Genomic DNA, 166,828 nt, shown 5'->3' on the forward strand with positions numbered 1-166,828 from the left:
CGACCGCATCGGCCTCGAGCCACGCCCTATCCCTGTGGGAGCTGGCTTGCCGGCGATGAGGCCAGTACAGGCAATACAAGACAGTTGCCTCCCCCAAATTCCCCCGCCATACCCATTCCCTGCAAGTGGCCTTTGCCTATAATGGTGCCAGCCTGAACCCGGCAATGAGTGCCGTGTCCAAGGTCTCACCACGCACCAAGGGAACCCCGCGCAATGGCGTATTACCGTACACCCCACGATGTCACGGCCCTGCCCGCCTGGCAGGCGCTCCAGCAACACCGCGACGCCATGCAAGGCTTCAGCATGCGCGAAGCCTTCGCCGCCGATGCCAAGCGCTTCGACCAGTTCTCCCTGAGCTCCTGCGGCCTGTTCCTCGACTACTCGAAAAACCTGATCACCGAACAAAGCCGCGACCTGCTGGTGAACCTGGCCAACGAAGTGGGCCTGCAGGACGCCATCAAGTCGATGTTCAGTGGCGAAATCATCAACGCCTCCGAAGGCCGCCCGGTGCTGCACACCGCCCTGCGCCGGCCGGTGGGCGACAAGCTCAGCGTCAACGGCGTGAACGTGATGCCGGAAGTGCACAAGGTGCTCAACCAGATCACCGAACTGGTCGGCCGCATCCACGACGGCCTGTGGCGCGGCTACAGCGAAAAACCGATCACCGACGTGGTCAACATTGGCATCGGTGGCTCGTTCCTCGGCCCCGAGCTGGTCTCCGAGGCGCTGCTGCCCTACGCCCAGCGCGGCGTGCGCTGCCACTACCTGGCGAACATCGACGGCAGTGAGTTCCACGAGCTGTCGGCCAACCTGCGCGCCGAAACCACCCTGTTCATCGTCTCGTCGAAGTCGTTCAACACCCTCGAGACCCTGAAGAACGCCATGGCCGCGCGTACCTGGTACCTGGCCCAGGGCGGCTCGGAAGCCGAGCTGTACCGCCACTTCATCGCCGTTTCCAGCAACAAGGCCGCCGCCGTGGCCTTCGGCATCCGCGAAGAAAACATCTTCCCGATGTGGGACTGGGTGGGCGGGCGCTACTCGCTATGGTCGGCCATCGGCCTGCCGATCGCCCTGGCCATCGGTACCGCCAACTTCAAGGAACTGCTGTCCGGTGCCTACACCATGGACCAGCACTTCCAGACCGCGCCGTTCGAAAAGAACATGCCGGTACTGCTGGCCCTGCTGGGCGTTTGGTACGGCAACTTCTGGGGCGCACAGAGCCACGCGATCCTGCCGTACGACCACTACCTGCGCAACATCACCAAGCACCTGCAGCAGCTGGACATGGAGTCCAACGGCAAGAGCGTGCTGCAGGACGGCACCCCGGTGAAAACCGACACCGGCCCGGTGATCTGGGGCGGCGTCGGCTGCAACGGCCAGCATGCCTACCACCAGTTGCTGCACCAGGGCACCCAGCTGATTCCGGCCGATTTCATCGTGCCGGTGGTGAGCTTCAACCCGGTGGCCGACCATCACCAGTGGCTGTACGCCAACTGCCTGTCGCAGAGCCAGGCGCTGATGCTGGGCAAGACCCGCGAGGAAGCCGAAGCCGAGCTGCGTGGCAAAGGCCTGAACGAAGCGGACATCGAAAAGCTGGCCCCGCACAAGGTCATCCCCGGCAACCGCCCGAGCAATACCCTGGTGGTGGAGCGCATCAGCCCACGCCGCCTGGGCGCGCTGGTGGCGATGTACGAGCACAAGGTCTTCGTACAGAGCGTGATCTGGGGCATCAACGCCTTCGACCAGTGGGGCGTGGAGCTGGGCAAGGAGCTGGGCAAGGGCGTTTACCAACGCCTTGTCGGCAGCCTGGAAGACAGCGCTGAAGATGGCTCTACCCAAGGCCTGATCAACTACTTCCGCGGCCGTCACCGCGGTTGATCTGAAACCTTCGCCAGCTTCTTCGCGGGCTCGCCCGCTCCCACAGGTACCGCACAGGCCTCAAGAACTGTTCAATACCTGTGGGAGCGGGCGAGCCCGCGAAGAGGCCGGCACAGGTTGAACACCTCTCCCAGCTACACTGTCCTATCGAATAGCCGTTGCAGTCCATCGCCCCTTACAAGAGCAGGACCACCCGCCATGTTCGATATCCGCAACTACCCCCAGGCCCTGGCCGTCAGCCAGTCCGCCGCCCTCACCCCCGACGAGTACCGCCGCCTCTACCGCCAGTCGGTTGATGACCCCGACACCTTCTGGGCCGAACAGGCCAAGCGCCTGGATTGGATAAAACCCTGGTCGAGCGTGCAGCAATGCGACCTGAAGACCGGCAGCGCCCGCTGGTTCGACGGCGCCCAGCTCAACGTCAGCTACAACTGCATCGACCGCCACCTGGCCCGACGCGGCGAACAGACCGCCCTGCTGTGGGAAGGCGACGATCCCAAGGATTCCAAGGCCATCACCTACCGCGAACTGCACCGCCAGGTCTGCCGCCTGGCCAATGCGCTGAAAGCACGCGGGGTGAAGAAAGGCGACCGGGTGTGCATCTACATGCCGATGATCCCCGAGGCCGCCTTCGCCATGCTTGCCTGCACCCGCATCGGTGCCATCCACTCGGTGGTGTTCGGCGGCTTCTCGCCCGATGCCCTGCGCGACCGTATCCTCGATGCCGACTGCCGTACGGTGATCACCGCCGATGAAGGCGTGCGCGGCGGCAAACGCATCCCGCTGAAACAGAACGTCGACAAGGCCCTGGCCAGCTGCCCCGCGGTCAGCAGCGTATTCGTGGTGCGCCGCACCGGCGGCGATGTCGCCTGGGCCGAAGGCCGTGACCTCTGGTACCACGAGGCAACGGAAAAGGCCGGCGACGACTGCGCTCCCGAGCCGATGGGCGCCGAAGATCCGCTGTTCATCCTCTACACCTCCGGCAGCACCGGCAAACCCAAAGGCGTGCTGCACACTACCGGCGGCTACCTGCTGCAGGCCACCCTCACCTTCAAGGTGGTGTTCGACTACCGTGACGGCGAGGTGTTCTGGTGCACCGCCGATGTCGGCTGGGTCACCGGCCACAGCTACATCGTCTATGGCCCGCTGGCCAATGGCGCGATCTCGCTGATGTTCGAAGGCGTGCCCAACTACCCGGACACCTCGCGCTTCTGGCAAGTGGTGGACAAGCACCAGGTGAACATCTTCTACACCGCCCCGACTGCCCTGCGCGCGCTGATGCGCGAAGGCTCCGCGCCGCTGCAAAACACTTCACGCCAGAGCCTGCGCCTGCTGGGCAGCGTCGGCGAGCCGATCAACCCCGAAGCCTGGGAGTGGTATTTCGAGGAAGTCGGGCAAAAGCGCTGCCCCATCGTCGATACCTGGTGGCAGACCGAAACCGGCGGCATCATGCTCACCCCGTTGCCCGGCTCGCAGTCGCTCAAGCCCGGCTGTGCCACCCAGCCCATGTTCGGCGTACAACCAGTGCTGCTGGACGAAAAGGGCAAGCTCATCGAAGGCCCCGGTGCCGGCCTGCTGGTGATCAAGGCCAGCTGGCCCGGGCAGATCCGTAGCGTCTATGGCGACCATCAGCGCATGGTCGACACCTACTTCAAGCCGATGCCCGGCTATTACTTCACCGGCGACGGTGCCCGCCGCGATGCCGATGGTGACTACTGGATCACCGGGCGTATCGATGACGTGATCAACGTTTCCGGCCACCGTATCGGTACCGCCGAAGTGGAAAGCGCGCTGGTGCTGCATGACAGCGTCGCCGAAGCGGCGGTGGTCGGTTACCCCCACGACCTCAAGGGCCAGGGCGTTTATGCCTTCGTCACGCCCATGAATGGCGTAACGCCGGACGACGCGCTCAAGGCCGAGTTGCTGGCCCTGGTCAGCAAGGAAATCGGCAGTTTCGCCAAGCCCGAGCTGATCCAGTGGGCCCCGGCGCTGCCCAAGACGCGCTCAGGCAAGATCATGCGGCGTATACTGCGCAAGATCGCCTGCAACGAACTCGACAACCTGGGCGATACCTCGACCCTGGCCGACCCAAGTGTGGTGCAGGGCCTGATCGACAAACGCCTCAACCAGTAACCGGCGGCCGCTGTTCATGGCCGCCCTGAACCACAGGTCGCCATGGAAGCCCTTCGCCGCCGCATCGAAACCCAGGTCATGAGCCTTACCGGGCTGGCCCTCGGCCAGCTCGACCTGGAATCGCCCAAGGGCGACCCCGGCCTGTTCGGCCCGCACAGCATCAGCTGGCGGGTACATGGCGACTTCCCGAGCATGCTGGTCGGTGGCATCAGCGCCCTCATGCTGCAATTGCTGCACCCGCTGGCCCTGGCCGGGGTGTGGGACCATTCCAACTTCCGTGAAGACCTGCTCGGCCGCCTGCGCCGCACCAGCCAATTCATCTCCGGCACCACCTTCGGCGCCACCCGCGATGCCGAGTGGCTGATCGACAAGGTGCGCACCATCCACCTGCAGGTGACCGGCACCGCGCCGGATGGCCGCCCATATGCGGCCAGCGACCCGGACCTGCTGACCTGGGTGCATGTGGCGGAAGTCAGCAGCTTCCTCGCCGCCCACCTGCGTTACCGCAACCCGCACCTTGCGCGCGCCGAGCAGGATGCCTACTACGCAGAGATCGCGCTGATTGCCGAGCGCCTTGGCGCCCGCGACGTGCCGCGCTCGTGCCAGCAAGTCGAGGACTACCTGCAGCGCATGCGGCCGCAGTTGCACTGCGACGCCCGCAGTCATGAGGTGGTCAGCATCCTGCTCGATGCCCCCGCCCCCAGCCGCCTGGCACAGCCGGTGGGCAAGCTGATGCTGCACGCCGGCATCGACCTGCTGCCGGCCTGGGCCCAGGCCATGCTCGACCTGCAGCACGGCCCGTTGCAGCGGCGCATGATCCGCCTGGGCCTGCAACGCACCGCGCCGATATTGCGCTGGGCGATGCGCGACGGCTCGGCGCATCGGGCCAAACGGCGCATGGGTATCGAATGAGGTCAGATGGTCGCCTCAGCGGAACTGATTTAACGTGCCATACTCCAAGCTCTCCTGCTTAGACAGACGAAGCGACACATGTACAAAGGATTGACTCGCGCCGCTGGCGCACTGCTGGCCCTCGTAGCCCTCTACAGCCTTCTCGGCTTTTTCGTTCTCCCCGGTGTCGCGCTGCGCATCGCCAACCAGCAGTTGGCCCAGTACGCGACCGTGCCTGCCCACCTCGAACGGATCGAGCTCAACCCCTTCAGCCTCGAGCTGACACTGTGGGGCCTGCAGATCGGCGAGCCGGGCAAGGAGCAGGTCGGCTTCGAGCGGCTGTACGCCAACCTCTCGCTCGACAGCCTGTGGAGCGGTGCCCTGCACCTGGACGCAGTGGAACTGGTCAAGCCACGCAACGAAGTGCTGTTCGCCAAGGACGGTACCCTCAACCTGACCCGCCTGTTCAAGCTGCCAGCCAGCGAAGCCAAGCCCGACGAGCCGCCCAGCGACCCGTTCCCGCTACGCATCGGCAGCATCAAGCTCAGCGACGGCTACCTGCACTTCGAGGACCTGCGCCCGAGCGAGCCGATCGAGTTCCTCTACGACAACATGAACCTGGAGCTGAAAAACCTCAGCACCCTGCCCAACGACAATGCCGACATGACCCTGGTGGCCATCGGCCCCAACGGCGGGCGTATCGACTGGAAAGGTACCCTGAGCCTGGCGCCGATCGCCTCTGAAGGCACACTGAAGATCACCGAAGGCAAGATGAAGGCATTCTGGCCCTATGTGCGCGATGCCGTGCCACTGGTGCTGGAAGAGGGCGTGGTCAGCCTCGACACCCACTACAAGCTCAACCTTGCCAAACAGACCGAACTGTTGCTGGACAACGCGTCGGTGCGCATCGCCCCGTTTGCCATCAAGGCCCCGGATGGCCGCCCGCTGGCACGCCTGGCCAGCCTGGAAGTAAGCGAAACCTCGGTCGACCTGGTCAAGCAGCTGGTAACCGTGGGCAAGATCCGCAGCGAAAAACTGGAAACCTGGGCTGCGCTGGAAAAGGACGGCCAGCTTGACTGGCAGAAGCTGTTCGCCAGCCAGCCGGCCGAGGCCACGCCGAAGGAAAAGGCCGAGCCGGCAGCCGCCGAACCCACGCCCGAACAGCAAGCCGCCAAGGAGCCGAGCAAACCCTGGCAGGTACTGCTCAAGGATGTGCAACTGCGTAACTACCTGGTGCACCTGGCAGACCGTACCCAGAAGGAGCCGGTGGCCCTCGACGTCGGCCCGCTCAACGCCGACCTGCAAGGTTTCGACAGCCTCAACAAGTCGCCCTTCACCCTCAAGCTCGATACCGGCGTGGGCAAGCAAGGCAAACTGCAGGCGGCCGGCCAGGTCAACCTGGCGCCCATCTGGGCCAAGCTGGACGTGAGCACCCGCGACATCGACCTGCGAGTGGCCCAGGCCTATATCAGCCCGTTCATCCTGCTGGAGCTACGCAGCGGCATGCTCGCCAGCGACCTCAAGGTCGACCTGAAGAACACCGCACCGCTGGCCTTCAGCGTTACCGGCAAGGCACAGGTCAGCCAGCTGCACACCCTCGACACCATCAAAAGCCGTGACTTCGTCAAATGGCAGCAGGTGAACGTCGACGGCCTGTCCTACGTGCACGGCGATGCGCTGTCGATCGACAAGGTGACTCTGCTGCAACCCTATGCGCGCTTCATCATCAACGAGGACCGCACCACCAACATCAACGACCTGCTGATCCCGCAGCCGGCCGGCGCCCCGGCGACCAGCCAGGCCAAGCCGGCCTCCGCCGGCAACGACAAGCCGCTGGGCATCCACATCGGCCAGATCGACATCAACGACGGCTCGGCCAACTTCGCCGACCTGTCCCTCACCCCCAACTTCGCCACGGCCATCCAGCAGCTGAACGGCCGGATCGGCACCATCGACAATCGCAAGCCGGTGCCGGCCAAGGTCGACGTCAAGGGCAAGGTCGACCGCTACGCGCCGGTCACCATCAAAGGCGCCCTCAACCCGTTCAACCCGCTGGCCAGCCTGGATATCGCCACCAGCTTCAAGCGGGTCGAGCTGACCACACTCACACCCTACTCCGGCAAGTTCGCCGGCTTCCGTATCCGCAAGGGCCGGCTCAACCTCGACCTGCATTACCTGATCACCAATGGCCAGCTGAAGGCCGAGAACAAGGTGGTGGTTGAGCAGTTGCAGTTGGGCGAGAAGGTCGACAGCCCGGACGCAGTGGACCTCCCTATCCGCCTGGCGGTGGCACTCCTGAAGGATACCGAAGGCAAGATCTCGATCGAGCTGCCAGTATCCGGAGACCTCAACAACCCGCAGTTCAGCGTGATGCCGATCGTCTGGCAAACCCTGCGCAACCTGGTGTTGCGTGCGGCGCAAGCGCCGTTCAAGTTCATTGGCGGGCTGGTTGCCGGCGGTGGCTCGGAAGATCTGGGCAATGTGTCCTTCGCCCCGGGCTCCAGCGAGCTTAGTGGCGACGCCCAGGCATCGTTGGACAAATTGGCGTCGGCCCTGAAGGAACGCCCGGAGCTGCGCCTGGAAATCGAAGGCACCAGCGCCCAGGCCAGCGACGGCCCGCTGATCGCCCAGCAGCGCTTGGAGCGTGAGTACCAGGCCACCTGGTACAAGATCCTGCAGCGCCGCGGTGACAAGGTGCCGGCCAATGCCTCGATGCTGGTGGTCGACGACAGCGAAAAACCGGCGATGCTCGAAGGCATCTACCGTAACCGCCTGAAGCAACAGCCGCCTGCGGAATGGGAGCAACTGGGCCGCGACGAGCGCACCGCCAAGCTGCGCGAGGCGGTGATCAAGTCCTGGGCCGAAAGTACTGCGCTGCTGCGCACACTTGGCCAGGAGCGGGCCAGCAGCATCAAGGATTACCTGGTGGACAAAGGCCAGCTGGAAGATGACCGGGTGTACTTCATCGATACCAGTCTGGGCCAGGCCGAGAGCGATGGTCGGGTGGTGACGCCGATGCATCTGGATGCCGAGTAACTTCTACTAGCAGGTCTGGCCTCTTCGCGGGTAAACCCGCTCCCACAAGGTATGCGCCGGCCTTGAGCTGTGCGCGATCCCTGTGGGAGCGGGCAAGCCCGCGAAGAGGCCGGTACAGGCCTCACACCAACCGCTGCCCCGACACCGCCGGGTGGTACAACGGCTGCACCTTGTTCCCTGCCGGGTCCAGCAGGTGGAAGCTGCGCGCCCCGTCACCATGGTTGAACGGCCGGTCCAGCAGGGTCACGCCATGTGCCTTGAAATACTGGTACCAGGCCTCAAGCTCTTCAACGCTATCGACGATGAATCCGTAGTGGTCCAGGGTCTGCAAACCATTGGCCGCCCCTGCCCCGCGCCCCAGCGACAGGTTGTCGTTACCACAGGTCAGATACACCAGGTCTTCGTTGGCACGGTTAAGCACCTCCATACCCAGCACATCGACGTAGAAGCGTTCGCACTCCTCCAGGTTGGGCACCAACAAGGCGATATGGCGCAGGCCGTTCAGGCGACCAGGGCGTGCAGGCAATTCGGACATTGGCGAAGCTCCATTTTTGTATACAATTCACAGTAGAATTTAAAACAAAAGGAGAGCCTTGTGTATAGCCTGTTCATCAAGACCCGAGTGAAGCCCGGTTGCGCCGAGGATTTTCTCACTGCGATCAAGGTCAATGCCGCAGCCTCAGTCGCCACTGAACCTGGTTGCCTGGCATTCGATGTGTCGCAAGACCGGGTCGACCCGGAGGTGATCTACCTGTACGAGATCTACCGCGACGATGCAGCCTATGAAGCGCATACCCAGACCGCGCACTTTCGCGATAGCCGGCCATTGGTCGAGCCGCTGATCGTCGAGCAGGAATGCTTCGAGAGTGATGTGATTGCGCGTAATCCGGTGTACTAGCCACCAATGAAAAGCCCCGGCAAATAGCCGGGGCTCGGAGCGAAGGTGGCCAAATCCGTTTGGCCGACGGGACATTCCTTATTCGGCTTTCAGGCCGTCAGACATGACGCTTTTCACGCCTTTGATGTTCTTGGTGATGCGTACTGCTTCTTCTTTCTGGGATTGAGTGATCGCCACGTCAGACGACAGCGAGACGACGCCTTGGCTGGTCTCGACTTTGATGTCGCTGCCTGGAATACCTTTTTCAGTCAGCAGGTCCGCTTTCACCTTGGTAGTGATCCAGGTGTCGGAACCTTCCTGCTTGGCGTTATCCACGGTGTTGGCAGCCAACATGACTGGAGCCTGGGTTGGCTCCGCAGCGAATGCGCCGTTAGCCATGGTCAGGGTCAGGGCGGTAGCAGTAGCGGCAGCAATGGCGAACTTCTTCATGTGAGTCACTCCTGTTTTTCGAAAGGTCTGCGCCGTATGTCCTGGCGTCAGATATGAAGGTAGTTGCACGCGCTGTGCCAGATTTTCCGCTTCGCTTGTTTCCTTTAAAATCAATAAGTTAGCGAAAAACCAGCATTCCCGTCGTCGTGCATTTTGCAATCTGCACGGTAAACCTGCATGCAAGATGCAAGTCCGCAAAAGGTTCCCTTTCGCCCATGAAAAAAGGGCCCCGAAGGGCCCTTTTCCTCTTGCGTGGCAGTCGCTTAGACGCCCGAGGCCTTGGCCGCGGCAACGTCCTTGATCGACAGCTTGATACGACCGCGGTTGTCCACGTCCAGTACCAGTACTTCGACTTCCTGGCCTTCTTTCAGGATGTCGGTGACTTTCTCGACGCGAGCATCGCTCAGCATGGAGATGTGCACCAGGCCGTCCTTGCCAGGCAGGATGTTGACGAAGGCACCGAAGTCGACGATGCGCTCGACCTTGCCGACGTAGATCTTGCCGATCTCGGCCTCGGCGGTGATGCCCAGGATGCGCTGCTTGGCAGCCTCTGCCGCTTCCTTGGTTTCGCCGAAGATCTTGATCGAGCCGTCGTCTTCGATGTCGATCGAAGCCTTGGTCTCTTCGCAGATGGCGCGAATGGTGGCACCACCTTTACCGATGACGTCACGGATCTTGTCGGTGTCGATCTTCATCGCGATCATGGTCGGGGCGTTGGCCGACAGCTCGCTACGCGACTGGGCGATGATCTGGTTCATCTGGCCGAGGATGTTCAGGCGCGCTTCCAGGGCCTGGCCCAGGGCGATTTCCATGATCTCTTCGGTGATGCCGTTGATCTTGATGTCCATCTGCAGCGCAGTAACACCCTTGGCGGTACCGGCTACCTTGAAGTCCATGTCGCCCAGGTGGTCTTCGTCACCCAGGATGTCGGTCAGGACGGCGAACTTGTCACCTTCCTTGACCAGGCCCATGGCGATACCGGCAACCGGTGCCTTCATCGGTACACCGGCGTCCATCAGGGCCAGGGAAGCACCACAGACCGAAGCCATGGAGCTGGAACCGTTGGATTCGGTGATTTCCGATACCACGCGGATGGTGTACGGGAAGTCGCTGTCGCTCGGCAACATGGCCTGCACGCCACGACGGGCCAAGCGGCCGTGGCCGATTTCACGACGACCGGCGCCGCCCATGCGGCCGCACTCACCCACCGAGAACGGCGGGAAGTTGTAGTGCAGCATGAACGGGTCTTTCTTCTCGCCTTCCAGGGTGTCCAGCAGCTGGGCGTCACGGGCAGTACCCAGGGTCGCGACGACCAGGGCCTGGGTTTCGCCACGGGTGAACAGCGCCGAACCGTGGGTCTTCGGCAATACGCCGACTTCGATGTTCAGCGGGCGCACGGTGCGGGTGTCACGGCCGTCGATACGCGGTTTGCCGTTGACGATGTTCTCGCGGACGGTGCGGTATTCCAGCTCGCCGAAGATGTCCTTGATGGCGCTGGCGGACGGGCCGGTCTCTTCGTTGCTCAGACGGGCAACAGCCTCGTCGCGCAGCTGGCCCAGGCGGTTGTAACGGTCAGCCTTCTGGGTGATGGTGTAGGCCTGCGAAACGGCTTCGCCGAACTCGCCACGCACCAGGTTCATCAGCTCGACGTTGGCTGGGGCTGGCTGCCAGTCCCAGGTCGGCTTGCCGGCTTCGGCGGCCAGTTCCTTGACGGCCTGGATCACGGCCTGGAATTCGTCGTGGGCGAACAGTACGGCGCCCAGCATCTGGTCTTCGGTCAGCTCTTTGGCTTCCGATTCAACCATCAGTACAGCGTCGGAGGTACCGGCAACGACCATGTCCAGGCTCGAGGCAGCCAGTTGCTCGTAGGTCGGGTTCAGCAGGTAGCCGGTGCTTTCGTGGAAGGCAACGCGAGCGGCGCCGATCGGGCCTTCGAACGGAATGCCGGAAATGGCCAGGGCAGCCGAGGTACCGATCATCGCAGCGATGTCCGGGTCGGTCTTCTTGCTGGTGGAAACCACGGTGCAGACTACCTGCACTTCGTTCATGAAGCCTTCCGGGAACAGCGGACGGATCGGACGGTCGATCAGGCGCGAGGTCAGGGTCTCTTTCTCGGAAGGACGGCCTTCACGCTTGAAGAAGCCACCCGGGATCTTGCCGGCGGCGTAGGTCTTTTCCTGGTAGTGGACCGACAGCGGGAAGAAACCCTTGCCTGGATCAGCCTGTTTGGCGCCTACCACAGTCACCAGCACGGTGACGTCGTTGTCGACGGTCACCAGCACGGCGCCGGTTGCCTGACGGGCAATACGACCCGTTTCGAGAGTAACGGTCGATTGACCGAACTGGAAAGTCTTGATTACCGGGTTCACGGTTTCCTACCTTTTTCAGTGGCTCTTGGGGGAACTGGTTTCTTGCGAATTCTTGGGCAGAACGGGGAATCGGCCCCATTGACCGTCCAGATACAACACGAGGCTGGGAGCCTGGCACCAAGCGGAAAATCCGCTCAGCATTGCCAGGCTGCCAACCTCGGAGATACGCGTGGCGTGTCCAACGGCAGCACTGCAAAACAGCCCTGCCGAAGCCTGCGACACGCCATGCACACCACTGGCCAGGCCGCTATTAGCGACGCAGACCCAGGCGACCGATCAGGGCGCTGTAACGAGTGGTGTCTTTGCCCTTCAGGTAGTCCAGCAGCTTACGACGCTGGTTGACCATACGAATCAGACCACGACGGGAGTGGTGGTCTTTGTCGTTGGCCTTGAAGTGGCCTTGCAGCTTGTTGATGTTGGCGGTCAGCAGAGCAACCTGCACTTCCGGGCTACCGGTATCGCCGGCGGCTTGCTGGTATTCGGCAACGATCTGAGCTTTTTCTTCAACGCTGAGGGCCATTTGGCTTCTCCTGATAACGGATCCCGCATGCGGGGTCCAATAGGCCAGGGACAAATCCCTGTATTAATAAAAAAGGTGTGACCGTGCCTACTGACAGCCACCCTTGGTGCCGTGGGGCCTGGCAACTGCCTGACCCCGCGGTTTCGGTCATTCCGACCGAATCAGCCGACGCGGCGCAATGCGCCCGTCTTCGCTCACTTCACCGATACCGATGAAGCGTGCATTGTGATCCTGTACCCGGACCATGCCAAATTGTGGCGCGTCCGGCGCGCGTACCGCCTGCCCATGCAGCCAGTAGAACGCACTGTGTTCGGACAGGCACACCAGCGGCCAGTCCTGCAGGCCGCTGTCCGAGGGCATGAGGAAGCGGTCGAGCGCTTCGTTGCCGCCTTCGGCGTGGGCCTGTTCGAGTTCCTCGAGGGTGACCGTCTGTGCCAGCGCGAAAGGCCCGGCCTGGGTCCTGCGCAGCTCGGCGACATAGGCGCCGCAGCCAAGGGCCTCGCCGATATCCTCCACCAGGGTGCGGATATAGGTGCCTTTGCTGCATCCTACGCTCAGCCGTGCACGGGTGCCTTCGCACTCGAGCAACTCCAAGCGGCCAATAGTAACAGAACGCGCCTCGCGCTCCACTACCTCTCCTGCACGTGCCAGCTTGTACAGCGGCTGGCCGTCACGCTTGAGCGCCGAGTACATCGGCGGTATCTGGCTGATCTGGCCACGAAAACGCGGCAGCAGGGCCTCGATGTCGGCGCGACCAACGGTCACCTCGCGGGTCTGCAGCACCTCACCTTCGGCATCACCGGTGTTGGTAGTCTGCCCCATTTGCATGACCGTTTCGTAGCCCTTGTCGGAATCGAGCAGGTACTGCGAAAACTTGGTCGCTTCGCCGAAGCACAGCGGCAGCACGCCGGTTGCCAGCGGGTCGAGGCTGCCGGTATGGCCGGCCTTTTCCGCATTGAGCAGCCAGCGCACCTTTTGCAGGGCGGCGTTGGAGGTGAAGCCCAGCGGCTTGTCGAGCAGGATGATGCCGCTGACGTTGCGGCGGATACGTTTGACCTGGGCCACCGCTTACTCCTCGGCGTCCAGCTTGTCGGCATCCTTGTGCAGACGGTCTTCGGCGACCGCGCGCTCGATCAGTGCCGACAGGTGGACACCGCGGCTGACGCTTTCGTCGAAGTGGAAATGCAGTTGCGGCACGCTGCGCAGTTGCATCGAGCGGCCCAGGTGCAGGCGCAGGAAGCTGGCGGCGCTGTTCAGGGCCTTGAGCGACTGCTGCACTGCGTCTGGCGTTTCTTCGCCCATGACGGTGATGAAGACCTTGGCATGGCCTAGGTCGCGGCTGACATCCACAGCGGTGATGGTGACCAGACCGACGCGGGGGTCCTTGACTTCACGGCGGATCAGCTCGGCCAGCTCGCGCTGCATCTGATCACCGATACGTTGGGTACGGCTGTATTCTTTGGCCATTCTTGCTACCTGTAACTTAAAGCGGCAAACGCCCGGTCAGGCTGATGCCTGACCGGGCGCTACCTACTGAGGCACTGCCCACCGCCCTGCGGCGGGGGCTGGCGCCCTGCTCACCCTTAAAGGGTACGAGCAACCTGGACTTTCTCGAAGACTTCGATCTTGTCGCCGACCTTGACGTCGTTGTAGCTCTTCACGCCAATACCGCACTCCATGCCGTTACGCACTTCGGAGGCGTCGTCCTTGAAGCGACGCAGCGACTCCAGTTCGCCTTCGAAGATAACAACGTCTTCGCGCAGTACGCGGATCGGACGGTTGCGGTACACGGTACCCTCGATGACCATACAGCCAGCGATGGCGCCGAACTTCGGCGAACGGAACACGTCACGTACTTCGGCGACACCCAGGATGTTCTCGCGAACATCGCTGCCGAGCATGCCGGTCAGAGCCTTCTTGACGTCTTCGATGATGTCGTAGATCACGTTGTAGTAACGCATATCCAGACCTTCCTGCTCGACGATCTTGCGCGCGCCGGCATCGGCACGCACGTTGAAGCCGAACAGTACTGCATTCGAAGCCAGCGCCAGGTTGGCGTCGCTTTCGGTGATACCACCGACGCCGCCACCGATCACGCGCACCTGAACTTCGTCGTTGCCCAGGCCCGACAGCGAACCCTGCAGTGCTTCCAGGGAACCACGCACGTCGGTCTTGAGGACGATGTTGAGGGTCTTCTTCTCTTCCTGACCCATGGTCTCGAAGATGTTTTCCAGCTTGCCGGCGTGAGCACGGGCCAGCTTGACCTCGCGGTACTTGCCTTGACGGAACAGGGCAACCTCACGGGCCTTCTTCTCGTCGGCAACCACGGACAGCTCGTCACCGGCTTCCGGGGTACCGTCCAGGCCGAGGATTTCGACCGGGATCGACGGGCCGGCTTCCTTCACAGGCTTGCCGTTCTCGTCGAGCATGGCGCGCACGCGGCCATAGTTGGAACCGCACAGGACCATGTCGCCCTGACGCAGGGTACCGTCCTGAACCAGGATGGTCGCCACCGGGCCACGGCCCTTGTCCAGGCGAGATTCGACAACCACGCCACGACCTGGAGCGGTCGGGGTAGCGGTCAGCTCGAGGATCTCGGCCTGTAGCAGGACAGCTTCGAGCAGTTCGTCGACGCCGGTACCCATCTTCGCCGAAACCTTGACGAACGGAGTGTCACCACCCCAGTCCTCGGAGGTCACGCCTTCGACGGCCAGTTCGTTGCGGATGCGATCGATGTCGGCACCCGGCTTGTCGATCTTGTTCACCGCAACTACCAGCGGAACGCCAGCTGCCTTGGCATGCTGAACGGCTTCGCGGGTTTGCGGCATCACGCCGTCGTCCGCTGCCACCACCAGGATGACGATGTCGGTAGCCTTGGCACCACGGGCACGCATTGCGGTGAACGCAGCGTGGCCTGGGGTATCGAGGAAGGTGACCATGCCGCGGTCGGTTTCCACGTGGTAGGCACCGATGTGCTGGGTAATACCACCGGCTTCGCCAGCGGCAACCTTGGCACGACGGATGTAGTCGAGCAGCGAGGTCTTGCCGTGGTCAACGTGACCCATGACGGTAACGACCGGCGCACGCGATTCGACTTCACCTTCGAACTTCAGCGATTCGGCCAGGGAGTCTTCCAGGGCGGTATCGCTGACCAGGGTCACTTTGTGGCCCAGTTCTTCGGCGACCAGCTGAGCGGTTTCCTGGTCGAGCACCTGGTTGATGGTGACCGGGGTACCCAGCTTGAACATGAACTTGACCACTTCAGCGGCCTTGACCGACATCTGTTGGGCCAGTTCCGAGACGGTGATGGTCTCGCCGATGGTCACGTCACGGATGACTGGACCGGTCGGGTTCTGGAAGCCGTGCTGGTTGCGCTTCTTCAGCTTGCTCTTGCCACCGCGGCCACGGCGTACGCCATCGCTCTCTTCATCGGTGGTGCGCGGTGCGGCACGAGGAGTCGGAGCCTTTTCCTTCTCCTTGACCTTGACCTTGATCGACACGCGCGGGGCCTCGCCACGACGCTCGCCACCACGACGGTCTTCGTCACGGGTGCGGCCTTCGTTGCGACGGGCTTCGTCCTTCTTGCGCTCGGCAGCACGGGCTGCGGCGTCTTCGGACGCCGGGGCATCGGCAACTACCGGGGCCGGGGCAGCGGCAGGCGCCGCCTCTGGCTTGGCGGCAGGCGCAGGGGCTGCAGCAGCGGTATCGGCGGCCTGACGGCGAGCCTGCTCTTCGTTGCGCTGGCGAACTTCGGCCTCGACCTTCTCGCGAGCGGCATTTTCAGCCGCGCGGCGCTCTTCCAGTTCACGCTTCTGCTCAGCCTGGATTTCTTCCGGGCTGCGCTGCACGAATACTTTCTTCTTGCGTACTTCTACGCTGATGCTCTTGCTACCGGCGACACGCAGGGTGCTGGTGGTTTTGCGCTGCAAGGTAATCTTGCGCGGTTCTTCCGCCTTGCTCTTGTGGCTGCTCTTCAAATGAGTCAGCAAGGTCTGCTTCTCATTGTCGGTCACTACCTGACCGGCGTCGGTGTGCGGCAGACCTGCCTCACGCATCTGCTGCAGCAGGCGCTCTACCGGTGCCTCGACCTCTTGGGCCAGTTCTTTCACCGTGACTTGCGTCATGCACTTCTCTCCTCAGGCCGCGCCTAATTACTCGAACCAGTGGGCTCGGGCGGCCATGATCAACTTGCCGGCACGCTCTTCGTCGATGCCGTCGATGTCGAGCAGATCGTCGATCGACTGCTCGGCCAGGTCTTCGCGGTTAACCACGCCGCGCACCGCCAGTTCCGCCGCCAGGTCCTTGTCCATGCCCTCGAGGGAGAGCAGGTCGTCAGCCGGATGGGCGTCTGCCAGTTTTTCTTCGGTAGCGATGGCCTTGGTCAACAAACGGTCCTTGGCTCGAGCGCGGAGCTCGTTGACGATATCTTCGTCAAAGCCATCGATGTTGAGCATTTCTTCCAACGGTACGTAGGCAATTTCTTCGAGGCTGGTGAAGCCTTCGTCGACCAGCACTTGGGCCAGCTCCTCGTCGACTTCCAGTTCATCGATGAAATTGCGCAGGATGTCACCGGTTTCGGCCTGCTGCTTGGCCTGGATGTCCTTCTCGGTCATCACGTTCAGGGTCCAGCCGGTCAGCTGACTGGCCAGGCGAACGTTCTGACCGCCACGACCAATGGCCTGGGCCAGGTTGTCCTCGGCAACGGCGATGTCCATGGCATGGGCATCTTCATCAACGATGATCGCCGCGACTTCAGCCGGCGACATGGCGTTGATGACAAACTGCGCCGGGTTATCGTCCCACAGGACGATATCCACACGCTCACCACCCAGCTCCCCGGATACGGCCTGGACGCGCGAACCACGCATGCCGATGCAGGCGCCTTGCGGGTCGATGCGCTTGTCCTTGGAGCGGACGGCGATCTTGGCTCGCGAACCCGGATCACGGGAGGCAGCCATGACTTCGATGAGGCCTTCGGCAATTTCCGGCACTTCGATGCGGAAAAGCTCGATCAGCATCTGTGGCGCAGTGCGCGACAGGATCAGCTGAGGGCCACGGTTCTCGGTGCGAATTTCCTTGAGCAGCGCACGCAGGCGCACGCCAACACGGAAGGTCTCACGCGGAATGATGTCTTCGCGGGCCAGCAGGGCCTCGGCGTTGTTGCCCAGGTCAACGATGACGTTGTCGCGGGTAACCTTTTTGACGGTGCCGGAGATGATCTCGCCAACGCGCTCGCGGTAGGCATCGACCACCTGGGCACGCTCGGCCTCACGGACCTTCTGCACGATGACCTGCTTGGCGGTCTGGGCGGCAATACGACCGAACTCGATGGACTCGATCTTCTCTTCGATCACGTCACCGACCTTGGCTTCAGGGTGGGTTTCGTGAATCTTGCTCAACCAGGTCTCGATCGCCGGATCATCAAGATCGGCTTCGTCGACCACGGTCCAGCGACGGAAGGTCTCGTAGCTACCGGTGTGGCGGTTGATTTCCACACGCAGGTCGACTTCGTCTTCAAAACGTTTTTTGGTTGCAGTGGCCAGTGCCACTTCCAGCGCTTCGAAAATGACGCCGGGCGGTACACCTTTTTCGTTGGATACCGATTCAACAACCAGCAGTACTTCTTTGCTCATCGTACGCCTCGCCTTGCGCAAGCCATTGGGCCCGGATAGTCCGCCGGGCCCGGCACGTCTCAGTCAAAACTGGGAATAATATTGGCCTTGTCGATCGAGTCGATCGGCAACAGGAACTCTTGATTGTCCACCTGGACCACCACATCCTGCTCCTCCACACCGCGGAGAAGGCCCTGGAAGTTACGACGACCCTCGAAGGGTGAGCGCAGCTTGATCTTCACTTGTTCGCCGGCATGCGAGGCAAACTGTTCCAGAGTGAACAGTGGGCGATCCATGCCTGGAGAAGACACCTCGAGGGTGTATTCACTGCTGATCGGATCTTCCACATCGAGAATTGCGCTGGCCTGACGGCTGACCGCTTCGCAGTCGTCCACCAGGATGCCGCCTTCCTTGTCGATGTAGATGCGCAGTACCGAATGCTTACCCTGGGAAACGTATTCGATCCCCCAGCATTGATAGCCCAGACCCTCGACAACCGGGGCCAACAAGGCCTGCAACTGTTCTAGCTTGCTCGACACCTGAACCCCCTCGTGCATGCTGTGCAAATAAAAAATGGGCGAAGCGCCCATCCCTGAAAGCGCCGTTGGACAACGACGCCGAAAACTGTTCGGTTAGCAAAAAGCCCCTGAAAAGGGGCTCCGCTGAAGCTGGTTGCGGGGGCTGGATTTGAACCAACGACCTTCGGGTTATGAGCCCGACGAGCTACCAAGCTGCTCCACCCCGCGACAAAGCTGGGGCAAAAGTATAAGACCGAACCCTCCTGAGGGTCAAATCCGAACCTTCACCTGCAAGAAAGCCCGCTAAAGCGGGCTCTCAAGCTTTAATTGGTACCGAGAAGGGGACTCGAACCCCTACACCCTATGGGCACAACCACCTCAAGGTTGCGTGTCTACCAATTCCACCACCTCGGCAATACTACTACTTGAAACCCATTACTTCTGCTCTTGTGCCGGAGGAGGTACATCACCCGTATTAGGAGTGGTTTCGCTCTTCTGCTGCTGGAGCACCGGTACATCATCATTAACTGCCGGTTTCTGCGGCTCTTTCACTTCTAGCACTGCTGGATCTGGAAGACCTGCTTGGCTAAGCTGGTGAGCTTGTTGCTTCGCGAAGTATCCTAACCCAAGTGCTGTCAAAAAGAAAGTGGCAGCGAGTATAGCAGTTAATTTACTCAGGAACGTTGCAGAGCCCTGGCTCCCGAACACGGTATTTGAAGCACCCGCGCCGAAAGATGCACCTGCTTCCGCACCTTTACCCTGTTGCAACAGAACCAGCACTACAAGCGACAGCGCTGCCAACAGATGAAAAACAACGATGACTGTTTCCAGCATTTGTTCAGTTTCCTGCGGCGCGACAAATTGCACCGAATTCGTCTGCGTTCAGGGAAGCCCCACCAATGAGCCCCCCATCGATATCCGGCATGCCGAACAGTTCGGCCGCATTGGCCGCCTTCACGCTGCCGCCGTAGAGCAACTGCACCTTCGCAGCTACTTCAGCATCTTCTGCCGCCAGCTGGCCGCGGATGGCTGCATGCACATCCTGGGCCTGCTGTGGCGTAGCCGTAAGGCCAGTGCCAATGGCCCATACAGGCTCATAGGCAATTACTGCATTGGCAAAAGCCTTAACACCGAATGCCTCGATGATACTGCTTAGTTGACGCCCGACAACTTCGAGCGTTTTGCCGGCCTCGCGCTCTTCAAGGGTTTCCCCGATGCAAAGCACTGGCTTCAAACCTTTGGCCTGGGCCGCTGCAAACTTGAGATTGAGCACTTCGTCGGTTTCACCAATGATCTGGCGACGCTCCGAATGACCAATCAACACCAACTTGCAGCCTGCTTCAACCAGCTGTTCCGGAGCAACTTCTCCGGTCAGCGCACCCTGTTCGGGTTGTACTGCAGAATTCTGTGCGCCGACAGTAATTTCCTTGCCTGCCAGGCCATCGATCACTTGATTGATGAACAAGGCCGGTGGAAACACCGCGACTTCCACTCCGCTCGGCAAGGCCAGATTTCTCAAGCCTTCGGTCAGCTCAGCGACGCTAGCGCGGGTACCGTGCATCTTCCAGTTACCAGCTACCATAGGGCGACGCATGCTTTACCTCGTCGGTCAAAGTGGGCGCAGATAGTACCCAACCCTATCTGCGCTGGCAAGCGCCTTCAGACACAAACTTCGCCGACCAGTTTGGCCAACGCTTCTGCGTGCGCACGCACCTGGCTTTCGTCCTCGCCCTCGACCATCACCCGCACCAACGGCTCGGTACCGGATTTGCGCAGCAGCACGCGGCCGCGGCCGGCCAAGGCCTCGGTCACCTTGGCACTGGCTTCCTTGACGGCCGGGTGCTCCAGCGGGTCGACCTTGCTGGCGCCATAGCGCACGTTGATCAGCACCTGCGGGCACTTGCGCAGGGCCTGACGAGCCTGGGCCAGGGTTTCGCCACGGCGCTTGAGCGCCATCAGCACCTGCAGCGCAGCGATGATCGCGTCACCAGTGGTGGTGTGATTGCAGCACACGACGTGACCGGAGTTTTCACCACCGATCAGCCACTCACGCTCCAGCAGCTCGGCCATGACGTAACGGTCACCGACCTTGGCCCGCACGAATGGGATATCCAGGTCCTTCAGCGCAAGCTCCAGGCCCAGGTTGCTCATCAGCGTGCCCACTACCCCGCCCTGCAGCCTGCCTCGGTCCTGCAGGTCGCGGGCGATGATGAACAGCAGTTCGTCACCATCGACGATGGCGCCGGTGTGGTCGACCATCAGCACGCGGTCGCCATCACCGTCGAAGGCGATGCCCAGGTCGGCATGACCGACCAGTACGGCAGCCTGCAGCGATTCGATGTGAGTCGAGCCACAGCCTTCGTTGATGTTCAGGCCGTCGGGCTGGGCATGCAGCACGGTCACGTCGGCACCCAGCTCGCGGAACACGCTTGGCGCGACCTTGTAGGTGGCGCCATGGGCGCAATCGACCACCAGCTTGAGGCCGTCGAAACTGGTGCTGCTCGGCACGCTGCTCTTGCAGAACTCGATGTAGCGGCCGGCGGCATCGTTGATGCGCGAAACCTTGCCCAGCTTGCCCGAGTCGACAACGGTCATTGGCTGGTCGAGCAATTCCTCGATCATCAGCTCGACTTCATCCGGCAGCTTGGTCCCCTGGCCCGAGAAAAACTTGATGCCGTTGTCATCGTGCGGGTTGTGCGAGGCGCTGATGACGATGCCGGCTTCGGCGTGGAAGGTACGCGTCAGGTAGGCGATGGCCGGCGTAGGCATCGGCCCGAGCAGCATCACGTCGGCACCTGCCGCAGACAGGCCGGCTTCGAGTGCGGACTCGAACATGTAGCCGGAAATACGCGTGTCCTTGCCAACCAGCACCCGGCAGTGGCCTTGCTTGCGGAAGGCCATGCCGGCCGCCCAGCCAAGCTTCAGCATGAAGTCAGGCGTGATCGGGTATTCGCCGACACGGCCACGAATGCCGTCGGTACCAAAGTATTTTCTGCTCATAGGGGCTCCAATGTTCTTATTCGGCGTTTTGCACCGCAGCGATCATGCGCACCACATCAACGGTTTCGGCCACATCATGGACACGAAGAATGCTCGCCCCCTTGGTCATGGCCAACGCCGCCAGCGCGAGGCTGCCGTACAACCGCTCGCCGACCGGACGTTCCAGCGTCAGGCCGATCATGCTCTTGCGTGAAACACCCACCAGCAGCGGGCGCCCAAGGCGATAGAGCGCTTCCATATGCTTGAACAGGCTCAGGTTGTGCGCCAGTGTCTTGGCAAAACCGAAGCCCGGATCAAGGATGATTCTGTTTCCGTCGATGCCCGCCGCAGCGCAGGCGGCCATTCGCTGCTCAAGGTAACGCGTAACGTCGGCGGTCACATCTTCGTAATGTGGGTCGTCCTGCATGTTACCCGGCTCGCCGCGCATGTGCATGAGGCATACCGGCAGGCCGGTATCCGCGGCAGCATCCAGGGCGCCATCGCGTTCCAGGGCTCGCACGTCGTTGATCAGCCCGGCACCGAGGCGCGCCGCTTCACGCATGACCGCCGGGGTGGAGGTATCGACCGAGATGACCACATCGAGGCGGCTGTTGATCGCCTCGACCATGGGGGCTACCCGCTCCAGCTCCTCGGTCACCGATACCGCGCGCGCGCCCGGCCGCGTGGACTCGCCGCCGATGTCGATCAGCGTCGCGCCTGCGGCAACCATCGCTTCGGCATGACGCAACGCCTCATCGCGCTGGTTGAAGCGCCCGCCATCGGAGAAGGAATCGGGGGTGATATTGAGAATACCCATGACATGGGTACGCGACAAATCAAGAACCCGGTTGCCGCAAGGCAACCGGGTCGGGTACTGCGCTGAGCTCATAGATGCCCTTAGTGTTGAGCCGCTGGACCGCCGATCGGCGATTCCGGGCGATCACCCTGGGCAGCAGGCTTGCCCGAAGCCGAGTCATCATCCCAGTCGCGCGGTTCGCGGGGGGTACGGCCGGCCATGATATCGTCAATCTGCTCGGCGTCGATGGTCTCGTACTTCATCAGCGCTTCGGCCATGGCATCGAGCTTGTCACGGTTGTCGGTGAGCAACTGCTTGGCCGTGGCGTAGCACTGGTCGATGATGCTGCGCACTTCCGAGTCGATCAGCTTGGCGGTTTCGCCGGAAACGCTGGCGTGCTGGCTGGCAGCACTGCGGCCCAGGAACACCTCGCCTTCTTCCTCGGCGTACATCAGCGGGCCGAGTTTTTCGGAAAGCCCCCACTTGGTCACCATGTTTCGGGCGATCTGGCTGGCACGCATGATGTCGTTGGACGCGCCGGTAGTGACACCGTCGAAGCCCAGGGTCATTTCTTCGGCAATACGGCCGCCGTACAGCGAGCAGATCTGGCTGATCAGTGCGCGCTTGGACAGGCTGTAGCGGTCTTCTTCCGGCAGGAACATGGTCACGCCCAGGGCACGACCGCGCGGAATGATCGAAACCTTGTAGACCGGATCGTGCTCAGGCACCAGGCGACCGACAATGGCGTGGCCAGCCTCGTGGTAGGCGGTGTTCTGCTTTTCTTTCTCGGACATGACCATGGTCTTGCGCTCGGCGCCCATCATGATCTTGTCCTTGGCCAGCTCGAACTCTTTCATTTCGACCAGGCGCTTGTTGGCGCGCGCGGCAAACAGCGAGGCCTCGTTGACCAGGTTGGCCAGGTCTGCACCGGAGAAGCCAGGGGTACCACGGGCAATGACCGCCGGGTTGACGTTCTCGCCGACCGGCACCTTGCGCATGTGAACCTTGAGGATCTGCTCGCGACCACGAATGTCCGGCAGGCCAACCACCACCTGGCGGTCGAAGCGGCCGGGGCGCAGCAGAGCCGGGTCGAGCACGTCCGGACGGTTGGTAGCGGCGATGACGATGATGCCATCGTTCATCTCGAAACCGTCCATCTCCACCAGCAACTGGTTGAGGGTTTGCTCACGTTCGTCGTGACCGCCACCCATGCCGGCGCCACGGTGGCGACCAACGGCGTCGATCTCGTCGATGAAGATGATGCACGGGGCGTGCTTCTTGGCCTGCTCGAACATGTCGCGCACACGGCTGGCACCGACACCGACGAACATTTCCACGAAGTCCGAACCGGAAATGGTGAAGAACGGCACCTTCGCCTCGCCGGCGATGGCCTTGGCAAGCAAGGTCTTACCGGTACCGGGCGGGCCGACCATCAGCACGCCACGCGGGATACGGCCGCCCAGGCGCTGGAACTTGCCCGGGTCGCGCAGGAACTCGACCAGCTCGCCGACCTCTTCCTTGGCTTCGTCGCAACCTGCAACGTCGGCCAGGGTGGTCTTGACCTGGTCTTCGGACAGCAGGCGCGCCTTGCTCTTACCGAAGCTCATCGGCCCGCCCTTGCCGCCCGCGCCGCCCTGCATCTGGCGCATGAAGAACATGAACACGGCGATGATCACCAGGATCGGGAAGCTCGCCACCAGCAGCTGGGTCCAGATGCTCTGCTGCTCAGGCTGCTTGCCTTCGACGATGACGTGGTTGTCGACCAGGTCGCCGATCAGGCCGTTGTCGGTAATGGCCGGGCGAACGGTCTTGAAATTGTCGCCGTCGGCGCGCTTGCCGGTAATGATGTAGCCGTCGACGGTCACACGCTCGACCTTGCCATCCTTGACCTGCTGGATGAAGTCGGAATAGTTGAGGGTCTGCGGCTCGTTAGGGCTGGAGAAGTTGTTCATCACTGTCACCAGGACAGCTGCGATGATCAACCACAGGATCAGATTCTTTGCCATGTCGTTCAATTCGCTACCCTCTGAGGTCGGCGCACGACGCAGCCGTTCCTCGCATGATATTCATCGCCCTAACTTACTACATTACCTACGCAGCCGCAGGCACCGTCTGTAACCCTTTGTGAAAGCTAGACTACACGAAGTTCGGACGATCCTGACGCAGCGGCCGATTGGAAATAACTATCGGCCACCACGCTTCACGCCTTTCATGCCCCCTTGAAACCCCTGCCCAGCAGGTACTGCTCGCGGGAACGGTCACGCGACGACGACGGCTTGCGCATCTGTACCTTGTCGAACTTGCTGCGCACGTCCTTGAGGTACACGTCAAAACCTTCGCCCTGGAAAATCTTGATCAGGAAATCGCCGCCGGGCTTTAGCACGCGGGTTGCCAGATCGAGGGCCAGCTCGCAGAGGAACATGGCACGCGGCATGTCCACCGCAGGCGTACCACTCATATTGGGGGCCATGTCGGAAATCACAAGGTCCACGTGCGAATCGCCGACGGCCTCGAGAATGCGCTGCAGCACTTCATCGTGGGTGAAATCGCCCTGGATGAAGGTCACATCGGGGATCGAGTCCATCTCCAGGATGTCGGACGCGATCAGGCGGCCCTGGCCACCAATCAGACGACTGGTCACCTGCGACCAGCCACCAGGAGCCGCGCCGAGGTCGATCACGCTCATGCCAGGGCGGATCAGCCGGTCCTTTTCCTGGATCTCCAGCAATTTGTAGCTCGCACGCGAGCGGTAGCCATCCTTTTGTGCCTGTTTCACAAAAGGATCGTTGAAATGCTCTCGCAGCCAGTTTGCGCTGCTTTTGGAACGTTGTACCACGGGGCACCTCGATGATATGCGTCGTGATTGACTGGGCGGAGCCGGTGGCCCTCGGGTAAAATGCCGGTCAATTTTACAGAATCAGACGGAAAGGGTCAGATTATGCCGCTCAATAACGAGCAGAAGAAGCAATACAAGTCCATTGGTCATGACCTGAAGCCGGTCCTGATCGTTGCTGGCAACGGTTTGAATGAAGGCGTCATCGCCGAACTGGAGCGCGCCCTGATCGACCATGAGCTGATCAAGGTCGAAATTCGCTCGGAAGACCGCGAAGAGCGGGCCGAGACCATTGCCGAACTGTGCAAGGCCGGCCGTGCCGAGCTGGTGCAGACCATTGGCAAGAAAGCCCTGATCTACCGCAAGAACCCACAGCCGAACAAGCAGCTGTCCAACATTCACCGTTACAAGTAACGGCAAAGGGGCTGCGGCGCAGCCCATCGCCGGCAAGCCAGCTCCCACAGGTACGGCGCATGGCCTGAATTCGATGCGGTCGGTGTGGGAGCCGGCTTGCCGGCGATGGGCCGCAAAGCGACCCCAGCGATCTCGAGCCGTTTAGCGGCGCACCTTGACCGGAACCGGCTGGGCCACCAGCACGATGCCGGAAAAGCCCAGCACCAGGAAACAGAGCAGCTGCCAGCGCTCGCCAACGGAAATACCGTAGCGCAAGGTGTAATACCCCACGCAGGCACCGAAGCCGAGCAACAGCATCTGGCCACGGAACTGCTGCCACCAGGCCGACAGGCCGTCCACCCTTGCCAGCACCGCCAGCTGGGTCAACAAGCCAAGCAGCGCCACACCGATCAACCAGCGGTCGATCTGCCCGGCGATATCCTGCACCAGCAGCGGCGCCAGGCCACTGACCTTGAGCGCGGGCACCAGCCCCACGTGAAACACCCACAAGCCACCGACCCAGAAAACCTGGGCCAGCTGCCAGAGGATCCCCTCGAGGGATGGCGCCCGCAGGCGCCGGTCAGATGTGCTTGACTTCGACAATCTCGTACTCGACCGTCCCGCTAGGCGTCTTGACGACGACAGTATCACCTTCTTCCTTGCCGATGATGGCACGGGCAATCGGCGCACCGCTCGAGAGCTTGCCCTGCTTCACGTCAGCTTCATCCTCGCCGACGATCTGGTAGGACACCTCTTCATCGGTTTCGGTGTTGGCCAATACCACTGTGGTACCGAAAATCACCTTGCCGGTGTGAGGGATGGTGGTCACATCGATCACCACCGAGTTCTGCAGGCGGCCTTCGATATCGCGGATACGCGCCTCGACCATGCCTTGCTCCTCACGGGCGGCATGGTATTCGGCGTTTTCCTTGAGATCGCCCAGTTCGCGCGCTTCGCCGATGGCCTGGCTCAGGCGCGGGCGCTCGGTCTTGCTCAGGAACAGGTGCTCCTCTTCCAGGGCGCGAGCGCCCTGGACGGTCATAGGGTACTTGGTAATGCTCATGCTTTCAGTCCTGCATGCAGATCCTGCAGGCGACGAACGGTCTTTTCCGGACCGAATTTCAGCGCCTCGCAGATGGCTTCACCGGCCGCAATGGTAGTGGTGCAGTAAATCTTGTGCTGCAGCGCATTGCGACGAATCGAGTAGGAATCGGCGATCGACTGGCGGCCTTCGGTGGTGTTGATGATCAGCGACACTTCGTCGTTCTTGATCATGTCGACCACGTGCGGGCGACCTTCGGTCACCTTGTTCACACGGCGCACTTTCAGGCCAGCCGCTTCGATAACCTTGGCAGTGCCGGCAGTTGCAACCACTTCGAAGCCCAGGGCGATCAGATCGCGGGCAACGCCAGCCACTTGCGGCTTGTCGTCGTCACGCACGCTGATGAAGGCGGTACCGCCAGTCGGCAGCACTTCGCTGGCACCCATCTGGGCCTTGGCGAAGGCTTCACCGAAGCTGTCACCGACACCCATGACTTCACCGGTCGATTTCATCTCAGGGCCGAGGATCGGGTCAACCCCCGGGAACTTGGCGAACGGGAAGACGGCTTCCTTGACGCTGTAGAAGTTCGGGATGATTTCCTGGGTGAAGCCCAGCTCTTTGAGGGTTTTGCCAGCCATGACGCGGGCCGCGATCATCGCCAGGGAGGTGCCGATGCACTTGGAGACGAACGGCACGGTACGCGAAGCACGCGGGTTGACCTCGATCACGTAGATCTTGTCGCCCTGCAGGGCCAGCTGCACGTTCATCAGGCCGACCACGCCCAGCTCCAGGGCCATTTTCTTGACCTGTACGCGGACTTCGTCCTGCACTTCCTTGCTCAGCGAGTAAGGTGGCAGCGAGCACGCCGAGTCACCGGAGTGAACGCCGGCCTGTTCGATGTGCTGCATGATCGCGCCGATCACCACGTCGGTGCCGTCGCACACCGCATCCACATCCATCTCGATGGCGCAGTTGAGGAAGTGGTCGAGCAGTACCGGGCTGTCGTTGGACACCTGTACGGCTTCACGCAGGTAGCGCTTGAGCTCGTCCAGTTCGTAGACGATTTCCATGGCACGGCCGCCCAGCACGTACGACGGGCGCACTACCAGCGGGTAGCCGATGCCGCCAGCGGCGCTGATGGCTTCTTCTTCGCTGCGCACGGTGGCGTTTGGCGGCTGCAGCAGGTTCAGGCGCTGAACCATCTGCTGGAAGCGCTCGCGGTCTTCGGCGCGGTCGATGGCGTCAGGGCTGGTACCGATGATCGGTACGCCGGCTTCTTCCAGGGCGCGGGCCAGTTTCAACGGGGTCTGGCCGCCGTAGTGGACGATCACGCCTTTCGGCTTCTCGACGCGGCACACTTCCAGCACGTCTTCCAGGGTCAGCGGCTCGAAGTACAGGCGGTCGGAGGTGTCGTAGTCGGTGGAGACGGTTTCCGGGTTGCAGTTGACCATGATGGTCTCGTAACCGTCTTCACGCAGCGCCAGTGCGGCGTGTACGCAGCAGTAGTCGAACTCGATACCCTGGCCGATACGGTTAGGGCCGCCACCCAGGATCATGATCTTGTCGCGGGTCGACGGGTTGGCCTCGCACTCTTCCTCGTAGGTGGAGTACAGGTAGGCGGTGTCGGTGGCGAACTCGGCAGCGCAGGTGTCGACGCGCTTGTAGACCGGGAACACTTCCAGCTTGTGGCGGTGACGGCGCAGGTTCTTGTCGGTGATACCCAGCAGCTTGGCCAGGCGCTGGTCGGAGAAGCCCTTGCGCTTGAGGCGCAGCATGTAGTCCTTGTCGATCGACGACAGGGCCAGGGTCTTGACCTTCTCCTCTTCCTTGATCAGGTCTTCCATCTGCACCAGGAACCACATGTCGATGCCGGTCAGGTCGAAGATCTGCTCGCAGGTCATGCCGGCACGCATGGCGTCAGCCACGTACCAGATACGCTCGGCGCCCGGTACGGTCAGCTCGCGCTTGAGGATGCTGCTGGCTTCAGGGTTGGCCAGGTCGACTTTCGGGTCGAGGCCGCAGGCGCCGACTTCCAGGCCGCGCAGGGCTTTCTGCAGGGACTCCTGGAAGGTACGGCCGATGGCCATGACTTCACCCACGGACTTCATCTGGGTGGTCAGGCGGGCGTCGGCTTTCGGGAATTTCTCGAAGGCGAAACGCGGCAGCTTGGTGACGACGTAGTCGATCGACGGCTCGAAGGACGCTGGGGTGCGGCCGCCGGTGATGTCGTTCTGCAGTTCGTCGAGGGTGTAGCCGACAGCCAGCTTGGCAGCGATCTTGGCGATCGGGAAGCCGGTGGCCTTGGAGGCCAGCGCCGAGGAACGCGAAACGCGCGGGTTCATCTCGATCACGACCATGCGGCCAGTGTTCGGGCAGATACCGAACTGCACGTTGGAACCGCCGGTTTCCACACCGATTTCACGCAGCACCGCCAGCGAGGCGTTGCGCATGATCTGGTATTCCTTGTCGGTCAGGGTCTGTGCCGGGGCAACGGTGATCGAGTCACCGGTGTGCACGCCCATCGGGTCGAAGTTCTCGATCGAGCAGACGATGATGCAGTTGTCCTTCTTGTCGCGGACCACCTCCATCTCGTATTCCTTCCAGCCGATCAGCGATTCGTCGATCAGCAGTTCCCTGGTCGGCGACAGGTCCAGGCCACGGGCGCAGATTTCTTCGAACTCTTCACGGTTGTAGGCGATACCACCACCGGTGCCGCCCATGGTGAACGACGGACGGATGATGCACGGGAAGCCCAGGCGCTCGAGGACGGCGTTGGCTTCTTCCATGCTGTGGGCGATACCGGAGCGCGGGCACTCCAGGCCGATGTCCTTCATCGCCTTGTCGAAGCGCGAGCGGTCTTCGGCCTTGTCGATGGTGTCGGCGTTGGCACCGATCATTTCCACGCCGAACTTTTCCAGAACGCCGTGGCGCTCCAGGTCCAGGGCGCAGTTCAGTGCAGTCTGGCCACCCATGGTCGGCAGCAGTGCGTCCGGGCGCTCTTTCTCGATGATCTTGGCCACCGACTGCCACTTGATCGGCTCGATGTAGGTGGCGTCGGCCATGGCCGGGTCGGTCATGATGGTGGCCGGGTTGGAGTTCACCAGGATGACGCGGAAACCTTCCTCGCGCAGGGCCTTACAAGCCTGGGCGCCGGAGTAGTCGAATTCGCAGGCCTGGCCGATCACGATCGGGCCAGCGCCGAGAATCAGGATGCTTTTGATGTCTGTACGTTTTGGCATGGTTGTCACTCAAATCCGGGGTCAGTCGGCAAGCCGCTTTGAACAATCTGGGTCAGGCGCTTCCGGGCGCGGCGCAAGCCGGCCCGGGGCCTTGAAGCAGGATGCTCAGCGGCGCTTGGCCATGGCATCGATGAAACGATCGAACAGTGGCGCGACGTCGGTCGGGCCTGGGCTCGCTTCAGGGTGGCCCTGGAAGCTGAACGCGCTCTTGTCGGTACGCTCGATACCCTGCAGGGTGCCGTCGAACAGCGACTTGTGGATGGCGCGGACGTTGCCCGGCAGGGTGGCCTCGTCAACGGCAAAGCCGTGGTTCTGGCTGGTGATCATGACCACGCCGGTGTCCAGGTCCTGGACCGGGTGGTTGGCACCGTGGTGGCCGTGGCCCATTTTCACGGTCTTGGCGCCAGAAGCCAGTGCCAGCAGCTGGTGGCCCAGGCAGATGCCGAATACCGGGATCTCGGTCTCGAGGATGTCCTTGATCGCCTGGATGGCGTAGTCGCACGGCTCGGGGTCGCCAGGGCCGTTGGACAGGAACACGCCGTCCGGGTTGAGTGCCAGCACTTCGCTGGCCGGGGTCTGGGCCGGCACCACGGTCACGCGGCAGCCACGGGCAACCAGCATGCGCAGGATGTTCAACTTGACGCCGTAGTCGAAGGCGACCACGTGGTATGGCAGGTCAGCGGCTTCGATAGTCGGGTGGCTGTCGGTCTTCAGTTCCCACACGCTGGAGCGCCACTCGTAGCGTTCCTTGGTGGAAACGACCTTGGCCAGGTCCATGCCCTTCAGGCCCGGGAAGGCGCGGGCAGCGGCGATGGCGGCTTCTTCGCTGATGTTGTCACCGGCGAGGATACAACCGTTCTGAGCGCCCTTTTCACGCAGGATTCGGGTCAGGCGACGGGTGTCGATGCCAGCGATGGCGACGACGTTGTTGGCCTTGAGGTACTCAGGCAGCGACTGGCTGTTACGCCAGTTGCTGGCCAGCAGCGGCAGGTCACGAATGACCAGGCCAGCGGACCAGACGCGGTTCGACTCGGCGTCTTCCGGGGTAGTACCGGTGTTGCCGATGTGCGGGTAGGTCAGGGTAACGATTTGCTGCGCGTAGGAAGGGTCTGTAAGGATTTCCTGGTAGCCGGTCATAGCGGTGTTGAATACCACCTCACCGACGGTCTGACCGTCGGCACCGATAGCTTCACCGCGGAAAATACTGCCGTCGGCAAGGGCGAGTATGGCTGGCTTTGTCAAGAAGACCTCCCGTAAATCAAGCATGAAAGGGCGATCGCAGGTTGCAAAAAAGCGGAGTGACGTATGGACACGTCACCCCGCTTTCATGTGCTGAATTCAATTCGCTGCGCGCTTTTAGTGGACACACTAAAGCTGTAGCTTACAGAAAAGTGCGTTTTCGGTCTACCGCGGATGTGCCTCTAAAACACATCAATGCGACAGGCTGACATCTGTGCCGGCTTCTTCGCGGGCTTGCCCGCTCCCACAAGGCTCCACAAACCTCCAGGCTTGCGCTATCCCTGTGGGAGCGGGCAAGCCCGCGAAGAAGCCAACACCACTCCAACTGCTTAACGCAGCTCGAGCACATCCTGCATGTCGTACAGGCCAGGCTCACGCCCGTCCAGCCACAGCGCCGCACGCACGGCGCCCTTGGCGAAGGTCATGCGGCTGGAAGCCTTGTGGGTAATCTCGACGCGCTCACCTTCAGCAGCGAACAGCACGGTATGGTCACCCACCACATCACCGGCACGCACGGTGGCGAAGCCGATGGTCTGACGCTCACGCGCACCGGTCTGCCCTTCACGGCCATACACGGCCACTTCCTGCAGGTTGCGACCCAGCGCCTGGGCAACCACTTCACCCATGCGCAGCGCGGTGCCCGACGGCGCATCGACCTTGTGCCGGTGATGCGCTTCGAGGATTTCGATATCCACATCGTCACCCAGCACGCGCGCCGCGGTATCCAGCAGCTTCAGGCACAGGTTGACGCCGACGCTGAAGTTGGCGGCGAAGACGATCGGGATTTCCTTGCCGGCTTCGGCCAACTGCTGCTTCTCTTCTGGAGTGAAGCCAGTGGTGCCGATGACCATCGCCTTGCCCGCCTTGCGGCAGAACGCCAGGTTCTTCAGGGTTACCGAAGGGTGGGTGAAGTCGATCAGCACGTCGAACTCATCGACCACCTTGCTCAGGTCGTCGGAAATCGGCACACCAATACGGCCCAGGGCCGCCAGCTCACCAGCATCAGCCCCTACCAGCGAGCTGTCCGGGCGGTCGATCGCCGCCGTCAGGCCCGCCTGGGGAGCCTGCTGCTGCACGGCTTCGACGAGGGTCTTGCCCATCCGCCCTGCCGCGCCCATCACTGCAATACGTCGCATAGCCATTTCCTTGTCAGAGATCGCCGAAGAAGCGCTTCACGCCATCGAACCAGCCACTGGCCTTGGGCGAGTGGGAGCTATCGCCTTCCAGCGAATCACGCAGCTCTTCGAGCAACTCGCGCTGGCGGCGGCTGAGGTTGACCGGGGTTTCCACCGCCACGCGGCACAGCAGGTCACCCGCACCACCACCACGTACCGGGGCAACACCCTTGCCGCGCAGGCGGAACTGCTTGCCGGTCTGGGTACCTTCCGGGATCTTCAGCTTCACCCGACCATCGAGGGTCGGCACTTCCAGCTCGCCACCCAGGGCGGCATCGGTGTAGCTGATCGGTACTTCGCAGTACAGGTGCTTGCCATCACGCTGGAAGATCTCGTGCTCACGTACGTTGATCACCACATACAGGTCGCCAGTCGGGCCACCATGGGTACCAGCCTCGCCCTCGCCCGACAGGCGGATGCGGTCGCCGGTATCGACACCTGCCGGCACCTTGACCGACAGCGTCTTGTATTCCTCGACACGACCTTCGCCATGGCACGAGGTGCAGGGGTCGGTAATGATCTTGCCCTGGCCATGGCAGCGCGGGCAGGTCTGCTGTACCGAGAAGAAGCCCTGCTGCATGCGCACCTGGCCGATACCACCACAAGTCGGGCAGGTGGACGGGGTCGAGCCCTTCTTGGCACCGGAGCCGTCGCAAGGCTGGCAGTTGACCAAGGTGGGCACGCGGATGCTGACCGTGGTGCCACGCACCGCCTCTTCCAGGTTCAGTTCCAGGGTGTAGCGCAAGTCGCTGCCGCGCTGGGCGCCGCCACGCGAGCCGCCGCGGCCGCCACCGAAGAAGTCGCTGAACACATCGCCGAAGATGTCGGAGAAGTTGGCACCGCCGAAACCGGCGCCACCGCCCCCCATGCTCGGGTCTACACCCGCATGGCCGTACTGGTCGAAGGCCGCACGCTTGCTGGCGTCAGACAGCACTTCGTAGGCCTCGTTGGCTTCCTTGAACTTGTCTTCCGACTCTTTGTCGCCCGGGTTACGGTCCGGGTGGTACTTCATCGCCAGGCGGCGGTAAGCCTTCTTGAGGTCAGCTTCGCTGGCGCCGCGCTCGACACCCAGTACCTCATAATAATCACGCTTGGACATAGGTCATTTGCACCTTGTTGGGCGTCTGGCATCTGCGCCGCGCCATCAGCACCTGCCTTTTGCCCACCAGGGCCACTGACAGATGCTGTAAAAATTCTCGAATTCCAGATACGCCAACGCGGGAGCAAGCCCCCGCGCGGCGACATCCTACCAGCTCACCACCAAACGGCGGTGAACCGGCCGACAACATGCAGGGATTACTGCTTGTTGTTGTCTTTCACTTCTTCGAACTCAGCGTCAACCACGTCATCGTGCTTGGCTTCCGGTTCGGCCTGCTGCGCGCCGCCCTGAGGCTGCTCTGCCGACTGCTCGGCGTACATCTTCTGGGCAACCGGTGCCGATACCTTGGACAGCTCTTCGACCTTGGCGTCGATGGCAGCCTTGTCGTCGCCTTTGACAGCGGCTTCCAGGGCAACAACGGCAGCCTCGATGGCGGTTTTCTCTTCGGCGGTAACCTTGTCACCAGCGTCAGCGACCATCTTGCGGGTCGAGTGAACCAGCGCATCACCCTGGTTACGGGCAGCGGCCAGCTCTTCGAACTTGCGGTCTTCCTCGGCATTGGCCTCGGCGTCACGCACCATGCGCTCGATCTCTTCGTCCGACAGGCCGGAGTTGGCCTTGATCACGATCGACTGCGACTTGCCGGTGGCCTTGTCCTTGGCGCTGACGTGCAGGATGCCGTTGGCGTCGATGTCGAAGGTTACTTCGATCTGCGGCACGCCACGCGGAGCCGGCGGAATGTCAGCCAGGTCGAACTTGCCCAGCGACTTGTTCTGGGCAGCCTGCTTGCGCTCACCCTGCAGTACGTGAATGGTCACGGCACCCTGGTTGTCATCGGCAGTCGAGAACACCTGCGACTTCTTGGTCGGGATGGTGGTGTTCTTCTCGATCAGCGAAGTCATCACGCCACCCATGGTTTCGATACCCAGGGTCAGCGGGCTGACGTCCAGCAGCAGTACGTCTTTCACGTCACCGGCCAGCACGGCGCCCTGGATGGCAGCACCCATGGCCACGGCTTCGTCCGGGTTGACGTCCTTGCGTGCTTCCTTGCCGAAGAAGTCGGCAACGGCTTTCTGCACCAGCGGCATGCGGGTCTGACCGCCGACCAGGATCACGTCGTCGATCTTGCTGGCATCGATGCCAGCGTCTTTCAGAGCGATGCGGCAAGGCTCGATGGTACGGGCAACCAGGTCTTCGACCAGAGATTCCAGCTTGGCACGGGAAATCTTCACGTTCAGGTGCTTCGGACCGGTAGCGTCTGCAGTGATGTACGGCAGGTTCACGTCGGTCGACTGAGCGGAGGACAGTTCGATCTTGGCCTTTTCAGCGGCTTCTTTCAGACGCTGCAGCGCGAGCGGATCGTTCTTCAGGTCCATGCCGGACTCTTTCTTGAACTCGTCGACGAGGTAGTCGATCAGGCGCATGTCGAAGTCTTCGCCACCCAGGAAGGTGTCGCCGTTGGTAGCCAGTACTTCGAACTGGTGCTCACCATCGACTTCGGCGATTTCGATGACCGAAACGTCGAAGGTACCGCCACCCAGGTCATAAACGATGACGGTGTGGTCGCCCTTGGCCTTGTCCATGCCGTAAGCCAGCGCAGCGGCAGTCGGCTCGTTGATGATGCGTTTTACGTCCAGGCCAGCGATGCGACCGGCATCCTTGGTGGCCTGACGCTGGCTGTCGTTGAAGTACGCCGGAACGGTGATGACCGCTTCGGTAACTGGCTCGCCGAGGTAGTCTTCGGCGGTTTTCTTCATTTTCTTCAGGACTTCGGCGCTGATCTGCGGCGGAGCCATGTCCTTGCCGCTGGCTTGTACCCAGGCGTCGCCGTTGCTGGCCTTGACGATCTTGTAAGGCACCAGCTTGATGTCTTTCTGCACCACGTCTTCTTCGAAGCGACGGCCAATCAGGCGCTTCACTGCGAACAGAGTGTTGTGCGGATTGGTGACCGCCTGACGCTTGGCCGACTGACCAACCAGGATTTCGCCATCATTGGCGTAGGCCACGATCGAAGGGGTGGTACGCGCACCTTCGGCGTTTTCGATGACCTTGACGTTACCGTTTTCCAGAACAGAGACGCACGAGTTGGTGGTCCCCAGGTCGATACCGATGATTTTACCCATGTTAACTCTCCCGAAACTTGAATTTGGTAGCAGCGACTACTTTGGCCAACTGCAGTAATACTTGAAGGCTTGACACCTAGATGGGGATGCCCGGAAGGATTTCAAGCCTTTTCATCAATCGAGGGCTGCGCCGCGCTCGGCGCCTTGCTGACCACCACCATGGCAGGGCGCAGCAGGCGGCCGTTGAGCAGATAGCCCTTCTGGAAGACGTTCAGCACGCTGTTCGGCTCGACTTCGGCGTTTTCCTGCATGGCCATGGCCTGATGATGCTCTGGATTGAACGGCTGGCCGTGCGGGTCGACTGCTTCGAGGTTGTAACGCTTGAGGGTGTCCTGGAACATCTTCAGGGTCAGCTCGACGCCTTCGCGGATCTGCTTGACGTGCTCATCGTCGGCACTGGAGTGCGCCAGGGCCAGTTCCAGGCTGTCGATCACAGGCAGCAGGTCGCCCGAGAACTTCTCGAGGGCAAACTTATGGGCTTTCTCGACGTCCTGTTCGGCACGACGGCGAGCGTTCTGCACGTCGGCAACGGCGCGCAGCGCCTGGTCCTTGGCGGCGGCCAGCTGCTCCTCGAGTTCCAGGACGCGGGCGTCGGCAGCATTACCTGCACCGGTCTCTTCGACGTTAAGGTCTTTCTCGTTCAGCTGTTCGTCAGCCATGGGGTCTCTCCTGCGCAATTTTGTGGACTGCGAGCCAGGCTCGCCTTGGATGTCGGCTATATGGGGCCGGAAAAACCAGCTTCAAGGGGCAAGGTGGTTTTCCCGGCTGCAACAGAATCTGCCAAGGGGCATTGGCAGGCCTGAAAAAAGTACTGTATAAATAACCAGACCTGACTTTCGGGAGCCGCCCCATGCTGGTGCACCTGTCCATTCACAACTACGCCATCGTCGAGCACCTCGACCTCGAAATCGCCCGCGGCATGTCCGTCATCACCGGCGAGACCGGTGCCGGCAAGTCGATCATGCTCGACGCCCTCGGCCTGGCACTGGGCGACCGGGCCGACAGCGGCGTGGTGCGCCCCGGCACGGACAAGGCAGACATCCTCGCCACCTTCGATCTGGTGGACATCCCCGAGGCGCATGCCTGGCTGGCCGAGCGCGACCTGGACAACGACGGCCTGTGCATCCTGCGCCGGGTGATCACTGCCGAAGGCCGCAGCCGCGGCTACATCAACGGCACGCCCTGCCCGCTCGGCGACCTCAAGGCGCTGGGCGAGTTGCTGATCGATATCCACAGCCAGCACGAGCACCAGTCACTACTCAAGACCGACACCCACCGCCGCCTGCTCGACGAGTACGCCGGCGCCGTCGACCTGGCCCGCCAGGTACAGCTGGCGGCCAAGCGCTGGAACCAGACCCGCCTGGAACTGGAGCGCCTGTCCAACTCCGGCGACGAGCAGCGCGCCCGCCATCAGCTGCTGAGCTATCAGCTGGAGGAACTGGACAACCTCGGCCTGGGCGAACACGAGCTGGAGCAGTTGGAGCAGGAACACAAGAACCTGACCAGCGCCGAAGCCCTGTTCGGCATCTGCCGCCAGGTCATCGACCAGTGCAGCGAGAGCGATTCGGGCAATGTGCTCAGCGCCCTCACCTCCAGCCTCAACCGCCTGGGTGCCGCCACCAATTCGCCAAAGGCACTGGGCGAAGCAGCCAACCTGATCGCCAGTGCGCAGATCCAGGTCGAGGAAGCCGTGGGCGAGCTCAACCGCTTTCTCGACAACTTCGACGCCGACCCCATGCGCCTGCAGGCACTGGAAGAACGCCTCGACACTATCTATACGCTGGCGCGCAAACACCGTGTGCACCCCACCGAACTGCCCCACCTGCAACAGCAGCTGATGGAAGAGCTGGAGGGCCTGAACGCCAGTGACGAGTCGATCGAGCGGTTGGGTGAAGAGCTGGCCGCCTTCGCCCAGCACTATAAAGAGAAGGCTCGCGAGCTCAGCGCACTGCGCCAACAGGCTGCCCAGCAGCTGGCAGTGGCCGTCGAGCAGGAGATCCAACGCCTGGGCATGCCCGGCGGGCGCTTCTGCATCGCACTTACCCCCAATGAGGGAGCAGACCTTTCGCCTCATGGCCTGGAGCAGATCGAACTACTGGTCAGCGCCAACCCTGGCCAACCGCTCAAGGGCCTGGCCAAGGTGGCTTCAGGTGGCGAACTGTCCCGCATCAGCCTGGCGATCCAGGTAATTACCGCGCAGACCTCACGCATTCCAACCCTGGTGTTCGACGAAGTCGACGTCGGTATCGGCGGCCCTACTGCCGAAATCGTCGGCCAACTGCTGCGCCGCCTGGGCGAACGCGGCCAGGTGCTGACCGTTACCCACCTGCCGCAGGTGGCGGCACAAGGGCATCACCACCTGTTCGTGCACAAGGTGCGCAACAGCGACACCACCCACACCGCCGTGGCCAACCTGGGCAAACGCGAGCGAGTGGAGGAAGTGGCACGGATGCTGGGCGGCATAGACCTGACCAAGGAATCCCTGGCGCATGCGCGCAAGATGGTGGTAAGCGGCAAGGCCTGAGCCCTCATTTTTCAGGACAATTCGCGGGCACGCCCGCTCCCACAGGTACGCCACAGATTTCAGGTCCTGTGATCATCCTGTGGGAGCGGGCGTGCCCGCGAAGAGGCCAGTACCGACAACACATCTTCCAACCCCAGAAAGCACAAAGGCGACCCGAAGGTCGCCTTTGCCATTCATAACGATAAAAAATCGTTACTTCTTTTTACGCACATACAGGACCAGATTGTGGTCCACCAGCTCGTAGCCATGCTCGGCCACGATTTCGCGCTGGCGCTTCTCGATCTCGGCATCCATGAACTCGATGACTTCACTGGTGTCCACGTTGACCATATGGTCGTGGTGACCGCCATCGGCCAGCTCGAACACCGCATGACCGCCGTCGAAGTTGTGGCGAACCACCAGACCCGCCGCTTCGAACTGGGTCAGTACGCGGTAGACGGTGGCCAGGCCCACGTCCTCGCCAGCCTCCATCAGCGCCTTGTAGACATCCTCGGCGCTCATGTGACGCTGCTCGGTGGAGTCGAGCATCTGAAGGATCTTGACTCGAGGCAGGGTCACCTTGAGACCGGCTTTGCGCAATTCGCTATTTTCAACCATGGTCAGCTTTCTCGCCGATGCTGCTTCGCAGCTTCTCTTAATACGGGTATGATCGGGGTTTACGTTGTCCAGCCAAGATAGTGGAAGTCGCCCACCGATGCAAAACACCAAGCTCTTGCTAACCAGCCTCACCCTAGTGGGACTGCTCGCACTCGCCGGTTGCTCGTTTCCCGGGGTTTACAAAATCGACATCCAGCAGGGCAATGTCGTTACGCAAGACATGATAGACCAATTGCGCCCCGGAATGACCCGCCGGCAAGTAAGGTTTATCATGGGTAACCCGCTGATCCAGGACACCTTCAACACCAACCGTTGGGATTACCTGTACAGCCTGCAGCCAGGCGGCGGCAAACGCCAGCAAGAACGCATGAGCGTGTTCTTCAACGAAAGCGACCAGTTGGTCAGCCTTTCTGGCGACTTCATGCCAGGCGTCAGCCGCGACCAGGAAATCCTCGGCGGCAGCAGCGACACCACGGTCAGCCCCGCCAACCAGCCAGAGCAGCCAGCCGTGCAGCCTGAAGAAAAACCAGCCAAGCCAGGCTCGGTGGAAGAATCCATCCAGCGCGAGATCGACACCATCGAGACCACCCCGGTCCCGACTCCGGCTCCGCTGGAAACCTCGCCTCAATAAGCGGCGAGCAGATACAAAAAAGCCCGGACCTGGTCCGGGCTTTTTGTTGCCACCTTTTCAGTCAGGCATTCAGCTGCTTGGCACGCTGGCAGAACGCATCCACCAGCGTATTGGCCGCCTGGTTGAACAGCGGGCCCAGGGTCGCGCGCACCAGCGGGCCGGCATAATCGAACGACAGGTCCAGGCTGATCTTGCAGGCCTTGTCCCCCAATGGCTTGAACACCCACAGGCCATGCAGCTGAGTGAACGGCCCCTCTTCCAGGTTCATCTCGATGGACTGCCCCGGCACCAGTACATTGCGCGTGACGAAGTGCTGGCTGATGCCGCCCTTGGCAACATCGAGCTTGGCGCGCATGTGCGTGTCGCTGGCTTCGATCACCGTCGAGGCCGAGCACCAAGGCAGGAACTGCGGATAGCTGGCCACATCGTTGACCAGATCGTAAAGCGCCTGGGCAGGGTATGGCAGCAGGGCGGAGCGTTGAATATGGGTAGTCATCCAGGCATCACTTCCAAGGCTGGGTGGCGGCGCTTCGCAGCGTGCCGAAAACAGGTTCTGTCGCAAGGACAGGGGCTGTATTGTCCGGTATTCATTGCAGTGGCTCAAGCACACCGAAATCCCATAGCCGACAACGCGGCGACTGCCTATAATGCCGCCCCTATGGCTAAACAAAAGAAACATCCGACCGGGACCATCGCGCAGAACAAGAAGGCGCGACACGATTACTTCATCGAACACAAGTTCGAGGCCGGGCTGGTCCTGTCCGGCTGGGAAGTAAAAAGCCTGCGAGCCGGCAAGGCGCACCTGACTGACAGCTATGTGCTGCTGAAGGACGGTGAGGCCTGGCTGTTCGGCAGCCACATCACCCCGCTGACCACGGCCAGCACCCACGTCATCGCCGACCCCATCCGCACTCGCAAGCTGCTGCTGAACAAGCGCGAGCTCGAGCGCCTGGAAGCGGCCGTGGCGCAAAAGGGCTACACCTGCGTGGCCCTGGCGCTGTACTGGAGCAAGCACCTGATCAAGTGCGAAATCGCACTCGGCAAGGGCAAGAAGGAATTCGACAAGCGCGACACCATGCGCGAGCGCGATTCCAACCGCGAGCTGCAGCGGGCTGTGCGGAACAAGGGCAAGGAAGAGTAATACCTCTTCTTCAGCCTGCTTCGGCCTCTTCGCGGGCTCGCCCGCTCCCACAGGTATCGCGCCGCCTTCAGGTCCGGCGCATCTCCTGTGGGAGCGGGCAAGCCCGCGAAGATTCCAACACCGATCTCAACGCCCGCTACGCCGCTCCGCCCGCGCCACTCGCTGCGCTTCTTCGTGCGCCTCTTCCAGCACCTCCTGCACATACAGAATGTGCCGGCTGGACACTTCCCGCGCATCCTCCGCCCTGCCCTCGACTATCGCCAGGTACAGCTCCCGGTGCTGGCTGATCAGCATGTCCCGGGTCTCGGTCCGTTGCTGGTACATGCCGCCGATGTTGGTCACCACGTTGCGCTTGAGCAGGTCGAACAAGCCCCGAATGGTGTGCAGCAGCACGGCATTATGGCTGGCCTCGGCAATCGCCAGGTGGAAGCGCGCATCGGCCGCGCCCTCCTCCGCCCGGGTCACTTCGTCGGCCCTGGCATAGCAGTCCTGCAGCGCATCGAACGCCGCCTTCAGCCGCGCCCGGTCCGGCTGGGTCGCGCGCTGGGCCGCGTAGTAGGCGCAGGAAGCCTCCAGGGTATGGCGGAATTCGAGCAGGTCACGCTGCGCCTCGGCACTGTGCTCGAGCAGCTGCAGCAACGGGTCGCTGAAAGTGGACCCCAGGGACTCGGCGACAAAATTGCCCCCACCCTGGCGGCTGACCAGCAGCCCCTTGGCCACCAGCTTCTGGATCGCCTCACGCAGTGACGGGCGGGACACGCCGAACTGCTCGGCAAGGACGCGCTCGGCCGGCAGCCGCTGCCCCGAGGTCAGCGTGCCCTCCAGAATCATCCCTTCCAACCGATCGACAATGTCGTCGGACAGGCGCCGCTGGCGGACCTGATCAAAAACCATCACATGCTCTCCACAAACCCCCGGCAGATTTCAGGGGCGCCTATTCTCGCCGATCCAGATCGCGCAAACACCCACCAGGCGACGATTTTCCCTGCCCACCAGGCGCCCGCTCATCGGCACGCGACCAAAGTTTTGCACGGGACAAATTGACACACCCACGAAGACGCTTTTAACCTAGCGCCCAGCCATTGTAAATTGGTCTTACCAATTATCCAATGCCAGTGCCTGACCAACAACAATTAGGGGCCACCCCATATGCAAACCTGGCAACAAATCTATAGTCCGCTTGGTAGTCTTGGCCTGTCCGCACTGGCGGCGGTCATTCCCATCGTCTTCTTCTTCCTTGCCCTCGCCGTGTTCCGCCTCAAAGGCCACGTGGCCGGCAGCATCACCCTCGCATTGTCGATCCTGGTGGCGATCTTCGCCTTCCAGATGCCTGTCGACATGGCATTCGCCGCCGCAGGTTATGGCTTCCTCTACGGCCTCTGGCCGATTGCCTGGATCATCGTTGCCGCGGTGTTCCTGTACAAACTCACGGTCAAGAGCGGCCAGTTCGAAGTGATCCGCAGCTCGGTGCTGTCGATTACCGACGACCAGCGCCTGCAAGTGCTGCTGATCGGCTTCTGCTTCGGTGCCTTCCTGGAAGGTGCGGCAGGCTTTGGCGCACCGGTGGCAATCACTGCCGCGCTGCTGGTGGGCCTGGGCTTCAACCCGCTGTACGCCGCCGGCCTGTGCCTGATCGCCAACACCGCGCCAGTGGCCTTCGGCGCCCTGGGCATCCCGATCATCGTGGCCGGCCAGGTCACCGGCATCGACGCCTTCCACATCGGCGCCATGACCGGTCGCCAGCTGCCACTGCTGTCGCTGTTCGTGCCGTTCTGGCTGGTATTCATGATGGACGGCCTGCGTGGCGTGAAGGAAACCTGGCCTGCCGCCCTGGTCGCCGGCCTGAGCTTCGCCGTCACCCAGTACTTCACCTCGAACTTCATCGGCCCGGAGCTGCCGGACATCACCTCGGCCCTGGCCAGCCTGATCGCCCTGACCCTGTTCCTGAAGGTCTGGCAGCCCAAGCGTTCGTTCGCCGAAGCCAAAGGCAGCGTCGGCGCCGCCGTGGTTCAGCCAAGCGGCAGCCAGCCAAGCCCCTACAGCTTTGGCGAGATCTTCAAAGCCTGGTCGCCGTTCCTGATCCTCACCGTGCTGGTCACCATCTGGACCCTGAAACCGTTCAAGGCGGCCTTCGCCCCGGGCGGCGCGATGTACAACTTCGTGTTCAACTTCGCCATCCCGCACCTCGACCAACTGGTGATCAAGACCGCACCGATCGTCGCTGCGCCAACCGCCATGCCAGCGGTGTTCAAGCTCGACCCGATCTCTGCCACCGGCACCGCGATCTTCCTCTCGGCGCTGATCTCCATGGCCGTGCTGAAGATCAATTTCAAAACTGGTCTGACCACTTTCAAGGAAACCTTCTGGGAGCTGCGCTGGCCAATCCTGTCGATCGGCATGGTGCTGGCCTTCGCCTTCGTCACCAACTACTCGGGCATGTCCTCGACCATGGCTCTGGTGCTGGCCGGTACCGGTGCCGCGTTCCCGTTCTTCTCGCCGTTCCTCGGCTGGCTGGGCGTGTTCCTGACCGGTTCCGACACCTCGTCCAACGCCCTGTTCAGCTCGCTGCAGGCCACCACCGCGCACCAGATCGGGGTCAACGACACTCTGCTGGTAGCGGCCAACACCAGCGGCGGCGTGACCGGCAAGATGATCTCGCCGCAGTCGATCGCCGTGGCTTGCGCCGCCACCGGCCTGGTTGGCAAGGAATCCGACCTGTTCCGCTTCACCGTCAAGCACAGCCTGTTCTTCGCCACCATCGTCGGCCTGATCACTCTGATCCAGGCCTACTGGCTGACCGGCATGCTGGTTCATCACTAAAGTGAAAGGGGCCGGGTGCCATCGCGCGCCCGGCAATCCCCACACGCAACGCTGCGAGAATCCATGATCATTTCCGCCTCTACCGACTATCGCGCCGCGGCCCAACGCAAGCTGCCTCCCTTCCTGTTCCACTATGCCGACGGCGGCGCCTACGCCGAGCACACCCTGCGCCACAACGTCTCGGACCTGGCCAGCATTGCCCTGCGTCAGCGCGTGCTGAAGAACATGTCCGAGCTCAGCCTTCAGACCAAACTGTTCGACGAAACCCTGAGCATGCCGGTGGCCCTGGCCCCGGTCGGCCTCACCGGCATGTACGCCCGCCGTGGTGAAGTGCAGGCGGCGCGCGCGGCGGCTGCCCACGGTATTCCGTTCACCATGTCCACCGTGTCGGTGTGCCCGATCGAAGAAGTGGCCCCGGCCATCGACCGGCCGATGTGGTTCCAGCTGTACGTGCTCAAGGACCGCGGCTTCATGCGCAACGCCCTGGAGCGGGCCAAGGCCGCCGGGGTAAAGACCCTGGTGTTCACCGTCGACATGCCGACACCCGGCGCCCGCTACCGCGATGCCCACTCTGGCATGAGCGGCAAGAACGGCCCGCTGCGCCGCGTGCTGCAAGCCATGACTCACCCCGAGTGGGCATGGGATGTCGGCGTGATGGGGCGCCCGCACGACCTGGGCAACATTTCCACCTACCGTGGCAACCCCACCGGCCTTGCCGACTACATTGGCTGGCTGGCCAACAACTTCGACCCATCGATCTCCTGGAAAGACCTGGAGTGGATCCGCGAGTTCTGGGACGGCCCGATGATCATCAAGGGCATCCTCGATGCCGATGACGCCCGCGATGCGGTCAGGTTCGGTGCCGACGGCATCGTCGTGTCCAACCACGGCGGCCGCCAGCTCGACGGCGTGCTGTCCAGCGCCCGTGCCCTGCCGGCAATTGCCGATGCGGTCAAAGGTGACCTGAAGATCCTCGCCGACTCCGGCATCCGTAGCGGCCTCGACGTGGTGCGCATGATCGCCCTGGGCGCCGATACCGTACTGATCGGCCGCGCCTTCCTCTACGCCCTTGCCGTGCACGGCCAGGCCGGGGTGAAGAACCTGCTGGAGCTGTTCGAGAAGGAAATGCGCGTAGCGATGGTGCTGACCGGCGCCAAGTCGATCAGCGAAATCACCCGCGACTCGCTGGTACGCGAACTGGGCGCCTGAACGCCCGCAAGAACGACCGCCTGATTGACCCGGGGCATGTGGCGCACAGACGCCACGGCCCCGCGAGGAGACTGCATGAGCCTGCCCGCCGCGTTCCTGCGTGATGCCGAGCGCCTGATCCCCGCCGAACGCCGCTTCGACGACCCCACCTCCACCCTGGCCTTCGGCACCGACGCCAGCTTCTACCGGCTGATCCCCAAGCTGGTGGTGCGCGTCGAGTCCGAAGACGAAGTGGTAGGCCTGATCAAACTGGCCCAACGCGAGCGGGTGCCGGTCACCTTCCGCGCCGCCGGCACCAGCCTGTCCGGCCAGGCCATCAGCGACTCGGTGCTGATCGTGCTGGGCGATAACTGGAACGGCCGTGAAATCCGCGGCCAAGGCGAGCAGATCCGCCTGCAGCCCGGCGTCATCGGCGCCCAGGCCAATGCCTGGCTGGCCCCCTTCGGGCGCAAGATCGGCCCCGACCCAGCCTCGATCAACGCCTGCAAGATCGGCGGCATCGTCGCCAACAACGCCAGCGGCATGTGCTGCGGCACCGCGCAGAATACCTACCACACCCTGGCCGGCCTGCGCCTGGTGCTGGCCGACGGCACGCGCCTGGACAGCGAAGACCCGGCCAGCGTCGCCGCGTTCGAGGCCAGCCACGCCGACCTGCTGGAAGCACTGGCCCTCCTGGGCCGCGAGACCCGCGCCAACACTGCACTCGCCGAGCGCATCCGGCACAAGTACCGGCTGAAGAACACCACCGGCCTGTCGCTGAACGCGCTGGTGGACTACGACCAACCGCTGGATATCCTGCAGCACCTGCTGGTCGGTTCCGAAGGCACCCTGGGCTTCATCAGTGCCGTCACCTATGACACCGTGCCCGACCACCCGCACAAGGCCAGCGCCCTGCTGGTGTTCCCCAGCGTGGAAAGCTGCTGCCGCGCGGTGACCGTACTCAAGCGCCAGCCGGTCTCGGCCGTGGAGCTGCTCGACCGCCGCAGCCTGCGCTCGGTGCAGAACATGCCCGGCATGCCGCTGTGGGTAAAAGGCCTGTCGGACAATGCCTGCGCCCTGCTGATCGAGTCCCGCGCCGCCAGCCAGAGCCTGCTGCATGAACAGCTGCAACAGGTGATGGCTTCGATCGCCGACTTCCCGCTGGAACAGCAGGTGGACTTCAGCGAAGACCCGGCCGTGTACAACCAGCTATGGAAAATCCGCAAGGACACCTTCCCCGCCGTCGGCGCCGTGCGCCAGACCGGCACCACAGTCATCATCGAAGACGTCACCTTCCCCATCGAGCAACTGGCCGAAGGCGTCAACCGCCTGATCCAGCTGTTCGACAAGCACCGCTACGACGAAGCGATCATTTTCGGCCATGCCCTGGAAGGCAACCTGCACTTCGTCTTCACCCAGGGCTTCAACAGTGCCGAGGAAGTCGCCCGATACCAGGCCTTCATGGACGATGTGGCGCAACTGGTGGCGGTAGAGTTCGGCGGCTCGCTCAAGGCCGAGCACGGCACCGGGCGCAACATGGCACCGTTCGTGGAGCTGGAATGGGGCCATGACGCCTACCAACTGATGTGGAAGCTGAAGCGCCTGCTCGACCCCAATGGCATTCTCAACCCCGACGTGGTGCTGAGCGAGGATCCGGACATTCACCTGAAGAACCTCAAGCCGCTGCCCGCTGCCGACGAGATCGTCGACAAGTGCATCGAGTGCGGCTTCTGCGAACCGGTTTGCCCGTCCAAAGGCCTGACCCTCAGCCCGCGCCAGCGCATCGTCATGTGGCGTGACATCCAGGCCAAACAGCGCGCCGGCATCGACACCCGCGAACTGCGCCAGACCTACCAGTACCAGGGCATCGACACCTGCGCCGCCACTGGCCTGTGCGCCCAGCGCTGCCCGGTCGGCATCAACACCGGCGAACTGGTGAAGAAATTGCGCAGCCAGGCCGCCGAGCACGAAAAAACCGCCGATTGGCTGGCCGAACACTTCCACACCGCGCTGGGCGGCGCGCGCCTGACCCTGACCGCCGCCAACACCGCACGCAAGCTGCTCGGCGCCCCACGCCTGGGCCGCCTGAGCGCCTCGCTGAACAAAGCCAGCAAAGGCCGCCTGCCACAGTGGACCCCGGCGATGCCACAACCCCTGCGCCCACTGGACATCGGCCCGGCCAGCAACGATGCCCGCCCTCGCGTGGTGTACCTGGCCGCCTGCGTCTCGCGGGTGATGGGCCCGGCCTATGCCGACCGCGAGCAGAGCTCGCTGCTGGACAAGACCCGCGCCCTGCTGGAAAAGGCTGGTTACCAGGTGGTGTTCCCCGACAACGCCGACAGCCTGTGCTGCGGCCAGCCGTTCGCCTCCAAGGGCTATCCCGAGCAGGCCGAACACAAACGCCAGGAACTGATTGCAGCCCTGCTGCACGCAAGCCGCGGCGGCCTCGACCCGATCTACTGCGACACCAGCCCCTGCACCCTGCGCCTGGTGCAAGACCTGAGCGACACCCGGCTGGACCTGTACGACCCGGTGCGCTTCATCCGCACCCACCTGCTCGAGCGCTTGGAGTTCACCCCCCAGGACGAACCAGTGGCTGTGCATGTGACCTGCAGCACCCAACACCTGGGCGAAAGCCAGGCGCTGATCGATTTGGCGCGGCGTTGCAGCAAACAGGTGGTGATCCCGGAGGGCATACACTGCTGCGGCTTTGCCGGTGACAAAGGCTTCACCACCCCCGAGCTCAACGCCCACTCGCTGCGCAGCCTGAAGGATGCGGTGCAGTATTGCAGCGAAGGCATTTCCACCAGCCGCACCTGCGAGATCGGCCTGTCCAGCCATAGCGGCATCGACTACCACGGGCTGGTCTACCTGGTAGACCGCGTCACCCGGCCGCGTAGCATCTGACCGTTTAACGCAAAATCTAATAGCTGCCGCAATCCCCCGTGGGAGCGGGCAAGCCCGCGAACACCGGCGCAGCCGGTGTCATACACCGCACTGCCTGCTTCGCGGGCACGCCCGCTCCCACAGGTATCGCGCCGGCTTTGGGTCCACGCTTTACCTGTACACCGGCATTGGCCCGAACGTTCAACGCAAAATCTGATAGCTGCCGCACTCCCTGTAGGAGCGGGCAAGCCCGCGAACACCGGCGCAGCCGGTGCCATACACCGCATAGCCTGCTTCGCGGGCACGCCCGCTCCCACAGGTACCGCGCCGGCTTTGAGTCCACGCTTTACCTGTACACCGGCATTGGCCTGACCGTTCAACGCAAAATCTGATAGCTGCCTCAATCCCTGTGGGAGCGGGCAAGCCCGCGAACACCGGCGCAGCCGGTGTCATACACCGCATAGCCTGCTTCGCGGGCACGCCCGCTCCTACAGGTACTGCACCGGCTTTAGGCCCACGCTGTACCTGTACACCGGCATTGACCTGACCGTTTAACGCAAAACCTGATAGCTGCCGCAATCCCTGTGGGAGCGGGCATGCCCGCGAACACCGGCGCAGCCGGTGCCATCCCGCCAGCATCCCGATTGAACCCCCGCCATTCCCCCACAGTCCACCCTTACAGGCCCACCTTCCAGAGGCCCAGAAGGAGACTCCCATGAAAGGTACCGCGCTTTCGGCCCTGTTCGCGGCCGCCACCCTGCTGGCTTCGCCGGTGTTCGCCGCCGAAGACCTGTGCACCGCCAACCTGCAAAAGATCGACGACAGCATGGCCACCGCCGGCGCCACCTCCGAAGGCCTGGACAAGGCCATTACCGAGCACGTCGACAAAGCCAAGGCTGCCCAAGCCTCGGGCGACACCAAGGAATGCATCGCCATTACCAGCAAGGTCCTGGAGCGCCTGGAAAAAACCGAGAAAGGCAGCGGCACCAGCGGCGGCGGTAGCGGCGCGTGAGCCCAAAAGCGGGCGACCGGACCGGCTGTCGACGTCGCCCGCGCAATGGCGTATACTCCGCCTCACGTACCGTAAGGTGCGTTAGCCAAGAGCTAGTGTGGGGCCGATTAGGATTCGACGCCGGTAGCGAAACTCTAGGTGCATGCCGAGTTGGTAACAGAACTCGTAAATCCACTGTTGCAACTTTTATAGTTGCCAATGACACTTACTACGGCGAGGAAGGCTCTTACGCTCTCGCAGCGTAAGAAAAACCTACGCTTCTGGTAGCTTCGGCTCCAGCAATCACTAGGGGATGCCTGTAAACCCGAACTGATTGTCATACAGAACAGGATCGTCGCGTAGCACGTTGTGGGCGAAGTGACTAAAACTTACACAACTCATCCAAAGCACCCTGCCCGTCGGGCGGCTGCGGATTAAATCAGTAGACACGGCTAAGCATGTAGTACCGACAGCGGAGTACTGGCGGACGGGGGTTCAAATCCCCCCGGCTCCACCAATTTGTCTTCCCAGGAAGACCCAGAAAAGCCGTAAAGCCTAGAGAAATCAACGCTTTACGGCTTTTTTCTTGCCCGCGTTTTCCCAGCTGATCCCAGGGCATCCCACGGTTGACGGGGGCATATATGGGGGCATAAAACGCTCATCAGCTCGCTCGGAGAGGATGTGCCCCCAATGCCCCTGAAAGACACCAACTGCCGCAACGCCAAGCCCCAGGACAAGCCGTACCGCCTGTATGACGAACAAGGTTTGTACCTGGAAGTGCAGCCCAACGGAGGCCGTTACTGGCGCTTGAAGTATCGCTTTCTGGGCAAGGAAAAACGCTTGGCTCTTGGCGTTTACCCAGAGGTCGGCCTGCAGGAGGCGCGGCGAAAACGTGATGATGCTCGTGTCCAGCTCGCCAGCGGCCAAGACCCCTCACTGCAAAGACGCATGGCCAAGGTGGTCAGCCAGCTCGATCACCAGCACACGTTTGAGTCAGTTGCCACGCAGTGGCTGAGTATTCGCGAGTCCTCCTGGGACCCGGAGTACACCCGCACGGTGCGGCAGCGCCTTGAGCTCAATGCCTACCCCTGGCTGGGGAAACTCCCGATCAGCAGCATCAGCACGCCTATGCTGGTAGAAAACCTCCAGCGCATCATCAAGCGCGGCGCGCGCGAGACAGCACGTCGTGTTGCTCAGATCTACAAGCAAATTTTCGAGTTCGCCGAAGCTGCCGGCATCACCCCACCCAACCAGATTGGGAATCTCTCACGTACGCTCCCAGCCAAGCGGGTGAAACACTTTGCTGCCGTGACCGACCCTGAAAAGCTCGGCGCTCTGCTTAAAGCACTGGATAGCTATAGCGGAACGATGCCTGTTTGTTGTGCCTTAAAACTGGCTCCGTTGCTGTTCTGCCGACCCGGAGACCTGCGTCACATGGAGTGGTCGGAGGTCAATCTGGATACGGGCGAATGGTTGATTCCTGGTCACAAGATGAAAGGGCTTACTGCCACCAAACAGGATCGGCCGGATCATTTGGTTCCTCTCAGCCAACAAGCAGTCGCGGTTCTGCGCGAGCTGAAACCACTCACCGGCAGACATCGGTACGCCTTCCCCTCGGCACGAGGAGGCGACCGGCCGATGTCCAACAATGCCGTACTCAGCGCATTACGCCGCATGGACATCAGCGGCGACGAAATGACTGGGCACGGCTTTCGTGCGACAGCGAGAACCATAGGTGCGGAGGTGCTAGGATTTCGCCCCGATCTCCTGGAGCATCAGCTTGCTCACACGGTAAAAAATCCGCTGGGACGTGCGTACGATCGAACCACCTTCTTGCCGGAGCGCCGCGAAATGATGCAGACATGGGCCGATTATTTGGACTCGATAAAAAACTGAATGCGCGCTCGCGCCATCAGCCGGCCCCCTTGAAACCAGCACAAGCACCATCGCTTCGCATGAGTACGGGCTGAATTGCTAAACTGCGCGGATTTGGCGTCTGCAATGCGCCACGCATAGTTCAAAAGGAATTCCTGCCGATGTCAGCCTTATCAGCCTTGCTCACTACCTACCGCAGCGCTTCTGTCACCGAACGCGAAAAAGGTACTTACTTCGAAGAGCTGGTTTGCACTTATCTGCGCAACGAAGCCACCTACCGCGACCTGTACGAAAAGGTATGGACATATGCGCAATGGGCCAAGGAGCAAGGACTCAGCGGCAAAGATGCTGGCATTGATTTAGTGGCTCGCACCCAGGGCACCGGCCAATACCACGCTATCCAGTGCAAGCTGTATGCCGAGGACTACAAAGTCCAGAAGAAAGACATCGACAGTTTCTTTACCGCTTCGGGCAAAACGCCGTTCTCGCACCGCGTCATCGTTACCACCACTAACAACTGGAGCGAGCACGCCGAGGATGCGCTTCAAGGCCAGCAGCCCCCAGTCAGTAAGATCGACTTACAAGCCTTGGAAGACAGCCAAATTGACTGGGCCAAGTATCAACCCAATCAGGCAGTCGCCCTCAAGGCCAAGAAGCAGCTTCGCGATCACCAACAGACCGCACTAAACGCCGTAGCCGCCGGCCTCAAGGATGCCGAGCGCGGCAAGCTGATCATGGCTTGCGGCACCGGCAAGACCTTCACCAGCCTGAAGATTGCCGAGCAGCAGACCGGTAAGGGTAAGCGCGTACTGTTCTTGGTGCCCAGCCTGTCGCTGCTATCGCAGACCCTTACCGAATGGACGCAGGAAAGTACCACCCCGCTCCACAGCTTTGCCGTCTGCTCCGACAGTGACGTAGGCAAGAAGCGCAAAGCAGAGGATGACGCGGTTCAGGTGTTCACCCACGAGCTGCGCTACCCGGCTACCACCCAGGCGGATCGCCTCGCAGCGGAAATGCTCAAGCGCCACGATGCCGAGCACATGAGCGTGGTGTTCTCCACCTATCACTCCATCGACGTGATCAGCCGCGCCCAGCATGAGCATGACATGGCCACGTTCGATCTGGTGATCTGCGACGAAGCGCGCCGCACTACCGGCGCAACCTTTGATGATGACGACGAAAGCACCTTCGTGCGCATCCATGATGCCGACTACATCCGCGCCAGCAAACGCCTGTACATGACCGCCACGCCGCGCATCTATGGCGACAACGCCAAGCTCAAGGCTGAGTCCGGCGAAGTCACACTGTGCTCGATGGATGACGAGGCGCTGTACGGCAAAGAGCTGTTCGTCATCAACTTCTCCGAGGCCGTTCAGCGCGGCCTGCTCACTGATTACAAAGTGCTGGTACTCACCGTCGAGGAGAGCACCATCAGCCGCCGCCTTCAGGACATGCTGAAGGACGAGAACAACCAGCTCAAGGTAGATGACGCCGCCAAGATAGTCGGTTGCTGGAAGGCGCTGGCCAAGCAGGGACTGGCGGAAAACCTGGTGGGTGATGATCAACCCATGAAGCGCGCTGTAGCTTTCTGCCAGGTCATCTCGCCCAACTACAAGGGCACCAAGCACAAGGTCAGCTCGATCAACATCGCCAGCATGTTCCAGTCGGTGGTAGAAGCTTATCAGGAGTCAGAAAACATCGATGAGGCCTCACGCATCATCTGCGAAGCCGCACACGTCGATGGCGGCATGAACGCCAGTGCCAAGGAAGCCAAGCTCAACTGGCTCAAGGAAGAACCGCCAGCCAACACCTGCCGCATCCTCAGCAATGTGCGCTGCCTGTCTGAAGGTGTCGACGTGCCAGCGCTGGACGCCGTGCTTTTCCTCACCCCGCGTAATTCCCAGGTCGACGTGGTGCAATCCGTTGGCAGGGTAATGCGCAACGCACCGGGCAAGAAGCGTGGCTATGTGGTGCTGCCGGTGGTTATTCCTGCCGGTATGGAGCCCCATGAAGCGCTCAACGACAACCAGACCTATAAGGTGGTCTGGCAGGTGCTTCAGGCACTGCGCTCGCACGACGACAGCTTCGACGCCATGGTCAATAAGCTCGACCTGATTGGCTCTGACCCGCGCAAGATGGAAGTCATCGCCATCACCGACAAGGCCGAGAAAAAGGCCAGGAAAGCTAGTGGCACCAGCAACGGCCAGGCAGGCAAAGGCCAGTACGGCATTGGTGAGAAACGCGCTAAGTACGATGTCGAAGGCCAGATGACCCAGCAGGCCGAGCTGGCCTATGAGGTGGGGGAAATCGAGAAGGCCATCTACGCCAAGATCGTTGACAAGTGCGGCAACCGCCACCACTGGGAAGACTGGGCCAACGACATCGCCAAGATCGCCCGCACCCATATCGACCGCATTCAGGGCATCCTGGAGAACCCTGCCAACATCCAGGAAAAGACCGCATTCAATGCCTTCGCCACCGAGCTGCGCGACGACCTCAACGACAGCATCAGCGATGGCGAGATTGTCGAAATGCTCGCCCAGCACCTGGTAACCAAGCCAGTGTTCGACGCGCTGTTCGATGAATACAGCTTCGCCAGCCACAACCCCATGTCCAAGGCCATGCAAGGCGTACTGGACGCGCTTCATGAACATCACCTGGCCAAGGAAGCCGATACCCTGGATAAGTTCTACGCCAGCGTGCGGCAACGCGCTGCCGGCATCAACAATGCCCAAGGCAAGCAGAAGATCATCGTCGAGCTGTACGACAAGTTTTTCCGCAATGCCTTCCCCAAGATGACTGAGCGCCTAGGGATCGTTTACACCCCGGTTGAGGTCGTGGACTTTATTCTGCACAGCGTCAATCACCTGCTGCAGCAGGAGTTCAGCCAGACCTTGGGCAGCAAGGGCGTCCACATCATTGACCCGTTCACCGGCACCGGTACCTTTATCACCCGCCTGATCCAGTCAGGCCTGATCAAGCCGGACGAGCTGCCGCACAAATACAGACACGAGATTCACGCCAACGAGCTGGTACTGCTGGCCTACTACATCGCGGCCATCAATATCGAAGCGGCATACCACGGCGAAGTGATTGACGAATACACCCCGTTTGAAGGTATCTGCCTGACCGACACCTTCCAGATGTACGAAAAGGACGATTTGGTAAGCGCGCTGCTGGAGGACAACAGCGCCCGGCGTCAGCGCCAGAAGGATTTGGATATACGGGTGATTGTGGGTAATCCGCCGTATTCGGTTGGTCAAGGAGATGCCAATGCCAACAATGCCAATGTGCCCTATCCATCATTGGACGCACGCATTCGTGATACATACGGAGCGCGTTCTGAAGCAACCAACAAGAACTCGCTGTATGACAGCTACATTCGCGCCATCCGATGGGCCAGCGATCGTATCGGTGATGCCGGGATCATCGGCTTTGTTACCAACGCCGGCTTTGTAGATGCCAGCACTACTGACGGACTGCGGAAGTGCCTAAATGATGAGTTTTCCAGCCTGTATGTGTTCCATCTGCGCGGGAACGCCCGCACATCAGGTGAAACACGCCGGAAGGAAAAGGACAACGTGTTTGGCATGGGTAGTCGAGCGCCTATTGCCATCTCCCTATTGGTCAAGAATCCTAACGCAGAGGCTTGTGGCCAGATTAATTTCAACGACATAGGCGACTACCTCAGCCGTGAGGAAAAGCTGGAGAAGATCGCCGGCTTTAGCAGCGTGGCCGGCATCGAGCAGTGGCAGCCGATCACCCCGGATGAGCACGGGGACTGGGTTAAGCAGCGTGACGACAGCTTTAACCAGTTCATTGTGTTGGGCGAAAAGGACGACAAAAGCGCACTTACACTGTTCGACAACTACTCCAATGGCGTGAAAACTCAGCGTGATGCTTGGGCCTTCAATTCCTGCAAAGCCAAATTAGCGACCAATATGGAAGGCATGATTGGTTTCTACAACGCTGAAGTAAAGCGCTTCAATGCGGCGCATCCGGGGCTGGATACCAAGGGCCGTCAGGCTCAGGTGGATGGATTTATTGACACCGATCCGACACGCATCAGTTGGACTCGCGCACTGAAGCAGGATCTTGGCAAAGATCGCAACTATGCCTTCGAGGTCGACTGCTTGGTGCCTGCACTTTATCGCCCTTTCACCAAGCAATGGTTGTACTTCAACCGTCGATTCAACGAGATGGTTTACCAGATGCCGCGCATTTTTCCCGATGCCGTGGCTGAGAATTTGGTGATCGGCGTTTCTGCCACAGGTGAAAAGGTTGCATTTAGCGCCTTGATTTCTCGCCATGTACCAAGCCTTCACTTCGTGGATATTGAGGGTTCGCAGTGCTTCCCCCTGTACCTCTACGACGAAACCGCACAGGCCTCGAAAAAAGATCTCTTTTCCGAGCCCACTGAAGCCGGGCTGCGCCGGCGCGATGCCATCACCGATGCCGGCCTTGCACACTTCAATACCACCTACCCCGGCGAGCAGATCAGCAAAGAAGACCTGTTCTACTACGTCTACGGCATCCTGCACTCCCCAGACTACCGCGAGCGCTTTGCTGACAACCTGAGCAAAGAGCTGCCGCGCATCCCGGCTGTCAAGAAGGCCGCCGACTTCTGGGCTTTCAGCAAAGCAGGCCGCGCCCTGGCTGACCTTCACCTGAACTACGAAACTGTCGAGCCGTACCCGTTGACCATCGAGGCCAAGGGCACGCTGACCGATGCCGACTACCGAGTGGAGAAGATGAAGTTCGCCAAGAAGGGCGACAAAACCACAGTCATCTATAACCCCCGTATCACCCTCAAGGGCATCCCCGAGGTGGCTTGGGATTACGTGGTCAACGGCAAAGCTGCGCTGGATTGGGTAATGGAACGCCAAGCCGTGCGCACCGACAAAGCCAGCGGCATCGTCAACGACGCCAACGACTGGGCAACCGAAACCATGGGCAACCCCAAATACCCTCTGGAGCTGTTCCAGCGCGTGGTCACCGTGAGCTTGGAAACCCAGAAAATCGTCAAGGGATTGCCCAAACTCGATATCGGTACAGATGACTAGTTGAGTCCGATAAAACGCTGAGCACTCAGTCAACTATTGCCTTGGTTGGGCCACCCTTTCCCAACCAAGGCAGAGCACCTGCTGATTGCCAGCCCGGCACTCTCATGTTAAATAGTGTTCGTCCCAAGCGATCCATATCGATCCGCAACGGTCCGCCACGTCGCCCTGGTAACGATGTTAAAAACTTCGCCTCGTTCGCATCCGCTGAACGGCCCGCATCAGCTGCCCTTGGTTGATTTGCGTATCTGGCCAGGACACTCTCAGTCCGTTCTGCCACTAGAAGCCTTAGGGCCCTAGAACTTCTGTAGCCCACAACGACCTCCGACGCTACCGAACATCAATCTCGGAAACGCGCATATACCTATGCGTGTGGCAAATGCCCCTGCTCGCTATATAGCCAGCCGATATCCGTCTTTTACCCTTTTTAGCAGTAGTGCCGGAGGACGCTGCCCCACGCTTCAGAACCTAGGACTCAAACCTATGGCAATGCACGTTAGCAACTCTGACGATGTCAGCGACGATGACAAAATTCTTCGTTTGCGCGATGTCGAGGCAATCGTCGGCCTAAAACGTTCAACGATCTATCGGAAAATTTCGGAAGGCCTTTTCCCGCGACAGCGCCTTTTGTGCGGCTCCAGCGTCGGTTGGCGTAATAGCGAAGTCCAGGCTTGGATTCGGCAAAGGGAGGCGCTGTAATGCAGCGCCGAACACCTCAACAACCGGGCTGGATGATAGAACTCACAGCAGCGGTCGATATCCCAGCGGAAAAAATCCAGTGGATTTGGCCAGGCTGGCTGCCAAAGGCAAAGTTATCCATTCTTGCCGGCGCAGGTGGATGCGGCAAAACCACGCTGGCAATCTCGCTGGCCGCCACGCTCAGCAGAGGTGGTGACTGGCCAGACGGCAGCAAATGTGAGGCAGCAGGCAACATCGTAATCTGGAGCGGCGAGGATGGTATCGCTGACACGATCATTCCCCGCCTTACGGCTGCAGATGCAGACCTAACCCGCGTGCACATAATCGAAGGGCTAAGTGATCAGCGCGGGAACAGGCGACAGTTTGATCCTGCAGCCAACTTTGCCCTTTTGAATGAGGCAGCAGCACGTATTGACGGCGTTTCATTGCTGATTTTCGATCCACTGATCAATCTTATTCGTGGGGATATGCACCGAGCAAACGAGGTTCGGCAAGGGCTACAAATGGTAGTGGATTTTGCAGAGCGGCATTGTTGCGCTGTCCTCGGCATATCTCACCTGAGCAAAGGTACGGCCCAGTCCTCCGCCGCTAATCGTGTAATCGGCAGCCAGGCATTCTCCGCGCTCGCTCGCACTGTACTGGTGGCAGAGAAGGATCAAAATTCAGAAGCCAGGGTGCTTGTCCGAGCCAAGTCCAACGTTTCGATTGATAACGGAGGAATCGAGTATTTCGTTGAGCCCATCGTTATAGACGAGCAGTTGGAGACAACCTGCATCCGATGGGGAGAGGCCATCGATGGTAGCGCTGAAGCCATTCTCGCTGCTATCGAGCAAACGGGTGACGCCAGACCCGCATCAGCTACTCAAGAAGCGCGCAGCTTTCTTGAGGAGACGTTGCAAGCTGGGCCTGTTGCAATCAATGCGTTGATGGCTTTAGCTGAAGAACGTTGCATTTCTTCGGCGTCACTTCGCAGAGCCCAGAAACAGCTAGGTATACGTTCACACAAAACAGGTATGCAGGGCGGATGGGCATGGGAGCTTCCCACCGCTCCCTGAAGGCGCTCAACGCACGTCGAAGGTGCTCAATACTCGTGTTGAGCATCTTCGTTTTTATTGAACGCCTTCGACTCGCGAGAGAGTCTGTATGACTGATTCCGCAGATAAAACCCGGCACGCCAGGCGCACAGGTCGACCACGAACTACTTCCCAATGAAATAGAGATTGCCGTTCTTGTTGTAAATAGCGGCAGGTCGGAAGTCCGTAGGCCAATTCCGTCCAGGGTAGTATGCATATATCCATTCGGGCAGGTGACGAGCAATACCCGCCAGCGCATCCATGCCGTCCTTATCAGCTCTGCTAGCGTCAGCAAATAGTTCGCCTGAGGGATCGGTCAGGAAAATCGGGCCGTAGGCTTTCTCGGCCGAAATGAATGCTGGCGCAGCGCTCGCCGGAGCGTCGAACGGTGCAGGGTTCCCAGCAGCCAAATCTGCAAGCCTGTCGTATTTCTTGCCTGATCCGTCAGCGTACTTAGCCGGCTCATGACGCAACTTTGAGATTTTCCCACCGAAGTATTTTTCTCTCGCATCAAGCCAGGCCAACCTGACCAACGCAGATGCCTCCTTTGGGTTAGACGCGAGTTCCTCAGGCACCCACGCAGCAACCTGGTAATGATAGACAGGGCCAGCGCTGCCACCACCCAGCAAGAACAACCCGACGCCAAGAGAGGCTGCTCCTGCGCTGCTAAAACCAGTTGGAGGTGACACGTATCCCAAACCTGCCGTCGCCAGACCTCCAGAGCCTCCCGAAGACCCCAGCGCGCTCAAGTTATTTACCTCGTTCCCGACCATTTCCCTTGGAATATCGCGCTGACCATCGATGCGCATGGCTTCCAGAACCAGCATGGCATCGGACCATTTCTCGCGAGGAACATTTTTAGGTTCTGGCAACGTGACCCTCGGGGTACTGGAGCACCCAACTAGCGCAACCAACAGCAAGGTACCAACGCATCCCTTCACAGAAAAATGCACCGACATGAAAACTCCCTATTTTTATTCAGTGGTAGTACGGCACACGTAGTGCGCCGGAGACATCCGTCACTTGCCTGCCAGGTCATAGCGCCCAAAATTATCTGGACAACTTCAGCGGAAAATACCACCACCACTTAAACGACCGCAGATGATTTCTGCGAACCGACGTAGCGGTAAAGCGTTGTTCGAGAAACGCCATACCGTCGGGCAACATCGGTTACCTGTATCTCAGGATCTCTGAGAAGAGCTCGTATCTCACGTACCTGACGATCATCCAGCGCAGGCTTGCGTCCACCGTTTCTCCCACGGGCACGAGCCGCAGCCAGCCCTGCACGAGTTCGCTCTCGAATGAGGTTGCGCTCGAACTCCGCCAGGGCAGCGAACACGTGAAAGATCAGCTTACCGGCAGCGCTGGTGGTTTCGATTCGTTCGGTCATGGATTCGAAGGCCACCCCTTCCCGCTCCAAGCTACTGACAATCCCAACCAAGTCAGGCAGAGAACGACCGAGGCGGTCCAGTCGCCAGACAACCAGAGTGTCACCACTACGCAGAGCTTTTAGGCAATGCCCAAGCTCCGGCCTGTCCGCCGACTTGCCGCTTATGGTCTCCTCGTAGACTGTTGAGCACCCAGCCAGAGCAAGTGCATCTCGCTGCAGGTCGAGGTTCTGATCATCAGTCGACACTCGGGCATACCCAATCCGCTTTCCCATACGTTTTTCTCACACTGATTTCGGTACAGGAAAAGTGACAGGAAAGCGGTAAATCCCAAGTCCAAAAGATCTGTCGTTTTCAGAAGACGGCTGCACTGAACGTCAGAAGCCGACTGCACTATAGCAGCGGAGGGGTTGGATCCATCAGGCAACGACGGGCTGCTGCCGGCCATCAGCGGACGCAGGGAGGACTTTCCGCAACCGGCCGTTCGATGCGGCACCGATGGCCTTCGCGCAGGGGTAGTGAATCCGCCAGGATTGACTTGCGCTGCCCTACCTCTCACTAGTGAGGGGCGGCAGCGCATCAAGCGGTGAGCGCACTCCGGCACCGCCAACTTTCAGCACATGCGTGTAAATCATCGTCGTAGAGACGTCGGAATGGCCGAGCAGATCCTGCACGGTTCGAATGTCGTAACCGCTGCGGAGCAAGGCCGTCGCGAACGAGTGGCGGAGGGTGTGCGGTGTGGCGGGCTTCGTGATGCCTGCTTGTTCTACGGCACGTTTGAAGGCGCGCTGAAAGGTCTGGTCATACATGTGATGGCGACGCACGACACCGCTCCGTGGATCGGTCGAATGCGTGTGCTGCGCAAAAACCCAGAACCACGGCCAGGAATGCCCGGCGCGCGGATACTTCCGCTCAAGGGCGTCGGGAAGCGCAACGCCGCTGCGGCCCTCGGCCTGGTCCTTCAGCCACCATGCCCGTGCACGCGACAGCTGCTCGCGCAGGCTGGGTGCCAAGCTCTCGGGTAACATCAAGGCCCGATCCTTGGAGCCCTTGCCCTCCCGCACGATGATCGTGCCGTGATCGAAATCCAGATCCTTGACCCGCAGTTGCAAACCCTCACTGATCCGCATGCCCGTTCCATACAGAAGCTGGGCGAACAAACGATGCTCGCCTTCCAGAAAACCGAGGATGCGAACCACTTCATCCGGGGTCAGCACCACCGGCAAGCGCCGCGACGGCCGAGGTCTTCCGATCTCCTGAAGCCAGGGCAGATCCGTGCACAGCACCTTGCCGTAGAAGAACAGCAAGGCCGCCAATGCCTGACGATGCGTGGAGACCGAAACCTTGCGCTCGTTCGCCAGCCAGGACAGAAATGCCTCGACTTCGCTGCTGCCCAAGGTTGCCGGGTGACGCACACCGTGGAAACGGATGAAGGCACGAACCCAGTGGACATAAGCCTGTTCGGTTCGTAAACTGTAATGCAAGTAGCGTATGCGCTCACGCAACTGGTCCAGAACCTTGACCGAACGCAGCGGTGGTAACGGCGCAGTGGCGGTTTTCATGGCTTGTTATGACTGTTTTTTTGTACAGTCTATGCCTCGGGCATCCAAGCAGCAAGCGCGTTACGCCGTGGGTCGATGTTTGATGTTATGGAGCAGCAACGATGTTACGCAGCAGGGCAGTCGCCCTAAAACAAAGTTAGACATCATGAGGGTAGCGGTGACCATCGAAATTTCGAACCAACTATCAGAGGTGCTAAGCGTCATTGAGCGCCATCTGGAATCAACGTTGCTGGCCGTGCATTTGTACGGCTCCGCAGTGGATGGCGGCCTGAAGCCATACAGCGATATTGATTTGTTGGTTACTGTGGCCGTAAAGCTTGATGAAACGACGCGGCGAGCATTGCTCAATGACCTTATGGAGGCTTCGGCTTTCCCTGGCGAGAGCGAGACGCTCCGCGCTATAGAAGTCACCCTTGTCGTGCATGACGACATCATCCCGTGGCGTTATCCGGCTAAGCGCGAGCTGCAATTTGGAGAATGGCAGCGCAATGACATTCTTGCGGGTATCTTCGAGCCAGCCATGATCGACATTGATCTAGCTATCCTGCTTACAAAAGCAAGAGAACATAGCGTTGCCTTGGTAGGTCCGGCAGCGGAGGAATTCTTTGACCCGGTTCCTGAACAGGATCTATTCGAGGCGCTGAGGGAAACCTTGAAGCTATGGAACTCGCAGCCCGACTGGGCCGGCGATGAGCGAAATGTAGTGCTTACGTTGTCCCGCATTTGGTACAGCGCAATAACCGGCAAAATCGCGCCGAAGGATGTCGCTGCCGACTGGGCAATAAAACGCCTACCTGCCCAGTATCAGCCCGTCTTACTTGAAGCTAAGCAAGCTTATCTGGGACAAAAAGAAGATCACTTGGCCTCACGCGCAGATCACTTGGAAGAATTTATTCGCTTTGTGAAAGGCGAGATCATCAAGTCAGTTGGTAAATGATGTCTAACAATTCGTTCAAGCCGACCGCGCTACGCGCGGCGGCTTAACTCCGGCGTTAGATGCACTAAGCACATAATTGCTCACAGCCAAACTATCAGGTCAAGTCTGCTTTTATTATTTTTAAGCGTGCATAATAAGCCCTACACAAATTGGGAGATATATCATGAAAGGCTGGCTTTTTCTTGTTATCGCAATAGTTGGCGAAGTAATCGCAACATCCGCATTAAAATCTAGCGAGGGCTTTACTAAGCTTGCCCCTTCCGCCGTTGTCATAATCGGTTATGGCATCGCATTTTATTTTCTTTCTCTGGTTCTGAAATCCATCCCTGTCGGTGTTGCTTATGCAGTCTGGTCGGGACTCGGCGTCGTCATAATTACAGCCATTGCCTGGTTGCTTCATGGGCAAAAGCTTGATGCGTGGGGCTTTGTAGGTATGGGGCTCATAATTGCTGCCTTTTTGCTCGCCCGATCCCCATCGTGGAAGTCGCTGCGGAGGCCGACGCCATGGTGACGGTGTTCGGCATTCTGAATCTCACCGAGGACTCCTTCTTCGATGAGAGCCGGCGGCTAGACCCCGCCGGCGCTGTCACCGCGGCGATCGAAATGCTGCGAGTCGGATCAGACGTCGTGGATGTCGGACCGGCCGCCAGCCATCCGGACGCGAGGCCTGTATCGCCGGCCGATGAGATCAGACGTATTGCGCCGCTCTTAGACGCCCTGTCCGATCAGATGCACCGTGTTTCAATCGACAGCTTCCAACCGGAAACCCAGCGCTATGCGCTCAAGCGCGGCGTGGGCTACCTGAACGATATCCAAGGATTTCCTGACCCTGCGCTCTATCCCGATATTGCTGAGGCGGACTGCAGGCTGGTGGTTATGCACTCAGCGCAGCGGGATGGCATCGCCACCCGCACCGGTCACCTTCGACCCGAAGACGCGCTCGACGAGATTGTGCGGTTCTTCGAGGCGCGGGTTTCCGCCTTGCGACGGAGCGGGGTCGCTGCCGACCGGCTCATCCTCGATCCGGGGATGGGATTTTTCTTGAGCCCCGCACCGGAAACATCGCTGCACGTGCTGTCGAACCTTCAAAAGCTGAAGTCGGCGTTGGGGCTTCCGCTATTGGTCTCGGTGTCGCGGAAATCCTTCTTGGGCGCCACCGTTGGCCTTCCTGTAAAGGATCTGGGTCCAGCGAGCCTTGCGGCGGAACTTCACGCGATCGGCAATGGCGCTGACTACGTCCGCACCCACGCGCCTGGAGATCTGCGAAGCGCAATCACCTTCTCGGAAACCCTCGCGAAATTTCGCAGTCGCGACGCCAGAGACCGAGGGTTAGATCATGCCTAGCATTCACCTTCCGGCCGCCCGCTAGCGGACCCTGGTCAGGTTCCGCGAAGGTGGGCGCAGACATGCTGGGCTCGTCAGGATCAAACTGCACTATGAGGCGGCGGTTCATACCGCGCCAGGGGAGCGAATGGACAGCGAGGAGCCTCCGAACGTTCGGGTCGCCTGCTCGGGTGATATCGACGAGGTTGTGCGGCTGATGCACGACGCTGCGGCGTGGATGTCCGCCAAGGGAACGCCCGCCTGGGACGTCGCGCGGATCGACCGGACATTCGCGGAGACCTTCGTCCTGAGATCCGAGCTCCTAGTCGCGAGTTGCAGCGACGGCATCGTCGGCTGTTGCACCTTGTCGGCCGAGGATCCCGAGTTCTGGCCCGACGCCCTCAAGGGGGAGGCCGCATATCTGCACAAGCTCGCGGTGCGACGGACACATGCGGGCCGGGGTGTCAGCTCCGCGCTGATCGAGGCTTGCCGCCATGCCGCGCGAACGCAGGGGTGCGCCAAGCTGCGGCTCGACTGCCACCCGAACCTGCGTGGCCTATACGAGCGGCTCGGATTCACCCACGTCGACACTTTCAATCCCGGCTGGGATCCAACCTTCATCGCAGAACGCCTAGAACTCGAAATCTAACGTCCGTTCGGGCATCGAGGTCCATGTCGGGGTGGGACGGGCCCGTGGCTTCAAGATCACTTGCAGTCCGACCGCGATGTCTTGGTTGCGCGAGAGGTTGTCGATATCCTCCACTTCCATCATCAACCCTGGATAATGCCGCCGCCGTCATCGCCGCCGACGCCCGTGCCGGGCTTTTCGGGCCTGTCAGGCTTGCTCGGCCTTCAGCCTGCCTGGGCGAGATCTCCGGCGGACGGATTAACGGCGGAGCTTCGCCGCCTTTCGTGCGTGTGAAGGCCGAAGATAGTTCTCTCAAAAACATCCGTTTATGAGAGATACCAAATGTCATTTTCAGAAGACGACTGCACCAGTTGATTGGGCGTAATGGCTGTTGTGCAGCCAGCTCCTGACAGTTCAATATCAGAAGTGATCTGCACCAATCTCGGCTATGCTCAATACTCGTGTGGGCTCTGTTGCAAAAATCGTGAAGCTTGAGCATGCTTGGCGGAGATTGGACGGACGGAACGATGACGGATTTCAAGTGGCGCCATTTCCAGGGTGATGTGATCCTGTGGGCGGTGCGCTGGTATTGTCGCTATCCGATCAGCTATCGCGACCTTGAGGAAATGCTGGCGGAACGCGGCATTTCGGTCGACCATACGACGATCTATCGCTGGGTCCAGTGCTACGCCCCGGAGATGGAGAAGCGGCTGCGCTGGTTCTGGCGGCGTGGCTTTGATCCGAGCTGGCGCCTGGATGAAACCTACGTCAAGGTGCGGGGCAAGTGGACCTACCTGTACCGGGCAGTCGACAAGCGGGGCGACACGATCGATTTCTACCTGTCGCCGACCCGCAGCGCCAAGGCAGCGAAGCGGTTCCTGGGCAAGGCCCTGCGAGGCCTGAAGCACTGGGAAAAGCCTGCCACGCTCAATACCGACAAAGCGCCGAGCTATGGTGCAGCGATCACCGAATTGAAGCGCGAAGGAAAGCTGGACCGGGAGACGGCCCACCGGCAGGTGAAGTATCTCAATAACGTGATCGAGGCCGATCACGGAAAGCTCAAGATACTGATCAAGCCGGTGCGCGGTTTCAAATCGATCCCCACGGCCTATGCCACGATCAAGGGATTCGAAGTCATGCGAGCCCTGCGCAAAGGACAGGCTCGCCCCTGGTGCCTGCAGCCCGGCATCAGGGGCGAGGTGCGCCTTGTGGAGAGAGCTTTTGGCATTGGGCCCTCGGCGCTGACGGAGGCCATGGGCATGCTCAACCACCATTTCGCAGCAGCCGCCTGATCGGCGCAGAGCGACAGCCTACCTCTGACTGCCGCCAATCTTTGCAACAGAGCCTCCGTCGCCATGCTCACCTCGCTTTGGTGCACACGAGTATTGAGCATAGTCGAGATTGGTGCAGATCACTTCTGATATTGAACTGTCAGGAGCTGGCTGCACAACAGCCATTACGCCCAATCAACTGGTGCAGTCGTCTTCTGAAAATGACAAGATCATTTGGAATAGGTGTGCCATAAACGACCGTTTACGGGACGGACGGGCTCGTCAATTTCAGGCGCTGAAAGCGACCGAAACCGAACCCCAGGATATTTTTCCTCGCTCAACATTTCCGTTAGCAGCTCAGCACCTGAGCTGAATGGAGGAATGACCATGAAGCATAGTTTCCACTCACATTTTGATCGGGACTTGACCAGGGCCGGTTCGGCGATCCTCAAGGAGGCAGTCCGACGCCGGCTCCTCAGTCAACACGAGGCAATGATCCACGACCATCAATGGGCACAGTTTAGTATTTACGCCAAGGAGTCTCATGAGGTGGATATCCTGGAGTTCGTCAATAAAAAACTGGTGCGGCAATACGGCGAAGAACTCTGCACGCAGGTGTACCACGGGAATCTTTCGGTGCAGACCGCGGAGGGTCTTCTTGAGACCGTGAGTTCAGTTATGGCCCTCGCGACCAGTGGTGAGTGGAAAGTCGTGATACCTGATATTGGCTTTCCTGGCCATGCACGGATTACGGCCCCACACAGCCTTGATCAAGCGAAGTTCGAAGCCGCAGTGGAAGATGTTCAGGCCCGCCTATCAGAGCATCTGGCGGTGGTGTTGATGTTAGTGCGGCACCTCGGCATCTCATTACATGAAGCTGTTTTCTTCGACGCCCAAGCGGCTCTAGAGGCAGCCAAGGAAGATGGATGTATTTCCCTGGAAAGCGGCAAAGAAGGGCCGTATATACAGAGGATAATTAACATCTGGATGCCAAAGCAGATCGCCGTTTTGGAGACGGCATCCGCCGTCCAAGATGTTCATCGCTATCCACAATCAAAGCAGACATGGCGGCTCTGGAAGCAGAACAGCTTTCCTGCTGCCAAGGAGATTTTACTTTTACATGGGCTGAGCTTCTGCGATTGCCGAGCAGCGTTTGCATGTGAGCTTTACAAGCAGTGGTCCGGTCATGAAGCCCCGATTCTTGCAGGGAGCGCTCCTAATATCGAGGATCTAGAGGCGCGGGATCACGTCGCCTACGAGCTCGGGAAATTGCGAATCTGGGAAACTGATGCGTACGTCGGTGCACGAGTTAACCTGCGAAAGGAAGCCGCCGCTACCAGTCGCTAAGTCATCACACAGCAATTTGGGATTAGATCAGACGCCCTTAACCTTGGCAGACCTCGAACCAAAGGAGTCAGGGTATGGATCGTTTTGAGCTGCTTGTATACGCCGTGCTTGCCATCATCAGTGCGCTGACTATCGCAGGTGTAATTGGCTATATAGTCGCAGCGCACCTGGACAAGAAGCACGGCGACGATTGAGCCTTCAGCGGAACGACCAGATACCTGCAAAAAATTGTCCGCTGCCCCTTGGCAGCGGGCGCTTACACAATCCATCGGCAAGGCACCCTACCGCTGCGATAAGCACTATTTCCCCAAGCCTATGAGGTCATGGGATGACTTTGGAAGGGCTGGCAGTTTCCCCGCCATAGCGAAAGTGACCAGAGCGCCGAAGCGTTCAGTTCAGCGACATGCACACCCGCCATGTGCCGAGCTAGCTTGCACAGCACGCTAAAACTCGTGCGCCGACTCGCAGGCAACATCTCATCTTGGGTTTTCCGAAAGCTGCCGGAGAGTGTCTAGCGACCTCATCTATCCGGAGCACCGCCATGGAATTTCGTCACCTCGGTAACGGGCAGTACTTCCCACCTATTGCACCAAACGGTCGGGTTTACGCTGTGCCTCTTGGGCAGGAAACCCAGGTAGAAATTTTCTGCCTGACCCCAGTAGGCATCATGGGCGCGGGCATCCAACTGCACTGGTCAGAAATAGTTGGTTGTTACCACGACGACGAATCCTGGGAGATCATCCCGCGCAACTACTCGGGACGAGGAATGCGCTTCCGCAGAGGCCTATCCTGCACCATGGTGATCGCAGGCAACGAGACCCTCACGACACACATCCAGGGCTACCCCATTCCCATGTGCGTAATGAACCGCATTGCATTCGAACAGCAGCGAGGCAGTGAGGGGTAGCGCGTAACCGTTACCACCCGCTACGCGACACGGGTACCAGCTCGGCCGACACCTACCAAAGATTATTTTATGAAAGTGAAGCCTTTCACTACTAATACAGACCACAGCTGGTCAACTGACTTGGTCGTAAGCGTCACTGCTAATAGCAAATACGGCCTCCGCCCCCCGCCTGCACGGGCCTGCTGGCTGACGGCGAGTAGATTTAGCGCCCTACACTGCTTATAGCCCGTACCCGTAGCCTTCCCTGACGAAGCGCAACAGCATGTCTCGCCGGAGGTCACTGCTGATACGCGAAAGCCCCGCCAGACCATGCTGCACGGGGTTTTCAGGCATTGAAATCGGATCAGATCCGTTCGGCACTGCTTATAGTGCACTCAGCCCATACTCCTCCGAGCAGAGATCGCCATGATTGAGCGCTTGATATCTAGACAGCTTTTTCTCATAGGCGACCAACGTTCGACGCAGCTGACGATTCTCACTGGCTATGCTGCGTATCTCAGCAAGACGCTCCTCAATCTGTAAAACGAGGCGACGGTAAGGGGATTTAACAAACTCAAACGAGGAAGCCGGATATTTGTGCTTGCCGTTGCCTTTAGGAATAGTCAGGGGCGCGAACTTGTTTTTTTGCCCTTGCAGTGGCACCAGTTTGCACCAGTAAATCGAATACGCATTCGGGCTCGTTTGCTTGATTGATACTGCAGCCACGACAGATTTAACCCCAGTCTTTTTGTATATATTCATGGACGCATCCATATAGCTTGCGGCCAGGCATCTCGCGTCCGCAAGCAACTGCTCGTACTGCTGATCCAGCAGGGTGACTATCGTCTGTGCTTCTTTACTCATGGCCAAGGCTCTATTCGCTGTAAGAGCCAAAATGGTGACCGATCGATGAGCACGCGGAATTCGATTTCAGACCGTTGTACCGTCGGAAATCTACCGAAAGTGGGTAATCTGACTCAGGCTTTCATCCGACCTAGCACCAGATGAGCGACGGATGACGACATGTCAGTCGCAGAGAAACATAACGCGCAAAGGATGCACAATAGATGACGACGGCAGCCTTGACCCTGAGCGGGACAAGATCAACATGTTAGAAGCACATGATAACGTGCGGGGGTGTATCCCTGCCTAGCCGCAACTGGCAGATCTATATCAGTTACGAGAGGCAGAAATTGACCAGGAACTGAATGGATGCGTTTGCAGTAAGTATAGAAATGCACCCGAGAAGAAACCTTGTTGCACTGATTATCCATGGGGATGAGCACCTCCCTGCCGCTCAATTGGCCTACAGTTCGGTATCTGACATCTATTAAGCTGGAGGACCAGTGCCGAATTTCAGCGTCGCCTGGCCGGAAGGCTAGAACAACCGCGTCAGCTCTTTGATCAAATGCTCGAGACTAAGCAGGATCAAGCCCGTTGATCCTGCTCAGCATTGAGTGACGGCTCTCCATCAAGCTGTCGCAGTTAACTTGGCAACTCCCCTCCCGATTCGTCATCCTGTTTTGCTTGCGATCGACGCTCCAAACTGGCCTTGCCTAAGGACAGAACAGGCTTACGGTTTGCTTCGCAGAAATTCGAACGGCAGTCTCCGAGGATCTGCTCGACGGTCAAGCCGGCGTCTGTCCAGGCCAAAACAGGCTTACCTCTGCTTCTCACCAGATTGTCCAAGTAGGTTTCAACCTTGGTGATCCGCTCCTTGTCGATGGTGATATAGCCGATCGGCACCGTAATGGCGCTCTCGACATCCGGCTGAACGTGATACTGCACGACGGCGAGTTGGCCGGGAACCAAGAAAATCTCCACCTGGGTCTGCAGGTCGTTGCCCTCGTACGCTATGGCATTCGGCAACCTGGTGTGGAAGCTCTGCTTCAGAGTTCCGAGGTCTTCCTTGCCCTCAAACGGCATGATCGCAGCGATGATCCCGCGCCCCTTTCGGTCCTCAGTCAGGCGCTTGGCGACTTCATTGCAGAACTCGTTCAGCAGGTACCCGTTTGCCCCCCAGAACGGTGCAGAACTGGAAAGCCAGAAGGCCCGATGAACTTCCCCTGGTTTCCAATCGGTGGAGAGGTCATCAAGCATGCGATCAAGGGTTATTTTATTGCTTAGGCTGAAAATCGGCCCGATTAAGGAACGCGTCGTGGGACTACCATATCCCGTCTTGCGGTTAGCGTGATCGATAAGCCAGCGGTTGATATCCAGACCGCGATCATCAATGTATTTGTCTAGGACATGGTCGTCGAACAGTGTGCAGTAGCGTATGAGGCTCATGCCTCTGGAAGGCATTTTCACGCTGTTGAGGTAGTCAGAAATCTTCGCCTCGACCTCCATCGATAGCGGCCGCTGGCGTGCTCCACTGACCCTCTCGGCAACCTTCTTCAGGACCTCGACGTCACCTTCCTTGGTGGGGCGCAGCCAGATCTCCAGGTCGATGGGAATCTGTACGAATCGGCCGGTACTGCAGCCGCCCACCTTGTACAGGCGGGTGTTCTTAATCTCATGCTCCTGGCGCCGGGAATGGTCCAAGAACGCACGGTACTGGCGGCCAAAGGCTTCGGTGATAGCCTCCGGTGCCGGGCTCTGGCTTTCGGCCGGAATGGGGAGTTGGCGCAGTCCGAAGCGACTGCGATTGTACGAATTGGACGGCATGATCGAAACCGTCAATGCCTCGAAAACGACAGTTTCCGTGCGTTCTTCGTACTTAGTGAGCCTGGGAGGAATCTCAGGATCACCATTGGTTCGGTCCATGAGAATGCCGGAGGGCGCCAGCAGGCCCTCATTAGTATAAGCGGCCAGCTTGTTCCTGAGCAGTGTCTCGATCAGTACCTCGCACTCCCGCTTGCTCAGGCCGAAGTACTCCTGGATCTCGCCGGGGAGTACCTCCTGAAGCGCGATGAGAAGCCGACAAGTGAACTCCTCAATTGCTGGCAGTGGGACTTCCTGCGTCCAAGCGCAGTTAATGTGATAGCTGTAGGCTGGGATTAGCAGCGAAATCGTGTTGCACAGGCGCACACCGCTTGTGTCAACAATTTCCATATCATCAAGCATGTTTGGCGGCCTCAATCACAGTGGTTCCGTCCACAAATTCGTAGCTTTCGTTGCCTGCGGCGCTCTTCTCGCTGATGAACGCCAAGACGTCGGCGAGGGATGAATTCGCGTTCGAACGCTCCCACATGTGCTTGGAGCCGATGACTACAAGGCGTTCTTGGGCACGGGACAACGCGACGTTGATCCGCGAGGCTTCGACCAGGAAGCCTTGCTTCCCTTCCGGGTTGTTCCTCACCAGAGACAGGATGATGATCGTGTTCTCCTGCCCCTGGTAAGCGTCCACCGTCTCGATCTTGATGAGATCGCGTATGGGGGCGGCCCACTCGGCCCTGGACAGTTCGTTCTCCAGCAGCTGCTTCTGCGCCCGGTACATGACGATGATGCCGATCGGAAATGGGTGCTTCTCCGTCTTCTTCGCACGGAGGCTTTCCAGCGACTCCGACCGGGCCAACTGTCTAAGGATGTCCCTGCATACCTCATACTCATGCCGGTTGGTCACCATCCCTTTACCATCGTTGTCCTCATCAACAGCCCGTGCCCCACTGCCGCTGTCGATCCATGTGACCGGCTTGTTCAGGGGGTAAGGAAGATCCTCGCACCATTCCGGGGCCTTCTTACGGTGGCTCTGGAGCTGATCCTTGTAGAAGCAATGGGAGATGATGTCGCCAATCGGCTCGATCATCCGGTACTGCGTGTCCAGGGTGAGGCCATCGTTGACGATGAATGCCCGTTCAAAGTCGGTTTTTCTCACCTCGGTTTCGGTGATACCGAGCAGTCTGGAAACGTGCCGGACATGTGCTTGCTCGTAGAACGGGGGCAACTGGCAGTGGTCCCCTACCAGCAAGACGCGTTTTGCACACTGCAGGGCAATCATGAGTTCAGAAGCCTGTGCTCGCCCGGCTTCGTCGACGATGACCCAGTCGAATTCCTGCTCTTCCAGGCTCAGCCACTTGGCGCCCATGCCCACCAAGGTACCGGCGACCAACTGACTCGACTTAACGAAGAACCGATCGAAGCTTGACGACGCTGACGCGAGAACGTCAATCCAGTCCTTGCTGATACCTATGAGCTGGTTCAGGCGCTGAATGGCAATCTGGTTGGTCACCCCATGGCGCATCGCGATGTGGTTCGTGAGTTCCGACCAGTACAAGGGATCCGTGATTTCCGGCAAGTCGAAATCATAGCCCCGAGTCTCGATGTTGAGCTGAATGTGCTCTTTAGACGACGTCAGGGCTTGCTTCAGCTCATCGAGGTGAGCCTGCCGCTCAGGGCTTAACTCTCGACTATTGCTCAGTTCGTTGATGCTACCCAGCAATACGGCAATGTTCGACAGCAGCGGGCTGATGCTGCGGTGGAGTTTGGCGACCTCATCGACGAACCCTTGGTCCAGCATCAGACGGCAAGCCAGCGCGTTGATACGATTTTCGTACTCACGCTGGAACTTGTAGCGCATCTTGCTCTGGATGGAGCTGGAGTGGCATTGCAGCAGCTTCTCGTCAATCTGGTGCTCGCGACCCAAACGCACTAGGCTAAGCGGGGTATCTAGCTCTTGGCACAACTCCTTGGCCTTGATGGCCACGGTATCCACTGACGTGTGAGATTGCCCCACCAGCAGGATGTTGTTGGCGAGCTTGTTCTCGAACAGATAGTGGATAAGCTTGCTGACAAATGCCGTCTTGCCGGTGCCGGGTGGCCCCTGCAGGACGGAGAGAGGCGACTGACTGACCACCCGCTGGAATGCCTGGATCTGCTTTGGATTGAGCACTTCGTCCGAGCCGTTCTGACGATCGTACCGGGCGCGGATTGCCGCTTCGTCTGGCACCTCGTGCGCGACACTGGCGCACACATCTCCTTCTTCATTGAAGTACCCTGGCAGGCTGTGAATCCTGGAGTTGCCGGACAACACGCGGTCCATGGCTTTCTGCCGGCGGAACCGAGATGCGTGACTCCGCCTGGATTCAAGGAACAGGTCAGATCCCTCGCTGATCCGCTTCTTGAAGGAGGAAAGGGACTCACCCCGCGGCTTGACCGCCAAGGTTTCATCGGTGGTCTCTTCGGGGATCACCCAGCCGAATGCCTGAACCTCGTCACCGAGGTAAACGCCAATTTCCTCAATATCATCTGCAGGAAATTCCAGTTCGTTGCCGGTCTTGAGCACACAGGGAATCAGCCAGCCACCCGACTTGCTCTCGACGATATCAGCGCTACGCAACTCCAATTTTTGACGCTGCTCTCCTTCTGATTCCAGAAGGGTCCGCCATATCCGGTGCGGGCTGATCGTCTGCTCGATGCTCTCATCAAGGAGGGTTTCGCTTGCCTCGACGCCCTCTTTGGGCTCAAACATCTCAACGAGAAGGTCGAGAACCACATCCTGGTTCATCAAGAATTCGACGAACGAATTGGGCTTATCACCCGCCATGACGCCGCGTTCGACAGTGATGGGGGTCGTGAAGCTGCATTGCGACCGCTGACCGTCACTGGCGTAGTCGCCCAGCCCTGAATCCTTGACCCAAGCTGTCGTGATTACCCTGTCCTCGGGATCGAGCTTGAGCCGTAACGTCTTCTCGTGAGCTGTGATGGTGAAGAACAGCAGCCTTGGATTGTCATTCGCCTGCTGGACATACAGATGATATTCAGCCCCCTCCTTCTGCAGCAGGGTCGGTTTTTCTGGGAGCTGCGCGAACGGATGGATCAGACGCAACGCGGGCGGTGCTGCCTTCGCTGGCGTAACCTGGCTATCCAGGTCGCTCTTCAGGGCCGATCGAAGCAGTGCCAGATCAACTGGAACTCGATCGGGTTGAGCTGCTGCGGCTTGTAGCTCCACCGCCAGCTCCGGAGAAATATCTTCGGCAAATAGCTCCTCCACCATGCGGTAGACGGCAAACCTGTCACGCCCGAAGCCGTCGGTCGCTGTTGGGTTGGCCGGGCCATACTCCACGTTGTAGGGGTCGCTGGTGTCGCCGTAGTCCAAAGCGTCGATCAGCAGCATGTCGATGGTTTGGCCACCCTCCCCGTCTCCGCTGCGAACCAGAATGTTGTCGGGGTGAAGGTCGCCATGCGCGAAGTTGCTGGTATGGACGTGGATGGCGAGATCGCAAAGTGCGAGAGCACTTTCCAGCTTTTGCCCTGGGGTAGCGAGTGTCTTCGCGTACTCTCGCCAGGTGATGCCATCTTCATAGCGGGTAACGATGAAGAGCCCGGCGCCCTCGCCGAACAGGCCGTATTGAACAACAGCCGAAATGGGAAGCTTGGCTTCGACGGCCTTCTCAATTCGCCGCCGCATGCGTAGCAAGCGCCGGTTGGAAGCGGGATTCTGGAGGTCAATGCGGGCATGTTGCCAAAGCTTCAGCAAACACTGCTCACCATTGACCAGGCAGCGATAGGTAATCTTCTCTCCAAAGAAGGAGACCTGCTCGTCTGGTACAGGGGGGAAGACTCGCTGAAGAGTGAATGGGTTGAGCTCCCTATTGATGAAGCCGCCCCCGCTCAGCGCCTGGATAACCTCTGCAGTGTCATCGTAGGAGCGATCACTGCCGATGGAGATCGCATTGAATTCCGCAAGCATGTCGGCGGCATTCGCGAATCGGTTCTGGTACTCCAGATCCATCGCCTTTTCAAAGAAAGCATCGAGCTTTCCGTCGAATGGATCGTTCTCGACCGGTTTCCAGATCGAAACGCCTTCCTCCTCAGCCAGTTTCTGGTCAGGGAAGCAGATCTTGTGGGCCACAAGAGCCAGCAGATAAACGTCCTTGGCGAACGGGTTCACCGGCTCACCTTCTCCGCCATAAACGTCTTCCGGAATTAGGGTTGAGGAGCTTCTCAGAAGGGTACTCAGCTCCTTCACAGTACCCTTTTCGGGAATGAAGGCGGCGTGGTAGCCGCTGGTGAGGATGTAGGCGCTATCTTCGGAATACCACAGGTTCTGCGGCTGGATATCCCGATGGGCGCTGCCCAAACTGTGCAGTTCCGCAAATGGAGCCAGCAGCGCCCGGACGATATCCAGCTTCCGATCTGGACTCCATCTGTGCGAGTTGAGGGTGATGAACTCGCTCAGCCGGCGCGTATTCTGTTTGACTTCATACATCGCCACACAGTCGACGGCGATGTTGTCGTCATCGGGGGCATCCAGAGGACGCAGCATGTACTGCTGCAGCAGGCTGTTGGTCGCCGAGGCATTGTTGTAAAGGTGGTTTTCCCGGCTTATCACCTTCTTCCAGATACTGTCTTCGCGATTTAGGATGCCCAACACATCCAGATCCCACCGCCGGATCATTGCGCGCCGGACGCGAGATTCCTCATGCGTGGCGGGATACTCCGCGAATAGCTTGAGCTCGTGCTGGTGATCAGGGGTTTCGGCAGCCTCGTATCCCTTGACCTTGAATTTGGCCAGTTCCACGCGACGACCGCGGAAGAAGCCATCGAAGAATTTCAGATTGTCAGCATGATTCGGTCGCTGCCGTCCAATGCCATCGAACTTGAGACTGACTTTCTGCACTATAGCGTCGTAAACAGAGCTGTCACTGATCTTCAGGAAATCATCCAGCTTGTGGACATAGAGCTGTTCGCTGGACGGCAGATGATCAGGGGTGGCTTCTCCACAAAGCACCACATGGGCCTCAACGAACGGCGGGTAACCGAGGTCGTGCGACAGGTGTGTTTGGAGAATGTTCTTGAGGCGGAGGGCCTGGTCTCGCTTGGTATGGTACGGGCTCTTCGAGCGGTACTTTCCGTCGATGTGCCAGTTACCGTCATAGGATGTCAGCTTGCCGCGCCAGTTCTTCAGCTCGACAACCAGGACGCGATCGTGGGTGACGATGATGAGATCGAATTCCATCGACCCCTGCTGGTCCATAATCAGGACGGAGGCATAAGCGTGCCATGAATCCCGAAGCTCCGACTCCATGCGGCTGAGCGCCTTTGTTTCGCTGCTGTGCAGTCCGCTGCCTTTGACGATTACCTTCATGCTTCTCCCTTTCCTTTATAGGGCAGGCCGGAGTGCTGAATCAGCGGGCTCTGGCCTGTCGTATCATGTGCACGGTGGCATTTCGCCAGGCTAAAGGTCATTGAAGGATATGGCAAACGGATATCAGGCGTCTGTTTCTGAGTTGGGAATGTTTCTGACAGGCTAACAACGTCCTGAGACGGCCCGGTTTTCGTGAACGCTAGATGACCTCTGTTGGCCGATTGCTGCCTTCCACAGCATGATCACCGGTCAGCAATCAACAAACCAGTTGTAAAAATGGTATCCCGCGCTAACCGACACAGCACATGTGCCCAGCGTCAATAGAGGCCACTGTCCTTCGACACCAAGCCACCACTGCACCTTGAACAGAAGAGCTCCCACTAACACGCAGGCCAGAACACCAAGAGCCAGGCCAACCAAAGCGAACAGCCGAGCCCCTAACCCCGGGTTTCCGCCGTGCCAGTTCTCACTCAGACAAAAGGGGCAATGATTAGACGAAGGCGAATACCCCCAAAAACCACGGTTATATGACGCTCTCGGAACCATCGCTTTGCCACAATTGTGGCAGGTAACCATCGAGTGTCTCATACCGCACCTCAGCTCAAACCGTCCTAGATGAGCCCACGGTGCGCTACCGCGGAAAAAACCCAACTGCGTGACCTGACATCTACCCAGCACCCGCTCTGAGCTGGGCTCAAATCCTCTTGGCCAGATAACCGAGATCATGCTGTACACGACCGACTCTATTGAATGCTCCCGGTGGTTGACTGGCCTCGCCTGGTCGCAAAATGACAATTCAGGACGCCAGTTCAACTCCTTAAATAGCCGTTGATCGGAAATACTTACATGGGGGCACTTATGGGGGCACTTAATAATAGATCCATCAATAAAGCCTTACAAAACAATAGTTTACATATATATTTTCAATCCCCCCGGCTCCACCAAATTCCAAAGAAGAAGGCGCCCTCGGGCGTCTTTTTTTGTGCCTGGGTTTTGGGGTGCGCGAGCCCCAAAATCAGATTTCACCCCTTCCGTGTAGGGCGTTTCCCAAAGATACTCCCAACGCCTGTTTTCCGTTGCGGTCGTTTTTTCAGCGTTCTAGGCTCGGTGGGTCGTTGCTCATCAACGACCAGCTTTGACAGGCTGATGACGACCATACACACGGTTTTGCCTATGGCGGCTGTGTGTGGGGCACCTCGTGTGCGCCGGTTTGGTCTTCACCGGTCTGTCAACCCATACACGGCTGCCACCACTTGTTTGACAGCAAGCGCTGGTCGCTCCACTGAGGACCAAAATATGCTGAAGATTGTCCCCGACCCACCCCACCATCTCCATTCCCTGGAAGACACCATCATGCTGGCCTCGGACTACGCGCTCTGTGCAGAAGCCGTAGCGCAGCAGGCAATGCTGATGCAGCCGCGATCACCAGCGTCATTGTTGATCATGGCGTCGATGCACGAGCTTGAAGCCCTGCGCAAATTACTCGAATCAGCGCTGGCGCAAATACACAAACCAGCGGGCCCGCAAGCCGTGCACTGAATCACTACCAGGGAGATCGATCAATGGCCAACGAAGACACCCAATGCACAGTCGGTAAAACCATCTTCTACCAAGGTGAAAACCAGACCCATCCACTGTTCCGCATCGAACCCGGCATACCCTGCCAGAACGCCCGTGAACAAGCCTCGGAACTGATGGGCTACGCGCGGGACCTGACCATCGACGGCCTGATGGAAGACAAACCGAAGCTGATCTGGGCCGCGCACTACCTCCGGCGGTGGTGATCGGACCTTCGCACGCATGGAGGCAGCCCGCAAAGCCTCGATGCAGGCCTTCCAGCTCGCAGAGAAACAGAAAGCAGAAGCCGCTGTAGCTGAAAGCAAAGCCAAGCCAGCCAATGACGCCAAGGGCTAATCGATATAGCGCGTCCTCCAGCCTGGCCATATGGCAGGCGTTGTCGATCCATACCGTCAGCACCAACGCATGAACATATGCCGCTAGGGTCGGTACGCAGTGATCGGGGACAGGGGGACGCTCTGCGTGGCTTTGGCCATCTGGGCAAAAATTGTTCAACGCTCAAAACCTTCAGCTAATCGGGGCGCGAATACTGCTGGGGTATCGCGCCCATTATTGGGGCAACTTACCCCGAAGTCGGGGAGTGGAACATCGCGTTCAACTACCCGGATAAGCCAGTTCGATCTGCTGATCAAACTCCCCGCCAACCCCACAATACTCCCGCGGAATGCGCTCGATATCTTCGGCTACCTGCGCAATCACCTGGTGCAGTTCCAGGTGCTCGAGCCAGCGGCCAGGAATAGCGGCAGCACCATGTTGCGCACCCAGCAAGTGCCCGGCGACCAACCCGGTACTGCTACTGTCGCCGCTGTGATTCACCGCCATGGCTACCCCTTCCTCGAGCGACCGAGCTGTCAGCGCACACCACAACCCAACCGCCAGTACCTGGTCTGCGACCCAAGCAGCGCCAAAATCGTCAATGCGTTGCGGGGTGGGTGTATAGCCCTCGTAATAGAAGAACAGCACGCGCTCGATCAGGCTGCGCGTTTCCTCCATGCCAGGCACCTGCCCGTACCTGGCCAGGCTCTGAGTCACAGCGTGCTCCACGCTATCTTGTCGATCGACAATGCGCTGGAGAATGTCGGCGAACAGCCCTGCCGCCAGGTAACCGGTCGGATGCCCGTGCGTCAGTCGCCCGGACTGCGCTGCGTAGTCAAATGCATGGGCAAAGAATGCACAGGGTGCAACCCGTACCAGGGCACCGCAGCCCTTGCTGTTGTTTTCGGCAACCGCACCCAGCCGCCCGCTGCTTTTGAGCGCATTCAGGCAAGTTGCATCGGGGGCGCGGCGCGACCAGAGCTCCACGTGCTTGATCAGCCAGCCATCCGTTGTCACCGGTATCGTCGAGGGGTAATCCTGTGTCATCAGCCAGCGCAGCAACGCGTGATGAATAATGCTGGGAACATGACAGGGCTGCCGTGAACTCCCTAGCACATAAGCCCGCAGCAAACCTTCAGCGGTGAACAGCATCATCTGTGTATCGTCGCTGATCGCACCGGTGATGCCGTAGGCCGGGGCAAGATCAATGATGCCCTGCGCCCCGAACCTGGCCTTGATCACAGGCCACTCGAGAAACTCCACGGGGGCGCCAAGCGCGTCTCCCACTGCGCCACCCAGCAGGCAGCCTTTGATCCGTTCAAGTCTGTTCATGTCTTCCCTTGTCACTCTTCTGCAGAGACCAGGTTCTGCAAAAGCACCAGCTTGCTTTGCAGCTGCGCGATGTGCGCTTTGTCGGCACGCTGTGCCGCACGTAGCTCCCGGTTTTCCATCTCCCATATCCGCGCCCAACGCGCGTCCTGGCGACAGGCGAAAACCAGGTGCCAGATTTCTCGCAACCGCAGGTACTGCATCAGGAGCACCACCAGGATCACCCCGATCAACACCAACGCTCCTGTTGAAACCGCTTCAGACATGGTCATGTCCACTTCCTTTCGTGACTTCAATTTATTTCGAAGACAGGAACACGATATGTAGTGTTTAGTGACAGGTCTAGAATGTAGACTTATACAGGTAAAGTTATCGCGCACATGGAGAGGGTATGAAACGCAAGCAATCCATCGAGCAGGTACGCTGGGACCTGGCACTTCGCTATCGCTTGATCGAGACCGTTGCCTGGTGGGAAGGCCGGCTGACCACGGGCCACCTGATGCAGAGCTTTGGCATCAGCCGCCAGCAGGCGTCGAAGGACATCAATACCTACATCACCGAACATGCGCCCAAAAACTTGACATATGACAAGCAGCTCAAGGGCTACGTACCAAGCAAGCAGTTCAAGCCGCTGTTCATCGACGACAGCGCCAGCGCCTACCTGCACCTGCTTTATCAGAACAATGAGCGGGCCCCGCACATTGACGGGCTGGCACTGGCCTATGCGCATACCCGGGTGCTGGAAGTGCCGGACCGGCCTATTCGCCCGGAAGTGCTGCGCCCCTTGCTCAAGGCCTGCCGTGAAGGTTTGCGCCTGGAAACCGAATACGTGTCCTTCAACACCCCCAACGTGGAAGTGCGCCTCATCGCCCCACACACGCTGGTCTACACCGGCATGCGCTGGCACGTGAGGGCTTACTGCGAAAAGAACGGCCAGTATCGCGACTTCGTCCTCAGCCGCCTGCGTGGGCAGCCAGACTTGCTCGACCAATCGCCGAACACCCGCGAGCAGGATGAAGACTGGAATGTCGAGGTGCCGGTCATCTTCGAACCTGACGGGCGATTGAACGCGGCGCAGAAGGCAATCATCGAAACCGACTTCGGCATGACGCAGGGGCAACTGGTGGTGCCCAGCCGCAGGGCGCTGGTTAAGTACGTGTTGCAGCGTTACCAGATCGACCACCGCAACCTGGCAGTACTTCCCGAGGCGCAGCAATTGGTGGTGAGCAACCTCAAGGAATTGAAGCCATGGCTGTTGAATGACTGATTGTCGAATGCCGCGACGAGGGGCTCGATGCCCCCAATCGCTGTGTCGTGGTGCCCCGCCGCACGCTTCATGATTGCCCCTCGGCCAGCAACACCTCCGGCATGGCCGGCAGCGGCCGGCTCAGCAACACGCCGACCAGCATTGCGAACAGCAGCGCCGCCACACCAGCGACCTGCAACACGGCTTCGAAGCCCCCGATGAACGCCTGGCGGGCCAAGGGTGCCACCGTTTCCCGCAACCCGGGCTCAAGCAACGCCAACGCCGCCTGCAAATCACCCGCGGCAACCCGCGTAACCATTGCGGCAACCTGGCCCGATTGCCCAGGCGCCACGGCAGCCATGGCCTCATACAGCAACTGCCCACTACGTGCAGCCAGCACACCACCCAGCCCACCGATGGCCAGCACGATCGCCCCGAACCGCGTGGTTGTACTCAGCCCCGAAGCCATGCCGGTACGCTCACGCGGCACGCAAGCCATGATGTTCTTCTGCGTATCGCCATTCAGCAGCCCGGCACCAGCACCCAGCACCAGGCTGGCCAGGGCGAATACACCGTAACCGCCCTGCTGCGTGGCCCAGGCACACAACAGGTTACCCGCCCCGACCAATACCAGGCCGAGTGCGAACACCTGCGCCGGGCTCAAGTGTGCAGCCAGGCGCATGCCCAGGCGTGGCGTCAGCAGCATGGCCACGGCAAACGGCAGCATGCCCGCCCCTGCGGCCAGGGCCGACAGCTGCAAGCCATTCTGCAAGTACAGCGGCAGCAGGGTCATCATCACCTGGGCGCAGGCAGCGTAGGCGAACATGCCCAGCAAGGCACCAACGAAACGCCCGCTGCGCATCAGCCGCAGGTCGATCATCGGCCGATCCTGGCTGCGTTCGACCATGACGAACAGGCCGAACAGGAAGGCGCTGATCACCAGCCGTCCCAGGGTTTGCGCACTGCCCCAGCCCACTTGGTTGGCATCGATCATTGCCCAGATCAGGTAACCCAGGCTGCCGGCGAAAGTCAGGCTGCCCCATGGGTCGAGCCGGGCCGCAGCGCTGTCACGGGACTCTTCGACACTGCGCAGCACCATCACTGCGAGCACTGCCACCAACGGCAGGTTGATGTAGAAGATCCAGCGCCAGCCAAGGGTGCTGGCGATCAACCCGCCCAGCAGCGGCGCAAAGGTGATGGTGGCGCCCATGCAGGCGCCCCAGAAGGCCCAGGCGCGCATGCGTTCCTGGGGTTGGTGGAAGCGGTTGCCGATCGCGGCCAGTGCCGAGGTCAGCAGCAATGCCGCGCCAACGCCCTTGGCTGCCCTGGCCAGGTCCAGGAACAGCAGGTTGGGCGCCGCGCCACAGGCCAGCGAGGCGATGCCGAACAGGGCCAGGCCGAGCAGCAGCATGCGGCGGCGGCCAAAGCGGTCGGCCAGGCTGCCAGCGGGCAGCAGGCAGGCGGCAAAGGCCAGCAGGTAGGCGCTGACCACCCATTCGATATCGGCGAACGAGCCGGACAGGTCGCGGGCGATGCTGGGCAGGCTGACCGCGACGATGTTGGTGTCGAGGATGATCAGGGCGCAGACCAGGGAGGCGGTGAGCAGGGTGAAACGCGCAGAGGGCATGGCGAGGCTCCGGATGCAGGGCTGGTTGGTCAAATCGCCGGGGCTGCCTTGCAGCCCATCGCAGGCAAGCCAGCTCCTACAGGGACCGCACCGCCTTCAAGGATTGCGTAATACCTGTAGGAGCTGGCTTGCCTGCGATGGACCGCAAAGCGGTCCCCTGCAATTCCCAGGCAGCCTTTGCCTCCAAGCCACCAGCCTTGTAGTGTTGGCCTCACCATAACGCCGCCAGCCCCCAGGCTTGTTAGCCCCGGCGGCCCGCGTCATTACCCTGCAGGTAACACCCATGGAAATCCGCCATTTCCGCTACTTCCTCTGCGTCGCCCGCCACGGTCATTTCACCCGTGCCGCCGAACAGCTGGGCATCGCCCCGCCCACCCTCAGCCGGCAGATCCAGGACATGGAGCGCGAACTGGGCGTGCGCCTGTTCGAACGCAACCAGCGCGAGGTCAACCTCACCGCAGCGGGCCAGGCGCTGTTGGTCGAGGCCGAACATGCAGTGCGCCAGTTCGATGCTGCGCAACTGGGTGCGCAACGGGCCGCCCGAGGCGAAAGCGGGCGCATAGAACTGGGCTATGTGGCCTCGGCCGCGTACTCGGGCATGCTCCAGCAGCAAGTCAGCCGCTACAGCGAATCCTGCCCCGGCGTGCGCCTGAACATTCGCGAACTGCCCATGGCCGAACTGCCCGGCATGGTCCGCGACGGCCTGCTCGACCTTGCCTATGTGCGCTCACCGATGGAGCTGCCCGAGGAACTCGAAGCCATCGCCTTGCACCAGGAAGGTTTCGTGCTCGCCCTGCCTGCCAGCTCACGGATAAATGAAGTGCCGCAGATCCCGGCCTCGCGCCTGGCCAATGAAACCTTCATCCTGCCCGAACAGATCTCCGGCACGCTGGAGGTGGCCGCACAAGGTGGTTTCGTCCCGAGGCTCGGCCCCCAGCCAGGCAGCCTGGTGGCGGTGATCACCCTGGTGTCACTCGGCCAAGGCATCGCAGTGGTGCCGGAATCGGTGGTGCAGCGCATCAGCCTGCCGCAGGTGAACTACCGGCGTATTGTCGACTGCCAGACCAGCTCGTGGCTTAGCCTGATCCACCGGCGCTTCGAGAAAGCGCCGGCGGCAATCAGATACATCAAGATGATGAAAGGCTGAAAAAACAAAGGGCACCCATCCACTGGTGCCCTTTGCCCTACCGCCAGGTGAACTCAATCACCCCATCGAACGCACCCCCACAGGTTGCGCATTGCCCCGCGTGGTTACGATCCCCAGGAAGGAAATCACGATCGCCAGGCCCAATGTCGAGCTCACTTCCGCCCGGTGTTCAGGCGTGAACATCATGACCGCCAGTGCTCCGCCAATGAACAGGATCACCGCCCAGGTCAGGTACGGGAACAGCCACATGCGGAACTTCAGCTCGGTGTTTTCCCGCTCCAGGCGGCGGCGCATGCGCAGCTGCGAAATGGCGATGACCATGTACACCAGCAAGGCAATGGCGCCGGAGCTGGCCAGCAGGAACTCGAACACGCCCTTCGGCGCGAAGTAGTTGAGGATGGCAATGGCCGCGCCGATCAGCGTGCTGCCGAATACCGCAGCGCGTGGCACACCGACCTTGGAGGTCTTGTTGAGCATGGCCGGGGCGTCACCGCGCTTGGCCAGCGAGTACATCATCCGCGAGGCAATGTAGATCGAAGAGTTCATGCAGCTGGTCACTGCCACCAGCACCACCAGGTCGACCATGAAGGCCGCGTTGGGGATGTTCATGATCTCCAGCGCACGCTGGTAGGAACCCACCACCGCCAGCTGCGGGTCGTTCCACGGCACCACCGAAATGATCACGAAGATCGACAGGATGTAGAAGGTGCTGATGCGCCAAATCACCGAGCGAGTGGCCTTGGCGATGTTGCGCGACGGGTCGCTGGATTCGGACGCGGCGATGGTCACCGCTTCGGTGCCGATGAAGCTGAACATCACGGTGATGAACGCACCAACCACGGCCGACCAGCCCTTCGGCGCGAAGCCGCCGTGCTCGGCCATCAAGCCGCTCAGGCCGCTGACCTCGCGGTTGGGTAGCCAGCCCATCAGTGCGGCGAAACCCAGGCCGATGAAACCGAGAATGGCCGTGACCTTGAGGATGGCGAACCAGAACTCGAACTCACCGTACTTGGCCACGCTGAACAGGTTGGTACCAGCCAGCAGCAGCACCGAAGCCAGGGCGAATATCCAGCTGTCCACCTGCGGGAACCAGGCGTTCAGCACATGCCCGGCGGCCAGTGCTTCGATCGGGATTACCAGTACCCAGAACCACCAGTACAGCCAGCCGATGGTGTAGCCGGCCCAGCGGCCGATGGCCTGCTCGGCGTAGGTGGAAAACGATCCGGTGTCCGGGTGTGCCACGGCCATTTCGCCGAGCATGCGCATGACCAGTACCACCAGGGTCCCGGCCACGAAATAGGAAATTATGGTAGCTGGCCCGGCTGCCGCGATGGCGTGGCCAGAGCCGACGAAAAGTCCGGCGCCGATGATGCCGGCGATAGACAGCATCGTTACATGACGTGGCTTGAAACCTTGTGCAAGGTTGCCATCAGATCCCACGGTGTTCATTGATGTTGTTCTCTTTTTGCTGACACAAGGATGGACGGGCAGGTGTAGGCGAAAATATCTCCTTTGAAATCAATAAGTCGACACGTTACTCGCGCTCTGTTGTTGATATTTGGCACGCGTCACAGAGCAACGTGTCAGTGTAGGTCGGGCTTCATTTAAGCCCCGCAGGGCTGTGGGAAATTACACGAGAACGCCCCGGAACTGTTCGATCACGACAGGGCATTTCCATGAACGCCAGATGTCGCGAATGGCATGCCCGATCGCGTCACCAGGCCGTCTGGAGCTTTTGTTTTTCATTTGGGTGTGTTTATGGCTGTACTGGCCCTTTCGCGGGCTCGCCCGCTCCCACAAGTACTCCACGCCCCTCAAACCTGTGGTGTACCTGTGGGAGCGGGCAAGCCCGGGAAAGGGCCGGTGCAGGCATCACCACTTTCTGCCAGCCACAAAAAAGCCCCGGTCTCCCGGGGCCTCTGTTGCCAGGCGTCTGCCTACGCCTGCCCGGTACGCTCGAAGCGTCGGGCCAGCAACAGGTAAGCGAGGATCCCCAGCACGCCATGGGCGGCCACGAACCAGAGTGCGTTGTGGAACGAGCCGGTGCTGGCCACCACATAACCGATCACCAACGGGGTGACGATACCGGCGATGTTGCCGATGCCGTTGAACACGCCACCGCACAGGCCAACCATCTTCTTCGGCGCCACATCCGACAACACCGCCCAGCCCACCGCCGCCAGGCCCTTGCCGAAGAAGGCCAGGGTCATCAGGGCGATCACTGCGGCATTGCCGTCCACATAGTTGGCCAGCACCAGGCTGGTGGACAGCCCCATGCCGATGATGAACGGGGTCTTGCGCGCCCTGGACGGGTGCACGCCACGGCGGATCAGCCAGTCGGACACGAAGCCACCGAGAATGCCACCGGTAAAACCGCAGATTGCCGGCAACGCGGCCACCCAGCCGGCCTCCATGATGGTCATGCCACGGCCCTTGATCAGGTAGATCGGGAACCAGGTGATGAAGAAGTAGGTGAGCGCGGTGATGCAGTACTGGCCCAGGTACACCGCCCACAGGTTACGGCTGGTGAACAGTTGCGCAAGCTCGGCCCGGGTCGGTTTGCTCTTGGCGGTCTTGCGTTCTTTTTCCAGGTCGACCAGGGCGCCGCCTTCACGCATGTACTCCAGCTCTTCGGGGCTCAGCCCTGGCGCACTGTGCGGCTCGTGGTACAAGCGGAACCACGCCACGCTCAACGCCAGCCCCAGCACGCCCATCCAGATGAACACCTGCTCCCAGCTCAGCGCATGGGTCATCCACGCCATCAATGGTGCGAACACCACCACGGCCATGTACTGCGCCGAGTTGAACAGTGCCGAGGCGGTGCCGCGCTCGCGGGTGGGGAACCAGCAACTGACGATGCGCGAGTTGGCCGGGAAGGCCGGCGACTCAACCAGGCCCAGCATGAACCGCATTGAGAACAGCGCCACGGCGGCGGACACACCAGCCAGGCCCATCCAGCCCACGGTCCCTTGCAGCAGGGTGAACAGCGACCAGAGGATCAGGCTGATGCCGTAGACCCGGCGAGCGCCGAAGCGGTCGAGCAACCAGCCGCCAGGCACCTGGCCCAGGGCGTAGGCCCAGGCGAAAGCAGAGAAGATCATGCCCAGCATGACCGGGTCCAGGCCGAGGTCCTTGAGCACCTCGGTGCCGGTAATCGACAGGGTGGCGCGGTCGGCGTAGTTGATGACGGTGATGACGAAGATCAGTGCCAGGACCAGGAAGCGATGGCGACCGATCCCGGCCACGGCCTGCGGTGCGGCGACGGCGGATTTGCTGTTCATGTGGACCCTCTTGCTTCTCGGTGGAAGCGATTGTTCTTGTGCGGAGAAGGTGTGGCCCTCGGGGCCTTGTGTTGCCTGTGCCGGCCTCTTCGCGGGCTTGCCCGCTCCCACAGGAGCTGCACAAACCTCAGGACCTGTGGTGTCCCTGTGGGAGCGGGCAAGCCCGCGAAAGGGCCTTAGGGGTGGATCACCCGATTCGGCGGCATCTCACCCCGGAAGCAAGCCTCCAGGTTGAGCAAGACCAAGCGCCCCATTTCCAGCCGGGTCTGCAGCGTGGCGCTACCCCGGTGCGGTTGCAGGCTGACTTGGTTCAGGTCACGCAGTGCCGGCGGCACATGCGGCTCGTCGACGAACACATCCAGCCCGGCACCGGCAATGCGCTGCTCGCGCAACGCCTCGACCAGCGCGTCCTCATCCACCAACTTGCCGCGCGCTACATTGACCAGGTACCCCTTTGGCCCCAGTGCATCGAGCACCTCGGCCGTCACCAGCACCTGGCCGCCATCGGCGGCAGCGGAGACCACCAGCACATCCACCGAACGCGCCAGCTCGACCAAGTCGGCCTCATAGCGGTAGCCGGTTTCTGGTTGCTCGCGCCGCCCGTTGTAGGCAATGCGCATGTCGAATGCAGCGGCACGCCGAGCGATAGCCTTGCCCACCTCGCCAAGCCCGACGATGCCCAGTTCGATACCGCTGACCTTGCGCGCCAATGGCAGGTCGACCTTGCCCCACAAGCCATCACGCACCAGCCGCTCGCCCTCGCCCAGGCGGCGCAAGGTGCCGATGATCAAGCCCATGGCCAGGTCGGCCACATCGGCGGTGAGCACGCCCGGCGTAGTGGTGACATGGATGCCGCGGCTGGCCGCATGGCGCAGGTCCACGGCATCGGTGCCGATGCCGCTGATGGCGATGATCTCCAGCGCGGGCAGTTGCTCCATCAGCTCATTGGACAGCCCCTTGGCACCGCCTGTAACCACACCACGAATGCGCGGGCCGGCTGCGTCGAGCAACTGTTGCGGGTTGGAATGCTGATAAAGGCGATGTACCCGATAGGCGCTGACCAGCCGGGCGTCGATGGCCTCTGGTACTGGCTGGGTCAACAGCACTTCGATGGGGTTTTCGTTCATGGTGGGCATCCGGCAGTTCGAAGACATGACTCGATGCTAGGCCGGCATTTGATACAGGTCTAATATAGATACTGGATCGAATAATTCAGGAATTGAATCATGGAGCTGCATCAGCTGCGCTGTTTCGTGGCCGTGGCCGAAGAGCTGCATTTCGGCCGCGCCGCCACCCGCCTGCACATGACCCAACCGCCCTTGAGCCGGCAGATCCAGTTGCTGGAACATGCCCTCGGCGTGTTGCTGCTCGAGCGTAACAACCGCCAGGCGCGGCTGACCCTGGCGGGCCAGAGCTTTCTCGAAGACGCCCGTCGCATCCTGCAGATCGCCGAGTCGGCCAGCCAATCGGCGCGGCGCATCGCTCATGGCGAAGCGGGCCGGTTGACCCTGGGTTTCACCGCAGTGGGTGCCTACAGCATGATCCCGCGCTTGCTGGTGCATGCCGGGCAGGCGCTGCCGGACATCGAACTGGTGCTCAGCGAACGCGTCTCCAGCACCCAGGTGCATGACCTGGAGGCAGGGCTGATCGATGTTGGCCTGGTGCGCCAGGTGCTGCCCAGCGCGCGTGTGGAGTACCTGCCGATCCACCGCGAACCCTTCATCGCCGCCCTGCCCGCCTGGCATGCGCTGGCGGCACGCGAGCGGCTCAGGCCGAGCGATTTCGATGAACAACCGTTCGTGATGTACAGCGCCAACGAAGGGCGCTATTTCCATGACCGCATCGCCAACCTGTTTGCCCGGCATGAGGTGCAGCCGCGGTACCTGCACCAACTGGGGCAGACCCACTCGATACTGGGGCTGGTCAATGTGGGGCTGGGCTGCGCGGTGGTGCCGGCCTCGGCGCAGGCATTGCGCCTGGAGCAGGTGGTGTTCAGGCCATTGGTGGGGATGGAGCAGCAGGCGGAGATTTTCCTGGCGTTCTGCCGGGATAACCCTAACCCGGTGCTGGGGGCATTCGTGGCGATGGCGCGGAAGTTTTTCGAAGCAGGTTGATTTGTGCCTGCCTCTTCGCGGGCTTGCCCGCTCCCACAGGATAAATGCAGGCCTGGAGCCTGATGCAGTACCTGTGGGAGCGGGCAAGCCCGCGAAAGGGCCAGCAGCCTCAGCGCACCAGGCAAGGCCGCTTGTTATCGAAGCTCCACCCCGGAATCAGGAACTGCATTGCCACGCTGTCATCCCGCGCGCCCAACCCCATGTTGCGGTAGCACTCATGCGCCTTGGCCAGCTGGTCTTCATCCAGCTCCACCCCAAGCCCCGGCCGCGCCGGCACGTGCACATGCCCGTCGACGATGCGCAGTGGTTCGCGGGTCAGGCGCTGGCCGTCCTGCCAGATCCAGTGGGTGTCGATCGCAGTGATTTCACCCGGCGCCGCAGCCGCCACCTGGGTGAACATTGCCAGCGAGATATCGAAGTGGTTGTTGGAATGCGAACCCCAGGTCAGCCCCCAGTCGTTGCACATCTGCGCCACCCGTACCGACCCCTGCAAGGTCCAGAAGTGCGGGTCGGCCAGCGGAATGTCCACCGACTGCAACTGGATCGCATGGCCCATCTGCCGCCAGTCGGTAGCGATCATGTTGGTGGCGGTGGGCAGGCCGGTGGCGCGGCGGAACTCGGCCATCACCTCACGGCCCGAGTAGCCGTTCTCGGCACCGCACGGGTCTTCGGCGTAGGCCAGCACATCGTGCTTGTCGCGGCACAGGGCAATGGCCTCCTTCAATGACCAGGCACCATTCGGGTCGAGGGTGATGCGGGCTTCGGGGAAGCGTTCGGCCAGCGCCGTTACCGCTTCCATCTCCTCCTCGCCGCGCAACACCCCGCCCTTGAGTTTGAAGTCGCTGAAGCCATAGCGCGCCTCGGCGGCCTCGGCCAGGCGCACCACCGCGTCCGGGGTCAGGGCCTTTTCGTGGCGCAGGCGGAACCAGTCGTCCTCGGCATCGGCTTCGTTGCGGTAGGCCAGGTCGGTCTGCTGGCGGTCGCCGATGTAGAACAGGTAACCGAGCATCTTCACCGCCTCGCGCTGCTGCCCCTCCCCCAGCAGTGCCGCCATCGGCACGTTCAGGTGCTGGCCGAGCAGGTCGAGCAGCGCCGACTCGATGGCCGTCACCGCATGCACGGTGATGCGCAGGTCGAAGGTCTGCAGGCCGCGACCAGCCGAGTCACGGTTGGCGAAGGTCTGGCGCATGGCATTGAGCACGCGCTGGTAATGGCCGATCGGCTGGCCGACCACCAGGCTGCGGGCGTCCTCCAGTGTCTGGCGGATCTTCTCGCCGCCGGGCACCTCGCCCAACCCGGTATTGCCGGCGCTGTCACGCAGCACCACCACGTTGCGGGTGAAGAACGGGCCATGGGCACCACTGAGGTTGAGCAGCATGCTGTCGTGCCCGGCGACGGGGATCACGCGCAGATCAGTGACCACGGGGGTGCTGGTGTGAAGGGTCTGCATGTTCATGGTTGTTGTCTCGCAGTCATCAATGGCTCTGACCCAGGGCCGAAGGGGCCTTGAGGTCATCGGAAGGGGCGCCCTTTGGGCGAGTGCGTACGAAGAAGATGGCAATGGCTGCCAGCACCGAGGTCACCGCCAGGCCGTACAGGCCGCCCTGGATCGAACCGGTCTGCTGCTCCAGCAGGCCGAAGGTGGTGGGGGCGACGAAGCCGCCGAGGTTGCCGACCGAGTTGATCAACGCGATCACCGCTGCGGCGATGCGGGCATCCAGGTAGCCCTGCGGGATCGGCCAGAACAGCGACGATGCCGACTTGAAACCGATGGCCGCGAAGCACACCGCGACAAAGGCGAACACTGGCCCACCCGTGGTGGACATGAACATGCCGATGGCAGCGATCACCAGCGCACCTGCGACCCAGGCTTGCTGGAACTTCCAGCGCGCCGAACCTGCGGCGAAGGCATACATGGCCAGGATCGAGATCAGCCACGGGATCGAGTTGAAGAAGCCGACCTGCAGGTCGCTGAGGTCACCCATGCGCTTGATGATGCTCGGCAGCCAGAAGGTGGCGGCGTAGATGGTCAGCTGGATGCAGAAGTAGATCAGGCAGAACAGCAGGATCTGGCGGTCCTTGAGCAGGCTCCAGGCCGATGGCCTGACCGCGCCGACCGCTTCGCGCTCAAGCTGCTCGCGATCGATGGCGGCCACCAGTGCTTCCTGCTCGGCCTGGCTCAGCCACTTGGCGTCCTGCGGCCTGGAGTCGAGCCAGAAGAACACGAAGAAGCACAGCGTCACCGAGGCCATGCCTTCGATGAACAGCATCCACTGCCAGCCATGCATGCCCAAGCCCTGGATCTGCATCAGCGCGCCGGCCAGCGGCCCGGAAATCAGCGACGCCAATGCCGAGCCGCTGAGGAAGATGGCAATCGCCTTGCCACGCTCGGCGGCCGGCAACCAGCGGGTGAAGTAGTAGATCACCCCGGGGAAGAAGCCCGCTTCGGCAACGCCCAGCAGAAAGCGCAGCACGTAGAACTGGGTTTCGTTCTGCACGAAGGCCATGGCCGTGGCCACCAGCCCCCAGGTGAACATGATGCGGGTCAGCCACAGCCGTGCCCCGACCTTCTGCAGCAACATGTTCGAGGGCACTTCGAACAGCGCGTAGCCAATGAAGAACAGGCCGGCGCCAAAGCCATAAGCCGCGGCGCTGATGCCCAGGTCGCTTTCCAGATGGGGGCGGACGAAGCCGATGTTGACGCGGTCCAGGTAGTTGACGATGAACATGATGACGAACAGCGGCAGGACGTGGCGCTTGACCTTGGCCACGGCGCTGGCCAGGGCGTCGCCTTCATTCCGGGCAGACGGAGCGAGGGTATCGTTCACTTGCGGATCTCCCACTAATTGTTTTTGTGCGGGTCGAGGTTGTCTGACATGGCAGTGGGGAGGAGCATATGCGCAGCGCAGTTGTACGACAAGATCAACAACATCGGCAAAATCACAAAATACAAGCTACCGCAAAGCCAATATGCGTCGATCTTGCAAAAACAGTCAAACTACTCGCTGGCTTGACCGCAGGAAAAATCGGCAAGAAATATTTTTATCGATTAACTTGTCGTACAAGTACAACAACAATCGGATCACACCATGGCCACCGAACAAGCCCACAAACGCGGCCACAGCCGTGCCCATGACCTGGTCTCCAGCCTGACCCAACAGATCTTGCTGGGTACCTTCAAGCCAGGCGACAAGTTGCCCTCGGAAAACAGCCTGGTGCGCGAACATGGGGTCAGCCGCACCGTGGTCCGCGAGGCCCTGTCGAAATTGCAGGCCTCGGGGCTGGTGGAGCCACGCCACGGTATCGGTACGTTCGTGATGGAGCGCCAGGCCCAGGCCGGCCTGCGCATCGCTGCGGAAAGCGCGGCGAATGTACGCGACCTGCTGGAGCTGCGCATCGGCATGGAAGGCCAGGCCGCCGCCCTGGCCGCGCTACGCCGTGACGAGGGGCACCTGAGGCGAATGCGCCAGGCGCTGGATGACTACCAGGACCTGGCCGCCGCCGGCGACAGCTGCATCGAGGCCGACCGGCGCTTTCACCTGTTGATCGCCGAGGCCTCTGGCAACCTGTACTTCACTGAAATGCTGTTGCAGCTGGGCAACGGCCTGATCCCGCGCAACCGCATGGCTCTGGCCGAACGCAGCGGGGCGAAGCTGGCGCGGCAGGCGTACCTGGCCAACCTCGAGCATGAGGCGATCCTCAATGCCATCCGCCGGCAGGACCCGGACGCGGCGCGGGCAGCGGTGTGCCTGCACCTGTCCAATAGCCGCGACCGGTTGTTGCCGGACTAGGGGCCGCTGCGCGGCCCGATCGCCGGCAAGCCAGCTCCCACAGGGGTAGCGAATGGCTTGAGGCCGATGCGGTCGAAGTGGGAGCTGGCTTGCCGGCGAATGGGCTGCAAAGCAGCCCCCCGCCATTACCAGGTCAGGCAGATCTTGCCGAAATGCCGGTTGCTCTCCTGATAACGGAACGCCTCGACGATCTGTTCCAGCTCGAAATGCTTGTCCACCACCGGCCGCAGGCCGTTGGCATCGATCGCCCGCACCATCGCCTGCTGCTGGGCGCGGCTGCCCACCAGCACGCCTTGCAGGCGAATCTGCCGCACCAGCGCCTGCACCAGCGGCAATTGCCCGGCCACGCCGGTGAGGATGCCGATCAACGACACATGCCCACCAATGCGCGCGGCAATCATCGATTGCTCCAGCGTCGCCGGGCCACCCACTTCGATCACATGGTCGACGCCGCGGTTGCCGGTCAGCTCGCGCACTTTCTCACCCCACGCCGGGGTGCTCTTGTAGTTGATCAGGTGGTCGGCACCCAGGGCCTTCAGGCGCTCCAGCTTGGCGTCGCTGGACGAGGTAGCGATCACCGTCGCGCCGGCCAGCTTGGCAAACTGCAGGGCGAAGATCGACACACCGCCGGTGCCCTGCACCAGCACCGTATCGCCTGGCTTGAGATGGTCGTCGCTCATCAACGCACGCCAGGCCGTGAGACCGGCCGTGGTCAGCGTGGCAGCTTCTGCATGGCTGAAGCCCTTGGGCGCCAGGGTGAAGGCGGTGGCGCGAGCGGTGACCTGTTCACGGGCGTAACCATCGATACCGTCGCCGGGCACCCTGGCGAAGCCTTCCACATTGGCCTGGCCGTCGAGCCAGTCGGGGAAGAAGGTACTGACCACATTGTCACCGACCTGGAACTCGGTGACGCCGCTACCCACCGCGACCACTTCGCCAGCGCCATCGGCCATGGGGATGCGCCGCTCGCTCGGGCCCCACATGCCGCTGACAACGGCGAAATCGTGGTAGTTGAGCGAGCTGGCGTGCAGGCGCACGGTGATTTCACCGGCCTGGGGGGCGAGAGCCTCGCTGGTACCGACCTCGACCTTGTCGTAGCCGCCGCCGGGTTTTACGTAGATGGCCTTGCTGGTCATGGATAGGTCTCCTTCAGGGAAAAGATTGGGGTTCAGCATAGACAGGTCCGGCCTCTTCGCGGGCTTGCCCGCTCCCACAGGATCTACACCACCCTCAACAGCACTGCAGTACCTGTGGGAGCGGGCAAGCCCGCGAAAGAGGCCCGCACAGGCGACACAAAAACTCAGCCCAGCATTACCCTCAATGCCCGGCAATCGGCCGCATGCCAATCCACCAGTTCCGGCCACGGATTGTCCGGCAGGTTCACCAGCACCGTGCGCGCCCCTGCGGCCCGCCCACAGTCCAGGTCAAACCGGTAATCCCCCACCATCACCAGCTCACCCGGTGCCACACCCCAGGCATTGGCAATCTTCAGCAGCCCATCCGGGCTTGGCTTGGGCGCCGCTTCGTCACGCCCCAGAATGTGCTCCACCGGGAAGCAGTCCGCCAGGCCGATGGCCTCCAGCGTCACATGCGCCAACTCACGGGCATTGCGGGTCAGAATGCCCAGCCGGCAACCACGCTGGGCCAGTTCGCGCACCAGTTCCACCGCCCCGGTGGCCGCCGTGGAGGCAATCGCCAGGTCACGCTCGTGCTCCAGCAGCCAGGCATGCTTGGCCGCCGCCTCGTCCGCCGGCAAGGCTGCCAGGTGGGTGAGGATGTCGTGCTCGGCCGGGATATCCAGCGCTACGCGGATGGCGGCAAAATCGTGCACGGCCACGGTCAGGGTGCCGTCCATGTCGAACACCCAGTTGCGCACCTCGCCCAGGCTCATGCCCAGTCCTTGCGATGGCGAATCAGGCCTTCCTGGCACGACGACGCCACCAGTTGCCCGGCCTGGTTGAAGATGCTGCCGCGGCAGAAGCCACGGGCATTGCCCGCCCAAGGGCTGTCGGTGGCGTACAGCAGCCACTCGTCGGCACGCAGGTTGCCATGGAACCACAGCGAATGGTCGAGGCTGGCGATCTGCATGTCACGCTGCCACACCGATTTGCCATGGGGCAGCAACGCAGTGGTCAGCAGGCCGAAGTCCGAGGCGTAGGCCAGCATGTATTTGTGCAGGGCGGGGATATCGGGCAGGTTGCCGTCGGCGCGGAACCAGGCGTACTTCACCGGGTCGCCAGGCTTGGGGTTGAACGGGTCGCGCTCGGTGACCGGGCGGATCTCGATCGGCTTGGCGCACAGCACCTTGTCGCGAATGCGCTCGGGCAACTGGTCGGCCATGGCCCGAGCCAGCTCGACTTCAGTGGGCAGGTTCTCCGGGCCGACCACCTCGGGCATCTGCGCCTGGTGCTCGAAACCTTCCTCGTCGTACTGGAACGAAGCGCTGCAGGTGAAGATCGGCTGGCCCTTCTGAATCGCAGTCACCCGCCGGGTGCTGAAGCTGCCGCCATCGCGCACGCGGTCCACCGAATACACCACCGGCAGGCTGGCATCGCCAGGGCGCAGGAAGTAGCCGTGCAACGAATGCACATGGCGTGCATCCTCGACCGTCTGGCTGGCCGCCGACAACGATTGGCCCAGTACCTGCCCACCGTACAGCTGGCGGAAGCCCAGGTCCTGGCTGCGGCCACGGAACAGGTTCTCCTCGATGGACTCGAGGCTCAACAGGTCGACCAGGTCGTCCAACACATGACTCATCGGGGGTTCTCCTAGCAAGGCAAACAGGTCTCTACAGCACTCTTATGAAGGCAAATGATACAGGGTTTGTCATTCGCGCCGGGCATGGCCATGCATTCAGGCGCGCAGGGTACGCTCCCAGTTTGCGCGGTCGATGCGGTACAGCACATGCGGGCGCAGCGGATGGCCCACGGGCAGGCGGGGGTGTTCGAAACTGCCATTCAGGTCCTGCTGCATACCGATGGCCTGCATGACCTTCTGCGAGGGCAGGTTGCTCTTGCTAGTGAACGACACCACCTCCTCCAGGCGCAATTGGGCGAAAGCACAGCGCAGGCAGGTCCACGCCGCCTCGCTGGCGAAACCCAGGCCCCAGTGGCGGCGTGCCAGGCGCCAGCCGATCTCCACCGCCGGCGCAAAATCGGCATCGAAGCCCACGTGCAGCAACCCGGTCATGCCGATGAAGGCACCGCTGTCCTTGCGCTCCAGGGCCCACAGGCCAAAGCCGTACTCATTGAAATGCCCGCGCACGCGGCCGATCAGCGCGGCTGCCTCCACGCGCGTCAGCGGCGCCGGGAAGTAGCGCATCACCTGCGGGTCGGCACACAGGGCGGCGAACTCGCGCAGGTCGTCGTCGTGCCATTGGCGCAGCACCAGCCGCGCGCTTTCCAGTTGCAGGATAGGGGTCATCGGGCGTGCTCCGGTTTTACCGTCTTGCAGTTTACAGCGTAGGCGCGGGTGCAGGTTTCACCCAGCCGGCGCAGCCGAATGCAATTTTCACACGCCCTTCACCGCCCCCCGACAGGCCTGTTGGCAGGATGCCAGCCAATACCGCCGCGCCAGCCGCGACCATGCCAACGGAGCAACGCATGCTATCGAGCAACACCCTGGGGCACCCAGCCATCCACGCCAGGCGCAAGCGACGCCTGACCCGCAAAGCCCTCGGTGCCGCCCTTGGCCTGTGCATGGTCGTGGCGGCGTTGAGCACCTGGCTGGCGACGAGGACGCACATCGTGGACCTTGGCAACGAACGACAATTGAGTGACAGCGGCCTGCTGCAGGACTGGGCCGACGGTGCGGTGATCGTGATGATCCGCCACGCCGAGCGCTGCGACAGCGCCCCCGGCCCGTGCCTGGACGACCCCACCGGCATCACCGTGGCCGGCAGCCAGGCTGCCGAACGTGTTGGCCAAGGGCTGCACCAGCTGGGCCTGAACAACGCCGATATGCTCAGCAGCCCGAAACTGCGCACACGGCAAACCGCGCATTTCATCCTTGGCCAGGCGGTGGCCAGTGAGGACTGGCTGGAAAGCTGTGACAGCCAGTTCGCCAGCGAAGCGCTGGCACACAAACGACCGGGGCATAACCTGGTGCTGGTGACCCACAACGGCTGCATCGACCATTTTGCCCGCCAGCAGAAGGTTGCGGGGGGCGAGCGTGAAAGCGGCTATGCCAGTGCGCTGTTCGTTTCGGTGGATGGCAATGGCAAGACGCGCATCCTCGGCCGCCTGAACGAGCCGGACTGGCAACGGGTGCTGGCCAGTACCACGAAACAGCACTGACGCCACTCCTGCCTGCCAGGGCAACTGCCTTGCACTGCCCTTTCTGGCCTCATCGCCGGCAAGCCAGCTCCCACAGGTATCCCATAGCCTTTTCGCCTTGTGCAGTACCTGTGGGAGCTGGCTTGCCGGCGATTGGGCAGCAAAGCTGCCCCAGCCATGGCAAGATCAGCACTGGCCCCGATAGCGACCCCACCCATGCCGTTGCCGCTGATCTACCACGAAGACTACAGCCCGGAGTTCCCTGCCGAACACCGCTTCCCCATGGACAAGTTTCGCCTGCTGCACGACCACTTGATCGACAGCGGGCTGACCACCGACCAAGCCCTGCTGCGCCCGGACATCTGCCCCAACGACATCCTCGCCCTAGCCCACGACCGCAGCTACATCGAGCGCTACATGAACGGCGACCTGTCGCGTGAGGACCAGCGCCGCCTCGGCCTGCCCTGGAGCGAGGCCCTGGCTCGGCGTACCGTGCGCGCCGTAGGCGGCTCGCTGCTGAGCGCCGAGATGGCGCTGCAGCACGGCATCGCCTGCCACCTTGCCGGCGGCACCCACCACGCCCATTACGACCACCCTGCCGGCTTCTGCATCTTCAACGACCTGGCCGTGATCAGCCGCTACCTGCTGGAGGCTGGCCGGGTACACCGGGTACTGATCTTCGACTGCGATGTGCATCAGGGTGACGGCACCGCGCGCATCCTGCACGACACACCAGACGCCATCACCGTGTCGCTGCACTGCGAACAGAACTTCCCGGCGCGCAAGGCACAAAGCGATTGGGACATCCCCCTGCCCCGCGGTATGGGCGACATGGCCTACCTGAAGGTGGTGGACGACGCCCTCAACTACCTGCTGCCACTCTATCGACCCGACCTGGTGCTGTACGACGCCGGGGTCGATGTGCACAAGGACGACGCCCTGGGCTATCTGCAACTGACCGATACAGGCGTTGCCGCCCGCGACGAAGCGGTACTGCGCCACTGCCTGGGCCGCGACATCCCGGTGGTGGGCGTGATCGGCGGTGGCTACAGCAAGGACCGCGCAGCCTTGGCCAGGCGCCATGGCATCCTTCATCACAGCGCGGCACGCGTCATCGGTTGTTCACAATGACTGTGGAACCGCTTGTGGATAACCTGCGGGAAAGGCGCTGCAGCCCTTTACATGCAAGGCCTGCAAAGCTCTGATCATTTTTTGAGCAGTGCTTCCACAGGCCGCGCTGCGCTAGAATGCGCCTCTTTTCCACAGCCTGCTGCCCACCATGCCTGATCTGAGCCCCGCCTCCCCTCCCCTCGCTGTCGTCATCGGCGGCGGCCCAGCCGGCCTGATGGCCGCCGAAGCACTGGCCCAGGCGGGCCTGGCGGTCGAGGTGTTCGATGCCATGCCTTCGGTGGGCCGCAAGTTCCTGCTGGCGGGTGTCGGTGGCATGAACATCACTCATTCCGAGCCCTACCCGGCGTTCGTCAGCCGGTATGCCGAGCGCCAGGGCGAAATCGCCGCGCTGCTGCAGGACTTCGATGCCGACGCCTTGCGCCAGTGGATTCACGGCCTGGGTATCGAAACCTTCGTCGGCACCTCGGGCCGGGTGTTCCCCACCGACATGAAAGCCGCGCCACTGCTGCGCGCCTGGCTCAAGCGCCTGCGCGACAGCGGGGTAGTTATCCACACCCGTCACCGCTGGTTGGGCTGGAATGCCGAAGGCGCATTGCGGATTGCTTATCCACAAGGCGAGCGCCTGGTGAAGGCCGCCGTGGTGGTGCTGGCGCTGGGTGGCGGCAGCTGGGCGCGACTGGGCTCGGACGGTAGCTGGCAGCCGCTGCTGGCCGCACGGGCTGTGGATATCTCGCCCTTGCAACCCAGCAACTGCGGTTTTGAAGTGGCAGGCTGGAGTGCGCTGCTCAAGGACAAGTTCGCCGGTGCGCCGTTGAAGAACATTGCCCTCAGCGTTCCCGGCAGCGCGCCGCGCAAGGGCGAGTTCATCCTCACCGCGCAGGGTGTGGAAGGCAGCCTGGTGTATGCATGGTCAGCGCTGGTGCGCGAGGCCATCAACCGTGAGGGCCACGGGGTGTTGCTGCTCGACCTGTTGCCGGACAAGCCTGTGGACAAGATTGCCCAGGCGCTGGCCAAGCCACGGGGTTCGCGCTCCATGGCCAAGCACCTGCACAGCCAGCTGGGTATCGATGGGGTCAAGGCGGCGCTGTTGCGCGAGCTGACCGATCAGGCGACCTTTGCCGACCCTGGTGCCTTGGCGAGGGCGATCAAGGCATTGCCGATCACGCTGGTGCGCACGCGGCCACTGGATGAGGCGATCAGCAGCGCGGGCGGGGTGCGTTTCGAGGGGCTGGATGAGGGCTTGATGGTCAAGGGCATGCCGGGGGTGTTCTGTGCCGGCGAGATGCTGGACTGGGAGGCGCCGACTGGGGGGTATCTGCTGACAGCGTGCTTTGCCAGCGGCTTGCGCGCCGGGCGGGCGGCGGCAAGCTGGCTGAAGTCCTGACACATACTCGATCCACTGTGGGAGCGGGCGTGCCCGCGAATACGGGCGAAGCCCGTGCCATGCACCGCAGTGCCTGTTTCGCGGGCACGCCCGCTCCCACAGGGGCCAAGCTTCCCTGGCTACGGCTTACGCTTGCGCGCCCCACCATTGAAGCTCGGCACCTTGCGCACCGCCTTCACCGCCGGCTCCGCACTGCCTGATTCAGCACTGTCCATCCAGCGCCCCAATCCGCGCTTGGCGCTGTTTTCCTTCGGCTTCTTGGGCTTCTTCGGCTTCTTGATCACCTGGCCACTGGCGTCGGTCATCGGCACCCGGTGGTCAGGGATGAAGTCCGGCTCTTCATGACGCGGCAGGGTCTGCCGGGTCAGCACTTCGATTGCCGCCAGCAGCTGCACTTCATCTGCACACACCAGCGAGATCGCCTCGCCCTTGTTGCCCGCCCGCCCGGTACGCCCGATGCGGTGCACGTAATCCTCGGCAACGATCGGCAGGTCAAGGTTGACCACCAGCGGCAAGTCGTCGATATCCAGGCCGCGGGCCGCCACATCGGTCGCCACCAGCACCTGGATTTCGCGGGCCTTGAAGCTGTCCAGCGCGCGCTGGCGGGTGGCTTGCGGGCGGTCACCGTGGATACCGTCGGCATTCACACCCTCGGCCAGCAAGCGCTCCACCAGTTGATCGACGCCATTGCGGGTCTTGGCGAACACCAGCACCTGCTTCCAGCGCTGCTTGCGCAGCAGGTGGCAGAACAGGTCGACCTTGCGCTTTTTATCCACAGGCACCAGCCACTGCTTGACGCTGGTGGCCGTGGCATTGCGCGGGCTGACTTCGATGCTCAGCGGGTCGTTCAGGGCCAGCCCCGCCAGCATGCGGATCTGGTCGGAAAAAGTGGCGGAGAACAGCAACGTCTGGCGCTTGCGTGGCAGCGCGGCGTACACCGACTGCAGCTCTTCGGCAAAGCCCAGGTCAAGCATGCGATCGGCTTCGTCCAGCACCAGGGTCTGCACCTGGTTGAACTTCACGGCGTTCTGCCGGAACAGGTCGAGCAAGCGCCCCGGGGTGGCCACCAGCAGGTCGACACCACGGCGCAGGCGCATCATCTGCGGGTTGATGCTGACCCCGCCATACACCGCGTAGGTACTCAGCGGCAGGTTCTCGGCATACTCGCGCACGTTGTTGTGCACCTGCTCGGCCAGCTCACGAGTGGGCACCAGCACCAGCGCGCGGATCGAGTTGCTGGCCACCTTCTCGCCTTCCAGCGCCAGGCGCTGCAGCACAGGCAGGGCAAAGCCCGCGGTCTTGCCGGTACCGGTCTGGGCCGCGGCCATCAGGTCGCGGCCGGCCAGCACGGCGGGGATGGCCTTGGCCTGCACCGGGGTCGGGGTGGTGTAGTCCAGTTGCTGCAGGGTGCGCAGCAGCGGTTCGATCAGGCCGAGTTTGGCGAAATTCATGGCAATACCGTCAGGGGGTTCAGCGAAGGCGGCAAGTTTACCGCATCACCCCTGCCTACTTGCAGATTTCGCCTTTCAACGGCTGCGCCGGCTCAGGTGCCTTGCGCCACTGCGGCAGGCCGATCAGCACGACCGCGCCGATGATCACCGCCATGGCCACACATTCTTCGGCACCAATCTGCTCACCGGCAAAGACGATGCCCAGCAGCACGGCCACCGCTGGGTTGACGTAGGCATAGCTGGTGGCGGCTGCCGGGCGCACATGCTTGAGCAGGTACATGTAGGCACTGAACGCCAGGATCGAACCGAAGAACACCAGGTAGGCCAGTGCCCCCCAGCCGGCAGCGGTCGGCATCTGCGTCATGCGCTCGCCAGACAGCACGCTGCCGAGCAGCAGCACAGCGCCACCAACCAGCATTTCCGCGGCGCTGGCCATGGGCCCCTGGGGCAGCGGCAAGGTCTTGCTCCACACCGAGCCGAATGCCCACGAGGCTGCCGCAAAGATGATCAGCGCCGCGCCAATCGGGCTTGCCTGCAGGTTGGAGCCCAGGTTCAGCAGGCCGATACCCGCCAGCCCGAGGGCGATCCCCGCCCACTCCAGCTTCGAATTGCGGTGCCCGAACAGCAGGCCGAACAGCAAGGTGAACAGCGGCACCGTCGCCACCGCCAGTGCCGCCACGCCCGAGGCCACACCGGCATGCTCGGCCACGGTCACGCCACCATTGCCACAGCTGAGCAGCAGGAAACCGATCGCCCCCGCAGCCCGCCACTGCGGCCAGGTCGGTGCCGGCACACCGCGCCAGCGCAAGAAGCCATACAGCAGGCCCCCGGCAATCAGGAAGCGCACCCCGGCCATGAGCATCGGTGGCCAGCTCTCGACGCCTATGCGAATGAACAGGTAGGTGGAGCCCCAGACCAGGTACAAGGCCAGGAAAGCGCCAATGAGCAACAACGGGAAGCGACGGGAGGCAGGCATGGGAAACACTCGAAATCCGTTTACGGGTGGCTTAGTTTAGAAAGGCCACCGTGTAAACTTAAGTTACAAAACAGCTTTAAATTGCCCGAACACTTTGCATTGCATGGTTATTCGGATGCTTTTCAATCGAATCGAAACCAAGCAGGAATAACCCATGGACAAGTACGACCGCATGCTGCTCGCCGCCCTGCTCGACAATGGCCGCGCCACCTTCGCCCAACTGGCGCGCCAGGTGAACCTGTCGGCACCGGCGGTGGCCGAGCGGGTGGCCAAGCTCGAGGCCAGCGGGGTTATCACCGGCTACCAGGCCAAGGTCGACATGAGCAAGATCGGCCTGCCGATCCAGTGCGTGATCGAACTGCGCCTGGCCAGCCACGGCAACCAGCAGGCCTACGAAGCGTTGACCCAGATCCCCCAGTTGACCGAATGCCACCGGGTAACCGGCGACCCCTGCGTCATCATGCAGGCAGCGGTGGGTTCGATGCCGGAGCTGGAAGAACTGATCAACCGAGTCGCGCAGTTCGGCTTCAGCAAGACCTCGATCATTCTCTCAAGCGCTGTGGAGCGGCGGGTGCCGCTGGCGCAACTGGAGAAGAAGCCCTAACAGTACCTGGCCAGAGCTTCACGAACCTTGGCGGCCGGGGTTTTCTGCAGGCGGCAGAGCAGGTCGTGCGAAAGCTGCTGTACACCGTGGCTCTGGCGCAGCACGCCAGCCAGATGTTGCAGCAGGTTGGCGGCCATTTCGGCATCGGCCATGGCACGGTGCGCGGTACCGGTATCCGGCAGCCCGGCCCAGCGGGTCAAGGTGCCCAGCTTGTGGTTCGGTGCCGCCGGCAAAAGGCGCCGTGACAGCAGCAGGGAACAGGCGAAGGCCTGGCTGCGGCTACGGCCGATGCGGCTCAGTTCGTAGTCCCAGAACTTCTGGTCGAAGGCGGCATTGTGTGCCAGCAGCGGGGTACCACCAACGAACTCGGCCACTTCGTTCATCACCTTGTCCACCGGCGGCGCACTGCGCAGCATGGCGGTGGTGATGCCAGTGAGCCCGGCGACGAAGGCCGGTACCGGCACGCCCGCGTTCATCAGGCTCTGATAGCGCTCGACGATGCGCCCGCCCTCCAGCATCACCACCGCCACCTCAGTGGCGCGGCAGCCGGCGCCGGGGCTGATGCCGGTGGTTTCAAAGTCGATGACAGCGATACGTTCCATGAAAAATCTCAGTGTTTTAGCAACAGCGCACCCTCGATGGGCACATAACGGGTGGCGGCACGGATCAGCGACAGTGCGGTAAGCCCGGGCACACCATACACCACTGCCTCGGTGCCATGGCGCTGTATCACCCGCTCCAGCAGCAGGTCGAAATCGCCGTCGCCGGAGGCCAGTACCACTTGGTCGACGCGGCTGGCGGCGTCGATCACATCCAGGGTGATACCCACATCCCAGTCACCTTTGGCCGAGCCATCGCTGCGCTGGATGAAGGGCTTGAGGCGCACATCGAAACCGAGATTGCGCAGGATCTGCTGGAACTGCTGCTGCTTGCTGTCACCACGGTCGATGGCATAGGCCACGGCCTCGACGATCTGGCCTTCGCGGCTGACATCGGCCCACAGGGCGGTGTAGTTGAAATGGCAGCCGTGGGCCTGGCGCACGGTGTAGTAGAGGTTCTGCACATCGGCGAACAGCGCGATCTTTTTCACCTTGGAACCCCTTGGTCGGCCTGGAATGCTGGGGGCTGCCTTGCAGCCCTTTCGCGACACAAGGCCGCTCCTACAGGGGTTCGCGTACCCTTGCAGGAGCGGCCTTGTGTCGCGAAAGGGGCGCAAAGCGCCCCCAAAATTGCCAGCAGTATGCCAGACCTGTCAGACGTACGAATCGTCGTCCGAGAAGAACCCGCCATCATCGCTGCCATAATCGCTGTCGGCATAACCACCCTGGTCGCTGCCCCAACCACTGTCGTCAGCCACCTGCTGCTGCGCCCCCGAGTCGTTCCAGCCTCCGCTGTCGCTGGCCGGGGCCGGCTCTTCCTTGATCACCTCGACCACCTCCTCCGGCTGCGAGTTGTGGTTGAACAGGCTGCTGATGCCCTGCGCCAGCAACACACCACCCGCCACACCGGCCGCAGTCTGCATCGCACCGCCGAGGAAGCTGCTGGCACCACTGCGTGCCGGCGCAGCGCCAAAGGCAGGCTGCTGCGCTTGTGGCTGGGAAAAGCCCGGCGCCGACGGCTCACGCCAGCCACCGCCGGATGCCACGGGGGCTGCAGCGGGACGCTGCGGTTGCACGGTCGGGGCCGCATTGCGCCCAGACGAACCAAAGATGCTGGACAGGAAACCACCACCGCCATTGCTCGGCGCGCTGCTGGCACGGGCGGCCTCGGCCTGGGCACGGGCCTGCTTCAGTTCGGCTTCCAGTTGCTTGTTCTGCTCGTCGAGGCGCTTGATCGCTGCCTCCTGCACCAGGATCGCCTGGGCCATGTAATAAGGCGCCGCCGGCTGCTGACGCACATGTTCCTCGATGCATGCCTGGGCCTGCGCATCACGTGGCTGGCTCGGGTCCTCGGCTTGCTTGAGGCGGCCGAACAGGCCGTCGATCAGGGTTTGTTCTTCAGTATTCATGGGGCGACCTCGTGGGGTAGCGGACAACGGACAGCGTCAAAGATGGGGCGTACAGGCGTGGGATTCAATCACCGGTGGCGTGAAACTTTTTTCAGCAAGTGACAGCCCCAGGCCTGCTTTGGGCTAAAGTTATGCCCCTGTTTTTACTGCCATGCGATGTAGACCGATGAACCCGCTGAGCGTCCTGCGCGACTCCCTGTACTTCTTCCGCCGCCACCTGCCGAACATCCTCCAGCTGTGCCTGCCGCTGGTGGTGCTGGAATCCTTGCTCACCCAACTGCTGTACCGGCAGATGGGCGACCAGGCATCGCCGGCCTACGGCATGCTGATCAGCCTGCTGTTCTACCCGCTGTACAGCGCCGCGCTGATCCTGTACCTCGACACCCGCAGCAACGGCCAGGAAATCGCCAAGCGAGACCTGTTCGCCCGCGCCGTGCAACTGTGGCCGCAGCTGGCCCTGCTGATCCTGATCAGCTCGCTGCTGATCATGGCCGGCCTGGCGCTGTTCATCTTCCCGGGCGTGTGGATCATGATCAACCTGGTGTTCGCCGAGTACCTGCTGGTACTGCGCGGCCTGCCGGTGGTGCAGTCCATGCGCGAGAGCGCACGCATGACCACCGGACACTTCATGCGCATCATGATCTGCGTGCTGGGGGTGCTGGCACCGATCTGGCTGATCGACGGGCTATTGCTGATGGCTTTTCCCGAACCCGCAGCGGGTGCCCAACTGGCCATGGACAGCCTGAGCGGCTTCCTGCAGCTGTTCAGTACCGTGGTGCTGTATCGCCTGTTCATGCTGCTGGAAGGTGAAGCCGGGGCTTGAGGCGTCTGGGAAAATCTTCATTCTGCTCGCACGCCCGACGGTGGCATTAGTGTAAACACACCTTCAATGCCATTAGAGGAAAACGTCATGGAGCAAACAATCAGTACTCAATATGCCGAATCGTTTCGAGGCCGGCTTTTAATGTGCGTCGACGGTGGCTATGCCAATACCCGGATTAGTCGTAGTGGCGACAAAACCGATGATAGTTTCTTTGATTTCTCCCCTGGGAATGACTGGTTAATATTGGGCGGACGCACGCTGCCGCCACTGTTGGAGTTCCGTTATATCTCCAAAACCGAAGATCGCCTGCATTATCACATCCACCTTTGGGGACAACCAGACAAGAAGTTGGGTGTCAGCCGCAATGGCTACCTCGGCTTCTACAAGTATGCCGAAGTCACCGATTACTGGGTGATCGAGCCACTGCACCTGCTCAATGGATCTCTCATCTGTCATCTGCGAGACCAAAGCGGGCAGAGCGTGGGCGCCATTGACTACAAACGAGACGAGTACCAAGAAACGTTAGCCCCGCTGAATGTCAAGAAAGGTCAGATCGTCACCTTCGACCTGACGAAATATTAATTCATAGGGAGTACTTCGATGAAGCGCACATCTATTGGCGCTTCTTAGCCTTCACAAATTTTCTTTGGCCGAATTACATGATTCATGAGGATAGCCAGATCTCGATCCCTCTGAACAAGGCAACCGATCTGGCTACCGCTCTGCGTCACATTCAGGTGCCACGCGGCTTCGCCCGCGCGGTCGCATCGGCCACCAAAGGGTCATCCGGCCAATAGTGCTTGGGGTAACGCCCTTTCAAATCCTTCTTAACCTCGGCATACGTCGTGCGCCAGAAGTTGGCCAGATCCTGGGTCACTTGTACCGGCCGCCGTGCCGGTGACAACAAATGCAACTTCACTTGCTGACGGCCTTGGGCAATACGCGGAGTATCGGCAAGGCCGAAGAGTTCCTGCAGACGCACGGCGAGAATCGGTGGATTTTCACTGTAGTCCAGGCGAATGTTCGAGCCGGAGGGCACCGCCAGATGCGCCGGTGCCCATTCGTCCAGGCGCTGTGGCAATGGCCAAGGCAGCAGATTGCGCAAGATCGAGGACACATCCAGGGCGGCGAAATGGCTCAGCCGCGAGACCTTGCCCAAGTATGGCTGCAGCCAGTCTTCCAGGGTCGCCAGCAGCGCTTCGTCCCCCAGGTCAGGCCAATCGCTTTGCCCCTCTTTGTCCAGATCAAGCTGACGTAACAGCGCAACCCGTGCTTGCCATTGGCGAAGTTCCGGGGTCCAGGTCAACAGGTTCAGGCCCTTGCGCCGCACTAGGCCAAGCAACGCTTTGCCGCGGGCATCGTCATCCAGGTTGGGTAACGGTTCACGCCCCAGCACCAGCTCGCCGACCTTGGTCTGGCGTTCTGCACGCAGCACCTGCTCACGCTCGTCCCAATCAAGGATATCGACGCGCTCGACCTGCTCGGCCAGCACGCCCTCGAGCAGCGCCGGGTCGAACTCGGCGGCCAGATAGATGCGTTCTTCGCGCTGACCCTGGCGGCTGCCCAGGTCGGCGATCACCAGCCACGGGCACTTCATCAGTGCATCGACTTCGGCAAACAGCGCCGCACGGCCGTTGGCCAGCCGGTATTCCGCACCGCCCTCGCGGCGCTGCTGGGCGACGCGGTCGGGGTAGGCCAGCGCCAGCAGCGCGCCCAGCCAGCGCGGGTGACCGGGGTCCGCAACCGGCGCGCCTGGTTTGCCACGTAGCAGGCCACGGTACTGGCGAGCCAGTTGGCGCGCACGCTGCACACCGCCGTGGCTGCCACGGGAAGCTTTGCTTTCGCCACTGACCAGCGCCAGCCGGCTGTGCAAATCGGCACCACCACCGCGCTGGATATCCCGCTCGCCCAGCAGCGCAGCCACATCGCAGGCCATCTGTGCCAGGCCCAGGTCCTGGCCGCGCAACAGCAGATGCGCGATACGCGGATGCGCCGGCAACTCGGCCATGGCCTGGCCGTGTTCGCTGAGGTTGTCGCGGCTGCCGGGCTTGAAGGCGTTGAGCCGCGCCAGCAGGTCCTGGGCCTGGGCGAAGGCGGCCGTGGGAGGCTGGTCGAGCCAACGCAACTGCTCGGGTGTAACACCCCAGCGCGCCAGTTGCAGGGCCAGGCCAGCCAGGTCGGCCTGCATGATCTCGGCGCTGCCGTGGGCGGCCAGCTGGTCATGCTGGGCCTCGGACCACAGGCGGTAACACACGCCGGGCTCCATACGGCCGGCACGGCCAGCGCGCTGAGTGGCACTGGCACGGGAGATGCGTTGGGTGTCCAGACGAGTCATGCCGCTGCCGGGGTCGAAACGCGGTACCCGGGCCAGGCCCGCGTCGATCACCACGCGCACGCCGTCGATGGTCAGGCTGGTCTCGGCGATGTTGGTGGCCAGCACCACCTTGCGCAGGCCCTTGGGCGCCGGGTCGATGGCCGCACGCTGGGCGTCGAGATCGAGCTCGCCATGCAACGGGCAAAGCAGGACCTCGGGGCGCTCGCCCAGCGCTTCCTGCAGGCTCTGGTGCACCCGGCGGATCTCGGCTTGACCTGGCAGGAATACCAGCACACTGCCGGCCTGGTCGGCCAGTGCCTGCAACACGCTGTCCACTACCCGTGGCTCGATGAACTCACCCGGCTGGAAAGGCCGCCCCCAACGGATGTCGACCGGATGCATGCGACCTTCGCTGCTGACCACCGGGGCATCATTCAGCAGCCGCGAAAGGCGCTCGCCCTCCAGGGTCGCGGACATCAGCAAAACCTTCAGTGGCGGATCTTCCCGCAGCAACTCCCGGCCATTCAGGCTCAATGCCAGGGCCAGGTCGGCATCAAGGCTGCGCTCGTGAAATTCGTCGAAGATCACCAGCCCCACACCTTCCAGCGCCGGGTCGGCCTGCAGGCGGCGGGTGAGGATGCCTTCGGTCACCACCTCGATGCGGGTGTTCGGCCCGACCTTGCTGTCCAGGCGGATGCGATAGCCCACGGTTTCGCCGACCTTTTCGCCCAGCTCGCTGGCCAGGCGCTCGGCCGCAGCCCGCGCTGCCAGGCGGCGGGGCTCGAGCATGAGAATGCTCTGCCCAGCCAGCCACGGCTCGTTGAGCAGCGCCAGCGGCACGCGGGTGGTCTTGCCCGCGCCAGGTGGCGCTTCGAGCACCGCTTCGTCACGGTTTTCCAGGGCCTGGCGCAGGGCGGGCAAGACAGCATCGATCGGTAATGAAATCATGGTGGTCCTCGAACAGTCTGGCGAGTATAACGGCGAACCCAAGCTGCCCTATCATGGTCTTAGCTTCAGGTGCAGGCGTTTCGCTTGCCCTGCTGAATACCTTTTCGGAGTTTTTACATGCGCATCCCATCCCGCGTCATCGGTGGCGCCCTCATCGTCACCTTGCTGACCCAACTGACGGCCTGCGGCACCATTCTGTACCCGGAACGTCGTGGCCAGATCGGCGGCAAGATCGACCCAGTGGTTGCCGCAATGGATGCCATCGGCATCCTGTTCTATGTGATCCCGGGGCTGATCGCCTTCGGTATCGACTTCGCCACGGGCGCCATCTATTACCCAGGCGGGCGATCCGCCCAGGTTGACCCGGTCAAGCTGCGTGAGGCCGTGAGCCCCGATGGCAAGGTCGACAACTTGAAGCTGCAGGCCATTCTGGAAAGCGAACTGGGCCAGCGCCTGCCGCTGAACGACCCACGGCTGATCCAGCATCGCGGCAGCATCGAGCAGTTGGCCAGCCTGGGCCTGGTACCTGCAGCCTGAAGTACAAGGACACTACCCACGGATGATGACCACCCCGGCTGAACACCAGCGCCTGCTACGCCTGGCCACTCGCGCATCGCTGGCGGTGGCCAGCATCCTGGTCCTGAGCAAGGCGTTGGCCTGGTGGCTGAGCGGCTCGGTCAGCCTGCTGGCCGGGCTGACCGACTCGGCACTGGATGCCGTTGCCTCGTTTCTCAACCTGCTCGCCGTGCACTACGCCCTGCGCCCGGCCGACAACGACCACCGTTTCGGCCATGGCAAGGCCGAGGCCCTGGCCGGTATGGCGCAGGCGCTGTTCATCGGGGTCAGTGCGGTGCTGATCGGTGTGCAGGCGGTTGAACGCCTGCACACCCCGCAACCTTTGGGCGATACCGCCGTCGGTATCGGGGTAATGCTGCTGTCGCTGGTGCTGACCCTTGCCCTGCTGGCACTGCAACACAAGGTCATCCGCCTGACCGGCTCCACGGCGGTACGGGCCGACTCCCTGCACTACCGCTCAGACCTGCTGCTCAACGGCAGCATCCTGCTGGCCTTGCTGCTGGCACGCTTTGGCTGGCCGCAGCTGGATGCGCTGTTCGGCCTGGGCATCGCCGTCTATATCCTCTGGAGCGCGCTGCAGATCGCCCGGGAGAGTACGGCCATCCTGATGGACCAGGAACTGCCTGGCGATGTAGGCGAGGACATGGCTGCGCTGGTGCTGGCCATTCCCGGGGTCAAAGGCGTGCACGACCTGCGTACGCGGGTGTCGGGTAACCAGTGGTTCGTGCAGTTGCATCTGGAGATGCCGGGGCAATTGCCGCTAAATGAAGCGCATGCCTTGTGCGTGGAGGCGTCGAAGGTGATCCGCCAGCGTTATCCACAGGCGGATGTGATGGTGCATGCGGATCCGGTGTGAACCTGCAAGGGCCCTATCGCCGGCAAGCCAGCTCCCACAGGAACCGCACCGGCCTGAAGGCATGCGCAATGCCAGTGGGAGCTGGCTTGCCAGCGAAGGGCCGGGACAGGCAGTTCCCACAGGCACTACTTCAGGCCGGTGCGGTTCCTGTGGGAGCTGGCTTGCCGGCGATAGGGCCGGGACAGGCAGCACATCTGGCTCAGTTGATGCTGTAGCCTCGGCCGCTGAAACAAGCGCCCAGCGCCCGCCGGTAGTTGTCCGCCACATTGGCCGGCGGTGCATAAGTCGCCGTCGCCGGGTCGAACCCTGACTGGCTCACCGCCCAACGGTGGCACTGGTAACGGTCCTGGTCCTGCTGCTCCTGCCCTTGCCCATACATCGGGTAGGCCACCACGTCATACCCACCGCCTACAGGTGCCGGCGCCGCAACCGGCGGGTTGACCACCACGTACTCGCGGCTGTCGGCCAGGTACTGGTAATAGGTATCGGCCACCAGGAAGAACAGCGTCCCGCCCAGCCAGACTTCCCGCGCATAGGGCGGCAGGTAGTCGACCCGCACGCCATGGGGCGGGGTCACCACGACATAGCGGCCACCATGGGGGCGATACCAGTAACCACCGGAGTAGAAGTAGTCATCGCCACGGTAGGGTACTTTCCAGTAGCGGTCCGGGAAATGATCGATGGCGTGCCCCGGGCGATACTGCGGCCCCGGCCCCCAGCCATTGCCATGACCATCCGGGCGCCCTTGCCAGTCACCACCGGGCCGTTGCCCCGGGCCACCGGCTTCCCAATGGCGGTTATCGCCATGGCGGCGGGGAATGTCCTGGTAATAACCCTGGCGTGGCGGCTGGGTCTGCTGCACTTCGTCACGCGAATTGAGCGAGCGGCCCGGCGCCCCCTCGCCCGGCCCTTCGGCCATGGCCCCGAGGCTGATGCTCAACCCCAACACACCAACACCTGCCAACTGCCAGATGCGCGACTTCATGCTGTTCCTCTCGGTAGAAAATACGGCAACCACAACCAGTCTACCGCGCCTGTCACGCAGGCCAATTAAATTTCCGGACATGAAAAAAGGGAGGCCGCTGGGCCTCCCTTCAGGAATTGTCGTCCGTGCTCGGCACTTGTGGCGCCGGCTCACCTCACACCGTCTTCTGGAAGGTGTGTAGCCCGGGGGCCTGCAGATCCTGTTGGATGGCTGGCCGCGACCGCCCGCCTAGGGCGCGTCGCCGTGGACTGATGTCCGGGCAGTGATTCTGTGGATAAAGATACCGGACAGGTTGCGGCAGATGATTGCGAAGATTGCTCGGATAAATAGCACTTGCGCAATTTTTCACCCTGGATTGATAATTCACCGCAATCCGAACAGAAAAGGCATAAACCATGAGCAAACTTGACCGCTACGACCTGAGCATCCTCGCCGAATTGCAGCGCGATGCGCGCATTTCCAACCAGGAACTGGCCGAACGCATCGGCCTGTCGCCTTCGCCATGCTCACGTCGGGTCAAGCAACTGGAGGACGATGGCTACATCTCGCGCCAGGTGGCCCTGCTCGACCGCAAGAAGCTGGGCCTGAGCCTGACTGCCTACGTGCTGATCGGCATGGACCGCCACACCCCGGAGCGTTTCGAAACCTTCGAGGCGGCCATCCGCAACCTGCCACAGGTGCTCGAATGCAGCCTGGTCACCGGCATGGATGCCGACTACCAGCTGAAGGTGGTGGTGCCCGACATGGATCACTACCAGAAACTGCTGCTAGGCAGCCTGACCCGCATTGAGGGCGTCACCAGCGTGCGTTCGAGCTTCGTGCTGAACCAGGTGCTGGCCAGCACCGAGCTGCCATTGACCCACCTGCGTTAATTGCCTGCGCCAGCAGGCGTATAATCGAACGCTCAAACCGCCTGGAGAACACCGATGGATCCCGCCGTATTCGAAGAGTGGATGATGATCATCCTGGTCACCGTATTGATCGGTTTCATGGGTTTCATCGTCTGGGACCTGGCGAAAAAGTCCAAGGCCGGGCGGTTCGGGACGCTGATCCTGTTCTTCGTGCTGGGGTTGGGGGTGCTGGCCTTTATCATCAAGAGCGTGGTGGTGGGGTTTCTAGAAGGGGTGTAGAACATTCAGGGCCATTCGCGGGCACGCCCGCTCCACAGGTCTGGCGCTGCACTTGAGGGCTGCACCATACCTGTGGGAGCGGGCGTGCCCGCGAATAGGCCCTTGAACTGGACTAAAGCTTGGCGGCCACTTCGCGCCAGCAGCCCTGTTCCAACCCATCCAGCGCCCAGTCGCCAATCCGCACCCGCACCAGGCGCAAGGTCGGCAACCCCACCGCCGCCGTCATCCGCCGCACCTGGCGGTTACGCCCTTCGCGAATAACCAGCTCCAGCCAGCTGGTCGGCACGCTCTTGCGAAAACGCACCGGCGGGTTGCGCGGCCACAGCTCGGGCTCGTCCAGGCGCCGCGCCTCGGCCGGCAAGGTCGGCCCATCGTTCAGTTCCACGCCATCGCGCAAGCGCTGCAACTGCTCCTCGCTCGGCTCCCCCTCCACCTGAACCCAATAAGTCTTGGCAAGCTTGTGCTTCGGGTCGGCAATGCGCGCCTGCAGGCCGCCATCGTTGGTCAGCAGCAACAGGCCTTCACTGTCGCGATCCAGCCGCCCGGCCGGGTACACGCCGGGGATGTCGATGTAGTCCTTGAGCGTCGCGCGCCCGTCGCCGTCGCTGAACTGGGTCAGCACGTCGAACGGTTTGTTGAACAGGATCAGGCGCGGCTCGGCCGGTGGCGCCTTGGGCTGGCGACGCGGGCCGGCGGCAGGCCGCGCCTGGGGGCGGCGCGGCTTGGAACGGGGTGGCAGTGACATGGATCCTCAGCGGAACGGCGGCTCATCGAAACTGCGCAGTTTACGCGAGTGCAGCGAGTTGAGCTCGGTGCGCAGCAGGTCCAGGGCGGCAATGCCGATCTTCAGATGCTGGCTGACCGCCCGGTTATAGAAGGCATTGGCCGAACCCGGCAGCTTGATCTCGCTGTGCAGCGGTTTGTCGGATACACATAGCAAGGTGCCGTACGGCACGCGCAAGCGGTAACCCTGGGCGGCAATGGTACCGCTTTCCATGTCCACCGCCACGGCACGCGACAGGTTGATCAGCGGCCGCTCCTGGGCCCAGCGCAGCTCCCAGTTGCGGTCGTCGTAGGTCAGTACGGTGCCGGTGCGCAGGCGCTTCTTCAGCTGTTCGCCACGCTCGCCGGTGACCTGCGCGGCGGCTTCCTGCAAGGCCAGCTGCACTTCGGCCAGGGCCGGAATCGGGATGTTCGGCGGCACCACCCGGTCGAGAATGCCGTCACGGCGCATGTAGGCGTGTGCTAGCACATAATCGCCGATGGTCTGCGACTGCCGCAGGCCGCCGCAGTGGCCGATCATCAGCCAGCAGTGCGGGCGCAGCACGGCCAGGTGGTCGGTGATGTTCTTGGCATTGGACGGGCCGACGCCGATGTTGACCAGCGTGACGCCGTCGCCATCAGCGGCGATCAGGTGATACGCCGGCATCTGGTAGCGGTGCCAGACCACGCTGGCCACCAGCGCCTGGGTTTCACCGTGGTCCATGCCCTTTTCGATCACCACGTTGCCCGGCAGCACCATGCGCACGAAGCGCGGGTCGTCACGCAACTGGTCGAGGCCGTGGCTGATGAACTGGTCGACATAGCGGTGATAGTTGGTCAGCAGGATCCACGGCTGCACATGGCGCCAGTCGCTGCCGGTGTAGTGCACCAGGCGGCGCAGCGAGAAGTCGACCCGCGCGGCATCGAACAGCGCCAGCGGCAGGGTTTCGGCACTGCCCCAGTCATACAGGCCGTCGGCGATGTTGTCGGTGGCAGCCGACAGGTCGGTGCTGGGGAACACCCGCGCCAGCTGCGCGGCGGTGATGCCGCTGCCGGCCAGTTCGTCGCCCTGGTCGACCACGTAGGGGTAAGGGATGTTCTGTTCGCTGACGCCGACCTCTACCGTGACGGTGTAGTCGTGCATCAGCGGGCGCAGTTGCTCCAGCAGGTAGCCACGGAAAGCAGCCGGCTGGGTGATGGTGACACTGTAGGTACCGGCCACCTGGACCTTGGCGTAAGCCCGCGTGGTGGCGGCGACTTCACCGTGGCTGTAGTAGGTCAGGCGCAGCGCCGGGTAGCGGAACAGGTCGCGCTCTTCGACGCCTGGCTCGGTACGGTCCTTCAGGTAACGCTTGAGGGCCTGGCTAAGGGCCCCGGTGGCCTGGTCATGCAGGGCCGCCAGACGGTCGACGGCCTGTTCGGGGGTATCAACGACTACAAAAGCTTGGCTCACACTGTGCTTCCTGTCTGGACATGCATGTGAACCATCTTGCCTGCCTTCTTGGCTAAATACACCCCCATTGATCGGTGTTGCATCCATTCGCGGGCACGCCCGCTCCCACAGGATCTTCACTGCCCTCAAGTACAACGCAGTACCTGTGGGAGCGGGCGGGCACGCGAAGAAGCGAGCTCAGTTCGCCCAGGCTGGCGTCGCCCTGGCCACCAATGCCTCCACATCCACACCCCGCGGCAACGCCCCATACACGCGCCCGCCCCCCGTCAAGCGGCTGTCGATAAACGCATCACTGACCACCGCATTGCCCGCCTCAAGCAACAGCTTGGCCTGCAGCGCCAGGGCAATATCCTCGGTCAGCTGCCGCGCGCGGTACTGCATGTCGCCAGTGTCGGCAAACGCCCCCTTGAGGTTACCGATGTGCGCCGCCAGGCGCGGGTCCCCGTGCCCATCGCCCAGCTCGGCGAACAGCGCATCGAGCACGCCCGGCTCCTTGGACAAGGCCCGCAGCACATCCAGGCACTGCACATTGCCCGAGCCTTCCCAGGTCGAGTTGACCGGCGCTTCGCGGTACAGCCGTGGCAGGATGCTGTCTTCCACATAACCTGCCCCGCCCAGGCACTCGGCGGCCTCGTTGATCATGGCCGGCGCGCGTTTGCAGATCCAGTACTTGCCCACCGCCGTGACCAGCCGGGCGAAATGCGCCTGCTGCGGGTCTTCCAGCTGCTCCAGCGCCTGCCCCATGCGCAGGCTCAGGGCCAGCGCGGCCTCGCTTTCCAACGCCAGGTCGGCCAGCACGTTCTGCATCAACGGCTGCTCGCTCAGCAGCCGCCCGCCAACCTTGCGGTGCGCGCAATGGTGGGCCGCCTGGGTCAGCGCCTGGCGCATCAGGGCGCTGGATCCGACCATGCAGTCGAAGCGGGTCATGGCCACCATTTCGATGATGGTCGGCACGCCCCGCCCTTCTTCCCCGACCATCCACGCCAGGGCACCGCGGAATTCCACCTCGCTGGAGGCGTTGGAACTGTTGCCCAGCTTGTTCTTAAGGCGCTGGATATAGAACTGGTTGCGGCTGTCGTCGGGGCGGTGACGCGGCAGCAGGAAGCAGCTCAGGCCTTTTTCGGTCTGGGCCAGGGTCAGAAAGGCATCGCACATCGGCGCCGAGCAGAACCACTTGTGCCCAACCAGTTCGTAGGGCTGCCCCGGGCCCGCGGCGCCGACTGGATAAGCCCGGGTGGTGTTGGCCCGTACATCGGTGCCGCCCTGCTTCTCGGTCATGGCCATGCCCAGCGTTACTCCAGCCTTGTGACGGTCGCCGACGTTACGCGGGTCGTACTCGCAGGCGAGGATTTTCGGCAGCCAGTATTTGGCCAGTTCGGGTTGCAGCCGCAGCGCTGGCACAGCGGCGAAGGTCATGGTCAGCGGGCAGCCGGTACCGGCCTCGGCCTGGCTGTGCAGGTAGGTCATCGAAGCCCGCGCCACATGGGCGCCGGGGCGGGGTTCGGCCCATGGCAGCGACGGCAGGCCGTGCTCGACGGCGGTGCGCATCAGTTCGTGGTAGGCGGGGTGGAACTCGACCAGGTCGATGCGATGGCCGTAGCGGTCGTGGCTGCTGAACTCCGGCTTGTGCGCATTGGCTAGGAAGCCCGCCTGCATCAGCGGGCCGCCGGCCAGGGCACCGTAGGCATCGATCCGCGATTCGGCCCAACCCGCACCGAAACGCCGCGACCATTCCTGTAGCGGAATGTCGAGGCGGTACAGGTTGACACCGTCGAGGGGCGGTGGCTGGTTGGTGACTTCGTGGGTTTCAGCGTACTGGTGCAGGTTCATCGGCGGCTCCTGGATCCGGGTAGCTTGAGAGCCCCAGTGAAGCACTCCCTGTGAGTCAGTCAAAGTGACATTAATGACTAAACATGTGGTGGGGGGCATGTCTTGGGGATGCAGCGGGGCTGACAGGTGCTCGCCACGACAGTTGCCATCAGCTCCGAGGCCTGCTCACGGGCGCTGCGACAGGGGATGCCCTCGGCAATGCGGAACAGTGGATGGGTTTGGCCTTCGCCTTGGTAGAAGTAGGTAACGCCAGGGGTGGTTTTAATTTCGTCGTTCATGAGTTCGGCACCATGGAAATATGTGCCACCCGTCCGTTTCCACACATAGGGGTGACAGCTGCACACGGGGTGGAAAACCAGGCATGATGCGAACCCGGTAGGCCCAAAGGCCTCCCGCGTACAGCTGTCGTAACGACACGCACCATAGGTCTTGCCAGGTTTCCACACCCGATCGCTGAACCGTCAGCGACTGGAAAAGCCTAGAGCGCGGGATTTGCAGGAACAATCAGACGCGTGTCGACAGGGGTTGTAGGGTATTTCGCAGTTGGCGCAGTTTCCAGTGCCAGTGTGTAGGAAGAGTCTGGAGTTGTTGTAGCCTGTGGGTTTCTTGGGGCCGCTTTGCGGCCCTTCGCGGGCACGCCCGCTCCCACAAGGGGATCACGCATTATTTGGGCTGAGCACCAAACCTGTAGGAGCGGGCGTGCCCGCGAAGGGCTGCAAAGCAGCCCCAATAAGACCTACAGCGAACGCCGCACCTGCTGGATGCTCGGGCTCATCTGCACCTGCGAAACCGCCATGTTCAAACTCAACTCGAACCGGCTCCCCAACCCACGCGTCGACTCATGCGACAACCGTGCCCCCAGCAATTCCCCCATCTGCCGGCAGATCGACAAACCAATCCCCAGCCCGCCATAACGCCGGGTCATCGAGCCATCGACCTGGAAGAAGCGCTGGTACAGGGTCGCCTGGTCGAGGTCATCGAAGCCGATACCGCTGTCGCTGACCATGAAGGTCAGCGCCAGGTCGTCAGGCCCCACCCGGCGCCCGCGCACCTGGATCATCACCCCGCCCTGGTGGGTGAACTTCAAAGCGTTGTCCACCAGGCACCCCAGGCAGCGGGCCAGCTTCTGAGCATCGCCCAGCAACCCGTCCGGCACATCGGCCGGGATGTCCAGACTCAGGTACAAGCCTTTGCCCAAAGCCTGCCCGGCATAACCGGCACGCACGCCCTGCAGCAGGTCACGCAGGCTGAACGGCACCGGCTGCGCGCGCAGGCGGCCGGCCTGTAGCTCGGACAGGGTAAGAATGGCATCGACCATATCCATCATGCCCTGGGCCGAGCCCACCGCCGTGCGGTGGTACTGGGCCATCTCGGCCTCCATCGGCAGGGTATGCATCAGCTCCAGCGAGCCGATCACACCATTCATCGGCGTGCGCAGCTCATGGGTCACGCTGGCCAGGAATTCGTCTTTCAGCCGGTTGCTCCTGGCCAGTTGCAGGTTCAGTTGTTCCAGCGTGCGCCCGGTGTCTCGCAAGGTCTGCGCCTGCTGCTCGCGCAGGCTGTTGATGCGGTCGGCCAGCGCCAGCGACAGCAAGGCCACCTCCAGCGCCGACCCCAGCTGGCTGGCATACATGGTGATGAACACGTTCGGCAGGTAGCCCAGCACCATCAGGGTGTTGACCAGGCCACCAAGCAGGAATGCCGTCCAGGCGATGATGAACCAGCGTGCCACGCGCAAGCCACGCCACCAGGCGTACAGCCCGGCAGCGAAGATGCTCACGGTAAACAGCAACGCCAGCACCGTGGCCATGCGCAGGGCGACGCCGTAGGGCATGCTCACCGCCAGCACCATGACCAGCGCGCCACCCAGCATCAGCAGCTGCAGCAGCCGGTCGAAACCACGGCTGATGCTGCCCAGTTGCAGGAAATGCCGGGCGAACTGGCAGCCGAACAGGCCAGCGGCCCCGATGAACAACGGCGTCGAAGCATTCGCCCACCACGGGCTGTCCGGCCAGAAGTAGGCCACACCGGCGCCATTCACCGACACCTGGTAAAAGCCGAACGAGGCGATATAGAGGATGTAATAGAGGTAGCTGACGTCGCGCACGCTGAGGTAGATGAACAGGTTGTACACCAGCATCACCAACAGCACGCCGTAGATCATCCCCAGCACATACAGGCGCGTGGGCTGCTCCTCCATGTAGGCCTGGGCGGACCACAGCGCCAGCGGCGCCTGCACCGAACCCTGGCTGTGCAGGCGCAGGTAGGCGGTGGTCACCTGGCCAGGCGGCAGTTGCAGTTCGAACAGGTAGTTGTTCTGCAGGATCTGCCGGCTGTGGTAGGGCAAGGCGTCGCCGGTGCGCCGGGCCAGGCGATAACTGCCACTGCTGTCGGGCAGGTACAGCTCGAGGTGGTCCAGCGGCGGATAGGCCAGCTCCAGCAGCCATTGCCGCGGGGCGGCACCGGGTGCGGCGACAGGGCGCAGTTCGACCTTGAGCCAGAACACCGAGGTGGAGTAACCGGCGTTCAGCACGTCTTCATGGTGGGGGCGAAAATGCTTGGCGAACCCAGGGGCACTGACCTGGGCGATGCTGGCACTGCCATCGAGGTCTTCATAAACCTGCATGGCCTTGCCCAGCGGAAGATGCCGCGTAGCGTCGTCGAAATCGACTGCCCCGGCCAGCACGGGCAGCAAGCCCAGAAGCACAATCAGCAAATAGCGCATACAGCCCCAGCATGGCCTGTCCGGTCGAGTCGCGGTTGCCTCCCATCCGTTTGAGACGACACGATCCGGCAGAACCCGTTTGTAGAGTTATCCGAGCACTCTAGCATAGCTTCGCAACCTGGCAATCGACCATATCCAATCACAAAGAAAAGGCTCTAAATCAATGCTTTCAGAAATTAAACCGGTAAAAAACTGACCTTATGATCAACAAAACTCGTTTGTAGGACGATCCGCCCAAACAGGATTGGTGGTAAGCTCGCCGACCATGAATACCTACAGCTCCCGCCCCGTTGTCCTCTGTCTCTCCGGCCACGACCCCAGTGGCGGCGCCGGCCTGCAGGCAGATATCGAAGCCCTGATCGCCCAAGGCTGTCACGCCGCACCTGCAGTGACCGCCCTGACCGTGCAGGATACCGTCAACGTTTCCGACTTCCGCGTGCTCGACCGCGAGTGGGTGCTGGCCCAAGCCAACGCCGTGCTGGCCGACTCCACGGTGGCCGCCGTCAAGCTCGGCATGCTCGGTTCGATCGAAATGGTCGACACCATCGCCGAGCTGCTGGCCGCCCACCCGCACCTGCCGCTGGTCTGCGACCCGGTGCTGCGTGCCGGTGGTGGTGGCCGCCTGGGCAAGGACGAAGTGGGCTACGCCCTGCGCGAACGCCTGCTGCCGCTGGCGACCATCGCCACGCCGAACCTGCCCGAAGCCCGCATCCTTGCCGAACTGCCCGAAGGCACCGCCGACGAGTGTGCCGAGAAACTGTTGCCGTTCTGTAGACACCTGCTGATTACCGGCGGTCACGGCGACGAAGACGAAATTCACAACCGCCTGTACAGCCGCGACGGCCAGCACCACACCTGGACCTGCCAGCGCCTGCCGGGCAGCTACCACGGCTCGGGCTGCACCCTGGCCAGCGCCCTGGCCGGCCGCCTGGCCCTCGGCGAGCAGCTGGAAAGCGCCGTCCGCAGCGCCCTGGACTACACCTGGCGCACCCTGCGTGACGCCGAACAACTGGGCAAGGGCCAGTTCGTGCCGCGCCGTCTGCCGCTGGATTTCTGCTCCTGACACGAGGCCTCCAATGAAGCTACGCGGTCTGTACGCCATCACCGACAGCCAGCTGCTCGCTGGCCGTTTCCTGTCCCATGTCGAGGCGGCACTGGAAGGCGGCGTGTGCCTGCTGCAGTACCGCGACAAAAGTGACGACGCGGCGCGCCGCCTGCGTGAAGCCGAAGGGCTGCTGAAGCTCTGCGAGCGCTACGGCACCCAGTTGCTCATCAACGACGACGCCGAACTGGCCGCGCGCCTGGGCGTCGGCGTGCACCTGGGCCAGACCGACGGCCCACTGACCCCGGCCCGCGCATTGCTCGGCCGCCAGGCGATCATCGGCTCCACCTGCCACGCCAGCCTCGAACTGGCCGCCCAGGCTGCCAGCGAAGGCGCCAGCTACGTGGCCTTTGGCCGCTTCTTCAATTCCGTCACCAAGCCGGGTGCACCCGCTGCCAACATCGAACTGCTGGAGCAGGCCCGCGCCCAGGTGAAACTGCCGATCGCGGTGATCGGCGGCATTACCCTCGACAACGCCGCCCCGCTGGTCGCCCATGGCGCCGACCTGCTGGCGGTGATCCACGGCCTGTTCGGTGCCGACAGCGCGCAGGAAGTCACCCGCCGCGCCCGCGCCTTCAACGCCTTGTTCGCATCCTGATTCGAGAGAACCCCCATGTCCCGTTCCGAAGCCCTGTTCGCCCAAGCCCAGAAGCACATCCCCGGTGGCGTCAACTCGCCGGTCCGCGCTTTCAAGAGCGTTGGCGGCACGCCGCTGTTCTTCAAGCATGCCGAAGGCGCCTACGTCGTTGACGAGGATGACAAGCGCTACGTCGACTACGTCGGCTCCTGGGGCCCGATGATCCTCGGCCACGGCCACCCGGAGGTACTGGACTCGGTACGCAGGCAGCTGGAGCACGGCCTGTCCTATGGTGCCCCGACCGCCATGGAAACCGAGATGGCCGACCTGGTCTGCTCGCTGGTGCCGTCCATGGAGATGGTGCGCATGGTCAGCTCGGGCACCGAAGCCACCATGAGCGCCATCCGCCTGGCCCGTGGCTACACCGGCCGTGACGCCATCATCAAGTTCGAAGGCTGCTACCACGGCCACTCCGACAGCCTGCTGGTAAAAGCCGGCTCCGGCCTGCTGACCCAGGGCGTGCCGAGCTCGGCGGGCGTGCCGGCGGACTTCGCCAAGCACACCCTGACCCTGCCGTTCAACGACATCGCCGCTGTCGAGAAAACCCTGGCCGAAGTCGGCCAGACCGTAGCCTGCATCATCGTCGAGCCGGTAGCCGGCAACATGAACTGCGTACCGCCAGCGCCAGGCTTCCTCGAAGGCCTGCGCGAGCAATGCGACAAGCACGGCGTGGTGTTGATCTTCGACGAAGTGATGACCGGTTTCCGCGTTTCGCTCGGCGGCGCCCAGGGCCACTACGGCATCAAGCCGGACCTGTCGACCTTCGGCAAGATCGTCGGTGGCGGCATGCCGGTCGGCTGCTTCGGCGGCAAGCGTGAAATCATGGGCTGCATCGCCCCGCTCGGCCCGGTCTACCAGGCCGGTACCCTGTCGGGTAACCCGCTGGCCATGGCCGCCGGCCTGACCACCCTGAAGCTGATCAGCCGCCCGGGCTTCCACGCCGAGCTGACCGACTACACCAGCCGCATGCTCGACGGCCTGCAACAGCGCGCCGATGCCGCTGGCGTGCCGTTCGTCACCACCCAGGCCGGTGCCATGTTCGGCCTGTACTTCAGCGGTGCCGACGACATCGTCACCTTCGAAGACGTGATGGCCAGCGATGCCGAGCGCTTCAAGCGCTTCTTCCACCTGATGCTCGATGGTGGCGTGTACCTGGCGCCGAGCGCGTTCGAGGCCGGCTTCACCTCCATCGCCCATGGCGACAAGGAGCTGCAGATCACCCTGGATGCGGCTGAAAAGGCTTTTGCAGCGCTGAAGTAATTGTCAGCCTGTCCCGGCCCTTTCGCGGGCACGCCCGCCCCCACAGGTGCTGCACCAACCTTGAAAATAGTGCGATCCCTGTGGGAGCGGGCATGCCCGCGAAAGGGCCGGGACAGGCAACAAAAGACCCTGCACAATCAGCTGACTTCCCCAACCAAGCAGAAATTCGAGTAAAACTTTGTAAGGTTGGCGCTGCTTATCCCATAATGTGCCACCAGAGACATTGGCCGCAGCTTTGCAGAGGTAAGTCGATCCCCATGAACCGCACCGGCCGCGCCCTGACCCTGGGCTGCCTGTTGCTTCTTCAGCCCCTGCTGGCCCTGGCGGAGGGCGGTAACTCGTTGCTCATTCCGGCGACGGGCCGCTGCACCTTGAATGTCCAGCCTGAAGACCTGGCAAACGCCCTCAAGGCTTGTGAGCAGACGGCAACAGCGGGGGATGCCCAGGCGCAATTCGAACTGGGCGAGTACTACTACACGCAAACGCCGAAAAACCTGGGCAAAGCCCTGAACTGGTTCGAAAAGGCCTCGTTGCAAGGCCATGCCGAGGCCCAGTACCGCCTGGGCGCCATGTTCTTCCGTGGCGAAGGGGTCAAGGCCAACAATGTGCAGGCCTACATCCTGCTGAAGATGGCCGCGGTCAACGGCGCCGAGGATGCGCTGGACATGGCCGACGAAGTGACCGAGCAAATGCCCCGCGACGAGCTGGAGCATGCCACCCAGGTGCTCGGCCAGATCTTCCGCAAGTACCTGCTGGAACTGCAGAACGCCGAAGGGCGCACGCCGTTCTCGCCACTCCCCTGAGGGTTACTTTTCCGGCATCGGCATAGGGAACGGCATCACGTTGCCGCCGCCCTTGGCTTCGCTGATCTTCGCCGTGCCCAGGCGCTCCACCTCGTCGATGCGCACGATCGAGTGCATCGGCACGAAGCTGCGGATCACCCCATCGAACTGGCTCTTGAGCTTCTCCTCGCTCGGATCCACCACCAGCTGCGAACGCTCGCCGAACACGAACTCCTCGATTTCCAGGAACCCCCACAGGTCACTCTGGTAGATCTGCTTGGCATACATCTCGAAGACCTGCCCCTGGTTGAGGAAGATCACTTTATAGATGGCAGGTTCGCGTTTGCTCATGTTCGTCGGGATAACACATGCGTAAGAAAAGGCGGGCATCATACCTGTACCGGCCCCTTCGCGGGCAAGCCCGCTCCCACAGGTATAGCGCCCACCTTCGAAGCGGTGCGGTACCTGTGGGAGCGGGCGTGCCCGCGAAGAGGCCGGAACAGGCCATACATACCGTTGAACGTTTCAGTGCTTTCGCCACTGCCATTCAAGGGTTATTCTTGAGTTCACATCCATTGCCGTCGAGCGGCTAAAAACGACCTTGAACGCACCCATACAACCCCATCGTTTCATCCTCGAACCTTTCGAGGCCCACCGTTTCGCCAACTTGTGCGGCCAGTTCGACGAGCACCTGCGCCTGATCGAACAGCGCCTGGCCATCGAGATCCGCAACCGCGGCAATCAGTTCGAACTGATCGGCGAACCCAAGACCACCTCCGCTGCCGAACAACTGCTGCGCCGTCTCTACCGCGAGACCAAGGCCAGCGACCTGTCGCCGGAAACCGTGCACCTGTACCTGCAGGAATCGACCGTCGAGAACATCGACAACCCGGCCGTCAACGAGGTCAGCGTGTCGCTGCGCACGCGCAAGGGCAACATCCGCCCGCGCGGGGTCAACCAGCAACGCTACGTCAAGGAAATCCTGGCCAACGACATCAACTTCGGCATCGGCCCGGCCGGTACCGGCAAGACCTACCTGGCCGTGGCCTGCGCCGTGGACGCGCTGGAACGCGAACAGGTGCGCCGTATCCTGCTGGTGCGCCCGGCGGTCGAGGCGGGCGAAAAGCTCGGCTTCCTGCCCGGCGACCTGGCCCAGAAGATCGACCCGTACCTGCGCCCGCTGTACGACGCCCTGTACGAAATGCTCGGCTTCGAACACGTGGCCAAGCTGATCGAGCGCCAGGTGATCGAGATCGCCCCGCTGGCCTACATGCGTGGCCGCACCCTGAACAACAGCTTCATCATCCTCGACGAGAGCCAGAACACCACGCTGGAACAGATGAAGATGTTCCTCACCCGTATCGGCTTCGGCTCAACCGCGGTCATCACCGGTGACATCACCCAGGTCGACCTGCCCCGTGGCACCAAGTCGGGCCTGGCGCACGTCATCGAGGTGCTGAGGGACGTTCCGGGGATCAGTTTCACCCACTTCCAACCCAAAGATGTGGTTCGTCACCCACTGGTGCAGCGCATTGTCGAGGCCTACGACCGCTTCGATGCCCGCCAGGCCAAGCCCGAGGCGCCCGGCAAAGATGCTTGAACTCGATATTCAACGGGCCACGGATGCTGCCGCCCCGGATGACACCGCCTTTCGCCGCTGGTGCGAACTGGCACTGCGCCAGCGCAGCGCCGATTCGGAAATGACCATTCGCCTGGTCGACGAAGCCGAAGGCCGCGAGCTGAACCACACCTACCGGCACAAGGACTACGCGACCAATGTGCTGTCGTTCCCGGCCGACGTCCCCGACGACCTGCTAGATATCCCGCTGCTGGGCGACCTGGTGATCTGCGTGCCAGTGGTCGAGCGCGAAGCCACCGAACAGGGCAAGTCGCTGGAAGCGCACTGGGCACACCTGGTCATCCACGGTTGCCTGCACCTGCTCGGCTACGACCACATCGAAGATGAGGAAGCCGAGGAAATGGAAGGCCTGGAACGGGAATTGCTGGCAGAACTGGGTCATCCCGACCCGTACGCCGACGATGAAACCGACACCATCACACACTGATACACGAAGGATCACGAGAACCGCCATGAGCGAAGATCGATCGAGCAACGGGCAGAAGTCCTGGCTGGGTAAACTGACCCAGGCTTTTGCCCATGAGCCGAAAAACCGCCAGCAACTTCTTGAACTGCTGCGCGAAGCCCATCAGAACAAACTGCTGGACAGCGAAGCGCTGACCATCGTCGAAGGCGCCATCCAGGTGGCCGACCTGCAGGTTCGCGACATCATGGTGCCGCGTTCGCAGATGATCAGCATCAAAGCCAGCCAGTCGCCCCGCGAGTTCCTGCCGGCAGTGATCGACGCCGCGCACTCGCGCTACCCGGTGATCGGCGAAAGCCACGACGATGTGCTCGGGATCCTGCTCGCCAAGGACCTGCTGCCGCTGATCCTCAAGGAGAACGGTGACAGCTTCAACATCAAGGACCTGCTGCGCCCGGCCACTTTCGTGCCCGAGTCCAAGCGCCTGAACGTGCTGCTGCGCGAGTTCCGCGCCAACCATAACCACATGGCCATCGTCATCGACGAGTACGGCGGCGTGGCCGGCCTGGTCACCATCGAGGACGTGCTGGAGCAGATCGTCGGCGACATCGAGGACGAGCACGATGTCGAGGAAGACAGCTACATCAAGCCGCTGCCCAGCGGTGACTTCCTGGTCAAGGCGCTTACCCCGATCGAGAACTTCAACGAGTTCTTCGACAGCGAATTCTCCGATGACGAGTTCGACACGGTCGGCGGCCTGGTGATGAGCGCCTTCGGTCACCTGCCAAAGCGCAACGAAACCACCGAGATCGGCCCTTACAAGTTCCGTATTCTCAATGCCGACAGCCGGCGGATACACTTGCTGCGCCTGACACCGATCACCCGCTAAGGACAAACATGCGTTGGATCACCCGCCCCGGCTGGCCCGGTAACCTGCTGGCCCTGGCGGCCGGTGCCTCCACCCTCCTGGCCCTGGCGCCGTTCGACATCTGGCCCCTGGCCGTGTTGTCCATCGCCCTGCTCTACCTTGGCCTGCGCGAGCTCAGCCCGCGCCAGGCCATGTGGCGTGGCTGGTGGTTCGGCTTCGGCCTGTACGGCGCCGGCACCTGGTGGATCTACGTCAGCATGAACACCTACGGCGGGGCCTCGCCGCTGCTGGCAATCCTGCTGCTGCTGGCGTTCTTCGCCGCCCTGGCCTGGTTCTTCGCCCTGCCCACCTGGCTTTGGGCACGCTGGTTGCGGCGTACCGAGGCGCCACTGGCCGACGCCCTGTGCTTCGCCGCCCTGTGGCTGCTGCAAGAGGCCTTCCGCGGCTGGTTCCTGACCGGTTTCCCCTGGCTCTACGCCGGCTACAGCCAGCTGGACGGCCCGCTGGCCGGCCTGGCACCGCTGGGCGGCGTGTGGCTGATTTCCTTCACCCTGGCCTTGACCGCTGCCCTGCTGTGCAACCTGCACCGCCTGCGCGCCCGCCCCTCGTTCCTGGCGGTGGGCGGCCTGCTGTTGCTGGCCCCGTGGGTGCTGGGCCTGGCGCTCAAGGGCCATGCCTGGACCAAACCGGCGGGCGACCCGCTGAAAGTGGCGGCCATCCAGGGCAATGTCGAGCAGGACCTGAAATGGGACCCGGCACATATCGACGCGCAACTGGCGCTGTACCGTGACCTGAGCTTCAGCTCCAGGCCGGTGGACCTGCTGGTGTGGCCGGAAACCGCGGTCCCGGTACTCAAGGACCAGGCCCAAGGCTACATCGATGTGATGGGCCGGTTCGCCGCCGAACGGCATTCGGCGCTGATTACCGGCGTGCCGGTGCGTGAAGTGGTGCACCATCAGCGCCGCTACTACAACGGCATCACCGTCACCGGTGAAGGCGATGGCACCTACCTCAAGCAGAAGCTGGTGCCGTTTGGCGAGTATGTGCCGCTGCAGGACATGCTGCGCGGCCTGATCGAGTTCTTCAACCTGCCCATGTCGGACTTCGCCCGCGGGCCGGAAGACCAGCCGCTGCTGCAGGCCAAGGGCTACCAGATTGCGCCTTACATCTGTTACGAGGTGGTCTACCCCGAATTCGCCGCTGGCCTGGCGGCCCGCAGCGACCTGCTGCTGACCATCAGCAACGACACCTGGTTCGGCACCTCGATCGGCCCGTTGCAGCACCTGCAGATGGCGCAGATGCGCGCGCTGGAAGCCGGCCGCTGGATGATCCGCGCCACCAACAACGGCGTGACCGCGCTGATCGACCCGTTTGGCCGCATTACCACGCAGGTACCGCAGTTCCAGCAGGCGGTGCTGTATGGCGAAGTGGTGCCGATGCAGAAACTGACGCCGTACCTGCAATGGCGGTCGTGGCCGCTGGCGATTGTCTGCGCATTGCTGCTGGGTTGGGCGTTGCTGGCCGGGCGCATTGCCAAGACTGTCTGATGATGCCGCCTGTACCGGCCTCTTCGCGGGCACGCCCGCTCCCACAAGGGCTGTGATGAACCTGTGGGAGCGGGCATGCCCGCGAATAGGCCGGTACAGGCAGTACAAGGCTCAGTAGAACAGCCGATACCCCACCAGCCCCGCCACTTCATTGAGCAACTGCCCGCTCTGCCACATCGCCCGGCTCTCCGGCAGCAACCCACCGAACGGCCGCGCATGATCGCGCCCGAGGAACCCGACCGGCGCCGGCACCACCTCGAACCCCGCCTGCTCGAAACTCCTGCGCGAGCGCTGCATGTGCCACGCCTGGGTCACCACGACCACCCGGCGAATCCCCAACGGCTGCAGCACCTTGGCCGTCAGCCGGGCATTCTCCCAGGTCGTGCGGCTGCCCTCCTCCCGCCATTTCACCTCGACACCGAAATCTTCACGCAGGCGATCAGCCATCAACCGCGCCTCGCTCGGCGGCGTGCCATAGTGCAACCCGCCACTGGTCAGCACCGGCAAGCCCGAAGCCTTGGCCAGCCGCGCGGCAAAGCGCATGCGCTCCAGTGCCGTGGCCGTGGGCTGGTCGCTACCACCCCAGGCCGGGTCACCTCGCTCACGCCCCGCGCCCAGCACCACGATGGCATCCGCCCGGCTTGCCAGGCCGGCCCAATCGCTTACCGCCAGCGGCGCTTCCGTCTCCAGCGCACGAGCGGCTTCCTGCACCACCAGCGGCAGGCTCATCAGCCACAGGGCACCAAGGCCCACGGCAAAACACAGCGCTGCCAGCCTGGGCCGGCGACGGCGCAGCCACCACGCCACAAGCAGCAGCAGGAACAGGACGCCTGGCGGCATCAGCCATTGTTTGACGAAGAATCGGATCGGCATGGGCCACACCTCCTTGGCAGGCGTGCAGCCTAGAAGGATCGACGCCGGTCAACAAGGGTGCGGCCGGCGCCGATCGTGAGCTGTGCAAATTTTGAAGAACCGGCGCGCGATAGCCTGCGCCTGGCGTCCTGAACGGCTAGCGATGTGGCAGCGTCCTGGATCTCGCCGTGCTGGCGGGGCGTTTCTTGTCCTTGAGCCAGATGATCTTGGCCGATGTCGGCTCCGCTTGTGGGTAACTGCCGACACAGGCATTGTGGCGCTCCGGGAGGGAATCCAGGTAGGCCTTGATCAGTTCGAACTCTGCGTGGCTCAGGCCACGCAACTCCAGCTCGGCTGGCATTTCGTCGCGCAATCGCACCGAGGTTCTGGCCACTTCCAGCGCCAGGCCAAGCCGGTCGATCAGGCGTTCGTATAGCTCCGGTCTGATTGCGGGTAGCTGCGTCTCTCCCATCCGTTCACCTCATTGAAGATAAGAATATCTCCCCCCACACCTGAGCTTAGCGTCGTTGCAAAAAGCAGCCGTGTGCCGCGACCAGCGGGCATTCGCAACGAAGGTTTCCCACGATGCGCGGCGCTGCTGTATGCTACGGCGTTCACTCTAAACGACACCGGAGTGCCGGACGCAGCGAGGTTCCGCTGCCTGGAACAAGGTCTCTTCTCTCTCAGCAAAAAGTAGCCATGCACGAACAATACACGCCCCGTGATATCGAAGCCGCCGCCCAGAAGTTCTGGGACGAGCAACAATCGTTCGCTGTTACCGAACAGCCAGGCAAGGACACCTACTACTGCCTGTCGATGTTCCCGTACCCGAGCGGCAAGCTACACATGGGCCACGTGCGTAACTACACCATCGGTGACGTGATTGCCCGCTACCAGCGCATGCTGGGCAAGAACGTCCTGCAGCCGATGGGCTGGGACGCTTTCGGCATGCCCGCGGAAAACGCGGCGATGAAGAACAACGTCGCCCCGGCCAAGTGGACGTACGAAAACATCGACTACATGAAGACCCAGCTCAAGAGCCTGGGCCTGGCCATCGACTGGGCACGTGAAGTCACCACCTGCAAGCCCGACTACTACCGTTGGGAGCAGTGGCTATTCACCCGCCTGTTCGAGAAAGGCATCATCTACCGCAAGAACGGTACCGTGAACTGGGACCCGGCGGACCAGACCGTACTGGCCAACGAGCAGGTCATCGACGGCCGTGGCTGGCGTTCGGGCGCGCTGATCGAGAAGCGCGAAATCCCGATGTACTACTTCCGCATCACCGACTACGCCGACGAGCTGCTGGAAAGCCTCGACGAGCTGCCCGGCTGGCCTGAACAGGTCAAGACCATGCAGCGCAACTGGATCGGCAAGTCGCGCGGCATGGAAGTGCAGTTCCCGTTCGACCTGGCCAGCATCGGCCACGAAGGCACCCTCAAGGTCTTCACCACCCGTCCCGACACGCTGATGGGCGCCACCTACGTCGCCGTCGCCGCCGAACACCCGCTGGCCACCCAGGCCGCCCAGGGCAACCCGGCGCTGCAGGCGTTCATCGACGAGTGCAAGAGCGGCAGCGTTGCCGAAGCCGACATGGCCACCCAGGAGAAGAAGGGCATGGCCACTTCCCTGCTGGTCGAGCACCCGCTGACCGGCGAGAAGCTGCCGGTATGGGTCGCCAACTACGTGCTGATGCACTACGGCGATGGCGCCGTCATGGCCGTGCCGGCCCACGATGAGCGCGATTTCGAGTTCGCCCACAAGTACAACCTGCCGGTCAAGGCCGTGGTGCGCACCAGCGCTGGCGACGAAGTCGGCAACGAGTGGCTGGCCGCCTATGGCGAGCACGGCCAGCTGATCAACTCCGGCGAGTTCGACGGCCTGGACTTCGCCGGTGCCTTCGACGCCATCGAAGCCGCCCTGATCCGCAAGGAGCTGGGCAAATCGCGTACCCAGTTCCGCCTGCGCGACTGGGGTATCAGCCGCCAGCGCTACTGGGGCTGCCCGATCCCGATCATCCACTGCCCGTCCTGCGGCGACGTACCGGTGCCGGAAGACCAGCTGCCGGTCACCCTGCCAGAGAACGTGGTGCCGGACGGTGCCGGTTCGCCGCTGGCGCGCATGCCTGAATTCTACGAGTGCAGCTGCCCGAAATGCGGCACCGCGGCCAAGCGCGAAACCGACACCATGGACACCTTCGTCGAGTCGTCCTGGTACTTCGCCCGCTACGCCTCGCCGAACTACGAAGGTGGCATGGTCGACCCGAAAGCGGCCAACCACTGGCTGCCGGTCGACCAGTACATCGGCGGTATCGAGCACGCCATCCTGCACCTGCTGTACGCGCGCTTCTTCCACAAGCTGATGCGTGACGAAGGCCTGGTCACCTCGAACGAGCCGTTCAAGAACCTGCTGACCCAGGGCATGGTGGTCGCCGAAACCTACTACCGTGTGGCCAGCAACGGCGGCAAGGACTGGTTCAACCCGGCGGATGTCGAAGTCGAGCGCGATGCCAAGGCCAAGATCATTGGCGCCCGCCTGAAGACCGACGGCCTGCCGGTGGAAATCGGTGGCACCGAGAAGATGTCGAAGTCGAAGAACAACGGCGTCGACCCGCAATCGATGATCGACCAGTACGGCGCCGACACCTGCCGCCTGTTCATGATGTTCGCCTCGCCGCCCGACATGAGCCTGGAATGGTCCGACTCCGGCGTCGAAGGCGCCAGCCGCTTCCTGCGCCGCGTCTGGCGCCTGGCCCAGGCCCACGTGGCCCAAGGCCTGCCGGGCAAGCTGGATGTTGCCGCCCTGGACGACGCGCAGAAGGTCATCCGCCGCGCCATCCACGCCGCCATCAAGCAGGCCAGCACCGACGTAGGCCAGTTCCACAAGTTCAACACCGCCATCGCCCAGGTGATGACCGTGATGAACGTGCTGGAAAAGGCCCCGCAGGCCACTGAACAGGACCGTGCCCTGCTGCAGGAAGGCCTGGAGGCCGTCACCCTGCTGCTGGCACCGATCACCCCGCACATCTCCCACGAGCTGTGGCAACAGCTGGGCCACCAGCAGGCCGTCATCGACGCCAGCTGGCCAGCCGTCGACGAGGAAGCCCTGGTACAGGACACCGTCACCCTGGTGGTGCAGGTCAACGGCAAGCTGCGTGGCCAGGTCGAAATGCCGGCCGCCGCCAGCCGCGAAGAAATCGAAGCCGCCGCGCGCAGCAACGAGAACGTCCTGCGCTTCATCGATGGCCTGACCATCCGCAAGGTCATCGTGGTACCGGGCAAGCTGGTCAACATCGTCGCCAACTGATGGCAACGCCCGCCCGCAGCCACTGCGGGCGGGCGAACAGGCCCACAAGGGAGCAACAACATGATCAAACGCAATTTGCTGGTAATTGGCCTGGCGGTCATGCTCAGCGCCTGCGGTTTCCAGCTGCGCGGCACCGGCTCCACCGAGCTGAGCGTGAAGGAAATGGACGTCAGCGCACGCAACGCCTACGGCCCGACCGTGGTCCAGCTGCGTGAAGTACTGCAGCGTAGCGGTGTCAACGTGCACGCTGGCGCACCGTACCGCCTGGTGCTGACCAATGAGCAGGAGCGCGAGCGCTCGGCAACCTACAACAGCGGCAACCGTACCGCCGAGTACGAGCTGACCACCGTGCTGAACTACAGCATCCAGGGCCTGAACAACCTGGAGCTGATGAGCGACAAGCTGGAAGTACGCAAGATCTACTTGCGTGACGGCTCGAACATCACCGGCTCTGAACAGGAAGCCGACCGCGCCCGCGAAGAAATGCGTCGCGACCTGGTCAACGCCATGGTCGTTCGCCTGCAGATGCTGACCCCGTCCCAGCTGGACGAGCTGCAGCGCCAAGCCGACGAACGTGCCAAGGCCGAAGCCGCTGCGCTGGAGGCCGCTCGCCGCCAGCAGGCCGAAACGCCTCAGCAGTCGCCACTGGAAGTACCGGGCAACTAAGCCCGAGCGGGGTACCTTCGGGTACCCCGCCTGTTTCCCATGAAGCTCGCCCCCGCCCAACTCAACAAGCACCTGCAAGGCGCCCTGGCACCGGTCTACGTGGTCAGCGGCGACGACCCGCTGCTGTGCCAGGAAGCCGCCGACGCCATCCGCAACGCCGCGCGCCAGCAGGGCTTCGACGAACGCCAGGTATTCAGTGCCGACGCCAACTTCGACTGGGGCACCCTGCTCCAGGCTGGCGCCAGCCTGTCCCTGTTCGCCCAGCGCCGCCTGTTGGAATTGCGCCTGCCCTCGGGCAAGCCCGGTGACAAGGGCGCTGCTGCGCTGATGGAATACTGCGCCAACCCCGCCGAAGACACCCTGCTGCTGGTCAGCCTGCCCAAGCTCGACGGCAGCGCACAGAAGACCAAGTGGGGCAAGGCGCTGATCGAAGGTGCCCACTGCCAGTTCATCCAGATCTGGCCGGTGGATGTGCACCAGTTGCCGCAGTGGATCAACCAACGCCTGCAGCAGGCCGGCCTGTCGGCACAGCGTGACGCCGTCGACCTGATTGCCGCGCGCGTGGAAGGCAACCTGCTGGCTGCAGCGCAGGAAATCGAAAAGCTCAAGCTGCTTGCCGAAGGTAACCAGATCACCGTGGAGACCGTGCAGGCTGCCGTCGCCGACAGCGCCCGCTTCGATGTCTTCGGCCTGGTCGATGCCATTCTCAACGGCGAAGCCGCGCATGCCTTGCGCATGCTCGAAGGCTTGCGCGGTGAAGGCGTTGAGCCACCAGTGATTCTCTGGGCCCTGGCCCGTGAGCTGCGCCAGCTGGCCGGGCTGGCCCAGCAGTTCAGCCAGGGTGTACCGCTGGACAAGGCCTTCAGCCAGGCCCGCCCGCCGATCTGGGACAAACGCCGGCCACTGGTCAGCAAGGCCCTGCAGCGCCTGTCGGCGCAGCGCTGGGCGCAGTTGCTGCAAGATGCCCAGCGTATCGATGCACAGATCAAGGGCCAGGCCGAGGGCTCGCCGTGGACCGGCCTGGCGCGCTTGTCGCTGCTGATGGCCGGCCAGCGCCTGGCACTGCCTCCCGAGTAACTGGGGCCGCTGTGGGAGCGGGCATGCCCGCGAATCAGGCGACACGGTGGATGGCACCGGCTTCGCCGGTGTTCGCGGCGGTTCGACGCCTCGACACGCCCGCTCCCACAGGGCTGCAATGTCCCCAACATCTCGAACCATAAACACAATCAATTGGCCCCACCCTGCCCCAAGCCCTACAGTGCGCCGCGAAACCCACCCAACCCGGGAACCCCGCCATGAGCAAAAAGCCGAAAAAGCACGGCCCCAACAAGGCCAAGTCGATCATCGCCCAACCGCTGTTCCGCTGCCGCCAGGAACAGCCGAACAAGGGCAAAGGCAGCTACCGCCGCGAAGCCTTCCAATCGAGAGATTGGGAGGCTTCCTACTTTTTGGCTGCATGAAAGCATCGAAAGCGCAGGCATGGTATGGTCGTCACCTGACCTGCAATTCTGGATCTGTGAATGCTCCTCAGTCTTCTCCCCCGCTGGAAAACCCGTCAGCTGATCGCGGCCTCCAGTTTCATCCTGCTCGTGGCCTGCGCAGAAAAGCCCACCGCCGCCGATGCCCTGCCGCTGGCCCCCGCCCAGCCCGCCCCGGTGGTGACCCTGCCCGGCACGACGCCCGACACCAGCACTGAAATCCAGCCTCTGCAAACCTTCGCACAATGGCAAGCAGGCTTTCGCCAGCAAGCCCTGCAAGCCGGCATTTCGCAGGACACCTTCGACCGCGCCTTCCTCGGCATCACCCCCGACATGGACGTGATCACGGCCGATCGCAGCCAGCCGGAGTTCACCCGCCCGGTATGGGAATACCTCGAAGGCGCCCTGTCGCCCCTGCGTGTGCGCAACGGCAAAAAGCTGCTGGAGCAGAACGCCGAACTGCTGACCCGCATCGAGCAACGCTATGGCGTCGATCGCCAGGTGCTGGTCGCGGTATGGGGCATGGAAAGCAACTTCGGTCAGTTCCAGGGCAACAAATCGGTGATCCGCTCGCTGGCTACCCTGGCCTATGAGGGCCGCCGCCCGCAGTTCGCCCAGGACCAGCTGATCGCTGCGCTGCAGATCATCCAGCATGGCGACATCCAGCCTGAGGCCATGCGTGGCTCGTGGGCCGGCGCGATGGGCCAGACCCAGTTCATCCCGACCACCTACAACACCCATGCCGTGGACTTCGACGGCGATGGCCGACGCGACATCTGGAACAGCACGCCAGACGCCCTGGCCTCGACCGCGCACTATCTGCAGAGCTCGGGCTGGAAACGTGGCCAGCCGTGGGGCTTCGAGGTACAGGTGCCGCCTGGCTTCGATTACTGGCAGGCCGATGGCGCCCTGCGCAAGCCGGTGAGCGAGTGGCTGGCGATGGGCGTGAAACTGCCTGCCGGTACCCAGCTGCCAGTGGGCAGCAACCAGCTGTCTGCCGCCCTGCTGCTGCCAGCGGGCGCGCGCGGCCCGGCGTTCCTGGTGCTGGACAACTTCCGCGCCATCCTCAAGTACAACAACTCGTCGTCCTACGCGCTGGCGGTAAGCCTGCTGGGTGATCGCTTCACGGGCTGGGGCTTCATTGCCGGCAGCTGGCCGAAAGAAGACCTGCCGCTCAGCCGCAGCGAGCGCATGGAGCTGCAGAACCTGCTGAACAGCAATGGGCACGAAGCCGGCAATGCCGATGGCATCATTGGCGCCAATACCCGCAAGGCGATCCGCAATGCCCAGCAGGGGCTGGGGTGGCCGGCGGATGGGTATCCGACCCACAAGCTGCTCGAGAGCCTGCGTCAGCAGTGAGCATTTTGGGGCCGCTGTGCGGCCCATCGCCGGCAAGCCAGCTCCCACAGGGATATCACAGGCCTGACAGACTGCGCTGGACCTGTGGGAGCTGGCTTGCCGGCGATGGGCTGCAAAGCAGCCCCGACAATCTCACGCCGTGAACAGATCCTGCTCCAGCAACAGTGTCTGCTGAACACTGTCCAGCCTTACGCGAGCCCCCAAAGGCAAGCACACATTCGGGTCACAATGCCCACTGCGCCACCCGGCCAGCACCGGCACACCCAGCGGCGCGAAGATGTCCTCCAGCAGGGGCGTCAACGCCGCAGTGGTAATCCCGGCAAAGTCCCCCACCAGCACACCCTTCACCCCCTCCAGCTTGCCCGCCAGGCGCAGTTGGGTCAGCAAGCGATCCACCCGGTACAGCGGCTCGTTGACGTCCTCGATGAACAGGATGCAACCCTGCGTATCCAGCTCGGCAATCGTCCCCAGGGTCGCGCCCAGCATCGACAGGTTGCCGCCCAGCAGCGGCCCGCTGGCCACCCCATGCAGCACGCTGCTCAAAGGGAAGTCAGCAGGGTGCAGGATCTGCTCACCTGCCCGCACATGCCCACCCAGCTGCGCCAGCAACGAAGTCTCGGTTGGCGGCAACTTGGCCCCCAGCAGGTCGGCATTGAGCATCCCGCCATGGAAGGTGAGCAGCCCGGTATGCCGGTAGATCGCCGTGTGCAGCGCGGTGATGTCGCTGTAGCCGATCAGCGGCTTGGGGTTGCGCCGGATCAGTTCGAAATCGAGCTGGTCGAGCAGACGCATGCTGCCGTACCCCCCACGCATGCACAGAATGGCGTCGATGGCCGGGTCGGCAAAGGCATCGTGCAGGTCCTGCAACCGCTGCCGGTCCGGCCCCGCCAGGTAGCCCTGAGCCTGAAGGGCACCCGGGTAGATGCGGCAACTGTAGCCTCGATCAACGAACCACTGGTTGACCTTGTGCGTATCCAGCCGCGCCGCGCCCGCCGGGGCGACAATGGCAAAACAGGCATCACGCGGCAGCGCGGCGGGCAGGCTGGATTGGAAGGTTTCGGCGCAATTCATCGCGGCTCCTTGCAGCGCGTGTGGCACAAACAAAAATGCCGATGCCGCCCTTCGGCGCGCATCGGCATGCGTGGCTCTGTGCTTGGCTCAGAGCTTGATCTTGGCTTCGTGAGCCTGCTGGTCAGCGTGGTACGAAGAACGCACCAGCGGGCCGGAAGCGACGTTCTTGAAGCCCATCTTGTAACCTTCCTCGGCGAACCAGGCGAAGGTGTCCGGGTGGACGAAACGCTGCACCGGCAGGTGGCTGCGCGACGGCTGAAGGTACTGGCCGAGGGTGAGCATGTCGATGTCATGCTCGCGCATGCGGTGCATCACTTCGATCACTTCCTCGTCGGTCTCGCCCAGGCCGAGCATCAGGCCCGACTTGGTCGGTACGTGCGGCACCAGCTGCTTGAACTTCTGCAGCAGGTCCAGCGACCAGTCGTAGTCCGAACCCGGGCGTGCGGCCTTGTACAGGCGCGGTACGGTCTCGAGGTTGTGGTTGAACACATCCGGCGGCTCTTGCGCGGTGATTTCCAAGGCAATATCCATGCGCCCACGGTAGTCCGGCACCAGGGTTTCCAGCTGTACGCCCGGCGACAGCGCACGGATTTCGCGGATGCAGTCGGCAAAGTGCTGGGCACCACCGTCACGCAGGTCGTCGCGGTCCACCGAGGTGATCACCACGTACTTCAGGCGCAGGTCGGCGATGGCGATGGCCAGGTTCTTCGGCTCGTCCAGGTCCAGCGGTTTCGGCCGGCCGTGGCCAACGTCGCAGAACGGGCAACGACGGGTGCAGATGTCACCCATGATCATGAAGGTGGCGGTACCACCGGAGAAGCACTCGCCCAGGTTCGGGCAGGATGCCTCTTCGCATACGCTGTGCAGCTTGTGCTTGCGCAGCAGCTGCTTGATGCGGTCTACCTCGGGCGACACCGGGATACGCACGCGGATCCAGTCGGGCTTCTTCGGCAGCTCTTCGGTGGGGATGATCTTCACCGGAATGCGCGCCACCTTTTCGGCACCACGCAGCTTGACCCCAGCTTCCACCTTCTTCGGCGCTGGGCGCGGGGTGGCATCCTGGGTAGGTATCAGGTTCGGCACGGCTTCTTGCACAGTTGTCATATTCAGTCGATTCCGCCCGTGAGGGTCGTCTGCTCAGCGTAGTCGAGGTGCTTGACCAGCTGTCCGCGCAGCCTTGTCCTGACCTCGTCGAGTTCGATCGGACCTGCCAGGTCGCACAGCTGGGTCATCGCCAGCCCCGCATAGCCGCAGGGGTTGATTCGGCGGAATGGCGCGAGGTCCATGTCCACGTTCAGGGCAAGGCCGTGGAACGAACGGCCGTTGCGGATTCGCAGGCCGAGGGAGGCGATTTTCGCTCCGTCGACATAGACGCCCGGGGCATCGGGCTTGGCCGCGGCCTGGACATCGTAACTGGCGAGCAGGTCGATGAGGGTCTGCTCGATACGGCTGACCAGCTCACGCACGCCAAAGCCCAGCCGGCGTACATCCAGCAGCAGGTAGGCCACCAGCTGCCCGGGGCCATGGTAGGTCACCTGGCCACCGCGATCGGTCTGCACCACCGGGATGTCGCCCGGCACCAGCAGGTGCTCGGCCTTGCCGGCCTGGCCCTGGGTGAAGACCGCGGGGTGCTCGACCAGCCAGACTTCATCCTGGCTGTCCGGGCTGCGCTGCTCGGTGAAGCGACGCATGGCCTCCAGCACCGGTTCGTAGGGCTGCAGGCCAAGCTCGCGAAAACCGAGGCAGGCGGACATCAGAGCACCATTTTCACGATGCCGGTCGCGCGCAGGGCGCTGTTGATATCGTGCAGCTGGTTCTCGCTTTCGGCAACGATGTGCAATTGCACGGTGGTGTACTTGCCTTCCTTGCTCTGGCGCTCGGCCAGGGTGGAAAGGTCGACCTTGGCGTGCTTGCTCAGGATCTCGATCACCGTGTCCTTGAAGCCGACAACGGTGTCACCGATGACCTTGATCGGGTAATCGTCGCAGGGGAATTCGATCTTGTGCGACTTGACGTCTGGTTCGCTCATGGCGGAAACGGCCTCGTAAGCCGTGGCAACAACAACGCCCCCGCTGGATACGCGGGGGCATGCAGGTCACGTATCAGTTGAACAACCCGTAGAAGAATAGACGGATGCTATCCCACATACGGCGGAAGAAACCACCTTCCTCGACGCCATCGAGGGCGATCAGGTCGGCGCTGTGAACCACTTTCTCGTCCAGTTTGACTTCCACTTTGCCGATCACGTCACCTTTGGCGATTGGCGCGGTGAGCTGCGGGTTCATGGTCATCGAAGCCTGAAGGCGCTTCAATTGGCCTTTAGGCATAGTCAGGGTCAGGTCGTTGGCCAGGCCGGCTTTCACTTCGCCAGTCGCGCCCTTCCAGACCGGCGACTTGGTCAGCTCGGTACCCTTCTGGTAGAAGGTCTGGGTTTCGAAGAAGCGGAAGCCGTAGGTCAGCAGCTTCTGGGTCTCGGCAGCACGCGACTGCTCGCTGTTGGTGCCGAACACCACGGCGATCAGGCGCTGGCCATCGCGAACGGCCGAAGCCACCATGCAGTAGCCGGCTTCGTCGGTGTGGCCGGTCTTCAGGCCGTCGACGGTCTTGTCACGCCACAGCAGCAGGTTGCGGTTTGGCTGCTTGATGTTGTTCCAGAAGAACTCTTTCTGCGAGTAGATGGCGTAGTGGGCCGGGTCGACGTTGATGATCGCACGGGCCAGGGTCGCCATGTCGTGGGCCGACGAGTAGTGCTCCGGGTGCGGCAGGCCGGTCGGGTTCATGAAGTGGCTGTTGGCCATGCCCAGGTCGGCAGCGGTCTTGTTCATCATGTCGGCGAAGGCGTCTTCGCTGCCGGCGATGTGCTCGGCCAGGGCGACCGAGGCGTCGTTGCCGGACTGGATGATGATGCCGTGCAGCAGGTCGCTGACGGTCACCTGGCTGCCCACCTTGATGAACATGCGCGAACCACCGGTACGCCAGGCGTTTTCGCTGACGGTGACCGGGTCGTTTTCACCGATCTGGCCGCGACGGATGTCCAGGGTGGCGATGTAGGCCGTCATCAGCTTGGTCAGGCTGGCTGGCGGCAGGCGCTCGTCACCATTGTTCTCGACCAGCACGTTGCCGCTGGACGCATCCATGAGTACGTAGGACTTGGCTGCCAGTTGCGGTGGCGCCGGCGTCATCTGCTCAGCCGCGAAGGCGGCAGGCGTGATCATCAGCAGTACGGGCAGGCAAAGTCGTTTGGCAAGGTTGGTGATGTTCATCCGTCTCTCGAAAATCGCTAATGGTCTGATGTTCCCTGGGCAAGATCATGTGCCCAGCGCCAGTCAGTCTAGTTTTTGTGGCCGTAGGCCAGGCTCGCAAAGTGCGGCTTTATGTCGCTGCGGGCAAAAGCCGACATTGTACATGCCCACGCCCGGCAATTCATGACAAAACCGACAGTTTGGTGTTGCCTTCTTCGCGGGCGCGCCCGCTCCCACAGGGTTTCGCATGCATCTGTGGGAGCGGGCGTGCCCGCGAAGAAGGCAACGCGGTCAGTCAGCTGTGACCAGCTTGGCCTGCCCAAGGTTCGCCAGGCGGATGCTGTCCTGCGCTTGCTGGATCTCGCCCTGGCTGTTGATCGGCCCCAGGCGCACGCGGTGCAGGGTCTGCTGGTTGCGCACGATCGAGCTGATGAACACGGGCGCGCTGACCATGCTGCTGAGCTTGGAGCGCAGCAGTTCGGCGGCGTCCGGGTTGGCGAAGGCGCCCACCTGCAGGAAGCTGCCGCCACTGCCGGCCGGCACGTTGTTGCCAGCCACCTGCACCGGCACCACCGGCGCCGCATGCTGCTGGGGCGGCGGAGTCCATTGCTCGACGCGCCCGGTACTGGCCGGGATTGCCTGGGTCTGGGCCACCTGCGGCTCTTTCAGCACCATCGGCGGCGTCTGGCCACGCTGGGCCCACCATTGCTGCGGGTCGATGCCTTCGACGCGCACGTGCGCGGTACCGATCTCGGCATAACCGAGCTTTTTCGCCGCGGCATAGGACAGGTCGATGATGCGGTCCGAATAGAACGGCCCACGGTCGTTCACCCGCAGGATCACGCTGCGGCCGTTGGCCAGGTTGGTCACCCGCACGTAGGCCGGCAGCGGCAGGGTCTTGTGCGCCGCGCTCATGCCGTACAGGTCGTACAGCTCGCCGTTGGCGGTGTTCTGGCCATGGAACTTGGTGCCGTACCACGACGCGGTGCCCTCCGCGCGATAGTTGCGCGAGTCCTGCATCGGGTAGTAGGTCTTGCCCAGCACCGTGTACGGGTTGGCCTTGTAGTTGCCGGTGTGCACGGTTGGCGTGGCGTCGGGGATCTTGTTCACATCCACGTCCCACCACGGCGCGCCGTCCTTGTGCGCCCGGTTGATGTCCAGGCCCGGCTGGGTGCGCACCACGTTGCCACTGCTTTGCTGGGACGGGCGGTTGGACGAACAGCTGGCCAGCACCACGCCGACGGCGAGGCAGGTGAGCAGCTTGAAAGATTTGCCAGAGAAGATTGCGCGCATTACTTGACGCCCCGTGCTTGAACCAGCTGTTCCGATAGCTGATGCACCGCCATGGCATACATCACGCTGCGGTTGTAGCGAGTGATCGCGTAGAAGTTCTTCAGGCCCATCCAGTACTCGGGGCCATTGTCACCCTCGAGACGGAAGGCGGTAACCGGCAGATCATCGCGCAGCGAATCATGGACCGACCAGCCAAGCGTGCGCAACTCCCCAACGGTTTTTACCGGTTCGATGCCGGTAGTCAGGCCTTCGTCGGCGCGCCCACCGTCCACCCAGGCACGGCTGACCACACCTTCGCCGGCCACCCAGCCGTGGCGCTTGAAGTAGCTGGCCACGCTGCCGATGGCATCGTCCGGGTTGTTCCAGATATTGATGTGGCCGTCGCCGTCGAAGTCCACCGCAAAGTTGCGGAAGCTGCTCGGCATGAACTGCGGCAGGCCCATGGCGCCGGCGTAGGAGCCCTTGAGCGTCAGCGGGTCGAGCTGCTCCTCACGGGCCAGCAGCAGGAACTCGCGCAGCTCCTTGCGGAAGAATTCGGCCCGTGGCGGGTAGTCGAAGCCCAGGGTCGACAAGGCATCGATCACCCGGTAGTTGCCGGTGTTGCGGCCAAAGAAGGTTTCCACGCCGATGATGGCGACGATGTACTGCGCCGGCACGCCGTATTCCTGCTCGGCACGGGCCAGCACCGCTTCGTGCTGGCGCCAGAAGTCCACACCGCGGGCGATGCGCGCGTCGGTGATGAACATCGGCCGGTAGTCCTTCCACGGCTTTACCCGTTCGGCCGGGCGCGAAATGGCGTCGAGGATCGACTGTTTGCGCTGCACCTCACTGAACACACCCATCAGCTGCTCAGGGGCAAAACCATGGTCGCGGCTCATTTCGCCAACGAACTGGGCCACCTGGGGCGAGCCTTGGTAATCGCCGGCATGGGCCAGCTGTACAGCGCCGAACAGGCCCACCGCGCCGATCCACGGCGCACAACGGGCAGCCCAGTTACGCACTGCTTGCATGAAATTCTTCACCTTATTCAAACCTGAGCGATCCATTTGCGGTGCGTGTGGATCGACATCAGAACGCCAAACGCTGACAGCAGCGTCACCAACGAAGTTCCGCCATAGCTGATGAAGGGCAGCGGCACGCCCACCACGGGCAGAAGGCCGCTGACCATACCGATATTGACGAACACGTATACAAAGAAGGTCATGGTCAGGCTGCCCGCCAGCAGCTTGCCGAACAGGGTCTGCGCCTGGGCGGTGATCATCAGGCCACGGCCGATCAGCAGCAGGTAGACGATCAGCAGCAGGCAGATCCCGACCAGGCCGAATTCCTCGCCGAGCACGGCGATGATGAAGTCGGTATGGCTTTCCGGCAGGAAGTCCAGGTGCGACTGGGTGCCGAGCAGCCAGCCCTTGCCGAACACACCGCCCGAGCCGATCGCCGCCTTCGACTGGATGATGTTCCAGCCAGTGCCCAACGGGTCGCTTTCCGGGTCGAGGAAGGTCAGTACCCGCTGCTTCTGGTAGTCGTGCATGACGAAGAACCACATCGCCACCGCCACTGGCACCGCAGCTGCCAGCACGCTGAGGATCCAGCGCCAGCGCAGGCCGCCCATGAACAGCACGAAAGCCCCGGAGGCTAGGATCAGCAGCGCCGTGCCCAGGTCGGGCTGGCGCACGATCAGGATGAACGGCACGCCGATCAGCACCAGGCTGATCGCCACATGCTTCAGATGCGGCGGCAACGTGCGCTTGGACAGGTACCAGGCGATGGTCGCCGGCATGATGATCTTCATGAACTCCGAGGGCTGGAAGCGGATCACCCCGGGGATGTTGATCCAGCGCGTGGCGCCCATGGCGTTGTGGCCCATCACGTCCACCACCACCAGCAACAGCACCCCGGCCAGGTAGGCCAGCGGCACCCAACGGGCCATGAAGCGCGGCTCCAGCTGGGCGATGATGAACATCGACACCAGGCCGATGCCGAACGAGGTGGCCTGCTTGAGCAGCAGGTCCCAGTTCTTGCCACTGGCCGAGTACAGGACAAACAGGCTGCCGGCCGCGAGGGTCAGCAGAATGATCAGCAAAGGGCCGTCGATGTGGATGCGCTGTAGAAAGCTGGCGCGCCGACGCATCACATCCTCGCTGGAGAGCATGCGATCGAAATTGTTCATCACAGGGCTGATTCCTGGGTAACGGTGGCAGGCGCGAACTCGGGCTTGAGCCGGCCGTTTTCGTCAAGCAGCCAGGCGTCCATCACCTGGCGCACCACCGGGGCGGCGACGCCCGAGCCGGACTCACCGTTCTCGACCATCACCGAAACCACGATCTTCGGGTCCTCGGCCGGGGCGAAGGCGACGAACAGGGCGTGGTCGCGGTGGCGCTCCTGGAGCTTGTTGCGGTCGTACTTCTCGCCCTGCTTGATCGCCACCACCTGGGCAGTACCGCTCTTGCCGGCAATGCGGTACTGCGAGCCGATGGCCGCCTTGCGTGCGGTACCGCGGGCGTTGTGCATCACCTGCTCCATGCCATGGGTAACCTTGGCCCAGTCGGACTTGTCACGCAGCACGATGTTTTCCATGGGGTTGTCGTCCACCGGCGGCTGGCCTTCGATGGTCTTGGCCAGGTGCGGGCGGTTCCACACGCCCTTGTTGGCGATCAGCGCAGTGGCCTGGGCCAGTTGCAGCGGCGTGGTCTGCATGTAGCCCTGGCCAATGCCGAGGATCAGGGTTTCGCCGGGGAACCAGGCCTGGCGGCGAGTGGCGCGCTTCCATTCGCGCGACGGCATCAGCCCGGCGGATTCCTCGAACATGTCGAGGGAAACCCGCTGGCCGATGCCGAACTTGTTCATGTAGCTGGACAGCCGATCGATGCCCATCTTGTGGGCAAGGTCGTAGAAGTAGGTGTCGTTGGAGCGCATGATCGCGGTGTCCAGGTCGACCCAGCCATCGCCCGAGCGGTTCCAGTTACGGTATTTGTGGTCGTAGTTGGGCAACTGGTAGTAGCCCGGGTCGAACACCCGGCTGCCGGCATTGACCACGCCGCTGTCCAAGCCGGCGATGGCCACCGCCGGCTTGATGGTCGAGCCTGGCGGGTACAGGCCACGCAGCACGCGGTTGAACAGCGGTCGGTCGATCGAGTCGCGCAGTTCGGCATAGGCCTTGAAGCCGATGCCGGTGACGAACAGGTTGGGGTCGAAGCTGGGCTGGCTGACCATCGCCAGCACCTCGCCGGTACGCGGGTCGAGCGCCACCACCGCACCACGCCGTCCACCCAGGGCAGCCTCGGCGGCCTCCTGCAGCTTGATGTCCAGGCTCAGCACGATGTCCTTGCCCGGTTTCGGGTCGGTACGCTTGAGCACCCGCAGCACACGGCCACGGGCGTTGGTCTCGACTTCCTCGTAGCCCACCTGGCCATGCAGGTCGGCTTCGTAGAAGCGTTCGATGCCGGTCTTGCCGATGTGGTGGGTGCCGCTGTAGTTCACCGGGTCGAGGGTTTTCAGCTCTTTCTCGTTGATCCGCCCCACATACCCCACCGAATGGGCGAAGTGCGCGCCCTGCGGGTAATGGCGCACCAACTGGGCCACCACTTCCACGCCCGGCAGGCGGAACTGGTTCACCGCAACGCGGGCGATCTGCTCTTCGTTGAGTTCGAACAGGATCGGCACCGGCTCGAACGGCCGGCGGCCCTGGCGCATGCGCTTCTCGAACAGGGCGCGGTCGTCGGGCGTCAGTTCCAGCACTTCGACGATGGTATCCAGCACTTCCTGCCAGTTACCCGCACGTTCGCGGGTCATCGACAGGCTGAAGCTGGGCCGGTTGTCGGCGACGATCACCCCGTTGCGGTCGAAGATCAGCCCGCGGGTCGGCGGGATCGGCTGCACATGCACCCGGTTGTTCTCCGACAGCGTCGAATGATAGTCGTGCTGGATGACCTGCAGGTAGTAAAGCCGCGCGATCAGCACGCAAATGAGCAGCATGATCGCCACTGCGCCGACCACGACGCGGTTGCGCACCAGGCGGGCGTCTTTCTCGTGGTCCTTGAGACGGATCGGCTGCGACATCGGACTGCTTACAGGCTCATTTATGGTAAGGATGCCCGGACAACACGGTCCAGGCGCGGTAGATCTGCTCGCCGATGAGTATCCTTACCAATGGGTGCGGCAAGGTCAGCGGCGACAGCGACCAGCGTTGCTCGGCGCGCGCGCAGACCTCGGGCGCCAGGCCCTCCGGGCCGCCCACCATCAAATTCACCGTGCGCGCATCCAGGCGCCAGCGGTCCAGCTCGGTCGCCAGTTGCTCGGTACTCCACGGCTTGCCATGGACCTCGAGGGTGACGATGCGTTCCCCGGGCTGAACCTTGCTCAGCATGGCCTCGCCCTCCTGACGGATCAGGCGGGCGACGTCGGCATTCTTGCCACGGGTGTTCAGCGGGATTTCCACCAGCTCCAGCGACAGCTCGGCGGGCAGGCGCTTGGCATATTCATGCCAGCCTTCCTCAACCCACTTCGGCATGCGCGAGCCGACCGCGATCAGGCGCAGACGCACAGCGCTTCCTTATTCCCGGTCCTTGAGCTTGTCGGAGTACTCGTGGGCATGGTCCGGGCTGTGGTGCTTGCCATCGGCGGCACGGCTTTGCTCGGCACCCTGCCACAGGCGCTCCAGGTCGTAGAACTGGCGGGCAGCGGCGGTCATCATGTGCACGATGACGTCGTTCAGGTCCAGCAGCACCCAGTCGCTGTCGCCCTTGCCTTCTTCACCCAGTGGCTGGGCACCCTTGGCCTTGACCGCTTCGCGGACCTTTTCCAGCATCGCGTTGATCTGGCGGTTGGAGGTACCGGTGGCAATGATCATGTAGTCGGTCAGGCTGTGCTTTTCGCGCACGTCGATGACCTGGATGTCCTGGGCCTTGACGTCTTCCAGCGCTGCCTTGGTCAGGGCGACCAGTTCTTCGCCGTGGATTTTCTGCTTGGTCATATAAAACTCGTTCAACTCGTTGGATGAGGCGCCAGAGGCACCGTCAGTTAGGTGCACGATACAGTTCGTGCGCCTCGATATAGGCCAGTACGGCGTCCGGCACCAGGAACCTCACCGATTTGCCGCTGGCCAGCAGCTGTCGGATCTGTGTAGCCGACACCGCAAGCGGCGTCTGCCAGACGAACGAAATGTTTCCCGCCGGGCCGGACATGGCGGTGGGATCGCTCTCCGAGCGCGCAGCCAGAAGGTTGCGCAGCTCGTCAGGGGGTTCTACGTCGGCATCCGGGCGTTGCAGCACCAGGATGTGACAGTGTTGCAGCAATTCTTCCCAGCGGTGCCAGCCGGGCAGGCCACAGAAGGCATCCCAGCCTAGCACCAGAAACAGCTGGTCGTTGGCGCCTAGTTCGGCGCGGATCGACTCCAGCGTGTCGATGGTGTACGACGGTTTGTCGCGCGCCAGTTCGCGGGCATCCACGCTCAGGCAGGGCACGCCCTGCACGGCGCCTTGCACCATGGCCAGGCGGTCCTGCGCGGCCACCTGCGGGGTGTCGCGGTGCGGCGGCCGGGCGTTGGGCAGCAGGCGCAGCTCGTCCAGCCCCATGAACTCAGCCACTTCCAGCGCGCTGCGCAGGTGGCCGATGTGCACGGGGTCGAAGGTGCCGCCAAGAATGCCGATGCGCCGGACTGCCTGGGCCTTGCTCAACTCAGCAGGACTCCTGGCCGCGCAGCTGGCCGTCGCCGATCACTACGTACTTCTCGCAGGTCAGGCCTTCCAGGCCGACCGGGCCACGGGCATGCAGCTTGTCGGTGGAAATGCCGATTTCCGCACCCAGGCCGTACTCGAAGCCGTCGGCGAAGCAGGTCGGGGTATTGAGCATGACCGACGCCGAGTCGACCTCGGCCATGAACTGGCGAGCTTCACCCTGGTGTTCGCTGATGATCGAATCGGTGTGGTGCGAGCCATAGTGGTTGATGTGCTCGATGGCCTGGTCCAGGCCGTCGACCACGCGAATCGACAGGATCGCGTCCAGGTATTCGGTGTGCCAGTCGGCCTCGGTGGCGGGCTTGGCGTCAATGATCGCCCGGGTGCGCTCGCAGCCACGCAGCTCGACGCCCTTCTCCTGGAAGCGGCGGGCCATTTCCGGCAGGAAGCGCTCGGCCACCTGCTGGTCGACCAGCAGCGTTTCCATGGCGCCACAGATGCCGTAGCGGTAGGTCTTGGCGTTGAACGCCACGCGCCAGGCCTTGTCCAGGTCGGCGTGCTGGCTGACGTAGACGTGGCAGATACCGTCCAGGTGCTTGATCACCGGCACGCGGGCATCGCGGCTGATGCGTTCGATCAGGCCACGGCCACCGCGCGGCACGATGACGTCGACGAATTCCGGCATGCTGATCAGCGCGCCCACGGCTTCGCGGTCGGTAGTCTCGACCACCTGCACCACGGCTGCCGGCAGGCCGGCGGCAGCCAGGCCACGCTGAATGCAGGTGGCGATGGCGCGGTTGGAGTGGATGGCTTCGGAGCCGCCACGCAGGATGGTCGCGTTCCCCGACTTCAGGCACAGGCTGGCGGCATCGATGGTCACGTTCGGGCGCGACTCGTAGATGATCCCGATCACCCCCAGCGGCGTGCGCATCTTGCCGACCTGGATACCGGATGGGCGGTAGCTCATGTCGCGGATGGCACCGACCGGGTCCGGCAGGCTGGCCACCTGGCGCAGGCCGGTGATCATGCCGTCGATACGCGCCGGGGTCAGCGCCAGGCGGTCGAGCAGCGCCGGTTCCAGGCCGTTGGCACGGCCGGCGGCCAGGTCCAGCTCGTTGGCAGCGGTCAGCTCGGCACGAGCGGCGTCCAGTGCATCGGCGGCAGCTTGCAGGGCGCGGTTCTTCTGCGCGGTGCTGGCACGGCCGATCACCCGGGAAGCCTCACGGGCAGCGCGACCCAGGCGGGTCATATAGTCAAGAACGGACTCAGTCATGGGTTCGGTGTCTTGGCGAAGGGGAAATCGGCTGATTATAACTGCCGCGCAGGTGTACGCCCAGCGGCGGGTGGCGGATGGTAGAAAATGGCTGGGGGCATTGTGTAGGAAAGATGTAACCGGGGTTATCGAAATTTCTATCTCCTGTCAGGGCCCTTTCGCGGGTAAACCCGCTCCCACAGGGATTGCACAAGGCCTGGGACCTCCGAGGTACCTGTGGGAGCGGGCGAGCCCGCGAAAGGGCCGGCACTGCCAACATCCCACTCGATTCAGCCTCGATTAAGCCATTCATTGCTATCATCCCCGCCTTCCCAACCGCGAACCGCCCGCATGCCAGCCTTGCCCGACAGCTTTTTCGACCGCGACGCCCAGACCCTGGCCAAGGCCCTGCTGGGCAAGGTCATCCGCCATCGCCACAGCGACCTGTGGCTGGCCGCGCGCATCATCGAGACCGAGGCCTACTACCTCACCGACAAGGGCAGCCACGCCTCGCTCGGCTACACCGAGAAACGCAAGGCGTTGTTCCTCGATGGCGGGCACATCTATATGTACTACGCGCGCGGCGGCGACTCGCTGAACTTCAGCGCCCACGGGCCGGGCAACGCGGTGCTGATCAAGTCGGCCTATCCTTGGCAGGACGCCCGCTCGGGGCCGAACAGCCTGGCGCAGATGCAACTGAACAACCCCGATGCCAGCGGCAACCTCCGCCCGGCCGAGCGCCTGTGCGCCGGCCAGACCTTGCTGTGCCGGGCTCTGGGCCTGAAGGTGCCGCACTGGGACGCCCAGCGTTTCGACGCCGAGCGCCTGTACGTGGAAGATTGCGGCAACGCCGTGCCACGGGTGATCCAGACCGCCCGCCTGGGCATCCCGCATGGCCGCGACGAGCACCTGCCCTACCGTTTCGTCGATGCCGAATACGCCCGTTTCTGCACGCGGAACCCGTTACGTCGTGGCCAAGTCGAAGACCGCGACTTCTTCATTCTCGAACAAGGAAGCTGAACCATGGGCCAATGGCTCGACAGCCTGACCGGCTGGCTCAGCGCCAACCCGCAGTGGCTTGGCCTGGCAATTTTCCTGGTGGCCTGCATCGAGTGCCTGGCCATTGCCGGCATCATCGTGCCAGGCACCGTGCTGCTGTTCGCGGTCGCGGTACTGGCCGGCAGCGGCGCCTTCAGCCTGGGCGAAACGCTGCTGCTGGGCTTTCTCGGCGGCCTGGTGGGCGATGCCTTGTCGTACACGGTGGGCAAGTACTTCCACCAGAATATCCGCCGCCTGCCCCTGCTGCGCCACCATCCGGAATGGATCGGCAGTGCCGAGGCCTACTTCCAGCGCTACGGCATCGCCAGCCTGCTGGTAGGGCGCTTCATCGGGCCGCTGCGGCCAATGCTGCCGATGGTCGCCGGCATGTTCGACATGCCACTGCCGCGCTTCATCGCCGTCAGCCTGGTGGCCGGTGCCGGCTGGGCGGTGGCCTACCTGCTGCCCGGCTGGGCTACCGGCGCGGCCATGCGCCTGCCCTTGCCGGAAGGCTTCTGGCTGGATGCCGGGATAATCGCCGGGACCCTGGCTGTCATCATCGGGCTGAGCCTGAACACCAGCATTCGCGATCAACGCCACGGCACCCGGCTGATCGCCGGCATGAGTTTCCTGGCCTTGGCCGGGGTCTTCCTCGGCTGGCCCTACCTGCACGAATTCGACCAGGGCGTGATGACACTGGTGCAGGAACACCGTAGCCAGGCCATCGATGGCGCCGTGGTGCTGGTGACCCGGCTGGGCGATTTCCGCACCCAGTTGTTCCTCGGCGGCCTGCTGACGGGCCTGCTGCTGCTTGCCCGGCAGTGGCGGCATGCCATGTTCGCTGCGGGCGCGCTGATGGGTACGGCGCTTGCCAACGGCACGCTGAAGTGGCTGTTCGCCCGGGCCCGCCCGGAAGTGCTGAGTGACCCGCTGACCAGCTACAGCATGCCCAGCGGGCACAGTTCGGCGTCGTTTGCGTTCTTTCTGGTGATGGCGGTGCTGGCCGGGCGCGGGCAACCGCCGCGGATGCGCCTGACCTGGGTGATGCTGGGCTGTATTCCAGCGCTGGCGATTGCCCTGTCACGGGTGTACCTGGGGGCGCACTGGCCGACCGACATCCTCGCCGGGGCCTTGCTGGCGTGCTGTGTGTGCGCGCTCAGCCTGGCACTGGTGCAGCGCCACCAGACCCTGCCTGCCTTGCCGCTGCGGGTGTGGTGGCTGGTGCTGCCGGCGTGTGTCGCGTTGCTGGCGTTCTTTGCCATGCATGCGCTGCCGCAGGCTTTGCTGCGGTATCAATATTGATGTCGCCTGTACCGGCCTCTTCGCGGGTAAACCCGCTCCCACAGGTACTGCATCAAGCCTGAGAACGGCGCTATCTCTGTGGGAGCGGGTTTACCCGCGAAAAGGCCGGCACTGGCAACCCATCACTATCAGGCAAACAATTCACCCTGAATCCGCTCCAGCAGCTTCTGGATTTCCCCCAACCGCTCCTGTGGCGAGTCGAGGGTCAGCAAATCCAGCTTGTCCTCTTCCATGAATGGCAGCAGGTACGCCAGCTGGTTGGCCAGCGCCTGGCGCCCGTCCACCGGGCGCGGCATGTCCAAGGCTTCGACCATCGGGTGTTCGCCCAGCGCCACCAGCAACGCCAGCAGGTCTTCGTCCGCCTCGAGCAATGGGCTGTCCGCCTGCTCCGGCAGCCATTGCACCTGCCCCACCAGCAACTGGTCCTTCTGCACCTCGGTACTGTCCAGGTTGAAGCGCCGCACACCTTCGACGCGGATACCCAGCAAGCCGTTATCCTGCTGCACGAAGTCACGGATCACCGCCTCGCAGCCGATCGAGGCAACCACCGGCGGCGCCTTGCCGACCTGCTCGCCTTCCAGGATGCACACCACACCAAAACCTTCGCCCCGTTTCATGCAGCGCCCGATCATGTCCAGATAGCGTGCCTCGAAAATCTGCAAATCGAGGAAACAACCAGGAAACAGCACGGTATTGAGGGGAAACAGCGGTAGCGTCATCACAAGTCCTCAAGCCACCAGGCTGACCGCCAGCGGTAGGAACACCGCCGTGGCCACCCCCATCAGGCTCATCGCCAGCGCGGCAAAGGCGCCGCATTCGTCACTTTCCTGCAGGGCCACCGAAGTGCCCACCGCGTGCGCGGTCACGCCCAGAGACATGCCGCGCGCCTCGGGGCTATGCACGCCAAAACGGCTCAGCAGCGCCGGGCCGAAGATTGCCCCGATCACCCCCGTAATCAGCACGAACACCGCCGCCAGGGCCGCCACGCCGCCAATCTGCTCGGCCACCAGCATGGCGATCGGCGAGGTCACCGATTTCGGCGCCATGGTCATCAGGATCATGTGCTCGGCACCGAACCACCAGCCCAGCAACAGGCAGCACAGCGTGGCGAACAGGCCTCCGACTACCAGCGTAGTAAATGTGGGCCAGAACAGCTGCCGGATACGCCGCAGGTTGAGGTAGAGCGGCACGGCCAGGGCCACGGTGGCAGGCCCCAGCAGGATGTTCATGATTTCGGTGCTCTTGCGGTATTCGCTGTAGTCGATGCCACACACCAGCAACACACCGATCACCAGCAGCATCGACACCAGTACCGGCTGCAGGAAGATCCAGCGGGTCTTCTCGTAGGCCGCCAGCACCACCTGGTAGGCCCCAAGCGTGATGCCGATACCGAACAAGGGATGATGAACGACCGCATCCAGTGCGCCTTGCCAGTCGAGCATCATGGCTGCTCCTCGCGCCGGCCCTGGCGGTGGATGAGCTTTTGCATCAACACGCCAACGAACACCAGGGTCACCAGGCAGGAGATCAGCAAGGCACCGGCAATAGCCCAGAAGTCCGCGGCGATATCCTTGGCATACACCATCACCCCCACCGCTGGCGGCACCAGCAACAGCGGCAGGTAGCGCAGCAGGCTGCTGGCGGCCTCGTTCAGCGGCTTGCCCACCTCACCACGGGCCATGAGGAAGAACAACAGCAGCAACAGGCCGATGATCGGCCCCGGCAAAAACGGCACCAACAGGTGGTTGATTGCCGTCCCCAGCAGCTGGAACAGCACCAGCCAGGTCAAACCACGCAACAGCATAAGCATCTCCCTCGGGCATGGCCGCCATTATAAGCATGTGCCGCCATATACCGATATTCGTCGAAAAGCGCGCAACTTGACTGAAACGGTTCGCCGTGCTGATCTTGCACTTTCGTACCAACTGACAACCTGGAGAGTCCGCGATGCCCCATGTACCGGTTACAGAGCTTTCGCAGTACGTTGGTAAGGAACTGGGCCGCTCGGCCTGGCTGAAGATCGACCAGCAGCGCATCAACCTGTTCGCCGAAGCCACTGGCGATTTCCAGTTCATCCATGTCGACCCGGAAAAGGCGGCGAAAACCCCGTTTGGCGGCACTATCGCTCACGGTTTCCTGACGTTGTCGCTGATTCCCAAACTGATCGAGGACATCCTGGTCCTGCCGGAAGGGCTGAAGATGGTGGTGAACTACGGACTGGACAGCGTGCGGTTCATCCAGCCGGTCAAGGTCGACAGCCAGGTGCGGCTGAAGGTGGATTTGGCCGAGGTGACGGAGAAGAGGCCGGGGCAATGGTTGCTCAAGGCGATTGCCACGCTGGAAATCGAGGGAGAAGAGAAGCCTGCTTATATAGCTGAGTCGCTTTCCCTCTGTTTTGTCTGATACACCACAGTTTCTGTGGGAGCGGGCATGCCCGCGAAGCAAGCACCGCGGTGGATGGCACGGGCTTCGCCCGTGTTCGCGGGCGCGCCCGCTCCCACAGGGTGCATGCCAGGATTTCAATGTTGTGCAAGGCAGTAGCCCCAACGATGTCCGTGCCTGGCCTCCTCTACAAACCCACCGCACTCGCGTAAACTGCCAGCCTTCGCGCAGCCTAGGGCTGCCCCTGTCGATTTACCAAAGGTGCCCGCCATGCCCTGGCTGCAAGTACGCCTGGCCATCAGCCCGGAACAAGCCGAAACCTACGAAGATGCCCTGCTCGAAGTGGGTGCCGTCTCGGTCACGTTCATGGACGCTGAGGATCAACCGATCTTCGAGCCAGACCTCAACACCACCCCGCTGTGGTCGCACACCCACCTGCTGGCCCTGTTCGAGGCCGATGCCGACCCTGAGCAGGTATTCGCCCACCTGCGCCTGCTGACCGGCGCCGAGCTGCCCGAGCACCAGGCCGAGGTGATCGAGGACCAGGACTGGGAACGCAGCTGGATGGACAACTTCCAGCCGATGCGCTTCGGCCGCCGCCTGTGGATCGTGCCCAGCTGGCACGAGGCCCCGGAACAGGACGCGGTGAACCTGCTGCTCGACCCGGGCCTGGCGTTCGGCACCGGCACCCACCCGACCACCGCCCTGTGCCTGGAATGGCTCGACGGCCAGCAACTCGAAGGCACCCAGGTGCTGGACTTCGGCTGCGGCTCGGGCATTCTGGCCATCGCCGCGCTGCTGCTGGGCGCCCGTGAAGCGGTCGGTACCGACATCGACGTGCAGGCCATCGAGGCTTCGCGCGACAACGCCCAGCGCAACGGCATCGCCGATGAGAAGCTGGCGCTGTACCTGCCCGAGCACATGCCGGCCATGCAGGCCGACGTGCTGGTCGCCAACATCCTCGCCGGCCCGCTGGTGTCGCTGGCACCGCAACTGTCCGGCCTGGTCCGCCCAGGTGGCCTGCTGGCGCTGTCGGGCATCCTCGCCGAGCAGGGTGAGGAAGTGGCCGCGGCCTATGCCGCCGACTTCGAGCTGGACCCGATCGTCGTGCGCGACGGCTGGGTGCGCATCAGTGGTCGCCGCCGTTAAGCGGGCCTAGAATACTTTTCTGCACAGCTCCCGGATTGCCGCATGACCGACAGTTTCGTCACCCAGTGCCCGCATTGCCAGACCAGCTTTCGCGTCACCCACCACCAGTTGAGCGTGGCCCGCGGTGTAGTGCGCTGCGGCCACTGCCTGCAGGTGTTCAACGCCGCCAAGCAGCTGCTGGAGCAGAACCGCACCGGCGGAGCCAGCGCACCTGTGGTGCCGGCACCGATGCCTGCCGCCCCTGCCGAGCCGCTGGCCGAACCGGTGATCGCACCCGAGCCTCTCGCCAGCGAACCCGGCACCACTCCGGACGAGGACTGGGCGCTCACCAACCAGGCGCTGGACGCGCTCGACCTCGACATGGAACTGGAGCGCCTGGAGCGCCGCGGCCAACCGGCCACGGCTCGCCCGGCCAGCCAGGATGACGGCCTGCAGGCGCGGCGTGACGAACTGCACCCGGACGAACATGCCGACGACCTGTTCGGTACGGCTACCGATGAACCGTTCGAACCGCAACCGGCGATAGAAACCGCGCCCGTGCTGCGGGAGCCGGAGCCCTTGGAGCTGGACCTGGAGCCCGTCCCGGGCGAGCGTACCGAGCCGACGTTAGGTGGCAATCTGGACCTGGACATCGACGACGAGCCACCGGTACACCGTGCCGTCGAAATCGATGACCACCCCGAATTCAACGAACCGCTGCGTGCCAGCGATGATGAAGCCCCGGTACAGGGCCTGAGTGCCCGCGACGACGAGCCGCTGGAGCTGCACCTGTCGGCGCGCGATGACGAGCCTGTCGAGCCGCTGCCCGGCGAACGCCTGGAACCAGGCCTTGCCGGCAAAGCCGAGCGCCCGGCGCGCAAGGAGCCGCTGGTCGACGTGGTCGACGACCCGCTGCAACTGGGCTGGGAAAAGCCCGCACCCAACTGGGGCAAGCGCCTGCTGTGGGGCTTCCTGACCCTGCTGGCCGCTGGCTTGCTGGCGTTCCAGTACGTGTGGTTCCACTTCGATGAAATGGCCCGCCAGGACCAGTACCGGCCGCTCTTCCAGCAAGTCTGCCCGTTGGTCGGCTGCGAAGTGCCGACCCGCGTCGATATCGCCCGAATCAAGAGCAGCAACCTGGTAGTACGCAGCCACCCGGACTTCAAGGGCGCACTGATCGTCGATGCGATCATCTACAACCGCGCGCCGTTCGCCCAGCCGTTCCCGCTGCTGGAACTGCGCTTCGCAGACCTCAATGGCCAGCTGATCGCCAGCCGGCGCTTCAAGCCCAGCGAGTACCTGTCCGGCGAACTGGCCGGGCGCGGTGAAATGCCCAGCCAGACTCCGATCCACATCGCCCTGGACATCCTCGACCCGGGGCCGAAGGCCGTCAATTACAGCCTGAGCTTCCGCTCGCCGGAATAACCACCAACCCTGTGGAAGCGGGCGTGCCCGCGAACACGGGCGAAGCCCGTGCCAGCCATTGCGCCGCCTGCTTCGCGGGCACGCCCGCTCCCACAGGGGCCGCGCAAGGTCCTGGATCCGTCCCCCATACCAAATGTCATAAGCCGACAACTGTTCAGATTTTATCCAAATCCATCTTTATCCGGTCACCGAGAGCGGGTATCATGCCAACCCTTTTTCGAACTCCAAGATTCGGCCCCACAACAGGGATCACCTATGTCGGCGGTACGCATCGGCCCATACACACTACGTAACAACCTGATCCTCGCGCCCATGGCCGGGGTCACGGACCAGCCTTTCCGTACACTTTGCCAGCGCCTGGGCGCCGGCATGGTGGTGTCGGAAATGGTCTCCAGCGACATGAGCCTGTGGAACAGCCGCAAGTCGAGCCTGCGCCGCATCCATGAAGGTGATCCCGAGCCACGCTCGGTACAGATCGCCGGTGGTGATGCGCAGATGATGGCAGCGGCGGCAAAGGCCAACGTCGAAGCAGGCGCCCAGATCATTGATATCAACATGGGCTGCCCGGCAAAAAAAGTCTGCAACAAAGCCGCAGGCTCTGCTTTATTGAGAGATGAAGCCTTGGTCAGCGAGATTCTCCACGCCGTGGTCGGCGCCGTGGACGTCCCGGTGACCCTGAAGATCCGCACCGGCTGGGACCGGGCGAACAAGAACGGCCTGAACGTGGCGAGGATCGCCGAGCAGGCCGGCATCCAGGCGCTGGCGGTGCATGGCCGCACACGCGCCGACCTGTACACCGGCGAAGCCGAATACGACACCATCGCTGCCATCAAGCAGGCGGTGTCGATCCCGGTTTTTGCCAACGGCGATATCACCTCGCCAGAAAAGGCCCGGGCGGTGCTGGACGCCACCGGGGTAGACGGCCTGTTGATCGGCCGGGCCGCCCAGGGGCGGCCATGGATCTTTCGCGAGATCGAGCATTACCTGCGCACTGGCGAACACCTGCCAGCGCCGCAGCTGGACGAAGTGGAACGCATCCTGCTGGAGCACCTGGCCGCGCTGCATGCCTTCTATGGCGATGTGATGGGCGTACGTATCGCCCGCAAGCACGTTGGCTGGTACCTGGCAACACGACCCGGCGGCAAGGAGTTTCGCTCCCGGTTCAACGCTTTGGAAGACACACAAGCGCAGTGCGCCAACGTTCGCGCGTTTTTCAGCGAACGTCGACAGAGCCTTGAGACAGAGGACGGACAAGGGGTGGCCGCATGACGATGATGACCGAGACATTTGTGAGTGGAACAACGCCCGTGAGCGACAACGCCAACCTGAAACAGCACCTCAACACGCCGAGCGAAGAGGGCCAGACCCTTCGCGACAGCGTCGAGAAGGCGCTGCACAACTACTTCGCCCACCTGGAAGGCGCGACCGTGACGGACGTGTACAACCTGGTGCTCTCCGAAGTCGAGGCGCCCCTGCTCGAAAGCGTGATGAACTACGTGAAGGGCAACCAGACCAAGGCCAGCGAGATGCTCGGGCTGAACCGAGGCACCCTGCGCAAGAAGCTCAAGCAGTACGACTTGTTGTAAGCCAGAATCCCAACCAGAAAAGGCGGCTCCCTGAACAGAGGCGCCTTTTTTGCTGACTCCACCGCGTTATTGGAACCCGAAATGACCGACCAGACTACCCGCCTGCCAGTCCGCCGCGCCCTGATCAGCGTCTCCGACAAGACCGGTATCCTCGAATTCGCCCGTGAGCTGCAGCAGCTCGGTGTCGAGATCCTGTCCACCGGCGGCACCTACAAGCTGCTCAAGGACAACGGCGTCAACGCGGTGGAAGTGGCCGACTACACCGGCTTCGCCGAAATGATGGATGGCCGGGTCAAGACCCTGCACCCGAAAATCCACGGTGGCATCCTGGGCCGTCGCGGCACCGACGACGCCATCATGAACGAGCACGGCATCAAGCCGATCGACCTGGTAGCAGTCAACCTGTACCCGTTCGAAGCCACCATTTCCAAGCCTGGCTGTGATCTGCCGACCGCCATCGAGAACATCGACATCGGCGGCCCGACCATGGTCCGTTCGGCTGCCAAGAACCACAAGGACGTGGCCATCGTGGTCAACGCCAGCGACTACGCCGGCATCGTCGAAGGCCTCAAGGCCGGTGGCCTGACCTACGCCCAGCGCTTCGACCTGATGCTCAAGGCGTTCGAGCACACCGCCGCCTACGACGGCATGATCGCCAACTACATGGGCACCATCGATCAGGCCAAAGAGACCCTGAGCACTGAAGACCGCAGCGAATTCCCGCGCACCTTCAACAGCCAGTTCGTCAAGGCCCAGGAAATGCGCTACGGCGAGAACCCGCACCAGAGCGCGGCGTTCTACGTGGAAGCGAAAAAAGGCGAAGCCAGCGTTTCCACCGCCATCCAGCTGCAGGGCAAGGAACTGTCGTTCAACAACGTGGCCGACACCGACGCCGCACTGGAGTGTGTGAAGAGCTTCGTCAAGCCGGCCTGCGTCATCGTCAAGCACGCCAACCCATGCGGCGTGGCCGTGGTACCTGAAGACGAAGGCGGCATCCGCAAGGCCTACGACCTGGCCTATGCCACCGACACCGAGTCGGCGTTCGGCGGCATCATCGCCTTCAACCGCGAGCTGGACGGCGAAACCGCCAAGGCCATCGTCGACCGCCAGTTCGTCGAAGTGATCATCGCCCCGAAAATCTCCCAGGCTGCCCGCGACGTGGTTGCAGCCAAGCAGAACGTACGCCTGCTGGAATGCGGCGAGTGGCCAGCCGAGCGCGCTGCCGGTTGGGACTTCAAGCGTGTCAACGGTGGCCTGCTGGTGCAGAGCCGCGATATCGGCATGATCACCGCCGATGACCTGAAGATCGTCACCAAGCGCGCGCCGACCGAGCAAGAGATCCACGACCTGGTGTTCGCCTGGAAAGTGGCCAAGTTCGTCAAGTCCAACGCCATTGTCTACGCCAAGCAGCGCCAGACCATCGGCGTCGGCGCCGGCCAGATGAGCCGCGTCAACTCCGCGCGCATTGCTGCAATCAAGGCCGAGCATGCCGGCCTGCAGGTGCAGGGCGCAGTCATGGCGTCGGACGCGTTCTTCCCGTTCCGTGATGGCATCGACAATGCGGCTAAAGTGGGTATCAGCGCCGTGATCCAGCCGGGTGGTTCGATGCGTGATGCCGAGGTGATTGCTGCTGCTGACGAAGCCGGCATCGCCATGGTCTTCACCGGTATGCGCCACTTCCGCCACTAATTACGCGGATCCCGGGCAAGCGGCGATCCTGTGGGAGCGGGCGTGCCCGCGAATACGATGGTGAATTCACCGCCGCATTCGCGGGCACGCCCGCTCCCACAGCGTTCCCCACCAGCCTCGGGATCACCTGAATCGAGGTTTTGACATGAAAGTTTTGATCATCGGCAGCGGCGGCCGTGAGCACGCCCTGGCCTGGAAAGTCGCCCAGGACCCACGCGTGGAAAAAGTCTTCGTTGCCCCGGGCAACGCCGGCACCGCCATTGAAGCCAAGTGCGAGAACGTCGCCATCGACGTCTGCGCCCTGGAGCAACTGGCTGACTTCGCCGAGAAGAACGTCGACCTGACCATCGTCGGCCCGGAAGCACCGCTGGTCATCGGCGTGGTCGACCTGTTCCGCAGCCGCGGCCTGGACTGCTTCGGTCCGACCAAGGGCGCGGCCCAGCTGGAAGGCTCCAAGGCCTTCACCAAGGACTTCCTGGCGCGTCACAAGATCCCGACCGCCGACTACCAGAACTTCACCGAAATCGAGCCGGCGCTGGCCTACCTGCAGGAAAAAGGCGCGCCGATCGTGATCAAGGCCGACGGCCTGGCCGCGGGCAAGGGCGTGATCGTCGCCATGACCCTGGAAGAAGCCGAAGCCGCCGTGCGTGACATGCTGGCCGGCAACGCCTTCGGCGATGCGGGCTCCCGCGTGGTGATCGAGGAGTTCCTCGACGGCGAGGAAGCCAGCTTCATCGTCATGGTCGACGGCCAGAACGTGCTGCCCATGGCCACCAGCCAGGACCACAAGCGCGTCGGCGACCAGGACACCGGCCCGAACACCGGCGGCATGGGTGCCTACTCCCCTGCCCCGGTGGTCACCGCCGAAGTGCACCAGCGCGTGATGGACCAGGTGATCTGGCCGACCGTGCGCGGCATGGCCGAGGAAGGCAACGTCTACACCGGCTTCCTCTACGCCGGCCTGATGATCGACAAGGCGGGCAACCCCAAGGTCATCGAGTTCAACTGCCGCTTCGGCGACCCTGAGACCCAGCCAGTCATGCTGCGCCTGGAGTCGAGCCTGGTGCTGCTGGTCGAGGCCGCATTCGCCAAGGCGCTGGACAAGGTCGAAGCACAGTGGGACCCGCGCCCGAGCCTGGGCGTGGTACTGGCTGCCGGCGGCTACCCGGGCGACTACGCCAAGGGTGACGTGATCAACGGCCTGGACGCTGCCGCGAAGATCGAAGGCAAGGTGTTCCACGCCGGTACCGCACTGAAGGATGGCAAGGTGACCACCAACGGCGGCCGCGTACTGTGTGCCACCGCCATGGGCAGCACCGTTGCCGACGCGCAGCAGCAGGCTTACCGCCTGGCCAAGGAAGTAAGCTGGAACGGCAGCTTCTACCGCACCGACATCGGCTACCGGGCCATTGCCCGCGAGCGCGGTGAGCACCAGCAGTAAGTTGTACCGGGCTGCCGCAGCGCGCTCCAGCACCTTGCGCCTGCGGCATCCGGCTCGTCGACAGGGCCCCGAGGGGCCTTGCCTTCGACTTGGCGCGCCGCGCATAGTTAATACCCGGCACCTTGGCTAAGAAGGGATTTCGTAGTGCGTCGGCTTCGGATTGCCTCAGCTCTGATCGTCAGCTTGCTGACCTTGCTCTGCATGTTCCCGGCTGCGGCCGAACATGACGGAGGCTGGGCCGTTCTGCTCGACGAACAGGCCAACCTGCAACTGAGCGACGTGCGCTCCGAGCGTTACCGCAACCAGTTCAGCCCGCTGGTACTCGCCGACCTGGATGCCGCCCCTGCGGAACAGGCCCTGTGGCTGCACTACCGCCTGGAGCCCGGCGAGCAGGAACAACTGCTGCGGGTTTTCGCCCCAGACCTTTCTGGCCTGGACCTCTACGCCCTCGAGGGCGACCAGCTTCTGCGTCAGCTGCACCACGGGCGCCAAGCCGGCAATGCCAGCCCGACCCTGCGTGGCAGCGACCATGTACTGCCCCTGCCCAACAGCAAGCAACCCCTGGATATCTACCTGCGCCTGGTTTCCGAGCACCAGCTGCGCCCGGCAATCAGCCTGGAGCCTGCGGCCGTGGCAGCCTCCGACCAGCGCCAGCCGCTGCTGTTCGGCATGCTGTTCGGCGGCCTGGTGATGCTGATCATGCACAACCTGATCCGCTTCCTCTACAGCCGCTCCAGCACCACCCTGATCCTGGCGCTGTACCACGGCCTGATGCTACTCAGCGGCCTGATCCTGCTGAACCTCAGCGGCCCCTGGTGGCACGTGTGGCACAGCGCGCAGACGCCCGCCGCATACCTGACGCTGGTCCTGGCCGGGCTGGCCGGGTTGTGTTTCACCCAGCATTTCTTCTCGCCATGCAACTCGCCACGGCTCAACCGCCTGCTGCAGGGCGAGATGCTGGTGGTCGGGTTGAGCGGGTTGGTGCTGCTGTTCGTCGACACCCTGCCCCTGAACCTGATGACCTACGCCCTGATGGCCCTGGGCAGCGTGAGCATGCTGCTGGTCAGCAGCTACCACTGGTACAAGGGCTATGCCCCCGCACGCCTGTTCAGCCTGGCCATGGTGGTGTTCAACCTCGGTGGGCTGGTGCTGCTGCCAGCGCTGCTGGGCCTGACCCGTACCTCGACGCCCTGGCTGCTGTGCATCCTGCTGGGGCTGACCGTGGCCAGCGGCCTGCTGCTCAACCTGGCAGTCAGCGAACGCCTGCGGCGCATGAGCGAAGAGCGCTTCAGCGCCAGCCGCGCCCTGGCCGCCAGCGATGCCGAAATCAACGCCAAGGCCGAGTTCCTGGCCAAGATCAGCCACGAAATCCGCACCCCCATGAACGGCGTGCTGGGCATGACCGAGCTACTGCTGGGCACGCCGCTGTCGGTCAAGCAGCGCGACTACGTGCAGACCATTCACAGCGCCGGCAACGAACTGCTCACGCTGATCAACGAGATTCTCGACATTTCCAAGCTGGAATCCCGGCAGATCGAACTCGATGACGTGCAGTTCGACCTCAACGCGCTGATCGAAGATTGCCTGAACATCTTCCGCGCCAAGGCCGAACAGCAGAACATCGAACTGATCAGCTTCACCCAGCCGCAGGTACCACGGGTGATCAGCGGCGACCCGACGCGCCTGCGCCAGGCCTTGTCGAGCCTGCTGGAGAATGCCCTGAAAAACACCGACCAGGGCGAGATCCTGCTGGTAGTGGCGCTGGACCAGCGCGGCGAGGTACCGCGCCTGCGCATCGCCGTGCAGGACAGCGGCGAACCGTTGCCCGCCGCTGACCGCGAAGCCCTGCTGCAGGCCGAGTTGCATAGCCACCACTTCCTGTCCAGCAACAAGCTGGGCGGCCACCTGGGGCTGGTCATCGCCAAGCAGCTGATCGGCCTGATGCAGGGCGAGTTCGGCATCAAGAGCAGCACCGGCATGGGCAACACCCTGTGGCTGACCCTGCCGCTGGACCCTTCGCGCCTGGAACAGCCACCAGCCGACCTGGACAGCCCGCTGCGCGATGCTCGCGTACTGGTGGTGGACGACAACGACACCTGCCGCAAGGTGCTGGTACAGCAGTGCAGTGCCTGGGGCATGAACGTCAGCGCGGTCCCGTCGGGCAAGGAAGCGCTGGCCCTGCTGCGCACCAAGGCCCACCTGCGCGACTACTTCGATGCCGTGCTGCTGGACCAGAACATGCCAGGCATGACCGGCATGCAGCTGGCCGCCAAGATCAAGGAAGACCCGAGCCTGAACCACGACATCCTGGTGGTGATGCTCACCGGCATCAGCAACGCGCCGAGCAAGGTCATTGCGCGCAACGCCGGGGTCAAGCGGATCCTCGCCAAGCCGGTGGCAGGCTACACGCTGAAAACCACCCTGGCCGAAGAACTGGCCCAGCGCGGCCGCGAGCAAGCCATACCAGCCAGTTTGCCCGGCATCCCCCAGGCACTGGACCTGCCCGGCGATTTCCGCGTGCTGGTCGCCGAGGACAACAGCATCTCGACCAAGGTGATCCGCGGCATGCTCGGCAAGCTCAACCTCGAGCCCGACACCGCCAGCAATGGCGAAGAGGCCTTGCAGGCGATGAAGGCGCAGCGCTATGACCTGGTGCTGATGGACTGCGAAATGCCGATACTGGACGGCTTCTCGGCCACCCAGCAGCTGCGCGCCTGGGAAGCGGCCAACCAGCGCCAGCGCACCCCGGTGGTGGCGCTGACCGCGCACATACTTGCCGAACACAAGGAACGCGCCCGCCTGGCGGGCATGGACGGGCACATGGCCAAACCGGTGGAACTGTCGCAGTTGCGAGAGCTGATCCAGTACTGGGCCAATCACCGGGAAGCCAAGGTGGATCCGGTACATAGTTCCTGATCTGAGGCGCCTGTGCCGGCCTTTTCGCGGGTAAACCCGCTCCCACAGGTACTGCATAAGGCCTGAAGGCAATGCTATCCCTGTGGGAGCGGGTTCACCCGCGAAGAGGCCGGCACAGGCTATCAATAGAATCTGCTGATAAACTCTGCCCAGCCATAACTGCCTGGACTACCCCCCATGCTCCATGAGTTGTTCAGCGTCTACCTGAAAATGCTCGTGCTCTACAGCCCGTTCTTCGTGCTGTCGTGCTTCATCAGCCTGACCCGCGGCCACTCCAGCAAGGAGCGCAAGCAGCTGGCATGGAAGGTGGCCATCGCCGCGCTGATCGCCAGTGTTTTGCTGTACCTGTTCGGGCGGGCGATCTTCGGCATCTTCGGCATCACCGCCGACGCCTTCCGCATCGGCGCCGGCAGCGTGCTGTTCATCTCGGCACTAGGCATGGCCCAAGGCAAGTCCGCGGTACAGGCCGACAACGTGCAGCAGGATGTCACCATCGTGCCGCTGACCATCCCACTGACCGTCGGCCCCGGCACCATCGGTGCACTGCTGGTAATGGGCGTCGGCCACCCGCACTGGGACGACAAGCTGTTGGCCATCATCAGCATCGCCCTGGCCAGTTTTACCGTCGGCCTGGTGCTGTACCTGTCACACCGTATCGAGCGCATCCTCGGCGACCAGGGCCTGCAGATCGTCAGCCGGCTGATGGGGCTGTTCGTCTGCGCCCTGGCTGCACAAATCATCTTTACCGGTATCAAAGGCTACCTGGCGCCCTGACCATCGCCGGATTGAGGTCGAACCGGTACTCCCCCTGTGCATCCTTGGTTTTCATCAATGCCTGCAGTTCATCTCGCTGGTGTTGGAAGCGCCCGTTGTCCAGCTGCAAGGAAACGCCATTGAACCCGGCTTCGCCCTCCAGCGCCTTTTCGACCAGCAGCATGTCCTGAGAGATGCCGGCGATCGGCTTGTCGAATTGCAGGGTGATACTGCAAAGGTCGAGCGCCGGCCCCGGCTTGAGCAGGCCAAGCTCGATCACCAGCTGCGAACCCTGCGTGCAGAACTTCAGCTGGTGGCGAAAACCTTCGATCGATCGGCCCAAGCCGCTTCTGACTGCAGCCAGCACGGCCTCATGACGGATCGAGCGCATCTTCAGCCACGCCTCGAGCGGCTGTATTTGCGCGCTGCGGGCGGGTTGCCCCAACTGTTTCAGGTCATGCGTACTGGCCAGCTTGATCCAGCCCAGTTGCCGATATGCCTCGCGATAGGCGTCATACCAGGCTTCATAGTTGTCAAAGCGTGACCCCGCATTCCTGTTGGCCACCAACTGGGCGTAAAGGATGGAGTCGAAGGCAGCCTGGCGTTGAATCTGGCCAGCGTCCGCGCGATACAGTAATGCCGTCCCGCCAATCAACATCAGTTGTTCAGCTGTTCTGTCCATTGCGTTGCCTCGTCACAAAGAGCCGAACAAGGCGGCGTTGCAACAACGCCGCCCTGCAATCAGATGTCGTACTGGAGAACGTTCTCGACGCTGCGCACGCCGAGTTTGTTTTCCACGGTTTCGCGGACCTTGTCGTAGACGAAAGTGTTGAGGGTGAGCACAGCCATGCCGGCGTAGTACTCGGTCTTTTCCAGCTTCCACTGGATACCCAGGATGTCATCTTCCAGTTTTGGGGCAGAGGCCTGGATGCAGCTCACCACCATGACCACATCGTTGTTGTCGGTTTCCACGCAGGCGGCCATCCCGACCATGCCCCTGACCTTGTTCTTGCGTTTGTGATCGACCACCTTGATGTCATTTTCGACAGTGGTGAGTTTGTCGAAGGCCGCCTTGGCCAGCACACCCAACTTGGAACCACCCAGCACCGCATTACCGACCGCACCGATCGCCCGTACAGCGACAGCACCTATGGTGACAGACAGCTCGGCAGAGGTTTCCAGCTCGAAGGTGCGACGAGGGATGGTAAAGCCAAGATCACGCATGACATCGATGAACCGGTCGTACCACTCCCTGCTCTGTTTTTCGGCATCGAAGGACTTGTCAGCCACCAAGGTGGCAAAGTGGAAGGCGTTCTTTACGTCATGACGGCTTTGCGAAGACATGCCTGCGCCGCAGGCCAGCAGGTTGCCTTCGACCAGGATCGCTGTGTCGGTTGCAGTGACTTGTGTATCTGTGGACATGTGGAAACTCCTAGATGGTTGCCCCGAGTCAGGGGCGACCACCTTAGCCAGCGCGCCCAGGATGCAGCGCGCTGAAGGGTTTCCGGTGCAACTAGTCGGCCGACGGGTACCAACGCGGCGTGTAGGCCCACACCCCACCCGAGAGGCGAGGAAACACGCAGGTTGTAGATGAGCCGACCAGCACCATGGTGCGCATGTCGACCATTTCCGGCAGCAGCTCAGCCAATGTGACGACCTTCAGCGTCTGCCCCGGCCTACCGATGTCACGACCAAGGACTACAGGCGTGTTCCCCGCGCGATGCCGACGCACGACCTCCAGCGCTACCCCGAGCTGGTGCGGCCTTGCCTTGGAAATCGGGTTGTAGAACGCCAGCACCAGGTCGGCCTGGGCCGCCAGGTCCAGACGCTTTTCAATGATCGACCACGGCTTGAGGTTGTCCGACAGCGACATCACGCAGAAGTCATGCCCCAGCGGCGCACCCGCCTGGGCGGCGGTCGCGAGCGAGGCTGACACCCCCGGCAGGATCTCGAGATCCACCCGGTGCCAGGCCGGCTCAGTGGACGCGTGCAGCGCTTCAAGTACCGCAGCTGCCATGGCGAACACACCCGGGTCGCCCGACGACACCACCACCACCGAACGGCCCTGGGCCGCCAGTTCGAAGGCATGCCGGGCACGCTGCATCTCTTCACGGTTGTCGGTGCAGTGCAGCACCTGGTCGTCACGGAACGGGCCGGCCATGCGCACGTAGGTTTCGTAACCGAGCACATCCTCGGCTCGCGCCAGTTCGGCCTTGACCGCCGGCACCATCAGCTCGGCTGCACCCGGCCCCAGGCCGATGACCGCCAGGCGACCCCGACGACGACCGATCTGCGCCACCTCGACCGGGGCAGGCGCCACCGCGATGACCACATCTGCCACCTCGATCAGCTGCGCAGCAGGCAATGCCACAGCAACCATGCTGGCGAGATCCTGCGTCCTGGCAGCAAAGCGCAAGGCAACCCCCAGGGCCTGTGCGGCCTCGTGCAGGGCGCTGTCGGCCATGGCTTGCTCGTCGGCCAGCAGGCAGGCCACTGCAGGCTCGGCGATGCCGGCCTGCTGCAATGCCGCACGGATACTGGCCAGGCTGCCGCCAGCAACACCCACTACCACCGAACGCGGGTGGATCAGCAGCTCGTCGCGGCTGGCCGGGCGCGCCTGGTGCCCCACATGGATGGTACGCCGGGCCGCCTCGCTGGCAGGCAACTGCGCCTGCTGCAGCCACGGCGCGTCACCTTCGATGCGCACCGCCTCGCCAGCCAGCAGGTCGGAGACAAAGCGCTTGCCTTGCTCGATATCCGCCAGCGCATAGCCCTGTGGCGGGTTCAGCAGACAGGTGCCGAAACGCAGCTCGCCGCTGGTGGTGATGGCCGCAGCAACGCCCAGTGCTTCAGCGATTTCGCGCGCCATCACGTTCACACCGCCAAGGCCCCCGAGCAACGGCACTACGGCACTGCCGTCTTCGGCCACGGCCAGTACCGGTGGCTCGACACCTTTCTCGCTGAGCAGGCCGGCCAGGCTGCGGATGACGATACCCGCCGCGCACAGGGCGATGATCGGCGTGTTCTGCTGGTACAACCCACGCAGGGTATCGCCAAACGCGGTGTAGCAAAGGTCGGCACCCTCGACCCGGCCTTCCAGGCCATGGATCGATGCTTGTGGATAACACTGCTGGATACGCTGCGCCGTGGCCAGGCTGCCCTGGCCAAGGATGACGATCGCCGGTGCCTGATGCATGCTCAGCCCTGCCATTTTTCACCCGGCACGATGATCAGCGAGAAGTACGGCGACGACTGTGGGTCGACCTGGTCCAGCGGCACGATCTTCTGGTTGGCCATGGTCGCCCGCTCCACATACAGCGCGCGCCCGTCCAGGTCCAGTTCGGCCAGCACTTCGCGCACCTTGGGGAAGTTGCGGCCAAGCTTCATGATCACCGCCGCGTCGGCGTCGGCCAGGCGACGCTTGAGCTCCTCGGCCGGCAACACGCCAGACAGCACCGACAGGCTCTGGTTGCGGTAAACCAGCGGCGCGCCCAGTACCGAGGCGCCACCGAGCATCGAGCAGACGCCGGGGATCACTTCGGCCTCGTAGCGCTGCGCCAGGCGGTCGTGCAGGTACATGTAGGAACCATAGAAGAACGGGTCGCCTTCACAGATCACCGCCACGTCGCGGCCGGCATCCAGGTGCTCGGCTACCTGCACGCTGGCCTCGTCGTAGAAGTCGCTGATCACCTGTTCATAGGACAGCGGCGCTGGCAGCGCTTCGGTGGTTACCGGGTAGACCAGCGGCAACAAGGTCTGCTCGGGCTGCAGGTGCGCCTCGATGATGCCGAAGGCGTTGCCGCGCTTGCCCTTGGCCACGAAGTAGCCGACCACGGGCGCTTCACGCAGCAGGCGCAGGGCCTTGAGGGTAATCAGTTCAGGGTCGCCAGGGCCCACGCCCAGGCCCAGCAGACGTCCACGCGGCGCCATCATTCCACCTCCGTGGCGAGGGCGTTGACCGCAGCGGCGGCCATCGCGCTGCCGCCCAGGCGGCCCTGCATGATCACGAACGGCACGCCACGGCTGTCGGCGGCGAGCATCGCCTTGGACTCGGCGGCACCGACGAAGCCGACCGGGAAGCCGAGGATCAGTGCTGGTTTCGGGGCGCCGGCGTCGAGCATTTCCAGCAGGTAGAACAGCGCGGTAGGCGCGTTGCCGATCACCACCACACTGCCTTCCAGGTGCGGTCGCCACAGCTCCAGGGCCACGGCGGAACGGGTGTTGCCGGCGTCTTTCGCCAGGCCCGGTACGCTCGGGTCGCGCAGGGTGCAGATGACCTTGTTATCGGCGGGCAGGCGGGCGCGGGTAATGCCTTCGGCGACCATGTGCGCATCACACAGGATCGGCGCGCCGTTCAGCAACGCCTCGCGCCCGGCCCGGCCGGCGCCTTCGGAGAACTGCAGGCCATCGATGGCGTCGACCATGCCACAGGCGTGGATCACGCGCACGGCGAGCTTTTCGAGGTCTGCGGGGATCCGCTCGAGTCGGGCTTCCTCGCGGATGATCCGGAAGGAATTGCGATAGATCTCCTGACCATCGCGGATGTAGTCAATCATCAAGGTGCTCCGTCGGCAGGTCGAGCATGGCGCCTGCTTCATTCAAGGTAAGGTCGGTGGCGCGCAGGGCGCCGAAGCCCGGCAGGCGCGCATCACGCAGGTACAGGTCGTAACGGCCCGGCGCGCGGGCCAGCAGGGTGGCCGGGGCAACATGGGCCACGGCGCAGGATCGGGGGCAACCGGACAAGTGCACGCTACCGGGCACGCCAGGGCCGAGCAGTGCAGCCAGGGTGACGGCGTCGGCCTTGGTCTCGCCCAGGGCCTTGGCACAGCCACTGGCGCCGGTACAGGCGCTTATGCGTGCCAGTGGCTCATGGTCGTGGCATAGCAGGCCCAGTGCGGACAACCCGGCCTGGGCGTGATCGATGTGTTGCGCTTGCAGGTTGGTCAGCACCAGGCTTTGCCAGGGGCTCAGCCGCAGGCTGCCATCGCCATGTTCACGGGCAACGCGCGCGGCGCCACGCAGCATGGCCGGGGTCAGGCGCCCCTGCGGCGGGGCAACGCCCAAGGCGACGCCCTGCACCTGGGGCAGAACGCCCAGCCACGAGACGTTGCGGGGTGCACGCCGCCATGCGAGCACGGCGGCATCGCGGCGGATGGCCAGGCCGAGCCCGTCGATGAAATCGGTTGCCGAACACACCTCTAGCAACTGGCGCATGCGCGACTGTGCCGGGGTGGCCAGGTCGAGGAAGCGCTCCAGCACCGCACGCACCAGTGCCAGGCCTTGGTCCGCCGGCACCGCACCGAGCACCTGGCCGTCTGCCGGGCAACCCGCCAGGCCGAACACCAGCCAGGTCTGCTGCCCCAGGCGCAGGGCCGACAGCCACAGGTCATGGGGGTGTTCAAGCATGGCCAGGTTTTCGCCGGCATCCAGCTGCACGGCGAACTTGGCCGACAACTGGTGAAAACGCGGGGTGCCTTCCAGCAGGTCGAGGATCTGCCCGGCCAGCGGCCGAGCGTCCAGCAGCATCGCCGGGTCATGCCCGGCCAGCGGGCTGAGCATCAGGTTGCGCACATCGTCACCGGCGGCATCACGTGGGCCCAGGCCGGCTGCGAGCAGTGTCTCGACCAGGCCGCGATGCTCGCTGCCGATGCCGCGAATCTGCAGGTTGCCGCGGTTGGTGGCCTCGATCACGCCACCGGCGAAACGCTCGGCAGCCGCCGCCACTGCGTCGGCCTGGTCGGCCAGCAGCAGGCCGCCCGGCAGCTTGATGCGGCAGATGCCGCCATCACGGGCACTGACGATGCGCCACAACCCCGGGCAGGCCGAGGGACGGGGCGATACATGGGAGGCATGGGCCTGGGTCAAAGGGGCGTCCGGCAATCTGTGAAAATGCGCTTGAGTGTAGAAGGCGCGGTATTATGCCTGCTTTGTCCGGCGGCATGAAAAGCCGGTGGTCGAGCATCATCGACGATCGAGTAGAAATTCTGGACCGCGTCGCCTTCTTCGCGGGGCCCCCCCCC

The 166,828-nt window shown here is 62.4% G+C and carries 143 protein-coding genes, 2 tRNA genes, 1 other RNA gene and 3 pseudogenes; 66 read left to right on the top strand and 83 right to left on the bottom strand.

The window, feature by feature from the left end; genetic code table 11:
* The first annotated feature begins 213 nt into the window (after window positions 1-213).
* The 4 genes from pgi to B2790_RS00390 all read left to right on the top strand — a co-directional run bounded on the left by pgi (window position 214) and on the right by B2790_RS00390 (window position 7,938).
* Window positions 214-1,878 (top strand): glucose-6-phosphate isomerase, encoded by a 1,665-nt coding sequence (pgi, locus tag B2790_RS00375; protein WP_025340692.1) that lies wholly within the window; start codon window positions 214-216, stop codon window positions 1,876-1,878.
* 198 nt (window positions 1,879-2,076) lie between these two features.
* Window positions 2,077-4,011 (top strand): acetate--CoA ligase, encoded by a 1,935-nt coding sequence (gene acs / locus B2790_RS00380; RefSeq protein ID WP_025340693.1) that lies wholly within the window; start codon window positions 2,077-2,079, stop codon window positions 4,009-4,011.
* A gap of 42 nt (window positions 4,012-4,053) precedes the next feature.
* Complete coding sequence (locus B2790_RS00385; protein ID WP_025340694.1) at window positions 4,054-4,923, top strand: oxygenase MpaB family protein; 870 nt, start codon at window positions 4,054-4,056, stop codon at window positions 4,921-4,923.
* Between the two features lie 78 nt (window positions 4,924-5,001).
* Window positions 5,002-7,938: a DUF748 domain-containing protein gene (locus B2790_RS00390; RefSeq protein ID WP_286918015.1), complete on the top strand. Its 2,937-nt coding sequence runs from the start codon at window positions 5,002-5,004 to the stop codon at window positions 7,936-7,938.
* Between the two features lie 121 nt (window positions 7,939-8,059).
* Here B2790_RS00390 and B2790_RS00395 read toward each other — a convergent pair whose 3' ends face one another.
* The gene (locus B2790_RS00395; RefSeq protein WP_010955354.1) at window positions 8,060-8,473 is read right to left on the bottom strand and encodes a VOC family protein; all 414 of its coding nucleotides are present in this window, start codon (window positions 8,471-8,473) and stop codon (window positions 8,060-8,062) included.
* Between the two features lie 60 nt (window positions 8,474-8,533).
* Between B2790_RS00395 and B2790_RS00400 the strand changes: the two genes are divergently transcribed.
* Window positions 8,534-8,836 carry a putative quinol monooxygenase gene (locus B2790_RS00400; protein WP_100413849.1) on the top strand — a complete coding sequence of 101 codons (303 nt, stop codon included), beginning with the start codon at window positions 8,534-8,536 and terminating at the stop codon, window positions 8,834-8,836.
* 78 nt (window positions 8,837-8,914) lie between these two features.
* On the opposite strand, the gene B2790_RS00405 is transcribed toward B2790_RS00400, so the two are convergent.
* The 16 genes from B2790_RS00405 to rlmE form a co-directional block, all read right to left on the bottom strand.
* Complete coding sequence (locus B2790_RS00405) at window positions 8,915-9,265, bottom strand: BON domain-containing protein (protein ID WP_013974282.1); 351 nt, start codon at window positions 9,263-9,265, stop codon at window positions 8,915-8,917.
* Between the two features lie 263 nt (window positions 9,266-9,528).
* Window positions 9,529-11,634, bottom strand: coding sequence for a polyribonucleotide nucleotidyltransferase (gene pnp / locus B2790_RS00410; protein ID WP_075046423.1), 2,106 nt, complete (start codon window positions 11,632-11,634; stop codon window positions 9,529-9,531).
* 250 nt (window positions 11,635-11,884) lie between these two features.
* A complete protein-coding gene (rpsO, locus tag B2790_RS00415; RefSeq protein ID WP_003249971.1) occupies window positions 11,885-12,154 on the bottom strand; it encodes a 30S ribosomal protein S15 in 270 nt (89 codons plus the stop codon).
* A gap of 147 nt (window positions 12,155-12,301) precedes the next feature.
* The gene (truB, locus tag B2790_RS00420; RefSeq protein ID WP_013974284.1) at window positions 12,302-13,219 is read right to left on the bottom strand and encodes a tRNA pseudouridine(55) synthase TruB; all 918 of its coding nucleotides are present in this window, start codon (window positions 13,217-13,219) and stop codon (window positions 12,302-12,304) included.
* Window positions 13,220-13,222: 3 nt separating this feature from the next.
* Window positions 13,223-13,621, bottom strand: a complete 399-nt coding sequence (rbfA, locus tag B2790_RS00425) for a 30S ribosome-binding factor RbfA (protein ID WP_286918016.1) — start codon at window positions 13,619-13,621, stop codon at window positions 13,223-13,225.
* A 116-nt stretch (window positions 13,622-13,737) separates the two neighbouring features.
* A complete protein-coding gene (gene infB, locus B2790_RS00430) occupies window positions 13,738-16,278 on the bottom strand; it encodes a translation initiation factor IF-2 (protein ID WP_075046424.1) in 2,541 nt (846 codons plus the stop codon).
* Window positions 16,279-16,305: 27 nt separating this feature from the next.
* Window positions 16,306-17,787: a transcription termination factor NusA gene (gene nusA / locus B2790_RS00435; RefSeq protein ID WP_003258062.1), complete on the bottom strand. Its 1,482-nt coding sequence runs from the start codon at window positions 17,785-17,787 to the stop codon at window positions 16,306-16,308.
* A 59-nt stretch (window positions 17,788-17,846) separates the two neighbouring features.
* Window positions 17,847-18,305, bottom strand: coding sequence for a ribosome maturation factor RimP (rimP, locus tag B2790_RS00440; RefSeq protein ID WP_003249960.1), 459 nt, complete (start codon window positions 18,303-18,305; stop codon window positions 17,847-17,849).
* Window positions 18,306-18,435: 130 nt separating this feature from the next.
* Window positions 18,436-18,512 (bottom strand) — tRNA-Met (locus B2790_RS00445).
* A 100-nt stretch (window positions 18,513-18,612) separates the two neighbouring features.
* A tRNA-Leu gene (locus B2790_RS00450) sits at window positions 18,613-18,698 on the bottom strand.
* A gap of 21 nt (window positions 18,699-18,719) precedes the next feature.
* On the bottom strand, window positions 18,720-19,118 hold the full coding sequence (secG, locus tag B2790_RS00455) for a preprotein translocase subunit SecG (RefSeq protein WP_015271857.1): 399 nt from the start codon (window positions 19,116-19,118) through the stop codon (window positions 18,720-18,722).
* 4 nt (window positions 19,119-19,122) lie between these two features.
* Window positions 19,123-19,878, bottom strand: a complete 756-nt coding sequence (gene tpiA, locus B2790_RS00460; RefSeq protein ID WP_286918017.1) for a triose-phosphate isomerase — start codon at window positions 19,876-19,878, stop codon at window positions 19,123-19,125.
* Between the two features lie 65 nt (window positions 19,879-19,943).
* Window positions 19,944-21,284, bottom strand: a complete 1,341-nt coding sequence (glmM, locus tag B2790_RS00465) for a phosphoglucosamine mutase (protein WP_286918018.1) — start codon at window positions 21,282-21,284, stop codon at window positions 19,944-19,946.
* Between the two features lie 16 nt (window positions 21,285-21,300).
* Window positions 21,301-22,152, bottom strand: coding sequence for a dihydropteroate synthase (gene folP, locus B2790_RS00470; RefSeq protein ID WP_286918019.1), 852 nt, complete (start codon window positions 22,150-22,152; stop codon window positions 21,301-21,303).
* A gap of 8 nt (window positions 22,153-22,160) precedes the next feature.
* Window positions 22,161-24,065 carry an ATP-dependent zinc metalloprotease FtsH gene (ftsH, locus tag B2790_RS00475; RefSeq protein ID WP_025340704.1) on the bottom strand — a complete coding sequence of 635 codons (1,905 nt, stop codon included), beginning with the start codon at window positions 24,063-24,065 and terminating at the stop codon, window positions 22,161-22,163.
* 203 nt (window positions 24,066-24,268) lie between these two features.
* Window positions 24,269-24,895, bottom strand: coding sequence for a 23S rRNA (uridine(2552)-2'-O)-methyltransferase RlmE (gene rlmE, locus B2790_RS00480; RefSeq protein WP_025340705.1), 627 nt, complete (start codon window positions 24,893-24,895; stop codon window positions 24,269-24,271).
* 102 nt (window positions 24,896-24,997) lie between these two features.
* Here rlmE and yhbY point away from each other — a divergent pair, with 102 nt between their 5' ends.
* A complete protein-coding gene (yhbY, locus tag B2790_RS00485; protein ID WP_286918020.1) occupies window positions 24,998-25,306 on the top strand; it encodes a ribosome assembly RNA-binding protein YhbY in 309 nt (102 codons plus the stop codon).
* A gap of 141 nt (window positions 25,307-25,447) precedes the next feature.
* Here yhbY and B2790_RS00490 read toward each other — a convergent pair whose 3' ends face one another.
* The 8 genes from B2790_RS00490 to grpE form a co-directional block, all read right to left on the bottom strand.
* A complete protein-coding gene (locus tag B2790_RS00490; protein ID WP_049798463.1) occupies window positions 25,448-25,888 on the bottom strand; it encodes a hypothetical protein in 441 nt (146 codons plus the stop codon).
* Window positions 25,866-26,348 carry a transcription elongation factor GreA gene (greA, locus tag B2790_RS00495; protein ID WP_013974292.1) on the bottom strand — a complete coding sequence of 161 codons (483 nt, stop codon included), beginning with the start codon at window positions 26,346-26,348 and terminating at the stop codon, window positions 25,866-25,868. Before greA ends, B2790_RS00490 begins: the two co-directional genes overlap by 23 nt.
* The gene (gene carB / locus B2790_RS00500; protein ID WP_286918021.1) at window positions 26,345-29,566 is read right to left on the bottom strand and encodes a carbamoyl-phosphate synthase large subunit; all 3,222 of its coding nucleotides are present in this window, start codon (window positions 29,564-29,566) and stop codon (window positions 26,345-26,347) included. Before carB ends, greA begins: the two co-directional genes overlap by 4 nt.
* 105 nt (window positions 29,567-29,671) lie before the next feature.
* Window positions 29,672-30,808 carry a glutamine-hydrolyzing carbamoyl-phosphate synthase small subunit gene (gene carA / locus B2790_RS00505; RefSeq protein ID WP_286918022.1) on the bottom strand — a complete coding sequence of 379 codons (1,137 nt, stop codon included), beginning with the start codon at window positions 30,806-30,808 and terminating at the stop codon, window positions 29,672-29,674.
* 326 nt (window positions 30,809-31,134) lie between these two features.
* Complete coding sequence (dapB, locus tag B2790_RS00510) at window positions 31,135-31,941, bottom strand: 4-hydroxy-tetrahydrodipicolinate reductase (protein ID WP_013974295.1); 807 nt, start codon at window positions 31,939-31,941, stop codon at window positions 31,135-31,137.
* Window positions 31,942-31,954: 13 nt separating this feature from the next.
* The gene (gene dnaJ / locus B2790_RS00515) at window positions 31,955-33,079 is read right to left on the bottom strand and encodes a molecular chaperone DnaJ (protein WP_025340707.1); all 1,125 of its coding nucleotides are present in this window, start codon (window positions 33,077-33,079) and stop codon (window positions 31,955-31,957) included.
* A gap of 197 nt (window positions 33,080-33,276) precedes the next feature.
* The gene (gene dnaK / locus B2790_RS00520) at window positions 33,277-35,202 is read right to left on the bottom strand and encodes a molecular chaperone DnaK (protein WP_025340708.1); all 1,926 of its coding nucleotides are present in this window, start codon (window positions 35,200-35,202) and stop codon (window positions 33,277-33,279) included.
* Between the two features lie 101 nt (window positions 35,203-35,303).
* Complete coding sequence (grpE, locus tag B2790_RS00525; RefSeq protein WP_025340709.1) at window positions 35,304-35,861, bottom strand: nucleotide exchange factor GrpE; 558 nt, start codon at window positions 35,859-35,861, stop codon at window positions 35,304-35,306.
* A gap of 191 nt (window positions 35,862-36,052) precedes the next feature.
* On the opposite strand from grpE, the gene recN reads away from it, so the two are divergent.
* Window positions 36,053-37,726 (top strand): DNA repair protein RecN, encoded by a 1,674-nt coding sequence (gene recN, locus B2790_RS00530; protein ID WP_025340710.1) that lies wholly within the window; start codon window positions 36,053-36,055, stop codon window positions 37,724-37,726.
* A 192-nt stretch (window positions 37,727-37,918) separates the two neighbouring features.
* Here the strand turns inward: recN and fur are convergent, their stop codons facing one another.
* Window positions 37,919-38,323 (bottom strand): ferric iron uptake transcriptional regulator, encoded by a 405-nt coding sequence (gene fur / locus B2790_RS00535; RefSeq protein ID WP_012274258.1) that lies wholly within the window; start codon window positions 38,321-38,323, stop codon window positions 37,919-37,921.
* Window positions 38,324-38,420: 97 nt separating this feature from the next.
* On the opposite strand from fur, the gene B2790_RS00540 reads away from it, so the two are divergent.
* Complete coding sequence (locus B2790_RS00540; protein ID WP_075046430.1) at window positions 38,421-38,954, top strand: outer membrane protein assembly factor BamE; 534 nt, start codon at window positions 38,421-38,423, stop codon at window positions 38,952-38,954.
* Between the two features lie 61 nt (window positions 38,955-39,015).
* Here the strand turns inward: B2790_RS00540 and B2790_RS00545 are convergent, their stop codons facing one another.
* Window positions 39,016-39,450 (bottom strand): type II toxin-antitoxin system RatA family toxin, encoded by a 435-nt coding sequence (locus B2790_RS00545; RefSeq protein ID WP_085591694.1) that lies wholly within the window; start codon window positions 39,448-39,450, stop codon window positions 39,016-39,018.
* Between the two features lie 162 nt (window positions 39,451-39,612).
* On the opposite strand from B2790_RS00545, the gene smpB reads away from it, so the two are divergent.
* A complete protein-coding gene (gene smpB / locus B2790_RS00550) occupies window positions 39,613-40,095 on the top strand; it encodes an SsrA-binding protein SmpB (RefSeq protein ID WP_013974300.1) in 483 nt (160 codons plus the stop codon).
* A gap of 126 nt (window positions 40,096-40,221) precedes the next feature.
* Here the strand turns inward: smpB and B2790_RS00555 are convergent, their stop codons facing one another.
* Complete coding sequence (locus B2790_RS00555; protein ID WP_013974301.1) at window positions 40,222-40,989, bottom strand: FCD domain-containing protein; 768 nt, start codon at window positions 40,987-40,989, stop codon at window positions 40,222-40,224.
* A 255-nt stretch (window positions 40,990-41,244) separates the two neighbouring features.
* Between B2790_RS00555 and B2790_RS00560 the strand changes: the two genes are divergently transcribed.
* The 9 genes from B2790_RS00560 to B2790_RS00600 all read left to right on the top strand — a co-directional run bounded on the left by B2790_RS00560 (window position 41,245) and on the right by B2790_RS00600 (window position 56,669).
* Window positions 41,245-42,915 (top strand): lactate permease LctP family transporter, encoded by a 1,671-nt coding sequence (locus tag B2790_RS00560; protein WP_015271872.1) that lies wholly within the window; start codon window positions 41,245-41,247, stop codon window positions 42,913-42,915.
* A 63-nt stretch (window positions 42,916-42,978) separates the two neighbouring features.
* Window positions 42,979-44,124 (top strand): FMN-dependent L-lactate dehydrogenase LldD, encoded by a 1,146-nt coding sequence (gene lldD / locus B2790_RS00565; RefSeq protein WP_013974303.1) that lies wholly within the window; start codon window positions 42,979-42,981, stop codon window positions 44,122-44,124.
* 75 nt (window positions 44,125-44,199) lie between these two features.
* Window positions 44,200-47,010, top strand: coding sequence for an FAD-binding and (Fe-S)-binding domain-containing protein (locus B2790_RS00570; RefSeq protein WP_286918023.1), 2,811 nt, complete (start codon window positions 44,200-44,202; stop codon window positions 47,008-47,010).
* A 694-nt stretch (window positions 47,011-47,704) separates the two neighbouring features.
* Window positions 47,705-48,001, top strand: coding sequence for a hypothetical protein (locus B2790_RS00575; protein WP_013974305.1), 297 nt, complete (start codon window positions 47,705-47,707; stop codon window positions 47,999-48,001).
* Window positions 48,002-48,100: 99 nt separating this feature from the next.
* Window positions 48,101-48,497: a transfer-messenger RNA gene (gene ssrA, locus B2790_RS00580) on the top strand.
* 173 nt (window positions 48,498-48,670) lie between these two features.
* Complete coding sequence (locus B2790_RS00585) at window positions 48,671-49,876, top strand: tyrosine-type recombinase/integrase (RefSeq protein WP_014754486.1); 1,206 nt, start codon at window positions 48,671-48,673, stop codon at window positions 49,874-49,876.
* Window positions 49,877-50,016: 140 nt separating this feature from the next.
* Window positions 50,017-54,918 (top strand): DEAD/DEAH box helicase, encoded by a 4,902-nt coding sequence (locus tag B2790_RS00590; protein WP_286918024.1) that lies wholly within the window; start codon window positions 50,017-50,019, stop codon window positions 54,916-54,918.
* 486 nt (window positions 54,919-55,404) lie between these two features.
* Window positions 55,405-55,614 carry a helix-turn-helix transcriptional regulator gene (locus B2790_RS00595; protein WP_225850701.1) on the top strand — a complete coding sequence of 70 codons (210 nt, stop codon included), beginning with the start codon at window positions 55,405-55,407 and terminating at the stop codon, window positions 55,612-55,614.
* A complete protein-coding gene (locus tag B2790_RS00600) occupies window positions 55,614-56,669 on the top strand; it encodes an AAA family ATPase (protein ID WP_041167256.1) in 1,056 nt (351 codons plus the stop codon). Before B2790_RS00595 ends, B2790_RS00600 begins: the two co-directional genes overlap by 1 nt.
* 143 nt (window positions 56,670-56,812) lie before the next feature.
* Here B2790_RS00600 and B2790_RS00605 read toward each other — a convergent pair whose 3' ends face one another.
* From B2790_RS00605 to intI1, 3 genes are all read right to left on the bottom strand, one after another.
* Window positions 56,813-57,646, bottom strand: a complete 834-nt coding sequence (locus tag B2790_RS00605) for a hypothetical protein (protein WP_286918025.1) — start codon at window positions 57,644-57,646, stop codon at window positions 56,813-56,815.
* 128 nt (window positions 57,647-57,774) lie between these two features.
* Window positions 57,775-58,350: a recombinase family protein gene (locus B2790_RS00610; RefSeq protein WP_049275875.1), complete on the bottom strand. Its 576-nt coding sequence runs from the start codon at window positions 58,348-58,350 to the stop codon at window positions 57,775-57,777.
* Between the two features lie 273 nt (window positions 58,351-58,623).
* Window positions 58,624-59,637 carry a class 1 integron integrase IntI1 gene (gene intI1 / locus B2790_RS00615; protein ID WP_000845048.1) on the bottom strand — a complete coding sequence of 338 codons (1,014 nt, stop codon included), beginning with the start codon at window positions 59,635-59,637 and terminating at the stop codon, window positions 58,624-58,626.
* Between the two features lie 145 nt (window positions 59,638-59,782).
* Here intI1 and B2790_RS00620 point away from each other — a divergent pair.
* The 7 genes and pseudogenes from B2790_RS00620 (at window position 59,783) to B2790_RS00660 (ending at window position 66,050) form a co-directional block, all read left to right on the top strand.
* Window positions 59,783-60,621: pseudogene (locus B2790_RS00620) on the top strand (AadA family aminoglycoside 3''-O-nucleotidyltransferase).
* A 116-nt stretch (window positions 60,622-60,737) separates the two neighbouring features.
* Window positions 60,738-61,085: a quaternary ammonium compound efflux SMR transporter QacE delta 1 gene (locus tag B2790_RS00625; protein WP_000679427.1), complete on the top strand. Its 348-nt coding sequence runs from the start codon at window positions 60,738-60,740 to the stop codon at window positions 61,083-61,085.
* Complete coding sequence (sul1, locus tag B2790_RS00630) at window positions 61,079-61,918, top strand: sulfonamide-resistant dihydropteroate synthase Sul1 (RefSeq protein WP_000259031.1); 840 nt, start codon at window positions 61,079-61,081, stop codon at window positions 61,916-61,918. Before B2790_RS00625 ends, sul1 begins: the two co-directional genes overlap by 7 nt.
* A gap of 127 nt (window positions 61,919-62,045) precedes the next feature.
* A complete protein-coding gene (locus B2790_RS00635) occupies window positions 62,046-62,546 on the top strand; it encodes a GNAT family N-acetyltransferase (protein ID WP_000376623.1) in 501 nt (166 codons plus the stop codon).
* 506 nt (window positions 62,547-63,052) lie between these two features.
* Complete coding sequence (locus B2790_RS00645) at window positions 63,053-63,817, top strand: IS6-like element IS6100 family transposase (protein WP_001389365.1); 765 nt, start codon at window positions 63,053-63,055, stop codon at window positions 63,815-63,817.
* 366 nt (window positions 63,818-64,183) lie between these two features.
* Window positions 64,184-65,143 (top strand): hypothetical protein, encoded by a 960-nt coding sequence (locus tag B2790_RS00655; protein WP_049275858.1) that lies wholly within the window; start codon window positions 64,184-64,186, stop codon window positions 65,141-65,143.
* 541 nt (window positions 65,144-65,684) lie between these two features.
* Window positions 65,685-66,050, top strand: coding sequence for a hypothetical protein (locus B2790_RS00660; RefSeq protein ID WP_049275857.1), 366 nt, complete (start codon window positions 65,685-65,687; stop codon window positions 66,048-66,050).
* Between the two features lie 363 nt (window positions 66,051-66,413).
* Here the strand turns inward: B2790_RS00660 and mobI are convergent, their stop codons facing one another.
* The 3 genes from mobI to B2790_RS00675 form a co-directional block, all read right to left on the bottom strand.
* On the bottom strand, window positions 66,414-66,893 hold the full coding sequence (gene mobI, locus B2790_RS00665) for a conjugative transfer protein MobI(A/C) (protein ID WP_049275856.1): 480 nt from the start codon (window positions 66,891-66,893) through the stop codon (window positions 66,414-66,416).
* 621 nt (window positions 66,894-67,514) lie between these two features.
* Window positions 67,515-69,095 carry a hypothetical protein gene (locus tag B2790_RS00670; RefSeq protein WP_049275855.1) on the bottom strand — a complete coding sequence of 527 codons (1,581 nt, stop codon included), beginning with the start codon at window positions 69,093-69,095 and terminating at the stop codon, window positions 67,515-67,517.
* A complete protein-coding gene (locus B2790_RS00675; protein ID WP_049275854.1) occupies window positions 69,088-74,058 on the bottom strand; it encodes an AAA domain-containing protein in 4,971 nt (1,656 codons plus the stop codon). Before B2790_RS00675 ends, B2790_RS00670 begins: the two co-directional genes overlap by 8 nt.
* A gap of 1,296 nt (window positions 74,059-75,354) precedes the next feature.
* Between B2790_RS00675 and B2790_RS00680 the strand changes: the two genes are divergently transcribed.
* From B2790_RS00680 to B2790_RS00690, 3 genes and pseudogenes are all read left to right on the top strand, one after another.
* Entirely contained in the window at window positions 75,355-75,597 is a 243-nt protein-coding gene (locus tag B2790_RS00680; RefSeq protein ID WP_025340715.1) for a hypothetical protein, read from the top strand.
* Between the two features lie 23 nt (window positions 75,598-75,620).
* Entirely contained in the window at window positions 75,621-75,842 is a 222-nt protein-coding gene (locus B2790_RS00685; RefSeq protein ID WP_286918039.1) for a DUF3077 domain-containing protein, read from the top strand.
* Window positions 75,829-75,972, top strand: a pseudogene (locus tag B2790_RS00690) (co-regulatory protein PtrA N-terminal domain-containing protein); the annotation flags it as partial. The gene B2790_RS00685 and the pseudogene B2790_RS00690, both read left to right, overlap by 14 nt.
* A gap of 258 nt (window positions 75,973-76,230) precedes the next feature.
* On the opposite strand, the gene B2790_RS00695 reads toward B2790_RS00690, so the two are convergent.
* A complete protein-coding gene (locus tag B2790_RS00695; RefSeq protein WP_286918040.1) occupies window positions 76,231-77,283 on the bottom strand; it encodes an ADP-ribosylglycohydrolase family protein in 1,053 nt (350 codons plus the stop codon).
* Between the two features lie 11 nt (window positions 77,284-77,294).
* Window positions 77,295-77,552, bottom strand: coding sequence for a hypothetical protein (locus tag B2790_RS00700; RefSeq protein WP_025340722.1), 258 nt, complete (start codon window positions 77,550-77,552; stop codon window positions 77,295-77,297).
* Between the two features lie 119 nt (window positions 77,553-77,671).
* On the opposite strand from B2790_RS00700, the gene B2790_RS00705 reads away from it, so the two are divergent.
* Window positions 77,672-78,547 carry a WYL domain-containing protein gene (locus B2790_RS00705; protein ID WP_025340723.1) on the top strand — a complete coding sequence of 292 codons (876 nt, stop codon included), beginning with the start codon at window positions 77,672-77,674 and terminating at the stop codon, window positions 78,545-78,547.
* 67 nt (window positions 78,548-78,614) lie between these two features.
* On the opposite strand, the gene B2790_RS00710 is transcribed toward B2790_RS00705, so the two are convergent.
* The gene (locus B2790_RS00710) at window positions 78,615-80,153 is read right to left on the bottom strand and encodes an MFS transporter (RefSeq protein ID WP_286918041.1); all 1,539 of its coding nucleotides are present in this window, start codon (window positions 80,151-80,153) and stop codon (window positions 78,615-78,617) included.
* A gap of 283 nt (window positions 80,154-80,436) precedes the next feature.
* On the opposite strand from B2790_RS00710, the gene B2790_RS00715 reads away from it, so the two are divergent.
* On the top strand, window positions 80,437-81,300 hold the full coding sequence (locus B2790_RS00715; RefSeq protein ID WP_286918042.1) for a LysR family transcriptional regulator: 864 nt from the start codon (window positions 80,437-80,439) through the stop codon (window positions 81,298-81,300).
* Between the two features lie 57 nt (window positions 81,301-81,357).
* Here the strand turns inward: B2790_RS00715 and gabP are convergent, their stop codons facing one another.
* The 3 genes from gabP to B2790_RS00730 form a co-directional block, all read right to left on the bottom strand.
* Window positions 81,358-82,749: a GABA permease gene (gene gabP, locus B2790_RS00720; RefSeq protein ID WP_075046444.1), complete on the bottom strand. Its 1,392-nt coding sequence runs from the start codon at window positions 82,747-82,749 to the stop codon at window positions 81,358-81,360.
* Window positions 82,750-83,237: 488 nt separating this feature from the next.
* Window positions 83,238-84,581, bottom strand: a complete 1,344-nt coding sequence (locus tag B2790_RS00725; RefSeq protein WP_286918043.1) for an MFS transporter — start codon at window positions 84,579-84,581, stop codon at window positions 83,238-83,240.
* 176 nt (window positions 84,582-84,757) lie between these two features.
* Window positions 84,758-85,708, bottom strand: a complete 951-nt coding sequence (locus tag B2790_RS00730) for a 2-hydroxyacid dehydrogenase (RefSeq protein WP_286918044.1) — start codon at window positions 85,706-85,708, stop codon at window positions 84,758-84,760.
* 99 nt (window positions 85,709-85,807) lie between these two features.
* On the opposite strand from B2790_RS00730, the gene B2790_RS00735 reads away from it, so the two are divergent.
* Window positions 85,808-86,695 carry a LysR substrate-binding domain-containing protein gene (locus B2790_RS00735; protein ID WP_137162460.1) on the top strand — a complete coding sequence of 296 codons (888 nt, stop codon included), beginning with the start codon at window positions 85,808-85,810 and terminating at the stop codon, window positions 86,693-86,695.
* Between the two features lie 109 nt (window positions 86,696-86,804).
* On the opposite strand, the gene gudD is transcribed toward B2790_RS00735, so the two are convergent.
* Both gudD and B2790_RS00745 read right to left on the bottom strand, forming a co-directional pair.
* Window positions 86,805-88,151: a glucarate dehydratase gene (gudD, locus tag B2790_RS00740; RefSeq protein WP_274078615.1), complete on the bottom strand. Its 1,347-nt coding sequence runs from the start codon at window positions 88,149-88,151 to the stop codon at window positions 86,805-86,807.
* Window positions 88,152-88,170: 19 nt separating this feature from the next.
* Window positions 88,171-89,523: an MFS transporter gene (locus tag B2790_RS00745; protein ID WP_286918045.1), complete on the bottom strand. Its 1,353-nt coding sequence runs from the start codon at window positions 89,521-89,523 to the stop codon at window positions 88,171-88,173.
* A gap of 261 nt (window positions 89,524-89,784) precedes the next feature.
* Here B2790_RS00745 and B2790_RS00750 point away from each other — a divergent pair, with 261 nt between their 5' ends.
* Window positions 89,785-90,486: a FadR/GntR family transcriptional regulator gene (locus B2790_RS00750; RefSeq protein ID WP_286918046.1), complete on the top strand. Its 702-nt coding sequence runs from the start codon at window positions 89,785-89,787 to the stop codon at window positions 90,484-90,486.
* A gap of 125 nt (window positions 90,487-90,611) precedes the next feature.
* On the opposite strand, the gene B2790_RS00755 is transcribed toward B2790_RS00750, so the two are convergent.
* The 4 genes from B2790_RS00755 to B2790_RS00770 form a co-directional block, all read right to left on the bottom strand.
* Window positions 90,612-91,622: a zinc-dependent alcohol dehydrogenase family protein gene (locus B2790_RS00755; RefSeq protein ID WP_025340731.1), complete on the bottom strand. Its 1,011-nt coding sequence runs from the start codon at window positions 91,620-91,622 to the stop codon at window positions 90,612-90,614.
* Window positions 91,623-91,786: 164 nt separating this feature from the next.
* Window positions 91,787-92,377 carry an HAD family hydrolase gene (locus B2790_RS00760; protein WP_286918047.1) on the bottom strand — a complete coding sequence of 197 codons (591 nt, stop codon included), beginning with the start codon at window positions 92,375-92,377 and terminating at the stop codon, window positions 91,787-91,789.
* Window positions 92,374-93,243, bottom strand: coding sequence for an acyl-CoA thioesterase II (gene tesB / locus B2790_RS00765; RefSeq protein WP_046613155.1), 870 nt, complete (start codon window positions 93,241-93,243; stop codon window positions 92,374-92,376). Before tesB ends, B2790_RS00760 begins: the two co-directional genes overlap by 4 nt.
* A gap of 96 nt (window positions 93,244-93,339) precedes the next feature.
* Window positions 93,340-93,909, bottom strand: a complete 570-nt coding sequence (locus tag B2790_RS00770) for a GNAT family N-acetyltransferase (RefSeq protein WP_286918048.1) — start codon at window positions 93,907-93,909, stop codon at window positions 93,340-93,342.
* Window positions 93,910-94,088: 179 nt separating this feature from the next.
* Between B2790_RS00770 and B2790_RS00775 the strand changes: the two genes are divergently transcribed.
* The 3 genes from B2790_RS00775 (at window position 94,089) to B2790_RS00785 (ending at window position 97,275) form a co-directional block, all read left to right on the top strand.
* Window positions 94,089-94,781: a histidine phosphatase family protein gene (locus tag B2790_RS00775; RefSeq protein WP_286918049.1), complete on the top strand. Its 693-nt coding sequence runs from the start codon at window positions 94,089-94,091 to the stop codon at window positions 94,779-94,781.
* A 195-nt stretch (window positions 94,782-94,976) separates the two neighbouring features.
* Window positions 94,977-95,891: a histone deacetylase family protein gene (locus B2790_RS00780; protein WP_137164741.1), complete on the top strand. Its 915-nt coding sequence runs from the start codon at window positions 94,977-94,979 to the stop codon at window positions 95,889-95,891.
* A gap of 148 nt (window positions 95,892-96,039) precedes the next feature.
* The gene (locus B2790_RS00785; protein ID WP_286918050.1) at window positions 96,040-97,275 is read left to right on the top strand and encodes a TIGR03862 family flavoprotein; all 1,236 of its coding nucleotides are present in this window, start codon (window positions 96,040-96,042) and stop codon (window positions 97,273-97,275) included.
* 119 nt (window positions 97,276-97,394) lie between these two features.
* On the opposite strand, the gene B2790_RS00790 is transcribed toward B2790_RS00785, so the two are convergent.
* A complete protein-coding gene (locus B2790_RS00790) occupies window positions 97,395-98,726 on the bottom strand; it encodes a DEAD/DEAH box helicase (RefSeq protein WP_013974320.1) in 1,332 nt (443 codons plus the stop codon).
* A gap of 55 nt (window positions 98,727-98,781) precedes the next feature.
* The gene (yedA, locus tag B2790_RS00795) at window positions 98,782-99,702 is read right to left on the bottom strand and encodes a drug/metabolite exporter YedA (protein WP_286918051.1); all 921 of its coding nucleotides are present in this window, start codon (window positions 99,700-99,702) and stop codon (window positions 98,782-98,784) included.
* Between the two features lie 154 nt (window positions 99,703-99,856).
* Between yedA and B2790_RS00800 the strand changes: the two genes are divergently transcribed.
* Complete coding sequence (locus B2790_RS00800) at window positions 99,857-100,306, top strand: Lrp/AsnC family transcriptional regulator (protein ID WP_015271918.1); 450 nt, start codon at window positions 99,857-99,859, stop codon at window positions 100,304-100,306.
* On the opposite strand, the gene B2790_RS00805 is transcribed toward B2790_RS00800, so the two are convergent.
* The 3 genes from B2790_RS00805 to B2790_RS00815 all read right to left on the bottom strand — a co-directional run bounded on the left by B2790_RS00805 (window position 100,303) and on the right by B2790_RS00815 (window position 102,314).
* Window positions 100,303-100,908, bottom strand: a complete 606-nt coding sequence (locus tag B2790_RS00805; protein WP_013974323.1) for a 3'-5' exonuclease — start codon at window positions 100,906-100,908, stop codon at window positions 100,303-100,305. The two genes, B2790_RS00800 and B2790_RS00805, sit on opposite strands and share 4 nt — an antisense overlap.
* Window positions 100,909-100,916: 8 nt before the next feature.
* Window positions 100,917-101,396: an NYN domain-containing protein gene (locus tag B2790_RS00810; RefSeq protein WP_004576858.1), complete on the bottom strand. Its 480-nt coding sequence runs from the start codon at window positions 101,394-101,396 to the stop codon at window positions 100,917-100,919.
* 162 nt (window positions 101,397-101,558) lie between these two features.
* Complete coding sequence (locus tag B2790_RS00815; RefSeq protein ID WP_137162469.1) at window positions 101,559-102,314, bottom strand: DUF2076 domain-containing protein; 756 nt, start codon at window positions 102,312-102,314, stop codon at window positions 101,559-101,561.
* A gap of 166 nt (window positions 102,315-102,480) precedes the next feature.
* Between B2790_RS00815 and B2790_RS00820 the strand changes: the two genes are divergently transcribed.
* Window positions 102,481-103,137 carry a YciC family protein gene (locus tag B2790_RS00820; RefSeq protein WP_286918052.1) on the top strand — a complete coding sequence of 219 codons (657 nt, stop codon included), beginning with the start codon at window positions 102,481-102,483 and terminating at the stop codon, window positions 103,135-103,137.
* 87 nt (window positions 103,138-103,224) lie between these two features.
* Window positions 103,225-103,719 carry a hypothetical protein gene (locus B2790_RS00825; protein WP_286918053.1) on the top strand — a complete coding sequence of 165 codons (495 nt, stop codon included), beginning with the start codon at window positions 103,225-103,227 and terminating at the stop codon, window positions 103,717-103,719.
* Between the two features lie 151 nt (window positions 103,720-103,870).
* On the opposite strand, the gene hrpB is transcribed toward B2790_RS00825, so the two are convergent.
* Window positions 103,871-106,399, bottom strand: a complete 2,529-nt coding sequence (gene hrpB / locus B2790_RS00830; RefSeq protein ID WP_286918054.1) for an ATP-dependent helicase HrpB — start codon at window positions 106,397-106,399, stop codon at window positions 103,871-103,873.
* A 117-nt stretch (window positions 106,400-106,516) separates the two neighbouring features.
* On the opposite strand from hrpB, the gene B2790_RS00835 reads away from it, so the two are divergent.
* Window positions 106,517-106,936, top strand: coding sequence for a hypothetical protein (locus B2790_RS00835; protein WP_046613202.1), 420 nt, complete (start codon window positions 106,517-106,519; stop codon window positions 106,934-106,936).
* Between the two features lie 22 nt (window positions 106,937-106,958).
* Window positions 106,959-107,831, top strand: coding sequence for a cation diffusion facilitator family transporter (locus tag B2790_RS00840; protein WP_286918055.1), 873 nt, complete (start codon window positions 106,959-106,961; stop codon window positions 107,829-107,831).
* Between the two features lie 199 nt (window positions 107,832-108,030).
* On the opposite strand, the gene B2790_RS00845 is transcribed toward B2790_RS00840, so the two are convergent.
* Window positions 108,031-108,816: a DUF6515 family protein gene (locus tag B2790_RS00845; RefSeq protein WP_286918056.1), complete on the bottom strand. Its 786-nt coding sequence runs from the start codon at window positions 108,814-108,816 to the stop codon at window positions 108,031-108,033.
* Between the two features lie 395 nt (window positions 108,817-109,211).
* Between B2790_RS00845 and B2790_RS00850 the strand changes: the two genes are divergently transcribed.
* Together B2790_RS00850 and B2790_RS00855 are read left to right on the top strand one after the other, a co-directional pair.
* Window positions 109,212-109,688 carry an Lrp/AsnC family transcriptional regulator gene (locus tag B2790_RS00850; RefSeq protein WP_003249795.1) on the top strand — a complete coding sequence of 159 codons (477 nt, stop codon included), beginning with the start codon at window positions 109,212-109,214 and terminating at the stop codon, window positions 109,686-109,688.
* Window positions 109,689-109,742: 54 nt separating this feature from the next.
* Window positions 109,743-109,946 carry a DUF2788 domain-containing protein gene (locus tag B2790_RS00855; RefSeq protein WP_013974331.1) on the top strand — a complete coding sequence of 68 codons (204 nt, stop codon included), beginning with the start codon at window positions 109,743-109,745 and terminating at the stop codon, window positions 109,944-109,946.
* Window positions 109,947-110,058: 112 nt separating this feature from the next.
* Here the strand turns inward: B2790_RS00855 and B2790_RS00860 are convergent, their stop codons facing one another.
* From B2790_RS00860 to B2790_RS00880, 5 genes and pseudogenes are all read right to left on the bottom strand, one after another.
* A complete protein-coding gene (locus B2790_RS00860; protein WP_087499493.1) occupies window positions 110,059-110,691 on the bottom strand; it encodes a pseudouridine synthase in 633 nt (210 codons plus the stop codon).
* Window positions 110,692-110,697: 6 nt separating this feature from the next.
* On the bottom strand, window positions 110,698-112,161 hold the full coding sequence (gene amn / locus B2790_RS00865; RefSeq protein ID WP_025340748.1) for an AMP nucleosidase: 1,464 nt from the start codon (window positions 112,159-112,161) through the stop codon (window positions 110,698-110,700).
* A 177-nt stretch (window positions 112,162-112,338) separates the two neighbouring features.
* Window positions 112,339-113,991, bottom strand: a complete 1,653-nt coding sequence (locus B2790_RS00870) for an acyl-CoA dehydrogenase family protein (protein ID WP_286918057.1) — start codon at window positions 113,989-113,991, stop codon at window positions 112,339-112,341.
* Window positions 113,992-114,137: 146 nt separating this feature from the next.
* Window positions 114,138-114,269 (bottom strand): annotated as a pseudogene (locus B2790_RS00875) (DUF3077 domain-containing protein); the annotation flags it as partial.
* A gap of 458 nt (window positions 114,270-114,727) precedes the next feature.
* Window positions 114,728-116,716: a sensor histidine kinase gene (locus B2790_RS00880; protein WP_286918058.1), complete on the bottom strand. Its 1,989-nt coding sequence runs from the start codon at window positions 116,714-116,716 to the stop codon at window positions 114,728-114,730.
* Between the two features lie 265 nt (window positions 116,717-116,981).
* On the opposite strand from B2790_RS00880, the gene B2790_RS00885 reads away from it, so the two are divergent.
* From B2790_RS00885 to B2790_RS00900, 4 genes are all read left to right on the top strand, one after another.
* Window positions 116,982-117,779, top strand: a complete 798-nt coding sequence (locus B2790_RS00885) for a hydroxymethylpyrimidine/phosphomethylpyrimidine kinase (RefSeq protein WP_025340752.1) — start codon at window positions 116,982-116,984, stop codon at window positions 117,777-117,779.
* Between the two features lie 13 nt (window positions 117,780-117,792).
* Entirely contained in the window at window positions 117,793-118,416 is a 624-nt protein-coding gene (thiE, locus tag B2790_RS00890) for a thiamine phosphate synthase (RefSeq protein ID WP_025340753.1), read from the top strand.
* A gap of 15 nt (window positions 118,417-118,431) precedes the next feature.
* Entirely contained in the window at window positions 118,432-119,715 is a 1,284-nt protein-coding gene (gene hemL / locus B2790_RS00895; RefSeq protein WP_013974339.1) for a glutamate-1-semialdehyde 2,1-aminomutase, read from the top strand.
* A 257-nt stretch (window positions 119,716-119,972) separates the two neighbouring features.
* Window positions 119,973-120,518, top strand: a complete 546-nt coding sequence (locus B2790_RS00900) for a tetratricopeptide repeat protein (RefSeq protein WP_003257587.1) — start codon at window positions 119,973-119,975, stop codon at window positions 120,516-120,518.
* 3 nt (window positions 120,519-120,521) lie between these two features.
* On the opposite strand, the gene B2790_RS00905 is transcribed toward B2790_RS00900, so the two are convergent.
* Complete coding sequence (locus tag B2790_RS00905; protein WP_013974341.1) at window positions 120,522-120,848, bottom strand: DUF1820 family protein; 327 nt, start codon at window positions 120,846-120,848, stop codon at window positions 120,522-120,524.
* A gap of 250 nt (window positions 120,849-121,098) precedes the next feature.
* Here B2790_RS00905 and B2790_RS00910 point away from each other — a divergent pair, with 250 nt between their 5' ends.
* From B2790_RS00910 to lnt, 4 genes are read left to right on the top strand one after another with little or no spacing between them, the layout of a single operon-like run.
* Window positions 121,099-122,097, top strand: coding sequence for a PhoH family protein (locus B2790_RS00910; RefSeq protein ID WP_039613560.1), 999 nt, complete (start codon window positions 121,099-121,101; stop codon window positions 122,095-122,097).
* Window positions 122,090-122,563 (top strand): rRNA maturation RNase YbeY, encoded by a 474-nt coding sequence (ybeY, locus tag B2790_RS00915; protein WP_286918059.1) that lies wholly within the window; start codon window positions 122,090-122,092, stop codon window positions 122,561-122,563. Before B2790_RS00910 ends, ybeY begins: the two co-directional genes overlap by 8 nt.
* Window positions 122,564-122,588: 25 nt before the next feature.
* Entirely contained in the window at window positions 122,589-123,428 is an 840-nt protein-coding gene (locus B2790_RS00920) for an HlyC/CorC family transporter (RefSeq protein ID WP_003257584.1), read from the top strand.
* 8 nt (window positions 123,429-123,436) lie between these two features.
* On the top strand, window positions 123,437-124,954 hold the full coding sequence (gene lnt / locus B2790_RS00925) for an apolipoprotein N-acyltransferase (protein ID WP_286918060.1): 1,518 nt from the start codon (window positions 123,437-123,439) through the stop codon (window positions 124,952-124,954).
* Between the two features lie 111 nt (window positions 124,955-125,065).
* Here lnt and B2790_RS00930 read toward each other — a convergent pair whose 3' ends face one another.
* Together B2790_RS00930 and B2790_RS00935 are read right to left on the bottom strand one after the other, a co-directional pair.
* Window positions 125,066-125,827 carry a YdcF family protein gene (locus B2790_RS00930; RefSeq protein ID WP_286918061.1) on the bottom strand — a complete coding sequence of 254 codons (762 nt, stop codon included), beginning with the start codon at window positions 125,825-125,827 and terminating at the stop codon, window positions 125,066-125,068.
* Window positions 125,828-125,963: 136 nt separating this feature from the next.
* Complete coding sequence (locus B2790_RS00935) at window positions 125,964-126,278, bottom strand: hypothetical protein (protein WP_003257582.1); 315 nt, start codon at window positions 126,276-126,278, stop codon at window positions 125,964-125,966.
* Between the two features lie 227 nt (window positions 126,279-126,505).
* On the opposite strand from B2790_RS00935, the gene leuS reads away from it, so the two are divergent.
* From leuS to B2790_RS00960, 5 genes are all read left to right on the top strand, one after another.
* Window positions 126,506-129,112 (top strand): leucine--tRNA ligase, encoded by a 2,607-nt coding sequence (leuS, locus tag B2790_RS00940; protein ID WP_286918062.1) that lies wholly within the window; start codon window positions 126,506-126,508, stop codon window positions 129,110-129,112.
* 60 nt (window positions 129,113-129,172) lie between these two features.
* A complete protein-coding gene (gene lptE, locus B2790_RS00945) occupies window positions 129,173-129,778 on the top strand; it encodes an LPS assembly lipoprotein LptE (RefSeq protein ID WP_075046474.1) in 606 nt (201 codons plus the stop codon).
* A 39-nt stretch (window positions 129,779-129,817) separates the two neighbouring features.
* The gene (gene holA, locus B2790_RS00950; protein ID WP_085663576.1) at window positions 129,818-130,855 is read left to right on the top strand and encodes a DNA polymerase III subunit delta; all 1,038 of its coding nucleotides are present in this window, start codon (window positions 129,818-129,820) and stop codon (window positions 130,853-130,855) included.
* Between the two features lie 218 nt (window positions 130,856-131,073).
* The gene (gene arfA, locus B2790_RS00955; RefSeq protein ID WP_003257578.1) at window positions 131,074-131,238 is read left to right on the top strand and encodes an alternative ribosome rescue factor ArfA; all 165 of its coding nucleotides are present in this window, start codon (window positions 131,074-131,076) and stop codon (window positions 131,236-131,238) included.
* 60 nt (window positions 131,239-131,298) lie between these two features.
* A complete protein-coding gene (locus B2790_RS00960) occupies window positions 131,299-132,615 on the top strand; it encodes a lytic murein transglycosylase (RefSeq protein WP_286918063.1) in 1,317 nt (438 codons plus the stop codon).
* Window positions 132,616-132,747: 132 nt separating this feature from the next.
* On the opposite strand, the gene B2790_RS00965 is transcribed toward B2790_RS00960, so the two are convergent.
* From B2790_RS00965 to B2790_RS01025, 13 genes are all read right to left on the bottom strand, one after another.
* A complete protein-coding gene (locus tag B2790_RS00965) occupies window positions 132,748-133,686 on the bottom strand; it encodes a S66 peptidase family protein (RefSeq protein WP_286918064.1) in 939 nt (312 codons plus the stop codon).
* 87 nt (window positions 133,687-133,773) lie between these two features.
* Complete coding sequence (gene lipA, locus B2790_RS00970) at window positions 133,774-134,790, bottom strand: lipoyl synthase (protein ID WP_003257574.1); 1,017 nt, start codon at window positions 134,788-134,790, stop codon at window positions 133,774-133,776.
* A 2-nt stretch (window positions 134,791-134,792) separates the two neighbouring features.
* Window positions 134,793-135,440, bottom strand: a complete 648-nt coding sequence (lipB, locus tag B2790_RS00975) for a lipoyl(octanoyl) transferase LipB (RefSeq protein ID WP_286918065.1) — start codon at window positions 135,438-135,440, stop codon at window positions 134,793-134,795.
* Window positions 135,440-135,715, bottom strand: a complete 276-nt coding sequence (locus B2790_RS00980) for a DUF493 domain-containing protein (RefSeq protein WP_003249736.1) — start codon at window positions 135,713-135,715, stop codon at window positions 135,440-135,442. Before B2790_RS00980 ends, lipB begins: the two co-directional genes overlap by 1 nt.
* Window positions 135,716-135,788: 73 nt before the next feature.
* Entirely contained in the window at window positions 135,789-136,949 is a 1,161-nt protein-coding gene (locus B2790_RS00985) for a D-alanyl-D-alanine carboxypeptidase family protein (protein WP_085591614.1), read from the bottom strand.
* 270 nt (window positions 136,950-137,219) lie between these two features.
* The gene (locus B2790_RS00990) at window positions 137,220-138,221 is read right to left on the bottom strand and encodes a septal ring lytic transglycosylase RlpA family protein (protein WP_286918066.1); all 1,002 of its coding nucleotides are present in this window, start codon (window positions 138,219-138,221) and stop codon (window positions 137,220-137,222) included.
* Window positions 138,221-139,231, bottom strand: a complete 1,011-nt coding sequence (mltB, locus tag B2790_RS00995) for a lytic murein transglycosylase B (protein ID WP_025340767.1) — start codon at window positions 139,229-139,231, stop codon at window positions 138,221-138,223. Before mltB ends, B2790_RS00990 begins: the two co-directional genes overlap by 1 nt.
* 17 nt (window positions 139,232-139,248) lie before the next feature.
* Complete coding sequence (gene rodA / locus B2790_RS01000) at window positions 139,249-140,352, bottom strand: rod shape-determining protein RodA (protein ID WP_046613723.1); 1,104 nt, start codon at window positions 140,350-140,352, stop codon at window positions 139,249-139,251.
* 38 nt (window positions 140,353-140,390) lie between these two features.
* A complete protein-coding gene (gene mrdA, locus B2790_RS01005) occupies window positions 140,391-142,280 on the bottom strand; it encodes a penicillin-binding protein 2 (RefSeq protein WP_025340768.1) in 1,890 nt (629 codons plus the stop codon).
* Between the two features lie 16 nt (window positions 142,281-142,296).
* A complete protein-coding gene (rlmH, locus tag B2790_RS01010) occupies window positions 142,297-142,764 on the bottom strand; it encodes a 23S rRNA (pseudouridine(1915)-N(3))-methyltransferase RlmH (RefSeq protein WP_003249722.1) in 468 nt (155 codons plus the stop codon).
* Between the two features lie 9 nt (window positions 142,765-142,773).
* Entirely contained in the window at window positions 142,774-143,193 is a 420-nt protein-coding gene (gene rsfS / locus B2790_RS01015; protein WP_013974359.1) for a ribosome silencing factor, read from the bottom strand.
* Window positions 143,194-143,236: 43 nt separating this feature from the next.
* Window positions 143,237-143,896 carry a nicotinate-nucleotide adenylyltransferase gene (gene nadD, locus B2790_RS01020; protein WP_075046481.1) on the bottom strand — a complete coding sequence of 220 codons (660 nt, stop codon included), beginning with the start codon at window positions 143,894-143,896 and terminating at the stop codon, window positions 143,237-143,239.
* Between the two features lies 1 nt (window position 143,897).
* Entirely contained in the window at window positions 143,898-145,169 is a 1,272-nt protein-coding gene (locus B2790_RS01025) for a glutamate-5-semialdehyde dehydrogenase (RefSeq protein WP_025340770.1), read from the bottom strand.
* 330 nt (window positions 145,170-145,499) lie between these two features.
* Between B2790_RS01025 and B2790_RS01030 the strand changes: the two genes are divergently transcribed.
* Together B2790_RS01030 and B2790_RS01035 are read left to right on the top strand one after the other, a co-directional pair.
* The gene (locus B2790_RS01030; protein ID WP_286918067.1) at window positions 145,500-146,168 is read left to right on the top strand and encodes a DNA-3-methyladenine glycosylase; all 669 of its coding nucleotides are present in this window, start codon (window positions 145,500-145,502) and stop codon (window positions 146,166-146,168) included.
* Window positions 146,169-146,171: 3 nt separating this feature from the next.
* Window positions 146,172-147,488 carry a bifunctional DedA family/phosphatase PAP2 family protein gene (locus B2790_RS01035; RefSeq protein WP_025340772.1) on the top strand — a complete coding sequence of 439 codons (1,317 nt, stop codon included), beginning with the start codon at window positions 146,172-146,174 and terminating at the stop codon, window positions 147,486-147,488.
* Window positions 147,489-147,616: 128 nt separating this feature from the next.
* Here the strand turns inward: B2790_RS01035 and B2790_RS01040 are convergent, their stop codons facing one another.
* Genes B2790_RS01040 through B2790_RS01050 form a run of 3 tightly spaced genes read right to left on the bottom strand, consistent with a single transcriptional unit; the run spans window position 147,617 to window position 149,292 of the window.
* On the bottom strand, window positions 147,617-148,207 hold the full coding sequence (locus B2790_RS01040; protein WP_075046485.1) for an LON peptidase substrate-binding domain-containing protein: 591 nt from the start codon (window positions 148,205-148,207) through the stop codon (window positions 147,617-147,619).
* 9 nt (window positions 148,208-148,216) lie between these two features.
* Window positions 148,217-148,933 (bottom strand): LrgB family protein, encoded by a 717-nt coding sequence (locus tag B2790_RS01045; RefSeq protein ID WP_013974365.1) that lies wholly within the window; start codon window positions 148,931-148,933, stop codon window positions 148,217-148,219.
* The gene (locus B2790_RS01050) at window positions 148,930-149,292 is read right to left on the bottom strand and encodes a CidA/LrgA family protein (protein WP_046613232.1); all 363 of its coding nucleotides are present in this window, start codon (window positions 149,290-149,292) and stop codon (window positions 148,930-148,932) included. The genes B2790_RS01045 and B2790_RS01050 overlap by 4 nt, the downstream gene beginning before the upstream one ends.
* A gap of 143 nt (window positions 149,293-149,435) precedes the next feature.
* Between B2790_RS01050 and B2790_RS01055 the strand changes: the two genes are divergently transcribed.
* The 9 genes from B2790_RS01055 to B2790_RS01095 all read left to right on the top strand — a co-directional run bounded on the left by B2790_RS01055 (window position 149,436) and on the right by B2790_RS01095 (window position 160,829).
* Complete coding sequence (locus B2790_RS01055; protein ID WP_286918068.1) at window positions 149,436-149,891, top strand: MaoC family dehydratase; 456 nt, start codon at window positions 149,436-149,438, stop codon at window positions 149,889-149,891.
* Between the two features lie 249 nt (window positions 149,892-150,140).
* Entirely contained in the window at window positions 150,141-151,019 is an 879-nt protein-coding gene (gene prmA, locus B2790_RS01060; RefSeq protein ID WP_025340777.1) for a 50S ribosomal protein L11 methyltransferase, read from the top strand.
* A 42-nt stretch (window positions 151,020-151,061) separates the two neighbouring features.
* Window positions 151,062-152,423 carry a DUF3426 domain-containing protein gene (locus B2790_RS01065; RefSeq protein ID WP_274120284.1) on the top strand — a complete coding sequence of 454 codons (1,362 nt, stop codon included), beginning with the start codon at window positions 151,062-151,064 and terminating at the stop codon, window positions 152,421-152,423.
* A 255-nt stretch (window positions 152,424-152,678) separates the two neighbouring features.
* A complete protein-coding gene (gene dusB / locus B2790_RS01070; RefSeq protein ID WP_046613238.1) occupies window positions 152,679-153,692 on the top strand; it encodes a tRNA dihydrouridine synthase DusB in 1,014 nt (337 codons plus the stop codon).
* Window positions 153,689-154,009 carry a DNA-binding transcriptional regulator Fis gene (gene fis, locus B2790_RS01075; RefSeq protein ID WP_012274390.1) on the top strand — a complete coding sequence of 107 codons (321 nt, stop codon included), beginning with the start codon at window positions 153,689-153,691 and terminating at the stop codon, window positions 154,007-154,009. Before dusB ends, fis begins: the two co-directional genes overlap by 4 nt.
* An 81-nt stretch (window positions 154,010-154,090) precedes the next feature.
* Complete coding sequence (purH, locus tag B2790_RS01080; RefSeq protein ID WP_075046491.1) at window positions 154,091-155,698, top strand: bifunctional phosphoribosylaminoimidazolecarboxamide formyltransferase/IMP cyclohydrolase; 1,608 nt, start codon at window positions 154,091-154,093, stop codon at window positions 155,696-155,698.
* A gap of 145 nt (window positions 155,699-155,843) precedes the next feature.
* The gene (purD, locus tag B2790_RS01085) at window positions 155,844-157,139 is read left to right on the top strand and encodes a phosphoribosylamine--glycine ligase (protein WP_075046492.1); all 1,296 of its coding nucleotides are present in this window, start codon (window positions 155,844-155,846) and stop codon (window positions 157,137-157,139) included.
* A gap of 144 nt (window positions 157,140-157,283) precedes the next feature.
* Window positions 157,284-160,055: a hybrid sensor histidine kinase/response regulator gene (locus tag B2790_RS01090; protein ID WP_025340782.1), complete on the top strand. Its 2,772-nt coding sequence runs from the start codon at window positions 157,284-157,286 to the stop codon at window positions 160,053-160,055.
* Window positions 160,056-160,232: 177 nt separating this feature from the next.
* Complete coding sequence (locus tag B2790_RS01095) at window positions 160,233-160,829, top strand: MarC family protein (protein ID WP_013974374.1); 597 nt, start codon at window positions 160,233-160,235, stop codon at window positions 160,827-160,829.
* Here the strand turns inward: B2790_RS01095 and B2790_RS01100 are convergent.
* The 6 genes from B2790_RS01100 to cobG form a co-directional block, all read right to left on the bottom strand.
* Window positions 160,807-161,490 (bottom strand): hypothetical protein, encoded by a 684-nt coding sequence (locus tag B2790_RS01100; protein WP_286918069.1) that lies wholly within the window; start codon window positions 161,488-161,490, stop codon window positions 160,807-160,809. The two genes, B2790_RS01095 and B2790_RS01100, sit on opposite strands and share 23 nt — an antisense overlap.
* A 59-nt stretch (window positions 161,491-161,549) precedes the next feature.
* On the bottom strand, window positions 161,550-162,230 hold the full coding sequence (locus B2790_RS01105) for a hypothetical protein (RefSeq protein WP_286918070.1): 681 nt from the start codon (window positions 162,228-162,230) through the stop codon (window positions 161,550-161,552).
* A 91-nt stretch (window positions 162,231-162,321) separates the two neighbouring features.
* Complete coding sequence (gene cobJ / locus B2790_RS01110) at window positions 162,322-164,019, bottom strand: precorrin-3B C(17)-methyltransferase (protein ID WP_286918071.1); 1,698 nt, start codon at window positions 164,017-164,019, stop codon at window positions 162,322-162,324.
* On the bottom strand, window positions 164,007-164,741 hold the full coding sequence (locus B2790_RS01115; protein WP_286918072.1) for a precorrin-2 C(20)-methyltransferase: 735 nt from the start codon (window positions 164,739-164,741) through the stop codon (window positions 164,007-164,009). Before B2790_RS01115 ends, cobJ begins: the two co-directional genes overlap by 13 nt.
* The gene (locus B2790_RS01120; RefSeq protein WP_003257545.1) at window positions 164,738-165,364 is read right to left on the bottom strand and encodes a precorrin-8X methylmutase; all 627 of its coding nucleotides are present in this window, start codon (window positions 165,362-165,364) and stop codon (window positions 164,738-164,740) included. The genes B2790_RS01115 and B2790_RS01120 overlap by 4 nt, the downstream gene beginning before the upstream one ends.
* Window positions 165,357-166,688: a precorrin-3B synthase gene (gene cobG, locus B2790_RS01125; protein WP_170978801.1), complete on the bottom strand. Its 1,332-nt coding sequence runs from the start codon at window positions 166,686-166,688 to the stop codon at window positions 165,357-165,359. The genes B2790_RS01120 and cobG overlap by 8 nt, the downstream gene beginning before the upstream one ends.
* Between the last annotated feature and the right edge of the window lie 140 nt (window positions 166,689-166,828).

The organism is Pseudomonas sp. UBA6753 (assembly GCF_002453565.1).
Lineage (GTDB): Bacteria > Pseudomonadota > Gammaproteobacteria > Pseudomonadales > Pseudomonadaceae > Aquipseudomonas > Aquipseudomonas putida_Z.

What these genes read in the sequence shown, in the direction of transcription:
- pgi (WP_025340692.1), top strand. Translation starts at nt 214, where the DNA reads ATGGCGTATTACCGTACACCCCACGATGTCACGGCCCTGCCCGCCTGG.
- acs (WP_025340693.1), top strand. Translation starts at nt 2,077, where the DNA reads ATGTTCGATATCCGCAACTACCCCCAGGCCCTGGCCGTCAGCCAGTCC.
- B2790_RS00385 (WP_025340694.1), top strand. Translation starts at nt 4,054, where the DNA reads ATGGAAGCCCTTCGCCGCCGCATCGAAACCCAGGTCATGAGCCTTACC.
- B2790_RS00390 (WP_286918015.1), top strand. Translation starts at nt 5,002, where the DNA reads ATGTACAAAGGATTGACTCGCGCCGCTGGCGCACTGCTGGCCCTCGTA.
- B2790_RS00395 (WP_010955354.1), bottom strand. Translation starts at nt 8,473, where the DNA reads ATGTCCGAATTGCCTGCACGCCCTGGTCGCCTGAACGGCCTGCGCCAT.
- B2790_RS00405 (WP_013974282.1), bottom strand. Translation starts at nt 9,265, where the DNA reads ATGAAGAAGTTCGCCATTGCTGCCGCTACTGCTACCGCCCTGACCCTG.
- rpsO (WP_003249971.1), bottom strand. Translation starts at nt 12,154, where the DNA reads ATGGCCCTCAGCGTTGAAGAAAAAGCTCAGATCGTTGCCGAATACCAG.
- rbfA (WP_286918016.1), bottom strand. Translation starts at nt 13,621, where the DNA reads ATGGCCAAAGAATACAGCCGTACCCAACGTATCGGTGATCAGATGCAG.
- infB (WP_075046424.1), bottom strand. Translation starts at nt 16,278, where the DNA reads ATGACGCAAGTCACGGTGAAAGAACTGGCCCAAGAGGTCGAGGCACCG.
- nusA (WP_003258062.1), bottom strand. Translation starts at nt 17,787, where the DNA reads ATGAGCAAAGAAGTACTGCTGGTTGTTGAATCGGTATCCAACGAAAAA.
- secG (WP_015271857.1), bottom strand. Translation starts at nt 19,118, where the DNA reads ATGCTGGAAACAGTCATCGTTGTTTTTCATCTGTTGGCAGCGCTGTCG.
- tpiA (WP_286918017.1), bottom strand. Translation starts at nt 19,878, where the DNA reads ATGCGTCGCCCTATGGTAGCTGGTAACTGGAAGATGCACGGTACCCGC.
- glmM (WP_286918018.1), bottom strand. Translation starts at nt 21,284, where the DNA reads ATGAGCAGAAAATACTTTGGTACCGACGGCATTCGTGGCCGTGTCGGC.
- folP (WP_286918019.1), bottom strand. Translation starts at nt 22,152, where the DNA reads ATGAGCTCAGCGCAGTACCCGACCCGGTTGCCTTGCGGCAACCGGGTT.
- ftsH (WP_025340704.1), bottom strand. Translation starts at nt 24,065, where the DNA reads ATGGCAAAGAATCTGATCCTGTGGTTGATCATCGCAGCTGTCCTGGTG.
- yhbY (WP_286918020.1), top strand. Translation starts at nt 24,998, where the DNA reads ATGCCGCTCAATAACGAGCAGAAGAAGCAATACAAGTCCATTGGTCAT.
- greA (WP_013974292.1), bottom strand. Translation starts at nt 26,348, where the DNA reads ATGAGCATTACCAAGTACCCTATGACCGTCCAGGGCGCTCGCGCCCTG.
- carB (WP_286918021.1), bottom strand. Translation starts at nt 29,566, where the DNA reads ATGCCAAAACGTACAGACATCAAAAGCATCCTGATTCTCGGCGCTGGC.
- dapB (WP_013974295.1), bottom strand. Translation starts at nt 31,941, where the DNA reads ATGCGACGTATTGCAGTGATGGGCGCGGCAGGGCGGATGGGCAAGACC.
- dnaJ (WP_025340707.1), bottom strand. Translation starts at nt 33,079, where the DNA reads ATGTCCAAGCGTGATTATTATGAGGTACTGGGTGTCGAGCGCGGCGCC.
- dnaK (WP_025340708.1), bottom strand. Translation starts at nt 35,202, where the DNA reads ATGGGTAAAATCATCGGTATCGACCTGGGGACCACCAACTCGTGCGTC.
- grpE (WP_025340709.1), bottom strand. Translation starts at nt 35,861, where the DNA reads ATGGCTGACGAACAGCTGAACGAGAAAGACCTTAACGTCGAAGAGACC.
- recN (WP_025340710.1), top strand. Translation starts at nt 36,053, where the DNA reads ATGCTGGTGCACCTGTCCATTCACAACTACGCCATCGTCGAGCACCTC.
- fur (WP_012274258.1), bottom strand. Translation starts at nt 38,323, where the DNA reads ATGGTTGAAAATAGCGAATTGCGCAAAGCCGGTCTCAAGGTGACCCTG.
- B2790_RS00540 (WP_075046430.1), top strand. Translation starts at nt 38,421, where the DNA reads ATGCAAAACACCAAGCTCTTGCTAACCAGCCTCACCCTAGTGGGACTG.
- B2790_RS00545 (WP_085591694.1), bottom strand. Translation starts at nt 39,450, where the DNA reads ATGACTACCCATATTCAACGCTCCGCCCTGCTGCCATACCCTGCCCAG.
- smpB (WP_013974300.1), top strand. Translation starts at nt 39,613, where the DNA reads ATGGCTAAACAAAAGAAACATCCGACCGGGACCATCGCGCAGAACAAG.
- B2790_RS00555 (WP_013974301.1), bottom strand. Translation starts at nt 40,989, where the DNA reads ATGGTTTTTGATCAGGTCCGCCAGCGGCGCCTGTCCGACGACATTGTC.
- B2790_RS00560 (WP_015271872.1), top strand. Translation starts at nt 41,245, where the DNA reads ATGCAAACCTGGCAACAAATCTATAGTCCGCTTGGTAGTCTTGGCCTG.
- lldD (WP_013974303.1), top strand. Translation starts at nt 42,979, where the DNA reads ATGATCATTTCCGCCTCTACCGACTATCGCGCCGCGGCCCAACGCAAG.
- B2790_RS00570 (WP_286918023.1), top strand. Translation starts at nt 44,200, where the DNA reads ATGAGCCTGCCCGCCGCGTTCCTGCGTGATGCCGAGCGCCTGATCCCC.
- B2790_RS00575 (WP_013974305.1), top strand. Translation starts at nt 47,705, where the DNA reads ATGAAAGGTACCGCGCTTTCGGCCCTGTTCGCGGCCGCCACCCTGCTG.
- B2790_RS00585 (WP_014754486.1), top strand. Translation starts at nt 48,671, where the DNA reads ATGCCCCTGAAAGACACCAACTGCCGCAACGCCAAGCCCCAGGACAAG.
- B2790_RS00590 (WP_286918024.1), top strand. Translation starts at nt 50,017, where the DNA reads ATGTCAGCCTTATCAGCCTTGCTCACTACCTACCGCAGCGCTTCTGTC.
- B2790_RS00595 (WP_225850701.1), top strand. Translation starts at nt 55,405, where the DNA reads ATGCACGTTAGCAACTCTGACGATGTCAGCGACGATGACAAAATTCTT.
- B2790_RS00600 (WP_041167256.1), top strand. Translation starts at nt 55,614, where the DNA reads ATGCAGCGCCGAACACCTCAACAACCGGGCTGGATGATAGAACTCACA.
- B2790_RS00605 (WP_286918025.1), bottom strand. Translation starts at nt 57,646, where the DNA reads ATGTCGGTGCATTTTTCTGTGAAGGGATGCGTTGGTACCTTGCTGTTG.
- B2790_RS00610 (WP_049275875.1), bottom strand. Translation starts at nt 58,350, where the DNA reads ATGGGAAAGCGGATTGGGTATGCCCGAGTGTCGACTGATGATCAGAAC.
- intI1 (WP_000845048.1), bottom strand. Translation starts at nt 59,637, where the DNA reads ATGAAAACCGCCACTGCGCCGTTACCACCGCTGCGTTCGGTCAAGGTT.
- B2790_RS00625 (WP_000679427.1), top strand. Translation starts at nt 60,738, where the DNA reads ATGAAAGGCTGGCTTTTTCTTGTTATCGCAATAGTTGGCGAAGTAATC.
- sul1 (WP_000259031.1), top strand. Translation starts at nt 61,079, where the DNA reads ATGGTGACGGTGTTCGGCATTCTGAATCTCACCGAGGACTCCTTCTTC.
- B2790_RS00635 (WP_000376623.1), top strand. Translation starts at nt 62,046, where the DNA reads ATGGACAGCGAGGAGCCTCCGAACGTTCGGGTCGCCTGCTCGGGTGAT.
- B2790_RS00645 (WP_001389365.1), top strand. Translation starts at nt 63,053, where the DNA reads ATGACGGATTTCAAGTGGCGCCATTTCCAGGGTGATGTGATCCTGTGG.
- B2790_RS00655 (WP_049275858.1), top strand. Translation starts at nt 64,184, where the DNA reads ATGAAGCATAGTTTCCACTCACATTTTGATCGGGACTTGACCAGGGCC.
- B2790_RS00660 (WP_049275857.1), top strand. Translation starts at nt 65,685, where the DNA reads ATGGAATTTCGTCACCTCGGTAACGGGCAGTACTTCCCACCTATTGCA.
- mobI (WP_049275856.1), bottom strand. Translation starts at nt 66,893, where the DNA reads ATGAGTAAAGAAGCACAGACGATAGTCACCCTGCTGGATCAGCAGTAC.
- B2790_RS00670 (WP_049275855.1), bottom strand. Translation starts at nt 69,095, where the DNA reads ATGCTTGATGATATGGAAATTGTTGACACAAGCGGTGTGCGCCTGTGC.
- B2790_RS00675 (WP_049275854.1), bottom strand. Translation starts at nt 74,058, where the DNA reads ATGAAGGTAATCGTCAAAGGCAGCGGACTGCACAGCAGCGAAACAAAG.
- B2790_RS00680 (WP_025340715.1), top strand. Translation starts at nt 75,355, where the DNA reads ATGCTGAAGATTGTCCCCGACCCACCCCACCATCTCCATTCCCTGGAA.
- B2790_RS00685 (WP_286918039.1), top strand. Translation starts at nt 75,621, where the DNA reads ATGGCCAACGAAGACACCCAATGCACAGTCGGTAAAACCATCTTCTAC.
- B2790_RS00695 (WP_286918040.1), bottom strand. Translation starts at nt 77,283, where the DNA reads ATGAACAGACTTGAACGGATCAAAGGCTGCCTGCTGGGTGGCGCAGTG.
- B2790_RS00700 (WP_025340722.1), bottom strand. Translation starts at nt 77,552, where the DNA reads ATGACCATGTCTGAAGCGGTTTCAACAGGAGCGTTGGTGTTGATCGGG.
- B2790_RS00705 (WP_025340723.1), top strand. Translation starts at nt 77,672, where the DNA reads ATGAAACGCAAGCAATCCATCGAGCAGGTACGCTGGGACCTGGCACTT.
- B2790_RS00710 (WP_286918041.1), bottom strand. Translation starts at nt 80,153, where the DNA reads ATGCCCTCTGCGCGTTTCACCCTGCTCACCGCCTCCCTGGTCTGCGCC.
- B2790_RS00715 (WP_286918042.1), top strand. Translation starts at nt 80,437, where the DNA reads ATGGAAATCCGCCATTTCCGCTACTTCCTCTGCGTCGCCCGCCACGGT.
- gabP (WP_075046444.1), bottom strand. Translation starts at nt 82,749, where the DNA reads ATGAACACCGTGGGATCTGATGGCAACCTTGCACAAGGTTTCAAGCCA.
- B2790_RS00725 (WP_286918043.1), bottom strand. Translation starts at nt 84,581, where the DNA reads ATGAACAGCAAATCCGCCGTCGCCGCACCGCAGGCCGTGGCCGGGATC.
- B2790_RS00730 (WP_286918044.1), bottom strand. Translation starts at nt 85,708, where the DNA reads ATGAACGAAAACCCCATCGAAGTGCTGTTGACCCAGCCAGTACCAGAG.
- B2790_RS00735 (WP_137162460.1), top strand. Translation starts at nt 85,808, where the DNA reads ATGGAGCTGCATCAGCTGCGCTGTTTCGTGGCCGTGGCCGAAGAGCTG.
- gudD (WP_274078615.1), bottom strand. Translation starts at nt 88,151, where the DNA reads ATGAACATGCAGACCCTTCACACCAGCACCCCCGTGGTCACTGATCTG.
- B2790_RS00750 (WP_286918046.1), top strand. Translation starts at nt 89,785, where the DNA reads ATGGCCACCGAACAAGCCCACAAACGCGGCCACAGCCGTGCCCATGAC.
- B2790_RS00755 (WP_025340731.1), bottom strand. Translation starts at nt 91,622, where the DNA reads ATGACCAGCAAGGCCATCTACGTAAAACCCGGCGGCGGCTACGACAAG.
- B2790_RS00760 (WP_286918047.1), bottom strand. Translation starts at nt 92,377, where the DNA reads ATGAGCCTGGGCGAGGTGCGCAACTGGGTGTTCGACATGGACGGCACC.
- tesB (WP_046613155.1), bottom strand. Translation starts at nt 93,243, where the DNA reads ATGAGTCATGTGTTGGACGACCTGGTCGACCTGTTGAGCCTCGAGTCC.
- B2790_RS00770 (WP_286918048.1), bottom strand. Translation starts at nt 93,909, where the DNA reads ATGACCCCTATCCTGCAACTGGAAAGCGCGCGGCTGGTGCTGCGCCAA.
- B2790_RS00775 (WP_286918049.1), top strand. Translation starts at nt 94,089, where the DNA reads ATGCTATCGAGCAACACCCTGGGGCACCCAGCCATCCACGCCAGGCGC.
- B2790_RS00780 (WP_137164741.1), top strand. Translation starts at nt 94,977, where the DNA reads ATGCCGTTGCCGCTGATCTACCACGAAGACTACAGCCCGGAGTTCCCT.
- B2790_RS00785 (WP_286918050.1), top strand. Translation starts at nt 96,040, where the DNA reads ATGCCTGATCTGAGCCCCGCCTCCCCTCCCCTCGCTGTCGTCATCGGC.
- B2790_RS00790 (WP_013974320.1), bottom strand. Translation starts at nt 98,726, where the DNA reads ATGAATTTCGCCAAACTCGGCCTGATCGAACCGCTGCTGCGCACCCTG.
- yedA (WP_286918051.1), bottom strand. Translation starts at nt 99,702, where the DNA reads ATGCCTGCCTCCCGTCGCTTCCCGTTGTTGCTCATTGGCGCTTTCCTG.
- B2790_RS00800 (WP_015271918.1), top strand. Translation starts at nt 99,857, where the DNA reads ATGGACAAGTACGACCGCATGCTGCTCGCCGCCCTGCTCGACAATGGC.
- B2790_RS00805 (WP_013974323.1), bottom strand. Translation starts at nt 100,908, where the DNA reads ATGGAACGTATCGCTGTCATCGACTTTGAAACCACCGGCATCAGCCCC.
- B2790_RS00815 (WP_137162469.1), bottom strand. Translation starts at nt 102,314, where the DNA reads ATGAATACTGAAGAACAAACCCTGATCGACGGCCTGTTCGGCCGCCTC.
- B2790_RS00820 (WP_286918052.1), top strand. Translation starts at nt 102,481, where the DNA reads ATGAACCCGCTGAGCGTCCTGCGCGACTCCCTGTACTTCTTCCGCCGC.
- B2790_RS00825 (WP_286918053.1), top strand. Translation starts at nt 103,225, where the DNA reads ATGGAGCAAACAATCAGTACTCAATATGCCGAATCGTTTCGAGGCCGG.
- hrpB (WP_286918054.1), bottom strand. Translation starts at nt 106,399, where the DNA reads ATGATTTCATTACCGATCGATGCTGTCTTGCCCGCCCTGCGCCAGGCC.
- B2790_RS00835 (WP_046613202.1), top strand. Translation starts at nt 106,517, where the DNA reads ATGCGCATCCCATCCCGCGTCATCGGTGGCGCCCTCATCGTCACCTTG.
- B2790_RS00840 (WP_286918055.1), top strand. Translation starts at nt 106,959, where the DNA reads ATGATGACCACCCCGGCTGAACACCAGCGCCTGCTACGCCTGGCCACT.
- B2790_RS00845 (WP_286918056.1), bottom strand. Translation starts at nt 108,816, where the DNA reads ATGAAGTCGCGCATCTGGCAGTTGGCAGGTGTTGGTGTGTTGGGGTTG.
- B2790_RS00850 (WP_003249795.1), top strand. Translation starts at nt 109,212, where the DNA reads ATGAGCAAACTTGACCGCTACGACCTGAGCATCCTCGCCGAATTGCAG.
- B2790_RS00855 (WP_013974331.1), top strand. Translation starts at nt 109,743, where the DNA reads ATGGATCCCGCCGTATTCGAAGAGTGGATGATGATCATCCTGGTCACC.
- B2790_RS00860 (WP_087499493.1), bottom strand. Translation starts at nt 110,691, where the DNA reads ATGTCACTGCCACCCCGTTCCAAGCCGCGCCGCCCCCAGGCGCGGCCT.
- B2790_RS00870 (WP_286918057.1), bottom strand. Translation starts at nt 113,991, where the DNA reads ATGAACCTGCACCAGTACGCTGAAACCCACGAAGTCACCAACCAGCCA.
- B2790_RS00880 (WP_286918058.1), bottom strand. Translation starts at nt 116,716, where the DNA reads ATGCGCTATTTGCTGATTGTGCTTCTGGGCTTGCTGCCCGTGCTGGCC.
- B2790_RS00885 (WP_025340752.1), top strand. Translation starts at nt 116,982, where the DNA reads ATGAATACCTACAGCTCCCGCCCCGTTGTCCTCTGTCTCTCCGGCCAC.
- thiE (WP_025340753.1), top strand. Translation starts at nt 117,793, where the DNA reads ATGAAGCTACGCGGTCTGTACGCCATCACCGACAGCCAGCTGCTCGCT.
- hemL (WP_013974339.1), top strand. Translation starts at nt 118,432, where the DNA reads ATGTCCCGTTCCGAAGCCCTGTTCGCCCAAGCCCAGAAGCACATCCCC.
- B2790_RS00900 (WP_003257587.1), top strand. Translation starts at nt 119,973, where the DNA reads ATGAACCGCACCGGCCGCGCCCTGACCCTGGGCTGCCTGTTGCTTCTT.
- B2790_RS00905 (WP_013974341.1), bottom strand. Translation starts at nt 120,848, where the DNA reads ATGAGCAAACGCGAACCTGCCATCTATAAAGTGATCTTCCTCAACCAG.
- ybeY (WP_286918059.1), top strand. Translation starts at nt 122,090, where the DNA reads ATGCTTGAACTCGATATTCAACGGGCCACGGATGCTGCCGCCCCGGAT.
- B2790_RS00920 (WP_003257584.1), top strand. Translation starts at nt 122,589, where the DNA reads ATGAGCGAAGATCGATCGAGCAACGGGCAGAAGTCCTGGCTGGGTAAA.
- lnt (WP_286918060.1), top strand. Translation starts at nt 123,437, where the DNA reads ATGCGTTGGATCACCCGCCCCGGCTGGCCCGGTAACCTGCTGGCCCTG.
- B2790_RS00930 (WP_286918061.1), bottom strand. Translation starts at nt 125,827, where the DNA reads ATGCCGATCCGATTCTTCGTCAAACAATGGCTGATGCCGCCAGGCGTC.
- B2790_RS00935 (WP_003257582.1), bottom strand. Translation starts at nt 126,278, where the DNA reads ATGGGAGAGACGCAGCTACCCGCAATCAGACCGGAGCTATACGAACGC.
- leuS (WP_286918062.1), top strand. Translation starts at nt 126,506, where the DNA reads ATGCACGAACAATACACGCCCCGTGATATCGAAGCCGCCGCCCAGAAG.
- lptE (WP_075046474.1), top strand. Translation starts at nt 129,173, where the DNA reads ATGATCAAACGCAATTTGCTGGTAATTGGCCTGGCGGTCATGCTCAGC.
- holA (WP_085663576.1), top strand. Translation starts at nt 129,818, where the DNA reads ATGAAGCTCGCCCCCGCCCAACTCAACAAGCACCTGCAAGGCGCCCTG.
- arfA (WP_003257578.1), top strand. Translation starts at nt 131,074, where the DNA reads ATGAGCAAAAAGCCGAAAAAGCACGGCCCCAACAAGGCCAAGTCGATC.
- B2790_RS00960 (WP_286918063.1), top strand. Translation starts at nt 131,299, where the DNA reads ATGCTCCTCAGTCTTCTCCCCCGCTGGAAAACCCGTCAGCTGATCGCG.
- B2790_RS00965 (WP_286918064.1), bottom strand. Translation starts at nt 133,686, where the DNA reads ATGAATTGCGCCGAAACCTTCCAATCCAGCCTGCCCGCCGCGCTGCCG.
- lipA (WP_003257574.1), bottom strand. Translation starts at nt 134,790, where the DNA reads ATGACAACTGTGCAAGAAGCCGTGCCGAACCTGATACCTACCCAGGAT.
- lipB (WP_286918065.1), bottom strand. Translation starts at nt 135,440, where the DNA reads ATGTCCGCCTGCCTCGGTTTTCGCGAGCTTGGCCTGCAGCCCTACGAA.
- B2790_RS00980 (WP_003249736.1), bottom strand. Translation starts at nt 135,715, where the DNA reads ATGAGCGAACCAGACGTCAAGTCGCACAAGATCGAATTCCCCTGCGAC.
- B2790_RS00985 (WP_085591614.1), bottom strand. Translation starts at nt 136,949, where the DNA reads ATGAACATCACCAACCTTGCCAAACGACTTTGCCTGCCCGTACTGCTG.
- B2790_RS00990 (WP_286918066.1), bottom strand. Translation starts at nt 138,221, where the DNA reads ATGCGCGCAATCTTCTCTGGCAAATCTTTCAAGCTGCTCACCTGCCTC.
- mltB (WP_025340767.1), bottom strand. Translation starts at nt 139,231, where the DNA reads ATGCAAGCAGTGCGTAACTGGGCTGCCCGTTGTGCGCCGTGGATCGGC.
- rodA (WP_046613723.1), bottom strand. Translation starts at nt 140,352, where the DNA reads ATGCGTCGGCGCGCCAGCTTTCTACAGCGCATCCACATCGACGGCCCT.
- mrdA (WP_025340768.1), bottom strand. Translation starts at nt 142,280, where the DNA reads ATGTCGCAGCCGATCCGTCTCAAGGACCACGAGAAAGACGCCCGCCTG.
- rsfS (WP_013974359.1), bottom strand. Translation starts at nt 143,193, where the DNA reads ATGACCAAGCAGAAAATCCACGGCGAAGAACTGGTCGCCCTGACCAAG.
- B2790_RS01025 (WP_025340770.1), bottom strand. Translation starts at nt 145,169, where the DNA reads ATGACTGAGTCCGTTCTTGACTATATGACCCGCCTGGGTCGCGCTGCC.
- B2790_RS01030 (WP_286918067.1), top strand. Translation starts at nt 145,500, where the DNA reads ATGCCAGCCTTGCCCGACAGCTTTTTCGACCGCGACGCCCAGACCCTG.
- B2790_RS01035 (WP_025340772.1), top strand. Translation starts at nt 146,172, where the DNA reads ATGGGCCAATGGCTCGACAGCCTGACCGGCTGGCTCAGCGCCAACCCG.
- B2790_RS01040 (WP_075046485.1), bottom strand. Translation starts at nt 148,207, where the DNA reads ATGACGCTACCGCTGTTTCCCCTCAATACCGTGCTGTTTCCTGGTTGT.
- B2790_RS01045 (WP_013974365.1), bottom strand. Translation starts at nt 148,933, where the DNA reads ATGATGCTCGACTGGCAAGGCGCACTGGATGCGGTCGTTCATCATCCC.
- B2790_RS01050 (WP_046613232.1), bottom strand. Translation starts at nt 149,292, where the DNA reads ATGCTGTTGCGTGGTTTGACCTGGCTGGTGCTGTTCCAGCTGCTGGGG.
- B2790_RS01055 (WP_286918068.1), top strand. Translation starts at nt 149,436, where the DNA reads ATGCCCCATGTACCGGTTACAGAGCTTTCGCAGTACGTTGGTAAGGAA.
- prmA (WP_025340777.1), top strand. Translation starts at nt 150,141, where the DNA reads ATGCCCTGGCTGCAAGTACGCCTGGCCATCAGCCCGGAACAAGCCGAA.
- B2790_RS01065 (WP_274120284.1), top strand. Translation starts at nt 151,062, where the DNA reads ATGACCGACAGTTTCGTCACCCAGTGCCCGCATTGCCAGACCAGCTTT.
- dusB (WP_046613238.1), top strand. Translation starts at nt 152,679, where the DNA reads ATGTCGGCGGTACGCATCGGCCCATACACACTACGTAACAACCTGATC.
- fis (WP_012274390.1), top strand. Translation starts at nt 153,689, where the DNA reads ATGACGATGATGACCGAGACATTTGTGAGTGGAACAACGCCCGTGAGC.
- purH (WP_075046491.1), top strand. Translation starts at nt 154,091, where the DNA reads ATGACCGACCAGACTACCCGCCTGCCAGTCCGCCGCGCCCTGATCAGC.
- purD (WP_075046492.1), top strand. Translation starts at nt 155,844, where the DNA reads ATGAAAGTTTTGATCATCGGCAGCGGCGGCCGTGAGCACGCCCTGGCC.
- B2790_RS01095 (WP_013974374.1), top strand. Translation starts at nt 160,233, where the DNA reads ATGCTCCATGAGTTGTTCAGCGTCTACCTGAAAATGCTCGTGCTCTAC.
- B2790_RS01100 (WP_286918069.1), bottom strand. Translation starts at nt 161,490, where the DNA reads ATGGACAGAACAGCTGAACAACTGATGTTGATTGGCGGGACGGCATTA.
- B2790_RS01105 (WP_286918070.1), bottom strand. Translation starts at nt 162,230, where the DNA reads ATGTCCACAGATACACAAGTCACTGCAACCGACACAGCGATCCTGGTC.
- cobJ (WP_286918071.1), bottom strand. Translation starts at nt 164,019, where the DNA reads ATGGCAGGGCTGAGCATGCATCAGGCACCGGCGATCGTCATCCTTGGC.
- B2790_RS01115 (WP_286918072.1), bottom strand. Translation starts at nt 164,741, where the DNA reads ATGATGGCGCCGCGTGGACGTCTGCTGGGCCTGGGCGTGGGCCCTGGC.
- B2790_RS01120 (WP_003257545.1), bottom strand. Translation starts at nt 165,364, where the DNA reads ATGATTGACTACATCCGCGATGGTCAGGAGATCTATCGCAATTCCTTC.